Genomic DNA, 219,120 nt, shown 5'->3' with positions numbered 1-219,120 from the left:
TCGCAGATAACCTGTCCAATGAATGCGGGCTTGTGCAGCAGGGCTGAGCGGCAAGCCGATGGTCGGATCGTAGACAGAGCGAAGCCCGTACACCCAGATTTCGTCGTAATACCTTTCGGTCGCGATTAGCGCCTCTTTCCGCTCCCATTCAGCGGCCAAAACTTCGGGTTCGTCCAGAACATCACGAAGCCCTAACACCAGCCGTGTGCTGCACGAGTTTTCCAGATATTCAAGCGTCGGCAGCAATTCACCGCGGAAGCCGGTGGGTTCTTTGTCAACGATCAGCACGTCAGGATCAAAATGCTGGACGGCCGTCTTGATAAGATTCGATCGTAACTCGGTCACTTCATCTATGCCCATACCAATGGTCTGCGACGCATATGATCCGTCGGCTCTTTTGGTGACTCCGGGCAATCGCACGTGATCGACACGTTGCGGAAAGGTGAAGCGACCGGCAACTGGCGAACCGGTCAGAATCAGAGCCGATGCGCTGGGATCTGCCTGTGTCAACGCAGAAGCCAAAGCGCGAGAGCGCCGTAAATGGCCCAGACCGAACGTATCGTGACTGTAAAATAGGATGCGCGGTGCGCGGCCTTTATTTTCGTTTGTTTTGCCTAGGCTCATGCCTTTGCCTGCTTCAGGTTTCGATGCAACTCCGCGCGTTTGCACCCTTTATCGTACATCTTCTGCCGCCACTTGCAAAAGAGGCAAATCGCCACTTGTCAATACGCCAGACACTTCGAGTAGGAAAATGCGATCCTTTTGTTTGTCTGACCTATTTATCCGTCGTAGCGCAACATATGACCCCTGCACTCGGCAAGAGCCGGCCACTAATGCACTTTATTGGCGGTCATATTCAAATTTCATTGGCTTGAAAACCGTTTATGCCAAGCATAGCGTTCGGAACACGGACAAAACACGAATTCGGGAAGCCTTAGCACAAGGTTTGAACCACACCGAAAGCTTATGTACTCTATCCGTCAACTTTGAACTGGATGAAAAAACTATGAAACTGAAACTCTTGGCCGCGTTGGTCTGGGTACTTTGGTCCGTAACAATGGGTCTGCCCACCGAGGCCACAGCGCAGAGTTCTTTGATCCCAGGCTATACTTCTGGAACGAGTGAGGATGCAGCGCCTGAAGGTGATTTGGCCGGAGCGATCCGAGCCGCAACAGAAGCAGGTGCCAGCGTAATAGTTATCGACAGTACGGGACAAGTTGTTTCGGCGACTGGAAATAGTAAACCCGGCGATGAAACATCGTCCGACCCCATGGCGGCCGGTTCGCAGTTGATGAAGGCGCAAGAGCGGTTCTCGAAATTCCGTGCGGCTTTGGAGTCCCGGCTTGAGGCGCTGCCTTACTCGATATTCGAGGTGCAATACATCCTGCGCAACACGAGCCCGGATGGCCGTATCCAGTTCTACGTCGAGCTTTTGGGCTGGAACATTCTGTTCCTGCTGGTGGGGCGCTGGCTGTCCATCGAAATTTACGGCAAGCGAATTGCCCGTCGCTATGTTGTGTCGCGGATTAAGGAAAACCCGATCGGCTATCGCGAGAAAATGCCCTTTCTGGTGATGCGTTTTTTAACAGGGATCGGGGCGACAATTTTTGCCATGCTCTTTGCCCTTGTGGCTGGTTTTCTGGTTTTTGGCAGAACCGAAGATATTTCGGTTCAGTTTACGGTTACAGCCATTTTTACGGCATATTTTCTGTCGCGCACGGTTTCAGATCTGTGGCGAATGGTATTGTCACCTTATCTAAGCCAGTATCGTTTGCCACCATTCTCGGACCGGCACGCAAAGAGGCTTTATTTTTGGGCTTCGGGCTTGGCTACTTTTGACATCATCGTGGTGATGTTTTCCACCTGGGTGGCGGATTTCGGGCTGAACTATAATGTTTATGCAATGGTATATGGCATCCTGACATTGGTGGGTGCCTTTGGGAACATCCTTATGATCCTGTTCAACGCCCGCGCCATTTCTCATGCAATACGAGGTGGGCGAGCTGCAGACCAGGTTTCTTGGTTACTGCGGTTTGTGTCTTTTGCCTGGGCACCTGCTTTGATTGTCTATATTGTGTTCAGCTGGTTCAGACTTGCGGTGGATCTGGCGCTGGAAAATCCGATTCCGCTACCGTTAATCGCCAGCACATATCTGATCTTTATGTCCGTGGTCATAGCTTATGGGGCAATGAACTATCTGCTGGAAAGGTACTTCGATCGTTCCCGTATGATCGAAGAGTTGAACTCCGAAACTCCCGAAGGTGAAAGCGAAGTTCTCGAAACTGAAGAAGCTGAATTGCGAAAGCACTATCTTCTGACCTACGAAGACCTTGCCCGGCGTGTGGCAGGAATCCTTGCCTTTGTAGTAGGCGCGTATGCACTGGTGGTGATCTGGTACCCGGATGCCGATTGGAGCCAAGACCTGCCGATCGAACGGGCTCTGGATGTGATGGTGATCCTGTTTATAGGTTATATCCTTTTTCACTTTTTCCGTATTTGGATCGACACAAAAATCGCAGAAGAGTCCGATGACGGCGGTGTCGAAGCAGAGCTGGGCGACGAAGGCGGTGAAGGCGGACAGAGCCGACTGGCCACGCTGCTTCCACTGTTCCGTGGGGCCATTCTGGCGGTTGTTGTCGTCACAATCGCGCTGATCATCCTGATGGAACTAGGCATCAACGTCAGCCCATTGTTTGCAGGTGCAGGTGTGGTCGGTTTAGCCGTGGGTTTCGGTTCGCAAACGCTGGTGCGTGATATCTTTTCGGGTGCGTTTTTCTTGATGGATGATGCTTTCCGCAAAGGAGAATATATTGATATCGGCGACGTAAAAGGCACGGTCGAGAAGATTTCGGTGCGATCGTTTCAGTTGCGCCACCATTTGGGAGCGCTCAACACCATTCCTTTCGGCGAAATCAAAGTGCTGACGAATTACTCTCGCGACTGGGTTATTATGAAGTTGCCGCTGCGCGTGACCTATGACACTGACGTGGAAAAGGTTCGAAAGCTGATTAAGAAGCTTGGTCAAGAGTTGTTGAGCGACCCCGTAATCGGAGAAAACTTTATCCAGCCATTGAAATCGCAGGGTGTGATTGAAATGCAGGATTCAGCCATGATTATCCGCGTAAAATTCATGACCAAACCCGGCGATCAGTGGTTGGTGAGGAAAAAAGTCTACCAGGAAATTCGCGAACTCTTTGCACGGGAAGGTATCCGGTTCGCCCACCGCGAGGTAACGGTTCGACTGGCTGATGAAAAGGAAGCTCAGGATTTGTCACCCAAGCAGCGCGAGGTAGTGACTGGTGCGGTGCAGGCCGCCATCGATGAAGATTACCTTGATGACATTGGCCCTGGTGGAGATGATCGCTAGGGAGTGTCCAAGACGCCTTGGCATACTTCGTCAATAAAGCTTTTGCTGTTTTGGTGTTTCGGGATTACTTGGCCCAGCGCAAAATTCAATCGCCGAGTGAAGCCCATTCCGGGGCAGAAGTGCCCAGCCGACCAGCGGGCAGATTCCAACGCATGTTTGCGGGTCCAACGGTTAAAGCGGGCTTTAGGCGGTGACCGGGCCCCCATCCTGTATCTTCCGGCGTTTGAGAGTAATCCTCAATTGAAGCGGTGGTAATGTTTCCCTCAGTGCCGGTCTTGGCTAAGCTGGCCAACAGTTCGGCAGTCCTAGCCAAGGAAAGGCGTGCTGTCATGACTGTGTGTCCAGACGCAGCTTCGGCCATTGCGGACAGCGCTGCCGCCGCCATCAAATAGCCCGTCGCATGATCCAATGCCTGCACTGGTAGCGGAGTAGGTTTATCAGCGTTAGCCCATTCCATTCCGGCGTGCGCAATGCCTGAGCTCATTTGCACCAAACTGTCAAAGCCGCGTCTGTTGGCCCAAGGTCCCTGCCAACCGTAAGCATCCAGAGTAACTTCGATTCTGTTCGGAGCCAAACCGTCACGTGCGGTTTTAGTCAGGCCGAGCGAATCCAGGGCGCCGGGGCGATAACCGTGAATAAATACATCTGCTTGGGCAAGAAGCTCTCTCAGGCGATCCAGCCCTGATTGCGATTTCAAATCCAGATAGGCACAACGTTTACCCAAAGAAACACCTGTTATGACCCCCGGTTCGTCCCAGCCAGGTGGATCAATACGCAAAACATCTGCTCCGAAACCGGCAAGTGTTCGGGTCGACACAGGCCCGGCCAAAATGCGTGTCATGTCCAAAACCCTTAACCCAGCCAAGGGTCGGCTTACGGATGCTTGTGGTCGATCACGAAGCTTGACGCCTCTTGGAGACTGCCAGCCTATGAGCGGGTCGCGAGAAATTGCCCGGCCCTGAGGATGGTCCTGCCACTCAGCCCGGCTTCGCATGGCGGCGGCGACGCCACCTTCGGCAACGATCGCGCTTTCAAGATCGGCAACGGTCCATCGGCGAATAGCCCTAGCCACAGATTCCCGATCTACTTCGGCTTTTAGAACCCCCAGCGCGGCCGCCCTGTGGTGAGGAAGGTTGGTGTGCAATCTGATCCAGCCGTCCGCTGCACGGTAATCCCCGGCAACGGCGTCCCACAAGCTTGGCATCTGCCAGCCGTCAGGTTTAAAGGATTCGCCGAACCATAGCGAGGCAAGACGATGGTCAACTGACACCGACTGACTATTCGCGGTCAGGTTTGTTACTGTCATCAGACGGGAAAGTTCTTGCCCCACAGCGGCGTAACTCAATGTCGCCAGCTCTGAAACAGCAAAGGCGCTGGGCAGGTCGCCTGTGCCCGCAGACTCAAAAGTACCGGGGGCCGGGAGAGAGGCAAGAAGGCTCATTGTTGGTACGGATCCAAACTGTCGCGCAGGCCGTCACCAAGGAAGTTGAATGCCAAAACAACAACGATGATTGGCAACATTGGGATTGCAGTCCAAGGGTAAATTTCGATCGACGCTAGGTTCTGCGCGTCGTTCAGCATCACACCCCAACTTACTGCTGGGGCACGCAGACCGAGGCCAAGAAAACTGAGTGCCGTTTCACCTAGGATCATCGCGGGGATAGAAAGCGTGGCCGAGGCGATAAGATGAGACATGAAATTCGGCAGCAAATGTTTTCGGATCACCCGACCCGAACTTGCCCCCATCATCTCGGCGGCACGTACGTATTCTTCTTCTCGCAGCGACAGAAACTTGGCACGAACGGATCGGGCGAGCCCAGGCCAGTCGAGGATGCCCAGAATAATCGATATTATGAAGAACACCGCCACAGGACTCCAGTTCGATGGAACAGCAGCGGATAAAGCGAGCCACAAAGGTAATTCGGGCAATGAGCGGAGGATTTCAATAACACGGTTGATAACCCAGTCGATCTTGCCACCAAAATACCCAGCCATAGATCCGAAAAGAATGCCTAGAAAGAACGACACCGAAATTCCGATTAGGCCAACTGTCAACGATAGCTGAGCGCCGTATAAAATTCGGCTAAATACATCACGACCAAGGCGATCTGATCCCCAAAGGAACAAAGTCGCACCTTCAGGCGCACAGAAAAGATGGGTGTCCGTCTTGATCAGCCCTGCTAGTTTGTATTCCGATCCTTCGCAAAAAAACCGAACTGGGCGTGGATCTTCGGTATCAGGAACAAACTTCCATTGAAAAGTTTCAAGATCAGCCTCGGCTACAATGGGATAAACAAATGGGCCTACAAATTCCCCTTCGTGGAACCAGTTGACGGATTGCGGCGGTGCATAAAGATGTTCCCCGTTTCGGTCATTAGGCCCATAGGGTGCAATGAACCCTGCAAAGGGCAACATCAGATAGCAAAACAACAGGAATATGCCTGAGATCAAGCCAAGTTTGTGGGTTTTAAACTTCCGCCAAACCAGAACCCAGTTCGGGGCATCAAGATCCGCGCGCTCCAATTGCTGTATGGATGCGTTTGGGTCGAACGGGGCATCGTCTACGAAACGGTCGTCTGGTCTGTCGGTCATGCTTCACGCCCCTCATATCGAATGCGTGGGTCCAGCATGACAAGAAGAATATCCGATATCATGGTGCCAATAAGTGTTAGCAGTGCCACGAACATCAGAATAAAGGCTGATAAGAATTGGTCTTGCGTCTTTAGAGCCGTCAATAGGGTCGGACCAATGGTCTGAAGACCAAGGACAACCGAAACCAGAACCGAACCTGAGACCATTGACGGCAAGAGGTTGCCGATGTCCGCGACGAATGGGTTGAAGGCCACACGCAGTGGGTACTTTGTAAGCATCCGCGACGGGGACATGCCCTTTGCAATAGCAGTTTCCACATAAGGCTTACCGAGTTCGTCCAACATGTTTGCCCGCAGGCGTTGCATCATTGCCGACGCGCCAGAAGTGCCAATTACAAATGTCGGGACGATCAAGTGAACCAGAATGGATTTCAGCTTATCCCAACTCATCGGTTGGCCTTCGTATATTGGATCCATCAAGCCACCGATTGGTAGGTTGAAATACCGGTGCCCGTAATAGAACAAGATAAGAGCCAACAAAAAGTTGGGTGTTGCCAGTCCAAGATACCCCACGAAAGCAGAGGTATAATCGATCCACGTTCTGGACCGAGCAGCGGCCAAGACACCAAGAGGAAGCGCAACAGCGTATACAAACAGGATCGCTGCCAGATTAACCACCACGGTTAGCCAAAGCGTGTCGCCTACAATCTCGGACACGGGCCTGTCAAACTCAAACGACCAACCGTAATTTCCCTGCAATAAGCCTTCGAAACCATGCGGTCCCGGCCAGAAACCCATCCAGATCAAATATTGCTCCCACATTGGACGGTCCAGAGCATATTCCTTTCTTAGGAACTCTGCCTTAGCCACACCGGCAGACTGGCCCGAGGCCTGCAATTCCGCGATCTGATTGCTGAGGTAGTCGCCTGGTGGAAGGTTGATAATTACGAAAATCAGGACCGAGACCACCAACAGCGTCAGCAGCATCGTGAAAAAGCGATACACTGCGTAGCGCAGCATGACCATATGGCTGCTCCTGACTCAGTCGGCGAAGAAGAATTCGTCTGGGCGGTGGATGCCAAAATGCGCACCCGGCTCCCACGCCCACATGGCTTGCTCGGGTACGTTGCGCAGTCGGTTCGAAACGACTATGGGCTGCGGAGCCCCATTTAAGATGCCGATCGCGTACAACTGATCTGCGTGAATATCCAGCATTTCACGCCAAGCGGCCGTGCGTTCTTCGTCTGTCGCCGCAATTTCCCAATCGTGTGCAAGTGTCATCAAACGCTCAGCTTCGGGCAAATCTGGCGGTTCACCGGCATCGCCACCTGTTTGGTAGAATTGCCCCCATTTCGGCCAAGCAAGAAAGACTTGATCGGTCGGTGCCAAGTATGCAGGAGACGTGTGCACCTGTGGAATACCATCGTCCCATCCAAACCAGACCGATGCCATCGTATTGCCTGAAAAAACCCGGTTTCGCAGAATGTCCCGATCCAGCGGGCGCATGACAAGTTTGACCCCGACGTCTCGCCAGTTGTCGGTAACAATCTGCAAGGCGTTTTCTACCTCTTGCCGTTCCCCGGCCGTTTCGATCACCAGCTCCATTGGGCGACCATCAGGCAGTTTCCGAATGCCGTTGCCGTCGCGCTGGTCCAATCCAGCCTCATCCAACAGAGCGTTGGCTTGCTCGGGGTCAAACTGGGCCCATGACTGTGCGTTTTCCTCGCTATAGAAAGGCGAGGCTGGCAGAACTGACATCGCCCCGGGTTTGGCCAGTTTGAAATAGAGAGCTTGATTGATTGTCTCCCTGTCAATTGCCAGAGATAGAGCTCGCCTTACGCGGACATCGCGCAGCACATCGCGCCATGCATCGTCTGAGAAATTCAGGTTCGGATATATAGCGATCTGAGAAGCCACCCCGGTTTTCCACAGTAGGGTAGTGTAACCGCCCTCTGCCTCGCCTTTCTTAAGGATCGAGGCATCTCGGAATGCGAGACCGCGCCCCTGCAAGTCCGATTCGCCGGCGTTTGTTTTGGCAGCCACCAGTCCGGGGGCGACAATCTCCATTTCAACCACGTCGATATACGGCAGTTGCACACCATTCGTATCGATCCTGTGATAATAGGGATTTCGTACAAAGTTGTGCCGGATTTTCTTTCCCGAGCTTGCATTCAGCCATGGCTGCAAAGTCGGTAGTTCGTGATTGTCGAATTTGTAGAGGTTATCCAGCTTGTTGTGCAAAGCCGCCCAGCTTTTTACGCGCGCGTCATCAACAGCAAAAGCCAACTCCTCACTATCAGCGAATTTCTCATGGTATTTTTTCAGGAATTCCGAAGGTCGATAAATAAACGGTGGGCGAGCTTGGGCTAAAGACTGCAAGAAACTCGGGTTGGGGTTTTCCCACTCATAGACAATAGTTCTTTCGTCGGGGAAACTCACCGTCGGAGACTGACCTTCGACAAGCAGAAAATCTGGTGGGCCAGAAGGACTGAGCAGTTCGTTGTTCGCAACGTCCTCCCACCAATAGCGGAAATCTTCCGACGTGAATGGTGAGCCGTCAGACCATTTATGCCCTTCGCGCAACTTGAGTGTAAATTTGCGGTTATCTTCGTTTTCGAACGATGCAAGAATATCGGGAACCAGTTCGTAGTTGTTGTCAAAACCTACTAGGCGGGCATAGCCGTAAACGACCATCTGGCGAATGTCTTTGGATCGCGTGACCATAGTACGCAATGTGCCGCCCGGCGTGCCCAGTTCGCGCCCTTTCTTGGTGAGGTCCACTACTAGTGGTTCGGAAGGAATGCGATCCTGAACCGGCGGCAGGTCGCCACTGTCGACTTCGGATTTCCAGAACGCGCTTTCCTGCAATTCCGAATTGGAAAATGCGTTCGTGGGCAGCATACCCAGCAAGGTCAGCGAAGCGACAAAAAACGTATCACGGGTAGTCTTAAACATGGCAACGTACCTTATGGCCAGGCTCCATCTCTATTAGTGAGGGTATCATGGAGTCGGAGAAACGGAAGGCATCTTCCCAACTGTCGGGCGAACCCGCGCCTAAAGCAACCAGTTTAAGGTCGATCGGCCTGTTTATGTCAGGTTCTGGTTGCGCTGCGATCAGCGCTTTGGTGTAGGGATGCCGGGGGTTATAAAACAAAGTTTCTGGTGGGGCCTGTTCCACGACCAGCCCCTGCCGCATAACAGCTACTTCGTCGGCAATGCGTGCCACGACAGCTAGATCGTGCGAGATGAACAAATACGACAGGTTCAAGCTGTCCTGCAGATGTTCCAAGAGCGTGAGGATTTGTTCTTGAACAGAAACGTCGAGCGCCGAAGTCGGCTCGTCGCAGACGATCAAGGCAGGGTCCAACATCATTGCTCGGGCAATCGAAAGACGTTGGCGTTGGCCGCCTGAGAATGCATGGGGATAGCGTTTCAGCATGTCTGCATTCAACCCAACCCGCGTGAGCATTTCTGCAGCTTTGTCTTTTTGTTCTGCCACAGTACCCAATTTATGGATCTCAAGCGGTTCAGTCATGGCATCCTGGATACGCATTCGCGGGCTGAGCGAACTATAGGGATCTTGAAAGACCATTTGTGCCTTGCGCTGGAACGCATTGCGTTCTGCTCGCGACATCTGATTTACCGTTATTGGGTTGGCCTCTTCAGATGAACGGAACAGGACCTGTCCGCCGGGGTCGGGAAGTTCCGCCCCCAAAGCGATTCGCGCAGCAGTCGTCTTGCCCGAGCCGCTTTCGCCTACGATAGCCAGAGTTTTGCCACGCGCCAGTTTCAAATCTACGCCCCGGCAAGCATGGATAAGCTTATCGGCCTTCCATGCTTTGCTGGAACGCATGGTATAAGTCTTTGACACATCGATCATTTCGAGGATCAGATCCTCGCTTGGCATCGGCAGGCCCACGGCGTCTTGTTCCGGGATAGCCGGAGCGGCGTCAAAAAGCTGTTTTGTATAGGGGTGAGCAGGGGCACTGAGTATGGGGCCGGCGGAGCCTGACTCCATAACGCGGCCCTTGTGCATGACCACTACTTGCTCTGCCATATTTGCGACAACTCCCAGATCATGCGTTACAAGGATCAAGGCCATGCCAGTTTCACGCTGCAGTTCTTTTATTAGGCCAAGAACTTGTGCCTGAGTGGTCACGTCCAGCGCTGTAGTCGGCTCGTCCGCAATCAGGAGTTCAGGTTTTGACACCATGGCCATCGCGATCATCGCGCGTTGACGCATTCCGCCAGACAATTCAAATGGGTAAGAATTATAGGCCCGTTCCGGGTCGGGGAAACCGACCCGTTCGAATTGGGTCAGCACTTTTTTGCGGGCTTCCGCTTCTGATGTTCTGTGATGCAGCCACAAAACCTCGCTGACTTGATTGCCTATCTTGTGTAGCGGGGATAGCGACCGCATGGGTTCTTGAAAAATCATAGAAACCCGGTCGCCTCGGATGTCGCGCATTTGACGTTCGCTGGCGGCGATAAGATCAGCAGTTCCTTTTGAATAGTTCAGGGTGATGGAACCGCTGCGTATCTGCGCCGTGCGTGGCAAAATGCGCAGCGCAGCCCGGCACGATATTGTCTTTCCGGATCCGGATTCACCCACAAGAGCAAGCGTTTGACCAGGCTCGACTTCAAAGCTGACGTTTTGGACCACGGACGGACCCGCGCCAAACCCGATGCTAAGATCCTGTACGGACAGCAACGCGGTCATTCGGGTTTTCCACCCGGTTGGCCGTGGATCAACATCGGCTTTGTGAACTCCCTGACTTTTTGAAGCACTTTCGCGCGGTTGGGGCGCGGTAGTCAAACACCTTCTTTGGCAGAATTGTCGCGGAATTGCTAAATAATGGCATGTTTGCCTACACAATAGGTTGAGATTTTGTAATCAACGGCTCGGTCGGCCCTGCTTTGTCGTGGGCGTGGAAAAAAGAAAGAGGTCTCTTGTGTCCGACAATCAAAGCCGTCTGGATCTGTTTATTGATCGAATGGTGTCGCAACGCGCCTGTCTGGATTTTGCCATTTCTGAAACGTCGGATCTTCCCGGCCCGGTTATCGAGTTGGGTTTGGGCAACGGTCGGACGTACCACCACATGAAAAAACATATTCTGGACCGCCCCATTTACGTGTTCGAACGCGCAGTGGCTTCTCACCCCGATTCTACGCCTCCCGAAAATCGGGTGATTCTAGGCGACGTGCGCGAAACTCTGCCGGCTTCGGTTGATCGTTTCGGTGCCACGGCCAGTTTGATTCATGCTGATCTTGGCGGTCACAACCGCGAAAAGAATGATGCCTTTGCCAAGCTGGTTTCGCCACTTGTCCAACCATTGCTGGCTCCGGGTGGCTTGATGGTTTCAAGTGACAGAATGTATTTCGACGGTCTGCAGGAACTGCATCTGCCGCCGGGCGCTGTCGCAGGGCGGTGTTTTATTTACAGACGATGAGCTGCGTTTTAATCACGAATTGAACCTTCTCTTTTCGGCCAAAACCAGCGCTCTAAATTCCTGAAATCTGACTCTACTGGGAAACTGGCGATGCTTTTTTATGATTGTTCGACGGCACCAAATCCTCGACGCGCGAGAATGTTCATCGCGGAAAAAGGGCTCGATATCGAAACCCGCGAAATTTCGATTGCGCGCGCAGAACAGCGCGATGCGGCCTTTCTTGCCGTGAATCCGAGTGCCACTGTTCCAGTATTAGTTACCGATCTCGGAACGACGCTAACCGAAAACCTCGGTATAGCAGCCTATCTGGAGGCCAGTTTCCCCGAACCGCCACTTATGGGGAGAACTCCGGACGAAAAGGGAGCGGTCCTGATGTGGAATGCGATTGTCGAGCAACAGGGTGGCGCGCCAATAGCCGACGCTCTTCGAAATTCGCATCCGGCGTTTGAAGACCGGGCAATCCCAGGGCGCGTTAACTACGCGCAGATACCGGAATTGGCAGAACGCGGGAAGCTTCGCGTGGCGGCATTTTTCGAACTATTGGAGGAAAGATTGCAAAACAGCGCCTATGTAGCCTGTAGCGATTTTTCTCTGGCTGACATTTCAGCATTCGTCTTTGTGGATTTTGCAAGAGTCATAAGGATGCGTATTCCAACTGAAAACAGTGCCACTTTGGCTTGGTTTAAGTCGATTCAAAGCCGACCCAGCGCAAATCTATGATTTTCGCGCGGGTGTAGGTAATCCAACGTTTTATGAACTAGACAGAAATGTCTAGACAGAATTGAACAGTACCACTAGCGTACGCCTCAACATCATCCAGGGGAGGTCGGGATGAAATCCCAATATCGCGTAGTGGTCATTGGTGGTGGCGTGGTGGGCGCCTCGGTTCTGTACCATCTTGCTAAATTTGGCTGGTCGGACGTTGTAATGCTCGAACGGCGGCGGCTTGCATCAGGGTCTTCCTGGCATGCAGCAGGCGGCATTCATGCGCTTAACGCCGACCCCAATATGGCGTCTCTGCAAGCCTACACTATCGACCTATTAAGTGAGATCGAAAGAGAATCCGGTCAGAACATCGGTCTTCACATGACTGGCGGGTTGACGCTGGCCGGAACCCCCGAACGATGGGAGTGGTTGCAGGCCAACTATCGAATTTTCCAATCCATCGGCATTGACGATTGCGAACTTCTTAGCCCGGAAGAAGCGCAAAAGCGTTGTCCGATAATGTCCACTGAGGGTGTCTTGGGTGCCATGTGGGCTGATCGCGAAGGGTATATCGACACGACCGGCACGGTTCAGGCTTATGCCACGGCTGCAAAGAAACGCGGCGCAGAATACTACGAGGAAACCAAGGTCGACGAGTTGATCCAGACAGCAGACGGGTGGCAGGTCGTGACCGACAAAGGCACGATAACCTGCGAACATGTTGTCAACGCCGCAGGTCTTTGGGCCAAGCAAGTCGGACGTATGGCCGGGGTCGAGCTGCCGGTTTCACCCCTGAAGCATCATTACTTGATAACGGATACGGTGCCCGAAGTGGCGGAAGCAGACTTCGAAATGCCAATGACCGTGGACCTCGAAGGGTTCACCTATATGCGGCAGGACCAAAAGGGTGTGCTGGTCGGCATTTATGAGGTCGATCACGAACACTGGGCTATGGATGGTGCGCCCTGGAATTATGGAGAGGAGCTGTTTCAGGAACAGCTTGACCGGATTGAGAATGAACTGACACTTGGTTTTGAACGTTACCCCTCGATTCAGAATGTTGGCATCAAAACATGGGTCAACGGTGCCTTTACCTTCTCACCCGACGGCAACCCTTTGGTAGGCCCGGTACCCGGCAAACGTGGTTACTGGTCGGCGTGTGCGGTCATGGCGGGCTTTCTTCAAGGCGGCGGTGTCGGCAAGACACTTGCCGAGTGGATGATCCACGGTGAACCGGAAGCTGACGCATGGCCGATGGACGTGGCTCGTTATGGGGACTTCGCGCAAAACAAACGTTATATCCGAGAAACCACGGGTCAGTTTTATTCGCGCCGTTTCGTGATGACTTATCCAAACGAACAACTACCCGCTGGTCGTCCGCTCAAAATGGCCCCGGCTCACGATGCGATGACCGAAGCTGGGTGCAAGTGGGGCGTAAGCTGGGATCTTGAAGTTCCTCTGTATTTTGCTCCCAAAGGGTTTGAAGAAACGCCAACTCTAAAACGGTCAAATGCGCATGATATTGTGGCCGAAGAGTGCCGAGTGATCCGCGAAGGCGTGGGTTTAATGGATATCTCGGGCTTTTCTCGTTTTGAAGTCGCGGGGCCGAATGCCCAGGTGTGGCTTGATAAAGTCATGGCTTCGAAGTTGCCTGCGCCGGGAAGGGCAAAGCTGGCACCCATGCTTGGTGAGAACGGGCGGCTCAAGGGCGATTTAACTGTCCTCAACTGGGGCGATGGGACATGGTGGATCATGGGCAGTTACTACCTTCGCGCCTGGCATATGCGTTGGTTTGACGATCACATGATCGAGGGAGTGAATATTCGTGACCTGGGTGAGGAATATTGCGGATTCGCCGTTGTCGGCCCCAAATCACAACAGGTTGTCGAACGATTGGCCGAACAGGATATCTCGGACCTGAAGTTCATGGGCTGCGGAGATTTCGACATCGGCCTTGTACGTGCCCGGGTCGCGCGCATGTCTGTCACAGGCGAAAAAGGGTACGAGATCAATTGCCGCTATGGTGATCATATCAAGTTGCGTCGAATGTTGCTGGAAGCCGGGGCTGGCGAAGGTATTCGCGAATGCGGGTTCAATTCGATGCTGTCTACCCGGCTTGAAAAAAGCTTTGGCATCTGGTCGGCCGAGTTCACGCAGCTTTATACGCCTGGTATGACCGGAATGGATCGTTGGATCGATTGGGATAAAGACTTCGTCGGCAAAGATGCGGCAGTTGCCGAGCGCGAAGGCAACGGCCCATCTCAGGTTCAGGTTACCTTGGAAGTGGATGCGATGGATGCAGACGCCAGCGGGTATGAACCGGTTTGGGCCGGAGGAGAACGTGTCGGGTTTGTGACGTCAGGCGGTTACGGCCACTATACCGGCAAGTCGCTGGCGATGGCGCTGGTGGATCGCGACAAAGCGGAACCGGGAACGGAATTGACCGTGCATGTAGTCGGTGTTGAACGGCCTGCCAAAGTAATCGCACCGTCACCTTATGACCCTCAAGGTAAGGTAATGAGAGCGTGAGCACGACGTCTCAATCCCTTTCGCGTGGCAGGCGGCGACGTGGGCGAGGGCCCGATGCATCACCCGCCGTCATTCGAGATGTAAATTACCGCCAGCTGAGAAACCCATTTCCTCTGATGGAGGTGTTCCCGGCCGATCAAATCGCTGACATGCACGAAACAGCGCTTCGAATGCTGGAGGAATTGGGGATCAAAGTTCTGCTGCCCGAGGCGCGGCGTCTTTATGCAAAGGCGGGGGCAAGGGTGGATGAAGACAGCGAAATGGTCTTTATCGGGCGCGACATAGTTGAAACAGCTGTGGCGTCGGCTCCTAAGTCCATCTTATGCCGCGCTGGTGCGCGACATCGAGACTTCACTTTGGAACTTGGCTCGCTGGTCTTTCAGCCGGGGGCAGGGGCGCCGAATGCAACCGATCTCGTTCGGGGTCGTCGGCCCGCGTCTGGTCAGGACTACTTGGAGTTTCTGAAACTTACCCATCATTTCGATGTGTTCCAGATGATTTCGCCACAGGTCGAACCACAGGACGTTCCGACCCATCTCAGGCATTACTTTACAACCAAGGCGCAGATGGAGCTTACGGACAAGTTCCCGTTCTTCTTTTCGCGTGGCACTCCGCAGGTGTCGGACTGTTTCCAAATGCTGGCAATGGCGCGTGGGTTGTCTGACGAGGAATTTACCAGCAATGCGTATTGCTACACGATAATTAATACCAATAGCCCTCGTACACTGGACATCCCGATGGCTCAGGGGCTGATTGATTTCGCCCGATATGGTCAAATGTCTATAATCACACCTTTCACGTTGATGGGCGCTATGGCGCCGATCACGGTGGCGGGCGCAATTACGTTGTCGCACGCCGAAGCGATGGCGGCTCTCGCGCTTACGCAGATTGCCAATCCGGGCGCACCCGTTTGCTATGGCACGTTTACCAGCAATGTAGACATGAAATCGGGAGCGCCTGCATTTGGAACGCCCTCGCATTTTCAAGCATCTTTGGCAGCAGGGCAGTTGGCCCGGCATTTGGGTTTGCCTTGGCGGTCAGCGGCAGGGTCGGCAGCAAATATCAACGATGTCCAAGCCGCGAATGAGAACCAGTTCGGCCTGTGGGGTTGCCTGATGGCTGGGGCGACGGTCATCATTCACTCCGCTGGCTGGCTGGAAGGCGGCCTGACAGTGTCATTTGAAAAGATGATCTGTGACGCCGAAGTATTGAACATGATCGCGGAGTTGTGTGCCGGTGCGCAGGCAGGAACCTCTGAAATAGGTTTTGATACCGCCCTCAGCGAAGTTGAACCCAGTGGTCACTTCTTTGCCTCCAGCCAGACGATGGAACGTTACAACACAGAATTTTATGAGCCTCATTTGCATGACTACGCCAATTTCGGAACATGGACTGAACGTGGCTCGGTCGATGCCAACCAGCGTGCGACAGGGGTGTGGAAGGGTATTCTGAACGATTTCAAGGCTCCGCCCAGCGACAGCGATCGTATCGGTGCGTTGCATGATTTCATCGCACGCAGAACCGAAGAAGGCGGAGCGCCACCGGAGAGCTAAATGAATACGAAGCCTATTCTGCACCGCGATGATCCCGAAGCCGAACCGCTGGTCGGTAACGTAAAAGTAACACGGGACGATTGGTTGAACGTGGCGATGGACGTTCTGATCTCGGACGGTGTGGACCAGATCAAGGTCTTGAACCTGGCAGAGAGGATGGCTGTTTCGCGGTCGTCTTTTTATTGGTATTTCAAGTCCAGGCAGGAGTTGCTCGACGCCCTTTTGGCTCGTTGGCAGGCTACAAATACCGCAGGTTTGATCAGGCAAGCCGAAGCTCCGGCAGATACAATTACTGCAGCGGTTTGTAATGTACACCGGTGCGTCGTTAATACATCGCTGTTCGACACCGCGCTGGATTTTGCGGTAAGAGACTGGGCCAGAAAATCAGGAAAAGTTCGCCGAATTCTAGACCAATCCGATGCAAAACGGCTGAAGGCTTTGCACGCCATGTTCGCAAGGTATGGCTATCCGGAGATTGAGGCCGAAACACGGGCACGGGTACTTTACTACATGCAGATAGGATACGATCTGGCGCAATTGAACGAGCCGATGGAAACACGGTTATCGATGGTTCCCCATTACCTTTACGTATTTACCGGGGTCGAACCGAAACCCGAAGAAGTGCAAGAGTTTGGAGCCTATTCGCAGCGCCATTGGCAGGGGGACAAGTCATGAGCCAACCAGATGCAATCATAATCGGAACCGGAGTTATTGGCGCCGCAATAGCGTTTGAACTGGCCAAGAAAGGTTGGAAGACCCTTTCGTTGGACCGGAATTCACAGGTTGGGCATGGGTCAACGGCCGGATCTTGCGCAATTATCAGGATGCACTATTCGACTTTTGACGGGACGGCCTTTGCTTGGGAAGGTTACCATTACTGGAGCGATTGGAGCGAGTACCTGGGGTTGCCGGACGACACGCAGTTGGCGCAGTTCCGTGAAACCGGTTGTCTTGTGATGAAGACAGAAGCCAACGGCCTTCTGGACAAGCACAAAGAGTATAGCGCGCAACTTGATTGCCCGTTCGAGGATTGGTCTCCACAACAGATAAAATCGCGGCTGCCAATTTATGCGTTGGACAGTTATGCTCCGGCGCGACGTATGGACGACCCTGAGTTTGGCCATCCAAATGGCAATCAGATGAATGGCGCGGTTTTTTGGCCAAAGGCAGGTTATGTTACTGACCCGGCACTTTCAGCTCAAAACCTGATGGACGCGGGAAAACAACACGGCGCACAAGTTCGGACTGCATCCGAAGTATCGGAAATATTGACCCAAGATGGTCGGGTGTCCGGCGTCCGTTTGACCTCTGGCGAAGAAATCAAGGCTGGGGTCGTGATAAATGTAGCGGGGCCGGGGTCATCTATCATAAACGGAAGGGCGGGTGTTCTGGATGACATGACCATTGAAACGCGTCCTTTGCGACAGGAAGTCGTGCACGTACCTGCGCCCGAAGGATTTGATTTTGAAAACCAAGGTACAATCGTCTCGGATAGTGACATTTCGCTTTATTGCCGGCCTGAACACGGGAACCACATACTGATCGGATCCGAGGATCCCGAATGTGACCCGCATCAATGGTGTGAGGACGACCAGAACTATAATCGAGATTTTACAGATCAATGGACAACTCAGGCGATGCGTTATGCGCAGCGAGTTCCAAGCCTTGGTATTCCGTCCAAAACGCGCGGAGTCGTCGACCTATACGATGCCTCAACCGATTGGATTCCGATCTATGACAAGTCCAGTTTGCCAGGGTTTTATATGGCCTGTGGCACCAGTGGGAACCAATACAAGAACGCGCCCATTGCTGGAAAGATGATGGCAAACCTAATCGAATACTGTGAGGGTGGAGCGGATCACGACTCGCAGCCGATGCAATTCGAATTGCCCTATATCAAGCGGACAATTGACGTTGGCTTTTACTCTCGCAAACGTCCTATCAACGAGGACAGCAGTTTTTCGGTTCTGGGCTAGATTCCTCGTCCGAACGGATTAAGTTTCCCGGAAATGCGGATGAGAAAAAACTCGTTATGGAACAAAAAAAACCTCATGTACTGATCCTTGGCAGCGCACCAACCGCGCTGATGGCAAGAGGTTGGCCAAGCCATAGCTTCACGCACATCGTCGCGATTAACAACGCGTGGCGCATTAGGGCTGATTGGGATTTCCTTATTCACCCCGAGGATTTTCCAACCGATAACCTGCCTCACCACGTCGGCCCGAACCAGCGTGTTGTTACGGCAGAGGATTATGTGCCACTGCAGAACGAATTAGGTGGATTTGTATATGCGGGCGGGACGATGGCCTTTACTGCAGGGTATTGGGCCTTGGCCGCGTTGAAGCCATCGGTGATGGCCTTTTTAGGATGCGACATGGTCTATCCCCGGTCTGGAAATACGCATTTTTATGGCAATGGGGCAGCCGATCCGTTGCGGCCAGATATTACCTTGCGTTCTCTTGAGGCAAAGTCCGCGCGGCTGGCTTTGTTTGGTGCTACCCAAAATTGCAGTGTTGTCCGTCTTTCCGATGGGGAAAGTAGGCTGGTGTTTCCTACTGTTTCTCAGAATAATTTGGATTCGGCGCCGCTGCCCAGCTTCAAAGGGATGACACAGGCTCTCAAACAAGAAGCAGAGATGGGCTATTTCGTGCCCTCCGGTCGGTATTGGGAATGCCAAAGTCGTTTTGACCCAGTCAAAATAGACGAACTGGATAATCTGTGGCTCAAGACTTACCGGAACTCAATTGTGGCTCATGTGGTCTGATGCGGTAGACCGTTCAATAAGTTGTCTACCTTTGCGCGGGCTAAGGTTGCGGCTCGGCTTCTGACCGGGCCATAACCACGAATTCCATCTGCACACCCGAGAGTTTTGATCCAAACTTCGTGCGTGCTTTCATCGTACTCAGCAATCAGTTTCGCTAGCAATTTTTTGTACCAATCCAGAAGATCCCGGTGCAAACGCGCTTCGGAGTGATAAGCGAATGGGTTCAGGGGCGAACCACGCAAACCCTTCATGTGGGCAAGACCAAATAATATCGGCCGTATCCAAACCCCTAGTTCCCATTTCATCGGGCGTCCCTGTTCATCTTTGCGCCAACTCATCAAAGGCGGCGCCATGTGGTAGGACAGCTTCAGATCCCCCTCGAACTGGTCTGACAGCTCATTTGCAAAGTCGTTGCTGGTCATCAGGCGCGCGACCTCAAACTCGTCTTTATAAGACATGAATCGAAAAAGATTTCGCGCGACGGACCGAACCAACTCTTCATCAGCGTTGGGCAAAGCGTTTCGAATGGCGGAGATCCGGTTTGTATAGTCCTCGCCGTATCTAGTATTTTGGTAGTGCTTCAGAAATTCAGCCCGGCGGTCGACCATCTTATCCAAAGGTTCTTGATAAGACGGCTGGCTAAGATCAATTTCCAATCGATCAGGATGTTCAGCAAGCACGCGACCAATGGCAAACGCAAGCCGATTTTTTTCAACCGCAGTGCCGTTAAGCAAAAAGGCCTGAGACAGCGCGGTTCCCGAAACCGGGACCAAACCCTTCTGCCACGCGTATCCCAATAATATTACATTTGCGAATACGGCGTCTCCCAGCAGCTTTTCGGCGGCAGCGTTGGCATCCACGCCCCAAAGATTTTTTGCCCCCAAAACTTGCTGGATCGCTTTTTCACGACTTGCGATATTCAGTTTCGCGTCTCGGTGCAGAACCAGATCACCGGTTGGCATTTCGGCACGGTTCAGAATAACGCGTGTTTTGGTGCTGTAGTGAACGGATGCCTTGGGCCCTGAACTGACTACGGCATCACAGCCGATAACCGCATCGGCGGATCCGCGGTCAATGCGAACCTGGTTCAAAGCTTGCGGCTCGGACCCAAGCCGGATGTAGCTTAGGACAGTTCCGAATTTTTGAGCGAAACCGGTGAAGTCCAAAACCGAAGCGCCTTTGCCCTCAAGATGAGCGGCCATGGAGATCAAAGCTCCTACAGTAACGACACCGGTGCCGCCGACTCCGGTCACGAGCAGGTCAAAGGGTTTGTCCAAGGACGGCAATTTCGGCACTGGCAGCGCTGCCTCTAAGTCACACGGGTTCAGCGCAATTTCTCGTGTACGCCGTTTTGCGCCGGTGACTGTTACAAAACTGGGGCAAAACCCGCTGAGGCAGGAAAAGTCTTTGTTACAAGAGCTCAAATTTATCTTTCGCTTACGGCCAAGCGATGTTTCTCGAGGCTCTACGCTCAAGCAATTTGAAGTGACCGAACAATCCCCACAGCCTTCACACACAAGATGGTTGATCCAGACAAACCTATCGGGGTCTTGCATGCTGCCACGCTTACGTCGGCGGCGTTTTTCCGTAGCGCACGTCTGTTCGTAGATCAAAACAGTCACGCCGGGAACATCGCGTAACTCACGCTGCAGGGCGTCCATTTCGCTGCGGTCGTGAAAGCTGGTTCGATTGGGGAAGTCGGAGTAGTTAAATTTCTTGATGTTATCAGAAACCAACGCGATCCTTTCGACTCCTTCTGCCCTGCATGTCTGGGCGATGCCGGGGACGCTGACAGGGCCGTCTACAGGTTGGCCCCCCGTCATTGCGACCGCGTCATTATATAGAATCTTGTAGGTTATATTCGTGCCAGCCGCGACGGCCTGCCGTATCGCGAGCGAACCAGAGTGATACCATGTTCCTTCGCCCAGATTCTGGAAGATGTGTTTGCCTCCATTGAATTGAGAAGACACCACATGGGGTACACCCTCGCCGCCCATCTGCGCATAACCCACGGTCTGACGGTCCATCCAAGATGCCATTACGTGGCAACCAATCCCGCTGGCTGCGGTCGAACATTCGGGGATTTTTGTCGAACTATTGTGTGGGCAGCCCGAGCAGAAATATGGTGTTCGAGTAGCTCCGGGCACGTTGAGCAATTGAGGCGGTGTGTCGGTCAGCGCACTAGCTTTCGCAGGCAGGTTTTCTTCTGGAAAGAACGTGTTAAGCCGTTGGGAAATTATGGGGACGAGCATCAATGGGCTGAGTTCACCGGTCCATGGAATCAAAGGCTCGCCATGACTGTCGTATTTTCCCACCATCTTATGCGGCTTTTCACCGGGCCAGTCGTAGAAGTATTCCTTGAATTGGCTTTCAATGATCCCACGCTTTTCTTCGACAACCAATACTTCTGACTTACCTTTGACAAAGCGCAGCGCATTGCGCCGGGCGAGTGGCCAGACCATTCCCACTTTGTAGATATCAATCCCCAGACGTCGACAAGCGGCTTCATCAAGGCCAAGCAGTCGCAGTGCCTCCATTAAGTCCAGATGCCCCTTGCCCGTGGTAACAAAGCCAAACTTAGCGTTATCGATATCGTATATCCGCCGATCAATTGGGTTGGCTTCTGCAAAAGCACGCACGGCTCGCAACTTGTGTTGAATACGCGTTTCAATTTCTGGAGAAGGCAAATCAGCTGACCGTACATGCAGGCCATTTTCAGGCAATTCGATTTGTGGCAGCGAGAAGTTTCGATCTGGCCTTAGTTCAATTGATTGGGCGCTTTCTACTGTCTCTGAAATTGCCTTGAATCCAATCCACGCTCCCGAAAAGCGGGAAAGCGCAATCCCGTATTCTCCGAACTCCAGATACTCGTCCACCGATGCCGGGTTCAGCGTCGGCATAAACCAAGACATAAAGGCCACGTCAGATTGATGGGGCATTGATGAGCTAACGCAACCATGATCGTCGCCTGCCACCACCAGTACTCCGCCCATTGGGGCTGAACCGTAGGCGTTACCGTGTTTTAAGGCGTCACCTGACCGGTCCACGCCGGGTCCTTTGCCATACCACATGGAAAAGATCCCTTCGACCTCGCAATTCGGATCAAGCGAAGCTTGTTGCGCCCCCAAAATCGCCGTTGCACCCAAATCTTCGTTAACAGCGGGCATAAACTTAATTTGGTTGTCTTTGAGCCTTTTTTGGGCGCGCCAAAGTTCCAAGTCCAATCCGCCCAGCGGGGATCCGCGATACCCCGAGACAAATCCGGCCGTGTTCAGTCCGGCTTTCTTATCGCGACGGGCCTGATCCAACATGATCCGCGCCAAGGCCTGTGTGCCAGTCAGGAAAACCCTGCCGGCTGTCATGTCGTAACGGTCTTGTAACTTGTATGTCCGGGGTGAGGGTTCGTGGTGGCTCATGCTGTCGTCCGAAGTCTGCCAGATTTCTTGGTTATTTTACTCGGATAATCGTGGAAATACGTACCTTTTTATCAGCCTAAGGCACCATCAGTCGAAAAATTTGGTCGATTATTGTCAAAAATTGACTATTTTATTCGCTATGACTTTCATCGAAGAAAAAGATCATCGGATACTGAAGCTGCTGCAGGAAGACAGTCAAATGTCTAATGCGGAATTGGCCGAGGCGGTGGGAATGTCGCCGTCAGCTCTTTGGCGACGAGTGCGCGCGCTTGAGGATGCCGGGATCATTCGACGCTACGGAGCGGTTGTCGATCCATCTGCTATGGGGCTGCATTTCGAAGCGATTGTTCATGTTCACCTTACCCGGCACGACCCGGAAAGAATCGTCGAATTCATTCGTGCGGTTGAGCTGAATTCGGACGTTCAAGAGTGTTACGCGACCACCGGTCAGGCAGACTATCATCTGCGTGTTTTGTGCAAGGATTTGGCAGGGTACAACGTATTTCTCGAGGAATTTCTCTTCCGCCTTCCGGCCGTTGCGAGCGCGCAAACCAACGTGGTTTTACGCACGATCAAAAGAAATCGGCCAATTGTTCCTTAGAAACTAGGCCGCGAAAAAAACCCATGCCCAGGCCATCGCGATGTAGGTCAGGTTGTGCAAACACTGATCCAACCCTGCCGCGCGCCAAAATGCCGCCTGATTTGGTTGTAGGCGTTTCTTGTCGGAGTAGCTTGCCTTTGCAAAGTCGATATGAAAGTGAACAATCCATTCCAGAGCCGCGACAATTAGAATGAATTCCACTGGCGCGCGGAACAGAGCAAATATAATCACTGACCCCAAAACATGTACAGCGGCATGCTGGGCCCGCCCGAGATGAAAGTATGTGCCACGCCCCGAAAGCATTTTGGGCGTTTGCAAGTAATAGTCGGCAAACATGTGCTTTATCTGCAGTAGACAGAGCAAAAGCAGCACGGTGCCTATCGTCGCAGGCAAATGAATCCTCCCGATATCGTCCTCGTTAGAAGATTAGGGTGGAAATCCGTGAGGTGCAAATGAACTTGTTCACACAACGCAAAATTGTCTCGAATCGGAAATTCATTTGCGTATTCGGATATGAATGCGGTAAATTCTTCGTATTGTATTCACGTTCAAATCAATGATTTGACTGACGGATCAGCAGTGGGGCGGGTTCCATAGAACGAACGATTTTTCAGTTCATCTGGAAATACTCCAAACGCGATCAGTTGACCTTGCTGGCCGTGACAGCGACTTTGTTCCCTTTGCTATACCTCACGCTTGAATTGCCCAAGCGCATTATCAATGACGCGATTGGTGCTTCAAGTTCGATCATAAATGTGTTGGGTTTCGATCTGCCACAGACAACGTTCCTGATCATTCTATGCATCGCATTTTTATTCGCGGTCTTGGCCCACGGTCTAATGAAAATGCGCATCAACACCATGAAGGGCATTCTGAGCGAACGGATGTTGCGTCGTTTTCGCTATCAATTGATCAATCGGGCGCTCAGGTTCCCACAGCCATATTTTGAGCGGGTCAGCCAAGGCGAAATGGTTTCGATGATCACCGCTGAAAGCGAACCAATGGGCGGGTTGATGGGTGACGCGATCAGTCAGCCTGTCTTGCAAGCTGGTCAGATGATAACCATCCTGTCCTTTCTGTTCCTTCAGAGCTTCTGGTTCGGGCTGGCAGCTATTGCATTGATACCGCTGCAAGCTTGGCTCATTCCTAAGCTTCAACGGCAAATCAACCTGTTGAACAAAACTCGTATTCAAGAGGTTCGTGTTCTGGCTGCGCAAATCGGTGAAAATGCTGCAGGTGCCGCCACTCTGAGGGCCAACGGCGGCTGGCGGTACCGTCGCTCCATGATTTCAGATCAGCTGAGCAGGCTTTTTGCAATTCGTTTCGAGATCTATCAAAAAAAGTTTTTCATGAAGTTTATCAATAACTTCATCTCGCAACTGACACCATTCTTGTTTTATCTGGTTGGCGGATTATTGGTTTTACAAGGGTCCGTATCGTTAGGGGCATTGGTAGCTGCGCTTGCGGCTTACAAGGACTTAAGCTCTCCGTGGAAAGAGCTTTTGACATATTACAACCAGACCCAAGATATGTCGCTTCGATGGGACGTGGTAATCGAGCGGTTTGCCCCCACTGGAATGCAGGACGAAGCTTTGTTCGAAGGGGAGCCGAAAGATCGGCCGCATTTGAACGGGGACATTGTTTTGGACAGAGTTTCTGTGCGCGACATGGACGGAAATCAGGTGTTGGACGATCTGAACCTTAAGTTTCCCGCCGGAAAAACAATTGGAATAGCGGCCCCAAGCGAAGAAGACCGGCGGGCAATGGCCGAGCTTTTGACGCGTGAAATCCTGCCCGGTTCGGGGCATGTCAAGATTGGCGATCATGATCTTGCATCGTTGCATCAAGCAGTCGTGGCCGCACGGATCGGTTATGCGACCTCGAGACCTGTAATGTTCCAAGGTTCCCTGGGCGATAATGTGATGATGCCGATGCGGTATAGACCTGTTTCGATACCAGAGGCGGATTCGGAGTTTGCCGAAACTCTGCGTGCAGGCAATAGTGACGATCCCTTCCGCGCCGATTGGCTTGACCCCTCGTTGGCGGGATTAAAAAGTCCCGAAGAACTGCGCGATTGGTGGTTGAAGTTAATCGACGGGATGGGGTCGGGGGCAGCATTATTCCAGCGAGGAGCAGACCAAGTCTTTGATCCCGAAGAACATCCAGCGTTGGCCCGAAAGTTGGTTGAACTGCGGCCCATTGTGCAACAGGCAGTGCGACGGGCCGAACTTGACCAACAAGCGTTGATTTTTGATCGAAAGGTTTACAACCCCGCATTGCCTGTCGCAGAGAACCTTTTGTTTGCAACGCCGCGCGTTCCCGTCACCCAAGAGTTGTTGGCCCAGCAGACTGTTTTTCTGGGTCAATTACGGGAATTGGGGTTGGATGAGACTTTGATTGGATTGACCCGTGACGTCATCGATATGCTGCGTCAGATCTTTGGCTTGGACGGTACGGATCACCCGCTGTTTCGCAAACTCGGCCTTCAGGCACAGACTTACGAAGCCGCCGTCGAACTCGTAGAACGCACCCGGCAAGAAGGGGCTTCTGGGTTGGATGACGGGCAACTGGCCAATTTGCTTGCTGTTCCCTTCGTTATATCTGCAGAACAGATTGGCCCCGCATTTACCGATGAATTGAAGAACCGCATATTGGAATTACGAGCCAGTCATTCTGATAAGTTAATGGAGCGTTTGCAGGATGTGTTCGTGCCGCTGAATCAAGCGGAATTTGCTCCTGGGCTCACGGTCATGGAGAATGCACTATTCGGAAAAGTCAGTCAGATTGGGGGAGGTCGGTCTGACGAGGTTCGCAAACTTATTGCTGACGTTCTTTCGGAAAATGGAGCACGATCACTTGTGGTGGCTCTAATTTACGACATTCCAGTCGCGCTTGGCGGTCAGAACCTGCCCGCCGTCTTTGCCGAGCCGCTCGCATTTACCCGGGCAACAATAAAAAAACCCGACATCCTTATTCTGGAAAATGCGTTGGCTAGCTATGACATGGAAACGCAAGTGGCCGTATATAAAAACTTGCGTGAGTTGCTGCCCGAAACAACGGTCATCTACCTCAATGATCAGTTTCAGAATCCAAATGTGTTCGACATGTACGTTGAAATCCGCCAAGGTCGTGTTGTGACAGACGAAAAACCAGAGGACGTGGAAGAAGACAGTGCCTCTTCTGCTGACCTTGCGCGTAAGCTGCGCGCACTGGAACAGACACCGTTGTTTTCGGGTCTGGACAGGAGGCAGTTACGGCTGCTTGCGTTTGGTGCGCGTTGGTTCAACGCGTCTGCTGGTGAAGTCATTTTTCTTAAGGACGATCAACCAACCGACGGTGCATATGTGGTTCTTGAGGGCGAGGCAGGTTTGTATCTGCCACAACCTGACGGGCCGGATAAACTGATCTTGACTGTTGGCTCGGGGGCTTTAGTAGGTGAACTCGGCTTGATCCGAAAAGAACCCCGCGCGCTCAGCATGATCGCAGAGTCAGATCTTGCTTGTTTGCGCATTGGGGAAGAGGAATTCCTGGCCGTGGTCGAAAATGACGCCGCCACCGCATTCAAGCTAATGCAGGTTATTGCTGGATATGTCTCGAACTAATCGGGTTGTGTCGTCGGAACGCAAAACAAACTGTACAGCAGCTCGATGGTCTGCGCAGTCTTCCCGTCACTTAATGCATAGTAAATCGTTTTCCCATCCCGACGGGTTGTGACCATCCCCTCTTCGCGAAGACGGGCAAGCATTTGGCTGACTGTCGCCTGACGCATGTCCAGAAGCTTCTCTAACTCCCCAACAGAGTACTCACCGGCGCTAAGATGGCAAAGGATCATCAAGCGCCCTTCATGGCCAAGCGCCTTGAGGAACGCAGCCGCATTGGCCGCGCTTTCCTTCATGTTGTGCGGCGTCTCGGGGGGTAGTACGTTGGGTCCAGGGTGATGGGCGTTCACGGGAGGTCCAGTCGACAGATTGGAGTTGGCACAATATGCCTTATTCAAGTCAAGTTTGTCACCCCTCTGTCGCGGGTGCGCCGCCCTGAAACGCGTTTCCGTTGACGTAATCACATGGATCTTCCTGCATCTGCAAATGCAGCCCATCCCCAGAATATGGGTGCGCGCGCGCCAACTCCTCGTCGACTTCGATCCCAAGGCCGGGCGCGGTGGGAGGGACCACAAAACCGTCCTGAACCTTGATCGTCCCCTTAATCAATTGATCGTGGAAAGGTGTTTCGATGGTTTCCAGCAACAACAGGTTCGGTATCGACGCTGCCAGGTGAATGTTAGCGGCCCATTCAACTGGCCCCGCGTACAGATGCGGTGCCATTTGCACGTTAAACACTTCAGCCATGGCGGCCACTTTTTTCATTTCCCATATCCCGCCAGCGCGGCCCAAAGCAGGTTGCAAAATTTCAGCCGCGCCTGCGCGCATAACAGCCCCGAATTCTGCCTTGGTGGTCATCCGCTCGCCTGTCGCCACGGGAATACGTACATTCCGGGCGACACGAGCCATATCCTCAATCATGTCAGGTGGCGTCGGTTCCTCATACCAGAGAGGTGAATAAGGCTCTAACGCCTGGCCAAGACGAATAGCGCCGGCTGTATTGAACTGTCCGTGAGTCCCAAATAACAAATCTGCCTGATCCCCGACCGCTTCGCGAATAGCTTTGCAAAATGCGACCGACATTGAGATGTCGGACATTGCAGGCATATGCCCACCCCGGATTGTATATGGGCCAGCCGGGTCGAACTTGACTGCAGTAAACCCTTTTCGCACCATTTCAGCTGCGCATTCACCGGCCTGTTCCGGAGAAGTCCAAAAGTCGGTGAGGTTATGGTGAGGCAGTGGATAAAGATATGTATAAGCCCTGATTTTTTCATTCATTCGCCCGCCCAACAGCGCATAGACAGGACGGCTACGATCCTTACCCAGGATATCCCAACAAGCGATTTCCAAGCCGGAAAATGCGCCCATTACTGTCAGGTCAGGCCGCTGCGTGAAACCGCTTGAATAGACTCGGCGGAACATCAGCTCAATGTTTTCAGGGTTTTCATCGGCCATGTGTCGGTCGAACACGTCGCGGATCACGTGTTGCATGGCTTCGGGCCCGATTGACGATGCATAACACTCGCCCCAACCGGTAATACCTGTGTCAGTAGTTACTTTTACTAGTATCCAATACCGTCCGCCCCACCCTGGGGCTGGCGGGGCAGTGACAATGATATCGAGATCCTGCAGTTTCATTCGCTGTCCTTTCAGGGACTCAATCTTTGCCGAACATGATCACGTTGCGCTTTGCTGAACCAGTTTTTGTGTCTTCGATCGCCTCGTTGATCTGGCTTAAAGACCAACGGCCCGAAATCAATTCATCCAACTTCAACCGCCCTTGTTCATAAAGATCGACCATCCATGGGATATCACGTTGAATGACTACATCGCCCATTTTTGATCCAACCATACCTTGCGCAACCGCGGCCAAAATTACAGGCTCATAGCTGGCTTGCGCTCCGGAATGGGGCATGCCGATCATCACGGCCTTGCCACCGCGTCCAAGGTATCGCGGAGCCTGATCGTAGGCCGGTATCGCGCCAACGGTGATCAGAACGGCATCCGCGCCTCGCCCACCAAAAGCCTTGTAAGCGGCCTTCCACGGCTCGCTCAGAGTCGCAAGGACGCCATGAGTCGCTCCGAACTCTTTAGCGATATCCAGCTTCTCTTCTGTCATGTCTACGGCGACGATGCGACGTGCGCCGGCAATGCGCGCACCCTGAATTGCGTTCAGACCGACACCGCCAGCACCGATCACCACAACATCTTGACCTGGGCGCAGGGCCGCCGCGTTAACGGCTGCTCCAACCCCGGTAATAACGCCGCAGGACAAAAGACTGGCGACGTCCTTTGGCATCGATTGAGGTATTTTTACGATCTGGCGATGGCTAACCACGACTTTTTCAGCAAAGGCACCGCAAGCCATAGCTTGTTCCAGTGGCTCGCCATCAGCCGTACGCAGCGGCCCTTTGACGGTGTCATAAGGCGTTTCGCAAATGGTCGGCTTTCCGCCAGCGCAAGACGGGCAGGTGCCGCAAGCACGGATGAGTGTCACGACCACAGGGTCGCCGACATTGAATTCTCCGGCACCTTCACCCAATGCCGTGATTACACCAGCGGCTTCGTGGCCGTACACTGCGGGTAAAAACCCACCCCAGGCACCACTGGCATATGAAATATCGGAATGGCAAATTGCTACGGCTTCCAACGTGACTTCGACTTCGCCCATACCGGGCGGCGCGATCAGAATATCCTCGATGACCAATGGGTCGCCAAAAGCATGGCAAACTGCGGCTTTGATGGTTTGCATATTTGTCCCCGTTCACTTTTGACGCCACGGTGGACTGTCACGATGCGAGCTGCAAGGCAGTTTCCGTCAAACGCGTGTCGTTTACGTCGCGTTGGTCGTACTTGTCTAATTAACTATAGTCTTGCGGGCATCAGAAAGACGGTCAATAACAAGGCGCGACGGGTATGAAGGGCAGGGTTTGCCGACTGACTAATTTCTCAACGGCATTCTGCAACCGGCGACGCGACTACCGAACGCGCGTTTCGTGCAACCAATCCTTTTTATGCCCTTTGAAAACAGCGGACTGACTACATCTTCCGAGCGGCAAGGGTGATAAGCTCAGCCAATTTTTTCGGGTGTGAGAAAAAAGGTGAATGGGAACTGTCGATGGTCAGTTGAAGTTCCGGTTCAGCGCACAGACTCATCTCGGCTTGATATTCTGTTGGTACCGTTTGGTCATTGGTCGTGCGGATATATACTTTGGGAACTTTCGCAAAATTAGATCCAGTTTTGAGCGGCGTTTCCTGTGGCCGGATTGCCTGCGGGCACAATCTGGCTTGGGCATAGCTAACAACCTCGGGCGGACAATCGTGATAAAACAGAGATTGCACCCGGCCAGGTAGCATCCTGTACGAAAGCCCGTCCGCAGATTTTTCAATTGCATCTGCGATCAATTGCCGTGGGGCACGTTTGCGCATTTCGGCCATCGACAGCCCGTCTTTTGGAACATATGCGCAAAGGTAAATTAACCCACGCAGCCCTTTTGGGTCGGCCTCCGCCGCGGCGCTGATTGGAAAACCGCCCCACGAATGTCCTACGACAATTGTTTCCGGGCTTGAGGCATCAAGTATTGCGTCGCGACACAAATCCAAGGAAACATCCGCGATAGGCGTCGGATCAGACCCATGGCTGGGCATATCTATTGCGCGCGCGGAATGCCCCATTCCAGTTAGTTCGGGAATAAGGTCGCGCCAGCACCAGGCACCGTGACATGAACCATGGATCAATAAAAAGTCTGTCACAGAAGGCTCCTTTAAATGTGACCGATCCGGGTCATGAAATCGGCAAGAATGGTCGCGTATTCCTTGGGACGTTCGACGCAAGGTAAATGACCGGCTCGTCTGATTAGCTCGAATTGGGAACCGGGTACCAGATCAACCGTTTCGCGGACCAGATCGGGTGGGGTCGAGCCGTCCTCACTGCCGGCGATGCCGAGCGTTGGCAAGCGTAACCCGCTAGTGGGTGTGTAGAAATCTGTTCCCGAAATGGCCGCGCAACATCCCAAATAACCATCAACCGGCTGTCGTGTCATCATGTTACGCCAAAGGTTCATTTCCGGTTTTGCGCGAAAATCACGGGAAAACCAACGTTCCATAGTCGCGTCTGCAATTGCTTCGATTCCACCGGATTGCACAGCATTGATGCGATCCTGCCAGATCGAAGGAGTACCGATCTTGGCAGCGGTGTTTGACAAAACTAGCGCTCGTACCGTATCCATACGTTTGACGGCCAGTCCCTGACCGATCAACCCGCCAACGGAAAGGCCGACAAATACGCAATCTTTGATTTCGAGATAATCTAAGAGCCTTTCTGCATCATGCACTAATGCACCCATGGAATATGGCCCCGGTGGTTCTGACGAAAGTCCGTGTCCGCGCTTGTCGTAGCGAATGACTTTCAATCCATTGGGTAAGAACGGCAACATGAGGTCCCATAGACGCAAATCTGTTCCCAGCGAGTTCACCAGAACCAAAGGGGCGCCATGCGGATCGCCATCAATTCGGCAATGCAACTGTACATCCCCGAGGTCGACAATGTTCATGGTAAATATCCCATCCTGCCTGTTTCCGCCAAACGGACCCGATCTATCAAATATGCACCCCGCACTGCGGGTTGTCAGGTCAGGAAATCCAATGCTTGCGCAAAAACCTGCGGGTCGGCGTTTCCGCCTGAGGCGACGACTATAACCGTTTCGCCCTTGATTTCATCCGCCCGGAACAACGCTGCAGCCAGTGAAACTGCGCCACCTGGTTCCAAAACGATCTTTAACCTCAGAAAAGCCTGCGCCATTGCGCGAAGTGATTCTGTCTCTGAGACGGCAAGTCCTGGACCGCAAAGCCGCTTCAGGATCGGAAATGTGACATCTCCCGGCTGCGGTGTCAGGATCGCATCGCAGATATTGCCTGAGACGGCATTGTTACTTTGGATGTGTCCTGTCAGCAATGAACGTTTCACATCGTCAAAACCCTCAGGTTCGCATGGGCGGGGCCGCAATCCTGGGGAATGGCCCTCTAGCGCCAGCGAAATACCGGCAGTCAGGCCGCCACCTCCACAGCAGATCAACACATCGGCTTCGGTGACACCCGCATCGCCTGCCTGACGCGCTAATTCCAGACCAACCGTGCCTTGGCCCGCGATGACAAGTGGTTCGTCATAAGGTCGGATCAATGACAAGCCTCGCTTTGCGGCAAGGGATTCGCCAATTTCTTCGCGGCTTTCATTGGCGCGATCATACAATACGACCTCGGCACCCAAGGCGCGCGTGTTATCGATTTTAAGTTGCGGTGCATCGGATGGCATAACGATGACTGACGCCACCCCATGTTGCGCAGCAGCGTATGCCACCCCTTGCGCATGGTTACCCGACGAGTAGGCAATCACTCCGCATTGGCGCGAAACCTCGGTCAAGGCAGAGATGGCAGACCAAGCGCCGCGAAACTTGAAACTGCCTGTATGTTGCAGGCACTCCGGTTTCACCAGAACCTTACGACCAGCGATTTCATCCAAAAAGGGCGAGGACAGCAAGGGCGTCTCGCGAACATGTCCATTCAACCGTTGAGCCGCGGCCTCGATCAATTCCAACGTGCTCATGATGCGTCCAATACTTTGCGGATGATGGCCAGTGATTGTGGTTCATTCAGAAATGGCACGTGCCCACGATCTGGCACTTCGACCGAGATCAGACCAGGATGCCTCTCATGCATTTTTTGCACTGTATCAACCCCCAAAACGTCCGAGTTTTCTCCCCGGATCACACCGGTCGGGATGTTTCGCAAGGCTTCGAAAAATAGCCACAGGTCAGGAGTTGCGCCAGCCGCGGCTTGTTCAAGCAGCGCTTTTCGTAACGCGCCATCATACCGCAATTCCAATCCACTTTTCGACTTGGCATACTGGATCTCAGCCTGTTGCCTCCAGACTTCCAAAGGGACGCCCGGAAATTTTGGCTCCATTTCTTGTTGGATAAGGGCGGCGGCTTGGTCATAAGTGGCCGCGACTGGTTCTTTGCCGACATAATCCATGATTTTTGCTATACCCACCGGTTCAATGACCGGTCCGACATCGTTCAGAATAACACCAGCCAGACGATCAGGATTGCTTGCCGCTAACGCCATCGCGATTAAGCCACCACGAGACGTGCCCAGTATCGTCACCTTATCAAGGTTCAAATGATCCAATAATTCGATGACGTCATGTGCTTCCCTAAGTACGTTATAGTTCATGAAATCGGGGTCATAGTCTGATTTTCCCCGCCCCCGATAATCCATCGTGATCATGCGCAAGTCGTTGGCGTGTGGCGCAAAAAACGAGAAATCACGACTGTTTCGGGTCAATCCTGCGAGGCACAACAGAGGCTTGCCCGTGCCACTGTCCTCGTAGTGGATTCGCAGACCATCGGATGTCGTAAAGAACGCCATTAAAGACCTGCCAAAGCTGGGATCGTCGATAGGTTGGGCAGAACATGCGCTGGCGTCCAGGGTAGTCGATCCATAGGTTCATTTGCGCGGTTGACCCACGCAGTAATAAATCCATATCCACTTGCGCCAGCGGCATCCCACCCGTTCGAACTGACGAAAAGCACTTCGTCTCGGTCGCAACCAAACCTTTTTTGCACCAGATCATAGACACGAGAGTGAGGTTTGAAGACTCCTACGGCTTCAACCGACAGCACATCGTCAAGTAATTCTTCGATCCCCGCCGACTGTACCGCTCCATCCAACATCGGTGGCGACCCGTTGGAAAGAATGGCCGTTTGCAGGCCTCCGGCCTTTAGAGCCGCCAACATTTCTGGAACCTCAGGGTATGCTTGTAACTCCCAGTATAGGTCCAAAAGTCTTTGCCTTAGCCTGTCGTCACCTTGCAGCCCAGTGGCCTCCAGTGACCAGTCAAGGCCGTCCTGTGTAACATCCCAGAAATCTGCGTGGGCATTCGCAACTGCACGCAGCCATGTATATTGCAATTGTTTCAGACGCCAGTGAGCTGCCAATTCAGGCCATTTGTCACGAAGCGCTTCGAACTCTGGCTCGGCAGATGCTTGACGGGCGGCTGCTGTCACATCGAATAGTGTGCCATAGGCGTCAAAAATACAGGTTGTAATAGCCATCGGTTCCTCCCGCGATCGCGCGCAAGGTGACACAAGAATATGAGGCTTTAAAGTGCTTAGGGAATTCTATTCCATTATGTCGGGCCATGCTCTAGTTTAGGCCGCTCATGCCCTGAGGCTGGCGGCCGAATTGACCACTATCAGACAAGGCGACACTGTTCGCATTCATTACACGGGAACACTTTTGGACGGCAAAGTTTTCGACAGTTCCGACGGACGTGATCCTTTGGAGTTCGCGGTTGGTTCAGGCCAAATCATTCCTGGCCTCGACGCCGCCCTTCCGGGAATGGCAATCGGTGAAAAAAAACGTGTCGAAGTTCCCTGCACGGAAGCTTATGGTCCGATCAATCCGGGTATGAGGCAGCAAATCCCAAGAGAGGGGATACCAGACGATATCCCGCTTGATCCAGGCAGTCAGTTGCAGATGCAGACGCCTGATGGGCAAGCTGTACCTGTTACCGTTGTAGATAGTGATGAGGCGACGGTCACCTTGGATGCAAATCATCCGCTAGCCGGTCAGGATCTGATTTTCGACATTGAGATTGTTTCGATAAACTGATCCAGACTTTCAAAGATCGGCAAACCCGTGCAGAAGCGATTCAAAGGCAGAAACGACCTGAGGCTGCGTAAAAAACAAAAACGCGGTCAGTAGGCCAACTAAGGTTACCAGCAAGAGACGCGCGCGACTATTACGAATCCCGGGTTTCTTCTGAGACGCGAGGGTACGACCATTGCTTGCAAGTATCTGATCAAGTTTGCTCATGCCGCAATCCCTGCATCGGAAACGTGGTGAAATCTTGACACCAACAGGGAAAGATAAGGTCACATTGCGTCTGGTTGCGGCATGCCAAGAATGTGAAATCCGCCATCCACGCGAATAATTTCTCCCGAAGTATACATCCCGGCATCCGAAGCCAGGTAAACAGCAGTGCCGCCTACTGCCTCGAGCGTTGCGTTTGAACGCATCGGCGCATTCTGGTCGCAAAACTTGTAGGTCTTGCGCGCACCACCAATAGCGGCACCTGCCAGTGTTTTCATAGGGCCAGGGGAAATCGCGTTTACACGGATACCTTCAGGGCCGAGATCATTGGCCAGATACCGAGTCGCGGATTCCAATGCAGCCTTAGCAACACCCATGACGTTATAATTCGGCACCACCTTGTTCGACCCCTGATAAGTCAAAGTCAGTAGAGTTCCACCGTTGTCTTTCATCAGCGGATAAGCCCGACGGGCGATCTCGATAAATGAATACGCTGACACATCGAGCGAGTGTTTGAAATTGGCCCTGGTAGTGTTGAGAAACCGTCCGGTCAGCTCTGATTTGTCAGAATAAGCGATAGCGTGAACCACAAAATCGATCGTTGGCCAACGGGCAGCCAATTCGTGAAAGGCGTGATCTAATGAGGCATCGTCAGTGACGTCTGCATCCACCATGAAATCGCTGCCAAGGCTTTCGGCCAATGGTGCAAGGCGCTTTCCGAATGCGTCGCCCTGATAGGTGAACGCAAGCTCGGCGCCTGCCTCATGCATGGCCTTGGCGATGCCCCAGGCAATAGAGCGATCATTGGCCACGCCCATGATCAGGCCGCGTTTACCCTTGAGAAGATCCGACATCTTATTCACCCGTTATATTTTGACAGAACCATGGATCCATTTGTGCCGCCAAAGCCAAAGCTGTTGGTCATGACACTATCCAAGCCTGCGTTTTCAACGACTTGAGTCGCAATTTCACCGGGCTGGATGCCTTCGGCAAGCGTTTCCACGTTGATCGATGGAGTAATGAAGTCGTGGTGCAACATCAAAAGACAGAAAATCGCCTCAAGCGCACCAGCTGCGCCCTGCGCATGGCCCGTCATCGATTTGGTTGACGAGATCGGTGGAACATTGCCTTCGCCAAAAATACGGCGCACCGCCTCCACCTCACCCACGTCTCCGACCGGGGTCGAGGTGCCGTGAGCGTTGATATATCCAACAGTTCGACCTTCGGGCAGGGTCGACAAAGCCAAACGCATTGCGCGCTCGCCACCTTCGCCAGATGGGGCCACCATATCGTGACCATCCGATGTTGCCGCATAGCCGGTGACCTCGGCGTAGATCTTGGCGCCACGTGCCAACGCGTGCCCGAGTTCTTCGAGAACCACAATGCCGCCTCCACCGGAAATCACGAACCCATCGCGGTTCTGATCAAAAGCCCGCGACGCTTTTTCCGGGGTGTCATTGAACTTCGATGACATTGCACCCATTGCATCAAAAAGACAGGACAGGGTCCAATCCAGTTCTTCACCGCCACCGGCAAACATAACATCTTGCTTACCCATCATGATTTGCTCGGCAGCATTTCCGATGCAATGTAGAGAAGTCGAACAGGCCGAAGTGATCGAGTAATTGATTCCCTTAATTTTGAAGGCCGTGGCTAAGTTGGCTGAAATAGTCGAGCACATGCACTTGGGTACAGCAAAGGGACCAATGCGCTTGGTCGCGCCGTTTTTCAGAACCGTCTGGTGGGCGGTCAACATCGCGCTGGTCGATGGCCCGCCGGATCCAGCGACAAGTCCAGTACGGGGATTCACGACCTGTTCCAGGCTCAGACCCGAGTCCTCGATTGCCTGATTCATGGCAATGTGTGCGTAAGCGGCGCCTGGACCCATAAAACGAAGAGTGCGCTTGTCCACATGCTCGGTTACATCGATCTTTACAGTCCCGGCGATCTGGCTACGAAAGCCATGTTCAACCATCTGCTCATTCGCTTCGATCCCGGATTTGCCCGCTTTGAGCGAGGTCAAAACCTCTTCGGCATTGTTTCCGATTGAGGACACAACCCCCAGACCGGTGACGACGACGCGACGCATAAGCGTACTCCTGTGTTCCGTTTAGTGCAATGTATCCGACAGCTGGGGTCAGCTCTCGGATAATGCAACCTTCATGTCCTTGACCTGATAGATCAATTCGCCATCAGCTTCGACTCGGCCATTTGCTACGCCCATGGTCAGGCGACGTGTCTGCACGGCCTTTGTAAAATCCACGTAATACGTCAACATCTTGCGGTCGGGACGCACCATACCAGTCAGCTTGACCTCGCCGACACCCAGCGCATAACCGCGCCCCTGCCAGCCACGCCAGCCAAGGTTGAAGCCAGTTAATTGCCAAAGCCCGTCCAAGCCCAAGCAGCCAGGCATGATTGGGTTGCCCGGAAAGTGACAGTCAAAAAACCAAAGATCGGGAGTGATGTCGAATTCAGCGACGACATGTCCCTTGTTATACTCTCCGCCGTCCTCTGAAACATCAGTTATCCGATCCATCATCAGCATTGGCGGGGCAGGCAATTGCGCGTTGCCTGGGCCGAATAGTTCGCCGCGGGCGCACTTCAGCAGATCGTCCTTGTCAAAACTGCTCGGGAATTGGGCCATTCTGCCGCCTCTCCTGCCAGGGTCCGTTCGTAATATCTGGCCTCGTCTAGCACCCGTATGCAAGGTCCTGCAAGAGTGGTGCGCCACATCATGCTGTGGTTACGACAATCTTTGCGATTGAAATTCATTTGAAATTGCGGGTCGAGAGCACTTATATATGAGTATAGCGAAAATGGGTATCGGACACATGACACCTCAGAGCCGTGACATAGCGACAGATTGGCTGGTCAATGCCGGGTTGCGACCAACGCGTCAGCGGGTTGCTTTGGCAGAGCTACTGGTTGGCGATGGCCGACACAGACATGTCACTGCCGAAAGTCTGTTCGAGTCTGCAAAAAATAATGGTGACCCGGTGTCGTTGGCTACGGTTTACAACACTTTGCGAGCATTTTGTGACGCGGGCGTTCTGCAAGAGATCACGGTTGACGGTTCGAAAAGTTATTTTGATACCAACACTCATGATCACCCGCACTTTTTCTGGGAAGAACAAGGCCGATTAAGCGATGCGCCGTCTGATGAGTTGGTGATCCAACGGCTCCCGGAAGCGCCCGAGGGCGTTGAGATAGCGTCCGTAGACGTCGTCATTCGTCTTCGAAAGAAATCCTGAAATTGATCTGAATTTCCTTGAGTGCGGAAAATTTTCTGCGGCTCAGATTCATTAAGACGTCGTGTCGCAATTGGAATTGATGGCACGATTCAAATATGAACAGATCAATCGAACGATTTTCCGGAGCCTTTAATGCCTCACAGACTTGTAACCCAGGAAATGATCGACACCTATCAGATGGATGGAGTCGTTTTGGTCAAGGGTTTGTTTGCTGATCATGTGAACGAATTACGTGAGGGTGTTGCCGCGAACATGGCCGCACCCGGGCCTTATGCCTCGGAAAACAAGAAGTCCGGAGAGACAGGGCGATTCTTTGACGATTACTGCAACTGGTCACGAATTCCACAATTCCGGGCTGTGATTGAAACTTCGCCTGCAGCAGAAGTGGCTGCCGATCTGATGCAGTCACAATCAGTTCAGATGTTCCACGATCACGTTCTGGTAAAAGACCCAGGTACTTCGATGGCTACGCCTTGGCATCAGGACGGGCCTTATTATTTTGTCGAAGGCCAGCAAACTATCAGTTTTTGGTCGCCGCTCGATCCGGTTAGCCAGGCTACGCTACGTTGCGTGGCGGGATCTCACCGTTGGGAAAAAGAAGTGCTTCCGACGCGGTGGGTATCGGAAGAAGGTTTTTTTGCGGATGAAGGGCAATATATCCCGGTGCCTGACCCAGATGTCGAAGGCATGAGGATCGTCGAATTCGAAATGGAACCTGGCGACGCAGTAGCGTTCAATTTTCGTACATTACACGGCGCACGCGGCAATCAATCTGATATCAGCCGCCGGGCCTTCTCGCTAAGGCTGGTGGGCGACGATGCCCGCTATGTCCAGCGCCCGGGTCGTACTTCACCGCCATTTCCAGGACACGACATGGTGCCTGGCCAACGCCTGCGGGAGGATTGGTTTCCGATGTTGTTGCAACACTGAGTCTGCTTAGAACCACTGCCCAGGTTCCATCAGTCCCAAATCCATCAGTTGTTCCGATTTCCATTCGAACGGAACCGACTTGCACCATCGAAAACTTGGAATGTCAAATGTCGACCCTGAATTGGACTTGAGCGCCTTCGCCGCGCGGAAAGAGCACACAGCGGCGGATAGATTGTGGTGCCAAGGACAGGAGTACGTGTTGTACTCCGGCTCGTTGAAAGTATGGTCCGGCTGCAGCAATAACCCTTTTCGAGCCCTGAACAGAGCGACCCGATCGATGCGTCGGCGCTCGTAAGGAATTTGATCTTCAAATCGCCACCGCAGTCCACCTGACATGTCCAGTTGCCGCTCCAGCGGCCGTCCTTCAGAGTCGTGTCGTGCATGCGCGTAGTAACCTGTACTGTCCAGCATCGCGTGATTTGGCGCTACCCCGTTAGGAAAGACGTCCAAATCATCTGCGTACAAGTCGACAACATGAGCCATCATTGAGTCGCGTCTTTCCTCGGAGTGAAAGGCGAGCAACTCTTCTACGCTTCGTGTCTCGCAAAAGGGGTAAAACAGATATTCGGCATTGTATCCGTAGTAAAACCAAACACCGGGCGCGGCCTTTATGACGCGATTGACCGTGTCAAAGACTACATCGCGTGGCGCGCAGTTTAATGTTATACGATGAATCTTGGCTTCAAGCTCAGCTTCCAAAGCGAACTGATCAGGCAGAAAGACAATAACTGACTTGAAACCAAGCCTCAGATGATGGCGCAGGGTACTGTCCAACTCAACATCATCTTCAGCAAACAACAACGCCACGGGGCCCTGGGCTAAGGTTGATGGTGCCCATTTCTGAAAATGCTCGAGAGAGTCATACCGCACTGTCTGCACCGGTCCCGCTTTGCTGGAAGTTTTCGTCAAACTCGGGTAAATGCGCGGCCATTGCAAGCGGCGTTCGTTGCGTATAGACGACGTCGACCTAGCGAGCGCAAAGGCCTTTCTCATGTCCGAACCCAAAAAGCTGTATATCAAGACTTATGGCTGCCAGATGAATGTCTATGACAGTGAGCGGATGGCCGAGGCGCTTGGCGGCAAGGGCTATGTTGAGACGAAGTCCCCAGACGATGCTGACATGATCTTGTTGAACACATGTCACATTCGTGAAAAAGCCGCTGAAAAGGTTTATTCCGAACTTGGCCGCTTTAAAGGTTTAAAGGCCGAAAAACCGGATTTAAAGATCGGTGTGGCAGGTTGTGTGGCCCAGGCCGAAGGGCAAGAGATTATGCGCCGCCAGCCGTTGGTCGATTTGGTGGTAGGTCCGCAAAGTTACCACCGTTTGCCCGAAATGGAGGCCAAAACGCGGGAAGGCAAAAAGGCGCTGGATACCGATTTTCCTGAAGAGGATAAATTCGAAAAGCTAAAGAACAGACCAAAAGCCAAACGTGGACCAACAGCTTTTCTGACAGTACAGGAAGGGTGCGACAAGTTCTGCGCGTTTTGCGTGGTCCCATATACACGTGGGGCCGAGGTCAGTCGGCCAGCCGATAGAATCCTGCACGAGGCACGCGATCTGGTTGAACGCGGTGTGCGCGAAATCACATTGTTGGGGCAAAACGTCAACGCCTATCATGGTGCCGGACCGAGTGGCGACATGACGCTGGCTGGTTTGATATGGGAACTGAACAAAGTAGATGGTTTAGAGCGCATCCGCTTTACCACATCTCACCCCAATGACATGACCGATGATCTGATCGAAGCACACGGTACATGTGACAAGCTGATGCCATACCTGCACCTACCGGTACAGTCTGGATCTGACCGAATTCTAAAGCGCATGAACCGTAGCCACACTGCGGATAGTTATCTGCGATTGATAGAGCGTATTCGCGAAGCCCGCCCTGACATCTTGATGTCAGGAGATTTTATTGTCGGTTTCCCGGAAGAGACGGATGAAGACTTTAAGACCACCTTGGATTTGGTGGAGCAGGTTAGATACGGCTATGCCTATTCTTTCAAATATTCAACGCGGCCAGGCACACCTGCGGCAGAACGGCCACAGGTGGACCCGGAAAAGGCGGACAGCCGCTTACAAGAATTACAGGCCGTTATCACTCGGCACCAGCGCGAAATTCAGGACTCAATGGTTGGACGAAAACTACGTGTCCTGTTTGAAAAGCCGGGTCGGCAAAGTAGGCAAATGGTGGGAAAATCCGAGTATCTGCACGCAGTTCACGTCTCTGACGCAAGTTTGAAGGTCGGCGAGCTGCGAGATGTCAGAGTAGTTTCGTCAAGCGCGAATTCGTTGGCCGCAGAACTACTCTAACCTGTGCAACTCGTTCAAATATGACGATTCTAATGAAAAATTAACCCTTGATTTAAGGGTGGAATGTATGGTCCGAGGTATCCCAGTTTTTTCAAGGGTCATGTATTTCCCTTGGCTGTTCGAGTTGCAAGTTGACTAGTTGCTTGAAAAACGCACTGGAGGGTACGAGTAGTGAGCCGAATAGGTCGTCAACGAATGAAACTGAAAGGTTTCCTTTCGGCGACTTTCCCGTTCTTTCTTTCGGCTCTGTTCTCAACATCTGTATATGCCAGTGGCAAAGACGGCGAAGTGGCTGAACCCGATGTTCTTTCGCCTCAGACCGAAGCAAGTGACGTCAGTGCATTTTATCTTGGCGTGAGTGCTGGTTACGGAGCAGGTGGTACCGACCGCTTTGGGCTCGCGGTACCCGGTGACAGAATAAACATTGGAGACCTTGAACCCTCGGGCGGTTATGGAGGCATTCGCGGCGGTTGGCGTGGGATAGTCCCAACCACCGGCGGACGCGACTATGTCTATGGTGTAGAATTAACTTATGATTTTGGCACGTTGGACGACACCGCCTCGTCATTGGTCGGTGGGACGACGGTCGACGCCCGATCTGCTATTTCAGATGTTTTTTCGATCCTATTTCGAAACGGAATCACAAACCGCAGCCGGAGCGTTCTGTACTTTTTTTCCGTAGGTTACGCCCGGGGGGAAGTTACAACTTCGTCCACTCTTACAGGAGAAGATTTGCTTCTAAATTTGGAAGACACCGGCAACCGAAACGGTTTTTCAGCCAGTCTGGGTGCTGAACATCGGCTGAACAAGAATTGGTCAATCACGGGTGAAATCGAATATTTCCAGTTTGAGTCGGAAGAAGTCGACCTAGGGTCGGGTTTTTCCACCAAATCAACTCCGAACTTCGGCGGATTGCGTGTCGGGCTGAACTACACCTTCTAGTTGGTTCGCGCATCGGATTGCGGTCTTTCGTAAATTTCACAATGTTTTTTCAAATGACTGTAGAAGGTTAATCCTTTTCATCGCGAATTTATGAAACTCCAGCTTGCGTCTGGCCCAAGATGTTGTCTACGCTCAGGGTGAAACGCCAAGACAGGAGAACGGATTGGCCATCGGTGCCCTGAACCCACCGCAAAGTGACATGCCCCAGCGCGAGGCTTTTGTTGAATTTCCAGACAACCGGTTGTTGATAGATTTATGCGGGGAATACGACCGCAATCTTGCAAGCATTGAGCAGAAGCTGTCGGTTCAAATCGTACGCCGAGGCAATCAATTGGCGGTAATGGGCGACGAAGACGCCCAAAAGCAAGCCATTGATGTTTTGCAGGCTTTGTATACCCGTCTTGAAGGCGGTCGCGAGGTTGAAGCAGCCGATGTGGACCGAGAGCTGAGAATGGGCAATTCTGAGGCGGAAACTGGAGCACGCGACGGCGACCAATTGGAGATGTTCAAAGGCGGCGCGGTTGAAATCAAAACACGCAAGAAACTGGTCGAGCCTCGTACAGATGCTCAGAAGGCCTATGTCCAGTCGTTATTCAACAATGAATTGGCTTTTGGGATTGGACCGGCCGGTACGGGCAAAACATATCTGGCCGTAGCTGTCGGGGTATCAATGTTCATAGGCGGGCATGTGGACCGCATCATCCTCAGCCGTCCTGCAGTCGAGGCTGGTGAAAAGCTGGGGTACCTTCCGGGCGACATGAAGGACAAGGTCGACCCTTACATGCAACCACTTTACGACGCTCTGAACGATTTTCTACCTGGTAAGCAACTGGCAAAGTTGATTGAGGAAAAAAGGATAGAGATTGCGCCGCTTGCCTTTATGCGCGGGCGAACACTAGCGAACGCATTTGTTGTTTTGGACGAGGCGCAGAACGCTACGACTATGCAGATGAAGATGTTCCTAACACGGCTGGGTGAGGGTAGCCGCATGGTGATTACTGGCGACCGATCACAGGTTGATCTGCCGCGCGGTGTACCATCGGGTCTTGCAGATGCCGAGCGGTTGTTAAAGACTATTCCAAACATCAGCTTCAACTACTTCACCTCGAAGGATGTGGTGCGACATCCGCTTGTCGCCGCCATAATCGAGGCCTATGAAGCTGATGCAGGTCGCGAAACAGGTTAAAAACACACGGCGCGGTCGGGAATGCAGCCTTAGATCATTTTCATGAACCTTGAAATTGCCATCGAAGACCTCCGTTGGCATGAGATAGAGCCGCTCATACTTCGCGCTGTCGAAGCCACGCTGGATTATAGGGGAGTCGAGAAAGATAACTGTGAAATCAGTTTTTTATGCTGTGATGACGCCCGGATCGCGGAATTGAATTCTGAATTCAGAGAAAAGCCGACTCCAACAAATGTTCTGAGTTGGCCCACAGCGGAGTTATCTTCTGAAATTCCTGGCGAAATTCCTTCAATGCCTGAAATGGATTTCACCGGCGAGATAGCTTTGGGTGATGTTGCAATTTCCTATGACACCTGCATGCAAGAGGCAATTGAAGCGGGTAAAAATATGGAAGATCACGTGACACATCTAATCGTTCACGGTGTTTTGCATTTACTGGGGTATGACCACATTCGTGACCCCGACGCCACTCTGATGGAGGGCGTGGAGGTTAAGATACTTGGCAAATTGGGTGTGGATAACCCATATAATACATGAAGTGGGCACTGACCCGATCATTTGGAACAGGAAAATGGGCGATATAGACGGCAGTTCTAGGGCGGCGCAAAGCGCGCGATCCGAGAGCACCAGTAATCTCAACAACGAAAAAAGCGGGTTATTTTCCCGACTTGTCGAAGTGTTCTCTTCAAAAGACGATGAACCTGGTCGGATAAACGGAACTCCTGCAAGCCCTCCCCAATCGCGTGGTATGATGAACCTGCGGCGCATGCGGGTCGAGGATGTGGCGATCCCAACTGCAGAAATCGTGTCGGTTCCATTGACGACGACTAAGGAAGAACTGGCGCAGATTTTCCGAGAAAGCGGTCTGTCTCGAATACCGGTTTATGACGGTACTCTGGATACGCCACTTGGATTTGTGCACCTAAAGGATTTTGCGCTGACCCACGGTTTTAACGGAAATTCGGCGAAGTTTGACTTGAAATCTATGTTGCGGACACTGTTGTTCGTCCCGCCCTCCATGCCAATAGGTGTTTTGTTAACCAAAATGCAGACCGAACGACGGCACATGGCCCTTGTGATCGACGAATATGGCGGGGTCGATGGGCTGCTAACAATCGAAGATCTCATTGAACAGGTCGTCGGGGAGATTGCCGACGAGCATGACGCCGATGAAGATCAGCTGTGGGTTCAAGAAAAACCTGGGTGCTATATCGTAAAAGCGCGCGTTCCATTGGAAGAGTTCGAAGCTGAAATCGGTCGTTCGCTGACCAGTCATGAGGATGTGGACGAGGAAGAAATCGACACGCTTGGTGGCTTAGTCTTTATGTTGTCCGGTCGCGTGCCGACGCGAGGAGAAGTTGTTCAACACCCCGAAGGTCCGGAGTTCGAAGTGATCGAAGCCGATCCGCGACGGATTAAGCGTTTACGGGTAATGTTGCCGGACATCGCTCAATGATGCCCATTCAAGGCTGGCCGTTTTGGTTAAGACTTGCACTAGCCGGAATATTGGGGGCATTCGCAGCATTTGGTTTGGCACCTTGGGGATACTGGTTGGCGACGCTGGTCGGACTGGTTTTTATCACGCCATTGTTTTTGGCCTGCGAAACGCCGCGCCGCGCCGCTTGGCTAGGTTGGGTATTTGCCACAGGGTATTTTGCCAACGCCCTTAGCTGGATAACCGAGCCATTTCTGGTCGATGCAGAACGTCATGCTTGGATGGCGCCATTTGCGCTGGTGTTCTTGGCTGGTGGACTAGCCTTATTCTGGTCCTTTGCATTTTGGACAACACGGCGGATCGGTGGATCACCTTTAAAACAGGGTTTGCTGCTGTCGATTTCTCTGACTTTGGTTGAATTCGCCCGAGGATATGTCTTGAGCGGATTTCCTTGGGCAGGAGTTGCGCAAGTCTGGGTCGACACGCCAATAGCGCAACTTTTGTCACTTGTAGGACCCTATGGCTTGGCGGCACTGACCTTTGTATCAACGATGCCGCTTGGTGCGTATCTCAACGGACCTGGGAAACCGCGTTATTTATTAATCCCCGCGTTTTTGACCCTTGGGTCTATGGTCTTGTCCTTAGGTTATGCAACAATTCGCCCCGAGGTGCAGTTCAAGCAGCAAGTCGTGCGCCTGATACAGCCGAACGCGCTGCAACATCAAAAATGGGATCCGGACTTTGCGCCTGTGTTTTTTGCGCGGCAAATTGAATTCACGGCGGCTGAACCCCGACCTGATTTGATCGTTTGGCCAGAAACCTCTGTACCGGCATGGCTCGACAACGCACAACCTTATTTGGAGTCGATAACAAAGGCGGCGCAAGGCACCCCTGTCGTTCTGGGCATTCAAAGGGGGGAAGGGCCGCGTATTTTCAACTCGATGATCTATCTTGGGCCAGAGGGTCGACAAGACGGACTTTATGACAAGCACCATCTGGCCCCATTTGGCGAATATGTACCTTTCGGCGATCTAATGGCGCGTTTCGGAATATACGGTATGGCGGCGACCACCGGCAGCGGGTTCAGCGCGGGGCCAGGGGCGGCGCTGCTCGATGCTGGGCCTCTGGGCAAGGCGTTGCCGCTAATTTGCTACGAAGCAGTTTTCACGCAAGATGTTCTTTCTGCGCCTGGGCGCGCCGACTTTTTGTTACAGATTACAAACGATGCCTGGTTTGGTACGCGTTCCGGACCGTTTCAGCATTTGGCACAGGCGCGGATGCGTGCGATCGAGCAGGGTTTGCCGATGATGCGGTCGGCGAACACGGGCGTAACAGCGATGATAGATCCGCTGGGTGCAGTTACCCAGTCTTTGGACTTGGGACAATCTGGTTATATCGACGCCGTCCTGCCCATCCCCTTGGCAAAGACGGTTTATGCACGGATTGGGGATATTTGGGTCTTGGCGGCTTTATTGATGCTATTTGTGCTGGTTTGGCGCAACGTTGGGACGCCTCGGGTGCAAATACCAATTGACCCTTCGCCTTAGCACGCGTATTCCCTGGCAAGTTCGTCACAACGGCTTCCTGGCGTGGCGGGGAAATCTTAATGGAGCGCTTTTATGTCCCGACAGAATTACGTTTTTACCTCGGAGTCCGTTTCCGAGGGGCACCCGGATAAGGTTTGTGACCGTATTTCGGATGCTGTGCTTGACGCATTTTTGCGTGAAGAACCCGAAGCACGTGTGGCGTGCGAAACCTTTGCAACAACGAACCGCGTGGTTATCGGAGGTGAAGTTGGGCTGTCTGATCAAGACAAGCTGCATGACTACATGGGGCGTATAGACGAGATCGCGCGCGCCTGTGTAAAGGACATTGGTTATGAGCAGGATAAGTTCCATCACGAAACTATTGAGGTGACGAACCTGCTGCATGAACAATCTGCCCATATCGCGCAAGGTGTAGATGCGTCCCATAACAAGGATGAAGGCGCCGGCGACCAGGGTATTATGTTTGGTTATGCGACAACCGAAACGCCTGAGTTAATGCCGGCACCGATCCAGTACTCGCACGCGATCCTGCGCCGTCTGGCTGAAGTGCGAAAAAACGGTACTGAACCTGCACTGGGACCTGACGCTAAATCACAGCTTTCGGTCGTCTATCGAGACGGCAAGCCAGTAGGGGTGAGTTCGGTTGTTTTATCGACCCAGCATTTGGATGAGTCGCTCACTTCGGACGACATTCGCCTGATCGTTGAGCCTTATATTCGCCAAGTCCTACCTGACGGTTGGTTGTCTTCGGAAACCGCATGGCACGTAAATCCGACAGGTAAGTTTGTTATCGGAGGACCAGACGGTGACGCTGGTTTGACCGGGCGCAAGATTATCGTGGACACATACGGGGGCGCAGCGCCGCACGGCGGTGGGGCATTCTCTGGCAAAGACCCGACAAAGGTGGATCGTTCGGCGGCTTATGCAGCACGCTATCTGGCCAAAAACGTCGTGGCGGCAAGGATGGCCGAGCGCTGTACCATTCAGTTGAGCTACGCGATTGGCGTATCCAAACCTCTATCGATTTATGCTGACACACATAGCACTGGCCAAGTTCCAGATGCTGATATCGAAAAAGCAGTGGGGCAAGTCATGGACCTCACGCCACGCGGCATCCGAGAGCATCTTGCGCTGAACAAACCAATCTATCAACGTACTGCGGCCTACGGCCACTTTGGTCGCCAGCCAGATGAAGATGGTGGTTTCAGTTGGGAGCGCACAGATCTGGTTGACGCACTGAAACAAGCGGTTTGATCCAACGGAAAAAGCGCACCGAAGACGGTGCGTTTTTTACATTGGCCGTTGAGTCTTCGCCCTTGAAACGCTTGAACTGCAGCAGTATGGCCACCGCTATGAGCAATCAGCTTTCGCAACGTCCGCACCGGAATTTTTATGGCCGTCTCAAGGGCAAAGCCCTCAAGCCCAGTCAAAAGGCCTATTTGAGCGAGGATTTGACCGCACTTTCCCCCGGTGCGGTCGATTGGCATACTAATCCTGAACGTGTTCCGTTGGATCTTGCGGGTCTGTTCGACAGTCGCCCTGTTTGGCTAGAGATTGGGTTCGGAGGAGGCGAGCATCTGGTGCATCAGGCGGAAAGCAATCCGGATATCGGTATTATTGGGGCAGAGCCATACATCAACGGTGTTGCAATGTTATTGGGTAAGATCCGGAAAGCCGGGGTCGAAAACTTGGCAGTTCATCCTGGTGACGCGCGTGATCTGTTCGATGTTTTACCAGAAGCCAGCATCTCGCGTGCATTCCTTCTTTATCCCGATCCATGGCCCAAAAAGCGTCATCACCGCCGCAGGTTCGTCACGCCTGAACATTTGGAGCCGCTTGCTAGGGCGTTGAAGCCCGGATCTGTTTTTCGTGTGGCTACAGACATCCCTGATTACGTGCGCCAAACATTGGAAGAAGTGCCGCGTGCCGGGTTCGAATGGTTGGCCGAAGGCCCCAAAGACTGGCGCGAGCCTTGGGGTGATTGGATTTCCACCCGTTACGAACAGAAAGCTCTGCGTGAGTGCCGCACGCCGCACTACCTGACCTTCCGCCGCAAAGATTGATTGCTGCTGGACCAATTGGTGCCAATTCGCTAATCGGCCATGGATTGACAGCGCATAAGGAGCCCCCATGTCCGGACACGGCACGCCCATACCGATGACTTCGCATCCCTGCGGACCGCTGAACGGCACAGCCGAAGTACCCGGGGACAAGTCGATTTCGCACAGATCGCTGATTTTAGGTGCTATGGCAGTGGGCGAAACCCGGATATCTGGATTGTTGGAGGGCGAGGATGTTCTGGATACCGCTAAGGCGATGCGAGCTTTCGGGGCTGAGGTAACGGATCTCGGCGGTGGTAAATGGACGGTTCATGGTGTTGGTGTAGGCGGCTTTGCCGAACCGGATCAGGTGATTGATTGTGGCAACTCTGGAACTGGAGTGCGTCTGATCATGGGTGCTATGGCCACCTCGCCAATTACGGCAACCTTTACTGGTGACGCGAGTTTGAATAAGCGTCCAATGGCGCGTGTTACCGATCCACTAGCGCTGTTCGGGGCGCAATCTGTCGGGCGTTCTGCTGGACGGTTGCCGATGACTATCGTTGGTGCCAATGATCCGATCCCAGTTCGATACGAGGTTCCAGTGCCGTCGGCTCAAGTCAAATCAGCCGTTTTGCTGGCGGGTTTGAATGCGCCTGGTAAAACCGTCGTAATCGAAAAAGAAGCCACTCGTGATCATTCAGAGCGGATGTTAGCCGGGTTTGGGGCAGAAATCACGGTAGAGGACACAGACCAAGGCCATGTGATTACCTTGACTGGCCAGCCAGAACTTAAGCCGCAGATCATCGCGGTACCACGTGATCCGTCCAGTGCAGCCTTCCCGGTTTGTGCTGCGTTGATCACGCCCGGTTCAGATGTTTTGGTTCCAGGTATTGGCTTGAACCCAACGCGAGCCGGCTTGTTTACTACTTTGCGCGAAATGGGCGCTGATTTGACCTATGAAAATGAACGCGAAGAAGGCGGCGAACCCGTCGCCGACCTCAGAGCCCGGTATTCACCTGAAATGAAGGGTATCAAAGTACCGCCTGAACGTGCTGCGTCGATGATAGATGAGTACCCCGTGCTGTCCGTGGTCGCTGCAAACGCCGTCGGAACCACGCTCATGGGCGGGGTGCGAGAGTTGCGGGTCAAAGAAAGTGACCGAATCGACGCTATGGCGCGCGGTTTGCGTGCTAATGGTGTCGCAGTAGAGGAAGGTGAAGATTGGTGGTCGGTCGAAGGGTTGGGTATTGGTGGTGTGCCAGGCGGCGGTGTATGCGAGAGTTTCCTTGATCATCGCATAGCCATGTCCTTTATGGTGCTGGGTATGGGTGCGAAAGTTGAAGTTTCGGTGGATGACGGTGGGCCAATTGCCACCTCATTTCCGATTTTTGAGCCTCTGATGGCAGGTTTGGGTGCCAGGGTCGAACGCACATGAGGTTCACTGTCGCGATCGACGGTCCAGCTGCAGCCGGCAAGGGGACAATATCAAAGGGCATAGCGGAGCGCTTTGGGTTTTCACATCTGGACACCGGGTTGCTGTATCGCGCAGTTGGAAGGCGTACTCTTGATGGCACACCAGCCGCCGAGGCCGCCAAAGCTCTGAAAGCCGAAGAACTTGAACAAGGGGATCTGCGCACAGCTGAAATAGCACAAGCAGCATCGAAGGTGGCAGTCATACCAGAAGTTCGGTCCGCACTGGTTGATTTTCAACGCGCATTTGCCTGCAGGGCAGGTGGGGCTGTGTTGGATGGACGCGACATCGGAACGGTAATTTGTCCCAAAGCCGAGGTTAAATTGTTTGTGACTGCCAGCGCCAAGGTCCGCGCCGAACGGCGTTTTCTTGAACTTAAAGCCAAAGGTGCAGACGTGACGCGCGATCAGGTGCTGACCGACGTCAAGGAACGTGATGCGCGTGACGCCCAACGCAGTACCGCTCCGATGAAGCCAGCCAAGGACGCAAGTATGCTTGATACTTCGAGTTTGAGTATTGAAGAGGCGCTTGCGCAAGCTGTGGCAATCGTAGAACGAAAGCTACCCACAGACTGGTAACCTCGGGCCTTGCTGTTCACCAAGCTTTGTTTGGCCTTTGTTACACCCGTATTTTATGGTCGAGGCAACGTCTTTAGGAGATTGACCATGATCCGGTACGCACTGGCGCTTATTCTTTTGGCTGGCAGTACACTTGCTCAGGAAGCTGAACCTCCGATGGACTATAAACGGCTGGGTGAGATCATATTTGCGTTGGACCCCGACGCCCAACCAGTTGGGCCGGGGTTTGAGTTAACGGTATCGGTCCAGACGGTGCTAGTGATCACTGACGTCACCGCAGACAGGATGCGAGCGATGGTATCGATTGGCAGCGCCGCGGATTTATCAACCGCGGATTTGCAGCGAATGATGCAAGCAAATTTCGACAGCACGCTGGACGCGCGTTACGCGATCGCCAATGGTATCTTGTGGGCTGTTTACATACACCCGTTGTCTGCTCTGAAAAAAGAACAGTTTATCTCGGGGCTGGCCCAGACCGTAAACATCTCCAAAACCTACGGTACACTTTACACCGGCGGCGCTGCGGAATTCGGCGGGGGCGATAGCCTTGATCTGCAGCGCGCCCTGATTGAAGAGCTTCTTAAGAAAGGCGAGGAAATCTAAGCCTCGTCCTAAGTTTATGCCGAAGCTGATGTGAGGCAGACTCAAGAAATCCAATGTAGTCTAGAATATACGCGGCGGGGCTCGCATCAGGCGCCCTAGGGTTATTTGCAGACCCGAGGTTACAGGGTTCGTACCCGAGGGCCAAAGATCCCTATGGTTGGCAGAGCATGTAGGCCGGGCGCCACAGTCCTTGGTTCGATGCAGGATAGCGGCAATTCTTCCCCTCGGACCCAAAAAGAATTCTGCTATACAGTCTAAAAACAAAATATGGGAATGTTTGTACATCTCCCCAATATTCAACAGGGACTGAACCAAATGAATAATCGCTTGAGCAAAATCACCATCGTTGGGGGTGGCACTGCAGGTTGGATGAGTGCGCTGATCCTCGACATGGTGTTTTCTCGCACTTCTGCACCCAAAGACCGTCCGCGCATCTGTCTGATCGAAAGCCCTAATATTGCGACTGTTGGTGTTGGTGAGGCCACGGTGCCGCGCATGCCGGTTACACTCCGCCAAGCGGGTATTTCAGAGCAGGATTTTTTTCGTGAAACCAATGCGTCGTTCAAGCTAGGTGTAAAGTTCTGTAATTGGAACAGAGACCCAAAGGGAAACCGAATTGATTATGTAAACCCTTTTGCACACGGACAGCTGTTAGAGGGGTTGGAGGCCGCCGAGTATTTTTTGCGCTTTGGCAACGGAGATCGGGACTTCACTCAGTCGATCTCTCCGCATGACGATCTGGCCCGCCTATGCAAAGGGGCGCGGCAGTTGGGGCAGCCTGAATTCGAACAGCGGTTCGGCTACGCATATCATTTAGACGCTGTAAAATTTGCCGGCATGCTCACCAAAGTCTGCACTAAGCGCGGTGTTGAGCACATCCAGGACGAAGTACAATCAGTCGAACTTGATGAACAAGGCAACGTCAGCCATCTGATGCTGGAGCGTAAGGGTCGCCATGACATTGAAATGGTCATAGATTGCACTGGATTCCGCGGATTGATAATCAATCAAGCTCTGGGCGAACCGTTTATGGATTACTCGGACTATCTGCCAAACGACCGCGCCATGGCGCTGCAGATCGAGCACCCAGATCCAGAGAAGATCGAAAGCGTCACTCGGTCTACCGCACTAGGGGCAGGTTGGACGTGGCGAGTACCGCTCTACAACCGGGTTGGCACGGGTTATGTGTTCTCATCTGCACATCGCACGGATGATCAGGCGGCAGACGAATACCTCGAATGGTTGGGTGACAGCGGCAAGGGTGCAACCCCGCGTGTGATCCCAATGCGTATCGGGCGCGTACGTAACGCATGGGTCAAGAATTGCGTCGCGATAGGTCTGTCCGGCGGATTTATCGAGCCGCTAGAGAGTACAGCGATCCACATGATTGACCACGCGATACGCTGGTTCGCCGAGCACTTGCCCACACGCGATATCGAGCCGTCCCTGCGAACCAGATATAATAGGCAGATGAATAAGCTTTATGACGAGGTTCTGGATTTCATCTGTCTGCACTATCGATTGGGCAACCGTACGGATGATCAATATTGGATCGACGCGCGCACGGAAATGAAGTTACCGGATCGATTGGCCGAAAACCTAGAGTTATGGCAGCACCGTTTGCCGGTAGAGCATGATATCGAGTTTGCAACGCTATTCAATTTTCGCGTTTATCAGACCGTTCTTTTAGGCAAGCAGGTCTATGATACTGGCTATGGTACCGGCATCCGTGATCGCGTGCGACCATTGAAGAAGCCGATTTGGTTCCATTGGTGGAAAGGCGCGAAAGTGGATCTTGCGCAGATACTCAAAACGATGCCGGATCACAAAACGCTGCTGCGAGATATCCGAGGTGAGCTGGAGCAACCAGCTGTTGGAAAGGCTGCCGCTATGAAACCGGCGGTCGCAATGCCCGGCACCGCACCAGCACCGTTAGCGGTCCTGAATATGCCGAATCTTGCTGAGATCCAAAGCGGCGCGAAGGATTTGCAACTGTTCTAGAAACTCTCTGAGTTGCCGATACCGGGTGTTGCTGAGGTAAGTACGAAGGCTGGAGTGTTGACGCTTAGCCTTCGATACTACGTATGGCGAAACGCTCGATTCCCATTGCACCTCTTGATAAGATATGTAATGTCATCACATTACGAAAATTCTGGAATTAAGCGGTGCTGATTCACGATGTCGCGCAACCTTCGCAGTGAGCTGAAACGTCGTCGTAGGCAGGCGTCACCGATGCAAGCCTATGATGCGCTACCGCAGCCCTTACGGCAGTGGTTGACGCAAGCCTGTCTGCCCTGGAGTCCAGCTTCGGCTTTGAAAATCTGGAGGCAGACTGGCGGCAGCCGCAATCCCGCCGCTGCGATTGGTCGTCTTAATGCGGTCGAGCAGGCGATGTTGCAACAGGACACCAAGGTTTGGGCTCCAAAGAGTTGAGGATGACCCAGTGGCAATATCCGGCCGGGCTTTGGAAATATGGGCTTGGCCCTTGCGCTAGAAGAAAAATCCGCCTATACGCGCGCTGTCGATACAAGGGCGGTTAACGTCCGGGTGACGTTTCTGAGCAGGGCCGGGTTACCTCGGCCCTTTGTGTTTGTTTGTTCAGAGGCGTTCCGGAACACGCTTTAAGGCATCATGAAACAAGACCGGCGGAGACAACCGCTCGGCCAGATAAAACGTATTGTAAAGGAAAACAACGCCACATGGCTAACGCATCCATGGAGGAATTCGAAGCCCTCCTGAATGAAAGCTTCGAAATAGACACGCCCGAAGAGGGTTCTGTTGTCAAAGGCAAGGTTCTGGCAATCGAAGCCGGCCAAGCCATCATCGACGTAGGCTATAAAATGGAAGGCCGCGTTGATCTTAAAGAATTCGCAAATCCCGGCGAAGCCCCTGAAATCGCAGTCGGTGACGAGGTCGAAGTTTACCTGCGCGCTGCTGAAAATGCCAAAGGCGAAGCTGTCATCTCGCGTGAGATGGCCCGCCGCGAAGAGGCATGGGACCGCCTTGAAAAAGCATATGCCGATGACCAGCGCGTCGAAGGTGCAATCTTTGGTCGGGTCAAGGGCGGCTTCACTGTCGATCTGGGCGGTGCCGTTGCATTCCTGCCGGGTTCGCAGGTTGACGTGCGCCCTGTTCGTGACGCGGGACCTTTGATGGGACTGAAACAGCCGTTCCAGATTCTTAAAATGGATCGCCGCCGCGGCAATATCGTTGTATCGCGCCGCGCAATCCTTGAAGAATCCCGTGCCGAACAGCGTGCCGAAGTTATTGGTAACCTGACAGAGGGTCAGACTGTAGAAGGTGTCGTCAAGAACATCACCGAATACGGCGCATTTGTTGACTTGGGCGGCGTTGATGGGTTGTTGCACGTAACCGACATGGCGTGGCGCCGTGTGAACCATCCTTCCGAAATCCTGACGATCGGCGAAACCATCAAGGTTCAGGTCATCAAGATTAACAAAGACACCCATCGCATCAGCCTTGGAATGAAGCAGCTTCAGGAAGATCCATGGGATTTGGTTGCTGCTAAATATCCGCTGGGATCGGTACATCAGGGTCGCGTGACCAACATCACAGACTACGGGGCGTTTGTTGAGCTGGAAGCTGGAGTTGAAGGTCTGGTTCACGTGTCTGAGATGTCTTGGACCAAGAAAAACGTGCACCCCGGCAAGATCGTTTCTACGAGCCAGGAAGTAGATGTCATGGTTCTGGAAATCGACGGTACAAAGCGTCGTGTTTCTCTGGGCCTCAAACAGACCCAGCGCAACCCGTGGGAAGTGTTTGCAGAAACACATCCCGAGGGAACTCAGGTCGAAGGCGAAGTCAAGAACATCACCGAATTCGGGCTGTTCATCGGCCTGGAAGGCGACATCGACGGTATGGTTCACCTTTCGGACTTGTCTTGGGACGAGCGTGGCGAGGATGCAATCCAGAATTACCGCAAAGGCGACGTAGTTCAGGCGGTTGTGTCTGAGGTGGACGTTGAGAAAGAACGCATCTCTCTGTCGATCAAAGCCCTTGGTGGTGACAAGTTTGACGAAGCCGTGGGCGGCGTTAAGCGTGGCTCCATCGTGACCGTAGAAGTGACCGCAATCGAAGATGGCGGTATCGAGGTCGAATACGAAGGCATGAAGTCGTTCATCCGTCGTTCCGACCTGTCGCGTGACCGTGCCGAACAGCGCCCCGAGCGTTTCTCGGTCGGTGACAAGGTCGACGTCCGCGTCACCAATGTTGACAGCAAAACCCGCCGACTGGGTCTTTCGATCAAAGCGCGCGAGATCGCAGAAGAGAAAGAGGCTGTGGAACAGTACGGTTCTTCCGACTCGGGCGCGTCTTTGGGCGACATTCTGGGAGCAGCTCTGAAGTCAGGCGACTGATCTCAGACCTCAGCTTGATAAAAATTTTCGGCCCCGTGCTACCGCGCGGGGTCGTTTTTGTTGCGAATCAATACTTTCTAATTTTCGTGCTTATCTTGCTTCTGGTTCACCCATTAAGTGTGCAAATCGACCTTGTGAGCCAAAAATAGCGTTAGAATAGCGGAATTTTCTAAAACTATGCCAAGAGTCTAAGTTCCCCCGAACAGGGTTTTTTCCTATACTGCCCAGAGCTATAGGCTTGGTAAACCAGTCGCCTGGGAGGGTAACACGCATGATCCGTTCAGAATTGATTCAAAAAATCGCCGACGAAAATCCGCATCTCTACCAACGCGACGTCGAACGGATTGTGAATACTGTGTTCGAAGAAGTGACGGATGCAATGTCACGTGGCGACCGTGTCGAACTGCGCGGTTTTGGCGCCTTTTCTGTCAAAAAGCGTGATGCTCGTGTGGGTCGAAATCCAAGAACTGGCGAGACTGTGCAGGTCGAAGAGAAATGTGTTCCGTTTTTTAAAACTGGCAAGTTGCTACGGGATCGATTGAACGGTAAAGCCTGACTTTATGATGCGCTACATTCGCTATGCTTTTCTCGCGATCCTTGGGATCGTGCTGGTTTCGATCTCGCTGGCCAATCGTCAGAATGTCGAACTGAAACTGCTGCCAGATGCAATGTCAGAGCTTCTGGGCTTTAACTTGTCCACATCCTTGCCGCTGTTTCTTGTGGTCCTTGGTGGTGTTGTTGCCGGATTGATTATTGGGTTTCTTTGGGAATGGCTGCGCGAGCACAAGCACCGCCGCGATGCAACTGTGAAGAAAAGCGAAGTGCGCAAGTTGGAGCGTGAGGTCAAGAAGCTCAAGAAAAAGCAAAATGAAGGTCAGGATGATGTTCTGGCATTGCTTGATGAAGCAAGCTGAGTGCGTCTCATGGCAAGCGATATCCGCGTAAAAATCTGCGGTTTGACTGCACCTGAACACGTGAATGCAGCGGTGTTGGCAGGCGCGCGCTATGTTGGGTTCGTATTTTTCCCCAAATCCCCTCGGCATCTAGAACTTTCTACTGCTGCGGAACTTGCCCATCTGGTGCCAGCGGGCATCGCCAAAGTCGCCCTTACCGTTAATGCGACAGATGAAGAACTAGACCGTATCGCCGCTTCGGTGCCTCTGGACATGTGGCAACTGCACGGAACGGAAACGCCCCAGCGGGTTTCTGAGGTTCGAGACAGTTTTGGCCTGCCCGTAATGAAAGCTATTGGGATAGCCGAAGCTGAAGATCTGGCTGCCATTGACCGGTATTCCGAGGTGGCAGATCAACTGTTAATCGACGCAAAACCACCGCGAAGTTCTGAGCTTCCTGGTGGCAACGGATTGTCATTTGACTGGCGTCTGTTGGCTGGGCGGAAATACTGGCAGCTTCCGTGGATGCTGGCCGGGGGATTGACGCCTGACAATGTTGCCGAAGCAATCCGAATGACCGGGGCGCAGCAAGTCGATGTCTCTTCCGGAGTGGAACGTGCGCCAGGCGTCAAGGATTCCGGGAAAATTAAAGATTTTATTGCAGCAACAAGGTGATCTGACAGACACATGGTTGCGTATCCTAAGGACATTCGTTTGAATTGGAATGCAACATGCTGGCAGCGATTGGCGGGCTTACCTTAAGAAAATGGTATAACGCGCCTGAATTTTTTTGGAGAGCGAGGCAGGCCTTAGATCAAGCGAAAGGCGATCCGCTGTGCCTGCACGCATCTGTCTTTTCACATGGCGGTCTCTATTTTTCGTTTAGTGTCTGGCATGATATTGAGGCGATGTTGACTTTCGCACAATCCGGTCCGCACCGTCGCGTTCTTGCTGTGTCGGAACGGTTGGCAATCTCACACGGGTTTCACAACTTTCCCTGCATCGCAGTGCCCACCCAGCAGCAGGCGTTGCTGATGTGGAAAGAGCATAGCGGGGCGTCAAATTGATGCGTTTTGCGATGGCAAATCTTGCCGCCACCACCTATTAACGACGGGTACGACGAGGGAGACATCCATGGCCAATGATTTATTCAATTCCTTCATGTCCGGACCGGATGAGCGGGGACGCTTTGGCATTTTCGGTGGTCGTTTCGTCAGTGAAACGCTGATGCCGCTTATCCTGTCGCTGGAAGAGGAATACGAAAAGGCGAAGGATGATCCTTCCTTCTGGGCCGAGATGGATGATCTGTGGGCCAACTACGTTGGTCGCCCGTCTCCGCTGTATTTCGCGGAACGTTTGACCGAGCATTTAGGTGGCGCCAAGATTTATCTGAAACGTGACGAGCTGAACCACACTGGTGCGCATAAGATCAACAATGTGCTCGGCCAAATTATTCTAGCCCGTCGCATGGGCAAGACACGGATCATTGCCGAAACGGGGGCAGGGCAGCACGGCGTAGCAACGGCAACTGTATGTGCCAAATTCGGCCTGAAATGCGTGGTTTATATGGGTGCGCATGATGTCCAACGACAGGCTCCAAACGTATTCCGTATGCGCCTGCTTGGTGCCGAGGTGATTCCAGTAACCAGTGGTCGAGGGACGCTTAAGGACGCTATGAACGACGCGCTCCGCGATTGGGTGACCAATGTACGTGACACCTTTTATTGCATTGGAACAGTTGCAGGCCCACATCCTTATCCGGCGATGGTGCGAGATTTCCAGTCAATAATTGGCAAGGAAGCCAAAGAACAGATGCAAAAGGCCGAGGGTCGTCTGCCGGATACAATCATCGCCGCCATCGGCGGTGGGTCGAACGCAATGGGGCTTTTTTATCCGTTCTTGGATGACAAGTCGGTGGAAATCATCGGCGTGGAAGCGGGTGGTAAAGGCGTAAACGAAAAGATGGAGCATTGCGCCTCGCTGACAGGCGGGCGCCCCGGCGTGCTGCACGGTAACCGGACATACCTATTGCAGGACGAGGATGGACAAATTCTTGAGGGTTACTCGATTTCCGCCGGCTTGGATTACCCGGGAATTGGCCCTGAGCACTCCTGGCTACATGACGTTGGGCGCGCGCAATACGTTTCAATTACGGACAAAGAGGCGCTGGACGCATTCCAGCTTTGCTGCTCGACGGAAGGTATCATTCCCGCGCTTGAACCCTGCCATGCACTGGCCCACGTGATGAAAATTGCGCCCGATCTACCCAAAGATCACCTGATTTGTATGAACATGTGCGGGCGGGGCGACAAGGATGTTCAAACCGTTGCGAAATATCTGAACTTTGACATGTCAGATACCGAGGGACGCACGGCGGATTAAATCTGAAAGAAAAGGCAGAGGTAATAATTCGAAGTCTGGCTAACAGGCTTCGACGACTCAGCCTTACTTGTTGGGCCCCGTCAGTTACCACCGCGTACCGATGGAATTTAATTCTCGGCCCGATGCAAGGTCAGGATATCCAACGAGACAACTTCTAGCGCACGTTGATGCGTGGCCTCCAAGTTTACTTTGGGCGCACAGCCTTCGTCATGGGCCTGCAGAAAGCGGCCAGCGCACAGACACCAATTATCACCAGGTTTCAGGCCGGGAAAATCAAACTCTGGCCTCGGTGTGCTCAAGTCATTGCCGACGTATTTTGAAAAGGCCAAAAACTCGGCCGTCATCACTGCGCAGACTGTGTGGCTTCCCTGATCCTCGGGGCAAGTGTTGCAGGCACCGTCGCGAAAGAAACCGGTTAATGGATCGCGTGAACATGGAGCCAGAACATTGCCCAAAACATTAATGCTATCCTGTTTCTGCATAAGGGTATCTTACAGTGTTTGCGCAATCTTGCGGAACATTTCTATGTTCTGGTCGTTGATACCCGGATCGCGGAACTTGCGATCCGCCCCTGTCGTGACGATCAGCACTCCGCGAGGTTGGTCGAAATAGATGTACTGACCGTAGATACCCCGCGCTAAAAATTCACCTTCATGGGCGTTTTTGGGGATCCACCACTGATATCCATATCCTATTTTCCCGGGCTCAGTCGGTGCGCTGGGCCAAGTTGACTCGGCAATCCAATTTTCCGGAACCAGTTGTTTCCCATTCCAAAATCCGTTTTGCAGGATCATCTGGCCAAAGCGGGCAAAATCGCGCGTGGTAAAGTTGAGGCCACCCAGAACAAAGGCAACGCCCGCTCCGTCTGTAATGTAGTACCCGTCATATTCCAGGCCTAGTGGCTCGATTATTCGTTCCGTAAGCAACTCCGTCACGCTGCGTCCGGATGCCCCTCGAACGACCATGCCGATCACGTGTGTATCAATTGACACGTACTGCCAGGTCTCTCCCGGTGCGATAAAACTGTCCTGCAAAGATGCTGCAAAGTCGTCCAACTCTTGGCCCAACGCCACCACGCGTCCCATCCGGTTGATGTCTGAGTTATAGTCCAAATAATCTTCGTCGAATGTGACGCCGCTGGCCATGTTCAGGACATTGCGGATCGTGGCGCCATCGTAGGCCGTTCCCTTAAGTTTGGGCGAATACTTAACGACCAAATCATCCAGAGAGTCGATCGAGCCTTCGGCCAAGAGGATACCGAGCAAAGCGGATAAATAACTTTTGGCGACCGACCAAGATATCCGGCGGTCATCCGGGCCGGTTTCAAGGTAATATTCTTCAAAACGGATCTGCCCGTTCTGCATCACGACTAAAGAGGTAACCGCACGATCCTCGACCCAATAATCAGTTCCTTCTGGTAATTCGAAACTGGGTCCGTAAGGCAGCTCATGCGTCGGGCCGGTCCCTCTTGGTAGGTTCACAGTAAGAAATGCTTCGTTCATGTGCGAAAAATTATGAACAATTTTCTCTTCGGAAAACAGAGAGTTCACGGCCAAAAGTCGTTGGATTTCTTCGCGTTTCCAAAGGCCTACAATCAGTGCGGCCAAGGCCAGCGTCAACACGATACGCAACAACCATCTAAGCGCAATTCTCATGTGTTTCCTTTCTGTCGCTCAAAATAGGAACAAGATTTGATGTGTTTCGTATTCCGGAATCGATCAATTCTGTTCATTTACCGGAATTTATCCAATAATTTTTGCATGGGTGAACGATCGTCGGTCGCAGGTTCAGGGCTTTTGGCAGGGGCCCTTTCGGAAGCGGCGGGCTCCGTTTTTTTGGATGAACGTGGCGGAGCGGAGCGCAGGGCAACTGCATTCATGAATTTGCCACCTTCATCCTTGGCTAAATAAGCAGCCCCATCTGAGACGCCACGCAACACCTCCTCCAACCATTCGCTATCCGCTTTGGCGAAATCGCTAAGGACGTAGGGTGAGACTAGTTCTTTCCGACCAGGATGGCCGATGCCCAAGCGCACCCGATCATAGGCTGGACTTATATGTTCGTGGATCGATCGCAATCCGTTGTGGCCCGCGTGCCCGCCACCTGCCTTCACCCGAACCTTACCCGGTGCGAGGTCCAGTTCGTCGTGAAAAACTGTCACATCGGTCGAGTCAAGTTTGTAAAACCGCATCGTTTCACCCACGGCTTGACCAGAGCGATTCATGAAGGTCTGCGGTTTAATCAGCAGCACTCTCTCATCACTCAAACGTCCTTCGGCAATCTCAGCCTTAAACTTGGATTTCCATGGGCTGAATCCGTGATCCGCAGCGATCCGGTCCACGGCCATAAAGCCGATGTTGTGTCGGTTTCGGGCGTATTTTGATCCGGGGTTTCCCAACCCGACAAACAGTTTCATGGCCTCGTCCTCGTGCTGTGCGACATGCGCAATCGGTTGATGGCACGGATCGGCATCCGTTTTCCAGCCCAAGTGCACCAAAAGAAAACGGGGCCCCGTTGGAGCCCCGTCAAAAAGTCCGAAAAACGTTAGTTCGGTTTATTCTTCAGCTTCTTCCTGGCCAACGACTTCAACTTCGTCCGCGGCCACTTCTTCTTCTTCGCCTTCCTCGTCTTCGCTGGTCGACAAGCCTGTTGGCGCCGACACGTTCGCGATCACAAAATCACGGTCGATTGTGGGTTTTGTACCACCGGGCAGGTCGACTGAGGAAATGGTCGCAACATCGTTGATCTCCATGCCGGTCAGATCAACTGTAATCTTCTCGGGAATTTCACCTGCGGTGCACAACAGTTCAACTTCCGGGCGGACAACGGTCAAAACGCCACCCTTCTTGATGCCGGGAGCCGCGTCCTCATTGATGAATTCAACGGGAATGAACAACGCGATTTTGGTTGTCCGGCGCAGACGCATCAGATCCAAATGGGTAGGAAGGTCTTTGACCACGTCGCGCTGCACGTCGCGGCAGATGACACGTACGTCTTCGTGGCCTTCCACCTTCAGGTTCCACAGTGTCGACTTGAACCGGCCAGCTTTCAGACGCTTGAGCAGTTCATTGAACGGAATTTGGATCGGCAGCGGATCTTTGTCGCCACCAAAAACAATGCCCGGAACCATGCCGTCGCGGCGTGCCTGACGAGCGGCGCCCTTGCCTGTCCCCGTCCGTTCCAGAGCTTCGAGATCAGGAATCTCACCAGCCATGATAAATCTCCAATGTTAGGGCGGGCATCCTCCAAGGCTGTATACCCGCGTGAAGCCGCGTCCATAGACCGAATCTGTCGAATTGAAAAGCACCTTTTTGGGTCTTCAATCGTTTCTGCTATTTGTTGATTGAATTGGGCGCAAACTATTCCCGCTTGGGCAATTCGTCGTCCACGTCTACTACACGGTTAGCATAGTGAAAGTGGCTGATAGAACTGAGTTCCTCTGGAAGAACTCCGCTGTTGCGCTTGGCGATCAGGTGCTGGGACACCACTTTCCAACCTAGACCATTTGTATTGTACAGAACTTCACCGCAATCCCGGCAAAAGATCTTTTTCATAGACAGGGTTGGATGTTGGAATTCCGAGATTGAATCTTCGCCTTTATCGACTGAGATCTGCTCGGGGTTCCATGCTGTGACGGAGTGGTAAGGGGTGTTGAGAAGTATCCGACAGGCGTTGCAATGACAGTGTCCTCGCACCCTTGGTTCACCCGACAAAGTCAATTGTGTCTTACCGCAGTCGCAACCGATGGAATATTTGGATGGCATTCTACTCTCCCGCGCTGAACTGCAGTTCTGGTACCTTGATCAATCCTCTTGTGACATGATCAGCCCTGCCAGCGGCCTCCAAAATCTTCGGGAACCAGCAGATTGTGCGGTCCTAAGTTTTTAACATTCCGCTCACCGCACAGGGCCATTGTTGTGTCCAGCTCTTTATGAATGACCTCTAACGCGGTTGACACGCCCTGCTGACCCATCGCACCTAACCCATAGATAAAGGCCCGACCAATAAAGGTGCCCGTGGCGCCCAGCGCCAATGCTTTCAACACGTCCTGACCCGAGCGGATACCGCTATCCAAATGCACCTCTATTTCTCCGCCGACTGCTTCCATTATTTCGGGCAACACCCGGATCGAGCTAAGTGCGCCATCCAACTGACGCCCTCCGTGGTTGGAAACCACGATAGCATCGGCCCCTAACTTTGCGGCCATTCTGGCATCGTCGGCATCCAGAATTCCTTTGAGTATTACCTTGCCACCCCATTGCTCCATCAACTTTTCAACTTTGTTCCAGTCGAGACTGGGGTCGAATTGCTCGGCTGTCCAAGTTCCCAGCGAAGACGTGTCGGTGATGGTGTCGACGTGACCAACGATATTGCCGAACTCGCGCCTTTTGGCTCCTAACATTTCGATGCCCCAGGCCCATTTCGTCATGAGATTGGCAATTGTCCTGGGCGTTAGCTTTGGCGGCGCGGACAAACCGTTCTTTATGTCTTTGTGACGCTGCCCAAGAATCTGCAAGTCCAACGTTATGACCAGCGCCGAGCATTTGGCATCCTTCGCGCGTTGGATCAGGCGGCTGACATAATCTTCGTCCTTCATCGTATATAGTTGGAACCAAAAAGGTTTGGTGGTCGCTTCGGCTACGTCTTCGATCGAGTTAATCGACATTGTAGACAACGTAAAAGGTATGCCGAACGCCTCGGCAGCTTTGGCCGCCTTGATTTCCCCGTCGGCGTGTTGCATCCCGGTCAATCCTACGGGGGCCAGTGCCACAGGCATTGAAACATCTTCTCCAATCATCTGGGATGCGGTCGAGCGTCCTGACATATCCACTGCAACCCGTTGACGAAGGCGGATTTTCTCGAAATCCGACGTATTTTCGCGAAATGTCTGCTCGGTCCAGCTGCCGCTTTCTGTATAGTCGAAAAACATACGCGGCACGCGGCGTTCATAAATCCGCTTAAGGTCTTCAATATTTGTAATGGTAGGCATGGCGCAGCCCTTCGCATGATTGGTTAGGATTTCTTACCAATTTTCCGAACCTGGGGCAACGATACAAAATGCGGTCCGTTGCCACGTTCGATATGAAAACGCCGCAACGGACGTTTGTCTATTGCGGCGTTCAAGGCTGTTAATTGGTATTTTAAAGGATCAGGTGGAATGAGCCCCGTCCGCAAGTGTTTTCACAAAGTCTAAGACATCGTGCACTGGTTTGCCTGCGCCTATCTGGCTGACTATCGCCGATCCCACAACTGCGCCATCAGCAACCGATGCAATGGCCCGAGATTTTTCAGGGGTATTAATGCCAAAACCAACAATAACCGGTAGGTCGGTGGCGGATTTGATACGAGATACTTCCGGGCCAACGTCAGTGGCCTGAGCCTCTGCAGCGCCTGTAATTCCAGTGATCGAAACATAGTAAACAAAGCCTGACGTGTTCTGAAGAACTCTCGGCAATCTGGCGTCGTCCGTAGTTGGCGTCGCAAGGCGGATAAAATTCAGGCCAGCTGTTTGCGCAGGCAAACACAGTTCCTCGTCTTCTTCTGGTGGAAGGTCGACAACGATCAGCCCGTCGATCCCAGCCGCCTTGGCATCAATTAGAAATTTATCGACGCCCCTGTTGTAGATCGGGTTGTAGTATCCCATCAAAACAATCGGAGTGGTATCGTCGGTTTCACGAAACGCCCCCGCCAGGTCCAACGTACGTTGCAGGGTCATGCCACCATCCAAAGCCCGCTGCCCAGCGGCCTGAATAGTAGGGCCGTCTGCCATTGGATCGGTAAAGGGTAGTCCCAATTCGATTACATCAACACCCGCACCGGGTAGACCTTTTATCACCTCGAGTGAGGTGTCATAGTCCGGGTCTCCGGCCATGACATAGGCGACGAAAGCCTTTTTCCCCTGATCTTTCAGAGCTGCAAATTTAGCGTCGATACGGGTCATTTTCGGTCCTTGTGTAAAGGTTTCGATCTGATGTGCAAAAACTTTGCCTGAAAATCAATCCCGGTTATGTCGCCAACACTAGAACGCGCATAAGCATAAAAGCAGTTACGAGTAAAATCTTTACTAAGATTGTTGGACGCTAACGAGGGATTTGAACCTTCAATCGTCGCGGGCAGGAATTCCGACGGGATTGCCTAGTCCTTCATTTAGTTTACTAGCAACGCAGCAAATAAACACATCGTAGAATTAAAGGATTGCGAGGTCGTTCTCTGATAACTCGTGCGACCATTAACTTGCGCATTCCCCTCGACCTGCATAGAAGCTTCGCTCGAATGGCATCAGGAGACCGTCATGGGTTTTAAAATGGGAATAGTAGGCTTGCCTAATGTCGGCAAATCGACCCTGTTCAATGCGCTGACAAAAACCGCTGCTGCGCAAGCGGCGAATTTCCCGTTCTGTACTATCGAACCCAATGTCGGTGATGTGGCGGTGCCAGATGACAGGCTGGACAAACTGGCGGCGATTGCCAGCTCGAAGCAGATTATTCCCACCCGAATGACATTCGTCGACATTGCGGGGCTGGTTAAAGGTGCATCCAAAGGTGAGGGGTTGGGAAACCAGTTTCTTGCCAACATTCGAGAAACAGACGCCATTGCACACGTTCTACGATGTTTCGAAGACGGGGATGTGACCCACGTGGATGGACGCGTGGACCCCGTGGCCGATGCCGATACGATCGAAACAGAATTGATGCTGGCTGATCTTGAAAGTATTGAGAAACGTCGGGCCAATCTGGTGCGTAAGCTTAAAGGCAACGACAAAGAAGCTAAGCAACAAGATCGCCTTCTTGCTGCTGCGCAAGAGATATTGGAAAGCGGTAAACAGGCTCGATTAGTCGAAGTGTCTGAGGAGGATGCCAAAGCTTGGAAAACACTACAGCTTTTGACGACAAAACCGGTTCTATACGTTTGTAACGTATCCGAGGAAGAAGCTGCCGAAGGCAACGAATACTCGGCTCGCGTGGCCGAAATGGCCGCGGCACAGGGCAACGCCCACGTCATCATCAGCGCCAAGATCGAAGAAGAAATCAGTCTTCTGGAACCTGACGAAGCTCAGATGTTCCTAGAGGAAATGGGGCTTGAGGAGCCAGGCCTCGACCGATTGATCCGCGCTGGATATGATCTGCTGAAACTGGAAACCTATTTCACTGTGGGTCCCAAGGAGGCCCGGGCCTGGACAATCCGAACCGGTACCGCTGCACCGCAGGCGGCAGGAGTTATCCACGGCGACTTTGAAAAGGGTTTTATTCGCGCTGAAACCATTTCTTATAGCGATTACATTGCGGCAAATGGCGAGCAAGGCGCCAAGGAAGCGGGCAAGATGCGGGCCGAAGGCAAAGGATACATCGTCAAAGATGGCGATGTGATGCACTTTCTGTTCAATACGTGACGACTTTGGGTCTTTTCCTGCGGGATGAGCGAGTTATCCTGTCGCATCTGCAGCACCGAGGCTTAAAGTGATCGAAATCCGTGACCTTCAGTTGCTCAGCGCCTTGGCGCGGCATCGCCATTTTGCCAAAGCCGCCGAAGAATGCGGGATTTCTCAACCTGCGTTTTCCATGCGTATTCGTAACCTAGAAGACCGGCTTGGCGTTTCGATTGTAAGGCGCGCAAACCGGTTTCAGGGTCTGACCGAAGAAGGTGAGATGATCGTGCAGCGCGCGCGGCGCATCCTTGACGACACCAAGGCATTGGAACAACAGGTTTTGGCGACAAGGGGGGAAATCACCGGAACCCTGATTTTGGGTGTGATTCCCACTGCGATAGCCTTTACCGGTCGCCTTACAAAGCGTCTCAGGCAGGCGCATCCACGAATTATCACACGTATCGAAACGATGTCGGCCACCGCTATTCAGCATCGCCTGGACGAGGGTAGCCTGGACGCAGGGGTAACTTACGGTGACAGTATCGGTACCGATCTTCGCCGGGTCGAACCCCTGTATGAAGAGACGTATGTACTGTTGGTCCCAGAACATATGACTGACGAAACCGGACCTATATCTTGGGCGCGTGTGTCGGAGTTCCCCATAAGTCTGCTCGAACCTCAAATGCAAAATCGTCGTATTCTGGACCGTATTTTTACTGAGCAGGGGTTGCATCCGGATATTGTCGCCGAGACTAGCGGCTTCACTGCGTCTATGGTCATGGCACGCGAAGGTTTGGCCGCCACAGTTGTTCCTCGGATTTTGGTACGTGCGCTGGGCGAGCTCGAGGGTACCCGTGTGCTGCCACTTGTAGATCCCGTTGTTAGTAAGCCGATTTGTCTGGCGACCCTGACGCGGGATCCAGAGCTTCCGACTGTCGAGGCATTGCGGGCGGTCGTGACGTCTTTTCGGTGATAACCTGTCGTTATCGTGCGATTGCAATTAGCGATTTGACGATATGTTATTCTGATGAGACACGACACCTCAATCGGAGGGTACCATGGCACCATTAGACACCAAGCCATCAGGCGCACCAAAGGGCGTCTGGAAGTCAGGTAAAGGCAAAGGGCGGCATACGCCCAAAGGCCGCCAATTCACAGATGAGGCCCAGGCCGATATTGCTGGCTTGCTGGGCGATCGCCCGCGTCGGCGCGACTTGCTGATCGAGTTTCTGCATCTAATTCAAGATAAACACGGTCACATTAGTGCCGACCACATCGCAGCTTTGGCAGTTGAGATGCGGATTGGTCAGGCCGAGATATATGAGACGGCCACCTTTTACGCCCACTTCGACGTAATCAGAGAGGATGAAACACCTCCACCAGCCCTCACGATTCGAGTTTGTGATTCCTTATCCTGTGAATTGGCTGGAGCACAACAGTTGCAGCAAGCATTGGAAGACGGGCTGGATCCGGCTCAGGTTCGTGTGGTGCGTGCGCCCTGCATGGGTCGTTGTGACACCGCCCCGGTACTGGAAATAGGTCACAATCACATCGATCACGCGACCCCTGAAAAAGTTCTGGCGGCGATCGCAGCCGATGATACTCATGCTCATCTTCCCGAATACGAAACTTACGCCTCATATGCCGATAATGGCGGCTACACCAAGCTAGAAGAGCTGCGCGAGGGTGGTGACTGGGAGAAAGTTCAAGAAGACATCCTTTCCTCGGGGCTGCGCGGATTGGGCGGTGCAGGCTTCCCGTCGGGTAAAAAGTGGGGCTTTGTTCGAATGAACGAAGGCCCGCGCTATCTGGCCGTGAATGGTGATGAGGGCGAACCCGGTACGTTTAAGGACCGCTACTATTTGGAGCGTACACCGCACGTCTTCCTCGAAGGCATGTTGATCGCTGCTTGGGCGGTGGAAGCCGAGACCTGCTTTATTTATATGCGCGACGAATATCCGGCGGTGCTCGAAATCCTACGCCGGGAAATTGCTGCACTGGAAGAGGCCGGGGTCGTAGCCAAGGGTTACATTGACCTTCGCCGAGGCGCAGGTGCCTATATCTGCGGTGAAGAATCCGCAATGATCGAATCAATCGAGGGAAAGCGCGGAATGCCTCGACACCGCCCTCCGTTTGTTGCTCAGGTCGGAGTCTTTAACCGCCCGACCTTGGTGCACAATGTCGAGACACTCTATTGGGTGTCAAAGATCTGCCGCGAGGGGCCGCAGATTCTAAACTCAGTTGAAAAGAATGGTCGTAAGGGCCTGCGCAGCTATTCGGTTTCAGGCCGCGTGGCAAAACCGGGCGTGTACCTGTTGCCCGCAGGATCGACCATTCTTGATGTGATTGATGCCGCCGGCGGCATGGCCGAGGGTCATGTTTTCAAGGCGTATCAACCGGGCGGGCCGTCGTCAGGTCTTCTCCCCTCAAGCATAGACGACGTCCCGCTTGACTTTGACACCCTGCAGCCACTCGGTACCTTTATCGGGTCCGCTGCTGTTGTAGTTCTTTCTAATCAAGATGCCGCCCGCGATGCAGCTTTGAACATGCTTCGCTTTTTCGAGGATGAAAGCTGTGGCCAGTGCACTCCGTGCCGCGCGGGATGTGAAAAGGCTGTGAAACTGATGCAGGCAGAAACTTGGGACACTGATCTGCTTGAGGACCTTTGTCAGGTCATGGGCGATGCGTCAATCTGCGGTCTGGGGCAGGCGGCGCCGAACCCGATCCGTTTGGTCATAAAACATTTCGCTGACGAAATCTGAGGGAGACTGAGATGCTTGACGCAAGCCCAACCAAAACTGTCACCTTCAACCTGAATGGAGACGACGTCACTGTGCCCGAGGGCACGACAATCTGGGAAGCGGCCAACGGTCGCGGCCTTGTCATTCCACATCTGTGCCACAAACCACAACCGGGCTATCGCCCAGACGGAAATTGCCGCGCCTGCATGGTGGAAGTGGAGGGAGAGCGCACACTGGTCGCCTCATGTGTTCGTCCTGCGGCAGAAGGTATGGTGGTCAAAACCGACACTGATCGCGCCGAAAAATCCCGTGCGATGGTGATGGAACTTTTGGTCTCTGACCAGCCAGAGGTCACCCACGACAAATCCAGCCACTTTTGGGACATGGCCGAATTGACGGATGTCAGCGAAAGCCGGTTCCCGGCGAAAGAACCAGAGATAATCCCGCTGTTGGATGACAGTCATGTGGCAATGCGCGTAAATCTTGACGCCTGCATCAACTGTAACCTTTGTGTTCGTGCGTGCCGGGAAGTGCAAGTGAACGATGTGATCGGCATGGCTGGCCGCGGTCATACTTCGCAGGTGGTGTTCGACCAGAATGACCCAATGGGCGACTCGACCTGCGTGGCGTGCGGTGAATGTGTGCAAGCCTGTCCGACTGGCGCGCTGATGCCTGCAACTGTGCTGGATGAGAAACAAGAGGGCGATAGCAAAGACTATGACAGTGAAACAGAAAGCGTCTGCCCGTTTTGCGGCGTGGGATGCAAGGTCTCATTGAAGGTCAAAGACGGCAAGGTAAAATATGTTGAGGGCATTAATGGGCCTGCTAACGAAGGCCGCCTGTGCGTCAAAGGTCGCTTTGGTTTTGATTATATCCATCACCCACATCGTCTGACCAAGCCACTAATCCGGCGCGAAGACGCGCCGGCCAAGGGGCTAAACGTTGATCCGGGTGATCTGTCGACCCATTTCCGCGAAGCGACCTGGGAAGAAGCGATGGATTTGGCTGCTAGCAAGCTGATGGCCCTGCGTGACGAAGATCCGCGCAGCGTTGCGGGCTTTGGCTCCGCCAAATGCACCAACGAAGAAGCCTATTTGTTTCAAAAGTTGATCCGCCAGGGTTTCGGCCACAACAACGTGGACCATTGTACCCGCTTGTGTCACGCCTCTTCGGTCGCGGCATTAATTGAAAACGTGGGTTCGGGCGCAGTAACAGCGACCTTTAACGAAATCGAAAACGCAGATGTGGCGATAATCATCGGGGCCAATCCCATCGAGAACCACCCGGTCGCCGCCACCTATTTCAAACAGTTTGCCAAACGCGGCGGCAAACTGATTGTGATGGACCCACGCGGAGTTGGTATGCGTAAATTCGCGACAGAAATGCTGCAATTCCGTCCGGGTGCAGACGTTTCGATGCTCAACGCTATCATGAACGTGATCGTTGAGGAGGAGTTGTACGACAGCCAATACATCCATCGTTGGACCGAGAACTGGGAGGCAGAAAAAGAACATCTGCGCCAGTTTACGCCAGAGGCCATGTCGCAGATCTGTGGTATCGAACCCGATCAACTGCGCCGTGTTGCCCGCACTTTTGCTCAGGCCAAGGCGGGGCTAATTTTCTGGGGGATGGGAGTCAGCCAGCACATACATGGCACAGACAACTCGCGCTGCCTGATCAGCCTTGCACTTATGACCGGTAATGTGGGCAAGCCTGGCGCTGGGTTGCACCCGCTACGCGGTCAGAACAACGTTCAGGGGGCGTCGGATGCGGGGCTTATCCCGATGTTTCTGCCAGATTACAAAACCGTAACAGACGACAATATCCGGGCTCAGTTTACCAAAGTCTGGGGCTCCGATGACTTCTCGAACGAAAAGGGTTTGACTGTCACGGAAATCATCGACCAGATTTACGCGCGGAATATCAAAGGCATGTATATTCTGGGTGAAAATCCGGCAATGTCCGATCCGGATGTGAATCATGCCCGCGAAGCGTTGGCCAAGCTGGACTTGATGATTGTGCAGGACATCTTCCTGACCGAAACGGCGAACTATGCCGATATCATTCTACCTGCCTCGGCGCTTTATGAGAAAAACGGCACCGTTTCGAACACAAACCGCCAGGTGCAGCGGGTGCGCCCCGCTGTCACTCCTCCGGGTGAGGCGCGCGAGGATTGGAAGATCACAGTCGAACTGGCCCAACGGATTGGGTTGAAGTGGGATTACTCAGACGTGTCTCAGGTCTTTGCCGAGATGAAGCTGACGATGGGGTCACTCGACAACATAACTTGGGAACGTTTGGAGACCGAGACGATTACGTACCCGTCACTGAGTGAAACCGATCCGGGGCAGTCAATTGTTTTCGGCGATGGTTTCCCGCGCGCTGACGGCAGGGCGAAATTCACCCCAGCCAGTGTTATCCCACCCGATGAAGCACCGGATGACGAATATCCGATGATCGCAACCACCGGTCGTCAATTGGAGCATTGGCATACTGGGTCGATGACCCGTCGCGCCAAGGTTTTGGACGCTGTAGAGCCCGAAGCCAACTGCTCAATGAACCCGCGTACGCTCAAGCTGATGGAGATCGAGCCCGGTGAAATGATCCGCCTTACCACACGTCGCGGTTCCATCGAAATCATGGTGCGAGCAGACCGAGCGATTGCCGAAAATATGGTGTTTATCCCGTTTGCATATGTAGAAGCGGCAGCGAACATCCTGACAAATTCGGCAACCGATCCATATGCGAAAATACCCGAGTTCAAGTTCTCTGCGATCCGGGTAGAGAAAGCCGGGGAAGCTATCGCAGCTGAGTGACGCGAATCCACTTTCGAATCAATCTGAAGGCGATTCAATTTGAATCGCCTTTTTTCGATTCTTTCCCAAGAATAATTCAAATTTTTCGAAAAATGAGGAGAGACTGAAGATGACTTAATACCATGAAAATAAACGATAAAAATACAAATTTCGTATGCTGTGGGTACGAAAAAAATTCTTTCAATAGGCAGAGGAAATTAAATTGAATTACGGTCGAAAAGTGTGACTTTTGGACAGCAATTTCGAATTTAAATACACGCAAAAGTAGTTAAAGAATCTACTTAAGAAAATCATCATGAATTCACAATTTGGATTACATTGATTCAAAAAATAGCCTTAATTATAAGTGTCAATGAGAACTTTCAAAAACACATTCAATTAAACTATCGGTCGTAGAATTGAAAAACGAAGCGCTTGAAACACGTTGCCAGCGCCTATTCTTCGTGACGTCCAAATTTTCAATTACAAACGATTGAGGCGGTTGCCTTGTAGGTAAAACAAAATTGGTCGAAGAGAGCGTGAGCCGAATTAGTGGCTCACTCATTCACACACTTACGGACTAAAGACATGAAAAATGTTCTCCTCGCAACAACAGCACTGATTGCGACAGCAAGCGTTGCGGCAGCAGAAGTTAAACTCAGCGGTTATGCCCGCTTTGGTATCGGTTACGCGGAAGACCGCTCGACTACCAATGATAATATTGACGATACCATTCTGGTTTCGCGGTTTCGCCTGAACATTGACGCCAACGCCGAAACCGACGCTGGTGTAAAATTCTCGGCGCGCGTTCGACTGGAGGCTAATGAAAACCAAACAAACGGTGAGGCCGAAAAGGCTAAGCTTAGCGGCGCGCGTTTCTCGGTAATCTACGGTGGTCTGCGTGTTGACGCTGGCAACGTATCAGGCGCAATTGACAACCTGGCAGATTATGCCGGTAACGAACCTGGTCTTGAAGCATTCATTTCGCAGAATGCAGGCGTTGATTATGAGATCCTCGCTTTTGACTCGACTGAAGCAGGCTCAAACGCTGCATTCTTTCAGTACGCAGTAGGAGATTTGGCCTTTGGTGCGTCTTACGACACCGATCCGGACAACGGTGCAGACCGCTGGGATGTCAGCGCGACCTACACCTTCAACAACGTCACCGCTGCTCTGGCCTATGGTGAAACCGAGGCAGGGGACACAGCTGGTGCTGAGGACGAAAGCTTGGCAGTTCTGACTTTGGGAGCCGAATTTGGCGACCTGTCAGGCACTCTGTTCCTGGCTGACGATGATGTTGCAGATGACGACCGGGATGGCACCGCTTACGGTTTCTCGCTGGCTTACAACATCGGCGCTGCAACCACTATCACCGCAGCGTACGGTGACGGCTCGGCTGACGATGACGAACAGCAGTACGGTGTTGGCTTCATCTATGATCTGGGAAGCGGCGCCTCGCTGCGGGGCGGTGTCGCGCATTCAGAGCGTGGTGATGAAGACGGCCGAATCCTTGCTGACTTTGGTGCACGTTTCAACTTCTAAGTTGGTCTGAGCGCTAACGATAGGGCCGGTCACAGAACCGGCCCTTTTCAGTTCTAGCTAGCGCGCAGTTCAATAGTCGCGTTCAAAAAAGACGCCAAGCCCGGTCTCGCCGCGACCATCTACGGTACCGCGCACTGTGAAACTATCAGTGACGTCCAAGTTGAGATTCACCTCGGTATCCCCTTCGGTGTTTACCGTGAAATCGGTGTACAGGTTATCGCTTAGGTAAGCGCCTGCACCCAGTCGCCCTGCGCCTTCTTCTGTTGTCCCAACATCAACCGTATCCACGCCGGTGGCATCGCGCACACCCTTGGTCGCATCACCGCCAGCACCGCTAAGTTGTGCGAGTGAAGCAGCCATCTGGGCAATGACAAACGGTGAAAGCTCGGAAAACCGGTTTCCGAACAGAAGCATTGCCAGCGCCTCTTCCGTCGGGCGCTCTGGGTCGGAAAACACGTCAACCTGTGGAGAATCCAGCGGCCCGGCGATTTCGATTGTGGCTGTTCCGTCAGATGTGCTGGTTGAGGATTCAAACTCGATATATGGAGTCAGGTCGCCTTGCAGCGTGACCAATCCTTTGGTCAAAGCTAAACGACGGCCAAGAATGTCAATATTTCCGCGGATCAACTCGATCTGACCAGATGGTACCACCGAAGCGGTCGTACCGCCGATTTGAATGCGCCCACCCAGTTCCGCGTTCACGCCACGGCCCCGTACGAACACTGCCTTGGGCGCTAGTAACCCGATGTCCAGTGAAATGCGCGACGTGCTTTTGCTGGCTTTTTCGGTGACCACCAACTGCGCTCTTTCTCGGGTAACAAAGCTGGCATTGCTTTCGTTTACGTGTTCAATGTCTGGTATTGGAGCTGCTCCAACGGCTCCTGCTGCGGCTGCAAGGTTAATGTTCGTCTCACCGAAATTGATTTGGCCGGCTATCGAGCTGTTACCCGCCAACGCGCCGTTCATAACAATCTGACCGTTGAGGGTGGTTTCGTAAAGAAGCTTGTCAGTCAAAACCAGTTCGTTGATTGCGGTTGTGATCTGTGCATTGAACGGAGGTGTCAGGTTGACTGGGCCATTGACTGTAAACCCTCCTCCGGCACGAACGCCACCTTGCATCGCGATAGTAGCGCGGCTTTGATCAAGAGTGATTGAACCTCCTATCCCAGTAATTGTTTGTCCGACACCGGGTAATGCCATCGCTGTTCCCGAGGTGGCTACGGTTCCACTCAGCGCATCCAAAGCGGGGGGACCTTTGAGCGTGAGATCAAAGCTGGCGGTCCCTTCGATGGTGTTGGGTTCGATAAAACGGTTTGCGATCCCGATATTAACGCCACCTTGCATGGTCAGGTCCGCTTCGCCGCTGGCTTCATCAAAGGTTCCAGCAACGGTGCTGTTGATCTGGGCGGGGCCGTCGGCCTTGGCGTCAATAGTCCAAACGCCCGAGTCGCGACGCGCATTGCCCGTGGCGGAAATAGTACCCGGAAACTCGGGCGCAAATCGTTCGATTCTGTTCAGTTGCGCCTCAAAATCTAAATCCGCAGCACCGTCTGTTGTTACAGTCCCTTGCAGATCGGCATATGAGCTTTCTGGGCCTTGCAGACGCAGGCTGCCCTCTAATCCTGAACTGGTCGGGGCGACGTTGCCGTCCAGTTTTAGCTGCCCAGAAACAATTGGCGAAACGCGCCCGATGTCATCCAAAGCTGCCGAAAAATCCAATCCCCCTGCGGTTCGATCAAGCTTGCCTGAGGCAGTTGCGGTCAGTGCAGTACCGTTCAATTTAAATGTACGGATATCTAGACCTTGATCGTCGTTCACGGCATCTACATTCAAGGTTGTTCGCCCTTGAATAAGCGCGTCCACATTGTCGATACCTGTCTTGATGTCATCGGCCGTCACCGTGCCTTGAACGTCGAATGTTCTGTCAGATTGGGCTGCTCGCCCCTGAACGTCCGCACGGACCGAACCGCTCAAATCGCGTTTGGCTAGGCCCGAGAACACAGATAGATCAGGGATGTCCACTTGGGCCTTGCCGTCAGCCGAGATATCGTTCGTTGGGTCGTCAATCGTTGCTGCGACCTGCGCCGTCAGCGCGCTTCCATTGACCGTCGCGTTGCGGATAACGACTTGGTCTTTGGTGCGCGCGCCGTCTAGTTCGATTGTAGTCCTGCCGGTCAGCAAAGGATCGATTTCGGCCAAGCCGGTTCGGATGTCATTCGAAACAGCATTCGCAGTGCCGTCAAATTCAAGTGTCTTAACCGTTCCTTTGCCGTCCACCTGAAGCTGCACAGATCCGCCTAAGTCTCGTTTGGCAAGTCCTGAAAACAAAGACAGGTTGGGGATGTCTAACTGGGCCTGGCCATCGGCAGATATATTATTGGTTAAGTCATCGATCGTGGCTGCGACTTGTGCGTTCAACGCATTCCCTTTGACCGTTGCATTACGGATAACGACTTGGTCTTGGGTGCGCGCGCCGTCCAGTTCGATTGTTGTTCTGCCGGTCAGTAAAGGATCGATTTCGGTCATCCCGGTTAGGATGTCATTCGAAACGATATTTGCGGTACCGTCGAACTCAAGCGTCTGTACCGTTCCTTTACCCTCCATCTTAACCTGCATGGATCCGCTTAGATTGCGTTTGGCAAGACCCGAGAATATTGACAAGTCGTCCGCATTGACGTCGGCACTGCCATCAATTGTAAGGTTTCCAGCGGTTGTCGTAACAACGCCGTCAGCCTTCGCATCCAAAGTCTCGGAAGAGATTGTGAAACTGCGAATTGTTATTCCGTCCGAAGCTCTCTTGGCATCCAGAAAAATGTCAGTTTCGCCAGTAATTACCGGATCGATATCGTCCCGACCTGTGGAAAGGTTTCGACCTCCCACAGTGACTTTGCCATCAAAACTGCGCTCCAGAGGCGAACCAGATCCTTCAACACTGATAGAGGCCATTCCGCCGAGGTCCAGTTTGGCTATCTGCGAAAACCGCGAAAGGTCATCAGCAAGTACAGTGGCAGCTCCTTCAACTTTCAAACCCGTCGACAATCCGCTGACAATTGCATCAGTTTCCAAAGAATAATCGCGGCCCAAAAGTTCAAAGCCGGATAATTTGACGGTCTGGTCGCTGCCGTAATCGAATTGCCCGTCAAGCGTAATTCGATTTCCAACCGCCGCGTTAAGTGCGGGATCAGACATATCGATCCCGTCTAGCGCAACCTGAATATCCCCGTCGGCAGTCAGGCCGCCGTCTTGGGTCAGGGTTCCCTGACCAGCAATTTGCGCTCGTTGCAAATCCAATTGGGCCGCCAGCACGTCATCCGCCGTTAGGCTCAAATCCCAGAGATTACCGTTTTTAACATCGTACAACGCCGACAAGTGTGCCGCACCGACTGAAGTTTCGCCGCCACTGATTGGGAGCACTACGCGATCCCCGTCTGGTGGGGTAATTCGCCCTTGTACAGCAACCATCTGCAAGGCACCGCCTGACGCAAGACTGAACTGCCCTTCGAGCTTTAGCGCCTGTGAGGTAATTTCGATGTCGGAAATGTCCAACGCGCCGTCAGAATGGGTTCTCCCATCTACATACAGTTTTGTGTCTGTTCCGAAGAACGTATCCATCTCCTCGGCGAGAAACGGTGTGAGATCTCCTCCCAGATCGGCAGTAAACGCAATGCCGTCAGCATCGTCGTCGCTCTCCGAAGTGGCCGATCGCAACCGCACTTGACCTCCCAGGCGTTCAACACTGTCGCTGCTCAATCCGATGTCTGCGGTGAAATCGGTTAGGGGGCCGGAACCTTTGGCGGTAAGCCCCAACGGTGGGCTCCCCGGAATTCCCAACGCAGTCGAAATCAAACCGCCAGAAGCTTCTGCAACTGTCAGGTCTAGATCGATCTGGCGGGTGGAGTTCTCAAATCCAGCGACCAAGTCCACAGTGTCTCCGGCCCGGTCAAGTCGATCAATATCCAAAGTGGTGTCCAGTGCCCCGTCCGAAAGGGACAGATCGCCGTTGACTGCCAGATCTGCCGCAACTCCAATGAGCGGTTGACCTAACGAAAGCTGGTCGATGCGCAGCTCGCCGATTTCAATGGAGACGGGCAACTCCGGCAGTTGAAACGGTTCAGTCTCAGCGGATGGAGGCGGTTTTTCTTTCGTTGTGGTTCCAGGCGCTCGGGCAATATCGATTTCCTGCGCCGTAAGTGCGTTGACAGAAAAGCGGCCTCGGATCAATGCCAGCCGGTTCCAGTCCAATACCGCATTCTTGATGGTCAGCCAAACACCTTCATCGTCGGCAACGGTGATTTCCTGAATTCTAGCGCGCGAACTCAGCGCGCCTTCAAGCCCGATAACCCGAACGTTCTGATCTTCGCCGGACAAAGTATCCTGCAAAAAGCGTTCGATCATGCTGCCGCCGTCTTCATCCTGTGCCATCGACGGGATCGGTGCCGTAACAGCGACCATGCAAAGCAGCAGGGGATATCCAACGCGGCGCATCAAAACGCTTGTCCGATCCCAATGTAGAATTGCAGGCCGTCGCCGGTGTCGCCCTGAACTGGAACGGCTAGATCCACACGAAGTGGGCCAAAACCACCCAGATCATAACGGACCCCGAGACCCGCTCCAGAGTGAAACTCGGCGTCTGTACCCACGAACGAAGATGTATCAACCGCACCGTAGTCGTAAAAACCGACCAATGAAATCGCGTCGGTGATTTTTCCGCGAACCTCACCGGAAAAGCCAAGGAATGACTTTCCACCAGCCACCTCGTCCCCGATGGGGATGCCCAGGCTTTCATAAGGTTGGCCGCGAACAGTTCCGGCGCCACCTGAAAAGAACAGGAAATCTGGGGTGACACCATCGGCTGAAGGCCCAATCACCGATCCTATTTGCACGCGGCCTGCCAGTACCAAATTGCCACCTGTTCCAAAACTAGTGTAAGCGCGCCCATCAAAAGTCATCTGAAGCCCTGACTCGGTGCCTGACAATCCGGCAAAAGGCATAACCCGCGAATCCAGATAGAACCCGCGTGTCGCGCTGACTTTGCTGTCGCGTTCGTCCCACTCCGACCGGAATGGAATGATGAAATATCTGAATTTGCGCCCGTCACCGTAGGCGTCGTCAGCATCCGACCATTGAAACCCAGCCGAAGCCTCAGCATACAGGCGATCTGAAAATGTGCGTCTCGCACCGTAGGCAAGCGCCGCGATAGTAACATTGTAATTTTCTGTATTACGTCGTTCCAGAAGGGCGTTCCAAAAAGTGTTGTCGTCCGGTCCTAACCGGTCGGGTTGATCCAGGCGTAGCCCGATGCGGCCGTCCAAATCTTCAGCCCCGCCGATATTGCGAATAGCGAATTCAAACCTCAACCGTTCGGCCCTTCGAAAAACATTCCGATGGGTCCATGTGGCCGTCAGATCCAAGCCGTCGCGCGAAGCGAGCTCGGCCCCAAAAGTTATCCGGCGAGGCGGGAGGTCCTCGAACTCGGCGTCAAAATCCAAAGTGCCATCCGGATTTGGCTCCTCGCGCTCTTTGATCGAAACAACACTGAACGTACCAGTGCGCCGCAGCCTTGTGCCCACTTTCTGAATTTCTGCTGGGGAATACACTTCACCGGTCGGAAAGCCGGCAATCTTTTCAATTGATCTGCGCCGGACTTTGGTGTCGCCCTTTATGTACATTTTCCCAAATGTCAGTCTTGGCCCCGGCGAGAGACCAATATCAGAATCCAAACGGGCCTGAGCGTGCCGGGCAATGACTCTTTCGCTTGCAACTTCGGCTTTTGCGTGGCCAACGTCCCGCCATGCCTGCACTCCAGCGGATGCAGCCTGCTGAATTGCGCCAGTGGTTGCTGTCTTGCCGGTTGCGTATTCTGCGGGTAACTCGGTTCCGGGCGTAACCGGCTCAACAATAGCTGTACCAAAGGTATAAAGAGGGCCGGGCGTAACAGTAATCGTGGCCCGATTGAACTGCGCTGGTGCCTCTAACGAGTTTATCTCGGCGGCTTCCTGACCGTCTAACTTGATGCTGACAACAGGGGCGAAATAACCCTCGTCATACATGATTTGAACAATCGTGCGATAATCGGACAAGGCGGCCGAGAGAATCTCGAGCGAGGTGTCCAGCCCGCGTGATTCAGCAGTGAAAACTGAAGACGTTTCTTCCAGCCTTGTTACCAGCGTTTCGGGGGCACCAGTTGCCGTCAGGCTGATTTCCAGCGCTGACACAACATTAGGTGCAACAGCCGCCAATGTGGCAACAAGCCAGTTTTTCAGAACGCGCCGCGGACTGCTCCCTGTAATCATCTGGCCCTGACTGCCCCAACTCGAAATCGTTATCGCCGCAGGAACTCAGGTTTTGCGGCTCGTTAAATTCAACTTAGAGCATCTGAATGCCAATAGGGAAAGGATTTATGTTCTTTAGGCAGCCGTTTTGGTCTACCCTGTGATCAGATTGTTTCGGGATTACAACCCAGCATTGCGAACCCAGCGAACAATGGCTTCGCGGTCTTCTTCTTCCATGTAGGTTACGTTGGCCGGCGGCATCGCGTGAGTAACACCCGCTTGCAGGTAAATTTGCTGTGCATTGCGGGCGATGTCAGCCTTCGTTTCAAGCAAAACACCCTTCGGAGCCCAAAGAATGCCTTCCCAAACCGGTTCTCGCGCGTGACACATCGAACATCGACCCAAAACAACGTCGTGTACCTCATCAAATCCGTCCGCAGCAGCGAAGCGCTGTTCAAAAGGTGTGAGCGGAGTGGCCTCGGCCTCTTCCAATGGTTCATACATCGGGGCGGTCGACAGCCACATAATAGCAATGAACAGCAGTGCGGTTACAAGCCAGGTCCATGTTGGATTGCCGGATCGGGCATGACGCGTATTGAAGTAATGCCGGATTGTAACACCCATCAAGAACACCAATGCGGCAATAATCCAATTGTATTCAGTCGCGAATGCCAACGGATAATGGTTCGAAAGCATCAGGAATACGACCGGCAGGGTCAGGTAGTTGTTGTGAGTTGAGCGCAGTTTTGCGATCTTGCCGTATTTCGGATCGGGTGTGCGACCGTTTTTTAGATCGTCTACTACAATCCGTTGGTTCGGCATGATGATAAAGAATACATTTGCGGTCATGATCGTCGCCGTAAATGCACCCAGATGCAGCATCATCGCCCGACCGGTAAAAATCTGGTTATAACCCCAACCCATAGCCACCAGCAGCGCGAAAAGCAGCAGCATCAGCAGGGTCGGCCGTTCGCCCAAGCCGGATTTGCACAAGTTGTCATAGACCAGCCAACCCACTGTTAGAGAGGCTGCGGAAATAAAAATGCCTTGCCACAGGGCCAGATCAGCTTTTTGCGCGTCTATCAAATAAAGCTCTCCACCTAACCAATAGACGATCATCAAAAGGGCCGCGCCGCTTAGCCATGTTGCGTAGCTTTCCCATTTGAACCAGGTGAGGTGCTCTGGCATCTTGTCAGGAGCGACTAGGTATTTCTGGATATGGTAGAAACCGCCCCCGTGTACTTGCCACTCCTCACCATCCGCCGGGCCGTTGATGTCGCGGTTAAGACCGAGGTCCAGCGCAATAAAGTAGAATGATGATCCGATCCAGGCGATGGCGGTTATGACGTGCAGCCAGCGCACACCGAACGCCATCCAGTCCCAGAAAACGGCGAAGTCGTACATGAATGAGGTCTCCGATTGCTTGCAGCCACACTAGGCAAGCGGGCTTTTCTTCGGTATTCCTGCATATTGTCAAACTGTATCAAAAAAAAACGAAAAGATGTCCTATCTCGATAATATCCGCACATTTGTCAGGGTCTACGATTTGGGCAGCATGTCTGCGGCCGGGCGCGACATGCGAATTTCCCCAGCCGTTACCTCGGCGCGGATTTCTCAACTGGAAGAGCATTTGGGCGTTCGATTGTTTCAGCGCACCACACGAAACCTCACCCCTACGGAACAGGGGCGTGCCTTTTACCCCGGTGCTGTTGCAGTATTGGACGCTGTGGATGAAGCCGAAGCGCAGGTCATCCACCTGACCGAGTCACCACGTGGATCATTGTTTGTCGCAGCACCTTTGGGGGTGGGCCGTCGGCTGATAGCGCCCCATGTGCCTGACTTTCTGTCAGAATATCCGGAAATCGATGTTCGGTTACGATTGACAGATCGATCAGTCGATCTCACAACCGAAGGTCTGGATCTGGCATTTTTCATCGGCCAACCCGAAGATAGCACGCTACGTATTCGCAAAATTGCCGATTGCCAGCGACTTTTGTGCGCGGCACCCGAGTACGTAAAGAAGCACGGAATGCCTAATTCGGGTGATGATTTGATTTTAGACAAACACGAATGTCTGAATCTGAGATTCCCCGGCGCTACAGAATTCCAATGGCTGCTGGAAACGCCAGAGGGCCCAAAAAAATTTGCTGTGACGGGACGTTTCGAGTGTGATGATGGCGACGTTCTAACAGACTGGGCTTTATCCGGGCAAGGCATTGCAATGAAACCGGCATTTGAGGTGGCCGAGCACCTCAAGGCAGGGCGGTTGGTTCCAGTGGCTTCAAAGACGCCGCCAGTGCCGGTGCAAATGGCATGCCTTTACACGCATCGCCGTCATCAGGATCCCAAGGCGCGTCTGTTCATGGACTTCATGATAGAACGGATCGGAAAAGTTGTGCGCCAGTACGAGGATTGATGTATTAGCTACCGCGATAGGTAGAATATCCATGGGCGGACAATAGCAGAGGGACGTGGTAATGCGACTCTGGATCGGACATGCCGAAACGGATGGGTATTTGATCGAGAAACAGCAGATCCTCGCTAACTTGGTGCGTATCGCGTAAATAGTCGCCGGCAAAAAAGATCAGTTCGTACGTTCCTGTTTTAAAGTGATCCATAGGCAGTATTGGACTGTCCGTACGCCCATCCGTGTTGGTTTGCATTTCCACCAGCTTGCTATGTGAGTTTCCGGACACTTTATACAGAGCGATTTTTAACCCTTCTGCCGGACAGCCGCGTGCCGTATCCAGTACATGGGTCGTCAGATAACCTGCCACAGGCCTCTCCCTTTAAATTACCTTTTTGTTGGGTCCAGTTTGGAACAAACTTCAAATCATAGGAAATGCCAAAATGGACGGAAGCTGCGTTCGGTTTGATTTGATAATCGTTGTAGCTTTAATGCGGTATGGCAGTACTAAATAGATGAAAGACGGGATGGAAAACACAATGCAGGTACCGCGCTACCCTCGCGATATGATCGGATATGGAGCTAACCCGCCGGATGCGCAATGGCCAGGGGGCGCAAAATTGGCTGTTCAAATCGTGTTGAACTACGAGGAAGGCGGAGAAAACTGTATTCTACACGGTGATGCCGCGTCTGAGGCTTTTTTGTCCGAGATTGTGGGTTCCGCGCAATGGCCGGGACAGCGTCATTGGAACATGGAGTCGATATACGAATACGGATCGAGGGCAGGTTTTTGGCGGCTGCACCGATTGATGAAGGACCTGCCAATCACAGTCTACGGTGTCGCCACGGCGCTCGCCCGATCACCGGATCAAGTGGCTGCGATGAAATCTGCTGGTTGGGAAATTGCCAGCCATGGGCTGAAATGGGTCGAACACAAGGATATGTCGGAGGAGGAACAGCGTACACAGATCGCAGAGGCGATACAGTTGCATACCGAAGTTGTCGGGGAACGTCCGCGCGGATGGTATACCGGTCGCTGCTCTGAAAATACCGTGCGTTTGGTGGCGGAAGAAGGTGGATTTGACTATGTCGCCGACGCATACGCCGACGACTTGCCTTATTGGCTGCAAATAGAAGAGGGGCAGGATCAGCTGATTGTGCCTTACACGCTTGATTGCAACGACATGCGTTTTGCTACGCCGCAAGGATTCAATTCCGGTGACCAGTTTCTTTCTTACCTTAAAGATAGCTTTGATGCGCTTTACGAAGAAGGTGAAGCAGGGTCTCCCAAAATGCTTTCAATAGGATTGCACTGCCGCCTCATTGGACGTCCCGGTCGGGTGATGGCGCTAAAACGGTTTCTCGATTACGCGCGCGGGTATTCAGACGTTTGGTTTGCAACGCGGCAACAGATTGCGCAGCACTGGGCCAGATTACACTCACCGCACAAAGCATCGAGACCGTCACAAATGGAAAAAGCAGCATTCATGACGGCGTTCGGAGGTATTTTCGAGCACTCGGACTGGATCGCCGAGCGTGCATTCGAACTGGAGCTGGGCCCGGCACATGACACCGCGGGTGGTTTGCACAATGCGCTGTCGCGGATATTCCGCTCTGCGACCCAAGAAGAACGGCTGGGTGTTTTATTGGCGCATCCAGACCTGGCGGGCAAGCTGGCGCAAGCAAAACGGTTGACCTTGGAAAGTACTTCCGAACAGGCCTCTGCCGGATTGGACGCATTGACTGATGAGGAAAGAGCAAACTTTACCGATCTTAACCAAAAATATTCCAAGAAATTTGGGTTTCCATTCATCATTGCAGTGCGGGACCACGATAAAGCCTCGATAATGCAAGCATTCTTGCGCCGAATTGAACATGATCGTGGGACGGAATTTGCCGAAGCATGTCGCCAGGTGGAGCGGATTGCCGAGTTTCGGTTAAGGGATGTCTTGCCATCATGAGTTGTCAGATCGAAATTGAACCAATTTCGGTTCAAGCTTTTGCGCCATTTGGCGACCTGATTGATCACGCAGGTCAACCAGATAAGATTATCAATCAAGGGCTATGCGGCCGTTATCATGACCGCGCGATATTGGATTTCGCTGATGGGCGCCCGGGGATTAGCTTGTTTAACGCCATTCCCCGTGAATTGCCTTACAAGCTCGAAATGGTTGAGCGTCATGCTGATGGCAGCCAAGCGTTTATCCCAATGACCGAAAACCCTTTTCTAGTAATTGTTGCCCCGGACGAAGATGGTAAGCCCGGGCGTCCCCACGCTTTTTTGACGAACCCGGGGCAGGTCGTGAATTATCATCGGGGTACATGGCACGGTGTGCTTACTCCGCTGCATGAACCGGGCTTGTTCGCAGTGGTGGATCGCATCGGCAAGGGTGACAATCTGGAAGAACACTGGTTCGCCTCGCCGTACGAGGTGGTGCAGGCTTGAACTATACCGCTTTTGTCGGGTCCAATCTGTCCACGTGGTCGCGCGATGTTGGTTCAATCCAAAGTCAAGTTGATGCCATCAGTCGGGCGACGTCCAGCATACGCGCGGAAAATCCCCATTCGTTGTCGTACCAACCGAATAACCTTATTTGATGCTCATCAACCATCCGCGTTTCAGGTCCAGCCAAAACAAGCGATTCCGGTCTTGTTCGCAAATCCGACGAAACCAATGGCATATCTGTCCAGCCGAGAACTGAAGAGTCTTGAACTCTTTGTTGTAAGGCGGCGATGAACTCGTTGAAACTCATAGCGCGTTCCAAAGACACGACCAGATCCACTGCGGAAACGCTGGCTGTTGGAACGCGGACTGCCGCTCCTGAAATGCGGCCTTTCAGATGCGGCAGGACGACATTGATAAGATCTGTCGCGCTGGAGGTTGTGGGAACCATGGAAAGCGCTCCGGCACGGGAGCGTGCGAGATCACCCCGCGGCGCGTCGACCATTGGCTGACTATTCGTATAACAGTGAATCGTCGTCATATGCGCCGTTGAAACGCCTCCGATCGTATCCAGCAATTTGACCAGAGGTGCCAGCCCATTGGTGGTGCAGGAAGCGTTGGACACTATGCGCGCTGTCCCCAGCTGATCTTCATTGGCACCCAAAACGATCGTCACTTCTGCAGCGGGAGAGGGGCCAGAAATCAATACCTTACCCGCCCCAGCACTCAACCCGCGTCGAGCCACATCCGAAGTGCGAGCGATACCGGTACAGTCCAGTAGAACGTCGACGCCACTTAGGTCCACATTCGCCAAATCGGCGCTGTGAGTCATGGGGACTGACTGCCCGTCCACGTGCAGATTGCTATCTTTGTGCACTACGTTTCCGGGGTAGGGGCCAAATGTACTGTCGTATTTGAATAGATAGGAGCAGGTTTCAATTGGGGCGATATCGTTTATTAAAACCAGTTCGATATCGGTGTTCTGCGGCTTGGTAAGTACCTGCCGCAAAATCGTGCGGCCGATACGGCCGAATCCATTGATCGCGAGTTTCATTCGCAAGCTATGGCAGGCGGATCAAGGGACCTCAATGCCTGAAGATTGTGATTTTAGCTGCAGCTTACCTGTGAGAAGAATTGACCAGACATATTCTGATACATGCTGGAGTAAATCACCTTGCAGCCGGTTGCTTGTTGGATTGCGGCTATAGCCTGAACAGTACGAAGACGCGGAGGAGGCCCGAACGGGTTAAGGTTATTATTATCGCGGGTAGCGCGATAAATTACCGGCTCTTCCGACACCTGAGTAACCGCCCAAGTGCGGCTCATAACAAACACCGATTTGGTTTCTTCCTTTGCTGCAACCGGAGTTGCGTCGAGGGCAGTAAGGCCAACAAAACCCGCAATGGCCAAAATCGTTCCGCGCAGTAACATGGAAATTCTCCAGTGCTGAAATTCTGGTCGTATTTCAACAGATTCAGCAGCTTCTGTGAAGCCCTAAGCTGGAGCAAGGCAGTGCGCTTTCAGCGATTGGATAACTTCAGTGGCATATGTCGGTTCACATCCTTGTAAAGCAGATAACGAAACCGACCGGGTCCTCCGACATAGCAAGCTTGCGGGCAGAACGCGCGCAACCACATATAATCACCCGCTTCGACCTCGACCCAATCCTGATTAAGGCGGTAAACTGCTTTTCCTTCAAGCACATACAGGCCGTGTTCCATCACATGGGTTTCGGCAAATGGGATAACACCACCGGGTTCGAAATTTACGATATTTACATGCATGTCATGTCGCAAATCCAGTGGGTCAGCGAAACGGGTTGTGGACCAGCGCCCATCAGTATCAGGCATTTCATTGGGAGTTATGTCATTCTCGTTCGTAATGATTGCCTCGGGGGAGGGTAGGCCAGGAACGGCTTCGTACGCCTTGCGCACCCAATGAAAACGAGTAACCGTGTCGCTTGAATTGCGCAGGGTCCATTCGGATTCTGGAGGGATATAAGCGTAGCCTCCGGTTTCCAGTACGTGCATTTGCCCAGATAGCGTCAGTGTTACCGAACCTTCGACCACAAACAATACAGCTTGTGCGCTCGGGTCGGTCTCAGGGTGATTGCTCCCACCACCCGGCTGGACTTCCATGATGTATTGGGAAAAGCTCTCGGCGAACCCGCTGAGAGGGCGGGAGAGAACCCAAAGTCGCGTTTGATCCCAAAAAGGTAGATAGCTGGTGACGATGTCCCGCATGGTCCCTTTTGGGATCACTGCATAAGCCTCTGTAAACATGGCGCGATCAGTCAAAAGTTGATCTTGGCCCGGATGCCCGCCAGTTGGCGCGAAGTAGTTTGATTTTGCCATCAGATGCCTCTGGTTGGTGGTTTGGGCACTATGCGAAGAAAGACCTCATAGTCCTAGCGTTGGCCTTTCGATAGGAATGTTCTGAAAATTTTGAAGATATGGAGGCGGGTATTGGTCCAGTGCGAGACGAGGTATAGTGTTGATCCCAATGATTTTCAGCTTTGCGAGGCTATCATGAAGGCTTTTAGTTCTATTGCTTTGGCTGCTGCCGTCACTTTGGGGCTAGGAGGAGTTGTTTTGGCAAAACCGCTTTCCCGCATAATTTCAGAGACGGGTTTGAGTCCAGAAGACTTCGAAGTGCTAAGCGCAACATCTGATTCGATGTTAGCCAGTGGTACGCCCAGAGCAGGAAAGGAACGTGAATGGATCAACGAAAGCACTGGTTCAAAGGGCACAATTCGCGTCCTCGAAGTGCGCGACAATTGTGCGAGCCTTCAGCACTTCATTCGCCCCGCAGGAGTGAGCCAAACTAGGCAGATCAGAACCCGCAGATGCCGTGATGCAAACGGCAACTGGATTCTCACCCCGTAAAGCTCGTTTTCTTTAATATCCTCTCTCTCGATCGACTTCGTGCAATATTGGTTTGCCGGAACTCAACCGTTGAAAGTTTTCTGCCACATCAGCCAGTGCCTCGCCGAGATGCCAGCCTGATACATGCGGTGTTATTGTAACGTTGGGATGTCGCCAAAGCGGGCTTGAAGCAGGCAGTGGCTCTTCGCTTGTGACATCCAGAACGGCGTGGCTCAAATTTCCGTTGTTTAATGCGGTCACAAGGGCGATCTCATCAATCAGGTCGCCTCGGCCTGCATTCAGCAATTGGCTGCCGGGTTTTATCTTCGACAGCATTTCTTCATCGAACAAACCGCTGGTCAGAGGGGTAGACGGCAGGATCGCGCAGATGTGGTCGCATTGGCCCAATAACGCAGTCAGCGCATTTTCACCGTGAAGACATACGACACCTTCGATGGATTTTGGTGAACGGCTCCAGCCGATGACCTGAAAGCCAACGGCGCGAAGCATTTCCGCCGTACGCGCGCCTATGTGACCTAATCCCAGCACTCCGACCTTTGTTTCGGGTGAAAAAAGCGGCGCTTTGGGGATCCATTCTGACCGACGCTGCGCGGACTCGTGAAAAGCCATGTGTCGTTGTCTGCGTAGGATATAGGCCAGAAACCATTCTGCGATACCTTGGGCAGGAGCGTCAGGCTTTAGTCGTGCAATACGAACATTCGAAGGAAGGATTGGGTTGTTTACAATCGTTTCGACCCCAGCGCCAAGTTTTTGTACCAGCTGCAAGTTCGGTAATCGGCTAGGGTGATCATCCTTTAAAGCGACCAGAGCTATCATAGTGATTTCCGACGCATCGCCAATCGTGTCAGGTGTTCTGACATCTGCGTTAGGCGCCAGCCTTCGAATTTCCTCGGCGATTTCGTCATCGCTCATCCAGTCGGACAGTCCGGTTTCAATCAATAGCGCCACTATTTTGTTCCCACGCAATTAGTTTGCAATTTACGTCCCGTCATGCGGCTGGACATAGTGACGGCAGCTAAGTCATTCTCGAACCCAAGGTAAAGACCGGTTCCCTGAGCTGAGGAGAGAAATTCATGAATATGTCGTTCGGGTTACGCGATGAAAACCGTGATCTGCTGAACCGTGTGGCGGAAATGGTCCGAGACGAAATCATGCCTTTGGAGGAAGAATATCAAGCTGAAATTAACAAAGGTGACCGTTGGCGGTACACGGAACGTCAATCAGAGATTTTGGAAAGTTTGAAAGCCAAGGCCAAAGCTGCCGGTTTGTGGAACTTTTGGCTGACTGACAGCGATAAGGGATTGGGCCTGACGACAGTAGAATACGCCTACTTTGCCGAGGAAATGGGGAAAACCCCATTGGGTGCTGAAGTGTTCAATTGCTCTGCCCCCGATACGGGAAACATGGAGGTGTTTGAGCGTTATGGAACCGAAGCCATGAAGGAAAAGTGGCTGAGACCACTTCTCAATGGTGAGATACGCTCGGCCTATCTCATGACAGAGCCGGATGTTGCTTCATCTGATGCCACCAATATCTCGATGTCCTGTGTGCGGGACGGCGAAGCTTACGTGCTGAATGGTGAGAAATGGTGGTCGTCTGGCGCGGGCGACCCACGCTGCAAAGTCTATATCGTCATGGTGAAAACCGCTGGTGAAGACCAACCCAAACACAAGCGTCAATCGATGATTGTGGTACCTGCCGACGCCCCCGGGATCGAAATTTTGCGTCCAATGGAAGTGTACGGCCACGACGATGCTCCGCACGGCCATATGCATATCAGGTTCACAGATGTAAGGGTGCCCGCTGAAAACATTCTTCTGGGTGAGGGGCGCGGGTTCGAGATAGCCCAAGGTCGCCTTGGGCCCGGACGCATTCATCATTGCATGCGGGCCATTGGGCAAGCTGAGGCGGCACTAGAACTGATGTGCAAACGTTCCCTTCAACGCGAGGCGTTTGGCAAAAAACTGGCACAACTCGGAGCGAATTTTGACATTATCGCTGAATGCCGGATGGAAATCGAAATGGCCCGATTACTTTGCCTTAAAGCCGCATGGTACATGGATCAAGGCGATGCGCGCGCAGCTGCCCCATGGATTAGCCAGATCAAGGTCGTCGCGCCACGCGTTGCGTTAAAAGTAATTGACGAGTCAGTGCAAATGTTCGGGGCGCAAGGCATCAGTCAGGACACTTCTTTGGCTGCTGCCTGGACGCATGTGCGGACACTTAGATTGGCAGACGGCCCAGATGCCGTTCACCGCCGGCAGGTGGCCAGGGCAGAGTTAAAGAAACACACTCAGGAAAAGGTCTGAGAACGCTTCCATGAAAATCGATTCCAAACCGGCTTTTTTTCATGTCGGAGCCGATGGCGCTTTTGTGGGAAACGATCCAGCCCGCGGACCTTGGTCAGCAGAGCATTGTCATGCGGGACCCGTTTCCAGCCTGATTGCGCGGGCAGCCGAGACGGAAGTCGGGCCAGGTAAAATTTTGACCCGGTTAACAGTTGACCTGCTGCGCCCGTTACCACTGACAGGTCTTCGAGTTGTTGCAGAAACAACGCGCCACACAAAGACTTTGGCGACGACACGAGTGACAGTACATGATCTGAACGACACATTGTGCGCGACTGCGTCTACAATGCATCTTCAGAGCAGAGACTTGGGCCCGGTGCCGGACGCTCCTAACGATCCGATTCTGTTCGAAGATCTGGTCGACGGCCCGTTTCCGATTGGTGAGATGCGCCATAGTCTACCTGGTTTTGCGCACTACGCGGATGTGCAGTATCCGAAAGGAGGCAATCAGGGGGCGGGTCCAAAAACAATCTGGATGCATACCCCGGCCATTCTTGATGGCGAAACCCCTTCGCCCGTTCAGGCGCTATGCCCCCTGGCGGATTGCGGGAATGGTATTTCGTGGAACGCGCCGACAAGCGAAATGGGCTTTATGAACACGGATCTGACGGTTCAAATCCACCGTGAGCCTGTTCCGGGCTGGTTTGCATCGCAGTCTGTTTCGCATTGGCAACCGACAGGTATAGGTATGTCACAATCTGTTTTGTACGATATTAAAGGACCTGTCGGCACCGCTTTGCAAACCTTAGTGTTATTTCCGCCCGGCTAGCGTCAGTTTGCTTGTTTCTGTGTTTGCTAACGAAACGGCATTGCCGTTGGTGTGCTGGCAACCTATCTTTGCCAAATGCGTTGGTTGGCTATTACACTAACTTTTTGTTTGCCTGTTCCGGCAATGGCTCACCCTCATGTCTTTATCGACACGGGTTTGGAATTTATCGTCGATGAAACTGGTGCTCTCACTCATGTCAGGGTCACTTGGGCCTACGATGAGTTTTATTCGTTGTTGGTATTGGAAGATCTGAAGTTGGATCAGGACGCTGACGGAGTACTGAGCAAAGACGAAGAGAAGTTTTTGGCTGGCTTTGATGCGCAATGGGTCGAGGGATACAATGGTGATCTGGTGGTTCGCTCAGCCGGACAGCCGGTGCTGCTGTCTGGCCCGCAGCAGGCCACAGCCACTACTGAGGATGGGCGGATTGTAACCACCCACCTGCGAACTGTGGAAAGCGGAAGGATTCCAGCGAATTCCCTGTCTGCTAAGGCATTTGACGAAACCTATTATACCGCTTACGAGGTTACCCGGCCTGTTGTAATATCGGGTCCTGTTTCTTGTGCTATTGAGCGCATCGAACCTGATATCGACGGGCAGCTGGCTCAGATGCAGGCATTTTTGAAAACGCTGGATGCCGATTATGATCTGGAGGAGAACGATATCCCTCTGATCGGTGAAAACTTTGCGACAGAGATTTTCGTTTCATGTCCAGATACCTGATTTTTCCGGTTGCGTTGGCCTGCGGCCTGCTGATTTGGTTCTGGGGAAGCGGTGGTTTTGATCACCTGGCAGCTTGGGCAGCGGGCGAGCAACGAGAGTTTCAGAACCAGATTGCACGATCCTTGCGGGCCGCGCGGGCCGAGCAACCACAAGCAGTCGCGACTCTGCTTACCGTGTGTTTCGCGTACGGATTTTTTCACGCGATCGGTCCTGGTCACGGCAAGGTTTTGATTGGCGGTTATGGTCTTGGCCGCCAAGTTGCTTTTTGGCGGCTGTCGGCGATCAGTGTATTGTCCAGTTTGGGGCAAGCGGTAACGGCCGTTGTGTTGGTTTATGCGGGGGTTCTAGTTTTTCAGATGTCCCGAGAAAGCCTTGTCGGCACCACGGAACAGATTATGGCGCCGATAAGTTACGGTGCCATAGCGATAATTGGCCTCTGGTTGGTAGTCCGCGCGTTGCGCAGTTTTGCCAAACGGCATCGAAGCGTGTCTGCGCACGAGGATCACCACGACCACGACCACCACCATAACCACGACCACCATGATCACGATGCTTGCTCAGAATGCGGCCATCGGCACGGCCCAAGCGTTGAAGAGGTGGCCAATGTCGGCAGCATACGCGAGGCTTTGATCCTGATCGCGGGTATCGCCGCGCGCCCCTGCACCGGTGCATTGTTCGTTCTGATCCTTACATGGCAGATGGGTATTGCGTTGGTCGGAATAGCTGGCGCGTTCGCGATGGCACTGGGGACAGCAACTGTAACGACTTTGGTTGGTTGGACTTCTTTCGGACTGCGCGGAGGGCTTTTAACGTCGGCTTCAGCCACGAGGTTTGCAGCGGTTCTTGCGCCTACTATCGAGTTGGTAGCAGGGCTTTTGATTGCGGTTATAGCTGGCGGCTTATTGCTGCGGACGTTTTGAATTACTCGAAAATTGGATCAGGATATCTGACAGCTGCAAGGTACAACCCTTGGGGCGGACAAACAGGCCCGCAAGCGGCGCGATTTTCTGCCTCAAGCGCGTCCTTTACATCCTGTGGTGTCCAAGCGCCTGCTCCGACCCTTTCCAAAGTACCGACAAAGCTACGAACTTGATTGTGCAGGAAGGATCTAGCGCGAACATGGAAATGAACTTCGGGGCCAGAAAACCCCTGAACCTCTTCCACCCTTAACTCATCCAAAGTTTTTGTAGGACTGGCAGCCTGACAAATGGATGAACGGAAGGTTGTAAAGTCGTGCCGCCCAATCAGCATATCCGCTCCGGCCTGCATTGCAGCGACGTCCAGCTGGTGGTTGATCTGCCAGACCTGACCTTTGTCATGCGTCGCTGGCGCGCGCCGCATCAGGATTCGAAATAGATACTGCCGCTCGACCGCGGTAAATCTTGCGTGCCAGTCGTCAGCGACATGAACGGCTTTCAAGATGGCCACCGGATGAGGCTTTAGATGATGGTTCAATGCTTCGGATAGGCGAAACGGGTCCCAATCTTTGTTTAGATCGCAATGCGCCACCTGCCCCAATGCGTGAACACCTGCGTCGGTACGTCCAGCCGCCGCAATTGTATGTTGGCCCGGTTGAATTCGGGACAAAGCCTGTTCGATCGCGCCTTGAACAGATGGAAGCTCTTTTTGCCGCTGCCATCCGGCAAACGGTTCTCCGTTGTATTCGATTTTCAAAGCGTACCTAGGCATAAGCCGCTCGTATCGCGCGACGCGCGGGCGGGCAAGAGGCTGTAAAATCTCTGGCAAGTGCGCGATCTGCTACCTATCTTGGATGAAACGATAAATGCGGGGCGACAGCTTGGTCATTTCATCACTGGCAGACGGTCTTGTCCGAGGCGTGGAATCCATCGGCGATACCGTGTCCGAGACTTTTTTTGAGCCGGTCATCCGCCTGGGGGTCACAGGTTTGGCGCGCTCGGGCAAAACAGTGTTTATCACATCCCTTGTGGCAAACCTGTTAGACCGGGGCCGAATGACGGCGCTTGCGGCCCAGCAAGAAGGCCGGATCACAGCCTCATATTTGCAGCCCCAACCAGATGACACGGTGCCACGGTTTGATTACGAGTCTCATTTGTCGGCGCTGACAGGGGCAAAACCATACTGGCCGGAAAGCACCCGCTCAGTGTCAGAGCTGCGTCTTTCGCTTAAGGTGCGGCCAGCCGGTCTTTTGTCAGGGTTGCAGGGGCCACGCAAGATTCACTTGGATATTGTCGATTACCCTGGCGAGTGGCTGCTGGACCTTGCGCTGTTGGAAAAATCCTATGCGGATTGGTCAAATGAAACCTGGCTACGTATCGAAAGGCGTCCGGAAGCGTCGGAATATGTTGCTGCCGCGCGCGCGTCGGATTCTGCAGCGGTCCATGACGAACCAACCGCACTAAATCTGGCCCGAAGCTTTACTGACTATCTAAACGCAACGCGGGATTTAGGGTTTTACGACTGCACGCCAGGGCGTTTTCTTTTACCCGGTGACCTGGCCGGGTCGCCGGTTCTAACGTTCGCACCGCTACCGATTTCGGGTGTGCTGCGCCGGGGTTCTTTGGGCCGCGAGATGGAACGTAGATACGAAGCCTATAAATCGCAGGTGGTTAAACCGTTTTTTCGCGATCATTTTGCGCGGATAGATCGTCAGGTGGTATTAGTTGACGCATTGGGTGCCATACATAAGGGGCCACAGGCGGTCGAAGATATGCGTCGCGCGATGGTTGACACACTGTCTGCGTTCCGCCCCGGCCGAAATGCATGGCTCAGCAAATTACTGCTGGGTAAGCGTGTGGAACGTATTCTATTCGCGGCTACGAAAGCTGATCATTTGCATCACCTGCAACATCCTCGTTTGACTGCGATCATTGAGGCTCTCACACGGGACGCGCGCGACAAGGCCAATTTCGCAGGGGCCGAAACGGCGGCCCTGTCCCTGGCCGCATTGCGCGCAACAACTGAGGAGATGCGCAGTCATGACGGGGTTGAGTTGCCCTGCATACGCGGGACCTTACTGGATAGCGGCAAGCAGGCGGCTTTCTATCCCGGCGAATTGCCACAAGACCCATCCCATTTGCTAGGCCCGGCGCGGGATGGTGCGGAAAACTGGTTGGGCGCAGAATATGAATTTATGAACTTTGCGCCGTCCTGTCTGTCCCTGCGTCCCGGAGATGGACCGCCCCATATCCGGCTCGACCGCGCCATGCAGTTTCTGATCGGAGACCGATTGTGACCGTTTTTCTTCGTTCTGCCCGCAGTACAGACGCAGGTGCCACCGGGGAAATATTGTACGATTTTTCCGACGAGCATGATTGGATGCCCAAATTGCATTCAGGCGCTGAAACCATCGCGTTTTGCGGAAGCATGATCGATAGGGATTGGGTGACCGTGGCTGAAAATGATAACAGGGTTGTGGGATTCTTGGCCCGTAGTGGGGCTGAAATCCACTCTCTTTATATTGAGCAAGCATTTCGCGGACAGGGGATTGGTCGCTACCTTCTTGATCACGCGAAATTGGAGCAAACGGAACTGTCGCTATTTGCGTTTCAAGCCAATGCAGGCGCGTGCCGGTTTTACGAGCGCAATGGGTTTTCAGAAGCTGCCCGAAGCGACGGGGCAGAAAATGACGAAAACCTTCCGGATGTAAAGTACGTTTGGCATAGCGGTGAGGCTAAGGATGTCTAAAGGCCCTGTACTGATCAACTTGGAGCAAGACGAACAGATTGCGGATGTCGCACAGGCTCCGCCCGTTCCCGATCTTGTGCAGCCGCAGGGACAGGCGATGCAGAGAGCAGCTCGATTAGCCGCAAGTGGCCCCTCAGTTCTGTCACGCTGGTTCTGGGGCTTGGCGCTTGCAGTAATTGGCGCGGTGGTTTCGGTTTCAGCTTGGGACTTCGCGACTTCTTTGTTGACGCGTGCCCCTGTTCTGGGCGGGATCATTTCCGTTTTGATGGGCGCACTTGTTTTGGTAGCAATTATCATTGCTTTGCGCGAACTGGCTGCGATCGCTCGGTTGTCGAAAGTAGATGAATTGCGCCGTGCCGCAGATGCGGCCATCGCCGAAGATGACTTGGCAAAGGCGCGCGAGGTCACGAACAGGTTGATCTACTTTTATAAGGGGCGTGAAGAAACTCGCTGGGGTCGCGATCGCACACAGGAACGCGTTGGCGATCAGTTCGAAGCATCTACTCTGCTGGGATTAGCCGAAGACGAAATACTTGCCCCCTTAGATGCCGCCGCCAGCAAAGAAGTTGAAGCCGCTGCGCGCCAAGTCGCTACGGTTACCGCGCTTGTACCATTGGCCCTAGCAGATGTTTTTACAGCTCTGGCCGCGTCGCTTCGAATGATCAGACGAATTGCCGAAGTCTATGGTGGAAGAGCAGGTTTTCTTGGTAGCTGGCGCCTGACACGCGCTGTTTTTGTTCATCTGGTAGCCACTGGCGCTGTTGCGGTTGGCGACGATTTGCTCGAACCTATACTTGGCGGCTCGGTTCTAAGCAAATTGTCCCGCCGCTTTGGTGAAGGGCTTGTCAACGGTGCCCTTAGTGCGAGGGTCGGCGTCGCGGCGATGGAGGTCTGCCGCCCTTTGCCATTCTCGGCGCGCCACAGACCTTCGACTAGCGGCATGGTCAAGCAGGCGCTAAGCGGGTTGTTCTCAAAATCTTGATCCAACGCGCAATGATGGTCTAGCGTTTCCTATGTAAACAGGGCGGAGCCAGCCATGACCGATCACGGCCACAGCGAGCAGGAAATCACCGCCCGCATTAACGCACCGCCGGGGCGCGGAGTGTTGCGCGACGTGGTTTACGGTGGAATAGACGGTTCAGTCACCACCTTCGCCATAGTTGCAGGCGTGGCGGGTGCGGGTCTGTCACCATTCGTGATTGTCGCATTGGGTTTGGCCAATGTCCTGGCGGACGGGTTTTCAATGGCGGCAGGTAATTATTCAGGAACGAAGGCCGAATTGGATAACATTCGCCGCCTTCGCGCCGTTGAAGCAAGGCACATCCAGCTTTATCCCGAAGGTGAACGGCGCGAAGTTCGCGAAATTCTTTCGCAAAAGGGCCTGACCGGAAGCGTTCTGGAAGACGCGACAGATGCTATTACAGCCAACCACGAAAACTGGATCGATCTGATGATCGAGGGAGAATACGGGCTTAGTGGCGTCGATCCACATCCGATGAAGGCTGCGATGGCGACGTTCTTTGCCTTTCTTGTCGCAGGAATGATCCCCTTGTTGCCTTTTTTGGCTTCGGTCGAAAACGCATTTACCGTCTCTGTCTGGATGACCATGGGAGTGTTCTTTTTTATAGGCGCCTTAAAAAGCCGCTGGTCATTAGCTCCTTGGTGGCGTTCAGGGCTCGAAACCACCCTGATCGGAGGTGCTGCAGCGTCGATCGCCTATCTGGTGGGGTCACTTTTTCATCCCTGACCCCTTTTCGCTTGATGTCCGTCGCAATAAATGACTTGCACAAAACATTGAAATAATAAGACAATCTGAAACAATTCCGCACATGTGCTGGGGTAACCTAGAGCAACTTAAACTTGGAGGTTTTACTTGGAAACGCTGGTTGCTCTTGTTGTTTTTGCTATTCTGGTCGCCATACCTGTGTCGATTGTCGTCCTGCTGGTCAAGCAAATACGCATGCGTCGCAGGCTGGATGATCTGGAACGCACTGTTGCGCAACTTCGTGGCGCAGATACCGAATTGCCACCGGCATCTTTACAAAAACCCGCGGAACCTCTCAAAGGACCTTGGAAACAGTCTAAAGCCAAGGAAAAACCTGCTAAAATCGAGCCAACCAAGATTCAGCGGCCCGTCAAACCGCCTAAGGAAAAATCCGAACAGAGCAATTGGTTCAGCAGATTTGGTGCTTGGCTTCGTGAAAACTGGTTTTATGCAGTTTCAGCGTTGTCGCTGGCATTGGCGGGCATATTCCTGGTCCAGTATGGGGTAGAAACCGGCTTGTTACCTCCGGCGGCGCGGGTGGTCGCAGCGCTGACCTTTGGCGCTGCGCTAATTTTGTTTGGCGAGGTCGTCCGCCGCCGATTTGGCGACGATGAAAAGTTTGCTTCCGCGTATATCCCGTCGGTGTTTTCCGGGGCTGGCTTGGTTACGCTTTTCGGAGGCGTGTTGGCCGCGCGCCAGCTTTACGATCTCATCGGTGCCGAATCCGCCTTGTTTGCGATGATAGTTGTCGCTCTGATTGGTCTGCTGCTTGGCTGGTTTCATGGTCCATTGCTGGCAGCCGTAAGCCTGATCGGTGCCTATGCAGCGCCCTTTGTTGTGGGTGGAACTTCGGAAGATCCGACATGGCTATTGGGTTACTTTCTCGCTGTTGCTGTTCTGGGTCTCGGGATCGACACGGTAAGGCGATGGGCCTGGATTTCGATCTTATCGCTAGTTGGCGCATATGGATCTGGCGCGATGTTGGTGTTTTCCGCGCCAACGACTGAATCTGGATATCTGACATTTGTCACGGTGATTGCCTTGGTTTCTATTGCGATACCTGTGCGGCGCATTTGGCCTGATCACTCTGGTCCGATGACGTTTGAAATCTTCGAACGAAAGGATGGAGATGCTTGGCCAGCGTTTCCAACGCTTCTGGGTTTCGGCACGGTGGCAGTAACATCTGGGATTTTGTCCTTTAACGGGGCGGATTCAATCGCCGAGTTTTGGCTCAGCGTGTTTCTATTATCTGGCCTCACCCTGTCTCTGACCCTTTGGGCACGAAACGCAAGGGCGCTGCAGGATGCAACCTTGCTGCCTGCTTTAGGGCTGGTTTGGTTTGTCTTAGCGCACGGCCTAGATGGTGGCTTGGCTGCGCGAGACTTTGCGATAACGTATGCTCAGACAGCTGAGGCGGATTTTCCATGGGTTGCGACTGTTCTTGTCGCTTTAGGAGCCATTATTTCGGTTTGCGCTGCGCTACGATCGTTCGCTTCCAGGCGCTATTCCGTGGTCTGGGCCGGTGCAGCGGCGGTATTTGCTCCGCTCTTAGGAATAGCGCTTGAAATCGGCTGGCTTCCAGCTCTGGTAATCGGAGCCTATACGTGGGCACTGCATGCAGTCGCACTTGCAGTTTTGATGGTTGTCCTTGCCGAAAGATTCGCCCGTGTTGACGGAGAAGAGCGGATTAGAACCGCCCTGTTCACGCTGTCTGCCTTATCTTGCATGACCTTTGCCTGTGTCATTGTTCTTAGCTCAGCCGCGCTTACTATCGCAATTGTGGTTGCTACCATAGTCGCAGCCGCGCTGGACAGAGCGTTCAAGCTGCCACCGATGAGTTGGTTCATTTGGGCCGGTGTATTTTCTGTCACTGTACGCCTTGTGCTGGACCCTGGTCTTGACTGGGCGAATTCTGCTCCGTTGCTCGAAATGACGCTGGTTTACGGAGGCGCGGCGGTCGGGTTTGTAGTTGCCTGGATTGTGCTTAAACCGCTTGATCGCCCGGTTGCAAAGTTGCTTTTGGAAAGCGCGGCGTGGGCGACTGCAGGTATCCTGCTATCGTTGTTGCTGCTGCGCTGGTTGGAAGGCTTTGGGGAAGGCGGGGCGCAGGACAGTCATTGGGGGCTTGGTCTTCTTTCGGTGATTTGGCTGTTGCTGGCGTATGCGCAGGTGCAAAGGTTCGAAATTGGTGGAAATCTGACCGAATTTCGCTATTTGCTCGCTGTATTCTTTGCAGGTCACGCGGCTTATCGGCTTGGGCAGGCGCTGACCGACGCCAATCCACTTTTGGTCCCGGATGCTGACCCGGTTTTGGGTCTGCCTGTTTTCAATACGTTGGCCGTTGCATATCTGCTGCCGGGACTTGCTATGCTATTTTCTGCATGGCGCATCAAGCCGATGCCCAAACTGTTACGTCAAGTTAGTTATGGTCTTGCGGTCCTATTGGGCTCTGTATGGCTCGGGTTGATGATTCGACATTTTTGGCAGGGTGCGGCTGGAATGTATGCGGACAACGGAGTGTCTCAGCCGGAACTTTATACATATACGGTGGTGCTTTTGATTATTGGGGCAGTGTTGTTTTATCAGTCACTTGCCCGTCAATCTGGCCTGATGCGAAAGGCAGGTTTGGCAGTGATCGGTTTGGCTGTCGGCAAAGTTTTCCTAATCGATATCGCGGGATTGGGAGGCTTAATCAGGGTGTTTTCGCTTTTGGTATTGGGCTTGTCTTTAGCAGGTCTTGCGTGGCTAAACCGCTGGGCCAAACTTCGTCAGTCGCCCCAATCACCGGAACCACTGGACCATTAGCCGCTGGCGTCTTATAAGCCCCGCATGTTTGACCGGATGGCCATCATTATTCGAATTATATCCCCGGCGCTCTGATATCGCGAGACGCCGGGCAAAGGTGCTTGAGAATTCGCACTGACCGCTTCGACCCATATACGACAAGATCATCCAAGGGACGCCTCCAATGTGCGCCGACATGACCCAGACACCTGACTACAAAGATACGCTGAACCTGCCCAAAACCGATTTTCCGATGCGAGCTGGATTACCCAAGCGCGAGCCTAACTGGTTGAAGCATTGGGAGAAAATCGGGGTATATGATCGATTACGTGAAAAAGAAGGGCGCAAACCTTTTACCCTACATGACGGTCCCCCCTATGCGAACGGTCACTTGCACATTGGTCATGCGCTGAACAAGACAATCAAGGATATGATAGTGCGCAGCCATCAAATGATGGGTTTTGACGCGCGGTATGTTCCAGGCTGGGATTGTCACGGCTTGCCGATCGAATGGAAGATCGAAGAGCAGTACCGAAAGAAGGGCAAGAATAAGGATGAGGTGAACGTTGTGGATTTCCGTCAGGAATGCCGCAAATTCGCTGACGGCTGGATTGATATCCAGCGTGAAGAGTTCAAGCGCTTGGGCATCACCGGCAACTGGGCCGATCCCTACATCACTATGGATTATCACGCCGAGGCCGTGATTGCCGATGAGTTCATGAAGTTTCTGATGAACGGCACGCTTTATCAGGGTTCAAAGCCTGTGATGTGGTCGCCCATCGAAAAAACCGCGCTGGCCGAGGCTGAAGTCGAGTATCACGACAAGGAGAGCTTTACCATCTGGGTGAAGTTCAAAGTCGTTAATACGGGCGACGTGACGCTGGATAACAGCTATGTGGTCATTTGGACCACCACTCCGTGGACCATGCCGTCGAACAAGGCTGTGGTCTATGGCGAAGACATTTCTTATGGCCTTTACGAAGTCATCGGTCGCCCAGAGGAATGCTGGGCGAGGATTGGCGAGCGTTATCTGCTGGCTGATGATCGTGCTGCGGATGTTTTTGCGCGCGCGCGTCTGGATGACTCAATGTACCGCCGCGTTTGCGATGTTTCGCAGGAGGATTTAGCCAAGATCCAATTGACCCACCCGCTGGCCGGGGCCGAGGGCGGAAACGGCGAATGGGATGACATCCGTGATTTCCGCGCCGCGGACTTTGTGACCGATACTGAAGGTACCGGCTTTGTCCACTGCGCCCCTTCGCATGGTATGGAAGAATTCGAACTCTACCGCGACTTGGGGATGCTTGAGCAGGTCATCACTTATAATGTGATGGACGACGGCTCGTTCCGCGCCGACCTGCCGTTCTTTGGAGGCAAGTACATCCTGTCTCGCAAGGGTGGCGAAGGCGACGCAAACAAGGCGGTCATCGACAAACTTGCAGAAGTTGGCGGACTGCTGGCAAGAGGCAAGATCAAGCACAGCTATCCGCATTCGTGGCGCTCGAAAGCGCCGATCATATACCGTAATACGCCGCAGTGGTTTGCGTCGGTCGACCGTAAGTTGAATGATGGCATGGGTGAGATGGGTGACACCATCCGCGAACGTGCTTTGCGGTCAATCGACGAGCTGGTGAAGTGGACGCCGCAGACTGGCCGCAACCGCTTGTATTCGATGATCGAAGCGCGACCGGATTGGGTTCTGTCGCGCCAGCGAGCTTGGGGCGTGCCGCTGACTTGCTTCACTAAGAAAGGCGCGCTGCCGACAGACACGGATTTCCTTCTGCGTAGCGAAGAACTGAACGCACGCATCAAGGCTGAGTTCGAGAAAAGCGGTGCAGACATCTGGTACACAGACGGTTTCAAAGAGCTAATGTTGGATGGCATCGCCAACCCGGATGAGTACGAACAAGTCTTTGATGTGTTGGACGTTTGGTTTGACTCGGGCTCCACCCACGCTTTCGTCTTGCGCGATCGCGAGGACGGAACAGAGGACGGTATCGCAGACGTCTATATGGAGGGCACCGACCAGCACCGCGGTTGGTTTCACTCCTCGATGCTGCAGGCCTGTGGCACCAAAGGCCGTGCGCCTTACCGCAACGTAGTTACCCATGGTTTCACGCTGGACGCCAAGGGTAACAAGATGTCCAAGTCGCTGGGCAATACGATCGTTCCGGAGGAAGTTGTCAAGCAATACGGCGCGGATATCCTGCGCCTGTGGGTCGCGCAGACTGATTACACTGCTGATCAGCGTATCGGCCCGGAAATTCTGAAAGGCACCGCCGACAGTTACCGCCGATTGCGTAACACTATGCGTTTCATGCTCGGTTCTCTGGCTGACTTTACCGAAGCGGACCGGGTTGACCCAAGTGAAATGCCGCGCATGGAACGCTGGGTGCTCAGCCGTCTAGCCGATCTTGATGAACAGGTGCGCAAAGGCTACGCCGCATTTGATTTCCAAGGCGTGTTCAGTGCAGTGTTCACTTTTGCAACGGTAGACCTGTCATCGTTCTATTTCGACGTTCGCAAAGATGCGCTGTATTGCGACGGTGACAGTGCTCGTCGTCGCGCATCCCGCACCGTTTTGGACATCTTGTTCCATCGTCTTACGACGTGGCTTGCCCCGATCCTTGTTTTCACGATGGAAGAGGTTTGGTTGGAACGTTTCTCTGGCGACGAAAGCTCTGTCCATTTGGTCGATTTTCCGGATACGCCTGCGGAGTGGCGTGATAAAGAGCTTGAGGCTAACATGGCCAAGGTTCGCCGCGTTCGCCGTGCGGTCACTGCAGCCCTTGAAGTTCAGCGACAAGACAAAGTAATTGGCTCAAGCCTTGAAGCTGCGCCCATTGTTCATGTCGAAGATGCTGAAACACGCGCGCTTCTGTCCACGTTTGACGTTGACGACATGTGCATCACATCAGGCCTGATCGTGTCGGGTGATCCTTCACCTGCCGAGGCGTTCCGCGTACCCGAAATCGAAGGGATCGGAGTGGTGTTTGAAAAGGCAGATGGTGAAAAATGTCAAAGGTGCTGGAAGATTCTGCCAGATGTCGGACGCCATTCCCACTCGGGAGTTTGTGGCCGCTGTAACGATGCGCTTGGATAAAATTTTGGGTCTCCGCCGAACACTAGGGCGGAGACAATGCTTGCGCGGCTTGCGAGGGTCACGTCGATCTGCGAGCCTGAATATATGGCGATGATAGCAGTCAATACGCAGTTCGGGCGGTTAGGGGTTGAGGAAAAAGACGGTGTTGTAACCCGCCTGATGTGGGGGGGTGTCGAAGAAGGCGAAGCAACGCCGCTTCTGCAAGAAGCAGCTGCTCAATTGCGCGCATACGACATGGGTCGACTTCATCGGTTTGACCTTCCGATGAAAGTTAGCGGTTCAAAATTTCAACAGCGTGTCTGCGAAGTCATGTCGAACATTCCGTTCGGGGAAACTTTGACTTATGGCGATATAGCACGAGAATTGGACCAGCCGGCGCAACCAGTTGGCCAAGCTTGCGGGGCTAACCCAATTCCTGTGATTATCCCGTGTCACCGCGTTTTGGCCGCGAATGGTCTTGGTGGATTTTCAGGGCAGGGCGGTATTGAAACCAAAGTTGCCTTGTTACGCCACGAGGGGGCTGCCGGTCTGTTGATATGAAATGCGGAATACGGTTGCATTCTAACAGTTTGCGGCCCAACTTATACAGAATGTTGAATTTGAAGGACCGCATTCCATGAACGCCCAGACCGATCCGGCTACGCGAAAGAAGGCTATCATAGATCACCTCATGTCGCTTGAAGCGCAGGAGCTGGCGACCGCGCAGGCCCATTACGATGCTTTTCTAAAAGACTCGCAATTGGATGATCGCGAGGTGCACGACAAAGATGACATTGCGGCTTCGCGTGAAAATGCGGATTTGGCCGCAGCCTTTGACGCGCCGGTACACGCACATCATGCCAAAATCGACGTGATCGAGAACACCGATTTCAGCCTGACTGATACCGTGCAACCCGGCGCAGTCATCAAGTTCAATAACCGCCGTTTCGTTGTCTGCGTTTCGACCACTCGGTTTGAAGTAGACGGCCATACTTATATGGGTATTTCAACCCAAAGCCCGATTTATTTGGCGATGGCAGGGCTGCGTCAGGGTGATGTTTTCACCCATAACGGCACCGAGTTTGAAGTGCAGGAAATCCTGTAGGCAAACTTTATGCTTCAACTTTTTTACGCATTGGGACAATCTGCTGGGCGATCCCGGCGGAAACCAGATAAATACTGGTGACGACCAACCCCCAATGCGCCCAGCTTTCGGGGTGAAAGTCGACCCAAGCAGACCAACCAGCGAAGAATGTCCAGGCAAAGGCCATGGGCAGGGACAAATTTCGCCAACGTTCAGTACGTATGGGGTGAATGAATTTTAGTGGCAGAAACATAGCAATCGAAAACAGCGTGACCAACATCAGGATGACCCAAAAATTCGGCTCCAAGGCAAAGACAACAATAACGAACATGTTCCAACAGCCCGGAAATCCTGAAAAAGAGTTATCTTTCGTTTTCATGCGTGTGTCCGCGAAATACATCGCGCTGGCAAACGTAATAACAATGATCGCGAACCAACCGGTCCACCCGTCCATCAAACCGGATTTGAACAAGGCAAAAGCCGGAATAAAGACATAGGTCAAATAATCGATAATAAGATCCAGCAGGACCCCGTCAAATTCCGGCGCATTTTTCTTTACATGATAGTGACGCGCCAGTGGCCCATCGATTCCGTCCACGATGAATGAAACCACTAGCCACAAATACATAAGGCTCCATTTTTCTTCGACGGCGGCAAGCATTGCCAGCATCGCAAAAACGGCACCTGTTGCGGTAAACAAATGAACGGAAAGAGCTTTGAATCTGATTGTCATGCTGGTGTCATGTACGAACTCATCCAAAGATGCAAAGCAAAAAACCAAAGGCGGACGACCCAGAAATTCAATAATTTATTTGCTGTCAGGCCTTTGGATGCGCTCGATTATAAACCTCCATTAATCGGGCGGTATCGACCGCCGTATAGGTTTGTGTTGTCGACAATGAGGCGTGCCCAAGCAATTCTTGAATTGAACGCAAGTCACCCCCCGCAGACAGCAAATGCGTGGCAAAGCTATGGCGCATTGCGTGCGGGGTGGCTGTCGCTGGCAAGCCAAGTTGCATACGTGCCTTCGCCATGACGCCTTGAATAGCGCGCGGGTTCAAAGCACCGCCTCGAACTCCTCGAAACAACGGGGCGTCGGGCGATTGCGGGTGGGGGCAAAGCCTGAGATATCGATCGACGGCAGCGCGTGCCGCTGGAAGGACCGGTACGATCCGTTCTTTGTCGCCTTTGCCAAGGATACGTATCGTGTCTGGCAAAGGTGCGTCTGCGCCCGTCAGAGAAAGTGCCTCGGATATTCGTAGACCACACCCATAAAGCAAGGTGACAACCGCAACATCACGTGCGGCAACCCAATCTGACGTCGATTGTATCTCGACGGTTTCGATCATCGCGCGCGCTGCGTCCTCGGCCAGCGGGCGGGGTAGTTTCTTTGTGAATTTTGGTGCACGGGTGGACAAAACGGCGGTGGGCTCAAAGCCTTCTCGTTCAGCCAGCCAACGATAGAAGCTTTTTACAGCTGACAGCTTTCGCGCCAGTGATCTGGAGCCGACGCCGGCACTACGCTGTTCGGCCATCCACGCCCGCATATCGGATAATGTAACCCGCTCCAACGCAGACAATCCCTGGCGTTCACTGTGATGCAGTGTAACAAAGGAAAGGAACTCGGTCACATCGCCACGATATGCTGCAAGAGTGTTTTCGGAACGTCCGGCGAGAGCCCCAAGACCATCCAGCCAATGCTGCAAAGCGTCGCGACAGGCTGGAGAGATCAGGCTCACGACAGCCAGTGGCGCATCGAACGCTCGAACACACCGGCAAAGAACGCAAGTAAGTCAGTCCCAAGCTGTGGTGAGAAATGACGAGGGTCAACGGCGCCCATTACAATCATTCCGGGCAGTCGACCTTCGCCTAGTTCCAGTTTTAAGCAAGCTTCCGACCGCAGATGCGAGGCTTTTTCACCGTAAATATTTGGGCAAGGATGCTGAATTTCACGTAAAACAACCTCACGCAGCGGGCCATTTCTGTCTCCGGCCATATACCTGTCGACCGAGCCGGGTTCAGCAACTGTAAGGATGCCGCCGAGTTTGTTAACAGCAGGATCTTCTTTGATCACAGTCGTTTCCAGAAGCAAGGTGATGTGATCGACACGTAATATTTCGGCCACATCGTTACCTAAGGCGTAAAGAAAATCTTCAAATTCAACAGGTTCTAACAGACACAGAATGGCACGATGAATCTGATTGGTACCCGCCAAATTCTCGTAAGCCGCGGCGATAACGGATCGGTGCGTATCTTCTAGCCGATCAAGCCTCGCCTCGAGCCGTTGCATCGCTATGCCACGCAGGTCAATGACGTTGTCGCCGCGTGCTTGTTCGTTGGCTGCCACTAGCGCCTGCATTAGATCCTTGTCATCTAATACAACGTCGGGTTCGGCTAATATCGCCGCACGCAAATTGTCTTTGAGTTTAGGGTTGCTGCTCATGTCCTGTCCGGTCTTTTTTTGTTGAGCGGACTTATAACATGCCTCGTTTGATTTGCCTTGAGAAAAATTCCGGTGAAAAAGGATTTACGGTCTGCCTGTGGCCTAAACTTTGCCAACCGTCAGAACCTGATTGCTGTTCAGGCCCTGACAGCTTCATCTGGCGCCGATTCTTTCTTTCTACAAGCGTTACTAATTTCAGAGAATTTTTTGCCCTGTCTTCGCCCAGTCGGCTAGGAAAGCTTCCAGACCCTTGTCCGTTAGTGGGTGGTCGGCAAGCTTCTTGATCACAGCAGGTGGGGCGGTGATAACGTCTGCACCGATGCGCGCACTGTCTGTCACGTGGTTTACCGTGCGGATTGACGCCGCCAGAATTTCGGTCTCAAAGCTGTAATTATCATAGACCTGCCGAATATCCGCAATCAGATCCATACCATCAAGATTGATGTCATCCAAACGCCCTATGAATGGTGAAATGAATGTCGCACCAGCCTTTGCTGCAAGGATTGCCTGATTGGTCGAAAAGCACAGCGTTACGTTGACCATCTGGCCTTCGTCGCTAAGCGTTTTGCAGGTTTTTAAACCGGCCCATGTCAGTGGGACTTTGACCGCGATATTAGATGCAATTTTGGCAAGCTTGCGACCTTCGGCGATCATCTCATCCGCCTCGGTAGCGACAACTTCGGCCGAAACTGGTCCGTCAACCAAGTCGCAAATCTCCTTGGTTACTTCCAAAATGTCGCGTCCTGATTTCAGGATCAAAGAAGGGTTGGTAGTCACGCCGTCCACCATTCCCAAATCGTTCAGTTCGGCGATGGCATCAATCTCGGCTGAGTCTACGAAGAATTTCATTGGGCAGTCCTTTGAAGGGTTGGCGTTGGTCGCGGATGGCTTTACCTCAAAGAGACCCGTGCTGAAACCCCTGCCGAGGATGCATTAGCCTTGAGCGCCCAAGAATTTTTCGAAGAAGGTGAGTTGGTGGCCGTTTTGACCACTCAGCCTCTTGATCGGACTTTGGATTACAAAGCACCCGAAGGAGGGTGTTTTCTTGGTGCTTTCGTCGAAGTGCCACTAGGGCCACGTAAGGTGTTGGGAGTGGTTTGGGGGCCAGGGAAAGGTGATTTCGATCGCAGCAAGGTTCGTTCAGTGATCCGAAAACTCGAAGTGCCGCCAATGCGCGAAGAAATGCTGGTCTTTCTTGGACGCGTCGCGGATTACACGCTGACACCAATGCCTTCGATGCTGCGTTTGGCCACACGGGCGCCGGGTCTGGGCGACCCGCCATCGATGCGCAAGATATACCGCTTGGGTGACAGGCTGCCAGATCGAATAACCGATGCACGCACTCGGGTGCTGGAAGTATTGCGCGAATACGGTGGTCTGGCTTTTACACTAAAGGAACTGGCCGAACAGGCTGGTGTTACTTCGTCGGTAGTAAAAGGACTAGTGAAACAGCGTGCGGTGCGAGAAGAGGACAGTCCGCGTGATTTGCCATACCCGCATCTCGATCCGGATTTACCGGGCAAGGAATTGACTGAGGATCAGCAAGATGCAGTCAATAAGTTGCAAGAGGGAATACGTACAGAAGATTATGGCACAACGTTACTGAAAGGTGTCACCGGTTCGGGCAAAACTGAGGTTTATCTTGAAGCAGTAGCAGAGGTTTTGCGAAAAGGTCGTCAGGCGCTGGTTATGCTGCCTGAAATTGCCCTTACAGCAGAATTCCTAACCCGAGTCGAGGCGCGGTTTGGAGCCAGACCAGCAGAGTGGCACTCAGGTGCGACGATGACCGAGCGCCGCAGGGTTTGGCGCATGGTCGGGCAGGGTAATGCGCAGCTTGTTGTCGGAGCAAGATCAGCTCTGTATTTGCCCTTTCGCAATCTGGGCTTAGTGGTCGTCGATGAAGAACATGACACGTCTTACAAGCAGGAAGACGGTGTACACTACAGCGCCCGTGACATGGCGGTTTTGCGTGCAGCCATCTGCGGAGCGCGAGTAATTCTGGCAAGCGCGACGCCATCGCTTGAAAGCTGGGCAAACGCTCAGGCGGGCAAGTACGATCGATTGGACCTGACTTCGCGTTTCGGAGACGCAGTTTTGCCAGAAATGAAGCCAATCGACATGCGTGCCGAACAGATGCAGCCAGGGACGTGGATTTCCCCTTCGTTGCGGCAGGCCGTTCACCAGCGGATCGAAAGGGGCGAGCAGTCGCTTTTGTTCATAAACCGACGCGGATATGCGCCTGTGACCTTGTGCCGGGCGTGCGGCGAACAAATTGCATGTGATCACTGCGATGCGCGGATGGTCGAGCACCGTTTCCTTAAGCGCTTAATGTGCCATCAATGCGGTGAGACCAAACCGATGCCAGAGGCCTGCCCATCCTGTGGCGTCGAAGGTAAACTGGCCCCGGTCGGACCAGGAATTGAGCGATTAGCCGAAGAAGCTGAGGCGACATTCCCTGATGCCGAAATAGAGATGCTCAGTTCTGACTTGTTCGGTTCGGCCCGTTCGCTGAAAGCCAAAATCGAGGAAATTGCGGAAGGAAACGCAGATATCGTCATCGGTACCCAACTTGTGGCCAAGGGGCATAATTTTCCAAAGTTGACTTTGGTCGGTGTAATCGATGCGGACCTCAGCTTGCATGGTGCGGACCTTCGGGCAGCTGAGCGGACATTTCAATTGATGCGGCAGGTGGCTGGACGGGCAGGGCGGGCCGACAGGCCGGGTCAGGCTCTTTTGCAGACGTTTCAGCCAGAGCACCCTGTCATTCGCGCAATACTTTCGGGGGATGAAGAGGGATTCTGGCGAACGGAGGCGGCGGAAAGGCAGGCGGCCGGTGTGCCCCCGTATGGTCGAATGGCTGGAATTGTATTATCTGGTCCGGAAGCCGCGCTTGTCTTTGACATTGGCAACGCGATGGCACGCAACGACGCGCCACTACGCGAAATCGGCGCCCAAGTCTTTGGCCCGGCCCCGGCTCCCATCGCCCGCATTCGCGGACGGCACCGGGTAAGGTTACTTGTCAAAGCACCTAAAGCTGCACCGATTCAGGATGCCATCGCCCGTTGGATTGCGCCCCTTCAGTTGAAAGGCGACATTCGTCTGACTGTCGATATCGATCCGCAAAGCTTTTACTAAGGTCTGCATCTATGCAGATCCACTGTGCCCTTGCGCTTTCTCTCTCGCCAAGCCGCTTAAATGGGCGTACAGGGCATTCATGCTGAAACTCATGCCGCTTTCCGAAGCGCGGAGCCTTCCGTTCTGGCGCCGACCCGTCACGTTGCTGTTCGCGATGGCAATTATTATGCCGATCGCCTTCAACGCGTGGAGCGCCCTGCTGAACAACTTTGTGATTGAGGTAGCGAATTTCGACGGTGCAGATATCGGGCTTCTGCACACGGTGCGCGAAATTCCAGGGTTTCTTGCTGTCGGCGTGATCGCGGTAATCTTGTTCATACGAGAGCAGGTTCTGGCGATGATTTCGCTGATGTTGCTGGGCGTGGCGACTGCAGTAACGGCGTGGTTTCCCAGCCTAGGTGGCCTATTGTTTGTTACATTATTCAGCTCCATTGGGTTCCATTACTACGAAACAGTCAACCAGTCTCTGCAATTGCAATGGCTACCTATAGACCGCGCCCCTCAGGTGTTGGGATGGCTTGTGGCGATGGGTTCCGCCGCGACCATGGTCGTCTACGGCGTGATCGTACTGACTTGGGATCGTTTTGATCTGTCCTATAACGCGGTATTTATGGCTGCGGGTGGGCTTGCCGCAGTATTGGCGCTGTTTTGTTTAGTCGCTTACCCGCAATTCGATTCACCTACAGCGCAGACCAAAAAGCTGGTTCTTCGCCGCAGATATTGGTTGTATTATGCATTGCAGTTCATGGCCGGTGCGCGAAGGCAGATTTTCGTGGTTTTTGCAGGCTTCATGATGGTCGAGAAATTCGGTTTTGAGGTTCATGAATTAACCAGCCTCTACCTGATAAACTTGGCGATCAACATGATGGCAGCCCCGTTGCTGGGTAAAGCGGTGTCCAGGTTCGGAGAACGCCGCACATTGATTTTTGAGTATACGGGTCTTGCCATTGTGTTTGCGGCCTACGGCGGAATCTATTGGTTTGGATGGGGTGTGCTGTTGGCCGCGATCCTTTATGTAGCTGACCATGTGCTGTTCGCATTGGCGCTGGCGCTGAAGACATACTTTCAAAAGATAGCCGACCCGGCGGATATTGCACCAACGGCTGCTGTGGCCTTTACCATCAATCATATCGCGGCTGTCTTCCTGCCAGCGCTTTTGGGGTTGTTGTGGGTCGTCTCACCCGGTGCAGTCTTCGCTATGGCGGCAATGATGGCGCTTGTTTCATTGGGCCTGTCTCTGCTGATCCCGCGCCACCCGGAACCGGGAAACGAAACCGTACTTTCCAAATATGCTCCGGCACCGGCTGAATAAGCGGAAGCTTGACCTTGACTGTCTGTGGCCCTAGGCGCTGGGTTATTTTAGACAGGAGGTCGTTATGCCTACATTCACAGCCTTGACGACTCTTTCCGGCAAAGCCCTTGCCGAAAGTCTTGGCGACGCAATGGAACGCTTATTTCCTGAACCAACGGGGGTTGGAGTATTCGAAGTAGAAGACGGTTCAGGTCTGTGGGAAGTTGGGGGTTACTTTACCGAAACTCCCGACGAAACCGCATTGGCTGTTTTGGCGGCAGCTTTTCAAGCCAGACCTTTTGTCGTTTCCGAACTTCCGGAAACGGATTGGGTCGCACATGTCCGCCGTGAATTGGCCCCGGTCGAGGCAGGCAGGTTTTTTGTTTATGGCAGCCATGATGCCGATAAGTTGCCAGACGGATGCATCCCACTTTTGATCGAGGCTGCGATGGCCTTTGGCACTGGGCACCACGGGACGACCTTGGGTTGCCTTAAAGCGCTGGATCGATTGATCGAAAAGGGTTTCAAAGCCTCCAAGGTGGCCGACATCGGTTGCGGTACCGCCGTGCTTGCAATGGCGGCAGCAAGAGTTTGGGATGGAGAGATCATTGCCAGCGACATAGATCCTGTAGCCGTGGAAGTGGCGGAGGCTAACTTGAAAGCAAATGAAATGCTCAGCGCAGTGAAATGTGTTGAAGCTGCCGGGTTTGACCATCCCGACCTGAAGGCAAACGCGCCATACGACTTGATTTTCGCGAATATTCTAAAGGGGCCATTGATTGCATTGGCGCCTGATATTTTGAGCAATTTGAGGATTGGAGGGTATGCGATTCTATCGGGAATTCTAAATGAGCAGGCAGAAGATGTTCTAAAAGTTTATTCCCAAATCGGCTTCAATCAGTCTCAAAAACAAGAAATTGGTGACTGGACAACTCTAATCTTAACAAATCAGGGCTAAAATTAGACCATTTACAGGAGTTTTTTAGAGTTTCGCCACGGATTCGGCGCATTCTGTTTTTACCGTAAAATGGTGGAAACGGGGGGCGGTTTTCGGAGGCTGCCATGACTGGAAAACAACTTGACTTTGGTCAGCGCGTAACGCGTCTGAACAAAAAACATGAAAAACTAAGTCGGGGGTATCGAGCAACGATGCGGCCTGACGGCTTGGTTGTAATGAAGCCGCAACGCGTCAAGTCGGCGATCCCGGCCAGGGTTTTGCTGCTGTGTCTGCTTGCTTTTTTCGGGTTCAAGGCGTTGTTGCTGTTCCATCTGGGTGAACCCGCTTACAGCGAACGCGTCGAAATTCTGAGCCAGGGTACGAATGTAGAAGTTGCGGGCGCTTGGATCATGCAGATCGAACCCGTTTCGCAATTCTTTTCGGACCAGATCGCCAAGGTCCTTAACTAAAAGTTTTGATTGAGGCGGCCCTAAAAGAAACACCGCTTGCGTTTTTGCAAGCGGTGTCTGGTTGCCCTTTCATTCAGAAAAGGCTTTTGGGTTGCGAAAATTCACACCTCAGAGGCGGCCCTCGGCGACCACGTCGATATCTCCCCGGCACAACCCGATATCATCCAGTTCGCGGTCAGTTAATTCGTTAAGCGCGTTGCGTGTAACGCGAGCGTCATTCCATTCAACAACGGCGTTAGCGGCCAATGCGAAAAATGCGCCGATACGGCCAACGAGGCCGAATGAGCCAGAGGCGATGCGGGTGTTATCCAGTGCAGCCATATCCTGTTTCCTTCTTGATTGCGTTTTTGCTCGGTCGTGTATTTCAAGCGGCATCTAGTGCTGCAAATTGGATGGTACAAGAACATTTTTTGCATGGGTCGTATGCATTTATTGCAATGCTCAAAATTCCTAAAACGCCTTTAAATCATTGGTTAAATTCAGTTTAGAAACTGGTCGGTTTCAGGATATCTGCTGTCGTAAACTGGTCGCCGTGTCGTGCGCGGAACAGGCTTGTCGTTTTTAGATGTCTGTTCAATTCTCTTGGAAAATGTTCACGCTTCGTGCTAATCAGTAAGAAAGATCACAAAATCCCAAGCAGGCTGGGGCAAATCATGCGAATTCTGGGCATTGATCCAGGGCTTAGAACCCTAGGATGGGGCGTCATCGAATCGCATGGCAGCCGCCTGAGTCACGTTGCCAATGGATTGTGCAAATCAGATGGGGACGATCTTGGAGAACGGCTATTATCGCTGCACAACCAGATTGTCGAAGTGATCGCCGAACATCGGCCGGATCAGGCTGCCATTGAGCAAACGTTTGTAAACAAAGATGGGGCTGGAACGCTCAAACTGGGTCAGGCGCGTGGCGTTGCTTTGCTGACATTGGCGCAAGCTGGTCTACAGATTGGAGAATACGCGCCGAACCGGGTGAAAAAGACCGTCGTCGGTGTTGGGCATGCGGAAAAGGAACAAGTGTTGCACATGGTAAAGTTGCAGCTGCCCGGTTGCAGTCCAAAGGGAGCGGACGCGGCGGACGCGCTGGCGATTGCAATCTGTCACGCCTATTACGGAAAGTCGCAACAGGTGCAAGTCAAAGAGGTGCGGGCATGATCGGCAAGTTGGCGGGTCGGCTGGATTATCGCGCAACGGATCATATCCTGATCGACGTGCGCGGTGTAGGCTATATCGTTTATTGCTCGGATAGAACGATGGCCGCGTTACCTGTGGTGGGCGAGGCGGTCGCACTGTACACTGACATGGTCGTGCGTGAAGACCTGATGCAGCTTTATGGTTTTCCGTCGCTGATGGAGAAAGAATGGCACCGGTTGCTGTGTTCCGTGCAGGGCGTTGGAGCAAAGGTTTCACTAGCCATTTTAGGCGCTTTGGGTCCGGACGGAGTGAGCCGGGCAATTGCGTTGGGTGACTGGGGTGCGGTCAAGGCAGCCAAAGGCGTCGGGCCTAAAACGGCACAGCGAATTGTGCTGGATCTTAAGGACAAAGCGCCGGGTGTCATGGCAATGGGGGCAACGGTAACTGATGCGATGGATGGACCGAAAATTGACGTCGTGGATGTTGTCGAACCTTCGCCGGTATCAACCAGGCCATCAGTGAAGCCATCTTCGGATGCCGCTGCAGCTTCGGCCGGAGCGTTATCTGCGCTTTCCAATCTGGGTTATAGCCCGTCGGATGCGGCGTCGGCTGTAGCTGAAGCGGCGGCCAACGTGCCGGACGCGAGCGAGGCTGAACTGATCAAGGCTGCGTTGAAACTGATGGCTCCGAAAGGCTGAACACATGGTAGATGCCGATCCCGCCCTGCGTCCGGAACCTTTGCCCGAAGACAATGATCGCGCCTTGCGCCCACAGGGTCTGGGCGAATTTATCGGACAGGTGGAAGCGCGGGCTAATTTGGGGATTTTCATTCAATCGGCACGACAACGGGGTGAAGCAATGGACCATACATTGTTTCATGGTCCGCCCGGCTTGGGCAAAACAACGTTGGCGCAGATCATGGCGCGGGAATTGGGTGTGAATTTCCGTATGACTTCGGGACCCGTACTAGCAAAGGCAGGGGACCTTGCTGCGATCCTTACCAATCTTGAGTCGCGGGATGTTCTGTTCATCGACGAAATTCACCGTCTGAATCCGGCGGTGGAAGAGGTTCTTTATCCTGCAATGGAAGACTTCGAGCTGGATCTCGTGATCGGAGAAGGTCCGGCTGCGCGTACAGTTCGTATCGAACTGCAGCCTTTTACTCTGGTCGGAGCAACGACACGCATGGGGTTGTTAACCACGCCACTGCGCGACCGCTTCGGTATCCCAACGCGCCTTCAATTCTACACCGTGGACGAGTTGCACGAGATCGTTACGCGAAACGCACGTAAATTAGGCGCACCCGCAGACGAAGACGGTGCGAGAGAGATTGCCCGCCGCTCGCGTGGAACGCCACGGATTGCGGGGCGTTTGCTACGTCGAGTGGTTGACTTTGCCATTGTTGAAGGTGACGGACGCATTACGCGCGAACTGGCAGATAGTTCACTGACCAGACTTGGCGTCGATAATTTGGGCCTTGATGGTGCCGATAGGCGGTACCTGAACTTGATCGCGGAAAACTATGCAGGTGGCCCTGTGGGGATCGAAACACTGTCAGCAGCGCTTTCAGAAAGTCGGGACTCGTTGGAAGAAGTGATTGAGCCGTATTTGTTACAACAGGGTTTGATTCAACGAACGCCTAGAGGGCGCATGCTGGCTCAGAAGGCATGGACACATCTGGGTTTGTCGGCCCCCAAAAGTCAAAACGATCTGTTCGGATGACCGAAGCAATTTAGAATTTGGTTGGCGCAAGAGTAATTTTGGAAAGATGAAGGGCAACGCGTGACCCCGGACGAAATCGAAGAACTGTTTACACGTGAAAGTGGGGAGTATTTGTTCGCTCGTTGGGGGCGACCAATCGTTCCTATTGTTTTTGGTGTCGAAGAGGAAACTCTGCGGACAATAAAAGGCGCTTTCGAAGCTGTTGTGACGCTGGCAGGGCACAAGATGGCCGAGACCGATCCTGAACTGGGTGCCAACTGCATGGTGTTCTTTTTTCGGGAGTGGCAAGAATTACTGGAGGTTCCCGACCTTGACCGTCTGATCCCAGATCTTTCACCTCTGGTTGAACGGCTTTTGGCCGCAGATGCCAATCAGTACCGCATTTTCCGGTTTGATGAGGACGGAGCCATTCGTGCATCGTTTATTTTCCTGAAAATGGATAAGGAATTGTCAAAAGTTCCAGCCGAGACGTTGGCATTGAGCCAGGTTGTACAAACAATTGTTCTTTGGTCGGATAGTGCTTTTCGCAGCCAATCTCCGCTGGCATTAGCGGGCGAAAAAACAATCCTGCGACCTGAGATTGCGGCGATAATCCGTGCTGCATATGATCCTGTCTTGCCAGGGGCTGCGCAGGATCCATCTCATGCGTTGCGCCTTTTTGCCCGTTTGGAGCTGCCGCAATGACCCATACTTTTCCCGTGCGAGTGTATTACGAAGACACAGACATGGGCGGTGTCGTCTATCATGCGAATTATCTGAAGTTCATTGAGCGTGCGCGTTCAGACTATGTTCGCGCGCTTGGAAATGACCAGAACGCTATGCGAGACGCTGGGGTGGTCTGGGTCGTGCGGCGGATTGAGGCGGACTATTTGGCCCCCGCGAAATTTGATGATGTCTTGGAGGTTGAGACGAAAGTCATATCAATGTCCGGAGTTCGTTTGACCATGGCGCAGGTTGTTAAGCGTGATGAAACCGACCTGTTTCGCGCTACGGTTACAGCGGTTTGTATCAACAAAGACGGCAAACCGATCCGGCTGCCGGCAGAGATTCGCGCATTAATGTAATAAAACACACCTTTGTGGTGGTTGTGTTGGCATTTCGAACCCAACTGCGTTAGCGTCTGACAAAACAAGGCCAAGAAAATGGCTATCAGGCAAAACAAAGAGCAGGTTCATGGAAGCTGAAACGCTGGCGCTGGCGCAGGAGATCGACTTCTCCATGTGGGGGCTATTTGCCCGTGCAACATTTATTGTGAAACTTGTGATGCTGATCCTTGTGGTCGCGTCATTCTGGTCGTGGGCAATTATCATACAGAAGCTGATAAACTATCGGTCCGCCCGGAAAGAAGCGCAGGTGTTCGATGAATCCTTTTGGTCGGGGAACCCACTGGACGAACTTTTCGAACAAGTTGGAACCCAGCCCAACGGCAGCTCTGAAAAGATATTCGCTGCGGGAATGATTGAATGGCGAAGGTCGCACCGCACCGATGGGGGCTTGATTGCCGGGGCCACAGCGAGAATCGACCGATCAATGGATGTGGCCATCGCCAAAGAGGCCGAAACACTGCAGAAAGGCCTGTCGATTTTGGCGACGGTCGGTTCCACCGCGCCGTTCATCGGGCTTTTTGGCACTGTCTGGGGAATCATGAACGCCTTTATCGAAATTGCAGAGCAGCAAAACACCAATCTTGCTGTCGTGGCGCCTGGTATTGCTGAGGCATTGCTTGCGACTGGTCTTGGCTTGTTAGCTGCGATTCCGGCGGTGATTTTTTACAACAAGCTGAGCGCAGACAGTGACAGAATCGTTGGCGGCTATGAAGCCTTTGCTGACGAATTCGCGACAATATTATCAAGACAGTTGGACAGCTGACATGGGTGCGGCGGTTCAGCAACCCTCGGGCGGTAACGGTCGCAGGCGCAGGCGGCGCCGCGGACGTGCGCAACCAATGGCTGAAATCAACGTCACACCATTCGTTGACGTAATGTTGGTTTTGCTGATCATCTTCATGGTGGCCGCTCCTTTGTTGACTGTTGGTGTGCCCGTGGATCTTCCCAAGACGGCTGCAAGCGCTTTGCCGGGCGATAACGAAGAACCCTTGACGGTGACTCTGACTGCTGATGGCCGGGTGCAGATTCAAACTACCGATGTATTGCGCGACGAGTTGATTGGCAAATTGCGCGCGATAGCGGCAGAACGGAGCAGTGACCGTGTATTCCTGCGCGCTGATGGTTCCATTCCCTACGCTCAGGTGATGGAAGTAATGGGAGCGTTGAACGCGGGCGGTTTTTCCAATGTGGGTTTGGTAACAGATACCGGTGGGCCAACCCTGGACGACGGTTAAGAGTGAGGTCGCGCGGTGGATACCGGCACCAAGATTTCAGCGATTGCTCATGTCAGCCTTATTAGCTGGGCATTGTTCGGTGGCACGTTTAGGTCCGAACCGTTGCCAATGGCTGTTCAGGAAGTGTCACTTATATCAGCTGAACAATTCGCGGCGATGACTGTGCAAAAGGACGCGCCCGAGGTGCCGACAACGCCCGTTGATCTAGAACAGCCAGATGCGTCCTCACAAGATACAAACACTCCGGAGCCCACGACAGAGGAACAACCGAATCCAGAACCGATCATTCCTTCGGAACCCGAAGCGGAATCGGAACCGGAAACAGTTGAAGTTCCTTCCGAACCTGAAGTGACCGAACAACCGCCGGTGCTGGAAGAGCCGAATACCGAAACCGTCGCGTTGCCGGTGCCGCCTGGACCCGAAGCTCAGCCAAGCCCTGCTGAAAAGATTGCGCCGGAACCGATTGCGCCTCCTCCGCCAGAAGCCAAGCCGGATGACGTCGAAACTCCGCCTGTATCATTAGATGACGGTGCAGAAATTCAACAGGAACAGCAGGATCAGACCGCGCCTGAAGAAGCTGCGCCCGAAATAGTAACCGAGGCGGAAGAGGCTGACGATCCTGCGCCCAAGACGTCTCCGCGTCCGCGGGTCCGACCAAACCGCCCGGCTCCTCCGACAGAGCCCGAAGTGGCGGAAACGCCCGACCCCGAACCGACCGAGCCGTCTGCCAGCGATCAAACAGCCATAAATGATGCACTGGCCGAAGCATTAGACAGCGACGCTGAGCCGTCCGGCCCGCCCCTTACAAGCGGAGAAAAGGATGCAATGCGACTGGCTGTTTCACGGTGCTGGAATGTCGGTTCGTTGTCTACAGATGCGCTGAACGTCGTTGTCGTTGTTGGTTTTTCCTTGACACCCGACGGAAAAGTCGTTGGTGGCAGCTTGCAACTGCTCGATAGCACCGGCGGTTCTTCCGGAGCTGCGAAACAGGCATATGAGGCCGCGCGGCGGGCAATTCTGCGCTGTGGGGCCAAAGGATACGATTTGCCTGCAGACAAATACGCTCAATGGCAGGATATTGAGATCACATTCAATCCCGAGAGGATGCGGATCAAATGATGAAACTTCTGATCAGTCTCTTTGTTGGCCTGACCCTAATGTCGGCGCCGGTTCATGCGCAAAGCGGGCCTCTGCGTCTGGAACTCGACCAAGGTATCATCGAACCTTTACCATTTGCTGTGCCAAGTTTCGTCCCCGACGGACCTGCAGCATTTCAATACGCTGCGGATATCTCGCGCGTCGTCGCCGCGGACCTTACAGGGACGGGATTATTCCGGGAAATCTCTTCTGATGCTTTCATCAGCCGCGTCAGCAGCTTTGATGCCCCAGTTCAATTTGCCGACTGGAAGGCAATTAATGCAGAAGCGCTGGTAACCGGTGCAGTAAATGTTTCGGGCAATCGGTTGACGGTGCGGTTCCGGGTTTGGGACGTGTTCTCGGGACAGGAGCTGGGGAACGGCTTGCAATTTGCGGGAACTACCGAAGGTTGGCGCAGAATGGCCCACAAAGTGTCTGACCAAGTGTATAGCCGGATCACCGGCGAGGGGGCATATTTCGACAGTCGCGTTGCATTTGTATCGGAAAGCGGCCCTAAGGATCAGCGCCGAAAGCGACTGGCGATAATGGATTACGATGGTGCGAACGTACAGTACCTGACGGACAGTGCGGCAATCGTTCTGGCGCCTCGGTTTTCGCCAAATGGTGAACAATTGCTGTACACAAGCTACGAGACCGGCCAACCGAGAATTTACGTTCTGGACGTAGGCCGGGTAAAGCGGCAGGAACTAAACACACAGGAAGGCACCATGAGTTTCTCGCCGCGGTTCTCGCCGGACGGAAGATCCATCGTCTACTCCTTGACCCAAGGTGGAAATACGGATTTGTGGAAAATGGATTTGGCCTCGGGTCAGAGTGTGAGGTTGACAAACACGCCAGCGATCGAAACTGCCCCCAGCTATTCGCCGGACGGATCGAGGATCGTTTTCGAAAGTGATCGTTCAGGCACGCCGCAGCTTTACATAATGCCTGCCAATGGTGGCGAGGCCACTCGGATCAGTTTTGGACAAGGGCGATATGGTACGCCGGTCTGGTCTCCTCGCGGCGATCTGATTGCGTTTACCAAGCAGAACAAGGGACGTTTTCACATTGGCGTAATGCGTACAGACGGCAGTGAAGAGAGACTGCTGACCGCATCATTTTTGGACGAGGGGCCCACGTGGTCTCCTAACGGACGGGTCATCATGTTTACCCGTGAAACACAGGGGGCGAGCGGAAGATCGACGCTGTATTCCGTCGATATCTCTGGGCGGAACCTTCGGCCTGTGCGGACACCGGACGGGGGTAGTGATCCATCTTGGGGACCACTGCAGAATTGATCGCGGGCCTGTCCGAGTGACGTTCACAACAAGCCTGGGCTGTGCTAAACATATGATAATAAACATACGGAACACGAGGCACTTAAAATGAACCTTTTGAGCAAAGCTGCGGCGCTGGGCATGATTGCCCTTATGGCCGCATGTACAAACAATGATCCCTCTGCGTTTGGCGCCGGGCAGGGCGGCAACGGTGCGTTGGTGCCGGGTTCGCCAAGCGATCCGCGTTCACCTGCCTACTTCCAGCAAACGGTTGGTGACCGGGTATTATTCGAAGTGGATCAGTCTACTTTGACACCGGCTGCTCAGACAGTTCTTCAAGGCCAGGCGGATTGGTTATTGGCCAATACCGACTTTGTAGCGACGATCGAAGGCCATGCGGATGAACAGGGAACGCGCGAATACAACTTAGCCCTTGGCGCTCGTCGGGCCAATGCAGCCAGAGAGTTTTTGATCTCGCGTGGTGTCGCAGGCAATCGCTTGGAAACGGTCAGTTATGGCAAAGAGCGTCCGATCGAGATTTGCAGTATTGAGGAATGCTATTCCAAGAACCGCCGCGCAGTTACGGTGCTGACGGGTTCAACCACGGGGTAAAATGATGCGACTTGCGGGTTTGGTTGTGGCGGCGGTTGTGGCCGTCGCAGGTGTGGCACAGGCACAAGATCAGCAAACACTGGCGGATATTCGTCAGGAGCTGACCGTGCTGCATGTCGAGCTTCAACGCCTCAAGCGCGAGTTCTCGACAACAGGCTCGCCATCCCCAAACCTGTCCGGAGACTCGGTGCTTGAGCGGGTGGATGCGATTGAAGCGGAGTTGCAGCGCCTGACCCGGCAAACTGAACAGCTGAACCAACGTGTCCAAAGCATTGTTACCGATGGCACCAACAGGATAGGCGACCTTGAGTTTCGGCTTGTAGAACTGGAAGGCGGAGACCTGAGCACATTAGGTGAAACAACCACTTTAGGTGGTGACAATCACGGCACGGTCGTCGCGGCACAGCCTGTCACAACGAAACCAGAAACAGAGCAAGGCGAGCTGGCTGTAGGCGAGCAGGCAGATTTCGACGCAGCGGCGCAGGCGTTAGCTAACGGAGATTACAATACAGCTGTGGATTTGTTTTCTCAGTTCGATTTGGCATATCCCGGCAGCCCCTTTGCGTCGGAAGCCAACCTGAGACGCGGTCAGGCGCTGGAAAATTTGGGCGATACCCGTGAGGCTGCGCGAGCGTTTCTGGCAAGTTTTACCGGCGATTCCGAAGGACCACTGGCGCCAGAGGCCTTGTTTGAACTAGGAGCAGCACTTGGCCGGCTCGGACAGATTGATCAGGCTTGCATTACATTGGGCGAGGTCGGAGTGCGTTTTCCGGCATCAGCTCCGGCCGCATCGGCAACACGGGAAATGGCATCGCTGGGGTGTTCTTGACCGCGAACGCCCAAAACCTTCTTGAAAAGATTGAGGCTTTGTTGCCTGATCCGCTGCCTCACCGAATAGGGGTGGCGGTGTCGGGCGGAAGTGACTCAACCGCGCTTTTGCGTCTTTTGTCTAAAATTGCGCCAACTAAGGGGATCGAACTCTTTGCTGCCACCGTAGACCACGGTCTCCGAAAGGAATCTGCCGACGAAGCTGCATTGGTGGGGGAATTTGCACAGCGATGGGGCGTTCCACATACTATCTTAAAGTGGCAGCGCTGGGACGGTAGCGGAAATCTGCAAGATCAAGCTCGGCGTGCACGATACGGATTGCTGTTGCAATGGGCGCAAGAAAGAGGGCTTGGGGCGATCGCATTGGGCCATACTGCGGATGATCAGGCCGAAACAGTTCTGATGAGATTGGCTCGTGCTGCTGGCGTGTCGGGATTGTCGGCGATGGCCGCCGTTCGCCGCGAAGGCGATATCGATATATTACGTCCTTTATTGTCGGTTACCCGGACGCAACTGCGAGATTATTTGAACACCGAAGGTATCGATTGGATCGATGACCCCTCGAATCAAGATCCACGTTTTGATCGTATTAAGGTTCGAGAAGCACTTACCCAACTTGATCAGATTGGATTGACTGCGGAAACGTTGACACGTGTGGCAGAGAATTTAGCGCGCGCCCGAGAAGCGCTGCAACAATACACACAAGATTCGGCACGAAAAGTGGTGCACGAGATAGATGGGGTTCTGTGCCTGGACCAAGATGACTTTCAGTCGCTGCCCGGCGAAATTCGCCGGCGGATTATTGTTGCCGCTGTTGGTTGGATTGCAGGTCAGGGGTACCCTCCGCGCCAAACCGCCATCGATCAGACGATGAAAGCAATCTCAGCTGGAAAATCAGCAACTTTGGGCGGATGCTTGCTGACCCCGGAAGGCAAAAAAATGTGGATTAGCAGAGAGCTAAGGGCTGTCAGGGACCAAGTCGCAGACCCCGGTGACCTCTGGGACAACCGCTGGATTGTAACCGGCCCCCAAGATGCCGGAGCGGAAATTCGCGCTTTGGGCGAAGAAGGCGTTGCACAGTTGGAAAATTGGCGGGACCTAGGAAGGCCAAAAGCTACTTTGCTGTCGTCTCCGGCGGTATGGTCCGGCGACACTATCTTGTCTGCACCGCTGGCTGGCCATGCAAGCGGATGGCACATTCAAATGGCAGCTAACAGGCCAGAGTTTTATTCATCAATTTTATCTCATTGAACCTGCCTGAATCATCTCTATTTTATAGAGCAACCTCGGCAGGTCCCCATCCGCCGAAATCTTTTGGGAGAATTTCCTTGGGCAACGCTCGTAACATCGCCTTCTGGGTCGTCCTGTTCTTGTTGATCCTTGCACTGTTCAATTTGTTCAGTGGGTCAGGTGGCACGCTTCAGAATAATGAAAGAACCTATTCCGAATTCGTCAGTGCTGTAGATTCAGGAGATGTCACCAATGTGACACTGGATGGTGAACAGATCCGTTATCGCACAAGCGATAACCGTGACTATGTAACCATCAAACCCACTGACGCCGAGGTGACGAAACTGCTGATCGACAAGAACATCCCTGTTCGGGCCGAAAAACAGCAGCAATCCGGGTTTCAGTCGTTTCTTATAACTCTGCTGCCGTTCCTGTTGCTGATTGGCGTCTGGGTATATTTCATGAACCGGATGCAAGGCGGTGGCAAAGGCGGCGCGATGGGTTTTGGCAAGTCCAAGGCTAAAATGCTGACGGAAAAGCACGGTCGCGTGACTTTCGATGACGTTGCTGGCATCGACGAAGCCAAGGAAGAACTGGAAGAGATTGTCGAGTTCCTGCGAAATCCGCAGAAGTTCTCGCGCCTTGGTGGCAAGATTCCCAAGGGCGCGCTGCTTGTTGGGCCTCCGGGCACAGGCAAGACTTTGCTGGCCCGCGCTATTGCTGGTGAAGCTGGAGTCCCGTTTTTCACCATCTCGGGGTCGGACTTTGTTGAAATGTTCGTAGGTGTCGGTGCATCCCGCGTACGCGACATGTTCGAACAAGCTAAGAAGAACGCGCCATGCATTGTCTTCATCGACGAGATTGACGCTGTTGGTCGGCATCGTGGTGCTGGATATGGCGGGGGCAACGACGAACGCGAACAAACGCTTAACCAATTGTTGGTTGAGATGGACGGCTTCGAAGCCAACGAGGGCGTGATCATCCTTGCGGCTACCAACCGCAAAGATGTTCTGGACCCTGCCTTGCTGCGTCCAGGTCGATTTGACCGTAACGTGACCGTTGGTAATCCCGACATTAAAGGCCGTGAGAAGATCTTGGGCGTACATGCTCGTAAGACACCTTTGGGACCGGACGTAGATTTACGCATTATCGCAAGAGGCACGCCGGGCTTTTCAGGCGCTGATTTGGCAAACCTTGTTAACGAGGCTGCTCTGATGGCCGCGCGAGTTGGCCGTCGCTTTGTGACGATGGAAGACTTTGAGAACGCCAAAGACAAGGTGATGATGGGGGCCGAGCGCCGATCGATGGTGCTTACCCAGGATCAGAAAGAGAAAACGGCATATCATGAGGCTGGCCACGCGGTCGTGGGTATGACCCTGCCGTTATGCGATCCGGTTTACAAAGCGACGATCATCCCGCGAGGAGGAGCGCTGGGTATGGTCGTCAGCTTGCCAGAGATGGATCAACTAAATTACCACCGCGATGAGTGTGAGCAAAAGCTGGCAATGACGATGGCGGGTAAAGCTGCCGAAGTCATACGCTACGGCGAAGATCACGTTTCCAACGGGCCAGCGGGCGATATTATGCAGGCCAGCCAATTAGCTCGCGCCATGGTTATGCGCTGGGGTATGAGCGACAAGGTCGGCAATATCGATTATGCAGAGGCTCACGAAGGTTACTCAGGCAATACAGCGGGTTTCTCGGTATCAGCCCATACCAAAGAGTTGATCGAGGAAGAGGTTAAGCGTCTTATCCAGCAGGGTTATGAGCGCGCGCACGGTATCCTTACCGAAAGAAACGAGGAATGGGAGCGTTTGGCGCAGGGCTTGTTGGAGTACGAAACTCTGACTGGAGATGAGATCAAGCGTGTGATGAATGGTGAGTCACCCAGTGACAGCGATGACGAGGGTGACAGCCCGGATGAGGGCAACGCACCAAGCGTCACCGCCATTCCAAAGACCAAGTCAAAGAAGACTCCGCCCGAGGGTGGGATGGAGCCTGAACCTTCAACGTGACGCTTTAGACCCGGGAATTTCCCGGGTCTTTTTCTGTCGCCGCTAGTGACCTAAATTCAATCGACTTCCTGAACAAAATGGTGCGTCTATGCCAGTATTGCGTGAAACGGAATTCTTGGCCGAAATCGTTTGGCTTGGGCATGTTCCGGCCGGAGAGTCTTTGCGAGCCGAAGCCGTAGACAGCTTGGATCTGGATTTTTCAGGTGATCGCGGGGCACGACACGAAGGAAATAACCGTCCTTCCTGCGTAAGGGTCAAAAACCTGTATCCGCGAGGAACGGAAATCCGAAATGTTCGACAGCTTTCGGTGTTGTCGGCCGAGGAAATAGATGCGATTGCCACGGAAATCGGCTTGGACAGGCTGGACCCGACCTTCTTAGGCGCAAGTATCGTATTGCGCGGAATACCTGATTTTACGCACGTTCCGCCATCGTCCCGCCTACAGATCGAGGGAGGATTGACGATAACGATAGATATGGAAAATCGGCCTTGCGTCCTTCCCGGCCGGGAAATCGAAGCTGACTTGCCCGGTTACGGTGCTGCTTTCAAACCGGCGGCCAAGGGGCGACGAGGTGTTACAGCTTGGGTCGAAAGGCCTGGAATTGCGAAGATGGGCGATAAGATGCGGCTGTTTGTGCCAGACCAACGAAATTGGGCGCCTTAGAGGGCGAGAGTTTCCGATTGTAGCCAGGCTAAGCCGTGCCACGCCGCTTCGTGGCCTGATTATGTCGGAATCCATATCTATTGCCAGTGTACACAATTGTATGGATTGAGCAGCGCCGACGCTTTGCGTTGGTATTGCACGGAATTCAATCAGGGACTCTGGCCGATGAGCTATAAATCCGACATCGAAATCGCTCGCGAGGCGAACAAGAAGCCGATTCAGGAAATCGGTGCCAAGCTGGGCATTTCCAGCGACGATCTGCTGCCCTATGGCCATGACAAAGCAAAAGTCAGCCAGGACTTCATCAACTCGGTGCAGGACCGACAGGACGGCAAGTTGATCCTTGTGACGGCGATCAACCCGACCCCAGCTGGTGAAGGCAAAACCACCACAACCGTGGGGCTTGGCGACGGTCTGAACCGTATCGGCAAGAATGCGATGATCTGCATCCGCGAGGCGTCGCTTGGCCCGAACTTCGGTATGAAGGGCGGCGCTGCTGGCGGCGGTTATGCGCAGGTTGTTCCAATGGAGGAAATGAACCTGCACTTTACCGGGGATTTTCACGCAATCACTTCGGCCCACTCTCTGTTGTCGGCGATGATCGACAATCACATCTACTGGGGCAATGAATGCGAAATCGACACTCGTCGGGTTGCTTGGCGTCGAGTTGTAGACATGAACGATCGTGCGCTGCGTCAAATTACTGCTTCATTGGGCGGCGTCTCGAACGGTTTCCCGCGCGAAGCCGGTTTCGACATCACTGTGGCGTCCGAGGTCATGGCAATTCTATGCCTGGCGACTGACTTGAAAGATCTGGAAAAGCGACTGGGTGACATCATTGTTGCCTATCGTCGCGACAGAACGCCAGTCTACTGCCGCGACATCAAAGCCGAAGGCGCGATGACTGTTCTTTTGAAAGACGCGATGCAGCCCAACCTTGTCCAGACACTGGAAAACAACCCTGCGTTTGTCCACGGCGGCCCGTTCGCCAACATAGCGCACGGTTGTAACTCGGTCATCGCTACTAAGACCGCACTGAAAGTGGCGGACTATGTGGTAACCGAAGCGGGCTTCGGCGCCGATCTAGGTGCCGAGAAATTCATGAACATCAAGTGTCGCAAGGCTGGCATTGCACCATCCGCTGTGGTGCTTGTCGCGACCGTGCGCGCGATGAAGATGAATGGAGGCGTGGCCAAGGCCGATCTGGGTGCCGAGAACGTCGATGCGGTAAAATCGGGTTGTGCCAACCTTGGCCGCCACATCGAGAACGTAAAATCCTTTGGCGTGCCTGTTGTGGTTGCCATCAACCACTTCGTAACCGACACCGATGCCGAGGTGCAGGCTGTCAGCGAGTATTGTGGTGAACATGGGGTCGAGGCGGTTCTGTCGCGCCACTGGGAGCTGGGCTCTGAAGGCTCCGCGCCGCTGGCTGAAAAGGTTGTCGAGATTGTCGAAGGCGGTAGCGCCAACTTTTCGCCGATCTATCCCGATGACATGCCGCTGTTCGAAAAAGTCGAAACCATCGCCAAGCGCATATACCGAGCCGACGAGGTGCTGGCCGATAACAAGATCCGCAACCAACTGCGTGAATGGGAAGAGGCCGGATATGGCAACTTGCCGGTGTGCATGGCTAAGACCCAGTACAGCTTCTCGACTGATCCCACGTTACGTGGCGCGCCAACCGGCCATTCGGTTCCGGTGCGCGAGGTTCGCCTGAGCGCGGGTGCCGGATTTATCGTTGTAGTCTGCGGCGAGATCATGACTATGCCCGGGTTGCCACGCAAACCGGCAGCCGAAACCATCTGCCTCAATGAAGCAGGTGAGATCGAAGGCCTGTTCTAGGCCGCCGAAAAGTAAATCTCGTGGTCCAAAAAACTTGGGCCACGAGGAGATTTTGACGCACTCTCGGAAACCGCTGCGCGATTATTATTTCCTGCGTGATCTGCAGAGGCAGTTCCGCAAACTTGACCGCCAATTGATCGAGATGTTGACGAAGCGCATAAGTTACATCGACAGCACGTTCGAGTAAAAACCGGCATTAGGTTTACCGGAACGAGTTCCGGACCGGGTAGAGGAAGTGGAGCAGTGTGTGCGTGCGGGTTCCGAAGATTTGGGGAAGGATCCAGATTTGGCCGAGAAGCTTTGGCGCATTTTGATTGACCGGTCGATCGCACGTGAGGAACTTGCGTTAGGCAATAACAGAGCAGGCGGGAGCGACTGCGCCCTATCGTTTTTGAAGAAAGGAAACTTAGGATGGTAGCACAGGTTATCGATGGCAAGGCCTTTGCGGCTAGAGTGCGCGCACAGGTTGCCGACCAGGTTGCCAGGCTGAAAGAGGAAAACGGTATTATCCCAGGATTAGCCGTCGTTCTGGTAGGCGAAGACCCGGCAAGCCAAGTTTATGTACGGTCAAAGGGCAAGCAAACCGTCGAAGTGGGGATGCACTCGTACGAGCATAAGTTGGATGCCGATACCTCCGAAGAGGATTTGCTGACACTGATCGACAAATTGAACAAGGATCCCGCGGTACACGGAATTCTGGTTCAGCTTCCCCTTCCAAAGCATTTAAACGAAGATCTTGTGATCAACTCAATTGATCCGGCCAAGGATGTTGACGGGTTCCATATTTCCAATGTGGGGCTTTTGGGCACCGGACAGAAATCGATGGTACCTTGTACGCCATTGGGATGTTTGATGATGCTGCGTGATTATCATGGGTCACTGTCCGGCATGGATGCGGTTGTAATCGGTCGATCGAATATTGTCGGTAAACCGATGGCTCAATTGCTTCTTGGGGATAGTTGCACCGTCACAATCGCGCATAGCCGCACTAAGGACCTGCCTGACGTGGTGCGTCGCGCCGATATTGTCGTCGCCGCTGTGGGCCGCCCCGAGATGGTTCCTGGCGATTGGATCAAAGAGGGAGCAACGGTAATTGACGTTGGGATCAACCGGATTGAACGCGATGGTAAGAACAAGTTGGTTGGTGATGTAGATTACGCAAGCGCAGTTGAACGGGCAGGGGCGATCACTCCTGTGCCGGGCGGTGTTGGACCAATGACGATTGCATGCCTTCTGGCCAACAATCTGACCGCTTGTTGCCGCGCTAATGGCTTGCCCGAACCCGAAGGGCTTACGGCATAATTCGTTCGGAATATTCGGCGCTAAGCGTCACACTACAGTTCAAAAAGGGTCTAAGAGCGCGTTCGTTTTTCGACCCTTTTGCCGTGTATTGACTTCTTCTTTGTGGAGCCATTTTAGCTGTAAGGGGCTTCTCGGTTGGCCGCTGCGAAGACTGTTTGAATTTTAAGGCAAAGAATCTGTCAGGATTTGCTCCCCAGCTGAAAAGGCTGGATTAATCTGAGACCTGATTATCTCGGCATTGGCAAAATATATGGTTGCGCGCCGGTCAGAATAGCGCGCGCATCCGCCGCCATGACATCTGCCAAAGCTGTATCTGAACAGTGCAAACCGCCTGTGTAAGTACCGTAGGCTGGCAGGATCAATCGGGCGTAATCGACCAGAAACGCCGGACGAGTGACTGTGCGCCCTTTAGCCCTCAAACGAGCCTTTGGATGGTAATGTCCGGACACTTCACCCACCTCCCCCGGCTGAGCAATATGACGGAATTTCAGTGGCCCACATGACCATTCCACCAAGTGGGTACCGCCCAGTTCGACAGGACCGGGGTCGTGATTTCCTTCGATCCAAATCCAGTGACGCCCGGCTTGTAATGAAATAAGTTGAAGGCGATCAGTTGAGACAAATGCATCGGATGCTTCCAAGTCATCGAAACTGTCGCCCAGGCAGACTACTGTAGTCGCCCTGCTAAGTTCCAAATCTGTTGCCAGTCGGGACAGGGTATCGCGGCCCTCGTAGGGCGGCAGAATTTGACCGCTGCGCCGCGCAACTCTTTCAGATTTACCTAGGTGCATGTCAGACACGCACAGCAATTTCTGATCGGGCCACCACAAGGCGCCACTGCCCAAGGCTGCCAACCTTTGTCCTGAAAATTCAAATTCCAGCGCGTTCATGATACGTTCTTTTCGCGGCTTTTCGATGTTGTTGCAAGAGGAGATCACAAGGTATTCAAACCTGCCTCCTGAAGCAGGCGTGCGCTTTCCTCCGCCAACAGGCGTTCTTCGGCCTCTCCCTTAACTGGAATTTTCCCAACCTCCAGGAAAAGCGGCGCGGCAAGCGGTGAAACACGGTCCAGCCGCAACATATCGATCCGTCCGTCTATACGGGAAAGCATTTCCTCAATACGTCCAAAATCGACCAACCCGCGCATTGCTTCTTCACGTGTGATTTGCATTAATAAATGGTCAGGGTCGTGTCGCATGAGCGTGTCGTAAAGTATGTCAGAGGAAAATGTTGCTTGACGACCGCTTTTTCGCTGGCCGCCTGTGTTCCGTTCTATGAGGCCAGCAATCGTGGCAGACGCGCCAAAGGTGCGCTTCATCACGGCGTTGCCAGCCAGCCAATTCTCCAAGCCATCTCTCAAAGCACTCGGATCGAAAAGAGGGCGGGGGTCGGTCACTGCATCTAAACCCCAAATCAACGTTGCGTAGTCCGTCGCCACAAAACCCAAAGGCGCTAGGCCTGTCTCCTCCATCCGTTTGGTCATTAACAAGCCAAGCGTCTGCTGCGCATTCCGACCCGCAAATCCGTAGACACAAAGATGTTCCCGCCCGTCGCATGGAAAGCTTTCAATCAGTAGTCGGTCTCTCTGCGGTAAACGTGAAATATCGCGCTGCAGCGCTAACCATTCGGCGGTGTGTTGTGGCAATTGAGGCCATTCCTGTTGCGCAAACATTCGCAAGATCCGGTCGCTCAATTGGGTCGAGGTGGCAAATTTCGTGCCAGAAAATGTTGCGATCTTGGGTTTTCGATCAGCTCGACGGCTGACTTCGACGACCATTTCCCGCAGCCCCTCGTAACGGACAATCTGTCCGCCGATCAAAAATGTATCCCCGGGAGTTAACGAAGCGGCGAACGCTTCTTCCACCTCACCTAATGGCTTTCCGCCCCGATTTCGCTTCAATCGAACTTTGAGCGTGTCAGTATCTTGAATTGTACCCAGGTTCATTCGGATCCGTTGCGCCGCGCGCGGGTCGCGCAATTGCCAAAAACCATCGGGCCGTTGCTGCAGCCGTTGCCAGCGGTCATAAGCACGTAGGGCATACCCCCCTGTTGCGCAGAAATTCAGACAAGCGTCAAATGCGTTGCGGGTTAATTCAGCGAAAGGTCCGGCTGTCGTCATTTCGTCATACAGCGCGTCGGGATCAAAAGGCCCAGCAGCTGCGGCTATTAGAATATGCTGGCACAAGACATCTCGTGGGCCGGAACCGCGCGGTTCCCCATCCAAGTCATGTGCCTTCACTGCTTCGAGTGCGGCAACGCATTCGACCACTTCGAACCGGTTGGCTGGTACAAGCAGGGCTTTAGAAGGTGCATTGTAGCGGTGATTGGCGCGACCAATTCGTTGCACCAGCCGTTTGACATTTTTCGGAGCTCCTATCTGGATCACCAGATCAACATCGCCCCAGTCAATGCCGAGATCTAAACTACCTGTACAGACGATTGCTCGAAGGTCGCCCCGTACCATTGCTGCTTCGACCCGTTCGCGCTGTTGTCGGTCCAGACTTCCGTGATGGACTCCGATCGGCAAGGCATCATCATTGGCAAGCCACAGATTATGGAAAAAAATTTCAGCTTGGGCGCGTGTGTTGTGGAATATCAAAGTCGTCTTGTGTCTTTTGATCTGATCCAGAACAGCCGGAATCGCATAGGCAGCACCACCGCCAGACCACGGTGGCTTCTCGTGAGTTTGCAGCATTGAAATGTCGGGATCTGGGCCGGGGTCGGCCTGAATGATGCGACACGGATCTGGGTGTCGTGCCAAAAAACGAGCGATGGCGTCGGGGTCCTCGACCGTTGCCGATAGTCCGACACGACGCAAACCTGGGCAGAGGCTTTGAAGGCGTGCCAATGCCAACATTAACTGGTCGCCGCGTTTGCTTTCTTCCAACGCGTGGATTTCGTCCACGATCACCCTTTGCACACCGTCAAACATGCGGGGCGCATCCTCGTAAGATGTCAGAAGTGCCAGGCTTTCAGGAGTCGTCAGAAGGATATGCGGCGGGTCAGCGCGTTGCCTTTTCTTTTGTGTGGCCGAGGTGTCGCCTGTCCTGTCTTCGATCCTGATGGGTAATCCGATTTCACCAACGGGGACACGTAGATTGCGACGGATGTCTGATGCCAAGGCCTTGAGAGGCGAGACATAGATCGTGTGCAAGCCGCCATGGAAACCATCGGCTAATTCCGCCAGCGAAGGCAAAAAACCGGCCATGGTCTTTCCACCGCCCGTCGGTGCTATCAGCAGAGTTGCAGGGTCGCGTGCCCGGTCGAACATCTCTTGCTGATGCGGATGGATGGACCAGTTTTTCGATGTAAACCAATTTGTTATCAGGGCGGGAATCTGCGTCATGTTCGCAGATTACCCACCCTGATACAAATTGGTATGGGAAAGACGTCTTTAGTGAACGATTTGTTCTTCTTTAACAAACATATTCGCCCAAGCTCGATCGATCAGATCGGGGCTCATCTGATAAGGTATGCCTTCGAATTCGCAGATTGAAATCATCTGATCGATTAAAAAGATCGGTTGGTAGTTGGCGTAGATGTTGTTGATCGTCGGATATTTTACTTTTAACAGATGCACCAGCGCCGCCTCGTCCAATGGCATGCCGCGTTTTCGGGCGACCATTGCAAAGATTTTCAGGAAGTTTTCCTGATTTGGGCCGTCGATTTTGATTTTGAAGAAGATCCGGCGCAGAGCAGCTTGGTCGAAAATCTCGTTCGGGTGAAAGTTGGTCGAAAAGATCACCAACGTGTCAAAGGGAACTTCAAACTTTTCACCAGATTGTAGACCAAGGATGTCTTTGCTTTCTTCCAATGGAACAATCCATCGGTTGATAAGTGCCTGAGGTGGTTCCGCCTGACGACCAAGGTCGTCAACAATAAATATACCGCCTGTAGATTTGAGCTGAAGCGGAGCCTGATAGGTTCGCGCCGTAGGATTATAGACCAAGTCCAGCATATTGAGTGACAATTCACCACCAGTCACAACAGTCGGGCGCTCACATTGCACGTAGCGGGTATCAAATCGCTTTCGGCGGCGCAGGCTGTTTGGATCATCAGCCTCTTGTTCGATCGCCGTGTGCACAATCGGGTCATAGACAGTAATCACCTGACCAGCATATTCGATAGCGCGCGGGACGTAGACGTTATCCCCCAGCGCATCTCTGATGCCGTTAGAAATCGAGGACTTACCGTTACCCGGGGGACCATACATCAGTATCGAACGGCCGGCACTGACTGCTGGACCCAGATGGTCCAAAAGGCTGTCAGGCAACACCAGATGGCCCATCGCCCCAGTCAATTGGTCGCGAGTAACCTGAATGTTGCGAATGGACTGGCGTTTAACCTGCTCGCTGTAGACCTCCAGCGGCACAGGCATGGCACCAAAATATTCCGACTGACTTAGAGCATCCAGAGCGCGCGCTTTCCCGGCATCCGTTAGTTGGTACCCCATTTCATTGCCGCTGTTGGCATTAAGAGTTCCTGTCGCCTCAAGCAGTTTTTGTTCGCGCGCAATATCAATTAACTCCTGCGTAACAGAACTTGGTAAACAGATCGCCTGGGCGACTTCCGTTACCGTGTCAACGTTCTTGCGGAAAATTGTTTTAAGAAGAATATCTCGCATCATCACCAGCGGAAGGCGCATTTCACCCAAGCCCTTAGGGGCAGGCGGGGCAATAACGGAATTGGTCTGCATATTCATCAGCGTTGCTCGTTTATCTACTTGTCACGACAAATGCCCGATACCGGGCCGCTTGCAAAAATTTGACCAAGATTTGTGGCAGTACCAAGGCACAGGCGTGGCGTACAGAAGATTGTTTACGAGCCGTAAATAATGCCCAATATCAAATACATGATAAGAGAACCAGCAAGCGCTAACCCCATCGGGAATTGTTTCCCTCGATCCCAGCTTTCCCAATGGGGCGCAATCTGGCGCAACGGGGTATATTTTGCCAACCGATGTGATGCAACCGCACCAAGCGTGGTTGACATAAGAATGACCATTACAATCATAAAATCCGCAGTCCATATAAAGGCGGAAGCGGCCGCGCAGAACTTGGCATCACCTGCACCCATGGCACCTGCAGCGTTGAGCACGATGCCCACAAGCAGAACAAAAGGTATGTGAAGAAGCTGCCAGGCATAAACGGGCAAGGACAAGGACAGTGGCCCGACGCTGCCGGTGGACCACCCTGCTGACCATGGCCGCAACGCAAGTAAACCAATAATGACAAAAACGATTGCTAAGGCTGCAACCGCATGGTTCTTGATGCGCATCTCACGCATGTCGGTGAACGCAACGTAAACGCATATCGGCAGCACAAAAGGTAAAAACCAAGCGGCCGCCGACGCAGGAATCGTCATGTACTAGGCGTCCTCTAACGCGCGCAATGATCTGACGGCTTCGTCGAAATGCTGTGGATGCGTTGCGATCGCTTCACGGAACAGATTTTTGGCCGTATTGATATCACCCTGTTTCACCGCCGAAATACCCATCGTGTTCAGCAGCCGGGCCCGCTCGATCTGGGTCATCGGCACGACCGGCATCCCATAGTTTCCTTGCGCGCTACGCGCTAGAACCAGGTTGTTTTTCGCCGTGAACAGAGTTTTGTCCTGTTGAATGGCTTCGGCAAACAATCGCTCTGCTTCGGCATATTGTCCGCGGGTCATTTTGGAGTAGCCCCAATTGTTCATAACACTCGCGGGGCGGGTGGTCAGGCCAACGGCAGTTTCATAATAATGGTCCGCGCTTTTCCAGTCATTTCTGGAATCTGCGACCAAGGCCTCAAGACGGTAACGCTGAAACGTCTCGTAAGTCGGGGGAATTTTATCCAGTGTGGCTTTGGCTTTGTCCCAATTTCCGCTGCGGACCAAGGCGTCAGCGTATTCAACCCGGTCAGCGTTATTGGCACCGCTCATTTCAGTGACACGTTTCCACGCTGCTGCAGCCTCTGTGCTGCGCTTGGCCCTCGTCAGGCTGATTGCGAGTCCGCGTTGCAAGTCAATCCGGTCGGGATTTTTTAGTGCTGCACCTTGGAAATAGGTGACCGCTTCGTTGGGATCGGCAGCGGTAAGCAATACGTCGTTCAGGTTTGTTTCGTCGATGACGTTGACTTCCTGAAAGGTGCGTTCTACTTTTTCTTCTTCGGATTCTTTGGCGCAGGCGGATAGAACCAGTCCAAACATTATGACAGTCGGAATCAAAAAGGGTTGGCGCATTTTTGCGTCCTTTACTGCTCTTAACCTCGTTTACTGGATTTTGCGCAAAACGAATTCTCCGTCGCCGCGCCTTTCCAGTTCAAATTCTTGTTCTTGAGTGTCATTATTAGCAGGATTTTCCATTTTTGCGAGTGCTAACCGCAGATTGTCGCGGATTGCGTCACTTTCGCCATCGTCCAATGCGTAAGCGCGCCGGAATACCTGAGCTGCCTCTGCATATTCTCCAGATTCCATGAGATAAACACCCAGGTTGTTCCATGCTACAGGCCATTCCGGGTCTTCTTTGACAGCTCGACGCAGCAAAGGCCCTGCCTGACCAACGCGCCGCAGTCCGAGATTCGCCGTTCCCAACGATGTTAGAATCTCTGAAGTCATGCCTTCTTGCAAAGCTGCGCGCGTAAAAGCCTCAAGAGCCAATTCGTATTCGCCTGCAGTCATCAGTCGATTTCCAACCGTGACTTCATTAACCGACGCTCCGTCAGGATCCACGCCCGGTGCAAACGGATCGTCAGACAGACCCGTTTCTGTGCAAGAAGCCACCATGGCTAGAACCGCGGTGGCTTTAAAAATTTTGCAAAGCCCTTTGCGGGCTCTGCGAAACACTGAATCCATCAGGTTATCCGCCGACACCCGGCCCGTTACCTCTTCCGAATTCCATAATGCCTTTGGCCGATGGGCCGACTAGGATGAGCAGAAGCGGAGGAACCGTCAGCATCATAGTGGCAAGTGTCATTTTAGTTGGCAACTTGTTAGCGGCCTCTTCAGCACGCATCACCCGTTTATCGCGCATTTCATCAGCGTAAACCCGCAAAGCTTCGGCTATAGATGTACCGAATGTTGCCGATTGGATCATCACAGTCACAAACGCACTAACGTCTTGGACACCGCAGCGAGTTGCGAAATCGCGAAGCACAACGTCCTTTTCTTTACCGGCCTTCATTTCGTACGCCACAACTTCGAATTCTGTGGCGATTTCGGGGTAAGATGCCTTCATTTCCGCCGCCACTCGGACAATAGCCTGATCCAGCGATTGGCCAGCTTCAACGCAGACCAGCATCAGGTCTAATGTATCTGGGAAACCTGCAGTAATCGCTTCCTGACGCTCGGCAACACGGCGAGTGATCCAGTACTTTGGGATAAAGTACCCGATTGCTCCGGGCACCAACAAGCGAATGCCAATTTGGGTGGAATCAAATTCCTGATCACCAGCAAAAACAGTAACCAACAACACACCAACCATGATGCCAACCATCCCAAGTGCAAACTGCGCAAAATGGAAAAACCGAACTGCATCCTTGGATTGGTAACCAGCCTGGCGCAACTTCAGCTGGACAGCAGAGTATTCCTCTTGGTTTTTAGGTTCCAGAAAAGTCGCAAACTTTTCAAGCTGTTCGTTCTGGCCCGAATTTCTGAGCCGATCTTTTTTATCTTTTTTGTTCTTTTTCGGCGGAGCCGTCGAACGTTGCAATTTCTTCAGCGGATCTTCCGGTTGATTCAGCATCAGTGGTATCGTTATCAGGACCATGAACAGTCCCAATACACCGACCAGAATCAATGGGCCGAATTCACCCAGGTTTTCTTTCAAAAATTCGTTGACGAAGGTCAGGAATTCCATGGCAGTGTCCTCAGACCTTAATGTTGGTTAGAATTTTCATAACGATGATGTTCAGCGTCAGCATTATGCCAACAAAGAAACAGGCCGGAATGAAGTACGGTTCGTCTAAAACGGTGTCGTAATAGTTGGGGTCTTTAACTAAAATGAACACCAAACAAGCCACAGGAAAACCGGATAGGAATTTTCCTGACCACTGAGCTTCGGCCGTGATTGCCTTTACGCGCCGGAATAGGCGGAAGCGTGCTCGGATCACCTTGGCCAAACCCGCCAGAATCTCGGCGAGGTTACCGCCGGACTGCTGTTGGATCGAAACCGCAACTGCAAGGAATCGCAAGTCCTGCATGCCTAGGCGTTCGGCCATGTCTTTCAATGCTTCGCCAACGTCTCTACCGTAAGCTACTTCATCTGAAATCACACCGAATTCGGTGGCTAATGGGTCCTCGACCTCTGTCGCAACGATTTGGATCGAAGACACAAAAGGGTTGCCGACACGCAGTGAACGCACCATCAGCTCGACTGCATCGGGCAATTGTTCTTCGATCAAACTCGTGCGTTTCTTAGCTTTGTGGTTGACCCAGGCATAAACCGCGCCGATCCCGATCGCTCCGGATAGTGCAGCGCGCAAAACCGTTTCAGAGGCCGTAGCTATGCTAAGAGCCATAAAGGCAAGGCCGGACACCAATGCCATGACCATGATCAGTTGTTTTGGGCTGAACGCGATTGCGGCCTTTTGCGCTTTGTCTGCCAGTAGGGAATAGAGCGGAATACTCTGTGTTTTCATATGCTGCTGCATTTCCTTGCGCAGCTGTTCCAACACTTCTTCGCGGCCTGCGCCCTTGTCTATCATGTCCAAACGCCGATTCACGCGGCTGTTCAGACTGATCGATTTTCCAAAGGCGACCAGATAAATACCCTCGACCAGGAGGAGGACTCCCACGAAAATCACGACATATATAAGGGCCTCGAAAGGCAAGGTCATAACTTATGTCTCCTACATTGTCGTTGGATCGTAAATCGACGATGGCAAGTCAAAGCCCCACAGACGGAAGCGTTCCGAGAAGTGGCTGCGCACGCCCGTTGCAGTGAAGTGACCAATGATTTTGTTGTCAGGCGTCAGTCCAACACGTTGAAACCTAAAGATTTCCTGCATTGATATCACGTCGCCTTCCATGCCGGTGATCTCAGTGATTGATGTCATCCGACGCGAACCATCCTGTAGACGGCTGGCCTGAACAATTAGGTTCACAGCAGATGCAATCTGACTGCGGACGGCCTTGATCGGCATCTCAATTCCCGCCATTGCAATCATGTTTTCCAGACGACTGATTCCGTCACGGGCCGAGTTGGCGTGGATTGTAGTCATCGATCCGTCGTGGCCTGTGTTCATTGCCTGTAGCATGTCGATGACTTCTGCGCCGCGTGTCTCGCCAACGATAATGCGGTCGGGACGCATACGCAGGGCGTTTTTCAGGCAATCGCGTGGGCTGACTTCACCCTTGCCTTCGACGTTCGGTGGGCGGCTTTCCATTCTGCCCACATGGGTCTGCTGCAGTTGAAGTTCTGCAGTATCCTCGATGGTCAGAATGCGTTCGGCATCATCAATAAAACTGGACAGAGCGTTCAAGGTCGTCGTCTTACCGGAACCAGTACCACCCGATACAATGATATTCAGGCGAGTGGACACCGCAGCTTGCAGATATGCGGCCATTTCTTCGGTAAACGCTCCGAAGTTAACCAAATCGTCAATACCAAGCTTGTCCTTTTTAAACTTACGAATGGATACTAACGATCCATCAACGGCAATAGGCGGCACCATTGCATTGAAACGCGATCCGTCCGCCAATCGGGCGTCAACGTAAGGGTTGGATTCATCCACGCGACGACCCACGGCGGATACGATCTTATCGATGATCCGCATCAAGTGCTTTTCGTCTTTGAATGTGATGTCGCTGAGTTCCAGCTTGCCAGCGCGTTCTACAAAGATTTGTTGGGGGCCATTAACCAGAATATCGTTTACTGTGTCGTCTTGCAGAAGAGTTTCCAGCGGACCGAGGCCTGTTACCTCGTCGTACAACTCTTTGTTTAGTTGCGATCGATCTTCGCGGTTCAGAACTATGTTGCGAGATTCCAGAATTTCGCTGGCAATTGCGCTGATTTCGCTGCGAAGTTCTGCTTCGGCCGCCTTTTCCAAAGCTGCCAGGTTCAAGTTTTCGAGCAGCTCCCGGTGTAGTTCTTGCTTGATCTCGCCCAGGCGTTCCTTGCGTTTGCGATCACGATCGTTGCCGACAACTTCTGCCGCTTTTTTCTGCACTGGTTTGCGCGCTACCGCTGTGGATGCCGAAGGTTCAGCCGCAGATGCGACCGGAGCGGCCTTTGGCGCCTGTTTCTCAACCGGTTGCGCGTCAGACTGCTTTTTGTATCTTGAAAACACGGCGGTTCTCCCTCGGATTACGCGGCTTCGGCGTTGCTGGAGCCAAGGCTATGAAGCGACTGCGCAAGTTTGGCGATTTCTTTGCGTAGCGGGTTCTTGGCGGCAGAGCTTGCCAACGGCAAACCGTGATCCCCGCTTTGCATGACGGGCTTGCCGCCATCCGGCAGGTGCAAGTCAATGGATATACCCAGGCTTTCGCCCATGCGTTTTACCCTGCTCTTGCCGCTAAGATCCGTGAATTTCGGGGCACGGTTCATTGCAAAGCGTAGCTTGTTGAATGGAAGTTCTTCGGCCTGCAACGCACGCTTAAGCCGCAATGCGTTCTGGGCCGACCGCATGTCCAGTTCGATCAATGCAAAATAGACGTGTGCGGCTTGGAGTACAGTTTCGGACCAATGAACTAGCGTCGAGGGCATGTCTACAACCACATAGTCAAATTGATTGCGGGCCGTGTCTATTACCCTTTGGATATCCTCAGGCGTGATGATGTCTAATGGCACCATGTCAGATGGCGCGGTCAAAACCTGCAGCTTGTCTTCAAATGTCTGCAGCGCCTGACCGAAGGATTCTTCATCCATCGATGCCGTATCTGAAAGCATTTCGAAAACAGCTTCGTGACGAGGAAGATCCAGATAGGTCGAAACCGTGCCGAACTGCATGTCCAGATCGATAAGGCAAACTTTGGGTCCATCTTTGTTGGACACTGTTGCAAGTTCCCAGGCAAGATTTACAGCCAACGTTGTGGAACCGACACCGCCCGCAAGACCGTGAACGACAAATAGAGCGCCCTCTTTTGCCTCTCCATGCGTTATCGCCACGCCAGGCTGCGGGGCAACAACCGGATCAGGCTTGTTCATGCGATTGATGGCTTCCTGAAGTTCGTTTTCCGGAAGCGGGTAGGGGACAAATTCGTCCGCGCCTTTACGCAACAGCTGATGCAAGGAAGCGGGCGTGACATCTTCGGCGATCAGAACAACTTTAATGCCTTTTTCCTTGGCATGAGTGATGATTTCGCCCATCAGTGTCAGGTTGTCTTCGTCTTCGCCGTCCAGTGCAAGCGCGACAAACTGCAACGACTCAGCTTCTGGTTGGCTAAAGAAGGCCAGCGCCTCAGCAAAGCCTAAATCACCCCAACGCTCGCCCAGGACGGCTTCCATATCTTCTATCAAAAGATCAAAGTTTTGGACATCCCGACTAATGGTGCAGGCCTGTATCGCTGTATTTTCGTTTTGCGGCGTTGCGCTCGTCATAAACTCAATCCTCGTCGAGAGGGCTGAGCAAACCGTACGAACTTTAGGGGTCTGTTCTGATTTGCTGTCGCCCTGTGCGGTCAGTTGTGGCCGCAAGTCACCCTATTTTTTGCAAGGTCGCTTGGAAGTTGGGCAAGAATTGGGCGCAAAAGAACCAATTGTAGGGAATTGGGCGACGATGCCGCCCAATTTGTCGCTATTGTTCGAAACCCTAACGAACAAAGCTCATTCAGTGGGGTTCGTTGAACCGACGGCCGTTTCGCTACGCAAAGTCGACTCTACGCGCGCACTTTGAACGTATTCGCGGTAAATGACCTCGGCGTATTTGCCGTCCAAAATATTTGGATGTCTGTCAACAAATCCAGACACTTCCGTCACGGTGCGACGGTTACGGCGGTCTCTGTTCTGCGTCGCGATCAGAGGCCGCGTTTTGCCAAACGAAACCACTGCCTCGAGCCGCGAACGGGAAATGCCCTGACGTGTAAGGAACGAAACTGCTGCGTTTGCCCGGCGAAGACCCAGCTGCTGGTTGTAAGCGGCTGAGCCTACAGCATCAGTGTGTCCGTAGACCCGGAACCGGGCCTCGGGAAATTGCTTGATCCAAGCAGCCTGCTGCAACAAAATCCGTTGGGCCGAAGCGTCAAGCTGTGCGCTGTCGAACGCAAAGTTGATTTGGCTTGGAACCTCGGCTGCAAAACGCTGCGCGAGTATCTGACCGTAAGTCAGTTCGCCGTTCATGATCTGAACATTGTTCAGAGTAGCGTTACCGAATGTGCCCTGGTCCAGTTCAAAGCCAGCTTCACGAGTACAGCCTGCAACAGCAACCGAAAGGCCTAGTGTTATAAACCACTTATGCATTGGTTCTATCCTTTCCATCAATCCAGGACGTAGCCGTAGGAATTGCCAAAGTCTTGTCTGGCCACTTCCGAAGCTGCACCATTTCCAGCACGTTCAGTGTGAGCAATCTTGCCGTTAATGAACAGGTCGAATTCGCTGGGTGGTTTGACCCGATCTGTTGGCAGGGCCAAGGCCTCGCCGCGTGTCGGAGACACCAGATGGGCGGTGATGATAATGACAAGCTCGCTTTGATCGCGCTGGTATTCTGCGCTGCGGAACAAGGCACCAAGAACCGGGACGTCTCCAAGCCAAGGTATCTGGTTGTTCAGGTCGGTGAAGTCGTCCTGAATCAGGCCCGCAATCGCAAAGCTTTCGCCGTCGCGCAGCTCAACAGTTGTGCTGGTCTGACGCACGACAAAACTGGGAACGGTGTCACCATTGATTGTGAAGTTCGTATTTGGATCGATGCTAGAAACAGAAGTTGCCATTTCCAGATTGATCAGGTCGCCGTCGACTACGCGTGGGACAAAGTCGATCTCGACACCGAAAGACTTGTATTCGATGGCAACCACACCGTCATCCTGTGGGACAGGGATAGGAACCTCACCGCCAGCGAGGAAAGTCGCTTCCTGACCAGACAGTGCAGACAAGTTCGGCTCGGCCAATGTACGAGCTAACCCTTTACTTTCGAGGGCTTCAAGCAACAAACGGACCTGGGTAGATCCGGCGCCAAACCCGAATAGGATCGCGCCTGTATTGGTCTGTGCAAACGGGATGTTGTTCGCCAAGGCGTTGTTCAATCGACCTTGGCTGTTCAACGAATTGAAACCGCCTGTCACGTCGCTGCCGCCAAAACCTAACGACGTCGAGAGGCTCTTGGCCACCTGCCGTCTCATCTCGGCAAAGCGCACTTTAAGCATAACTTGCTGTACGCCACCAACGTTCATCAGGTTCGACACCCGTTCAGGCGCGTAGCGTTCTGCCAGCTCAAGTGCTCGCGCCAAGCGGGCGCTGCTTGAGACAGTGCCCGACAGAACGATGCCATCGTTGGCGGTACGTACTTCGATCGGCTCGTTCGGCAGGATCTGCCGCAGCCTCTCTTTAAATTCGGACACGTCCGGCGAAACACGAACGCGGACATTTGTGATAAGATTACCTGCGCCGTCAAACATCGTCAGGGTCGTGGTCCCTGGCGCGCGGCCCAATATATATATTGTACGGTCCGAGAGCGTTGAGATATCCGCGATGCCAGCATTGGCAATGCTGATATCCGCGAAAGGTTGTTCGCTTTCGACCACAATAGCGCGGTTAATCGGGACATTTAGCGTTTCAGCCGTACCCTTCTTAACCACGCGAAGATTTTCAGCCCAAGCGGCACCGCCGATTGGACCCATAACGAGCGTCAACCCCATAAGGGTTGCGCCTATCCAGGAACGTATTGTCATGTGACCTGCCTCTCCGATCACCACTCTATTTTTATGGGTCTAATGCCCTATGCCTTTGAACCCTGCTCTAAATCCGGATTTATTGCAATAATCAATGGTTTCCGGAATTTTCCTTATGTGGATAATACGCAACAATAGATTCGAATTGAATGGACAAGAACCACCAAGGCCGCGCCATCGGCGCGACCTTGTTTTGATTAACAGGCTGAAATTCGGTCAGTTTGTGCAGGGAATCTGCGTGACTACCATTTCGCCGCCTCGGCGCGTTTTTATGGTGCAAACCTCTTCTTCTTCAATCATTTGCACCGGCGCGGCTTCTTGGATGCCCAGCAGCTTGCGTTGGTCAACTTCTATTGCACTAGCTACAGTTTCGTCCTGAACGCCGACAAGAGCCAATGACAGTCGACCAGTGTTTTGCGCCTGTGCCAAAGCGGCAATCTGTTCGGGTGTCGCCGCTACTGTGACGGTTCGCGCAATCGTCGCGCCAGTTATGTCGGAACCGGCGGTTTGGTCGACGGCAATAAGTTCAATATTGGTTTGGATCAGCCGCGTTATTTCACCGGCTGCGCCATCAACGGCGCCTCTTAGGGATCCAGTCCAGTAAACGTCGACACTGTCGCCGGGGCGCAAGAATCCAGAGACCCCCGAAGCGACATCAACGCTGATTGCGAATGCGCGCATACCCTTTTTCAACTGTGACGTAAGACCGGCAGACTGGCCTGGCGCTGTAACCTTAACAGCCATCAAAGCTTCGTCTTTTTCCATAGCGCGCAAAACGAATCGTTCATTGTCCCCGGTTTCCGGGAAAAGAACGGTCATATCGAGGAACGAGCCTTCTGGTATGGCATTTTCGGGCCATTGTACCGTGCGCACGTCTTCAGGAATTAGCTTTTCCCCATATCTCAGAGCGCGATTCGAAACGATTACGTCTACAGTGGGAACAACTTCGACTTTCGCATTGGCCAGAGCTTCCTCACGTAGTTGTCGCTCGAGCGCTAATTTAGCCTGATTCTCGGTGATGTATTCACGCGCCATGTAGACGGCTCCGCCTGCCAGTGCGACCCCGATGATCAGGACAAGTCCAAAAACAGCCCGCATTTGTCCCTCGTTTAATTTTGGTTCCAAAGATTATGAGACGCGTCGCGTCACATTGGTTCAGTGTCAACGTTAATTTGGAATTGTGTCGAAAAGTGGGACAATCGCGGATGATATTCTGAAATTCAAATTTTTTTCAGAGGACGTTGAGCAGCGAGCGGAGATTTATCTTTTTTATTCAAACGAAATAGGTTCGACCACGACGCTCGCAAGGACTTGTCCGCTTTGCTCATCCACATGTCGTAGTGGCTCGTGCATGTAATAATACATCAGAGCACCCAGACCAACGACCCCTGCCGTTATCACAACCCAGTCAGCGGTAATTGCACCGCCCTCGTCATTCGCGAAATTCATGAATTTTTTCAACATTACACTAAACAGGTTTCTTGGAGCTAAAAGAAAAGGGCCATGCCTTTAAGCAAAGGCAAGGCCCCCATCATGTTTTGAAACTCACGACCGAATTAGTTGCCAAAGGTCGGAGTTGTGACGGTCGCGCTGGTCAGAGCGGACTGAACGTCGCCTGCCAGATCGCTGGCGCCGGTGCGAACTTGGTTATAAGCAATTGCGGCCAGAGCAACTACGGCTGCGGTCAGAACGACCCAGTCAACTGTTACGGCGCCGTCTTCGTCTTTACGGAAGTTCTTGATGAACTTGATCATGTTACGTCCCTCCTAAAGGATCAAACTGTTAATTAACCTCGGCGTCTTACAGAGCTTTCTCTCTCAGTCCGCTCCCGATCGTCTCGGCATGGGGATAGTTTTGCCTGTTGTGCGTGGCAGGAATTGGGCCAAACACATTTTTTTTTGTGAAAAGCTTAATTTTTTGATGGCAAAATTTTTAACACTTTGAAATTAAACAAAAAATGCTGCAATCTTTTTTAACCATACCAGTTTAGGCGATGCAATTTTACGGCAAATGAGGCGAAATCGCCCTATTTCGCTTTGTTTTTCTGGCTTTGAGGGCCGTTTCAATGTTCAAAATGATCCAAAAGAATAGATGAGGCAGGCAAAATGAATTTTCGGGACGCATTTTCATGTGTCAGCGTTGCGGTGTTTCTTCTGGTTAGTGTGACACCATTGTCCGCAACCGAGCAAGAACCGCGCGGTGTTTACAAACGTATCAAGGCGCCAGCGCCCGGTACGCGCGCGCGGGTTATGATTCAAATTACACCCGAGCAGCACGCGAATTCTCCATCGGCCCCTAGCACGGGAAACGACCTGGACGTTCCCGCAATCATCGCCCGAGCTGAGCCGCCCGCTTCGGCGGCTCCGCCAGTGGGTGACGTAGCCAAGCCTGTTGGATCTTACAAAGCGTTTTGGAACCGCGTGTCGCCTGAGATGGCTCATGCAAGCTCTGGACGGCTCCGGGATGCTTTCAAGGCCTTGTCGTCGATAGGAGTCGCGGCGCCGAGATTGCAGACATTGCAAAACATAGCCGAACAGAGGGGTGTCGACATTTTGCGCTCGACAGTTGGTACAGACGTGTCTCCGGCACTTGTTCTTGCAGTTATTTCAGTGGAATCTGCTGGGCGTGTGGATGCCGTCAGCTCGGCCGGTGCGCAGGGACTGATGCAGTTGATGCCTGCGACTGCTGCCCGGTTCGGTGTTAAGGATAGCCTAAAACCCGAACAAAACATCTCGGGTGGTGTAAAGTACCTTGATTGGTTGATGGACGAGTTCGGTGACGACCCAATCTTGGTTTTGGCAGGATATAACGCAGGTGAGGGCGCTGTTCGCAAGCACGGTGGCGTTCCGCCTTACGCAGAAACTCGTGACTATGTTCCAAAAGTGTTAGCGGCGTTTCAAGTGGCCCGTGCCCTGTGCACGTCGCCGCCCGAGTTCTTTTCGGACGGCTGCGTGTTTCAAACCATGAATTAAAAGAGGCCAGTTAATCAGCCGGCCTCTTCAGTTGCCGTTGGATCAGTTGACGATTTTTGCCTCGGTAGCGCCGCGGATTTCGTCTTCTGTGACACCATCGGCAATTTCGACGATCTTGAGACCACCGTCCACCACATCGAGAACCCCAAGGTTGGTAATAATGCGATCCACCACCTTTTTGCCGGTCAACGGCAGGGTACATTTCTGCAGCAGCTTGGATTTGCCGTGCTTGTTTGTGTGATCCATCACAACGATCACCCGACCGACACCCGCGACCAGATCCATGGCTCCGCCCATGCCCTTGACCAAAACGCCCGGAATCATCCAGTTCGCCAGATCACCTTCCTCGTCTACTTCCATTGCACCCAGAACCGCAGCAGCGATCTTGCCGCCCCGAATCATTGCAAATGACGTGGCACTGTCGAAATAAGCCGTGCGGGAAAGTTCTGTGATCGTCTGTTTACCTGCGTTGATCAGGTCAGGGTCCTCGTCACCTTCGAAGGGGAAGGGGCCCATCCCCAGCATGCCGTTTTCAGACTGCAGAGTAATATCTTTGTCGCCCACATAGTTAGCCACCAGCGTCGGGATTCCGATGCCCAGGTTTACGTACATTCCGTCTTCTAGTTCTTGCGCCGCCCGCGCGGCCATCTGATTGCGGTCCCAGGGCATTATGCCTCCTCCTTCTTGCGGGTGGTGCGTTGTTCGATGCGCTTTTCATGCTCGCCCTGAATCAAACGATGAACATAGATTCCGGGAAGATGAATCGAGTCGGGGTCTAATGAACCGCGCGGAACAATTTCTTCCACTTCGGCGATACAAATCTTACCGCAAGTTGCTGCGGGCACGTTGAAATTTCGCGCCGTCTTGCGAAACACCAGGTTCCCCGTGTCATCAGCTTTCCAAGCCTTTACGATAGCGAGATCGGCAAATATGCCTTCTTCGAGAATATAAGTCTCACCATTGAAGTCTTTATGCTCTTTGCCTTCGGCAATAACTGTTCCGACACCAGTTTTTGTGTAGAATCCGGGAATTCCTGCACCTCCTGCCCGCATTCTTTCGGCCAGCGTGCCCTGTGGGTTGAATTCCAATTCCAGCTCGCCACTCAGGTACTGACGCATGAATTCTGCGTTTTCACCGACGTAAGAGCTGATCATCTTTTTGACCTGCTTAGTTTGCAACAGGATGCCGATCCCGAAATCGTCGACGCCGGCGTTGTTCGACGCGAAAGTCAGGTTCTGCGCTCCTGAGTTTTTGATCGCCTCAAGCAGCAGCTCAGGAATCCCGCACAGGCCAAATCCGCCTGCAGCGATCATCATGCCGTCAGAGATCACTCCTTCGAGCGCCTCATTGGCATTGGCATAGACTTTGTTCATGGAAAACTCCCCCAATGACATGGTGACGAAGCAGGTTGTGCCGTCGCGTCATTGGGAAGTCAATGAAACCAAAGGAACAGTGGTATTTCTACCTAACTCACCGCTTTCTTTGTAGAAGCCTTTTTCTTTGGTGCGGCCTTCTTTCTGCCACCCTTTTTTGCCGCTTTTTCGTTGGCCAGCTCCACCGCCATCTCTAGCGTGACATCTTCGGGATTGATATTCTTGGGTAGCGTGGCGTTGATCTTCTGCCACTTGACATAAGGACCATAGCGACCGTCCAGCACCTGAATGGCACCGCCGTCGGGGTGTTCGCCTAACTCTCTCAAAGGCTTAGCTGCTGCCTGTCCACGGCGCCCAGGATTGGCCCGTTTTTCCGCCAGCAACTCAACAGCTCGGTTCATGCCGATCTCGAACACGTCATTGGGGTCCTTGAGGTTGGCATAGACCGGTTTGGCCTCTTCCGGCAGCTGATGCATCAAATACGGCCCAAACCGCCCGAAATTTGAAGTAATCATGCCGCCTTCCGGATGCTCCCCGATTTGGCGGGGAAGGCTAAGCAAGGTAAGGGCCTTGCTCAGGTCCATATCATCCTTATTCCATCCACGGGGCAGTGAAGCGCGCGGTGGCTTTTTGTTTTCAGGTGTCGGTTCACCGCGCTGGACATACGGGCCAAATCGACCGGATTTCAACCAGATTTCATCGCCGCCGTCCTCGCCCAACAGTCGTTCGTCGCCCTCTGCGCCATCGCCGGCTATCGGGCGGGTATAGGTGCATTCCGGATAGTTGCCGCAACCCACGAAACCACCAGTTCGCGAAGTTTTGAGGTGCAGCTGTCCAACCCCGCATTTCGGGCAGATACGTGGGTCAGACCCGTCTTCACGCGGAGGATAGAGTTGGGGTGCCAGAACCTCGTCCAGCTTGTCCAGAACTTCGGAAATCCGCAGTTCTGAAGTCTCACCAATAGCGGCCGAGAAATCGCGCCAGAATTTGCCAAGCAGGTCCTTGTAATCGCGATCACCTGCGCTGACGTCGTCCAGTTGCTCTTCCAGATTGGCCGTAAATTCATAACCAACATATTGACGAAAGAAATTCAGCAGGAAAATTGTGACGATCCGGCCTTTTTCCTCGGGAATCAAGCGGTTCTTGTCCTTGCGTACGTATTCCCGGTCTTGAATTGTTGTGACAATCGAAGCATAGGTGGACGGTCGACCTATCCCCAGCTCCTCCATTCGTTTGACCAGCGTGGCTTCGGTGTAGCGGGGTGGGGGCTGCGTATGGTGTTGCAACGCCAGCACCGCTTCGTTTTCGGACAAAATTGCCTCTTTCCCCGGCCTTTCGGCACTGTCCGTTGTCGCCTTGGCGAATTGATCCCGCAAGGAGGATTTAGCAAAATGCGCCGGATCGCCTTGCATTATTTGAGGCAGGCGTTTTTCGTCGTCGTCCGCCACATCGTCCCGACCCTCTTCGTAGACACGCATGAACCCGTCGAAAAGTACGACCTGACCCGTGGCGCGAAGGCCAACTTGCCCATCATCGCTGCCGATCTCGACTGTTGTGCGCTCCAGCCTTGCAGCAGCCATTTGGCAGGCAATTGTGCGTTTCCAGATGAGGCCATACAGCTTGCGCTGATCATCATCCGTGACCTTCAAGGCCTTTGCGTCGCGCGACATGTCCGTCGGGCGAATGCACTCGTGGGCTTCCTGAGCGTTCTTAGCTTTATTTTTGTAAATGCGCGGGCTGGTTGGCACGTATTTAGCACCGTAGCGGTCAGAAATTGCGTTCCTTGCGTCAGCGACAGCCTCGGGTGCCATGTCGATGCCATCGGTCCGCATGTAAGTAATGTAGCCGGCTTCATACAGGCGTTGGGCAACCTGCATGGCGTGTCGCGCTCCCATACCGAATTTTCGACTGGCCTCTTGCTGCAAAGTCGATGTCATAAATGGCGCGCTTGGATTGCGGGCCGCTGGCTTGGCCTCAACCGAAGTTACGCTCAACGCGCGGCTTGTGATCGCCTGAACCGCCAATTCGGCCTGCGTGGCGTTGGCAAGATCGTGTTTTTCCAGCTTTTTGCCGGCCAAAGTGACAAGGCGAGCTTCAAAAGTTTGACTGCGTGGCGTTTCGAACAACGCTTTTACCGACCAGTATTCGACCGGTTTGAATGCCTCGATCTCCATTTCACGCTCGACGATCAGGCGCAAACAAACAGATTGCACTCGGCCTGCGGATTTCGCGCCCGGGAGCTTTCGCCAAAGCACAGGCGACAAGTTGAACCCCACGAGATAGTCCAGCGCTCGTCGGGCCAAATAAGCCTCGACAAGTGGCATATCGACCTCGCGCGGGTGCTGCATCGCTTCGGTCACTGCATCTTTGGTAATCGCATTAAAGGTTACGCGGCTGACTGCAGTGTCCTTTTTGATCGAGCGACGTTTGGTCAAAGCTTCCTGCAGGTGCCAACTGATCGCTTCGCCTTCGCGATCGGGGTCAGTGGCCAGAATCAGGGCGTTGTCGTCTTTCAATGCATCTGCGATGGCTTTTACGTGTTTGCGGCTGTCATTCCCGACTTCCCATTTCATGGCAAATTCATGCTCGGGGTCGACGGAACCATCCTTGGGCGGCAAGTCGCGTACATGACCGTAAGAAGCCAAAACCGTGTAGTCAGGGCCAAGATATTTGTTAATCGTTTTAGCTTTGGCCGGGGATTCTACAACAACTACAGGCATTTAAGGGAAAACCTCGCTCGACGAATTTGACGCCTTATATGGTCGTGCAAAATGTGTGGGGCAAGACGGAATTGTCAATGCGTTCCTTGAATTGCCTTAAAAACACTGCCTTTTCAAACGACTAGGAAAACAGTTAGGGGTTTGGGTTCGGCACTTTGGTGCTTAAACCCAGTAGTCAGGCGCCCAAAGATACCAATCCACCTGGTTGCCTTTGGATTCGCCCCTCAAGCTCCAAATCCACCAGGGCGGGGCCGATTTCCTTTGCCGGAGCGCAAATGTCGCGAATTAGTTGATCTTCTGCGATTGGAGAGGGGCCAAGGCATGCCAGGATCGCTTGGTGCAGGTTTTGAACAGGCGCAGTGCTGTTTTCGTTCAGCGCAGGTTCGTTGTTTGACAAAACCGCGGATGTTTGCCTTGGGGGTAAAGCTTCGATCACATCTTGGGCAGATCGTACGAGCGCGGCACCTTCACGGATCAAAGTATTGCATCCGGCAGCGCGTGCGTCGAATGGGTGTCCGGGTACAGCTAGAACTTCGCGTCCTTGGTCCAATGCGTCGCGTGCGGTAATTAGGCTGCCAGACTTAGCGGCCGCTTCGACCACGACGACTGCTTGTGCAAGGCCCGAGATAATGCGGTTGCGGCGTGGAAAATGCCTGGCTTGCGGCGAAATGCCCATAGGTTGTTCCGACAATCGCAGTCCGTGTTCGGCGATCTTTTCCGCAAGTTCAGTGTTTTCGGCAGGGTAAATCACATCCACCCCACCAGCCATTACTGCGATAGTCCCAGTTTTAACCGCTGCCTGATGAGCCGAAGTATCGATTCCACGGGCCAGGCCAGATGCTATGACAAACCCCAACTCGCCCAATTCCTTAGCCAAACCCCGGGCCATCCGAGATCCTAGGGAAGAGCAATTTCTCGCGCCAACAAGCGCCACTGTCGGCTTGTCCAATAGTGAGACATCGCCGATTGCCCAGAGCATCGGAGGGGCATCGGAAAGATTGATCAGAGCAGTTGGAAAGGTGGCGGCCCCAAGGCACAGAAGCCGCGCTTCGCGGGCCTTTGCAGCCTTGAGTTCCGCCTCAATTACGCCGGGAGGGCAAATTTCATACCCGTCTATTCCGGCGGCGCGTGCCACTTCGGGCAGCGCGGCAAGCGCGTTCTGCGCTGAGCCATGTTCCCGCAACAGCCGCCGGAACGTAGCCGGACCAACCTTGCGGGATCGCATCAGACGGAGCCAGGAAAACTGATCCTCTTCCGTGGTGGGTGGGAGTGGGTGGTGATTGGAAGAAAACTGCTCTTCAGTCATCCGATGCTCCGCCTGATTGCAGAACTGGTTTACGAGAGTTTAGGTTAACAGCTTGTAAATCTTGGAAAATTTTTTACTACCTTACAAAAAGCTGTATTTGGCTTGGGTTAAGTACATGTAAAGTAACAAAAAATCTTTTTGACTTGGTTTTTAAAAGTTGCGGTCCACACAAATTTTCTAAAATGGATGGCGCTTTTTTAACCTTGTGGTGCAAAATCTGGCTTGGGTCGACTCAGGTTGCTGACCCACCCACCGTCAATCCATCCATCAATACAGTTGGTTGGCCAACGCCCACAGGTACCCACTGGCCATCTTTACCGCAAGTGCCCATACCCGGGTCCAACTCCATATCGTTGCCCAAACCACGGATACGTTTCAGAGCTGATGGTCCGTCACCGATCAGTGTGGCACCTTTCACCGGAGCGCCAATTTCACCGTTCTCGACACGGTAAGCCTCGGTACATGAGAAAACGAATTTGCCGTTAGTTATGTCAACCTGACCACCGCCAAATCCTACCGCCCAAATACCGTCCTTGATGTCAGCGACCAGCGAAGCCGGGTCGGCGTCGCCACCCAACATAATCGTATTCGTCATGCGTGGCATTGGTTTGTGCGCATAGCTTTGTCGCCGGCCATTACCGGTAGGGGCAACATCCATAAGGCGCGCATTTTGGCGATCTTGCATATACCCCGTTAAAACTCCGTCTTCTATCAGAACGGTACGAGAACTGGGTGTGCCCTCGTCATCGACGGTTATTGAGCCGCGCCGGTCTGCAATGGTACCATCATCGACCACAGTAACACCTTTTGAGGCGATTTGTTGTCCCATCAATCCAGCAAATGCAGAGCTGCCCTTTCGGTTGAAATCGCCTTCCAGCCCATGACCTATGGCCTCATGCAGCAGGATACCGGGCCAACCAGGACCCAAAGCTACTTCCATGACCCCAGCAGGGGCCGGTATCGCGTCCAAGTTGACCAATGCGATACGCAACGCCTCACGCGCCTTGTCTTGCCAGTCGGCAGGATCGATTAACCCATTAAGTCCTACGCGGCCGCCGCCTCCTGCCGAACCGCTTTCCCTTCGTCCGTTTTGCTCGACGATCACTGAAACGTTCACACGGGTCATTGGGCGTACGTCACGGATTAGCACGCCATCCGGGCGCAAAATCTCAACCTCTTGTACGGCGGCGGCGATCGTCGCACTTACTTGAACAACACGAGGATCCAGATCGCGAGAAAAGGCATCAATTTCACGCAAGGTTTCTATCTTCACTGGAAAACTGGCCGTTTCGATCGGGTCTTCGTCGGTGTAAAGGCGGGCATTGGTGGCCCGTGGGGCCTCGGCCAAAGTGCCGCCGCCGTCGCCGACCGCAAGACGTGCCGTTTCGGCTGCCCGCTTCAACGCTGGGATTGAAACATCTGTTGAATGGGCATAGCCCGCCACCTCGCCCTGAACAGCCCGCAGCCCAAATCCTTCGGAAGCGTCGTAAGATGCAGTTCGCAGGCGACCGTCATCAAACACCAGGGATTCGGATTTTCGCCTTTCAACGAACAGTTCCCCATCCTCGGCGCCTGCGGTTGCAGACTGCAGAACTGCAAGGGCTTCGTCCTGCGGAAGGGGGCCTTCAAACGGGCGAAATGGGTCGTTGGACATCAGGTGGAACCTTTCCAGATTGATCCAGATCAAGAATAGCGTCTGTTTGACGCAAGCATTTTGCTTTATCTACCCGACGGAATATGGTTTTTAACGCGGCCAAAGACAACGGGTGAGGTGCGACCGATTCACACCTTTTCGCCTGGGACGCAAAGATCAAACGATCAGGACAGAACATGAAGAATGCTTTGATGCTTTCGGGGTTTGTAACAGCCCTCTCCAGCCTTCCCGCCATGGCTCAGGAGCTTGAGATTATTGGTAAGCCGGTTGATGGCGGTGTCGGGTTCCAGCCCTCAGCCACTAGCCTGGCCGATGGAATCCAGCGTCTGGACAATATGATTCTGGTGATCATCACTGTAATATGCTTGCTCGTTGCAGGCCTTCTGTTGTACTGCATTGTGCGTTACAACCAGCGCGCCAATCCAACGCCCGCGCGGTTTTCGCATTATACCCCCGTTGAGGTCGCTTGGACGTTGGGTCCGATCCTGATTCTGGTTTTCATTGGGGCTTTCTCACTGCCGGTGCTTTTCAAACAGCAGGAAATTCCCGAGGGTGACGTGGTTATCAAGGTTGTCGGCAACCAATGGTACTGGACTTACGAGTACGTGGATCATGATTTTGCCTTCGACAGCTACTTGCTGGGGCACCCTGCAACGCTGGACGAAGGGGCGCGTCCGGCCGATGCGGACGTGACGCCGTTCGTGCTTGACGATGCAATGCGGGCCAAGCTGTCTGATGCGGGATACAGCGAAGATGAATGGCTGTTGGCCACCGACACCGCCGTTGTCGTACCGGTGAACAAAGTTATTGTGATGCAAGTCACTGCGTCCGATGTTATCCATTCGTGGACTATTCCATCTTTCGGCGTAAAGCAGGACGGCGTGCCCGGACGATTGGCCGAACTGTGGTTCGAGGCAACCAAGGAAGGTGTCTATTTTGGGCAGTGTTCCGAGCTTTGCGGCAAGGACCATGCGTATATGCCGATTACGGTGAAAGTGGTTAGTCAAGAGGCCTACGATCAGTGGCTGACCAAGGCGCTTGAGGAATATGCAGGGAAACCCGCGACCTATCAGGTGGCCGCAAACTAAGCTCGTCTGGGGCTGAGGCCCTTGGCATCGAACGTGGCGTGAGCGGCGCGGTAAACGTACCGCTTTGGCCTTAAGGGAACGGATATGAGCGACGCAAGCTTTAACGCCAGCACCGTGAACGCGCAGGGGCGCGTGGACGAGGCCAGCTTTGGCGACTATTTCGCCTTGCTGAAGCCGCGCGTGATGTCCCTGGTCGTGTTTACTGCATTGGTCGGTATGCTTGCCGCGCCTGTACCTGTGCATCCGTTTGTTGGATTCTGCGCTATCCTTTTCATAGCCATTGGCGGTGGGGCATCAGGTGCCCTGAACATGTGGTGGGACGCTGATATCGACAAGGTTATGAAGCGGACAAAAGGCCGTCCGATCCCTTCTGGCAAAGTTGAAGAAGGTGAGGCGCTGGCTATTGGTCTGGCGCTATCCGGTCTGTCTGTGATCATGCTGGGGCTGGCGACCAATTGGTTTGCAGGAGCGTTTCTGGCCTTCACGATATTTTTCTACGTTGTGATCTACACGATGTGGCTGAAACGATCGACACCGCAGAACATTGTGATCGGCGGAGCCGCCGGAGCGTTCCCACCTGTCATAGGTTGGGTTGCGGCGACGGGTTCCATGACACTAGAGCCATGGTTGATGTTCGCTTTGACTTTCATGTGGACACCGCCGCATTTCTGGGCTTTGGCCCTGTTCATGAGATCCGACTATGACGACGCAGGCGTGCCGATGCTGACCGTTACGCACGGACGCCGCGCGACCCGAGTGCACATTCTGATTTACACCGGGTTGTTGGCTGTACTGGCCGTTGGAACCGCATTTTCGGGTATAGGGGGGCCAATCTACCTAACGGTCGCTTTGGTTTTGAACGCGCTCTTCCTGCATGGAGCGTGGTGCATCTCGCGTAGGACCGAAGACGACTCTGAGGCCGATAATTTCAAAGTTGAACGCCGCTTCTTCAAACTTTCGCTGCTCTACCTGTTTTTGCATTTTGGTGCGATATTGATCGAGGCGTTGGTCAAACCGTTTGGATGGGGTGGCTGGTCATGAGTCTGCGCAAGCCCCACGAATTGCATCAGCGCCGCTTTGGCCGCAACCTAGGGGTGGGGCTGACATTAGCGGCGTTTATCATGATCATTTTCGGCTTAACGATCGTGAAGGTGTCCGGGACGGATTTCGGCATGGCAACGCAAGAGGTGCAGGACTGATGGCGTTGAAAGGTCCGCAGAAAACAGTGGTGCAAACCGTCGGTTTGGTTGTCCTGATGGGTAGCTTGGCTTGGGCGGCCGTTCCATTTTATGATTGGTTCTGCCGGGTCACTGGTTTTGGCGGAACCACGGGTGTATCCGAGCAGGCGCCAGAAGATATCCTTGATAGGGTTGTCACGGTACGATTCGATGCCTCTAAGGCTAAAGGCATGGCTTGGGAGTTCAAACCGGTTGAGCGTGAGATGGATGTGCGCATTGGTGAAACTGGGTTAGCATTTTATGAGGCTTATAACCCGACCGACCGACCCATTGCCGGGCAGGCCTCGTACAACGTCGCGCCATATTCTGCCGGGGGCTATTTCCAGAAAATCGCCTGCTTCTGCTTTGAGGAACAGGTCTTGCAACCCGGCGAACGGGTGCAGATGCCGGTTACGTTCTTTGTTGATCCCGAAATGGTTGAGGATCTCGAAGCGAAATATGTTCATACGATCACGTTGTCGTATACATTCTATGAAATTGACCTGCCCGAAGGCTATGCAGCCTTCGACCAGCAGGCAGAAACTAACACGAACTAACGCCTGTAGGTGAGGGACGCTGATGGCACACGCTAAAAACCATGACTACCACATTTTGGCCCCATCGATCTGGCCGCTGATCGGCGCGGTCAGTGGTTTTGTTATGCTTTTCGGAGCAGTTCTTTGGATGCACGGTATAACACCGTGGATCTTTTGGATGGGACTAGTAGGCGTCCTGTACACAATGTTTGCCTGGTGGACAGACGTCGTCGTGGAAAGCCGGCAGGGTGATCACACTCCGGTGGTTCGTATTGGTTTGCGCTACGGGTTCATCTTGTTTGTGATGTCCGAGGTGATGTTCTTTTTTGCTTGGTTCTGGTCGTTCTTCAAACATCGGATGTACCCGATGTACGACTATGCCGGGACCGAGTACATCCAACCTGATATTCACGCGGTTGACCCTTTCCACCTGCCACTGATCAACACCTTGGTTCTTCTGTTGTCTGGCTGCGCGATTACGTGGGCGCACCATGCTCTTGCTCATGACAACGATCGCAAGGCGCTGATCAATGGTTTGGCAATCGGTATTGCGCTGGGGATCGCTTTTACTGCGTTGCAGGGATTTGAGTATTACGAACTACTTGCGCACGAAGGTTGGCAATTTGGTGGCGATCAGTTCTACTCGAACTTCTTCATGGCCACGGGTTTTCATGGCGCGCATGTGATAATCGGCACTATATTCCTTTCGGTTTGCTTGATCCGGGCTCTTAAGGGTGACTTCACACCAGAGAAGCATGTCGGCTTTGAAGCGGCGGCCTGGTATTGGCACTTTGTCGACGTTGTTTGGCTGTTTCTGTTTTTCGCAGTTTACATTTGGGGACAGGCACCGCTGATGTAAAAACAGCCAGATTTGCAGACGAAAAAGCCGCCCTCAATGGGCGGCTTTTTACCATCCGAGATGCTATATTGCGCCCCATACAATTGAGTGGTTGCAATCGTACGGGCGCAACCCTTAACAAGGCGCGGGTTCCTAAAAGGAGCCATTGAGCAACGAAACATGGTTCTGAAATGCGTCGCATCCTTTTCCCACTGATATTTGGTGTTGCCGGTTTGGCGATCCTAGTATCGCTGGGTATTTGGCAGTTGCAGCGTCTGGCCTGGAAAGAGAGCATTCTGGCCGATATCGAAAGCCGAATTGCGGCCCAGCCAGTTGCTTTACCGGAAGCGGTTTCCCAAGACGAAGACAAGTATTTGCCCGTTACTATTTCGGGCGAAATGGAAACCGGTGAAATCCACGTATTGGTCTCGGTCAAACAAGTTGGCGCAGGCTACCGGATCATTCAGCCCTTCAGCGTCGACGACAGACGGATATTGGTAGATCGCGGTTTTGTTCCCACGACGGCCAAGTCGGACGCAAGGCAAACAGGCGCTATGCAGGTGACAGGTAATCTGCATTGGCCGGATGAAATCGACGGTTTCACGCCCGAACCAGACGTTGATGGCAACATTTGGTTTGCTCGGGACGTTCCCAATTTATCGGCAGTTCTCAAAACTGAGCCGGTTCTGCTGGTTGCGCGTTCAAATACTGATCCCGATGTTACTCCACTGCCAGTGGATACGGCGGGCATACCCAACGATCACTTGCAGTACGCAATAACTTGGTTTGGTCTGGCTTTGGTTTGGGCTGCGATGACCGGATACTTCCTATGGCGCAGCCGCGCCTCCTCTGAGAGTGACCAGCAATGAAATACATCTCGACCCGTGGGCAGGCGCCCGAACTGACATTTGAAGAAGCGATGCTGACCGGATTAGCTCGCGACGGTGGTTTGTATCTGCCTGCCGAGATTCCGGTCATGCCGCAAGACCAGATTGCCGGGTTGGCTGGACTTACCTATGAAGAGATCGCGTTCAAGGTGATGTGGCCCTTTGTCGAAGGCTCATTTGCCGAAGACGAATTCAGAGAGATCATTGAGCACGCTTATGCGGGCTTTGGTCATGCTGCGCGGGCTCCGTTAAAGCAATTGAACGAGAACCACTTTTTGCTTGAGCTGTTCCACGGACCAACGCTGGCATTCAAGGATTTTGCCATGCAACTGATTGGTCAGCTGTTTCAGGTAGCCCTGAAAAGACGAGGAGATCGCGTGACCATCGTGGGTGCAACCAGCGGTGACACCGGTTCGGCTGCAATCGAGGCTTTCCGCGGCCTTGACGCAGTTGACGTATTCATACTTTTCCCTGATGGCCGCGTTTCTGAGGTGCAGCGCCGCCAGATGACGACGCCTGCGGATAGCAACGTGCACGCATTGGCGGTGGCTGGCGATTTCGATGATTGCCAGTCAGCACTTAAGGACATGTTCAACGATTTTGACTTCCGTGACAGTGTCAAACTTGCCGGGGTGAATTCAATCAATTTTGGCCGCGTGCTGGCTCAGATTGTTTATTACTTCTCAGCCGCAGTTAGCCTTGGCGCCCCGCATCGCAAAGTTAGTTTCACCGTGCCGACCGGAAATTTCGGAGATATTTTCGCAGGCTACCTTGCGAAACGCATGGGTTTACCCATTGATCGTTTAGTGGTGGCAACCAATCAAAACGATATCCTGCACCGTTGCCTGACAGGTGAGGGGTACTTCAAAGGTGACACCATCCCATCGATCAGCCCGTCTATGGACATCCAGGTCAGCTCAAACTTTGAACGCGCGCTTTTCTATGCGTATGGCGAGGACGCTGGTGCAGTGTCTCAGCTGATGGAAGAACTAAAAAATGGTGGCTTCAAAGTCAGCCAAGGAGCAATGGAGTCCCTCCGCGAGAATTTTGACTCGGGCCGCGTTTCCGAAGACGAAACGCTGCAGACGATCCAGTCCACACTTGCGCACAGTGCTGAACTTGTCTGCCCGCATACAGCCGTAGGTATCAAAGTGGCCGAAGATCACCGCGCGGAGAACGTACCAATGATTACTCTGGCCACAGCACACCCAGCGAAGTTTCCGGCCGCGGTTGAGAAGGCGAGTGATGTGCATCCGCCTCTTCCCTCTCGCATGTCTGATCTGTATGAACGTCCGGAACGGGTGACCCGTATTGCCAATAATTTGGGCGCTATCGAGAAATTTATCAAAGGGCAAATTGCCGAGTGACTGTCAGACAAGATCAACTGAAGAACGGCTTTCGTATCGTCAGTGAACATATGCCGGGGCTGCAATCGGCGGCCATCGGCATTTGGGTGACCGCCGGAGGGCGGCATGAACGAATTGAGCAGAACGGTATCGCGCATTTTCTTGAGCATATGGCATTCAAGGGAACCGAGCGTCGAACAGCACTGCAGATTGCAGAAGCGATCGAGGATGTGGGCGGTTACATCAACGCCTACACATCACGCGAGGTAACTGCATATTACGCGCGCGTTTTAAAGGACGACGTTGCGCTGGCGATGGATGTGATCGGAGATATTGTCCTTAACCCGGTTTTCGATCCGCGCGAGATTGAAGTCGAGAGGGGCGTAATTCTTCAAGAAATCGGTCAAGCATTCGATACGCCAGATGATGTCATTTTTGATTGGCTGCAAGAGCAGAGTTATCACAATCAACCGTTGGGGCGCACTATTCTGGGCCCTTCGGAAAGGGTAAGCACGTTTTCACGCGACGATTTGTCTGGCTTTGTGGCTGAGCATTATGGACCTGACCAAATGATCCTTTCCGCAGCCGGGGCAGTTGATCATGATGCGTTAATGGAAATGGCCGAACAGATGTTTGGTCACCTGAAACCCCGTAAAGGCTTGGTCGCCGACCCGGCCCGTTTCACCGGAGGTGAAGCGCGGCAGGAGAAAGAACTGGAACAGGCCCATTTTGCCCTTGCGCTGGAAAGCCCGGGCTATCGCGATGATGAGATTTATACCGCTCAAATCTATTCGACGGCCTTGGGCGGCGGCATGTCTTCACGCTTGTTTCAAGAAGTGCGGGAAACGCGGGGGTTGTGCTACACAATTTTCGCGCAAACGGGTGCATATGCCGACACAGGTACAACCACGATCTACGCTGGAACTTCTTCTGATCAGGTCAGCGAACTGGCAAGCATAACAATCGACGAAATGAAGCGCGCGGCAGAGGAGATGACGCCTGAAGAAGTGGCCCGCGCCCGCGCTCAAATGAAGGCCGGAATGTTGATGGGGTTGGAAAGCCCTTCTAATCGGGCGGAACGTTTGGCCCGGTTGGTGCAGATTTGGGGCAGGGTGCCTTCGCTTGCGGACACTGTCGCAAAGATCGACGCTGTCAGCACCAAGGACGTGCGCAAATTTGCTGAGCAGATGGCCGTCCATGCGCCTGCAGCATTGGCACTGTATGGGCCTGTTTCTAGTGCACCGACATTGGCTGAATTGCAGGAGAGGCGTGCGGCGTGATGCTGTTGGGCAGACGCAAGCTGAAACTCGAAACCGAGCGGTTGAGCTTGCGCCCTCCCGTTCATTCGGATTTTAACGATTGGGCAGCATTAAGGCGAGCATCCAAAGACTATCTTACACCTTGGGAACCGATTTGGGCTGACGATCACCTTAGCCGCAAGTCGTTTACAAACAGGGTTTATTGGGCGCAACGATCCGTCGCCAGCGGAACTGCGATTCCATTATTTCTGTTCCGGCGCGAGGACGACTTTTTGCTGGGGGCAATAACGCTGGACAACATACGACGCGGACCCGCCCAAGCCGGAACACTTGGATATTGGACTGGTCAGGTTTTCGCGCGTCAAGGATACATGCGCGAGGCAATCGGTGCGGTTGTGCATTACGCTTTCACCCGCCTTGATCTGAGCCGAATCGAAGCGGCCTGTTTGCCCGAGAACAAAGCTTCTCGCGGATTGTTGGAAAGTTCAGGCTTCAAATACGAAGGCGTCGCCCAATCCTATCTGCAGATCAGTGGACGCTGGAGAACCCACGTTTTGTACGCAAGTTTACGCTCGGACCGGCGCGGCAAGACAGATGCAGGTTAAACACGCCTGATAAAACACCCATCGCGACGTGATCCAACGATCAAATGGGTGACTTGTCGCCCAGTTGCGCTACACTTGATGGATGTGGCGCTTTTTACTGGCATTGCTGGTTGTTTCGGGCGGAGCTGCGGCGCAAGAGCGGCGGCCAAGCCATTGTATCGCGATTGCCGACGCAGCCCCTGGGATCGAATATCTACACAAGGCCGCATGGCAAGATCCTTTGCCAGAGTTTTCAGTCCGAATAAGCTATGTCGCGCACGCTTCGTTTCTGATCCAGACCAAAGGTGGCTTAAACGCAGTGACTGACTTCACCGGCTTCATCGGTGGTGCTGATCTGATACCGGATGTTGTAACGATGAACCACGCCCACAGCACCCACTGGACGGCACATCCCGACCCGGCAATTCCGCATGTTCTGCCGGGATGGGGCGAGTTTGGTCAAGGCATCGACCACTACCTTGATCTTGGTGAGATGCTTGTGCGGAACGTGTCTACGGATATCCGGTCGGTCTATGGCGGTGTTGAAGAGCGCGGGAATTCGATCTTTGTGTTCGAAGTCGAAGGCCTGTGCATTGGTCACCTGGGTCACTTGCACCATGTTCCATCCGACGAACAGTTTGCCGCCCTGGGACGGTTGGACGTGGTCATGGCCGCTGTCGACGGTGGGACAACGATGCCTCTGCCCGAGATGATCACTGTGCTTAAACGGCTCAAGAGTTCGATTATTATACCTATGCATTGGTTTTCAGGTTTTTCGCTGGAGCGTTTCTTAGTTGATATCCGGGACGAGTTCCCAGTGGAACGCGATGGTGTGTCCGAAATTGTGGTATCATTACGAACGCTTCCCGACCGACCCACCGTTGTTGTGCTTGAACCGCAATACCTCATTGATTTGGAATAGCACTTGCCGCTGTGAGCCACCTGGGGCAAGGAATGGGCATGACACTTGTCCCCGCCGATAACAGTTTTGCCGAGTTAATATGCGCACAGTTGGGCGGCGATGTTTTGCGCCCGGTGACCCCACAATATCTGGAAGAGCCGCGTCGCCGATTTACCGGGCAAGTTGGCCTGCTAGCCCTGCCGCGATCGGTTCAAGAGGTCGCGATATTGGTGCGATTAGCTTTCGATTTAGGCGTCGCAGTTATCCCCTACGGTGGTGGCACAGGACTAGTGTGTGGGCAGGTTTCGCCCGACGGTCCAGCGCCGTTGCTGGTTTCTCTCGAACGGATGAACGAAATCCGAGAGATCTATCCATCTGAAAATGTCATGGTAGCCGAGGCGGGTGCGGTCTTGTCCGACGTCCAGGCCGCCGCCGACTCGGTGGATCGTATGTTTCCTTTATCTCTTGCCGCGCAGGGATCTTGTCGGATTGGAGGAAATTTGGCGACGAATGCCGGAGGGGTAAACGTTCTGCGCTACGGCAATGCGCGAGATTTGTGCCTGGGGCTAGAGGCTGTCTTACCAAACGGCGATGTCTGGAATGGTCTCAGCCGGTTACGTAAGGACAATACCGGGTATGATCTGCGCAATCTGCTGATCGGGTCAGAAGGAACATTGGGGATTATCACAGCTGCTACACTGAAGTTGTTTCCCAAGCCGGCACGGGTTGGAACAGCCATTTTTCAGGTCCCGTCTCCCCAAGCGGCGATAAGTATGCTTTCACTAGCCAGAGATTTGGTCGGCGACGGTGTCAGCACCTTTGAACTGATCCATCGGCAAGGTTTGCAATTCCTGTCCGAGGTTCTTCCGAACGTCCGGCAACCATTCGAAGCCACCCCTGAATGGAGTGTACTTATCGAATTAGGTCTTTCCGATGGTCAAAGTCCATCTGAGATGTTGGAAACTCTATACTCCAAAGCTGACGAACACGAGTTGGTGACAGATGGTGTAATTGCCCAAAACGGAACACAGCGGGAGCAATTGTGGTCTGTGCGTGAAAATATCCCCGAGGCAAACCGTCTGATCGGCTCGGTTTCAAGCCATGATATTTCCGTGCCGATTTCAGATATTCCCGAGTTTATCCGACAGGGAAACAAAACGATAATGGACTTGGGGGACTTTCGGATCAATTGTTTCGGCCACCTGGGTGATGGCAACCTGCACTACAACGTTTTTCCGGCTAAGGGTCGCGACCGAAGTGAATATGATGGCGTCCGCGAAGCAGTAAAGTTTGCAGTTCACGAGCTTGTTAACACGTTTTCCGGATCAGTCAGCGCGGAACACGGAGTAGGTCGTCTGAAAGTGCATGACCTTGAACGCTATGGCGATCCAATAAAGCTTGGGGTTATGAGAAAAATAAAAGAAGCTTTGGATCCAAAGGGAATATTGAACCCTGGGGCGGTTATCCGGGCCTGAACACGGCCCGGCAGCGCCGGGCCGTATTGCTTCAGGCTGATTTACGAAGCTGGCAGGATAACTTTGTCAATCACGTGGATTACGCCGTTTTCCGTTTCAATGTCGGCCTGAACGACTTTGGCATCGTTGACCATTACGCCGTTGTCTAGATCAATCGTGACATCGCCGCCTTGTACAGTCGCGGCGGTCATGTCGTCTGACAAGTCGCCTGACATTACTTTGCCGGGTACGACGTGGTAGGTAAGAATTGCAACAAGTTGATCCTTGTTTTCAGGCTTCAACAGGTTTTCCACTGTACCTTCGGGAAGGGCTGCGAAAGCTTCATCCGTTGGAGCGAAAACAGTAAATGGGCCTTCGCCTTTGAGAGTGTCGACAAGCTCAGCGGCTTGAACTGCGGCTACCAGTGTACCAAAGCTGCCGGCCTCAACCGCAGTGTCTACAATGTCTTTTCCATGACCGTCGGCCATGGCGGAAGTAGAAAGAACGATGGTTGCAACACTGGCTACAGCGATTTTACGAAACATGGTTTAATTTCCCTTGTTGAAAATGCCTCAGGTGGCATCGACAAAAAGTACGTGGACGCGTCCAAAAGGGATCACCGACGACAATCTCAAACTGCTGTTGAAATGACGAATTCGCGCCCTAAGCTGCTGAAGGCACAATTGTCCATTCACACTAATGTGATCAGTTTCGCGCTATAGACCCTCGAATTCGCATAGCACGTGAACATCCATTCCCATGTCTTCAAGCGCTTTGCGGCCTCCGAGCTCTGGCAAATCGATAATAAATGCGCATGAAACGATTTCACCGCCCAATCGTTCGATCAGCTTGATGCCTGCGGCTGCTGTGCCACCGGTAGCCAGCAAGTCGTCCACGACAAGGATTTTCTCACCCGGCAGGATAGCGTCATCATGTATTTCGACAATCGCTTCACCGTATTCCAGCTTGTAATCTTGGCTGATCGTGGTTCCCGGCAGTTTGCCCTTTTTTCTGATAGGAACAAAACCCACGCTTAATTGATGCGCGATGGCGCCACCAAGAATGAAACCTCGTGCCTCAAGCCCGACAACTTTGTCGATGCGCTCGCCTGCATATGGGTGAAGCATTTGGTCGATGGCAATGCGGAACCCACGGGGATCGGCAAAAAGGGTAGTTACATCGCGGAACATTATTCCTTCGTGTGGGAAATCAACGATGGTCCGGATGTAATCCTTAACGGTTTTATTTCTGGACATAGGGCAACCCTTTCGCGTCAAAACACGCGGGGGTGTTTGGCCCATTCAAGTCAGTCTTGCAAGGAGAGTTTCCTGAAAATTGCCTATTTATGACGTGGCTTGATTGTGTCAGGCAGCCCATAGTACCGATACAGCGCAGCCGGTAGCCAGGATAGGTGAGGTTTGCGCCAATTGCGTTGATCTCGCAATAGAAATGCTTGTGCAGTATGAAGGTTCATTGCCAATTTCCGTTTTTTATTGTTAGGTGCCCGATAAAGACAAGTTCTATGCTATGTATATACAATGCATCGCGATATGAATCAAGATTTACGTAGGAACGAGACGCGTGGCGAAGAAAGACAGTAAACGGACGAATAAGAAGAATAGTCAGTTGGTTCTTCGTCTGGACAAAGATGAACGCGATGCGTTTGTTGAGCTATGCAAAGAATTGGATACCTCGGCCGCCCGAGAAATTCGGCGTTTTATTCGGGGTTTCATGAAAGAAAATGCCGAAGACTGATCGTTTCAGGTGGGCCGCCGTAGGATTGCTGTGGCTACACCCATACCGATCAACGTCAGTCCACCGAACCTTGTCATCCCGGTAAGTATCGCGGGACGGCGGATCACTTTTCGCAGCCGATCAGCCAATAAAGCGTAGGCCAGCGCATTCAACCCCGCCAAGCCGACAAAAGTCGCAATAAGAATTATAAACTGGGGACTAAGCGGTTCAGTGGGACGCAGGAATTGCGGAACAAAGGCTATGAAGAATGCAATTGATTTTGGGTTGAGCGCCGTGACCGCCGCCGCGTGACCGAATACGCTGCGGGCGGTTATGTCTTGACGTGTTTCGATAGGGTGTAAACCTCCGGACGGCGCGCTGCGCAGCAGCTTTAGACCCAACCACACCAGATAGACCGCCCCGACCCACTTCAGAACCGAGAATAGGGTTGCCGATGCCAAAACCAATGCGCCTAGGCCCAGTAATGACGCTGTCATTGCAATCAAATCCCCTAGGGCCACCCCTGTCGCAGACGCAACTGCGACGCTGCGACCCTTGGACAATGCATAACTTAGCACCAAAAGCACTGTAGGACCGGGGATGAGTAAAAGGGCCGTTGAAGCGGCAACAAAGGCCAGCCAAAGATCTAATGACATGGGTCACCTGCAAATTTTGCTGTACAGAACGCCTTTTAAGTGTTCCTCGTCAAGTTCTTTGATGGCTCGTTCAAAAGACGCATCAAAGCTTCTAATGGTCCATGTTTGAATTTTCGGCTCCACAGAAGGGCAAAAACCGAGGAAACAGTGCAGAAAGTTACGGCGTAAAAAAATACCTGCGGTGCGCTTAGGCTTCCATTCAAACGGCCAGTGGCCTCAAGAAGTCCCATTCCGAGTAAAATATGTGACATGTATAGCGTAAGGCTCTGCCGTCCTGGCGCACTTAGCACTGCTCCTATACGAAGCCTATCTATTGTGGGCCAAAGCTTCAGAAGAATTCCGATCACGATGCAAGCTGTCCCCGTTCCAGCCAGAACATAAAAGGGACCGGGCGGAAGCGACTGCGCGCCTAAAACGGCAACCAAGTCCGGATCAGTGACAAGCCTTGCGGGAAAAGTGGCGAAAATTGCAGCGCCAAAGCCCCAAATGATCAACCTGTTTTGAACACCTGGCCGATGCAACTCAGTGCGGGCGATTGCCATTCCAATAAGCAGAAACGCCGCCCAAGGAAAAACAGGATGCCAGCCGTTAAAGAGCAGGTTGCGAATAAAGCCGGGAAAGCTCCACAAATCATAATAATTCAGCGTGTCCCAGTTCCAACCGCGATCATAGTCAACAACCAAATGTGCAGCGGTTGAAATGAAGATGACTCCAATCGCACCAATACACAGCGCGCGACGCTCTGCAGTCAGAAACATTGTTCCGACCATAAAATACAAAGCATAGAAATGTAATATGTCCGCTTCGAACTCGATCATGTTCAACAGACCGACTGCGAACAAAAATGCGGCCCGTCGCATTAAAACGTGAGCAGAAATTTTTGAAAGTCCGATACCAATTCCGGCCAAAACTACGAACAATGCGGCAGCGCGCCCTTCCAGCGCGTTTATCAAAACCGAAGCCCAGTCTGTGCCCTCAGCAACTTGCGCAGCAATTCGGAAGTTCACCAGAACCATACCGCAATATGCAAGGAACCGGGCGGCGTCCAACGCTTCAAGGCGTTTCATTGATTGCCTGCCAGTGACTTTTGAACGCATTCAAAGTTAAATAACTATCTGTTTGAAATAACTATTTGAAACTTAGATGGTTAGTACTCCACACATTTCAACCAAGGTTTGACCGGATTTTCGCATCTTAGCCTGAGAACGACGTTCTAAAGATTGGATTAAGTTTTGTTCTGCGGCCTTGAATATGTGCTTGGTTGCCAAGACTTAATCCAACAAACGTATGCTCGGAGCGATCCATGTCACAGGCACAAAGCGAAAATAAGGATGTGACCCTCAGGACTTTGCGATCAATCGCGGAAAAACTGAAAGGCCCGTTAGTCCTTTTGGCTTTGTTTGTTGCGGCAATTTACGCGGCCATCGTTGGATACATGTATTTCAACCAAAGGTCTCTGCTTTTCAAACCTGACGGATTATTACCGGAACCCAGGGCTGTGGGCTTGGCTGATGTTGAAGTGATTACTTTGCCCATGTCTGACAAAACGGTTTTGACGGCTTGGGCTGCACCTCCTGCAATCGAAGGCGCGCCCACGGTTTTGTTCTTCCATGGTCAAACCGGCAATTTGGGCGATAGGGCAGACCGCATGCGCGAGATACTAAACAGCGGCTTTGGGTTGCTGGCCCCCAGTTATCGTGGCTATCCGGGTAGCGAAGGACAGCCGTCTGAATTGGCTTTGATTTCTGACGGCTTGCAGTTGTTCGATGGGGTTGCCAGTGAAGGTTCAGCCGTTCTGTTGCATGGTCAAAGCCTTGGTACAGCGATCGCGGCGGCAGTTGCTGAACAACGTCCGCAGGCTCAATTGCTGGTGCTTGAGGCTCCGTTCACTGCAACTGTCGACGTTGCATCGGAAAGATACCCTTGGATCCCAGTCTCTGCACTGATGAAAGATCAATTCGCGACCCGTGACTTGATCGCAAACATCACGGTCCCGACCCTGATCTTTCACGGCACTCATGACGAAACAGTTCCTATGCACCATAGCCAGACCTTGGCGGATTTGGCCGGAGAGAATGCGCAGTTTCACGTAATAACCGACGGCGCGCACAATGACCTTTGGTCCCATGGGTTGTGGGACGATGTGCAAAATGCCCTTCAAAAAAACTAGATATTTTTGGGTCAAAGAACGCGACCAGCCACCGCATCCAACTTTGCCATCAAACACGGATCACGTTTTTCAGGTGCGGTCAAAATGGCGTACTCAAGGGCGCGATCACAACCGTTGGGGCAGGGCTCCCGTTCCGGACCCAACAAAGCAGGCAGGGCTTTCACCAATGAGCGACCCTTATCAGCGTTGCTTGTTAACGTCGCGATGATGGCGCTTACATCCACTTCACCGTGATCTGGGTGCCAGCTATCGTAATCTGTCACCATAGCGATCGAAGCATAACAAAGCTCGGCTTCGCGGGCGAGTTTCGCTTCGGGCATGTTGGTCATTCCGATTACGTCACAGCCCCATTGCTCACGATACATTTTCGATTCCGCCAATGTGGAAAACTGGGGTCCTTCCATCGCAAGATAAGTGCCGCCACGGTGAATTGTGATGCCGACTGATCGCCCCGCGGTCTCGCACGCATCTGAAAGGCGCGGGCAAGTTGGATTTGCGACGCTTACATGAGCAACGCAACCCTTTCCGAAAAAGCTTTTGTCGCGGGCAAACGTGCGGTCAACAAATTGATCAACGATCACAAAATCCCCAGGCGCCAGTTCCTCACGAAACGAGCCGCATGCAGAAACCGAGATCACATCTGTTATGCCAAGTCTTTTAAGCGCATCAATATTGGCACGGTAAGGCACGCTTGTCGGCGAATGCACATGGCCACGGCCGTGACGAGGCAAGAACGCCATTTCAACGCCGTCAAGGTTACCTGTCAAAATCTGATCCGAAGGTGTTCCCCATGGCGATTCAACTGTGACCCACTTTGCATTCTCCAAGCCGCCAACGTCGTAAATTCCGGATCCACCGATGACGGCAATTTTCGTTTGGGTCACTTTAACTCTCCGAATGGAACTCCTGTGGCAAGCTTTCTGCGGGCCCATAGGGGTTTTGGCAAGGGGCTTCGGCTTTGCCTTTGCAGTCATGCGCCAAACGCATAGCCGAGTCCCGCGGGGCGCGGTACCTCATTCCCAGATTGACAGCTACAAGGCCACCTTCGCGCGAACAATTGAACCCACAGGATCGCCCAATGCCACGAGCCTTGCTGCCGAGCTTTGCCAATCGCCTAGCCATTCCCGACTTGCGTTGGATGCCTGACGAAAGGCTTTCCGTCTCTCGTTTGAGGATCGAACTTCTCTCCGGCCTGACCGTGGCATTGGCTTTGGTGCCCGAAGCAGTCGCTTTTGCATTGGTCGCAGATGTTCATCCGCTTATTGCGTTGTATGCTGCGTTTATTGTTGGTTTGGTCACAGCTCTGATCGGTGGCCGCCCGGGAATGATATCAGGAGCCACAGGTGCGCTGGCCGTAGTGATGATATCGCTGGTAGCGGAATATGGCGTTCAATATCTGTTCGCGACAGTCGTCCTGATGGGAATCCTTCAGTTAATTGCGGGTGTGATGCGATTAGGTCGATTCATTCGGCTTGTACCGCACCCGGTAATGCTGGGATTTGTTAATGGCCTGGCCGTTGTCATTTTCCTCGCGCAACTGAAGCAGTTCAAAGTTCCCGGATCTATGGAAAATAATGGCCACGGTTTGAGTGGGGGGGAATGGCTGCCAGGAATTCAGATGTACACGATGCTTGGTTTGGTGGCGCTTACAATGGCGGTAATCTGGGTCATGCCTCGAATTACTCGCGTTGTACCAGCGCCTTTGGCTGGTATTGTTGTGGTCGCCGCGTTGGTCATCGGGTTTGGTTTGGATGTGCCGCGTGTTGGCGATTTGGCCTCGATCGAGGGTAGCTTGCCATCATTTGACTATCCGAAAGTGCCCCTGACGTTGGAGACTTTGGGGATCATTCTGCCTTACGCAGTGATTCTGGCAACTATCGGTTTGATCGAGTCCTTGCTGACTTTGAACCTTGTTGGCGAAATCACTGGTAAACGCGGGGGCGCATCTCAGGAATGTGTCGCGCAGGGTTCAGCAAATGTGTTGACTGGTTTCTTAGGCGGTATGGGTGGCTGTGCGATGATCGGTCAGTCCATGATAAATGTAAAATCAGGCGGCCGGACTAGAGTGGCAGGTATCGCTGCAGCGTTGTTCTTGCTGGCTTTCATCCTTTATGCTGCGCCCTTGATAGAACAGATCCCATTGGCCGCTTTGATAGGCGTGATGTTTATGGTGGTGATCGGAACTTTCGCGTGGAATTCGTTCAAAATCATGCGACGAGTGCCGCGTATGGATGCTTTTGTCATTGTTCTGGTGACCATAGTGACCGTTATGGAGGACCTTGCAGTCGCTGTCGTTGTCGGTGTGATTGTTTCCGCCCTGGCCTACGCATGGAACAACGCAAAACGAATCCACGCACAAACGCGGGAGTCTGTTACTGAAGAAGGTGCCAAGGTTTACGAAATCAAAGGCCCGCTGTTTTTTGGTTCTTCCGAAGGATTTATCGAATTGTTCGATGTTTCCAATGACCCAAGCACCGTTATCGTCGACTTCGCCGAAAGCCGGGTTGTGGATCAGTCGGCCTTGCAAGCCATTGAAAACGTTGCGGCGAAATACGAAACCGCGGGTAAACGCGTGATGCTTAGACATCTAAGCCGTGACTGCCACAAGCTTTTGAACAAGGCGGGGCATCTTATGATCGACAGCGACGACGATCCGGATTACGGCCTTGCCGTAGATTACTCGGTCCGAACCGGTATTCTAGGAGGTCATTAAAGCATTGTCGCAGTGTGCTTTGCTTTCTTAGAAAATTGATATCAGACCATAATCGAGGTGGTTTAACTCTCTGGACAAGAACAACTCCGAAGGGGGGCGGACCCTGGAAACGAAAGTTTTGCTTCGCTCAATCGTCCGGACGGCTGAGCGAAAACAAGTCTTTAACGACGGAATAGTCCCGATATCCCAACCGCGCGAGGGGTCGAAACGAGGTCACATCGAATTTCCCGTCGACGATGTGGTCGTCGTGAAGGTGAACTCCTGTGACTTCTCCAAACACCACGCGATTTGCCTCTCCTGGAAGTGTCACGATTTGCGTGAGTTTGCACTCCAGAGCGGCTGGCGCGCCGTCGATGCGCGCGCACGGTATCGTTTCGCATTCGACCGGGTTTAAACCAGCATGTTCAAATTCATCTATGTGTTTTGGAAGGCTTGCAGAACTGGCATTCATTGCGTCACGATGCATGTGGCCAACGATGTTTACACAGAACACCCCTGTCGCTTCGATATTGGCCAAACTGTCCTTAGTACCGCTTTGATCGCTTTTGGTTCCCGTCGAAGCAAACATCACCTGCGGAGGTGTATAGGCCACGCCATTGAAGAATGAATATGGCGCCAAATTGTTGATGCCATTTGCGTCGCGGGTCGATATCCAGCCAATCGGACGCGGCGTGATAATCGCGTTGAATGGATTGTGCGGCAATCCGTGGCCATCTTCGGGTCGGTAGAACATCTGAACTCCAAGCGTTTGCTCAAGCCGTAACGAAGTGTTAGGGCGAATTCCAGAAGGGAAAAGAGGGCCGGGTTGCAGCAGTTCGAAATCAGGTCGGAAAAACCGGACGATTGGTGGGAGGTTGAGGCCCTGTACGACCTGTGCTTTGCACCGGGGCGCGAAGCACTGTCGTCATATCGTTTGCGCGATGATGTGTCACCAGTTGCCGGGTTGTCGTTGATCGCGCGTGACAATTCGGGCGTTATGGCTGGCGCGATCCGATTTTGGCCCGTTCATGTTGGCAACTATGACGCGCTTTTGCTTGGGCCAGTTGCTGTTCACCCAACACATCAGGGCGAAGGATTAGGCGGTTTTCTAATTCATGAAGGCGTCAGCGCCGGCCACAATAAAGGTTGGGAACGCGTCATGTTGGTTGGCGACGAACCCTATTACAAGCGTTTTGGTTTCCGCCGTTTGACGGGAGTGGAAATGCCGCCGCCGACCAACCCAGAACGGGTTTTGGGGTTGGGTCTTTTACCGGAAGCCTGGCGGGGTGTCGCGGGGCAAGTATCCCGTTGGACACGCTGATTCATTGAAAATCGTCGTTAAAATGCCAATCTTTGAGACATAGGAGGGCATGAATGAGCGATGTGGTTCTAATTGAAAAGGTTGATACCGAGGCTGAGCTTGACCGGTTGGCACGACACTACAAGTCTGCCGGAGGTGCAGGGGTAAAGTTGCTGAATCGACTTGGAGGTACGGCCGAATCGTTGTTGGATCAGTTGCCTGAGCCTATAAGGGAAGGCCTGACAGAGGCGACAGAGCAGGCACTTTGGATAGCCATGCGTGCTGCCCAGGGCTCACGGAGGGCTGTCGCAGACCAAAGCCCATGGGTGAATACAGCTGTGGCAACCGCCATGGGAGCTGCCGGTGGTATTGGAGGAGTGACCTCGGCGTTGGTGGAACTTCCGGCAACTACGGCGATGTTGTTGCGATCAATTCAAGGTGCCGCAGTCCGCGAAGGCTTTGATCCAGAGGAAGAAAATGTAAAGTTCGACTCAATTCGCGTTCTGTCTGCTGCGGGTCCGTTGAGTGAGGATGATGGGGCGGATTTGGGTTTCCTTTCTGCTCGCCTGACACTGGCGGGCCCCACAATGCAACGCATGATCGCTGCAATCGCACCGCGTTTGTCCGTTGTCTTGGGTCAGAAGCTGGCGGCCCAATCGGTGCCAGTTCTGGGGGCGTTGGCAGGAGGCAGTACCAATTTTATTTACACACGTTATTACCAACAGATCGCGCAGGTCCATTTCGGTCTACGCAGACTGGCTATAGACGCCGACATACCCCACGACGAACTCGTGCGTAAATTGTCGCACCGCATGGTGAATTGAAGCTGCCTCAATCGCTCTCATTTGGCACTATTCCCTTTATGTGGTAGAATGGGTTTCGAACAGTACAAGATAGGCCGTTTAACAAGGTTTTTGTTTTGAGACAGGCCGCATCCGTTGATGGATATTGAACGAACGATACAAGCAAGTGCAAAGGTCGCTAACCTTCCGGTTTTCGAGCAATCCGCAGCATTGTGTTATCGGTTTGCAAAAGGGAAGCCGGAAATCCTGTTGATCACGACACGCAGGTCGGGGAAATGGATTATACCAAAAGGATGGCCAACCAAAGGTTTGACAAGCGGCCAATCTGCTGCGCTTGAGGCTTGGGAGGAGGCTGGCGTTTCTGGAATGTGCGCCAATGCACCGCTCGGCCAGTTTAGTTACGTCAAGACACGCTCTGGGGTGGGGCCAGCGCAGTTTGTTGTTGATGTTTTTCCTCTGCATGTGCGTAGGCTCTCGGCAAAATATCCAGAAAATAACGTACGTAGACGCAAGTGGTATTCGCCCAAAAAAGCATCGCACCGTGTAATTTTACCCGGACTGGCGGTGTTGCTTCAGGGATTTGCGCCTAAACTTAACTGAACGACTACCGGAAAGACTTGATCTTGCTCATCGGCTCAGTATCTATTCGCCAACCAAGGGTTTGGACCGAATTATGATTCAATACGCGCTTAAATGTAACTCTGGACACAGCTTTGACAGTTGGTTTCAGTCCGCAGAGGCCTTTGACAAGCTTGCCTCTGCAGGAATGGTGAGTTGTGTCGTTTGCGGTAGCACGCGGGTTGAAAAGGCGATTATGACTCCTCGGGTAAGACCGGCACGGCAGGCTGTTCAGGTTGCTGAAAAAACTGATGTGAATTCGGTCGATGAGGCAACGGCTAAACCTGACGTCGAAAGTGCCTTGACCGAGTTGCGTCGGAAGGTCGAGGAAAACTCGGATTACGTCGGCAAAGCGTTTGCCAGTGAAGCGCGCAAAATGCACCTGGGCGATGCGCCCGAGCGTGCAATATACGGTGAAGCAAAACCGGAAGAGGCAAAGGCGTTGATCGAAGATGGCGTCCCTATAGCGCCTTTACCTTTCGTTCCGACTAGAAAAACCAACTAGGTCATGCATGTCGTCATAACTGGGGCTAACCGCGGGATCGGTAAAGCTTTGGCAGACGTCCTAAGAAAGCAGGATCATCAAATTACAGGTACGGCTAGGGACGGCAGCGCGGAAGTCACGTTGGATGTAACCGACGCAGCGCAACATGTTGCAATGGCCGAGAAACTTGAAAGCCGACCGGTTGATCTGCTGATTTGTAACGCTGGGGTATATTTGGACAAGGGGCAAAAGGCTGATGGCTACCCTTCTGAGATGTGGGCCCAAAGTTTCGCGACAAATGTAACCGGTGTTTTTTTGACTATTCAGGCATTGCTGCCCAACTTGAAAAAAGCTCGTGGAAAAGTGGCGATACTGTCGTCTCAAATGGCGTCGCACACGCGAGCTCAAGGCGGCAGTTATATTTATCGCGCCTCAAAGGCCGCAGTCTTGAACTTAGGCCGGAATTTGGCTACGGATTTGCGACCGGATGGTGTTGCGGTTGGGATTTATCACCCAGGTTGGGTTCAAACTGACATGGGGGGTCGCGCTGCTGATGTTTCAGTCAAGCAGGCTGCAAACGGCTTGATGGAACGATTTAACGAGTTATCCCTCGAAAATTCGGGGTGTTTTGAGACCTGGGAAGGTCACAAGCATCCTTATTGAGAATTCAGCGCAGCCTTTGGAATTTCGTATACTTCACCTGGTTCGATGAAAATAACCATAATATCACCAGGTGTCTCATAAGACAGTTTTGACGTCGAACTGCTTGAATCCGGTATGCCGTTAGTAAAATAGATATTGCGAACTTCGCCGGTTGGCAAAAGCACTGCCAGTGTGGCCGTCCCGTCATCACGGCGACGCAACTCAGCATTGCAGCTCTGCAAGGATGCTCCTGCTGTCGCAGCACATGGGACAGTGCCCAAAGCGTTCTTTCCATCTGTTCCGGACTGAGTCGCAACCTGCGCGATGACAGGAGATGAGAGCAGTGAAAAAGCCAAGGCAAAACGCAGCATGGAAATCCTCATGATCTAAGCGGTCGTTTCTACGCTGACACCGCCCGTCCGTCTTGTAAAGGTGCGCTATCATTACAACAAAGCCCACTTGCCCTTGCTGCCCCCCTCGCATAATAGGCACGGGAACTGAATTCAAAGGCGCGGAGACACCAGCCCCCATGCCCGTACTCGTTATGAAATTCGGCGGCACTTCGGTTGCCAATCTTGACCGGATCCGCCGCGCGGCAAAGCGCGTTGGCGTAGAGGTGTCCAAGGGATACGACGTTATCGTCATCGTCTCAGCAATGTCGGGAAAGACTAATGAGCTGGTGGGATGGGTCGACGAAACATCACCGCTGTACGATGCCCGGGAATATGACGCGGTTGTATCATCTGGGGAGAATGTCACCGCCGGTCTGATGGCCCTTACATTACAAGAAATGGATGTACCCGCACGCAGCTGGCAAGGCTGGCAGGTTCCGCTGCTGACGAATAGTGCGCACAGCCAGGCTCGGATCGAGGAAATACTGACTGACAACATAACGCAAAAGTTTGGTGAAGGTATGAAAGTCGCGGTGGTGGCTGGCTTTCAAGGTCTCAGTCCCGAAGGTCGGATAACCACGCTGGGTCGCGGAGGTTCTGACACCACAGCTGTTGCCTTTGCCGCAGCGTTCGACGCGGAACGATGTGACATCTATACCGATGTAGACGGCGTCTACACGACCGATCCGCGCATTTGCGAAAAGGCTCGTAAGCTTGACAAGATAGCATTTGAGGAAATGCTTGAACTGGCATCCTTGGGTGCCAAAGTTCTGCAGACCCGTTCGGTAGAATTGGCAATGCGTAACAAAGTAAAACTGCGCGTTCTTTCGAGCTTTGAAGAACAATCCGACGAGGCCGGTACTTTGGTCTGCGACGAGGAGGATATCATGGAATCCAATGTTGTGGCCGGTGTGGCCTATTCCCGCGACGAAGCCAAAATGACGGTCGTTTCAGTTGCCGACCGTCCCGGCATCGCGTCGATCATATTCTCTGCGCTTAGTGATGAGGGCATCAATGTCGACATGATCGTCCAGAACATCTCGGATGAAGGGCGTACGGACATGACTTTCTCCTGTCCTACCGATCAAGTGGCGCGAGCGGAAAAAGCGCTTCTTGCGATCAAGGAAAAAGGTGAACTGAACTACGCCGAACTGGTCGCAGATACCGATGTTTGCAAGGTCTCGGTGGTAGGTATCGGTATGCGGTCGCAATCTGGTGTGGCGGCGAAAATGTTCAAGGTGCTCTCGGATGAAGGGATCAATATCAAGGTCATCACAACCTCTGAGATCAAAATTTCCGTTCTAATCGACAGGAAATACATGGAACTTGCGGTTCAGGCACTGCATGATGCCTTTGAACTGGACAAGGCGGCCTGAGTATTTCGACCTGCGGGTGCGCCTGATACCATAGAGCAAAGAGCGATGGCGGACGGCACCGAAACTGAGTCCCGCAAGCTGCTGAGACGGCTGCGTGAAGAGATGGCAAGCGAAGCCGCCGGTCAGGAACGTCTTGACCGGATTACGCACCTAATTGCAGATAGCATTCGCAGCGAAGTTTGCTCGATTTATTTGTTTCGAGATCAAGACACGCTTGAGCTTTGCGCTACCGAAGGCTTGTCTCCTGAGGCGGTCCACAAAACACGCATGCGGATGGGCGAAGGCTTGGTTGGTCGCGTTGCCAAAAGCGGGAAGGTTGTAAACACAGCCAATGCGCCTTCGGCCAAGGGGTTCCGCTATATGCCGGAAACGGGCGAAGAGCGGTTCTCGTCGTTTCTTGGTGTTCCGGTGCAGCGTTTGGGGGAAACTCTGGGTGTGCTGGTCGTTCAGTCGCGTGAAGCACGGGAATTTACAGCTGACGAAGTGTATGCTCTGGAAGTGGTCGCAATGGTTCTGGCCGAGATGGCTGAGCTGGGCGCATTTGTCGGAGAAGGCGCGGCGCTTTCTCCTTTGCACCAACAATCGGTGCAACTCAGTGGCGGACCTGCTCAGGAGGGCTCGGCTGAGGGTCATGTGTGGCTCCACGAACCGCGCGTTGTAGTTACGAATCCAATCGCCGAAGATCCGCATAGAGAACGTGAGCGACTGAGCGATGCCGTTGAGGAATTGCGTGTGGGCGTCGATAAGATGCTGGAAATCTCGCAGGGCGGTGACAAAGAGCAGCTTCAGGTGCTCGAAGCCTATCGCATGTTCGCTAATTCCAAAGGCTGGATGCGCCGGATGGAAGAGGATATTGCGCTTGGCCTAAGCGCCGAGGCAGCGGTCGAGAAGGAACAATCTCAGGCTCGTGCCCGCATGGGGCAGGTCACAGATCCGTACTTAAGGGAACGGTTGGCAGATCTGGATGATCTCTCGAACCGATTGCTGAGAATTCTGACAGGGCAGGGCGGGACCAATGGCAAGGATCTTCCTCCCGATCCGATCCTGATTGCCCGCAATATCGGGCCCGGCGACCTTCTGGAGTATGGTCGGTCCTTGAAGGGGATTGTGCTGGAAGAAGGATCGGTTGGTAGCCATGCAACGATTGTTGCCCGGGCGCTGGCGATACCGTTGGTTGTTCATGTGGGGCGGATAACAACTGAAGCTTTGAACGGAGACCATATTCTGGTCGACGGCGATAACGGGGTTGTTCATCTGCGGCCGGAAGACACTGTTGTCACAGCCTTCCGGGACAAGGTCGCAATGCACGCCAAGGCGCAGGAACGCTATGCGTCGATCCGTGAAACGCCCACAGTAACTCAGGATGGTGCGCGCATTAGCCTTGTTATGAACGCGGGTTTGATGGCCGACTTGCCGTCGCTTGGGACGTCGGGCGCTGAAGGTGTTGGGCTTTTCCGGACCGAGTTGCAATTCCTGGTACGGAATCAAATGCCGAAACGATCCGAACTTGTAATGCAATATCAGAGAGTTCTGGATGCAGCTGGCGATAAACGAGTCGTTTTCCGTACTTTGGATATCGGGTCAGACAAGGTTCTGCCGTACATGAAGCATGTGGACGAACCGAATCCCGCGCTGGGCTGGCGTGCGATCCGTGTCGGATTGGACAAGCGCGGCGTGATGCGGATGCAATTGCAGGCCCTGTTGCGGGCAGCAAATGGTCGTCCATTGACAATCATGTTCCCGTTTGTTGCACAGGCCGATGAATTTCGCGAAGCGCGTTGGGAGGTCAATAAAACTATCGAGCGTGAGAAAAAATTGGGCCACGTGCTACCCGAAAAGCTGGAAGTCGGGGCAATGCTCGAGACACCTTCTCTTGGCTTTGCGCCACAGAAGTTTTTTGAAGAGGTGGACTTTATTTCAATCGGTGGAAACGACCTGAAACAGTTCTTCTTTGCAGCAGACCGCGAGAATGAGTTGGTGCGCCGTCGGTATGATACTCTGAATGTCAGTTTCCTCAGTTTCATCGAGCGTATTGTTGAACGGTGTGAAATTTCGAAAACACCTCTCAGTTTCTGTGGTGAAGATGCAGGCCGCCCGGTAGAGGCGTTGTGCCTTGCGGCTATGGGAATGCGCACTCTGTCCATGCGCCCGGCGTCGATTGGCCCGGTCAAAAGTCTGTTGCTGCGCTCAAATCTGCAGGATGTGCGCAAGATCATCGCTGATTCCCGCCACAGAGGTGAACAGTCCGTCCGCCCGGCTGTAATGGACTGGCTGCGCCATCAGGTCTAGGCTTGAAAATCGTGCATTTTCCCGATTTCCAGCTTGCTTTTTGCGTGCCACCTTTCTATTCATTCGGTGAATGTTAGCGATAACAATTGGCGGTGTAGATGCTAAAATGCACTCCATCCGGTTCATGCTTACGTAATATGTCGCGTTAAGCTGAATACACGAACTCGAAGAGGAGCCTGAAATGGTTTCACGCGTAATTCCAGTGGATCCGTTTGACCTGGTATTATTCGGCGCGACAGGTGATTTGGCGCAACGCAAAATCTTGCCGGGGCTTTACCATCGTTTCGAAGTCGGCCAGATGCCTGAGGACGCTCGAATAATCGGATCTGCGCGTTCCGATATGGACAGCGATGGTTTCCGGGAATTGGTGCGGAGGTCTATGCAAGATTTCGCCCCTGAATTCAAAAAAGAAACTTTGGATCAGTTTTTGAACCGCGTGGAATATGTTCCGGTAGACGCATTAGGTGAAGCTGGCTGGGCGGAGCTGACCAAAACCTTGCGTCCGAAAGTCGTGCGTGCATTTTACCTTTCAGTCGGGCCCAGCTTATTTTCGGGCATCGCCCAAAGTCTGAACGACCATGGCCTGGCCACTAAGGACAGCCGCATTGTGGTTGAAAAACCCTTTGGCCACGATCTGGCATCAGCTCAAGCGTTGAATCAGGGGCTGCGCGCTTGTTTCGAAGAACATCAGATTTATCGCATTGACCACTATCTGGGTAAGGAAACCGTCCAGAACCTAATGGCTTTGCGATTTGCAAACTCTCTGTTCGAGCCGCTTTGGAACGCGACCCACATAGACCATGTTCAAATCACAGTGGCAGAAACGGTCGGTGTCGAGGGGCGTGGGGCTTACTATGATCAGTCCGGTGCCATGCGTGACATGATTCAGAACCATTTAGTTCAGCTGCTCTGCCTTACCGCGATGGAACCTCCCTCTAAGTTTGCACCTAACTCCGTGCGCGATGAAAAGGTCAAAGTTATTGAGGCGCTGGAACCCGTCGCGCAAACCGATATCGCACGCGGTCAGTACCGCGCGGAAAAAGGTGAAGGCGGCTATGTCGATCACGTCGGCAATCCGTCCAGCCGTACCGAGAGCTTCATTGCGCTCAAAGTGCATGTTGGTAACTGGCGCTGGGCCGGGGTTCCTTTCTATTTAAGAACTGGCAAGCGATTGCGTGCTCGTGAGTCTGAGATTGCCGTGTTCTTTCGCGACCCGCCACATACGATTTTCCCGAATGTTGGTCCCTTGCAGGGCAACGTGCTTGTGATCCGCTTGCAACCAGACGAGGGCATCACCTTGCGCACTACAATCAAAGACCCCGGACCGGGAGGTTTCCGCCTTTCCGACGTAGCTCTGGACATGAGTTTCGCTGACGCCCTGGGTGACGAGGCCCGGGCGCCTGACGCCTATGAGAGGTTGGTGATGGACGTGATCCGCGGTGACCAGACATTGTTCATGCGTGGGGACGAGGCTGAGGCTGCATGGGCCTGGGTGGACCCGATCATTCGTGGGTGGGAAGAACGCGGCGATCGGCCTTCGCGTTATGATCAGGGAAGTTCCGGGCCAGAAGAGGCGTTGATGCTGATGCATCGGGACGGACGCCGCTGGCGTCAAATCGGAGGTTAGGAATGGTTCATTCAGTCATTGCCGATGTAACCCAACGGATCATCGATCGCAGCGCGCCATTGCGTGGTCCGCACCTGGAACGGATGGAGCAAGCGAAGTCCAAGGGCCCCGCCCGAGGACATTTGTCCTGCAGCGGTCAAGCTCACGCTTATGCCGGGGCCGGCGAAGATCAAAAAGCCATGGCAACGGGCACCGCGGGCAATCTGGGCATTGTAACCGCCTACAATGACATGCTTTCTGCGCATCAACCGTTCGAACGTTATCCTGAACTTATTCGCCAGGCTATCCGTGTTGCTGGTGGTACAGCGCAGGTGGCCGGTGGTGTCCCGGCGATGTGTGATGGCGTCACACAGGGCGAGGCAGGAATGGAATTATCCCTTTTTTCCCGCGATGTGATTGCTTTGGCGACAGGAGTTGCGCTCAGCCACAACACCTATGACGCTGCCGTTTTTCTGGGGGTGTGTGACAAGATTGTACCGGGACTGGTGATCGGTGCGCAGGCATTTGGCCATCTTCCTGCTGTATTTTTGCCTGCGGGTCCAATGACCAGCGGCTTACCGAATGATGAAAAAGCCAAGGTTCGCCAGAAATTCGCTGCAGGCGAAGTTGGCCGCGAAGAACTCATGAAGGCCGAAATGGCCGCCTATCACGGACCGGGTACTTGTACCTTCTACGGAACCGCCAACACCAACCAAATGCTGATGGAGTTCATGGGTCTGCACCTGCCAGGCTCGAGCTTTGTTAATCCTAACACACCCTTGCGTGACGCGTTGACCGAGGAAGGCGCCAGGCGTGCATTGTCTCTCAGCGCGCTGGGCAATCATTACACGCCTGTCTGTCAGATTCTCGATGAACGCGCTTTCGTGAATGGGATTGTTGGCTTAATGGCCACCGGAGGGTCAACGAACCTACTTATCCACTTGATTGCGATGGCGCGGGCAGGGGGTATCGTTCTGGATTGGCATGATTTTTCTGAAATTTCTGCCGTTGTACCATTGGTCGCGCGTGTTTATCCAAACGGGTTGGCCGATGTGAATCATTTCCACGCGGCAGGAGGTTTGGGTTTCACGATCGGCACCTTATTGGATGATGGCCTGTTGCACCCTGACACACTTACCGTGGCAGGGCAGGGTCTGCATCGTTATACGCAAGAACCCAAGCTGATCGACGGAGAGCTTGCTTGGCAAGACGGCGCGGGCCACAGTTTGAACGAAAAGATCGTCCGCCCGGCATCGGACCCGTTTCAACCCACCGGTGGTCTGTCACGATTGACCGGCAATCTCGGCACCGGCGTTATGAAAGTTTCGGCTGTTGCCCCTGAACATCAAGTTGTTGAGGCGCCCGTGCGTGTGTTTCATGATCAGGACGATGTCAAAGCCGCATTCAAAGCCGGAGAATTCACCGATGACGTCATTGTCGTTGTTCGCTTTCAGGGGCCAAAGGCAAATGGAATGCCCGAGCTGCACTCGTTAACGCCAATCCTTTCGATACTGCAGGGGCGTGGACAAAAGGTGGCTCTGGTCACCGATGGCCGCATGTCGGGGGCGTCCGGAAAGGTTCCAGCAGCGATCCATGTCTGCCCCGAAGCGCTGGATGGCGGAGCTATAGCTCGCCTATGCGACGGTGATGTTCTGCGCGTGGATGCCGTTAAGGGAGAGCTGGAGATTTTGACGCCCGGTGTTCTCGACCGCGCCTCGGCGACGGCTGACTTGTCGGCCAACCAACACGGGGTGGGTCGAGACCTTTTTGGAGCATTCCGTAACGCCGTCGGTTCTGCCGACGCCGGTGCCAGTATTTTTGGAGCCTGACAAATGACATCAAAGACAGATCGCACCCGCGAAATTTGCTCGCTTGCCCCGATCGTCCCGGTTTTGGTTGTCGAGGATGCTGCACAGGCCAGTCCGCTGGCCGAGGCATTGGTCGCTGGCGGGTTGCCGGCCCTTGAGGTTACTTTGCGCACCCCCGCAGCACTGGATGTAATCCGTGCGATGGCCCAAGTGCCAGGCGGTGTGGTAGGCGCCGGGACCCTGATTACCCCCGAAGATGTACGCAACGCTAAAGAGGCAGGGGCTCAGTTCGGTGTTTCGCCCGGCGCTACGGACGCGTTAATCGCTGCGTGTGAGGCAGAAGGCCTACCGCTGTTGCCCGGCGCAGCCACGTGCAGCGAGGCGATGCATCTTTTGGAGCAGGGATACGACATGCTTAAGTTTTTCCCGGCTGAAGCCTCCGGAGGGGTGCCCGCGCTGAAAGCCATCGGCGCGCCGTTACCACAAATTAGCTTTTGTCCCACCGGCGGCGTTTCCACTGCGAACGCAAAGGATTATTTATCCCTCCCCAATGTGGTTTGTGCCGGCGGTAGCTGGGTGGCGCCCAAACAGATGGTTATTGACGGCGATTGGTCTGGAATTGAGGCGCTTGCCCAAGAGGCATCAAAGCTGATGGATTGACGCCGCTTGAACCTTCGTTAGGGTTAGCGTCAATTCAAACAGGTTGATCCCATGAAAAATCCCATCTCTCTCGCGCAGGGACGCGAGTATTTGGCCATTCCCGGCCCCTCAGTCATGCCTGACGTTGTTTTGCAGGCCATGCACCGCGCGTCGCCTAACATTTATGAAGGCGAACTGATCGACATGATGCCTGATCTGACCCGTGATCTTTGCGGGGTTGCGCGCACTGACCACCAAGTCGCGATCTATATTGCCAACGGTCACGGTACATGGGAGGCAGCGCTTTCCAATGTTATAGCTCCGGGCGACATTGTACTGGCCCCGGCATCGGGATTATTTGCTCACGGATGGGCCGAAATGGCGGCGGGAATTGGGGCGCAAGTCAAACTCATCGACTTTGGCACGTCGTCACCTTGGGATTTTGACCAGATTGCAGAAACACTGCGTGAAGATTCTGCGCATGATATCAAGGCTGTATTGGCGGTGCATGTGGACACTTCCAGCTCGATCCGAAACGACATTCCCGCGTTGCGCGATTTATTGGACGAGTTGGATCACCCCGCCTTGTTGATGGCAGATTGCATAGCGTCATTATGCTGCGATCGGTTTGAAATGGATGCCTGGGGCGTCGACGTGATGGTGACTGCCTGTCAGAAGGGGCTGATGACACCTGCCGGGGTTGGTTTTGTTTTTTTCAACGACAAAGCGCAGGCTAGACGCGCACAGATGCCCCGTGTTTCGAAATACTGGGACTGGCAACCGCGCGCAAACCCTGATCAGTTTTATCAGTTTTTTAATGGAACGGCGCCGACGCAACACCTGTACGGTTTGCGTGCCGCTTTGGACTTGATACACGGCGAAGGGATAGAACACATTTGGGCTCGTCACCGGCAATTGGCAAAGGCTGTTTGGGCTGCGTGTGAACGTTGGTCCGAGGGTGGCGCACTTCAAATTAATGTTGATGAGCCGACGCATCGCAGCCACGCAGTAACTGCATTGCGCCTGACCGAAGGGCGAGGCACGGCATTGCGAAACTATTGCAAGGATCAATTAGGCCTGACCCTTGGCATTGGCCTTGGCATGGAGGACAAGGAGTCTTGCTTTCGTCTTGGACACATGGGTCATGTTAACGGTCAAATGATCCTGGCAATGCTTGCAAGTATCGAGACGGGCATGGCCGCGCTGGACATACCAAGAGGTTCGGGAGCTGTCGAAGCTGCTGCCTTGGTATTAGCGAAACAGAGTTAACGAGCGTTCGGGAAGTTGGCCGTGATCTAGTTTGGTCTGTTTCAAGTGTTCAGACCCGACGCTGCGGCAAGCGCCAGAGGCAAGGCTTTTGCAAATGCATCCATGTCCGACTGTTCACCGCAACTAACACGGATACAGCGGTTTTGTGGCGAGGCGAAAGGCATTCGGACGAAGGTTCCCTGTTTCACAAGCTCATCCAGAACTGTCTTGGCAAAGGCGCCATCACGCCCGCAATCGATGGCCACAAAATTTGTGGCCGAAGGCAATGGCTTCAGACCGTTGGAACGGGCTATTTTGTCTATCTGATCTCGCGCTCTTGCGATGTGACCTTGCACTTCAGTCAGCCAAGTTTGGTCCCGCAATGCCGCCAAAGCACCCACCTGAGCGACTCGGTTCATTCCAAAATGATTTCGAACTTTGTTGAAGGCTTCGATCAACTCCGGTGCGCCGATAGCATATCCAACCCGCGCGCCAGCCATGCCGTAGACCTTTGAAAAAGTACGCAACCGTATAACACGCGTATCGTCTTTTGCGATCTTTGCGGCAGTGCCCGGCGGCGCGCATTCTACATAGGCCTCATCCAATACCAACAGACAGCCGTCGGGTAACGCGTCCAATGCGGCCATGACGTCCGAACCGGAATGCCAGCTTCCCATAGGGTTGTCGGGGTTTGCTAGGTAAACCAGCTTGGCATCCACCTCTGACGCTTTGGCAAACAACTTGTTCGGGTCTTCGCGGTCATCTAAATAAGGCACTTTGTGGATGTCGCCACCGTACCCGGCAACGTGGTAGTTGAATGTCGGATAAGCACCGTCAGATGTAACAACCGTATCACCGGGAGCAATCATCAACCGCACCAGATAGCCCAGTAATCCATCGATGCCTTCACCCACAACGATGTTTTCGGGTTCCACTTCGTGAAATTCGGCCAGCGCATGGCGCAAATCATGATTTTCTGGATCGCCGTACATCCAAATATCGGCAGTTGCCTGCTGCATCGCTTGAACCGCCCGAGGCGAAGGGCCAAAAACGCTTTCGTTTGCGCCCAACCGCGCCACAAACGGGGCGCCTCGTCGACGTTCTTGTGCCTCTGGGCCAACGAATGGCACGGTTGCTGGAAGGGATTCGGCAAGAGATGTATAACGCGGATTGTTCATGCAGGCAGATAAACGCAAGGTAGCGTTCCCGGCAACCTTGCATGCTGCATTGACGAGCTACAATCTGTAAGCAACTTAGAAGGAGGGCCGTATGTGCGGATTGTATTCGGCTTATTGATAATCGGAGTAATGTATTTGTTCCTCTGGCCGGTTCCGGTGGCTCCCATCGCCTATGAATTTCCAGATCCACCCGGCTTTTCAGGTGATTATGCAGAAAACGCAGCATTGGATAAATTGGAACTGGTCAACTTGCCGCCAGGCGAAGTCGGCCCCGAAGATATAGCGGTTCTACCGGACGGCGCTGTCTATACCACCAGCCTTTCAGGGAACTTGTATCGGATTGACGGTAACTCTTTGGTAGAAATTGACAATCTGGGTGGGCGTCCCCTTGGTCTTCATGCTGGACCAGATGGAGCACTTTACATAGCTGACAGTTTTCGCGGTGTGATGCGATGGGACGGACCGGGCACATTGCGAAATGTCGTCTCCGAAATTGATGGGAACCCAGTAATATACGCAAACCAGTTGGCGGCGGCCAAGGATGGCACCATCTACTTTTCGAACTCATCTGACCGGTTCGACCCGGAAACCATGGGCGGCACGAAACAAACGTCAGTCCTGACGATATGGGAGCAATCCGAAAGCGGCTACGTAGCACGCCATGATCCCGGCGGGACCACTGTAAAAATTGCAGAAGGTTTCGTTTACACCAACGGCGTCGCCCTTTCCCCGGAAGAGGATTTCCTGTTGATTGCCGAAACGGGGAGAGCCCGGCTCCATAAACACTGGCTGAAAGGGCCCAAAGAGGGGACAACCGAGGTTTTGCTGGATAACCTTCCCGGCTATCCTGACAACATCGAGGCGCAGGGCGATGGTACCTATTGGATGGCCTTTGCCAGCCCCCGAGTACCGTCCGAGGTTCTGATGCCATATCCATTTTTGCGCAAAGTGGTTTGGAGATTGGGTCCAATGGTTCGACCCGCACCAATTCATCGCGGTATGTTGGTGCACTTTGACGGCGATGGTAAAATATTGCGAACCCTGCAGGACCCTGATGGACGGTTGGGTATCACCACAGGTGGCAAAATCGTCGGCGATCAGTTCTATGTCATGACACTGGACTCTCCGTGGTTCGGCCGGATGCCAGTATCGCAGATGCCCTGACGTCGCAGTGGAATCGCGCCGAACTTTCAGGGCAAGGTGCAAGAAATACGGTTTAGGAGTTTCTGATGGCGCGCGTTTCTGTTGAATACAAAGATCACATCGCGGTTGTAACGCTGACCCGCGGCGACAAGATGAATGCGCTGGATGATGCGATGATAAAAGCGATCTTGTCTGCAGGGCAGGAGGTTGCGGCCTCAGAGGCCCGAGCCGTTGTTTTGTCAGGTGAGGGCAAAAGCTTCTGCGCGGGGCTGGATATGGCCAGTTTCGCAAGCATGGCGCATACCGATCCCACCGAATGGCTGATGACGCGCAGTCATGGTGACACCAATGAGATGCAGGAACTTGCTATGGTTTGGCGCCGCGTACCTGTGCCGGTAATTTGTGCCATAAAGGGCGTGGCCTATGGCGGTGGGTTGCAGATCGCGCTTGGTGCAGATGTACGAATTGCCCACCCCGACGCCAAGTTGGCCTTGATGGAAATGAAATGGGGCATCATCCCTGATATGGGCGGCATGGTGTTGTTGCCCCAGCTTGTTCGATCTGACGTTTTACGACTGCTCACCTATACTGCGCGCCCAATAGGAGCGTCGCAGGCGGCAGAATGGGGGCTGATCACCAAGCTGTCAGATGATCCCATGACCGAAGCGCTTGCGTTGGCCGAAGACATTGCAGGTAAGAGCCCTTCTGCTATTCGGGCGGCTAAACGTTTAGTCGAGATTGCAGAAAGCAAATCCCGAGCTGAAGTTTTACTGGAGGAATCTGCGGAACAAGTTGAATTAATCGGAAAACCTGATCAAATCGAGGTCGTTTCAGCGCACATGCAAGGCCGCAAACCAGAGTTCAAATGACTATCGCAGAAATGCGCGTCTAGCGTCCCTGGCCATGTGATACCGCATCTCAAGATCAGCAATTTTCGCCATCGCGGTCTTTCGAGCATCTGGATCGGTTATTTTTGGGTAAACTTTTCGGGCAGCGTCCAATTCTTTTTTGATCTCGAATTCCTCGGGCAAAACACCGGCTTGCGCCATGATCCGATGGCCTGCGGCAATCGCGGGATCTGACAGCGCTTCGGGTGAGCGATCTGGTAAAGGCTTACCTTCGCCTTCCAGTCCCTTTAGCTGACCTTCGGCCTGTGCTTTCTTGATCTGGCGTTCCACCAGCTTTCCTAATGATCCAAGCATAATCAAATAATACCTGACAGTCGGTCAGGGTAAAAGCACTCAACGAACTCGGTTGGTCACAAGGTATGCGGCGCCACCTGCTAAAAGACCCACGACAGCAGCGCCAAGCCCGAAGACAGTGATACCCGACGCGGTAATCGCAAAAGTCAGAATAGCTGCTTCGCGCTCGGCGGGGACTTCAAGTGCCGCAAAGATCGAATTGGCCATTACGCCAATTAGCGCGACGCCTGTCAGGGTGCCCATCAGTAAGGGATCTGCGTGCGCCGCGAATCCAGTAATGGCAACCGCGAAGACACCAAATAGGCAATAAAAAACACCGGCCATAAACGCTGACCAATAGCGCTGGGTTGGATTTGGATGGCTATCCTCATTGGAACACATCGCAGCGGTTATAGCGGCCAGACAGGTGGCAGGGGCACCGAAAGGACCAGACAGAATGCTCGCGCCACCGACAGCCGAAAACAGTTTGCCCGGGTTGGGAGCATAGCCGAAGCTTCGCATTACCGCGATGCCAGGGATGTTTTGTGTGGCCATTGTGACGATAAACAGGGGAAGGCCTATCCCAATGGCGGAAGCTACCGAAAAGGTCGGCATCGTCCAAACGGGAACAGCCGCCAGCTGTTCGGGGCTGACTGAATTGTTCCCGGCGCTGAGGACCACGACGATTGCGGCCGCTATCACAGCTGACGGAACTGCAATTAACCTGTTGATCCGCCCGGCGACGAACCATGTTACGATGACGGGTAACGCCTGCCAGGGCATTTCGACTGCCGCTTTAAAGGGCACTATGCATAATGGCAGCAACACACCGCCCAACATTGCTTGCGCCAAAGTTGTCGGTATCGCTGCTGCCAAACGACCAAGTGGGCGCCATAATCCAGCGAGAAATGTCAGCGCACCTGCGCACAAAAATGCGCCGACCGCCCCCGAAAAGCCCGCGGCAGGCGTGGCGGAAACAGCCAGAAGAGCGGCCCCCGGCGTGGACCAAGCGACGCTAATCGGTTCTTTGCACCAAAGGCTGAGAATGATCGCCGTCAACCCCATCGCCACTGCTGCCATTGATAGGCCAGAGGCAGCTTGGGAAGGTGATGCGCCCATAGCGTCAAGACCTTGCAGAACAATCGGAAACGAGCTGAAGAAACCGACAACGGCCACCACCAGTCCGGTCGAAATGGTTTGTATCGGGGGAAGAGATAGCGCCATCTTGACCTCGGGAGTTGTCACTGGCTTGTGCTATCAATCGCAAGCAGGGGTGAACAGGGGTAAAAGATTGGTTGAAATGAAAGCCCCGCCGACGCTTGTCCGGCGGGGTTGTATAGATTTATGAACTACGAATACAAATTATCAGGCGATTTCGGCCAGACGCGCAAGCGCCTCGTTCAACTTCGCCTCTTCTTCTTCACGGGCCGCGAGGTTGGCTTTGGCTTCCTCAACCACTTCCTCCGGTGCCGAAGCCACGAATTTGGGATTATTCAGGCGCCCACGCAATCCGCCCAGTTCTTTGGCAAGCTTGCCTTTTGCTTTCTCTAACCGTTCTTTTTCAGCGCCGATGTCGATGATATCAGCCAACGGTAAGCCGAAAGAAGCACCGGGGGCGGCGATGGAGATCGTGCCTTTGGGCAGATCATCCGCCTTGGTCAGGCTGTCGATCCGCGCCAGACGCTTGATCAGCGCTTCGTTGCGGTCCCATGCAGCCTGTCCATGGGCGTCGATCTCGGTCACCAACATCGGCACGTAAAGGCCAGCGGGAACGCGCATCTGCGCGCGCGCCGAGCGGGTGTTTTCGATCACCGAGATCACCCAGTTCATCTCACGATCCGCGTCCGCGTCGATCAGATCTGTGGCGGCATAAGTCGGCCAATCAGCGTGCACGACCATCTTGGTGCGGTTGCCGGTCAGGCCCCACAGCTCTTCGGTTATGAAGGGCATGATCGGGTGCAGCAGGACCATGCACTGATCCAGAACCCAACGCATGGTGGCGCGAGTTTCGGCCTGCGCCGCGGTGTCGTCTCCTTGCAGCAGCGGTTTGGACAGCTCCACATACCAGTCACAGACCTTACCCCAGACGAAGGCGTAAAGTCCATTTGCCGCATCGTTGAAACGGTAGCTGTCCAGCGCTGCGTCAACTTCTTCACGTACACGGGCGGTTTCACCGATAATCCAGCGGTTTACGGCTGCCTTAGGTTTCAGGTCGGTTACATCCAGCTGCGGAACGGCGTCGGTAAAAACTTCGTTCATCTCGGCAAAACGGACGGCATTCCAAAGCTTGGTACCGAAATTGCGATAGCCGGTGATGCGTTCGCGGGACAGTTTCAGCACGCCGCCAATCGCCGCCATCGATGCATTGGTAAAGCGCAGAGCGTCGGCGCCGAATTCGTCTACGATCTCTAGCGGGTCGATGACGTTGCCGGTGGTTTTGGACATCTTCTTGCCCTTCTCGTCGCGGACTAGCTGGTGCAAGTAAACGGTGTGGAATGGGACTTCGTGTACCACGGCCAACTGCATCATCATCATCCGGGCAACCCAGAAGAACAGTATGTCGAACCCAGTGACCAAAACATCAGTCGGGAAGTAACGCTGCAGTTCCTCCGTCTGCTCTGGCCAGCCAAGTGTGCCGATAGGCCAGAGACCGGAGGAGAACCATGTGTCAAGGACGTCAGGGTCGCGCCAAACCGGGAAAATCAGTTTGGTTGGGTCTTGCCCAACTGCGTATTGAGCCAGGCTTTCAGCGAATTGATGAATCGCCTCGTGCTTGTCCGCGACTTCAATAACGGTGGCGTGGCTTAGCGGACTGGGAATGTCAGCGTTGTCGTCAGTGAACTTTTCAATCACTGCATCGAAACTGGGCGCGCATTCCATAACATTGCCACGGTGCAGCATGCCGCCTTCGCTTAACAAACGACCCAGTTCGACTAGATCCAGGTTGCCGTCGTTCTCGTCATCGATGAAATCTTCCGCCGACAGGTCCAGGCCATACCAAACAGGAATTTGGTGCCCCCACCAAAGTTGGCGCGAGATGCACCAGGGTTCGATATTTTCCAGCCAGTGGTAATAGGTTTTTTCGCCGGACTCGGGTATGATTTTGACAGTGCCGTCCTTGACCGCGTCGAGCGCGGGGCCAACGACCTTGGCGGCGTCGACAAACCACTGGTCGGTGAACATTGGTTCTATGACTACTTTCGAACGGTCGCCGAAGGGCTGCATGATCGGTTTGCTTTCGACCAACGGAACCAGCTTGTCCGCGCCTTCGTGATCAGGTTTCAAAGCGGTTGATCCCAAGCGCGGATCATCCGCGCGGGTCATCACGGCCAGACCGTCAGCAGTGATCTCTTCGACCACCTTCGCACGCGCCTCGAACCGGTCGAGGCCGCGCAGGTGATCGGGGATCAGGTTGATCGCGTCGATTTCGTTCTCGGTGAAGTCCCGCCCACGCGCATATTCCTGCGCCTTATCGGCCTCCTCGGCGTAAGGCGCACCATCGGCCCGCATCGCGCCTTTGGTGTCCATCAGGCGGTACATCGGAATACCGCCGCGCTTGGCGACCATGTTATCGTTGAAGTCATGCGCGCCCGTGATCTTCACCGCGCCGGAGCCAAAATCTGGATCCGGATATTCATCGGTAATGATGGGAATCTGGCGGCGGTGTTCCTTTGGGCCAACCGGAATTTCGCATAATTTTCCAATAATTGGAGCGTAACGCTCATCTTTGGGATGAACCGCTACAGCGCCGTCGCCCAGCATTGTTTCAGGGCGCGTCGTGGCGATCGAGATGTAATCGCGCTCTTCCTCGAGGATGATATTCCCGTCCTCGTCCTTTTCGACATAGGTATAGGTCTCGCCCCCGGCCAGCGGGTATTTGAAGTGCCACATGTGGCCCGCGACTTCGATATTTTCAACCTCAAGATCCGAAATTGCGGTTTCAAAATGAGGGTCCCAATTGACGAGGCGCTTGCCGCGATAGATCAGGCCTTTTTCGTACATGTCGACGAATACCTTTATAACGGCATCGTGGAAATTGGCCGAATTCTCATGCCCCGTGCGCGGGTCACCCGCCGCCCCCGCCATAGTAAACGCATTGCGCGACCAGTCGCACGAGGAACCGAGGCGTTTTAGTTGTTCTATGATCGTGCCGCCGTACTCGCCCTTCCATTCCCAGACTTTCTCAAGGAATTTCTCACGTCCCAACTCGCGTCGCCCGGGCTGTTGAGTAGCGGCAAGCATTTTTTCGACCTGCATCTGTGTTGCGATACCGGCATGGTCCTGTCCAGGCTGCCACAAAGTATCGAACCCACGCATGCGGTGCCATCGGATCAGTATGTCTTGCAATGTGTTGTTGAATGCATGACCCACATGCAGCGCGCCTGTCACGTTCGGCGGCGGGATCATGATGGTAAAGCTTTCGTCGCGTGATTTGTTTGCGCCAGCCTTGAAGGCTCCAGCCTGTTCCCAAGCCTTGTATATCCGGGCCTCGGCCTCGGCCGCATTGAATGTCTTTTCCATCGCCATCGGGTGCGTCCTGCGTCAACGAATTTGGGTCAGCGCCTGCAATAACGAATGGACGCAAAAAGGGGAAGGGGCCGCGCGCAACCTCCCGCTTTGAACTACGGGTTTGAAAAACTCAGGCTTTGGCTGATGCTTCAGATCCGTAAAGCTGTAGGTTTTTTGACGCGCCTTGCGCCATGGCTTTGGCTTGATCCAAGCGGATTTGTGCATGCAGGTTCAGAGCATCGGCAGAAAACAATTCAGTGGGTGCCGGAATTTGGATGAAATTCCCTACTTTATCGCTGCCTCTTGCCAGCATTGCATAATCGCGGTCGGCAATTTTCTGTTGCGCGTTTGGGTTTAAATACCGGATTGCCAAACCGATCCTGCGGTCGTTTGAAACGTTGGGACCTGATCCGTGAATCGTCAGCCCATGGTGCAAAGACATTTGCCCCGGTCGCAATTCGATATGAGTTTTATCTTCTTCTGCAACGTCCACGGCCACTTCCTGACCGCGCGACAGCAGGTTGTTGTCCGAGAAAGTGTCGTTGTGGGGAAGGATAGGGTTTTTGTGGCTGCCTTTGACGAAATCCATACAACCACTTTCAACAGTCGCTGGCGACAGCGCGATCCACGCGGTTAGTTGGTCTGGCGTTTCTCCCATACCCCAATAGGTCAGGTCCTGATGCATTCCGACGACCTGGGTGGTTCGAGGTTCTTTGATGAATAACTCCGCCGACCAAAGCAGAATATCTGGCCCCAAGACACCTTGAACAACATCCAAAACGCGGGGATCAAGTGCTATACGAGCTACTGACGGCATGACCACATGGGCGTTGACACGTTTGTATATATTCAATGGCAGCGGAAGGTCAGCTTCGCGCCAACTGTCCTCAATTTCTTCCAGCTCGTCACGAAGTCGCGCGGTTTCCGCCTCCGAAAACACAGTTATTGGAAAAACAAAGCCGTTTTCCCAGTAATCTGAGACCGCTTGATGGGTTAATTGACCATTTGAAAGTGGAACAGAAGCAGGCATGGGCCCTCCGACATACCGGTTTAGGCTCATGCTATGAGAAGGATTGTACAGCGCCACGTCAAATTCAGACAAGCGTGTCGCAATCAGGCTATCTGGCGATAATTTTTGTAGGCCGCTGGACAAGAGAAAACCACGCGCTAGGGTCGCAGCCAAAAGTCAGGCATAGGATTGCTCCATGGAAAAGTTTGGAAAAAGCCAACCCGTCAAACGTACCGAAGATCAGCGTTTCTTGACTGGGCAGGGCACCTATATGGATGACTCTGTTCCTGAAAATGCTCTGTTTGCGGCATTCTTTCGCAGCCCGGTCGCACATGCAAAAATCACATCGCTAGATCTTGAAGCTGCACGCGCGTCAGAAGGTGTGCATTTAGTGATGGCATGGGAAGATTTGGTTTCCACCGGTATCGATACTGTAATGAGTGCAACGACGGTGGCCAATCGGGACGGGTCGCAAGCTGCGGCACCCGAACGGCATATGCTGGCCAAAGGGCGTGTTCGGTTTGTTGGCGAGCCAGTTGCCGTTGTCGTTGCCGATACGCCGATACAGGCACGAGACGCGGTCGAACTAATCTGGATGGAGACGGACGATCTTCCGGCGAAGATGGACGTTGCGGCCGGAGGCGAGGTCTTGCATCCTGAGGCGCCAGACAATCGTGCGTTTGATTGGGGGCTTGGAGACGAAGCCGCGACAGAGGCCGCATTTCAAAGTGCCGCATATACCGTTTCGTTGGACGTCCACGACAACCGCGTCATCGTAAATTCAATCGAGCCGCGTGGCTGTCAGGCCACTTGGTTCGAAGAGCGCCTGCATTTTACCTATAGTGGACAAGGTGTCTGGGGCATGAAGGCGCAACTTGCCAATAAGCTAAAACTGGAACCAGACTCGATCCGTGTGACAACTCCAGATGTCGGTGGCGGATTTGGCATGAAGGCGATGCCCTATCCCGAGTATTTCTTGATCGCGGTTGCCACCATGCAGCTAAAGCAGACTGTTCACTGGATGTCTGACCGATCCGAAGCGATGCTGTCGGACCACCATGGTCGTGATCTGACTTCACTGGCAGAATTGGCATTTGACCAAAACTACAAGATCACTGCTTATCGGGTACAATCCAGATGCAACTTGGGCGCATATAACAGTCATTTCGCGCAAGCCATCCAAACCAACCTTTTCAGCCGTGTTTTAATGGGCGTTTATGATGTGCAAACAACCTATTTGCGGGTTGAGGGGTTTTACACCAATACGACTCAAGTTGATGCCTATCGTGGCGCTGGTCGGCCCGAAGCGATCTACGTACTTGAACGGGTTATTGATAGGGCCGCGCGTGAACTGAGTATTGACCCGTGGGAGTTGAGGCGGAGGAATTTCATCCGCCCAGATGCATTTCCTTACGAATCCGCCACTGGTGAGACTTATGACGTGGGCGAATTTGACATGGTCCTGTCGCGCGCGAACTCTCAGTCCGAAGGTTTTGCCCAACGCAAGGCGGCAGACGCCCAGCAAGGCCTGATCCGCGGACAAGGTTTATGTTATTACATCGAAAGCATTCTGGGCGACCCCAACGAAGGCGCCAAAGTCGAGTTTTGCGAAAATGGAACTGTAAACCTTTATGTCGGCACCCAATCGAACGGGCAGGGGCATGAAACGGTCTACGCTCAGTTCCTTTCAGACCAGACCGGAATTCCGGCTGAGCGGATCAATGTCGTGCAGGGCGATAGCGATAGGTTGGCGCAGGGTGGTGGCACCGGCGGTTCCCGTTCGGTGACAACGCAAAGCAATGCTACTTTGGTCACGATTGACACGATGATTGCCGCATTCACGCCTTATCTTGCGGATAAAATGGGCGTTGAGGAAAGCATTTTGACATTCGATCATGAAACATTTCGCGCGCCTGGTTCTAACCTGACGCCCACGCTGATCGAGGCCGCAGAAATGGCTCGGGCTGACGGGCGAAGTGACCTGTTACAGCATGAGGCCCGCGCCAGATTGGAGGCGCGTAGCTATCCAAACGGAGCGCATGTTGCCGAAGTTGTGATCGATCCCAAAACCGGGGAGTCTCGGGTAGAGCGGTACATAGTAGTCGATGATTTTGGAAATCTTATCAACCCTTTGCTGGCCGAGGGGCAAGTCCACGGTGGCGTTGTGCAGGGAATCGGACAGGCCTTGAATGAGCATGTTGTGCATGATGCTCAAGGGCAACTGCTCACGGCTTCGTTCATGGACTACGCCTTGCCCCGCGCCGCTGACGTACCCATGATTAAGTTCACCTCGGCGCCCGTTCCATCAACTGCAAACCCTATGGGTATGAAAGGCTGCGGCGAAGCGGGGACCGTAGGCGCATTAGCGGCCGTGGCGAACGCGGTTCAAGATGCGCTCTGGGATTTTGGGGTGCGGCAAGCGGATATGCCATTCACTCCTCATAAGGTATGGGAATTGCTGAACGATGGTTCTGTCGCGGCTAAGTAGAAAGGTTCTGGGGTGGCTCGGGAGGCCTTTGCGGTCCGAGCATTCTGCAGAAACACGCCACCGAGAACCTGTAAGCCACGTCATCATCCTAGACGGTACGATGTCGACCCTGGACCCGGGTTTTGAAACCCACGCCGGTCAAACCCTGCGTTTGTGTCGCGAAATGGGCAGTAAAGTTTCAGTTTTCTACGAGGCAGGCGTGCAATGGGAAAGCTGGAAATCCTCGCTGGATGTGATGATGGGACGCGGTATCAATCGACAGATTCGGCGTGCTTACGGTTATCTTGCCTCTCGCTACAAGCCGGGCGACAAGATTTTCTTCATCGGGTACTCGCGCGGTGCTTACGGTGTGCGCAGTCTGGCGGGTGTAATTGATATGATTGGCTTGCTGAAGGCGGAGCACGCGACGGAACGAAATATCCTGCAGGCCTATCGTCACTATGAATGCAACTCCAATGGCGAAGCTGCGGCAACTTTTAGCAAAGCTTTCTGCCATGAGAATATCTCTATCGAAATGGTTGGCGTCTGGGATACGGTCAAGGCGCTTGATTTGCGCCTGCCATTGCTTTGGCGCTGGGCCGAAGAACGCCACTCGTTCCACAACCACCAGCTTGGCCCTGCAACGCGTCACGGATATCACGCCATCGCTTTGGACGAGACTCGAGAAGTTTTTGAACCGGTGTTGTGGCAATGTACCCCAGACTTTAAGGGCCACGTTGAACAGGTTTGGTTTCGGGGAACTCATGGAGATGTAGGCGGTCAGTTGAACGGTTTTGAGGAGGCCCGTCCGCTGAGCAACATCTCACTTATATGGATGCTGGATAAGACCGAACTGCATGGACTGCCACTGCCCGACGGTTGGCGAGACCGTTTCCCAACAGACCCTGCCGCGCCATCCGTGGGAACCTGGAGGGGCTGGGGAAAGATATTCCTACTTCGCAAGCACCGGAAAGTGGGAAGGGATCAGTCTGAACGCTTGCACGTCTCGGTTTCACCCGACGAACTGCCCAAATGGGTACCTATCCCGGATTTACCATCACATCCCGCGCAGTAGATTGATCGAAAAATACCTTGGCTCAACTTGATTTTGCCTAAAAAGCTTTCCCTAAAAGAGTAGCGTTTCCCCAAATTAGAGAATACATGAACTGGGCATTCGCCCTGACGCCAATTCGCCTCTTGCCGAATAAGCAGCCATAGTGTTCCGCCCGGTTAGTTCCTTGGTTGTTGATGGCTTCTCAGGCGCCAGCCCCTATCTCCGGCGGTCGCGGCGTGAACTCATTGGTTGGAACGCAACGCCTACATGTGCTTCGCAATATGGCTTGCCGGCCTCGACTGGCAGGCCACAAAACCAGAAGTCTTCGGTCGCAGGGTCGCCGACTGGCCACTTGCAGGTCTTTTCTGTCAGTTCCATCAGCGAGAGTTTCTTCGCCTTCTTTTCCACTTCGTTGACCTTGGCCAATGCTTCTGGGCTGATCTCGTTAGCCGAAGGCTGTGGCGGTAACGGTTGACCGGCCGGGATAATCTGACGACGGGCTGGAACGGCGGGTTTAGCTTCAGCCGCAGGGGAAGGAGAGGGACGTGCCGGTTCGGTCTTGGGTGCGGGCTTTGGCTTAGCCTCTGCTTTAGGCGCTGGGGCTGGCTTTTCCTTGGTTTCGGATTTAGCCGGCGATGCGCCTGTTGCACGGTTCGACAGGCCCAGACGGTGCACCTTACCGATCACGGCGTTGCGGGTGACACCGCCCAGTTCCTTGGCGATCTGGCTAGCCGACTGGCCTTCGCCCCACATTTTTTTGAGCTGTTCTACGCGCTCGTCAGTCCAGGACATGGGTTGCCTTTCAAAAAGCGGGAAAGCGGCCCCGGATTCGGGCCGCCTTCGGAATTCGTATCAGCCACCTATTGTAAACACTGCGTCCCGAGTTACAAGCAGTCTTCGAATCACTTTGGGGCCGGATAATGCAGATTCCTGCAAAACAAACTCCGCGCAGTTTTGGTAGAGTTAACTGGATGGGGCTTTCCACGCTAGCTAAACGGGAAACCCTGCGATTTCTCGTGGTTTGGACCCAGACGCTTCTGGCGCCATTGGTCACTGCTGGTTTGTTTCTACTCGTCTTCACAATAGCTATAGGTCCCGGTAGGCCCGATGTGATGGGAGTGCCCTTTCTTATTTTTCTGGCACCGGGAATAATGATGATGACGGTGATCCAGAACGCTTTCGCAAACACTTCGTCGTCGATGGTCATTGCCAAGGTGCAGGGCAATATCGTCGACACGTTGATGCCACCCCTATCGCCACTCGAGATTCTTTTGGGATATCTGGCCGGAGCCATTGCACGTGGTGTTATGATCGCCCTTATCGTTGCGGTCGCCTTGGCTGTCGTTTTGGGCCTTGTCCCTCAGAACCCGCTTTTTTCCTTTGTATTTGTTATCCTTGGCGGCGCTTTCATGGGAGCGCTTGGGCTTTTTGCCGGAATATTCGCGAACAAGTTCGACCAGATGGCGGCCATAACCAATTTCATTGTAACTCCATTGGCTTTCCTGTCTGGGACGTTCTATTCGGTACAGGCTCTACCACCCGTTTTGAACAGAATTAGCCACGTGAATCCTGTGTTTTATCTGATCGACGGGCTTCGATATGGAATGATCGGCGTGTCTGACAGTTCACCATACCTGGGAACCGCTATCTGCATTTTTGCAACGTTTTTGGTGTGTGGAATCACCTGGCAGATGCTTCGCACTGGTTACCGGCTCAAGGCCTGACGCAATCTTGCCTCGCGCCAGACGAGTATGAAAGCTCCTGTCATGATGATGGCGGACCCAACCAGAGTAACCGGGTCGGGAATCACACCGAAGACTGTGAAATCATAAAAAGCTGCAAAAATCAGAGTCGCATAGCTGATAGGTGCTACAAAAGATGCATCCGCCCGCGCCATCCCGTTGACGAAACAAGCCTGAGCGCAAGCCATCAAGAATCCAATTCCCGCCAACGCAATCCATTGTGCAGTTGTCGGCATCTGAAATACGAAACTCACCGCGACCGTGGCGATTGTCAGCCCCATCGCGTTGTTAATTAACAATATCTGGATCGGAATTTCGCGCCCCGAAAGCTTTTTGATGAAAATTAATTCCATTCCGATAACAGCAGCTGCTGCCAGAGCCAGCAGAGCGGCTGGCTGAAAACTGTCAGGTGTTGGTCGCAGCAGAATTAGTGCGCCGGAAAGCGCGACGGCGGCTGCCAGCCATCGCCAAGGGCCGACACCTTCTTTGAGCAACGGAATGGCGAGAACCATAGCGAAAATCGGGTTCAGAAATGAAATTGCGGTGGCGTCCGCGATTGGGATGAATGCGACCGATGCGAACATCAAGGTAATCCCTACCCAACCAAAACTCGTTCGTCCGATATGCAGACCCCAATGCGGGCGGCGCAATTCTGGCCGCAATAAAGCAACTGCAGTTACAATTACGAAAAACGCAAACAAAAAACGCCCGTGGCTAATTTGAAATGGATGCAAAGCCGGACCCAGAGCGTCAGTGCCGAGCGCCTTTGCTAAAAGCGTCGTTCCCGCAATAAATGCACTTGCAGCGAGAATCAGCAAAGCTGCTAAGGGTGGGTTTTGCGGCTTAGTTACAAACATGAGGTATCCGGTGCGTTAGCCTGTGGAAAATGGCAAGAGGGAATGTCACCTTGCTGATCGAATTTCGATCAACGTAATTTTCGGGGTTTTCACAGTGATCTGTTCTCGCTATACGGCGCGTCATGATCAAACACGCAAATATCCTGCTCCTTCGACGCCGACGCTTTGTTGCTTAATCGGCCCGTTTGATCTTTGTGTGCCATCAGAATATGGCACATTCCCAACCAAATCTGTTGACGAACCCGGCCTTTGTGTTTCACTCAAAAGGCTTATCTTACCCGAAAGGATGATCCGATGATCCCGTCCGTTCTGCCTACTTACAATCGTGCGCCTCTAACATTCGTGAAGGGCGAGGGCGCTTGGCTGACCGAGGCAGATGGCCGACGTTTTCTGGATCTCGGCGCCGGCATTGCCGTCAACGCGCTGGGCCATGCCCATCCTGCCTTGGTGAATGCTTTGACAGAACAGGCGCATGCTCTTTGGCATGTATCGAATCTGTATCATATCCCCCAGCAAAAGATGCTGGCAGACAAGTTGGTAGAACACACATTCGCCGATACAGTGTTTTTCACCAATTCGGGTACGGAATCTTGCGAGCTGGCCGTCAAGATGGCTCGAAAGTTTTTCTATGACAAAGGCCAAACTGAACGTGTCGAGATTATCACGTTCGATGGTTCGTTCCACGGTCGGTCCTCGGCCGGGATAGCTGCAGCCGGTTCAGAGAAAATGACCAAGGGCTTCGGCCCGCTGCTGCCTGGTTTTGTTCATATCGCTTTCGGCGACTTGGACGGTGTCACAAACGCAATTACGGAAAAAACTGCGGCTATTATGATCGAGCCGATTCAAGGTGAAGGCGGAGTCCGTCCTGTTCCCGATAGAGAACTCAAAGCTCTGCGCCAGATTTGTGACGACAACGGTTTGCTGTTGATCCTTGATGAGGTCCAATGCGGCGTCGGTCGTACAGGCAAACTTTTTGCCCATGAATGGGCAGGTGTCACGCCGGACATCATGATGATCGCAAAGGGAATTGGTGGCGGGTTTCCCTTGGGCGCGGTATTGGCCACCGAAGACGCGGCCAGCGGTATGACTGCCGGAACGCATGGATCGACCTATGGTGGCAATCCGTTAGGTTGTGCTGTGGGCTGTGCGGTAATCGATCAGGTTGCCACTCCGGCGTTTTTGGATGGCGTCAACCGCAAATCAGGGCTGCTGCGGCAAAAACTGGAAGGCCTTATTGCCGATCATCCAGATGTGTTCGAAGAAGTGCGCGGCTCTGGCCTGATGCTGGGTTTGAAATGCAAGCCTAACAATCTTGATGTGGTCAACGCAGGATACGACAATGAGGTAATTACGGTGCCTGCAGCTGATAACGTGATCCGCCTCTTGCCGCCACTGACCTTGACCGAAGACGACATTGTGCAAGCGATGATACGCCTTGAAAAAGCAGCCAAGCAGATCGAATCCAGCCTGGCCACGGCCTGATCTTTTTCCTTTCTAAACTAAAATGTGAGATCGGATTATTGCCGTCCGCCAACAGTAAAAAGCGAAACGAAATGAATCACTTCCTAGATATTCACAAGACCGATGCAGCGGATTTGCGGTCAATGATCAATCAGGCAAGCACAATGAAACAGGCTCGTCTGGGACGGCCGAAGGCGGCACTTGATGACGATCAGCCGCTAAAGGACCGCATGGTGGCGTTAATATTCGAAAAGCCTTCGACACGGACCCGCGTTTCCTTCGACGTCGGTGTTCGTCAGATGGGCGGTCAGACAATGATGTTGTCGGGCAAGGACATGCAGTTGGGTCATGGAGAAAACATTGCCGACACTGCCCGGGTCTTGTCGCGCTATGTTGACATGATCATGATCCGAACATTTGACGAATCCATTCTTACGGAAATGGCGGAATACGCGGATGTGCCAGTTATCAACGGGCTGACGGACCGAACCCATCCTTGCCAGATAATGGCAGATGTTTTGACCTTTGAAGAGCATCGAGGTCCGATCGCGGGAAAGAAAGTTGTTTGGACCGGGGACGGTAACAATGTATGTGCCTCTTTCCTACACGCTGCTGGCCAATTCGGTTTTGACCTTACCTTCACCGGACCGGCTCAGTTTGACCCCGAAGAGGACTTCATGGGATTTGCACGGCAAAAGGGATCAAAAATCGTGATTGAGCGCGATCCCTATAAAGCCGTTGAAGGCGCAGATCTTGTCGTCGCGGACACTTGGGTTTCGATGCATGATTCTCAGTCTGCAAAGGAACGGCGGCACAATCTGCTAAGGCCATATCAGGTTAACGCGGATCTCATGTCCCATGCCAAATCTGATGCCCTGTTCATGCATTGCCTGCCTGCGCACCGCGAAGAAGAAGTGACGTCCGAGGTGATGGACGGGCCCAACTCGGTCATATTTGACGAGGCTGAAAACCGACTGCATGCGCAAAAGGCGGTAATGCGGTGGTGTCTTGGCGTTTGAAGAGGATCACTTCCCTCAACGCGACCAGATCATCCAAACACGCAGATCAGCGAGTGTTTTTACGCTGGCCACTAGGACCAATATGCAAAGCACAGTTTTGGTCATAATCTCCATCGTTCCCTCGATCAACATGGCGTGAACAATGCCTCCAACCACGGTTACAGATGCCAGAAATGTATGAGCCAAACGCCACGTTTTGAAACGTATGCGCAAACGCCGACGCGCCAATGCAAGCGTGCCAGCCGCGAATATCGCCCACATCGCAATAACGCCCCAAGCTGAGAACGGAGTTGGGGATACGAACAGCAGCGCGTCGATTACATCTGGTGGGCTTGTGATCCACAGCCCTGTAACATGGATAACGACTGCCAGTACCAGAGCCACTCCAACCCATTTGTGCGTGGTTCGGCTGCGCTTCGGCGAAAGACCTGGCAATTTACTGCTGGCCAGTAAGGGCTGAAAAAGCAGCAGGACCATCCCAACGACCCCGGCAAATCCGGCCGTGATATAGATTGGTTGTCTCCAAGCTAGCAGCGGACTATTCGCAGCGGCAGCAATTGGCAGAATTGCTACTATTACCAACGCCGACCATGTTATGATCACGCGCATGCGTCGCATCTCTGATTATCCGTTGAAGTCAGAAGGGTTGCAGGACGAAATGGGCAATCAGGGATTTGTCCTTGGCGCTGGGCATGATCGGCCGCAGGAAAACAGTCTCAAACTCACCACTGTCATAGGCAAGGTGTCCATGAGGTTGGCCAAACGCGGGGACAATTTGCGGCATCTCTAGACGAAACTCACCCTTGGCGTCAGTTAGCGTCGCGCCATGACTATGTGGATCTCGCTCATGACCTTCCGTCGTGTGGGCCCAAATTTGAATGCGTTGCCCTGGTAGCGGGGCCCCATCTCCTGCGCGGCGTACGGTACCAGTCATCCAAAATCCTCCGCCTCCTATGCGATCCACAATGGGGGCACCGGGCCGGTAATTATTGGATCCGCCGCGCATTGATGGCGTCGGGGCAAGACTGTTTGCCCTAGCAGGAACAAAAAACGAAGATGCTCCGGCTGTCAGCACGGCACCACCGGTGACCATGAAAGAACGACGTGTGAAAGGCGTATCAGTCATCAATAGGTCTCCTGCAATTCGCAAAATTTGAGCTCGGGTTGGCACGAGCCGCCGTCATCATGTTCTAAACATAGCACGCCCGAAACCAATTCCGAGCATCACCGGCAGAGAATTGCGCAATCGTTTGGCCGCGTGGAAGTCTGGCTTCGGCTTACATTTTCGAAAGTCTTTGACCCCCCGCAAGAGGGGATGCAAACCTCGGCTTTGTAAAACGTGATTGGAAAGGTCTTGAATTGAATACAGCTAATCTTGTCTCACCCGAGGAAGTTGCAGCCTTTCAAAGAGACGGGGCCGTCGTTTTACGGTCGAAATTTTCTGCAGACTGGCTTTCTTTGCTACGCGAAGGCATAGACGCTGACCTGAAAACACCAACCGAAAATTTTACACGTCACACAAAGGACCCTTCTGCTCCCGCATATTTTGAGGACTACTGGGCTTGGAACAAGTTTTCGCAGTTTGAAAAATTTGTCCGGAATTCTCCTTGTGCGGCAATTGCGGCTGAATTGCTTAAGGCTGAATCTGTAAACCTTGTTATGGACAATTGGTTTCTGCGAGAGGCCGGATCAACGTCGCGCCCACCATTTCATCAGGATTTGTCTTATTTTGACTTCGAGGGCACGATGTGTGTCCTTTGGTTACCGTTGGAACCTGTAACGAAGGAAAACGGGATTGCATTCGTGCAGGGATCACATTTGTGGGACAAGCTTTTTATGCGGGTCCGGTTCGCGGATGGGCATCCAAGTTACGAACAAACCGAAGTCGCTGGTAAAACCTATTACGCGCCACCGGATATTAACGGTAATCCAGACGCATATAATTTGCTGCAATGGGATATGGAGCTGGGGGATTGCATATTTTTCGATATGCGAACGCTTCACGGTGGTCTTTCTTCCACCACGCCTACCGAAACGGTACGTCGCTACACCTTAAGAATGACTGCGCCGGATGGTGTCATTCGATACCGCGGGGACTGGGCCAAGGATGAGCGTAAACAGTTTGAAGCCGCTGGTTACCGCGAAGGAGACAGGATTTCAGGTCCATTTTTCCCTCAGCTTTGGCCCAAATAGAAGACCTAAGCCGGGATAAAGGAAACAAGGAACTTCGATCAAGCCTCTTTGACTTCACTAACGCCGTCATGTGTTGCACCCAATCTGTGCATTGACGCACTTTTCAAGTGTTAAGAGTGACATATATCCTCGAACAGCGAACATTGAGCCAAATACTGCGCGGCTCAGACCAAGGGAGAAAAGGTATGAGTTGGAACCCGACCCACAACCCGGAATGTGTAAACGACAGTTCGGCGCTTGAAACACTGATTATCCCGCGCGCACGTGATTTGGGCGGGTTCGAGGTGCGGCGAGCGTTACCATCGGTTGATCGTCAATTAGTTGGTCCATTCATCTTTTTTGATCAGATGGGTCCCGCCGAATTCATAACCGAAGGTGGCATTGACGTGCGCCCGCACCCGCATATTGGGCTGGGTACGGTAACCTATCTTTACAACGGAGAGTTCGAGCATCGCGACAGCCTTGGCACTCATCAGATGATCTACCCAGGTGAAGTCAATTGGATGGTCGCGGGTCGCGGGGTCACACATTCAGAACGCACCAGTGATGAAACGCGCGGTCAGCGTCACAGTCTTTTTGGCATTCAGACTTGGATTGCGTTGCCCGACGCGCACGAAGACATGGCCCCTGATTTTGAACACCACAAACAAGGCGCTTTGCCCAACATTCAGGATGCAGGTGTCAGCGCGCGGTTGATCCTTGGATCGGCTTATGGCGAAACCAGCCCAGTGACCATGATGTCAGAGACATTTTATCTTGATGTTCAGATGGAGCCGGGCGCATCTTTTCCTTTGCCGGATGATCATGAAGATCGCGGAGTTTACGTCACCGAAGGGTCGGTGGAGATCGCCGGAGATATTTTTGAGTCCGGTCGCATGATGGTATTCCGCCCCGGGGATCGCCTGTCGGTCAAAGCCGGACCGGCCGGGGCGCGGTTAATGCTGTTAGGCGGGGCAACTATGAATGAGGACCGATATATCTGGTGGAACTTCGTTTCTTCTTCAAAGGAAAAAATCGAAACGGCAACGCGGGAATGGAAAAAGGCCGATTGGGCAGCAGGAGCCTTTCAGCTTCCGCCGGGTGATGATCAGGAATTTATTCCGATCACAGAGGAACTCGAGCGCACCAAACCGCGACGAGCACGCTAAAGGTGATTTCGAAAACCGGCTTGCCCGACTGACCAATTTTGGCGACCCTCCAAACCAACGGGAGTGTCGCCATGAAGATTGTCATCGCCGGCGCGGGCAGCATCGGGTGTTATTGCGGTGGATTGCTGGCTGAAGTTGGGCACGAAGTCGCTCTATTGGGTCGTGCCAGAGTTCTTGACCCTATTCGGCAACACGGCCTGACAGTCACTGATTATTCAGGTCAGTATCGTCACATTTCACCTAAGGATTTGACACTAACTGAAGACGCCGTTTGTTTGCAGAGCGCAGAAATCGTTATTGTGACGGTAAAAACTGGCGCGACTGCGGAAATGGCTTCGCTGATCGCACAAAACGTGGCTGATCATGCACCAATACTTTCGTGGCAGAATGGTATGGAAAGCAGCCGCATTTTAAGACGTGAGCTGCCTGATCATGATGTTCGGGCTGGTATGGTGCCTTTTAACGTTGTACCAGTCGACCCAGCCACATACCATCGCGCCTCCTCTGGCGAGGTCATGATCCAAAGCGGTCCGGGCGAGTTAAGCAAGTGGCTTGGCAGTGAATTGCAGCAAATTATTGAAAGCAACGACATAGAAGCTGTTCAATGGGGTAAGCTTCTGATCAATCTCAACAACGCACTGAACGCTTTATCCGGCCTAACGCTTCGGGAGCAGCTATTGAGCCGTCAGTGGCGACGCTTGTTGGCGGATCAAATGGTCGAAGCACTTACAGTACTTAAAGCCTCAGGAATCAAGGCGGCTTCGACAACACCATTGCCAGTTTGGGTCACGCCTTACATTCTTCGTCTTCCGACCCCGGTTTTTTCCCGCATAGCTGCGCGCATGTTGACAATCGATCCAACCGCGCGAACTTCGATGGCGTATGATTTCACGGCTTCACGTTCAACAGAAATCGACAGCTTGCAAGGAGAGGTAATTCGCCTTGGGGAAAAGGTCGGAGTCTCAACGCCGATTTGCCAGCGTGTCGCTGATCTAATTAAGAAAGGAAACTGCGAACCGATGAACCCGGATCAAGTTGTGCGAGATGATCCGGTTGTTTGAATTCACACTCGAAAGCGACTTCGCACCCGGTGCTCACATCGCATCCAATAGCTTGTCAAAAAATCCCCATCGGCCGATGGCAACACCATTGCGTTTCGCACCTTGAGCTGACGGACAGAATATAAGCTCAGACACTCAGCAAAAGGTCGCGCAGTTCCGGTTCCCGCACACGTTCGGCGGCAATCTTTGGTGATACCCAGGCGCGTTTCCTTTGAGCCATCTCGGGGAATTTGTCCGACAGCTTATCCACACTGATGTGGTAGACGCTGGTCAGAATTGGCTGAGAAGTGCCGTCGTTGAGGACTTTGTCATAAGTGAATTGACCAATTGGATCGGGATCAACTGTCTTAGCGCACACTCCAGCCTCTTCCCAAGCTTCCTGTTGCGCGGTACCAGCCCCATCCAACCCATCAATCGGCCAACCTTTGGGTATTACCCAACGACCGGTGTCTCTGCTTGTAATAAGCAAAACCTCGGGCTGATTATTTGTGGTTCGCGTGCACAGGGCTGCGAACTGCACCTTTCGGGGGCGCAGGGAAAACGGTCTAGCAACCTTTTTCCATAGATTTCGCAGCCATTTAGACATTTTGATCCCTTCTTCGACGAAAGCGTCGTGGCCAGTCGTCGATAAATAGGCGTTTAAGGCCGGGTTCTCAACGATTATTTCGCATTGATTGTAAATTCTTATTATTATTTGGAAATTCGAAAAAATTTATTAACGGGTTGGCGAACATGTTCATTTAGTTCTTACGTGCTTTAGCACGCAGTGTCGGATCCGCTTGCGTCGGATCTTCGGGCCAGGGGTGTTTTGGATACTGGGCACGCATGTCTTTCCGGACTTCCGCATAAGATCCTGTCCAAAACCCCGGCAAGTCACGGGTGATCTGGATCGGCCTTTGCGCAGGCGATAACAAAGTGATCTTTAAAGGTGTCCCGCCTACGATCGGATGCTTAGTAACTCCAAAGACTTCTTGCAGGCGAACCGCGATCTCAGGTGTCTCGCTGCCGTAATCTATCGGCACCTTCCGTCCCAATGGCGTTTCAAAGGAACCCGGAGCGCGTCGGTCAAGCTCCTGAGTTTGACTCCAGTCCAGGCGCGACCTGAGCGCTGGCAAAAGGTCGAACCGCTTCCAGTCGTCAGCGTTCCTCACTCCGGACAGCATGGGTAAAAGCCAATCTTCAAGTGAGGCCATTAGCCCTTCGAGGGAAAAGTCAGGTAAGTCCACACCATCGGCGCGTACCAGTTCGACGCGTGCAGCCAACCGTGCCGCTGCGTCGTTAAACCTCAACCCAAGGTCACGGACACCATCGAGCATCGCTTTTGCGACGATTTCTGGTGGTACATCTTTCCAAATAAGGTCTTCCAAAGTTGTTGCGCCAAACCGTTCTTTTTGACGGGCAATGACGCGACGCTCTCGTTTTGACCATTCACAACTGTTCGTCCACTCAATTTGATCCGCAAACAAGTCCCTGATCTCACCTTCAGAAATTCCGACGGCCATGCGAATTTTGGCTTCCCGTGGGTTTCCGTCTGTATCGACTGCCAGAATAAACGGAGCAGACGCCAACGGGTCGCTTGCGTCCAACACGGCTCCCTTGCCACCGGACAGGATATATCTTGGCATGTCGCCTTTGCGCCTTTGCCCGATACGATCAGGGTAGGCCATAGCTGCCATAGCTGCCGGGGACAATTTTTTGGTGCCCTTTCCAGAATGGGCTTCAAGGCGTCTGGTTTCTGCCTTTATTCGATCCAAAACGACTTTGTTCGAAGGCCAGGGCCGGTTTTGTTGATAAGTTTGCCGATTGCGCAAGGCCTCGAGACGCAACAAAAGGTCTGCTGGAGCACCTTTGAGCGGGTCCCTTTCGGCCAACAGGGCCGCTAACTGTGCAGCTTGGGTACCTGCTTGCACCAGCATATGACCCAAACGCGGATGAAGCGGAAATGCCGCCAAAGCACGGCCATGATCCGTTATCCGTCCCTTACCATCCAAAGCACCCAACATCGTGAGCAGTGAACGAGACTCGGCCATTGCTCCTTCTGGTGGTCGCGTCAGAAATGAAAGCTCACTTGGTTCGGCTCCCCAGAGTGACAATTCAAGAACCAGTCCAGTTAGATCGGTTGCTTCGATTTCGGCGGGGGGAAAGGCAGCCAAAGCGCCTTCTTCTCCTTTCGACCATAGTCTATAGCAAATGCCCGAGGCTACCCGTCCCGCACGTCCCGCGCGTTGCGTTGCTTCGGCCCTTGTGACCCTTTCTGTGACCAGCCGCGACATGCCAGAGCCGGGATTGAACCGGGATCGACGCGCCTGGCCCATGTCGACCACGACACGAACATCAGGAATGGTTAACGAGGTTTCAGCAATCGAGGTCGCCAAAACTACTTTTCTTCCATTTATCGAAGGGGAAATCGCCTTGCGTTGGTCCGCGAACGGCATCGCACCAAAAAGCGGGAAGACATCGCACTGAGCTGGCAATTGACTGCTCAACGCTGCTTCAGCTTGCCGTATTTCCCTTTCGCCCGGTAAGAAGGCCAAAATACTACCACCGGTCGCGCGCGTATTACGCTCCGCTTGAACGATCAGATCTGTAAACGCTTCCAACCGCCGTGCGCCTACGCCCAGAGGGTGGTTTAACCAACGAATATCTACTGGAAAGCTGCGGCCTTCGGATTTCACCAGCGGTGCGTTCATCAATTGCCCAACTGGTTCAGTGTCCAATGTTGCCGACATTACCAGCAGCATCAAATCTTCGCGCAAAGCGCCTGCAACTTCGAGGCAAAGAGCCAGCCCCAAATCAGCATTCAGGGATCGCTCGTGAAATTCGTCGAAGATTACAGCGCCTACTCCGGGTAAATCAGGGTTAGATTGCAGCATTCGGGTCAGAATGCCCTCGGTAACAACTTCGATACGTGTTCCCTTGGAAACTTTTGACTCACCGCGTACCCTGTAGCCGACGGTTTTACCCATGGGTTCCCCAAGTGTTTCTGCCATACGCTCGGCAGCGGCTCGGGCGGCCAGGCGGCGCGGTTCAAGCATGACAATCCTGCCCTGGCAAAGGTCAGCCTGAAGCATAGCAAGCGGCACACGCGTAGTTTTACCAGCACCGGGCGGGGCCTGCAAAACGGCGCGACCGCGGGATTTCAGTGCCGATATCAATTCGGGCAGGACTTCATCGATCGGTAGGGTCGTCATGTCGGCTTTATCCGCCAACTGCAGCCATAGGTCCAGTTCCTGCTATTGGCTCAAATTCAAGACCGTTTCACAGAGCATACTCGTCTCAAACAATGACCGAACGTGCTTGCCAACCCTTTCGCCAGCAAATGAACGGAAACTGCGGATCCGGATCGTAAAGGAAGCCACTGCCATTTCCCCCAGTTTGCCCCTAATCCTGTGCAGAACAATTTCAGGCCTCTATGGTCTGGACAAACGCCCCAGTGCAACGGCAATTAGTGATGTCGCAGGACATCGGGATTGACATGGACACAAAAAGCCTGAGTGACAGGATATTGAAGCACGACCGTCGAGCGTTGGCTCGCGGCATAACGTTGGTCGAAAGTGCACGCGCTGATCACAGGTCGCAAGCCTCGGAATTGCTGGCCCGCTTGGCCGGGGCTGGTCGCCAGTCGTTGCGCATAGGTTTGTCAGGTACTCCGGGGGTGGGCAAATCCACCTTTATTGAAAGCTTTGGCATGATGTTGATTGGTCAGGGTCTTAAGGTCGCTGTGTTGGCGGTTGATCCGAGCTCTGCCAGATCGGGCGGCTCAATATTGGGCGACAAAACGCGCATGGAGCGGTTAAGCCGCGAGAAAAATGCGTTTATCCGACCCTCGCCAAGCCAAAGCCATTTGGGCGGCGTCGCCCGCCGCACCCGGGAAGCCATCGCTCTTTGCGAGGCTGCGGGTTACGACGTGGTTTTGATCGAAACTGTCGGTGTTGGTCAGTCTGAAACTGTCGTGTCGGAGATGTCCGACTTGTTCCTTTTGCTTCTTGCACCCGCAGGTGGGGACGAATTGCAAGGCGTCAAGCGCGGCATCATGGAAATGGCCGACATGATTCTTGTGAATAAGGCAGACGGAGACCTTAAAGCGGCCGCCACACGTACCTGTGCAGATTATGCAGGAGCTTTACGGCTACTGCGCAAGCGCACGCAAGACCCCGAGGACTTTCCTAAAGCAATGACCGTTTCGGCCGTGGAACAACACGGGTTGGACGCGGCATGGAAAGAGATGCAATCCCTTGTTCAGTGGCGCCGCGATAACGGCCATTGGCAGGCAAACCGAGCCGCGCAAGCCAAATATTGGTTCGATCAGGAAGTCCGCCATACCCTGTTGGCCCGCCTGGACACGGCAAAGGCCAAGGCTGACATGGATCGGTTGAAGGACGAAGTGGCGAGCGGTCGGCTTAGTCCGACAACCGCTGCAGAAAAGATGTTGGCGATGCTGAATTGATCAAACAAAAGTTCTATTTCCAAATGAATACAGGCGAACCATTCGCGTGAAGTGCCGACACCAAACATTGCCGGAAAGCAAACTTAAAGAATTCGCACTGTCTGTCTTGACCCTTTCGGCGATTCCCACTACACGCATCCAACCAGTTTTCGGGCGCGACTTCGGGTTGCGCCCCTTGTGATTTGGCCGAGGGTCTTGACCCCGGCCTTCAGATACAAAGGAAGAAACAATGTCGCGCCGCTGCGAACTGACCGGAAAAGGCCCGATGACTGGCAACAATGTCAGCCACGCCAAAAACAGAACTCGTCGTCGTTTTTTGCCAAATTTAAACGATGTTACACTGCAGTCTGAAACCCTCGGACGCGGTGTCAAACTGCGTATATCGGCGGCTGCCCTACGCTCTGTTGACCACCGTGGCGGGTTGGACGCTTTCCTAGCCAAGGCCAAAGACGAAGAATTGTCGGATAACGCGCTTAAAGTGAAGAAGGAAATCGCTAAGGCGCAAGCGTCGGCCTGATCACCGATCTTACCGGATTTAGTGAGCCCTGTACCGTTCGGTGCAGGGTTTCTTTTTTATTTAGAAAGCTGATGGTTTCGGACAGACAAAAATTCCCAAAAACGTGATGCTCTTCACATAAAGATCCCACTAATTGAGTTATGTTTGTGGTTATTCCAATGGCGGAGACACATCGATGCCCAGAAAGTCTTTTCAATTTCTTCTGCTTGTACCGGCGTTTTTCGGCAAAGCTATCAGCACCTGCAGCCGAATTCAGCGGCGAGTTAACCGCCAGCATATCAGCCTGACCGTCGAATTAGATAAACGTCCCGGAACAGACGGTTGACGCAATGCCGCGGAGGGGTCATTCACGCTTGAAGGCCGGGGTTTCCCCGGCCTATATCCAACGCCAATATGATGGCTCTGCGACGCATATTTCTACCTATTGCCCTGTCTGTTCTAATTGGACTAGCAGGCGTTGCCATGGCGATGTCACGTGGGCTGGATCGGACGGCGGCGCAGATTGTTCTGTGTACCGGAACAGGGCCTGTGGTTGTTTATGTAGACGATCAAGGCCAACCAACGCGACCTCCGCACTACTGTCCTGATTACTTCCTTTCCCTTATAGCGGCTATTTTCGCTGAGTTTCCTTTGTTGCCGGGACCACCAGCCCGATCCGGTGGCGAGCCGGAGCGGGGTGTGTCCAGTTTGATTGCATCGGCCATACCGCTTCGACCGGCGAGGGCGCCTCCTAATTTCTTGTGACGAACGATCTCTGGAACAAACTATGGAATTTTGGGAGAGCTTTTATGTCGCTCAAATCTAACTTGCTGACTGCGATGATCTTTTCTGCACTTGGATCAATCGCCGTTGCCGACAGTTCAATCAAAGTAGATGATGCCTATGCCCGATCATCAAACAAACACGCCAAAGCCGGGGCAGCTTTTATGATGATAATAAATACCGGCGAGGAAGATGATCGTTTGATTGGTGCGATCTCTGACGCGGCCGACCGAGTCGAATTGCATACTCACAAAGTTGACGAAAACGGCGTAGCCAAGATGTTTCATGTCAAGGAAGGCTTCGTCATTCCTGCTGGTGAGACGTATGTTTTGCGGCGGGGAGGTGATCACGTGATGTTCATGGGGTTGACCAAGCCTTTTGAGCAGGATGCGACTGTTCCTGTCACACTTGTTTTCGAGCAGGCAGGAGAAGTCGAAATCGAAGTGCCTGTCGACCTGAACTGAAAGGGTAATGGTGCCAATTCGCATTGAACTGCACCTGAACTAAGCCCGTTTCGCGGCTATAATCTTTGCTTAAGACCGGAGTTGCCCGGTCTTAAGCACCTGAGTTGTTGTTTACCGATTTATTGTACGCATCGACAGGCGGTCCCCTGCGCGTTTGAAGTGTGCTGTCAACCAGAACATAACCGCCGCTACTGCGAGCGCAGAAAAGGCGATGACCCAACCCAAAGCGAACAAGCCGATTCCTGGAGAGAAAATCAGCACAAGACCAATAGCGAGCGCGACAAACCCTGAATTTCGCATCGCATTCCGTTGGGGATCGCGCTCATGCATCTGCCGCCACGCGGCCAAAGACCCGATGCCTACAATCAGAGCCCACGCACCAAGCAGGAAAAAGGCGAGTTTCGCTGTCCCTTCCGGCCAGACCACTAGGATCACACCAATCAGCATCGCACCTATTCCGACCCCGCCGACCAACCCACGACGGCCAAATCCAAGCAGCGTCAGCCCGCCATCGAAGATTAAAAGTATTCCGACCAGACGCAAAAGCAACGAGATGCTCCCGCTTGGCCAAAATAGCGCGGCAATGCCAACACAAGCGGCCAACACGCCGCGGATCAGGAAAGTCCACCAAAGGTCGGCGAGCTGTTTACTAAGTTTATCACGTCGGTCGAGCTCAATATCATCGAGAACTTCGCCGGTTTTTGGATCCTGATCTGTCATCCCTCATCCTTATGTAGATGCTGATACAGCATAACCGAGATTTTTGGGTCTTGTCGCGCGGCAATACGATCAGCGTCGTTTCAGCAAATCATCCACCCATTTGGGAACTGTTTGAGTGGCTGGACCTGTCAATATATTATCAAAGTGTAAAACCCCCGTAGAAGGCTCGAGGTTAAGCTCAAAGGTTTGTGCGCCCGCAGCAATGGCTTCATGCACAAAAGCTGCTGCCGGATAGACCTGACCAGATGTTCCTATGGCTGCAAAGATTCGCGCGCCGGATAAATGATCATAAATCTCATCCATGAAATATGGCATCTCTCCAAACCAAACGACATCTGGCCGCACAGTTGGGCGACCACATCTGGAGCAAGGATCGGCTGGTGTCATTTGTTCGGCAGACTTCCAGCGATGACCACAACTGGAACAAAGTGCTCCAGCCAAAGTTCCATGCATATGAATTACATCTTGTGATCCACCTGCCTCGTGCAGGCCGTCGACATTCTGTGTGACGACTATCACCTCGTCAGGCCAATCGCGTTGCAGCCGGGCCAATGCTTGATGTGCCGCATTGGGCTGTGCCTTAGCGGCCTGCACCCGGCGCGCGTTGTAAAAACTGTGAACCAGCGCCGGATTACGTGCAAAGCCTTCGGGAGTAGCGACGTCTTCGATCCTGTGCTGTGCCCACAGGCCGCCTTCGTCCCGGAAAGTCCCAAGCCCGCTTTCAGCGGAAATTCCAGCCCCGGTCAGGATGACGATCTTTTCCATGTCCTCTCCATATATTAGAACCGGTGCTATGACACGTCGTATTCTATTTGTCTGTTTGGGCAACATTTGCCGTTCTCCCGCGGCCCAAGGTGTATTTCGTACTATTGTGCCGACACATACCGTCGATAGCGCCGGAACTTCTGGATGGCATATCGGTCGTCCGCCATACGCTCCTATGCAAGAGGCTGCATTGGCCCGGGGAATTGATCTGAGCGACTTACGGGCCAGGCAATTCTTGGCCAGCGACTTTGAGCTTTTTGATCTGATCATTGGCATGGATCGGGATAACATTTCCGATATCGAAGCGTTACGGCCGCCGGGTATGGGCACTCCGGTCAGGTTGCTTACGGATTTCTCACCGCATATCGGGAAAGATCATATCCCCGACCCTTACTACACAGGTGATTTCGAAGGAGCGTTTTACTTGATCGAAACGGCAACAAAAGGGTTGCACGATCATTTGACATCTTAATTGTCGATAACAACCAGTTTATCAGCTAACCAAGGGACCTGCGTTACCGCTGGGTCGATAATTTGACGTTTCATCAACCTTCGGATCATATCAGCCACATCGTTTGGAACCTGATCCGACCAATCCGATCTCGTAAAAAGGGAAATAGTACGAGAAACTTCCCCAAACGGGGCAGGGTGGACCTCTAGTCCGTCGTGGAATCTTGCCGCGCGCATATATCCCAGTGGGGTTGTTACAGCCCAACCCAGCCCACGGGCGACCATTGCCATCAAAGCCATGTGCGAACCTATCTCGAACCGTTCTTCGAACTCCATGGCGTGCCGGGCCAACTGGCCCTCTATTTGACGGCTGATCAGTTGTTCGCGCGCGTATCGCAAAAATGGCAGGTCTTTTAACACTGCTTCGGCACCGCCCGATCCTTTAGGCGCAACAAGGATAAAGGGGTCGCGGACCAAAGGGTATTCGATCACGCCTTCAATCACTTCGCCACTGTGGGCGGAAACGGCAAGGTGCAGGCGTTGGGATTCAAGTTCCTCGAATATCTCCAGACTGGGCAGAGTTATTAGTTTGAATTTGGAGCGGGTTAAACTGTCAGCCAGCAAGGTAGCCAGACGCGGGGTCAGGTCGTTGTCAAAGTCGTCGATAAGCCCGATGGACAATGTGGTAAGATGTCCCAAGTCCATAACTGTCAGCTCGCTTTGAGCCATTTGAAGTTCCGCGAGTATGGCTTCTGCGCGCGCAAGAAAGCTGCGCCCTGCCTGCGTAAGGCGCATAGGGCGGCGCCCATGATCCACCAGATCGGTGCCCAACGCCTTTTCCAGGTTGCGAAGTTGCTGGGAAACCGAAGGCTGGCTAAGCCCTGTGATCTCGGCAGCTTGCGCCACAGATCCTGTTCTTGCCAGTGCCTCGAATACCTCGAGCCCACGCAGGGTCAGCCCTTTCATCACCATGCATAATCCTTTTCGCTGCGCCTTTTCTGAGGGGCAGCGAGGATCAGGTCAAGCTTTCCCGCCAGGGATCAGCCGCACACAGCCTGCGCCATCTGGCCGAAGTTTTGATACCGATCCCACAACGCATCGTCTTGCGCAGATTGCGACATCTTGAGTTCCTGTGCCTGATGGGGGTCGGTGAACCACTTGGCTACGGTCTTCTGGTCACTACTAGTCAGCGCCTGATTGGCCACTCGCTGGATGCAATTGCACCTGTCCCGCGTTGCAGCGGCCCGGTCCGATGCCAAACACGCTCGCTTGATTTGCGCAGCTTCCGTCAGTGTCGGGGATACCGCCGTCAGCGAAGTCGCACAGAATGCGATTAAGAGAAACTGTTTCATGCCCTTGCCTCGTCTTTGCCTGACCGGAGAGTTCTGACGACCCTCTCGGCTTGCGCGCAATTATGAATCAAACTGGATTCCGGATCAATAAATAACCCTCTGTAAAGTGAAAACGTTCTCAAAACACTGAGTGGGTACTTATAATCCCTGCCGTTTTTCGCTCGATTTGAGTTTTAAACATTTACAAAAACGCTGTGAATGTTGCCGCTTGCCTATTTCTTTAGCACAAAATCGAGCATTAAATTCTTCTGGAATTGTTAGTTGTCAGCGGGTTCAGTTCGAGCAAAAAGATGGAATGGCAGAGAAAACTGCGCCTACGTTTAGGAGACTTAATTTGACGGTTGCTGATACGTACCTTTTAATTCCCTCATTTCGGGTGAATTTCTGTCGGTCCAAACAGGTCGATTTGACTTTTTAGTCAACGTTTCACTGCTTGACGAGGCCCCAAACTACGGACATATCCCACTCCATGACAGACCTCGCTCATATCCGCAATTTCTCCATCGTCGCGCATATCGACCATGGCAAATCCACTCTTGCCGACCGGCTCATACAAGAGACGGGAACGGTCAAGGATCGCGATATGAAGGAACAGCTACTTGATAGCATGGATATCGAGCGTGAGCGGGGCATCACCATCAAGGCCAACACGGTCCGCATCGACTATACCGCTGATAATGGCGAGGCATACGTGCTGAACCTGATCGACACCCCCGGCCACGTGGACTTTGCCTACGAGGTTTCTCGGTCCATGCGCGCTGTCGAGGGATCTCTGCTGGTCGTGGATTCGACCCAAGGGGTCGAGGCGCAAACGCTGGCAAATGTGTATCAAGCCATCGACGCTGATCATGAGATCGTGCCGGTCCTGAACAAGATCGACTTGCCGGCGTCCGATTGCGACCGCGTTGCTGAACAGATAGAGGATGTGATTGGTATTGACGCCACCGACGCCATTCAGGTTTCGGCAAAGACGGGGCAGGGTATCCATGAAACGCTTGAGGCTATTGTTCACCAGCTGCCCGCGCCGCAGGGAACCGTAGACGCGCCGCTCAAGGCGATGCTGGTGGATTCATGGTACGACGCCTACCTCGGCGTTATCGTTCTGGTGCGTATCATGGACGGCACGCTGAAAAAGGGAATGCGGGTTAAGTTCATGTCGAACGGCACCCTGCACCACGTTGACCGCATCGGTGTTTTTCGGCCTGAGATGGAGATGGTAGACTCCTTGGGCCCCGGTGAGATCGGCTTCCTGACCGCCTCGATCAAACAGGTCCGCGACACCCGCGTCGGAGATACTATCACCAACGACCGCAATGGTGCTGAAGACGCTCTGCCCGGCTTCAAACCTGCGCAGCCTGTGGTTTTCTGCGGCCTCTTCCCGGTGGATTCTGCCGAATTCGAAGACCTGCGCGACGCGATTGAAAAACTGGCTCTGAACGACGCCTCGTTCTCATACGAAATGGAAACTTCGGCCGCGCTGGGCTTTGGCTTCCGCTGCGGCTTTCTCGGCCTGCTGCACCTTGAGGTTATCCGCGACCGCATCGAACGCGAATATGATATCGAGCTCATCACCACTGCACCAAGCGTGATCTACCACGTCTTTATGAAAGACGGCGAGATGATCGAGCTTCACAACCCCGCCGACATGCCTGACCTGTCCAAGGTCGACCACCTTGAAGAACCGCGCATCAAGGCGACCATTCTGGTGCCTGACGAATACCTCGGCGACGTGCTGAAACTCTGCCAGGACCGCCGCGGTATCCAGCTGGACCTGACTTATGCGGGCAGCCGCGCCATGGTCGTATATGACCTGCCGCTGAACGAGGTCGTCTTCGACTTCTATGATCGTCTGAAATCCGTGACCAAGGGCTATGCATCCTTCGACTACCAAATGACCGGCTACACCGAGGATAATCTGGTCAAAATGTCGATCCTTGTGAATGATGAGCCAGTGGACGCGCTGTCGACCATGGTTCACCGCGACCGGGCCGAGATGCGGGGCCGGGCGATGTGCGAAAAGCTCAAGGACCTGATCCCGCGCCACATGTTCAAAATCCCGATCCAGGCCGCCATCGGAGGCAAGGTCATCGCGCGCGAGACCCTCTCGGCCCTGCGCAAGGACGTGACCGCGAAGTGTTACGGAGGCGACGCCACGCGGAAACGCAAACTGCTGGACAAGCAGAAAGCGGGGAAAAAGAAGATGCGTCAGTTCGGGAAGGTGGATATCCCGCAGGAAGCGTTTATTAGCGCCTTAAAAATGGACAGCTAAGGCTGTCCATTTTTACGGCGGGTGGGCGAAAGCGGTTGGCGCAGCCAACTGTGTGCCCACGCGGTGGGGATCGAGGAGTGCCGATAGGTTATTCAACTTTTTTCTCTTTGCTTGGCTCCTTCGCCACACATCGAGAAGGATAAGATTTAAACATTACTGCCTCAAGTGTTGGATGCACTCTCAGGGTTTGAAAGCAAACCGCATGCAGTTAAGCTGCCGAGAAACTTATGTTTCTGGTAATTGGAATGATCTACGGCGAGTTAGAAGTATATGAGCCTAGTGCTCCACCTGATTTGGACCTTAGTTGGAGTGGTGAAAAGAAAGCTAAAGAAATAGTCGAATGGCTAGAACTTGAGTTCCAAGACTTCGGTGATTTAGATTTTCACAATCTAATTAGCGGGCACGTTTTTGCGAATTTCGACGAACTAACATCGAGCGTCTGGAACCAAGAAAGCTCAAGCCGTGAAGTAGTACTAAAGTACTTCGGAAACTCCATCTTGGCCAATCAATTGGATGAAGTAGTTCGAGCCGTCGAGGATCATTTTGAAGGCGATCTATTCCCCGCTGATCATCGCATTTATCTAGATGTATCTGAAGATGGCGAAGATGAGCGGATCGAGTTTCCGAATACCGAACTCGTTCAATCCATTATTGAAGACATACCGAGCATTTTGGAGCTTTTGTCTGTTGTACGCAGCGACATTCCTGACAGTCTCGGGCACAATCAAGGTCCTGATTTCCTTCTGAAGGAAGACGAACTTCAAAGGTTAGAAGAACGTCTCATAGAACTCAAAATTTCACTGAAATCGCCAAATGAGCAGACTGATGAGTTGATAGGTGAAGCCGGCGACGGGTTTCAAAAAGTCGGATCAAAGTTGGCTGCACATATCGGCGAAATGACAAAAGTTTCGACATTGAAGTTTGCTGAAAAATTTGGTGAAAGCACGGGAACTTGGGCAGGTAGAGCGGCGATCCTCGTTATCTTTGGTGAGAGGTTGCTTCAATTGTTGTTGTGACTTTAGCGAAATACACCAACCCACCCGCCCGGCGGCACCGCCGGGCCGCGCCGATCCGCCCCCATGGGGTGGCGCGTTTGCGCCTCCCCTCGGACCGGCGCTGCCCTCGGTTTTTTTGATCAGTTGTTGCAAACGCGTTTGCTCGTCAGGGTTCCACACGTTCAGTCCTAAAACGCTCCGAACTAACTAAAATTTCATCGATATGGAACTTGTGGTGTCGGGTAAGACTGTTAGCGTTTTTTAACGCGCAGTTTTTTATGGAAAATCGGATTTTCAAATGCGACATTTGTTTCTGGCGACGGTCATTGCATCGCTGACCGCAACCACGGCTTTTGCCCACGGTGGAGGCTGTAGAAGTGATTCACCTCCGGGCCAGTGCTGCCACGCGGGCTCAAAGCCCTATCACTGTCACTAACCGAGTTGGGGTGGGCTGGTTCCCGCCCAAGTAAAAGCCATTTATGAAACACTGTAGCGCGATCTAAAGCCCACATTACGGGTCAAAATGGCCGTGAAACATGCCGCCAGTTAACGCTAATCTAAACCAATTATGAAGTTTCCCTTAGGTAAGTTGTAACCCGCCAGCTCTCTCCCAATCTGTTCAAAAGGCCAGCAACGGCCCCATGAGATGGAGAGAGCCAATGACCAGATACATGACTGCCGGAGCAGCCGCTCTGGCCACAACCCTCGCCCTTGGCACGGTGGTTGCCGCCGATACCACGCCCGACCTTCGCGGCACTTGGACGGCCAGCCAAACGACGGTGTCGCCTTCGAATTCAGCCACCGGGGATGCACCGCGTTTTAACCAATCGGAATGGGTGCTCGACATCCAGACGCAACAGGACAACGTGTTCTGGGGGCCCAGCATGTGGCGGCGCAATGCCATGGATGACTGGACACTCTACGAGGCCACCGGCTCGATCAGTCAGGATGGTTCAGGCAAGATCGGCATCGTCGAAAGCTCGTCCGAACCCGCGATTGGGGTGAACGCTTTGATTGATGCGCGGTACGAGGGCGGCAGGATCTATGCAGATTTCCGTAGCCTGCGGACCGGAACGACCTACAGCACCGTTCTGGAACGCCAGGTGAACTGAAGCGTTTTCGGCCCGTCCCGGATTATGGGTAATTTTCGCAGTTGGAACCAGATTGCGGCATTGCGTGTCAAATAACGCGGACGGGTCGAGGCGCTTTGGGAAACAGCCAGGTCTCCACAGGGAGGGAGGCGGGCCGGATGACCGAGGCATTCGTTTCGGTAATGGGTCGGACCAGAAAGTGGTATTCCCCGCCGCGGCTTGGTTTGATCCTCGCGAAACTTTGGCGCGGTGCCTGCGGTGCCAAAACGGTCGTCCGGCCTAAGCGGTTCTTTGTTGACGTGTCTGGCGCATAACACACCTGCCACCCGTGCCGAACGTCAAATGTGTGGAACTGGCCACTTCAAAGCAATCGAATCTGTTGCTGTCCAGATCGGATGTTCAGTGATTCTGCTGCGCAGGTATTGGGGACTCGCTGCCGAGTCGCTTCAAAACGCCTTTGCAGTTGCAGAAACCGCCTGGAAACCGGGCTATCGAACAAGTTTTTACTTTTCCACTTTCAACCCCTCGCAAAAACGTCAGTATCAGAGTTATCCACATCGTTCTCCCGGCGGATATCAACAGTTTATCCCCGTCTAATTTTCATGCTGCAGTGCTATTTTCTTGTCCGATCAGGACGGTGATGTAACAGTCTCATTACCGCAGCGGATCTTCGGAAAAGCGGCGGGACGCAAAGGCCAAGGGGGCTGCGGCGTCAGAAACAGTCTTAGGATTTGTTTCTTGATGCAATAGCTTACCGGTGGTGGATCAGTTGATCTGGATTTCGCATTCGGATTGGGTGATTGGCCTCTTACAAGGTCGATGTGTAGCTGCGAAACGACATAGCGCGTTACGTAGCAGCCAGAGCCCCTTAGGGGGTGAGGCAACTGGATCGAGAAGCTTTAGGGTGGATCGAACCGGCAAGGCGTCAGGGGTGTCCGAAAGGATGCATGCAAAGACCGCGTCTGAGCACCTGACGCCTTTTCCTATTTCAGAACCAAAGGTTCGTACAGGCTACCGCATACCGCCAATATGGATACGGGGTTCTTTGGCATAGGCCGAAGAACCCCGTAGAAGTGTCAGAAATGCAGTGCCGCGTCTATGCACCTGTGTTCGCTACCTTAGACAACTTACGTATGGCAAGCAACTACATATCGCAGAAATGCGTTGCAACAGCGCAACATGATGAGCAATTATAGACTTTGCTGAACATCCGTCGCTGCGTTCTGAATGGCGTCGCCTGCTTTCTCAATGTCTTTGCCCGCCCCTTTCGCTGTCTCACAACCGGTCAGGGAAAAAAGGGCCAGCCCAATCAGAATTGCGCGGATCATCAGCATCTCCATAATTACATGCAACAGTGGGGTTAGCAGCTTTCACAGAGTGGAGCCACAAGTTTGTAATGTATGTAAACCGAGGTCCACCGGTTTCAGAT

Annotated in this window: 203 protein-coding genes, 1 pseudogene and 1 riboswitch; of the genes and pseudogenes, 119 read left to right on the top strand and 85 right to left on the bottom strand. The window is 53.3% G+C overall.

The genetic code is table 11. The features are described from left to right. The coding region (locus AC2FNE_RS03125; RefSeq protein ID WP_496804755.1) for a glycosyltransferase family protein at positions 1-624 on the bottom strand (624 nt) is incomplete at its 3' end. 382 nt (positions 625-1,006) lie between these two features. Between AC2FNE_RS03125 and AC2FNE_RS03120 the strand changes: the two genes are divergently transcribed. Further along, complete coding sequence (locus AC2FNE_RS03120; RefSeq protein ID WP_170604537.1) at positions 1,007-3,367, top strand: mechanosensitive ion channel domain-containing protein; 2,361 nt, start codon at positions 1,007-1,009, stop codon at positions 3,365-3,367. Between the two features lie 85 nt (positions 3,368-3,452). Here AC2FNE_RS03120 and AC2FNE_RS03115 read toward each other — a convergent pair whose 3' ends face one another. From AC2FNE_RS03115 to AC2FNE_RS03095, 5 genes are read right to left on the bottom strand one after another with little or no spacing between them, the layout of a single operon-like run. Then, positions 3,453-4,808 (bottom strand): CoA transferase, encoded by a 1,356-nt coding sequence (locus tag AC2FNE_RS03115; RefSeq protein WP_170604539.1) that lies wholly within the window; start codon positions 4,806-4,808, stop codon positions 3,453-3,455. Further along, on the bottom strand, positions 4,805-5,959 hold the full coding sequence (locus AC2FNE_RS03110; RefSeq protein ID WP_170604541.1) for an ABC transporter permease: 1,155 nt from the start codon (positions 5,957-5,959) through the stop codon (positions 4,805-4,807). Before AC2FNE_RS03110 ends, AC2FNE_RS03115 begins: the two co-directional genes overlap by 4 nt. Next, a complete protein-coding gene (locus AC2FNE_RS03105) occupies positions 5,956-6,984 on the bottom strand; it encodes an ABC transporter permease (protein WP_170604543.1) in 1,029 nt (342 codons plus the stop codon). The genes AC2FNE_RS03110 and AC2FNE_RS03105 overlap by 4 nt, the downstream gene beginning before the upstream one ends. Positions 6,985-6,999: 15 nt before the next feature. After that, positions 7,000-8,913 (bottom strand): ABC transporter substrate-binding protein, encoded by a 1,914-nt coding sequence (locus AC2FNE_RS03100; RefSeq protein ID WP_496804754.1) that lies wholly within the window; start codon positions 8,911-8,913, stop codon positions 7,000-7,002. Further along, entirely contained in the window at positions 8,906-10,678 is a 1,773-nt protein-coding gene (locus tag AC2FNE_RS03095) for an ABC transporter ATP-binding protein (protein ID WP_496804753.1), read from the bottom strand. The genes AC2FNE_RS03100 and AC2FNE_RS03095 overlap by 8 nt, the downstream gene beginning before the upstream one ends. A gap of 232 nt (positions 10,679-10,910) precedes the next feature. Here AC2FNE_RS03095 and AC2FNE_RS03090 point away from each other — a divergent pair, with 232 nt between their 5' ends. From AC2FNE_RS03090 to AC2FNE_RS03060, 7 genes are all read left to right on the top strand, one after another. Continuing rightward, positions 10,911-11,408, top strand: a complete 498-nt coding sequence (locus AC2FNE_RS03090) for a class I SAM-dependent methyltransferase (RefSeq protein WP_170604547.1) — start codon at positions 10,911-10,913, stop codon at positions 11,406-11,408. Between the two features lie 90 nt (positions 11,409-11,498). Next, on the top strand, positions 11,499-12,128 hold the full coding sequence (locus AC2FNE_RS03085; protein WP_496804752.1) for a glutathione S-transferase: 630 nt from the start codon (positions 11,499-11,501) through the stop codon (positions 12,126-12,128). A gap of 111 nt (positions 12,129-12,239) precedes the next feature. Next, positions 12,240-14,642, top strand: a complete 2,403-nt coding sequence (locus AC2FNE_RS03080; RefSeq protein WP_496804751.1) for a GcvT family protein — start codon at positions 12,240-12,242, stop codon at positions 14,640-14,642. Then, positions 14,639-16,195, top strand: a complete 1,557-nt coding sequence (locus AC2FNE_RS03075; RefSeq protein WP_170604552.1) for a trimethylamine methyltransferase family protein — start codon at positions 14,639-14,641, stop codon at positions 16,193-16,195. The genes AC2FNE_RS03080 and AC2FNE_RS03075 overlap by 4 nt, the downstream gene beginning before the upstream one ends. Continuing rightward, on the top strand, positions 16,196-16,870 hold the full coding sequence (locus AC2FNE_RS03070; RefSeq protein ID WP_170473916.1) for a TetR/AcrR family transcriptional regulator: 675 nt from the start codon (positions 16,196-16,198) through the stop codon (positions 16,868-16,870). Next, positions 16,867-18,171, top strand: coding sequence for an NAD(P)/FAD-dependent oxidoreductase (locus AC2FNE_RS03065; RefSeq protein WP_496804750.1), 1,305 nt, complete (start codon positions 16,867-16,869; stop codon positions 18,169-18,171). Before AC2FNE_RS03070 ends, AC2FNE_RS03065 begins: the two co-directional genes overlap by 4 nt. A 56-nt stretch (positions 18,172-18,227) precedes the next feature. Further along, on the top strand, positions 18,228-18,959 hold the full coding sequence (locus AC2FNE_RS03060; RefSeq protein WP_496804749.1) for a hypothetical protein: 732 nt from the start codon (positions 18,228-18,230) through the stop codon (positions 18,957-18,959). Here the strand turns inward: AC2FNE_RS03060 and AC2FNE_RS03055 are convergent. Beyond that, entirely contained in the window at positions 18,947-22,375 is a 3,429-nt protein-coding gene (locus AC2FNE_RS03055; protein ID WP_496804748.1) for an indolepyruvate ferredoxin oxidoreductase family protein, read from the bottom strand. The genes AC2FNE_RS03060 and AC2FNE_RS03055 overlap by 13 nt on opposite strands. 139 nt (positions 22,376-22,514) lie before the next feature. Here AC2FNE_RS03055 and AC2FNE_RS03050 point away from each other — a divergent pair, with 139 nt between their 5' ends. Further along, positions 22,515-22,976 carry an Lrp/AsnC family transcriptional regulator gene (locus tag AC2FNE_RS03050; RefSeq protein WP_170473905.1) on the top strand — a complete coding sequence of 154 codons (462 nt, stop codon included), beginning with the start codon at positions 22,515-22,517 and terminating at the stop codon, positions 22,974-22,976. A 3-nt stretch (positions 22,977-22,979) separates the two neighbouring features. Here AC2FNE_RS03050 and AC2FNE_RS03045 read toward each other — a convergent pair whose 3' ends face one another. Beyond that, positions 22,980-23,369 carry a DUF3307 domain-containing protein gene (locus AC2FNE_RS03045; RefSeq protein WP_496804747.1) on the bottom strand — a complete coding sequence of 130 codons (390 nt, stop codon included), beginning with the start codon at positions 23,367-23,369 and terminating at the stop codon, positions 22,980-22,982. Positions 23,370-23,581: 212 nt separating this feature from the next. Here AC2FNE_RS03045 and AC2FNE_RS03040 point away from each other — a divergent pair, with 212 nt between their 5' ends. Beyond that, complete coding sequence (locus AC2FNE_RS03040; RefSeq protein WP_496804762.1) at positions 23,582-26,578, top strand: ABC transporter transmembrane domain-containing protein; 2,997 nt, start codon at positions 23,582-23,584, stop codon at positions 26,576-26,578. Here the strand turns inward: AC2FNE_RS03040 and AC2FNE_RS03035 are convergent. The 8 genes from AC2FNE_RS03035 to AC2FNE_RS03000 form a co-directional block, all read right to left on the bottom strand. Next, positions 26,575-26,871, bottom strand: a complete 297-nt coding sequence (locus AC2FNE_RS03035; protein ID WP_170473899.1) for an ArsR/SmtB family transcription factor — start codon at positions 26,869-26,871, stop codon at positions 26,575-26,577. The two genes, AC2FNE_RS03040 and AC2FNE_RS03035, sit on opposite strands and share 4 nt — an antisense overlap. Positions 26,872-26,983: 112 nt before the next feature. Continuing rightward, positions 26,984-28,216, bottom strand: a complete 1,233-nt coding sequence (locus AC2FNE_RS03030; protein ID WP_170604560.1) for a mandelate racemase/muconate lactonizing enzyme family protein — start codon at positions 28,214-28,216, stop codon at positions 26,984-26,986. Between the two features lie 19 nt (positions 28,217-28,235). Beyond that, positions 28,236-29,330 carry a zinc-binding dehydrogenase gene (locus AC2FNE_RS03025; protein WP_170473893.1) on the bottom strand — a complete coding sequence of 365 codons (1,095 nt, stop codon included), beginning with the start codon at positions 29,328-29,330 and terminating at the stop codon, positions 28,236-28,238. Between the two features lie 287 nt (positions 29,331-29,617). Beyond that, a complete protein-coding gene (locus AC2FNE_RS03020) occupies positions 29,618-30,331 on the bottom strand; it encodes an alpha/beta fold hydrolase (protein WP_170604562.1) in 714 nt (237 codons plus the stop codon). Between the two features lie 11 nt (positions 30,332-30,342). Further along, positions 30,343-31,131 (bottom strand): 3-oxoadipate enol-lactonase, encoded by a 789-nt coding sequence (gene pcaD / locus AC2FNE_RS03015; RefSeq protein WP_170604564.1) that lies wholly within the window; start codon positions 31,129-31,131, stop codon positions 30,343-30,345. A gap of 74 nt (positions 31,132-31,205) precedes the next feature. Further along, positions 31,206-32,180 carry a threonine ammonia-lyase gene (locus AC2FNE_RS03010; protein WP_496804746.1) on the bottom strand — a complete coding sequence of 325 codons (975 nt, stop codon included), beginning with the start codon at positions 32,178-32,180 and terminating at the stop codon, positions 31,206-31,208. After that, positions 32,177-33,004 carry an alpha/beta fold hydrolase gene (locus AC2FNE_RS03005; RefSeq protein WP_170604568.1) on the bottom strand — a complete coding sequence of 276 codons (828 nt, stop codon included), beginning with the start codon at positions 33,002-33,004 and terminating at the stop codon, positions 32,177-32,179. The genes AC2FNE_RS03010 and AC2FNE_RS03005 overlap by 4 nt, the downstream gene beginning before the upstream one ends. Further along, positions 33,004-33,690 carry a haloacid dehalogenase type II gene (locus AC2FNE_RS03000; protein WP_170473880.1) on the bottom strand — a complete coding sequence of 229 codons (687 nt, stop codon included), beginning with the start codon at positions 33,688-33,690 and terminating at the stop codon, positions 33,004-33,006. Before AC2FNE_RS03000 ends, AC2FNE_RS03005 begins: the two co-directional genes overlap by 1 nt. A 130-nt stretch (positions 33,691-33,820) precedes the next feature. On the opposite strand from AC2FNE_RS03000, the gene AC2FNE_RS02995 reads away from it, so the two are divergent. Then, positions 33,821-34,249 (top strand): FKBP-type peptidyl-prolyl cis-trans isomerase, encoded by a 429-nt coding sequence (locus tag AC2FNE_RS02995; protein ID WP_170604572.1) that lies wholly within the window; start codon positions 33,821-33,823, stop codon positions 34,247-34,249. 9 nt (positions 34,250-34,258) lie between these two features. On the opposite strand, the gene AC2FNE_RS02990 is transcribed toward AC2FNE_RS02995, so the two are convergent. The 4 genes from AC2FNE_RS02990 to fabA are packed head-to-tail and all read right to left on the bottom strand — an operon-like array spanning position 34,259 to position 37,097. Further along, positions 34,259-34,453 carry a hypothetical protein gene (locus AC2FNE_RS02990; protein ID WP_170604573.1) on the bottom strand — a complete coding sequence of 65 codons (195 nt, stop codon included), beginning with the start codon at positions 34,451-34,453 and terminating at the stop codon, positions 34,259-34,261. Positions 34,454-34,512: 59 nt separating this feature from the next. After that, positions 34,513-35,304, bottom strand: a complete 792-nt coding sequence (locus AC2FNE_RS02985; protein WP_170604575.1) for an enoyl-ACP reductase FabI — start codon at positions 35,302-35,304, stop codon at positions 34,513-34,515. A gap of 5 nt (positions 35,305-35,309) precedes the next feature. Further along, the gene (gene fabB / locus AC2FNE_RS02980; RefSeq protein ID WP_170604577.1) at positions 35,310-36,539 is read right to left on the bottom strand and encodes a beta-ketoacyl-ACP synthase I; all 1,230 of its coding nucleotides are present in this window, start codon (positions 36,537-36,539) and stop codon (positions 35,310-35,312) included. A 48-nt stretch (positions 36,540-36,587) separates the two neighbouring features. Then, positions 36,588-37,097, bottom strand: a complete 510-nt coding sequence (gene fabA, locus AC2FNE_RS02975; RefSeq protein WP_170473870.1) for a bifunctional 3-hydroxydecanoyl-ACP dehydratase/trans-2-decenoyl-ACP isomerase — start codon at positions 37,095-37,097, stop codon at positions 36,588-36,590. 187 nt (positions 37,098-37,284) lie between these two features. On the opposite strand from fabA, the gene irrA reads away from it, so the two are divergent. Further along, entirely contained in the window at positions 37,285-37,704 is a 420-nt protein-coding gene (irrA, locus tag AC2FNE_RS02970) for an iron response transcriptional regulator IrrA (RefSeq protein ID WP_170475354.1), read from the top strand. A gap of 132 nt (positions 37,705-37,836) precedes the next feature. After that, a complete protein-coding gene (locus AC2FNE_RS02965) occupies positions 37,837-38,634 on the top strand; it encodes a phytanoyl-CoA dioxygenase family protein (protein WP_170473867.1) in 798 nt (265 codons plus the stop codon). Positions 38,635-38,640: 6 nt separating this feature from the next. Here AC2FNE_RS02965 and AC2FNE_RS02960 read toward each other — a convergent pair whose 3' ends face one another. Then, positions 38,641-39,504, bottom strand: a complete 864-nt coding sequence (locus tag AC2FNE_RS02960; RefSeq protein ID WP_170604871.1) for a glycosyltransferase family protein — start codon at positions 39,502-39,504, stop codon at positions 38,641-38,643. Between the two features lie 121 nt (positions 39,505-39,625). Between AC2FNE_RS02960 and miaB the strand changes: the two genes are divergently transcribed. The 19 genes from miaB to trpB all read left to right on the top strand — a co-directional run bounded on the left by miaB (position 39,626) and on the right by trpB (position 58,400). Further along, the gene (gene miaB / locus AC2FNE_RS02955) at positions 39,626-40,945 is read left to right on the top strand and encodes a tRNA (N6-isopentenyl adenosine(37)-C2)-methylthiotransferase MiaB (RefSeq protein WP_496804745.1); all 1,320 of its coding nucleotides are present in this window, start codon (positions 39,626-39,628) and stop codon (positions 40,943-40,945) included. A 195-nt stretch (positions 40,946-41,140) separates the two neighbouring features. Next, complete coding sequence (locus tag AC2FNE_RS02950; protein ID WP_496804744.1) at positions 41,141-41,887, top strand: outer membrane protein; 747 nt, start codon at positions 41,141-41,143, stop codon at positions 41,885-41,887. A gap of 163 nt (positions 41,888-42,050) precedes the next feature. Beyond that, positions 42,051-43,073 carry a PhoH family protein gene (locus AC2FNE_RS02945; protein WP_437436508.1) on the top strand — a complete coding sequence of 341 codons (1,023 nt, stop codon included), beginning with the start codon at positions 42,051-42,053 and terminating at the stop codon, positions 43,071-43,073. A gap of 42 nt (positions 43,074-43,115) precedes the next feature. Further along, on the top strand, positions 43,116-43,610 hold the full coding sequence (ybeY, locus tag AC2FNE_RS02940; protein WP_496804743.1) for an rRNA maturation RNase YbeY: 495 nt from the start codon (positions 43,116-43,118) through the stop codon (positions 43,608-43,610). A gap of 34 nt (positions 43,611-43,644) precedes the next feature. Further along, entirely contained in the window at positions 43,645-44,529 is an 885-nt protein-coding gene (locus tag AC2FNE_RS02935) for a hemolysin family protein (protein ID WP_170473855.1), read from the top strand. Beyond that, the gene (gene lnt / locus AC2FNE_RS02930; protein WP_496804742.1) at positions 44,526-46,055 is read left to right on the top strand and encodes an apolipoprotein N-acyltransferase; all 1,530 of its coding nucleotides are present in this window, start codon (positions 44,526-44,528) and stop codon (positions 46,053-46,055) included. Before AC2FNE_RS02935 ends, lnt begins: the two co-directional genes overlap by 4 nt. Before the next feature lie 18 nt (positions 46,056-46,073). Further along, positions 46,074-46,122: riboswitch (SAM-SAH riboswitch) on the top strand. A gap of 5 nt (positions 46,123-46,127) precedes the next feature. Next, positions 46,128-47,309, top strand: coding sequence for a methionine adenosyltransferase (gene metK / locus AC2FNE_RS02925; protein ID WP_496804741.1), 1,182 nt, complete (start codon positions 46,128-46,130; stop codon positions 47,307-47,309). Between the two features lie 98 nt (positions 47,310-47,407). Next, the gene (gene trmB / locus AC2FNE_RS02920) at positions 47,408-48,118 is read left to right on the top strand and encodes a tRNA (guanosine(46)-N7)-methyltransferase TrmB (protein ID WP_170604591.1); all 711 of its coding nucleotides are present in this window, start codon (positions 47,408-47,410) and stop codon (positions 48,116-48,118) included. Between the two features lie 67 nt (positions 48,119-48,185). Next, positions 48,186-49,532 (top strand): 3-phosphoshikimate 1-carboxyvinyltransferase, encoded by a 1,347-nt coding sequence (gene aroA / locus AC2FNE_RS02915; RefSeq protein ID WP_170604593.1) that lies wholly within the window; start codon positions 48,186-48,188, stop codon positions 49,530-49,532. Continuing rightward, the gene (locus AC2FNE_RS02910) at positions 49,529-50,146 is read left to right on the top strand and encodes a (d)CMP kinase (RefSeq protein ID WP_496804740.1); all 618 of its coding nucleotides are present in this window, start codon (positions 49,529-49,531) and stop codon (positions 50,144-50,146) included. The genes aroA and AC2FNE_RS02910 overlap by 4 nt, the downstream gene beginning before the upstream one ends. An 87-nt stretch (positions 50,147-50,233) precedes the next feature. Further along, on the top strand, positions 50,234-50,749 hold the full coding sequence (locus AC2FNE_RS02905) for a hypothetical protein (protein ID WP_496804739.1): 516 nt from the start codon (positions 50,234-50,236) through the stop codon (positions 50,747-50,749). 315 nt (positions 50,750-51,064) lie between these two features. Next, positions 51,065-52,750, top strand: coding sequence for a tryptophan halogenase family protein (locus tag AC2FNE_RS02900; protein ID WP_170610403.1), 1,686 nt, complete (start codon positions 51,065-51,067; stop codon positions 52,748-52,750). Between the two features lie 177 nt (positions 52,751-52,927). Further along, positions 52,928-53,182 (top strand): DUF6525 family protein, encoded by a 255-nt coding sequence (locus tag AC2FNE_RS02895; RefSeq protein ID WP_254442476.1) that lies wholly within the window; start codon positions 52,928-52,930, stop codon positions 53,180-53,182. A 266-nt stretch (positions 53,183-53,448) separates the two neighbouring features. Further along, the gene (gene rpsA / locus AC2FNE_RS02890; RefSeq protein WP_496804738.1) at positions 53,449-55,125 is read left to right on the top strand and encodes a 30S ribosomal protein S1; all 1,677 of its coding nucleotides are present in this window, start codon (positions 53,449-53,451) and stop codon (positions 55,123-55,125) included. Between the two features lie 271 nt (positions 55,126-55,396). Further along, positions 55,397-55,681, top strand: a complete 285-nt coding sequence (gene ihfB / locus AC2FNE_RS02885) for an integration host factor subunit beta (protein ID WP_008758048.1) — start codon at positions 55,397-55,399, stop codon at positions 55,679-55,681. 7 nt (positions 55,682-55,688) lie between these two features. Beyond that, a complete protein-coding gene (locus AC2FNE_RS02880; protein WP_170604872.1) occupies positions 55,689-56,039 on the top strand; it encodes a lipopolysaccharide assembly protein LapA domain-containing protein in 351 nt (116 codons plus the stop codon). A gap of 9 nt (positions 56,040-56,048) precedes the next feature. Beyond that, positions 56,049-56,693 (top strand): phosphoribosylanthranilate isomerase, encoded by a 645-nt coding sequence (locus AC2FNE_RS02875; RefSeq protein WP_496804737.1) that lies wholly within the window; start codon positions 56,049-56,051, stop codon positions 56,691-56,693. A 56-nt stretch (positions 56,694-56,749) separates the two neighbouring features. Continuing rightward, positions 56,750-57,085 carry a hypothetical protein gene (locus AC2FNE_RS02870; protein ID WP_170604605.1) on the top strand — a complete coding sequence of 112 codons (336 nt, stop codon included), beginning with the start codon at positions 56,750-56,752 and terminating at the stop codon, positions 57,083-57,085. Between the two features lie 67 nt (positions 57,086-57,152). Beyond that, positions 57,153-58,400, top strand: a complete 1,248-nt coding sequence (gene trpB, locus AC2FNE_RS02865; RefSeq protein ID WP_170473832.1) for a tryptophan synthase subunit beta — start codon at positions 57,153-57,155, stop codon at positions 58,398-58,400. Positions 58,401-58,507: 107 nt separating this feature from the next. Here the strand turns inward: trpB and AC2FNE_RS02860 are convergent, their stop codons facing one another. From AC2FNE_RS02860 to trpA, 7 genes are all read right to left on the bottom strand, one after another. Continuing rightward, positions 58,508-58,882 (bottom strand): DUF2237 family protein, encoded by a 375-nt coding sequence (locus AC2FNE_RS02860; protein WP_170604606.1) that lies wholly within the window; start codon positions 58,880-58,882, stop codon positions 58,508-58,510. Between the two features lie 9 nt (positions 58,883-58,891). After that, positions 58,892-60,055: a serine hydrolase domain-containing protein gene (locus tag AC2FNE_RS02855; protein WP_496804736.1), complete on the bottom strand. Its 1,164-nt coding sequence runs from the start codon at positions 60,053-60,055 to the stop codon at positions 58,892-58,894. A 77-nt stretch (positions 60,056-60,132) separates the two neighbouring features. Beyond that, entirely contained in the window at positions 60,133-60,816 is a 684-nt protein-coding gene (gene pth / locus AC2FNE_RS02850; RefSeq protein ID WP_496804735.1) for an aminoacyl-tRNA hydrolase, read from the bottom strand. A gap of 138 nt (positions 60,817-60,954) precedes the next feature. Next, positions 60,955-61,614, bottom strand: coding sequence for a 50S ribosomal protein L25/general stress protein Ctc (locus AC2FNE_RS02845; protein ID WP_170473820.1), 660 nt, complete (start codon positions 61,612-61,614; stop codon positions 60,955-60,957). Positions 61,615-61,759: 145 nt separating this feature from the next. Then, positions 61,760-62,164 (bottom strand): GFA family protein, encoded by a 405-nt coding sequence (locus AC2FNE_RS02840; protein ID WP_496804734.1) that lies wholly within the window; start codon positions 62,162-62,164, stop codon positions 61,760-61,762. Between the two features lie 59 nt (positions 62,165-62,223). After that, positions 62,224-63,390: an alpha-hydroxy acid oxidase gene (locus AC2FNE_RS02835; RefSeq protein ID WP_170473814.1), complete on the bottom strand. Its 1,167-nt coding sequence runs from the start codon at positions 63,388-63,390 to the stop codon at positions 62,224-62,226. Positions 63,391-63,549: 159 nt separating this feature from the next. Continuing rightward, entirely contained in the window at positions 63,550-64,341 is a 792-nt protein-coding gene (trpA, locus tag AC2FNE_RS02830) for a tryptophan synthase subunit alpha (RefSeq protein ID WP_170604615.1), read from the bottom strand. A gap of 351 nt (positions 64,342-64,692) precedes the next feature. Between trpA and ychF the strand changes: the two genes are divergently transcribed. From ychF to AC2FNE_RS02805, 5 genes are all read left to right on the top strand, one after another. Next, the gene (gene ychF / locus AC2FNE_RS02825; RefSeq protein ID WP_496804733.1) at positions 64,693-65,790 is read left to right on the top strand and encodes a redox-regulated ATPase YchF; all 1,098 of its coding nucleotides are present in this window, start codon (positions 64,693-64,695) and stop codon (positions 65,788-65,790) included. 67 nt (positions 65,791-65,857) lie between these two features. Further along, positions 65,858-66,739 (top strand): LysR family transcriptional regulator, encoded by an 882-nt coding sequence (locus tag AC2FNE_RS02820; protein WP_170610405.1) that lies wholly within the window; start codon positions 65,858-65,860, stop codon positions 66,737-66,739. Positions 66,740-66,824: 85 nt separating this feature from the next. After that, entirely contained in the window at positions 66,825-68,528 is a 1,704-nt protein-coding gene (locus AC2FNE_RS02815) for an NAD(P)H-dependent oxidoreductase subunit E (protein WP_496804732.1), read from the top strand. Positions 68,529-68,539: 11 nt separating this feature from the next. Continuing rightward, positions 68,540-71,323, top strand: a complete 2,784-nt coding sequence (fdhF, locus tag AC2FNE_RS02810) for a formate dehydrogenase subunit alpha (RefSeq protein ID WP_496804731.1) — start codon at positions 68,540-68,542, stop codon at positions 71,321-71,323. Positions 71,324-71,890: 567 nt separating this feature from the next. Then, positions 71,891-72,844, top strand: coding sequence for a porin (locus AC2FNE_RS02805; RefSeq protein ID WP_170604625.1), 954 nt, complete (start codon positions 71,891-71,893; stop codon positions 72,842-72,844). Between the two features lie 69 nt (positions 72,845-72,913). Here the strand turns inward: AC2FNE_RS02805 and AC2FNE_RS02800 are convergent, their stop codons facing one another. The 3 genes from AC2FNE_RS02800 to AC2FNE_RS02790 form a co-directional block, all read right to left on the bottom strand. Further along, complete coding sequence (locus AC2FNE_RS02800) at positions 72,914-77,329, bottom strand: translocation/assembly module TamB domain-containing protein (protein ID WP_496804761.1); 4,416 nt, start codon at positions 77,327-77,329, stop codon at positions 72,914-72,916. After that, positions 77,329-79,137, bottom strand: a complete 1,809-nt coding sequence (locus tag AC2FNE_RS02795) for an autotransporter assembly complex protein TamA (RefSeq protein WP_496804730.1) — start codon at positions 79,135-79,137, stop codon at positions 77,329-77,331. The genes AC2FNE_RS02800 and AC2FNE_RS02795 overlap by 1 nt, the downstream gene beginning before the upstream one ends. 159 nt (positions 79,138-79,296) lie before the next feature. After that, the gene (locus tag AC2FNE_RS02790; RefSeq protein ID WP_170604627.1) at positions 79,297-80,520 is read right to left on the bottom strand and encodes a urate hydroxylase PuuD; all 1,224 of its coding nucleotides are present in this window, start codon (positions 80,518-80,520) and stop codon (positions 79,297-79,299) included. A gap of 97 nt (positions 80,521-80,617) precedes the next feature. Between AC2FNE_RS02790 and AC2FNE_RS02785 the strand changes: the two genes are divergently transcribed. After that, complete coding sequence (locus AC2FNE_RS02785; protein ID WP_170604629.1) at positions 80,618-81,532, top strand: LysR family transcriptional regulator; 915 nt, start codon at positions 80,618-80,620, stop codon at positions 81,530-81,532. 4 nt (positions 81,533-81,536) lie between these two features. Here the strand turns inward: AC2FNE_RS02785 and uraH are convergent, their stop codons facing one another. After that, entirely contained in the window at positions 81,537-81,893 is a 357-nt protein-coding gene (gene uraH, locus AC2FNE_RS02780) for a hydroxyisourate hydrolase (protein WP_170473788.1), read from the bottom strand. A 169-nt stretch (positions 81,894-82,062) separates the two neighbouring features. Here uraH and puuE point away from each other — a divergent pair, with 169 nt between their 5' ends. Together puuE and AC2FNE_RS02770 are read left to right on the top strand one after the other, a co-directional pair. Next, complete coding sequence (puuE, locus tag AC2FNE_RS02775) at positions 82,063-83,484, top strand: allantoinase PuuE (RefSeq protein ID WP_496804729.1); 1,422 nt, start codon at positions 82,063-82,065, stop codon at positions 83,482-83,484. Continuing rightward, complete coding sequence (locus AC2FNE_RS02770) at positions 83,481-83,969, top strand: ureidoglycolate lyase (protein WP_496804728.1); 489 nt, start codon at positions 83,481-83,483, stop codon at positions 83,967-83,969. Before puuE ends, AC2FNE_RS02770 begins: the two co-directional genes overlap by 4 nt. 64 nt (positions 83,970-84,033) lie before the next feature. On the opposite strand, the gene AC2FNE_RS02765 is transcribed toward AC2FNE_RS02770, so the two are convergent. The 3 genes from AC2FNE_RS02765 to AC2FNE_RS02755 all read right to left on the bottom strand — a co-directional run bounded on the left by AC2FNE_RS02765 (position 84,034) and on the right by AC2FNE_RS02755 (position 86,320). Continuing rightward, positions 84,034-85,020 (bottom strand): type I glyceraldehyde-3-phosphate dehydrogenase, encoded by a 987-nt coding sequence (locus tag AC2FNE_RS02765; RefSeq protein ID WP_170604633.1) that lies wholly within the window; start codon positions 85,018-85,020, stop codon positions 84,034-84,036. Between the two features lie 53 nt (positions 85,021-85,073). After that, a complete protein-coding gene (locus tag AC2FNE_RS02760; protein WP_170604635.1) occupies positions 85,074-85,397 on the bottom strand; it encodes a hypothetical protein in 324 nt (107 codons plus the stop codon). Positions 85,398-85,486: 89 nt separating this feature from the next. Continuing rightward, positions 85,487-86,320 carry a bifunctional allantoicase/(S)-ureidoglycine aminohydrolase gene (locus AC2FNE_RS02755; RefSeq protein ID WP_170604637.1) on the bottom strand — a complete coding sequence of 278 codons (834 nt, stop codon included), beginning with the start codon at positions 86,318-86,320 and terminating at the stop codon, positions 85,487-85,489. 174 nt (positions 86,321-86,494) lie between these two features. Between AC2FNE_RS02755 and AC2FNE_RS02750 the strand changes: the two genes are divergently transcribed. Further along, a complete protein-coding gene (locus tag AC2FNE_RS02750; RefSeq protein ID WP_170604639.1) occupies positions 86,495-86,851 on the top strand; it encodes a hypothetical protein in 357 nt (118 codons plus the stop codon). 12 nt (positions 86,852-86,863) lie between these two features. Here AC2FNE_RS02750 and AC2FNE_RS02745 read toward each other — a convergent pair whose 3' ends face one another. After that, the gene (locus tag AC2FNE_RS02745) at positions 86,864-87,799 is read right to left on the bottom strand and encodes a 2-hydroxyacid dehydrogenase (protein ID WP_496804727.1); all 936 of its coding nucleotides are present in this window, start codon (positions 87,797-87,799) and stop codon (positions 86,864-86,866) included. 125 nt (positions 87,800-87,924) lie between these two features. Here AC2FNE_RS02745 and AC2FNE_RS02740 point away from each other — a divergent pair, with 125 nt between their 5' ends. The 4 genes from AC2FNE_RS02740 to AC2FNE_RS02725 all read left to right on the top strand — a co-directional run bounded on the left by AC2FNE_RS02740 (position 87,925) and on the right by AC2FNE_RS02725 (position 91,611). Continuing rightward, on the top strand, positions 87,925-89,160 hold the full coding sequence (locus tag AC2FNE_RS02740) for an acyl-CoA dehydrogenase family protein (protein ID WP_496804726.1): 1,236 nt from the start codon (positions 87,925-87,927) through the stop codon (positions 89,158-89,160). A gap of 10 nt (positions 89,161-89,170) precedes the next feature. Next, positions 89,171-89,968, top strand: coding sequence for a thioesterase family protein (locus AC2FNE_RS02735; protein WP_170604645.1), 798 nt, complete (start codon positions 89,171-89,173; stop codon positions 89,966-89,968). A gap of 123 nt (positions 89,969-90,091) precedes the next feature. Beyond that, positions 90,092-90,691, top strand: a complete 600-nt coding sequence (locus tag AC2FNE_RS02730) for a DUF1007 family protein (protein WP_496804725.1) — start codon at positions 90,092-90,094, stop codon at positions 90,689-90,691. Further along, the gene (locus AC2FNE_RS02725) at positions 90,676-91,611 is read left to right on the top strand and encodes a nickel/cobalt transporter (protein WP_170473758.1); all 936 of its coding nucleotides are present in this window, start codon (positions 90,676-90,678) and stop codon (positions 91,609-91,611) included. Before AC2FNE_RS02730 ends, AC2FNE_RS02725 begins: the two co-directional genes overlap by 16 nt. Position 91,612: 1 nt before the next feature. Here the strand turns inward: AC2FNE_RS02725 and truA are convergent, their stop codons facing one another. Continuing rightward, a complete protein-coding gene (gene truA, locus AC2FNE_RS02720) occupies positions 91,613-92,380 on the bottom strand; it encodes a tRNA pseudouridine(38-40) synthase TruA (RefSeq protein ID WP_496804760.1) in 768 nt (255 codons plus the stop codon). Positions 92,381-92,489: 109 nt separating this feature from the next. On the opposite strand from truA, the gene AC2FNE_RS02715 reads away from it, so the two are divergent. The 8 genes from AC2FNE_RS02715 to AC2FNE_RS02680 all read left to right on the top strand — a co-directional run bounded on the left by AC2FNE_RS02715 (position 92,490) and on the right by AC2FNE_RS02680 (position 103,093). After that, positions 92,490-93,905, top strand: a complete 1,416-nt coding sequence (locus AC2FNE_RS02715) for a YcjX family GTP-binding protein (RefSeq protein ID WP_496804759.1) — start codon at positions 92,490-92,492, stop codon at positions 93,903-93,905. Further along, positions 93,902-94,357 carry a GNAT family N-acetyltransferase gene (locus AC2FNE_RS02710; protein ID WP_170604651.1) on the top strand — a complete coding sequence of 152 codons (456 nt, stop codon included), beginning with the start codon at positions 93,902-93,904 and terminating at the stop codon, positions 94,355-94,357. The genes AC2FNE_RS02715 and AC2FNE_RS02710 overlap by 4 nt, the downstream gene beginning before the upstream one ends. Continuing rightward, entirely contained in the window at positions 94,350-95,339 is a 990-nt protein-coding gene (locus AC2FNE_RS02705; RefSeq protein ID WP_170604653.1) for a YcjF family protein, read from the top strand. The genes AC2FNE_RS02710 and AC2FNE_RS02705 overlap by 8 nt, the downstream gene beginning before the upstream one ends. A gap of 54 nt (positions 95,340-95,393) precedes the next feature. Beyond that, the gene (locus AC2FNE_RS02700; protein ID WP_170473747.1) at positions 95,394-96,104 is read left to right on the top strand and encodes a VIT1/CCC1 transporter family protein; all 711 of its coding nucleotides are present in this window, start codon (positions 95,394-95,396) and stop codon (positions 96,102-96,104) included. A gap of 126 nt (positions 96,105-96,230) precedes the next feature. After that, positions 96,231-98,927, top strand: coding sequence for a DUF2339 domain-containing protein (locus AC2FNE_RS02695; RefSeq protein WP_496804724.1), 2,697 nt, complete (start codon positions 96,231-96,233; stop codon positions 98,925-98,927). A 163-nt stretch (positions 98,928-99,090) separates the two neighbouring features. Further along, positions 99,091-102,009, top strand: a complete 2,919-nt coding sequence (ileS, locus tag AC2FNE_RS02690; RefSeq protein ID WP_496804723.1) for an isoleucine--tRNA ligase — start codon at positions 99,091-99,093, stop codon at positions 102,007-102,009. An 84-nt stretch (positions 102,010-102,093) separates the two neighbouring features. Then, positions 102,094-102,549, top strand: a complete 456-nt coding sequence (locus AC2FNE_RS02685) for a methylated-DNA--[protein]-cysteine S-methyltransferase (RefSeq protein ID WP_496804758.1) — start codon at positions 102,094-102,096, stop codon at positions 102,547-102,549. Between the two features lie 76 nt (positions 102,550-102,625). Beyond that, positions 102,626-103,093, top strand: coding sequence for a hypothetical protein (locus AC2FNE_RS02680; RefSeq protein ID WP_170473736.1), 468 nt, complete (start codon positions 102,626-102,628; stop codon positions 103,091-103,093). Positions 103,094-103,100: 7 nt separating this feature from the next. On the opposite strand, the gene AC2FNE_RS02675 is transcribed toward AC2FNE_RS02680, so the two are convergent. From AC2FNE_RS02675 to fsa, 4 genes are all read right to left on the bottom strand, one after another. Next, positions 103,101-103,805 carry a CDP-alcohol phosphatidyltransferase family protein gene (locus tag AC2FNE_RS02675; RefSeq protein ID WP_170604661.1) on the bottom strand — a complete coding sequence of 235 codons (705 nt, stop codon included), beginning with the start codon at positions 103,803-103,805 and terminating at the stop codon, positions 103,101-103,103. Between the two features lie 85 nt (positions 103,806-103,890). Then, on the bottom strand, positions 103,891-104,811 hold the full coding sequence (locus AC2FNE_RS02670) for a tyrosine recombinase XerC (protein ID WP_170604663.1): 921 nt from the start codon (positions 104,809-104,811) through the stop codon (positions 103,891-103,893). Next, the gene (locus AC2FNE_RS02665; RefSeq protein WP_170610407.1) at positions 104,808-105,515 is read right to left on the bottom strand and encodes a DUF484 family protein; all 708 of its coding nucleotides are present in this window, start codon (positions 105,513-105,515) and stop codon (positions 104,808-104,810) included. The genes AC2FNE_RS02670 and AC2FNE_RS02665 overlap by 4 nt, the downstream gene beginning before the upstream one ends. 195 nt (positions 105,516-105,710) lie before the next feature. After that, positions 105,711-106,364 (bottom strand): fructose-6-phosphate aldolase, encoded by a 654-nt coding sequence (fsa, locus tag AC2FNE_RS02660; RefSeq protein ID WP_496804722.1) that lies wholly within the window; start codon positions 106,362-106,364, stop codon positions 105,711-105,713. A 90-nt stretch (positions 106,365-106,454) separates the two neighbouring features. Here fsa and AC2FNE_RS02655 point away from each other — a divergent pair, with 90 nt between their 5' ends. From AC2FNE_RS02655 to AC2FNE_RS02640, 4 genes are all read left to right on the top strand, one after another. Then, the gene (locus AC2FNE_RS02655) at positions 106,455-108,650 is read left to right on the top strand and encodes a primosomal protein N' (RefSeq protein ID WP_170604666.1); all 2,196 of its coding nucleotides are present in this window, start codon (positions 106,455-106,457) and stop codon (positions 108,648-108,650) included. 79 nt (positions 108,651-108,729) lie between these two features. Then, on the top strand, positions 108,730-109,962 hold the full coding sequence (locus AC2FNE_RS02650) for an MFS transporter (RefSeq protein ID WP_170473720.1): 1,233 nt from the start codon (positions 108,730-108,732) through the stop codon (positions 109,960-109,962). A gap of 64 nt (positions 109,963-110,026) precedes the next feature. Then, a complete protein-coding gene (locus AC2FNE_RS02645) occupies positions 110,027-110,899 on the top strand; it encodes a 50S ribosomal protein L11 methyltransferase (protein ID WP_170473717.1) in 873 nt (290 codons plus the stop codon). 104 nt (positions 110,900-111,003) lie between these two features. Beyond that, complete coding sequence (locus AC2FNE_RS02640) at positions 111,004-111,348, top strand: hypothetical protein (protein WP_170473715.1); 345 nt, start codon at positions 111,004-111,006, stop codon at positions 111,346-111,348. A gap of 108 nt (positions 111,349-111,456) precedes the next feature. Here the strand turns inward: AC2FNE_RS02640 and AC2FNE_RS02635 are convergent, their stop codons facing one another. Next, a complete protein-coding gene (locus AC2FNE_RS02635) occupies positions 111,457-111,669 on the bottom strand; it encodes a DUF1127 domain-containing protein (protein ID WP_170473714.1) in 213 nt (70 codons plus the stop codon). Between the two features lie 332 nt (positions 111,670-112,001). Here AC2FNE_RS02635 and ruvC point away from each other — a divergent pair, with 332 nt between their 5' ends. The 17 genes and pseudogenes from ruvC (at position 112,002) to folD (ending at position 127,448) form a co-directional block, all read left to right on the top strand. After that, positions 112,002-112,499: a crossover junction endodeoxyribonuclease RuvC gene (gene ruvC, locus AC2FNE_RS02630; protein WP_170473713.1), complete on the top strand. Its 498-nt coding sequence runs from the start codon at positions 112,002-112,004 to the stop codon at positions 112,497-112,499. After that, positions 112,496-113,176, top strand: a complete 681-nt coding sequence (ruvA, locus tag AC2FNE_RS02625; protein ID WP_170604668.1) for a Holliday junction branch migration protein RuvA — start codon at positions 112,496-112,498, stop codon at positions 113,174-113,176. The genes ruvC and ruvA overlap by 4 nt, the downstream gene beginning before the upstream one ends. 4 nt (positions 113,177-113,180) lie before the next feature. Next, on the top strand, positions 113,181-114,200 hold the full coding sequence (ruvB, locus tag AC2FNE_RS02620; RefSeq protein WP_170604670.1) for a Holliday junction branch migration DNA helicase RuvB: 1,020 nt from the start codon (positions 113,181-113,183) through the stop codon (positions 114,198-114,200). A gap of 60 nt (positions 114,201-114,260) precedes the next feature. Continuing rightward, positions 114,261-114,884, top strand: coding sequence for a hypothetical protein (locus AC2FNE_RS02615; protein ID WP_170473708.1), 624 nt, complete (start codon positions 114,261-114,263; stop codon positions 114,882-114,884). Beyond that, the gene (gene ybgC / locus AC2FNE_RS02610; protein WP_170473706.1) at positions 114,881-115,264 is read left to right on the top strand and encodes a tol-pal system-associated acyl-CoA thioesterase; all 384 of its coding nucleotides are present in this window, start codon (positions 114,881-114,883) and stop codon (positions 115,262-115,264) included. Before AC2FNE_RS02615 ends, ybgC begins: the two co-directional genes overlap by 4 nt. 109 nt (positions 115,265-115,373) lie before the next feature. Continuing rightward, complete coding sequence (gene tolQ / locus AC2FNE_RS02605) at positions 115,374-116,069, top strand: protein TolQ (RefSeq protein WP_170604673.1); 696 nt, start codon at positions 115,374-115,376, stop codon at positions 116,067-116,069. A gap of 1 nt (position 116,070) precedes the next feature. Continuing rightward, on the top strand, positions 116,071-116,541 hold the full coding sequence (gene tolR / locus AC2FNE_RS02600; RefSeq protein ID WP_496804721.1) for a protein TolR: 471 nt from the start codon (positions 116,071-116,073) through the stop codon (positions 116,539-116,541). Positions 116,542-116,556: 15 nt separating this feature from the next. Further along, a complete protein-coding gene (tolA, locus tag AC2FNE_RS02595; RefSeq protein ID WP_170604675.1) occupies positions 116,557-117,660 on the top strand; it encodes a cell envelope integrity protein TolA in 1,104 nt (367 codons plus the stop codon). After that, on the top strand, positions 117,657-118,976 hold the full coding sequence (gene tolB / locus AC2FNE_RS02590) for a Tol-Pal system beta propeller repeat protein TolB (RefSeq protein WP_496804720.1): 1,320 nt from the start codon (positions 117,657-117,659) through the stop codon (positions 118,974-118,976). The genes tolA and tolB overlap by 4 nt, the downstream gene beginning before the upstream one ends. A gap of 87 nt (positions 118,977-119,063) precedes the next feature. After that, positions 119,064-119,567 (top strand): peptidoglycan-associated lipoprotein Pal, encoded by a 504-nt coding sequence (gene pal, locus AC2FNE_RS02585; protein WP_170604677.1) that lies wholly within the window; start codon positions 119,064-119,066, stop codon positions 119,565-119,567. A gap of 4 nt (positions 119,568-119,571) precedes the next feature. After that, positions 119,572-120,396, top strand: a complete 825-nt coding sequence (gene ybgF / locus AC2FNE_RS02580) for a tol-pal system protein YbgF (RefSeq protein WP_170604882.1) — start codon at positions 119,572-119,574, stop codon at positions 120,394-120,396. Continuing rightward, positions 120,393-121,646 carry a tRNA lysidine(34) synthetase TilS gene (gene tilS / locus AC2FNE_RS02575; RefSeq protein WP_496804719.1) on the top strand — a complete coding sequence of 418 codons (1,254 nt, stop codon included), beginning with the start codon at positions 120,393-120,395 and terminating at the stop codon, positions 121,644-121,646. Before ybgF ends, tilS begins: the two co-directional genes overlap by 4 nt. 77 nt (positions 121,647-121,723) lie before the next feature. After that, positions 121,724-123,640, top strand: coding sequence for an ATP-dependent zinc metalloprotease FtsH (gene ftsH, locus AC2FNE_RS02570; protein WP_170473690.1), 1,917 nt, complete (start codon positions 121,724-121,726; stop codon positions 123,638-123,640). Positions 123,641-123,728: 88 nt separating this feature from the next. Beyond that, complete coding sequence (locus tag AC2FNE_RS02565) at positions 123,729-124,304, top strand: MOSC domain-containing protein (protein WP_170473687.1); 576 nt, start codon at positions 123,729-123,731, stop codon at positions 124,302-124,304. A gap of 165 nt (positions 124,305-124,469) precedes the next feature. Beyond that, positions 124,470-126,146: a formate--tetrahydrofolate ligase gene (locus tag AC2FNE_RS02560; protein ID WP_170604682.1), complete on the top strand. Its 1,677-nt coding sequence runs from the start codon at positions 124,470-124,472 to the stop codon at positions 126,144-126,146. Between the two features lie 199 nt (positions 126,147-126,345). Continuing rightward, positions 126,346-126,564, top strand: a pseudogene (locus AC2FNE_RS02555) (hypothetical protein); the annotation flags it as partial. Further along, positions 126,558-127,448 (top strand): bifunctional methylenetetrahydrofolate dehydrogenase/methenyltetrahydrofolate cyclohydrolase FolD, encoded by an 891-nt coding sequence (gene folD, locus AC2FNE_RS02550; RefSeq protein WP_170604684.1) that lies wholly within the window; start codon positions 126,558-126,560, stop codon positions 127,446-127,448. The pseudogene AC2FNE_RS02555 and the gene folD, both read left to right, overlap by 7 nt. A 227-nt stretch (positions 127,449-127,675) precedes the next feature. On the opposite strand, the gene pdeM is transcribed toward folD, so the two are convergent. The 15 genes from pdeM to AC2FNE_RS02475 form a co-directional block, all read right to left on the bottom strand. Next, on the bottom strand, positions 127,676-128,338 hold the full coding sequence (gene pdeM, locus AC2FNE_RS02545) for a ligase-associated DNA damage response endonuclease PdeM (RefSeq protein ID WP_170473678.1): 663 nt from the start codon (positions 128,336-128,338) through the stop codon (positions 127,676-127,678). A 44-nt stretch (positions 128,339-128,382) separates the two neighbouring features. After that, a complete protein-coding gene (locus tag AC2FNE_RS02540; protein WP_496804718.1) occupies positions 128,383-130,794 on the bottom strand; it encodes a ligase-associated DNA damage response DEXH box helicase in 2,412 nt (803 codons plus the stop codon). Positions 130,795-130,842: 48 nt separating this feature from the next. Beyond that, complete coding sequence (locus AC2FNE_RS02535; RefSeq protein ID WP_170473673.1) at positions 130,843-132,150, bottom strand: DUF8689 domain-containing protein; 1,308 nt, start codon at positions 132,148-132,150, stop codon at positions 130,843-130,845. Between the two features lie 116 nt (positions 132,151-132,266). Next, positions 132,267-132,812, bottom strand: coding sequence for a prepilin peptidase (locus tag AC2FNE_RS02530; protein ID WP_170604688.1), 546 nt, complete (start codon positions 132,810-132,812; stop codon positions 132,267-132,269). A gap of 3 nt (positions 132,813-132,815) precedes the next feature. Continuing rightward, the gene (locus AC2FNE_RS02525) at positions 132,816-133,667 is read right to left on the bottom strand and encodes a tetratricopeptide repeat protein (protein WP_170473667.1); all 852 of its coding nucleotides are present in this window, start codon (positions 133,665-133,667) and stop codon (positions 132,816-132,818) included. A 30-nt stretch (positions 133,668-133,697) separates the two neighbouring features. Next, complete coding sequence (locus AC2FNE_RS02520; RefSeq protein ID WP_496804717.1) at positions 133,698-134,279, bottom strand: tetratricopeptide repeat protein; 582 nt, start codon at positions 134,277-134,279, stop codon at positions 133,698-133,700. Between the two features lie 4 nt (positions 134,280-134,283). After that, on the bottom strand, positions 134,284-135,282 hold the full coding sequence (locus AC2FNE_RS02515; protein ID WP_170473661.1) for a type II secretion system F family protein: 999 nt from the start codon (positions 135,280-135,282) through the stop codon (positions 134,284-134,286). Positions 135,283-135,292: 10 nt separating this feature from the next. Next, on the bottom strand, positions 135,293-136,261 hold the full coding sequence (locus AC2FNE_RS02510; RefSeq protein ID WP_170473658.1) for a type II secretion system F family protein: 969 nt from the start codon (positions 136,259-136,261) through the stop codon (positions 135,293-135,295). Between the two features lie 12 nt (positions 136,262-136,273). After that, positions 136,274-137,713, bottom strand: a complete 1,440-nt coding sequence (locus tag AC2FNE_RS02505) for a TadA family conjugal transfer-associated ATPase (RefSeq protein WP_170604692.1) — start codon at positions 137,711-137,713, stop codon at positions 136,274-136,276. 17 nt (positions 137,714-137,730) lie between these two features. Beyond that, positions 137,731-138,963 (bottom strand): CpaE/TadZ family protein, encoded by a 1,233-nt coding sequence (locus AC2FNE_RS02500; protein ID WP_496804716.1) that lies wholly within the window; start codon positions 138,961-138,963, stop codon positions 137,731-137,733. Between the two features lie 225 nt (positions 138,964-139,188). Beyond that, positions 139,189-139,821, bottom strand: a complete 633-nt coding sequence (locus AC2FNE_RS02495) for an OmpA family protein (RefSeq protein ID WP_170473649.1) — start codon at positions 139,819-139,821, stop codon at positions 139,189-139,191. Between the two features lie 17 nt (positions 139,822-139,838). Beyond that, positions 139,839-141,245, bottom strand: coding sequence for a type II and III secretion system protein family protein (locus AC2FNE_RS02490; protein WP_170473646.1), 1,407 nt, complete (start codon positions 141,243-141,245; stop codon positions 139,839-139,841). Between the two features lie 216 nt (positions 141,246-141,461). Further along, a complete protein-coding gene (gene cpaB / locus AC2FNE_RS02485) occupies positions 141,462-142,343 on the bottom strand; it encodes a Flp pilus assembly protein CpaB (RefSeq protein ID WP_170473644.1) in 882 nt (293 codons plus the stop codon). A 171-nt stretch (positions 142,344-142,514) separates the two neighbouring features. Beyond that, a complete protein-coding gene (locus tag AC2FNE_RS02480; protein WP_437436504.1) occupies positions 142,515-142,694 on the bottom strand; it encodes a hypothetical protein in 180 nt (59 codons plus the stop codon). A gap of 107 nt (positions 142,695-142,801) precedes the next feature. Next, positions 142,802-142,999 (bottom strand): hypothetical protein, encoded by a 198-nt coding sequence (locus AC2FNE_RS02475; protein WP_170473639.1) that lies wholly within the window; start codon positions 142,997-142,999, stop codon positions 142,802-142,804. A 351-nt stretch (positions 143,000-143,350) separates the two neighbouring features. Between AC2FNE_RS02475 and AC2FNE_RS02470 the strand changes: the two genes are divergently transcribed. After that, a complete protein-coding gene (locus AC2FNE_RS02470) occupies positions 143,351-144,217 on the top strand; it encodes a lytic transglycosylase domain-containing protein (RefSeq protein WP_170473636.1) in 867 nt (288 codons plus the stop codon). A gap of 42 nt (positions 144,218-144,259) precedes the next feature. On the opposite strand, the gene AC2FNE_RS02465 is transcribed toward AC2FNE_RS02470, so the two are convergent. The 5 genes from AC2FNE_RS02465 to tldD form a co-directional block, all read right to left on the bottom strand. Continuing rightward, entirely contained in the window at positions 144,260-144,886 is a 627-nt protein-coding gene (locus AC2FNE_RS02465) for a 3-oxoacid CoA-transferase subunit B (RefSeq protein WP_170473633.1), read from the bottom strand. Beyond that, positions 144,886-145,590, bottom strand: coding sequence for a CoA transferase subunit A (locus AC2FNE_RS02460; protein WP_170604697.1), 705 nt, complete (start codon positions 145,588-145,590; stop codon positions 144,886-144,888). Before AC2FNE_RS02460 ends, AC2FNE_RS02465 begins: the two co-directional genes overlap by 1 nt. A 92-nt stretch (positions 145,591-145,682) precedes the next feature. Beyond that, a complete protein-coding gene (gene topA / locus AC2FNE_RS02455) occupies positions 145,683-148,310 on the bottom strand; it encodes a type I DNA topoisomerase (protein ID WP_496804715.1) in 2,628 nt (875 codons plus the stop codon). 175 nt (positions 148,311-148,485) lie between these two features. Then, a complete protein-coding gene (gene dprA / locus AC2FNE_RS02450) occupies positions 148,486-149,616 on the bottom strand; it encodes a DNA-processing protein DprA (RefSeq protein ID WP_496804714.1) in 1,131 nt (376 codons plus the stop codon). A gap of 232 nt (positions 149,617-149,848) precedes the next feature. Next, entirely contained in the window at positions 149,849-151,270 is a 1,422-nt protein-coding gene (gene tldD / locus AC2FNE_RS02445) for a metalloprotease TldD (RefSeq protein WP_170604884.1), read from the bottom strand. Between the two features lie 176 nt (positions 151,271-151,446). Between tldD and coxB the strand changes: the two genes are divergently transcribed. The 11 genes from coxB to AC2FNE_RS02390 all read left to right on the top strand — a co-directional run bounded on the left by coxB (position 151,447) and on the right by AC2FNE_RS02390 (position 161,401). Further along, positions 151,447-152,358 carry a cytochrome c oxidase subunit II gene (gene coxB / locus AC2FNE_RS02440; RefSeq protein WP_170604704.1) on the top strand — a complete coding sequence of 304 codons (912 nt, stop codon included), beginning with the start codon at positions 151,447-151,449 and terminating at the stop codon, positions 152,356-152,358. A gap of 84 nt (positions 152,359-152,442) precedes the next feature. After that, entirely contained in the window at positions 152,443-153,399 is a 957-nt protein-coding gene (gene cyoE / locus AC2FNE_RS02435; RefSeq protein ID WP_496804713.1) for a heme o synthase, read from the top strand. Further along, a complete protein-coding gene (locus AC2FNE_RS02430) occupies positions 153,396-153,557 on the top strand; it encodes a cytochrome c oxidase system small membrane protein (protein ID WP_170604707.1) in 162 nt (53 codons plus the stop codon). The genes cyoE and AC2FNE_RS02430 overlap by 4 nt, the downstream gene beginning before the upstream one ends. Next, complete coding sequence (locus AC2FNE_RS02425; RefSeq protein WP_170610409.1) at positions 153,557-154,132, top strand: cytochrome c oxidase assembly protein; 576 nt, start codon at positions 153,557-153,559, stop codon at positions 154,130-154,132. Before AC2FNE_RS02430 ends, AC2FNE_RS02425 begins: the two co-directional genes overlap by 1 nt. Positions 154,133-154,154: 22 nt before the next feature. Further along, positions 154,155-154,970, top strand: coding sequence for a cytochrome c oxidase subunit 3 (locus AC2FNE_RS02420; RefSeq protein WP_170473611.1), 816 nt, complete (start codon positions 154,155-154,157; stop codon positions 154,968-154,970). Positions 154,971-155,140: 170 nt separating this feature from the next. Beyond that, positions 155,141-155,818 carry an SURF1 family protein gene (locus AC2FNE_RS02415; protein WP_170604711.1) on the top strand — a complete coding sequence of 226 codons (678 nt, stop codon included), beginning with the start codon at positions 155,141-155,143 and terminating at the stop codon, positions 155,816-155,818. Further along, the gene (thrC, locus tag AC2FNE_RS02410; RefSeq protein WP_170604713.1) at positions 155,815-157,203 is read left to right on the top strand and encodes a threonine synthase; all 1,389 of its coding nucleotides are present in this window, start codon (positions 155,815-155,817) and stop codon (positions 157,201-157,203) included. Before AC2FNE_RS02415 ends, thrC begins: the two co-directional genes overlap by 4 nt. Beyond that, complete coding sequence (locus tag AC2FNE_RS02405; RefSeq protein WP_170604715.1) at positions 157,200-158,462, top strand: M16 family metallopeptidase; 1,263 nt, start codon at positions 157,200-157,202, stop codon at positions 158,460-158,462. The genes thrC and AC2FNE_RS02405 overlap by 4 nt, the downstream gene beginning before the upstream one ends. Continuing rightward, on the top strand, positions 158,462-159,046 hold the full coding sequence (locus AC2FNE_RS02400) for a GNAT family N-acetyltransferase (RefSeq protein ID WP_170473600.1): 585 nt from the start codon (positions 158,462-158,464) through the stop codon (positions 159,044-159,046). Before AC2FNE_RS02405 ends, AC2FNE_RS02400 begins: the two co-directional genes overlap by 1 nt. Before the next feature lie 82 nt (positions 159,047-159,128). Beyond that, the gene (locus tag AC2FNE_RS02395) at positions 159,129-159,947 is read left to right on the top strand and encodes an MBL fold metallo-hydrolase (protein ID WP_496804712.1); all 819 of its coding nucleotides are present in this window, start codon (positions 159,129-159,131) and stop codon (positions 159,945-159,947) included. 38 nt (positions 159,948-159,985) lie between these two features. After that, positions 159,986-161,401, top strand: coding sequence for an FAD-binding oxidoreductase (locus AC2FNE_RS02390; RefSeq protein WP_496804711.1), 1,416 nt, complete (start codon positions 159,986-159,988; stop codon positions 161,399-161,401). Between the two features lie 41 nt (positions 161,402-161,442). On the opposite strand, the gene AC2FNE_RS02385 is transcribed toward AC2FNE_RS02390, so the two are convergent. Both AC2FNE_RS02385 and AC2FNE_RS02380 read right to left on the bottom strand, forming a co-directional pair. Beyond that, the gene (locus AC2FNE_RS02385; RefSeq protein ID WP_170604721.1) at positions 161,443-161,925 is read right to left on the bottom strand and encodes a fasciclin domain-containing protein; all 483 of its coding nucleotides are present in this window, start codon (positions 161,923-161,925) and stop codon (positions 161,443-161,445) included. Between the two features lie 171 nt (positions 161,926-162,096). Beyond that, entirely contained in the window at positions 162,097-162,636 is a 540-nt protein-coding gene (locus AC2FNE_RS02380) for an adenine phosphoribosyltransferase (RefSeq protein ID WP_170473591.1), read from the bottom strand. 325 nt (positions 162,637-162,961) lie between these two features. Here AC2FNE_RS02380 and AC2FNE_RS02375 point away from each other — a divergent pair, with 325 nt between their 5' ends. Next, positions 162,962-163,135 (top strand): hypothetical protein, encoded by a 174-nt coding sequence (locus tag AC2FNE_RS02375; RefSeq protein WP_170604722.1) that lies wholly within the window; start codon positions 162,962-162,964, stop codon positions 163,133-163,135. 5 nt (positions 163,136-163,140) lie between these two features. On the opposite strand, the gene AC2FNE_RS02370 is transcribed toward AC2FNE_RS02375, so the two are convergent. Further along, positions 163,141-163,770, bottom strand: a complete 630-nt coding sequence (locus AC2FNE_RS02370) for a LysE family translocator (protein ID WP_496804710.1) — start codon at positions 163,768-163,770, stop codon at positions 163,141-163,143. 35 nt (positions 163,771-163,805) lie between these two features. Further along, entirely contained in the window at positions 163,806-164,837 is a 1,032-nt protein-coding gene (locus AC2FNE_RS02365) for a DUF418 domain-containing protein (protein WP_496804709.1), read from the bottom strand. A 236-nt stretch (positions 164,838-165,073) separates the two neighbouring features. Between AC2FNE_RS02365 and AC2FNE_RS02360 the strand changes: the two genes are divergently transcribed. Then, positions 165,074-165,940, top strand: coding sequence for an alpha/beta hydrolase (locus AC2FNE_RS02360; RefSeq protein ID WP_496804708.1), 867 nt, complete (start codon positions 165,074-165,076; stop codon positions 165,938-165,940). An 11-nt stretch (positions 165,941-165,951) separates the two neighbouring features. Here AC2FNE_RS02360 and AC2FNE_RS02355 read toward each other — a convergent pair whose 3' ends face one another. Next, entirely contained in the window at positions 165,952-166,824 is an 873-nt protein-coding gene (locus tag AC2FNE_RS02355; protein WP_170604728.1) for an S-methyl-5'-thioadenosine phosphorylase, read from the bottom strand. A gap of 194 nt (positions 166,825-167,018) precedes the next feature. On the opposite strand from AC2FNE_RS02355, the gene AC2FNE_RS02350 reads away from it, so the two are divergent. Then, the gene (locus AC2FNE_RS02350) at positions 167,019-168,653 is read left to right on the top strand and encodes a SulP family inorganic anion transporter (protein ID WP_496804707.1); all 1,635 of its coding nucleotides are present in this window, start codon (positions 167,019-167,021) and stop codon (positions 168,651-168,653) included. A 127-nt stretch (positions 168,654-168,780) separates the two neighbouring features. On the opposite strand, the gene AC2FNE_RS02345 is transcribed toward AC2FNE_RS02350, so the two are convergent. Further along, entirely contained in the window at positions 168,781-169,386 is a 606-nt protein-coding gene (locus tag AC2FNE_RS02345; protein ID WP_496804706.1) for a flavin reductase family protein, read from the bottom strand. Positions 169,387-169,458: 72 nt separating this feature from the next. On the opposite strand from AC2FNE_RS02345, the gene AC2FNE_RS02340 reads away from it, so the two are divergent. The 5 genes from AC2FNE_RS02340 (at position 169,459) to AC2FNE_RS02320 (ending at position 172,500) form a co-directional block, all read left to right on the top strand. Continuing rightward, the gene (locus AC2FNE_RS02340) at positions 169,459-169,953 is read left to right on the top strand and encodes a GNAT family N-acetyltransferase (RefSeq protein ID WP_496804705.1); all 495 of its coding nucleotides are present in this window, start codon (positions 169,459-169,461) and stop codon (positions 169,951-169,953) included. A 53-nt stretch (positions 169,954-170,006) separates the two neighbouring features. Beyond that, a complete protein-coding gene (locus AC2FNE_RS02335) occupies positions 170,007-170,756 on the top strand; it encodes an EcsC family protein (RefSeq protein WP_496804704.1) in 750 nt (249 codons plus the stop codon). A 117-nt stretch (positions 170,757-170,873) separates the two neighbouring features. Next, on the top strand, positions 170,874-171,335 hold the full coding sequence (locus AC2FNE_RS02330) for an NUDIX hydrolase (RefSeq protein ID WP_496804703.1): 462 nt from the start codon (positions 170,874-170,876) through the stop codon (positions 171,333-171,335). Positions 171,336-171,408: 73 nt separating this feature from the next. After that, positions 171,409-171,858 (top strand): DUF1178 family protein, encoded by a 450-nt coding sequence (locus AC2FNE_RS02325; RefSeq protein ID WP_496804702.1) that lies wholly within the window; start codon positions 171,409-171,411, stop codon positions 171,856-171,858. A 3-nt stretch (positions 171,859-171,861) separates the two neighbouring features. Continuing rightward, a complete protein-coding gene (locus AC2FNE_RS02320; protein WP_496804701.1) occupies positions 171,862-172,500 on the top strand; it encodes an SDR family NAD(P)-dependent oxidoreductase in 639 nt (212 codons plus the stop codon). Here the strand turns inward: AC2FNE_RS02320 and AC2FNE_RS02315 are convergent. After that, entirely contained in the window at positions 172,494-172,850 is a 357-nt protein-coding gene (locus AC2FNE_RS02315; protein ID WP_170473563.1) for a hypothetical protein, read from the bottom strand. The genes AC2FNE_RS02320 and AC2FNE_RS02315 overlap by 7 nt on opposite strands. Before the next feature lie 158 nt (positions 172,851-173,008). Here AC2FNE_RS02315 and AC2FNE_RS02310 point away from each other — a divergent pair, with 158 nt between their 5' ends. The 6 genes from AC2FNE_RS02310 (at position 173,009) to AC2FNE_RS02285 (ending at position 181,858) form a co-directional block, all read left to right on the top strand. After that, complete coding sequence (locus tag AC2FNE_RS02310; RefSeq protein ID WP_496804700.1) at positions 173,009-174,247, top strand: aspartate kinase; 1,239 nt, start codon at positions 173,009-173,011, stop codon at positions 174,245-174,247. A 45-nt stretch (positions 174,248-174,292) separates the two neighbouring features. Further along, positions 174,293-176,536 (top strand): phosphoenolpyruvate--protein phosphotransferase, encoded by a 2,244-nt coding sequence (ptsP, locus tag AC2FNE_RS02305; protein ID WP_170604743.1) that lies wholly within the window; start codon positions 174,293-174,295, stop codon positions 176,534-176,536. Positions 176,537-176,717: 181 nt separating this feature from the next. Further along, positions 176,718-178,163 carry a glucose-6-phosphate dehydrogenase gene (gene zwf, locus AC2FNE_RS02300; protein WP_170473554.1) on the top strand — a complete coding sequence of 482 codons (1,446 nt, stop codon included), beginning with the start codon at positions 176,718-176,720 and terminating at the stop codon, positions 178,161-178,163. Between the two features lie 2 nt (positions 178,164-178,165). After that, positions 178,166-179,971, top strand: coding sequence for a phosphogluconate dehydratase (gene edd / locus AC2FNE_RS02295; protein WP_496804699.1), 1,806 nt, complete (start codon positions 178,166-178,168; stop codon positions 179,969-179,971). Positions 179,972-179,974: 3 nt separating this feature from the next. After that, positions 179,975-180,610, top strand: coding sequence for a bifunctional 4-hydroxy-2-oxoglutarate aldolase/2-dehydro-3-deoxy-phosphogluconate aldolase (locus AC2FNE_RS02290; protein ID WP_496804698.1), 636 nt, complete (start codon positions 179,975-179,977; stop codon positions 180,608-180,610). A 51-nt stretch (positions 180,611-180,661) separates the two neighbouring features. After that, a complete protein-coding gene (locus AC2FNE_RS02285; protein WP_496804697.1) occupies positions 180,662-181,858 on the top strand; it encodes a pyridoxal-phosphate-dependent aminotransferase family protein in 1,197 nt (398 codons plus the stop codon). Between the two features lie 41 nt (positions 181,859-181,899). Here AC2FNE_RS02285 and AC2FNE_RS02280 read toward each other — a convergent pair whose 3' ends face one another. Further along, positions 181,900-183,015 (bottom strand): pyridoxal phosphate-dependent aminotransferase, encoded by a 1,116-nt coding sequence (locus AC2FNE_RS02280; protein WP_496804757.1) that lies wholly within the window; start codon positions 183,013-183,015, stop codon positions 181,900-181,902. 93 nt (positions 183,016-183,108) lie between these two features. On the opposite strand from AC2FNE_RS02280, the gene AC2FNE_RS02275 reads away from it, so the two are divergent. Beyond that, positions 183,109-184,179: an SMP-30/gluconolactonase/LRE family protein gene (locus AC2FNE_RS02275; protein WP_496804696.1), complete on the top strand. Its 1,071-nt coding sequence runs from the start codon at positions 183,109-183,111 to the stop codon at positions 184,177-184,179. Between the two features lie 65 nt (positions 184,180-184,244). Further along, the gene (locus AC2FNE_RS02270; protein ID WP_496804695.1) at positions 184,245-185,027 is read left to right on the top strand and encodes a crotonase/enoyl-CoA hydratase family protein; all 783 of its coding nucleotides are present in this window, start codon (positions 184,245-184,247) and stop codon (positions 185,025-185,027) included. On the opposite strand, the gene AC2FNE_RS02265 is transcribed toward AC2FNE_RS02270, so the two are convergent. The 4 genes from AC2FNE_RS02265 to AC2FNE_RS02250 all read right to left on the bottom strand — a co-directional run bounded on the left by AC2FNE_RS02265 (position 185,028) and on the right by AC2FNE_RS02250 (position 190,878). Beyond that, positions 185,028-185,360: a DnaJ family domain-containing protein gene (locus tag AC2FNE_RS02265; protein WP_496804694.1), complete on the bottom strand. Its 333-nt coding sequence runs from the start codon at positions 185,358-185,360 to the stop codon at positions 185,028-185,030. Between the two features lie 39 nt (positions 185,361-185,399). Further along, positions 185,400-186,563, bottom strand: coding sequence for a benzoate/H(+) symporter BenE family transporter (locus tag AC2FNE_RS02260; RefSeq protein ID WP_496804693.1), 1,164 nt, complete (start codon positions 186,561-186,563; stop codon positions 185,400-185,402). A 141-nt stretch (positions 186,564-186,704) separates the two neighbouring features. Continuing rightward, positions 186,705-189,866 carry a valine--tRNA ligase gene (locus AC2FNE_RS02255; protein ID WP_496804692.1) on the bottom strand — a complete coding sequence of 1,054 codons (3,162 nt, stop codon included), beginning with the start codon at positions 189,864-189,866 and terminating at the stop codon, positions 186,705-186,707. Positions 189,867-189,978: 112 nt separating this feature from the next. Further along, positions 189,979-190,878: a phytanoyl-CoA dioxygenase family protein gene (locus tag AC2FNE_RS02250; RefSeq protein WP_496804691.1), complete on the bottom strand. Its 900-nt coding sequence runs from the start codon at positions 190,876-190,878 to the stop codon at positions 189,979-189,981. 175 nt (positions 190,879-191,053) lie between these two features. Between AC2FNE_RS02250 and AC2FNE_RS02245 the strand changes: the two genes are divergently transcribed. Next, entirely contained in the window at positions 191,054-193,345 is a 2,292-nt protein-coding gene (locus tag AC2FNE_RS02245; RefSeq protein ID WP_496804690.1) for a xanthine dehydrogenase family protein molybdopterin-binding subunit, read from the top strand. Continuing rightward, positions 193,323-194,399, top strand: coding sequence for a T6SS phospholipase effector Tle1-like catalytic domain-containing protein (locus AC2FNE_RS02240; protein WP_496804689.1), 1,077 nt, complete (start codon positions 193,323-193,325; stop codon positions 194,397-194,399). Before AC2FNE_RS02245 ends, AC2FNE_RS02240 begins: the two co-directional genes overlap by 23 nt. Positions 194,400-194,594: 195 nt before the next feature. Here the strand turns inward: AC2FNE_RS02240 and AC2FNE_RS02235 are convergent, their stop codons facing one another. Further along, entirely contained in the window at positions 194,595-195,170 is a 576-nt protein-coding gene (locus tag AC2FNE_RS02235) for a GcrA family cell cycle regulator (protein ID WP_170473520.1), read from the bottom strand. 128 nt (positions 195,171-195,298) lie between these two features. On the opposite strand from AC2FNE_RS02235, the gene AC2FNE_RS02230 reads away from it, so the two are divergent. Continuing rightward, entirely contained in the window at positions 195,299-196,102 is an 804-nt protein-coding gene (locus tag AC2FNE_RS02230; protein ID WP_496804688.1) for an ABC transporter permease, read from the top strand. Here AC2FNE_RS02230 and AC2FNE_RS02225 read toward each other — a convergent pair. Continuing rightward, a complete protein-coding gene (locus tag AC2FNE_RS02225) occupies positions 196,084-196,977 on the bottom strand; it encodes a DMT family transporter (RefSeq protein ID WP_170604774.1) in 894 nt (297 codons plus the stop codon). The genes AC2FNE_RS02230 and AC2FNE_RS02225 overlap by 19 nt on opposite strands. Before the next feature lie 294 nt (positions 196,978-197,271). Between AC2FNE_RS02225 and AC2FNE_RS02220 the strand changes: the two genes are divergently transcribed. Together AC2FNE_RS02220 and argF are read left to right on the top strand one after the other, a co-directional pair. Next, the gene (locus AC2FNE_RS02220; protein ID WP_496804687.1) at positions 197,272-198,459 is read left to right on the top strand and encodes an aspartate aminotransferase family protein; all 1,188 of its coding nucleotides are present in this window, start codon (positions 197,272-197,274) and stop codon (positions 198,457-198,459) included. 71 nt (positions 198,460-198,530) lie between these two features. Continuing rightward, positions 198,531-199,457, top strand: a complete 927-nt coding sequence (argF, locus tag AC2FNE_RS02215) for an ornithine carbamoyltransferase (RefSeq protein WP_170473511.1) — start codon at positions 198,531-198,533, stop codon at positions 199,455-199,457. Positions 199,458-199,472: 15 nt separating this feature from the next. Here argF and AC2FNE_RS02210 read toward each other — a convergent pair whose 3' ends face one another. After that, positions 199,473-200,075 carry a ferric reductase-like transmembrane domain-containing protein gene (locus AC2FNE_RS02210; RefSeq protein ID WP_170604779.1) on the bottom strand — a complete coding sequence of 201 codons (603 nt, stop codon included), beginning with the start codon at positions 200,073-200,075 and terminating at the stop codon, positions 199,473-199,475. Between the two features lie 19 nt (positions 200,076-200,094). Further along, complete coding sequence (locus AC2FNE_RS02205) at positions 200,095-200,583, bottom strand: peptidase associated/transthyretin-like domain-containing protein (protein ID WP_170604781.1); 489 nt, start codon at positions 200,581-200,583, stop codon at positions 200,095-200,097. A 233-nt stretch (positions 200,584-200,816) separates the two neighbouring features. On the opposite strand from AC2FNE_RS02205, the gene AC2FNE_RS02200 reads away from it, so the two are divergent. The 3 genes from AC2FNE_RS02200 (at position 200,817) to AC2FNE_RS02190 (ending at position 203,859) form a co-directional block, all read left to right on the top strand. Beyond that, on the top strand, positions 200,817-201,650 hold the full coding sequence (locus AC2FNE_RS02200; RefSeq protein ID WP_170604783.1) for a phytanoyl-CoA dioxygenase family protein: 834 nt from the start codon (positions 200,817-200,819) through the stop codon (positions 201,648-201,650). A gap of 185 nt (positions 201,651-201,835) precedes the next feature. Then, a complete protein-coding gene (locus AC2FNE_RS02195; RefSeq protein WP_496804686.1) occupies positions 201,836-202,798 on the top strand; it encodes a pirin family protein in 963 nt (320 codons plus the stop codon). A gap of 71 nt (positions 202,799-202,869) precedes the next feature. Then, entirely contained in the window at positions 202,870-203,859 is a 990-nt protein-coding gene (locus AC2FNE_RS02190) for a 2-dehydropantoate 2-reductase (RefSeq protein WP_170604786.1), read from the top strand. A gap of 127 nt (positions 203,860-203,986) precedes the next feature. Here AC2FNE_RS02190 and AC2FNE_RS02185 read toward each other — a convergent pair whose 3' ends face one another. Together AC2FNE_RS02185 and hrpB are read right to left on the bottom strand one after the other, a co-directional pair. Further along, positions 203,987-204,445, bottom strand: coding sequence for an NUDIX hydrolase (locus AC2FNE_RS02185; RefSeq protein WP_170604788.1), 459 nt, complete (start codon positions 204,443-204,445; stop codon positions 203,987-203,989). A 154-nt stretch (positions 204,446-204,599) separates the two neighbouring features. Next, positions 204,600-207,050 (bottom strand): ATP-dependent helicase HrpB, encoded by a 2,451-nt coding sequence (hrpB, locus tag AC2FNE_RS02180; RefSeq protein WP_496804685.1) that lies wholly within the window; start codon positions 207,048-207,050, stop codon positions 204,600-204,602. 284 nt (positions 207,051-207,334) lie between these two features. Between hrpB and meaB the strand changes: the two genes are divergently transcribed. From meaB to AC2FNE_RS02160, 4 genes are all read left to right on the top strand, one after another. Beyond that, complete coding sequence (gene meaB, locus AC2FNE_RS02175; RefSeq protein WP_170604886.1) at positions 207,335-208,306, top strand: methylmalonyl Co-A mutase-associated GTPase MeaB; 972 nt, start codon at positions 207,335-207,337, stop codon at positions 208,304-208,306. Between the two features lie 229 nt (positions 208,307-208,535). Continuing rightward, positions 208,536-208,823 (top strand): 50S ribosomal protein L28, encoded by a 288-nt coding sequence (rpmB, locus tag AC2FNE_RS02170; RefSeq protein ID WP_170473488.1) that lies wholly within the window; start codon positions 208,536-208,538, stop codon positions 208,821-208,823. Positions 208,824-209,285: 462 nt separating this feature from the next. After that, positions 209,286-209,567, top strand: a complete 282-nt coding sequence (locus AC2FNE_RS02165; RefSeq protein ID WP_254442479.1) for a hypothetical protein — start codon at positions 209,286-209,288, stop codon at positions 209,565-209,567. Between the two features lie 44 nt (positions 209,568-209,611). Then, complete coding sequence (locus AC2FNE_RS02160) at positions 209,612-210,049, top strand: copper chaperone PCu(A)C (RefSeq protein WP_496804684.1); 438 nt, start codon at positions 209,612-209,614, stop codon at positions 210,047-210,049. Positions 210,050-210,160: 111 nt separating this feature from the next. Here AC2FNE_RS02160 and AC2FNE_RS02155 read toward each other — a convergent pair whose 3' ends face one another. Together AC2FNE_RS02155 and AC2FNE_RS02150 are read right to left on the bottom strand one after the other, a co-directional pair. Further along, the gene (locus AC2FNE_RS02155; RefSeq protein ID WP_170604794.1) at positions 210,161-210,769 is read right to left on the bottom strand and encodes an HdeD family acid-resistance protein; all 609 of its coding nucleotides are present in this window, start codon (positions 210,767-210,769) and stop codon (positions 210,161-210,163) included. A gap of 69 nt (positions 210,770-210,838) precedes the next feature. Continuing rightward, on the bottom strand, positions 210,839-211,534 hold the full coding sequence (locus AC2FNE_RS02150) for an NAD-dependent deacylase (protein ID WP_170604796.1): 696 nt from the start codon (positions 211,532-211,534) through the stop codon (positions 210,839-210,841). A gap of 28 nt (positions 211,535-211,562) precedes the next feature. On the opposite strand from AC2FNE_RS02150, the gene AC2FNE_RS02145 reads away from it, so the two are divergent. Then, entirely contained in the window at positions 211,563-212,006 is a 444-nt protein-coding gene (locus AC2FNE_RS02145) for a low molecular weight protein-tyrosine-phosphatase (RefSeq protein WP_496804683.1), read from the top strand. Here the strand turns inward: AC2FNE_RS02145 and AC2FNE_RS02140 are convergent. After that, complete coding sequence (locus AC2FNE_RS02140) at positions 212,003-212,956, bottom strand: LysR family transcriptional regulator (RefSeq protein WP_496804682.1); 954 nt, start codon at positions 212,954-212,956, stop codon at positions 212,003-212,005. The two genes, AC2FNE_RS02145 and AC2FNE_RS02140, sit on opposite strands and share 4 nt — an antisense overlap. A 68-nt stretch (positions 212,957-213,024) precedes the next feature. Beyond that, positions 213,025-213,336, bottom strand: a complete 312-nt coding sequence (locus AC2FNE_RS02135; protein ID WP_170473470.1) for a hypothetical protein — start codon at positions 213,334-213,336, stop codon at positions 213,025-213,027. A 469-nt stretch (positions 213,337-213,805) separates the two neighbouring features. Between AC2FNE_RS02135 and lepA the strand changes: the two genes are divergently transcribed. From lepA to AC2FNE_RS02115, 4 genes are all read left to right on the top strand, one after another. Further along, positions 213,806-215,605 (top strand): translation elongation factor 4, encoded by a 1,800-nt coding sequence (lepA, locus tag AC2FNE_RS02130; protein ID WP_170473467.1) that lies wholly within the window; start codon positions 213,806-213,808, stop codon positions 215,603-215,605. Positions 215,606-215,832: 227 nt separating this feature from the next. Next, positions 215,833-216,621, top strand: a complete 789-nt coding sequence (locus AC2FNE_RS02125; RefSeq protein ID WP_496804681.1) for a hypothetical protein — start codon at positions 215,833-215,835, stop codon at positions 216,619-216,621. Between the two features lie 638 nt (positions 216,622-217,259). Further along, on the top strand, positions 217,260-217,712 hold the full coding sequence (locus AC2FNE_RS02120; RefSeq protein ID WP_496804680.1) for a hypothetical protein: 453 nt from the start codon (positions 217,260-217,262) through the stop codon (positions 217,710-217,712). A gap of 137 nt (positions 217,713-217,849) precedes the next feature. Further along, positions 217,850-218,005 (top strand): hypothetical protein, encoded by a 156-nt coding sequence (locus AC2FNE_RS02115; protein ID WP_170473458.1) that lies wholly within the window; start codon positions 217,850-217,852, stop codon positions 218,003-218,005. A gap of 876 nt (positions 218,006-218,881) precedes the next feature. Here AC2FNE_RS02115 and AC2FNE_RS02110 read toward each other — a convergent pair. After that, complete coding sequence (locus tag AC2FNE_RS02110) at positions 218,882-219,019, bottom strand: entericidin A/B family lipoprotein (protein ID WP_170473456.1); 138 nt, start codon at positions 219,017-219,019, stop codon at positions 218,882-218,884. Positions 219,020-219,120 lie beyond the last annotated feature (101 nt).

It is taken from the genome of Ruegeria sp. YKSD179, from assembly GCF_059612885.1.
This window is presented reverse-complemented; position numbering and strand designations above follow the sequence as displayed.

What these genes read in the sequence shown, in the direction of transcription:
- AC2FNE_RS03105 (WP_170604543.1), bottom strand. Translation starts at nt 6,984, where the DNA reads ATGGTCATGCTGCGCTACGCAGTGTATCGCTTTTTCACGATGCTGCTG.
- AC2FNE_RS02330 (WP_496804703.1), top strand. Translation starts at nt 170,874, where the DNA reads ATGGATATTGAACGAACGATACAAGCAAGTGCAAAGGTCGCTAACCTT.
- AC2FNE_RS02205 (WP_170604781.1), bottom strand. Translation starts at nt 200,583, where the DNA reads ATGACTGATACGCCTTTCACACGTCGTTCTTTCATGGTCACCGGTGGT.
- pdeM (WP_170473678.1), bottom strand. Translation starts at nt 128,338, where the DNA reads ATGAACGCGCTGGAATTTGAATTTTCAGGACAAAGGTTGGCAGCCTTG.
- AC2FNE_RS02735 (WP_170604645.1), top strand. Translation starts at nt 89,171, where the DNA reads ATGAAAATCGATTCCAAACCGGCTTTTTTTCATGTCGGAGCCGATGGC.
- AC2FNE_RS02785 (WP_170604629.1), top strand. Translation starts at nt 80,618, where the DNA reads ATGTCCTATCTCGATAATATCCGCACATTTGTCAGGGTCTACGATTTG.
- AC2FNE_RS02700 (WP_170473747.1), top strand. Translation starts at nt 95,394, where the DNA reads ATGACCGATCACGGCCACAGCGAGCAGGAAATCACCGCCCGCATTAAC.
- AC2FNE_RS02325 (WP_496804702.1), top strand. Translation starts at nt 171,409, where the DNA reads ATGATTCAATACGCGCTTAAATGTAACTCTGGACACAGCTTTGACAGT.
- AC2FNE_RS02740 (WP_496804726.1), top strand. Translation starts at nt 87,925, where the DNA reads ATGAATATGTCGTTCGGGTTACGCGATGAAAACCGTGATCTGCTGAAC.
- AC2FNE_RS02165 (WP_254442479.1), top strand. Translation starts at nt 209,286, where the DNA reads ATGGCGATGTCACGTGGGCTGGATCGGACGGCGGCGCAGATTGTTCTG.
- AC2FNE_RS02525 (WP_170473667.1), bottom strand. Translation starts at nt 133,667, where the DNA reads ATGCGCCAACCCTTTTTGATTCCGACTGTCATAATGTTTGGACTGGTT.
- AC2FNE_RS03070 (WP_170473916.1), top strand. Translation starts at nt 16,196, where the DNA reads ATGAATACGAAGCCTATTCTGCACCGCGATGATCCCGAAGCCGAACCG.
- tolB (WP_496804720.1), top strand. Translation starts at nt 117,657, where the DNA reads ATGATGAAACTTCTGATCAGTCTCTTTGTTGGCCTGACCCTAATGTCG.
- puuE (WP_496804729.1), top strand. Translation starts at nt 82,063, where the DNA reads ATGCAGGTACCGCGCTACCCTCGCGATATGATCGGATATGGAGCTAAC.
- AC2FNE_RS02235 (WP_170473520.1), bottom strand. Translation starts at nt 195,170, where the DNA reads ATGTCCTGGACTGACGAGCGCGTAGAACAGCTCAAAAAAATGTGGGGC.
- AC2FNE_RS02840 (WP_496804734.1), bottom strand. Translation starts at nt 62,164, where the DNA reads ATGCCATCCAAATATTCCATCGGTTGCGACTGCGGTAAGACACAATTG.
- AC2FNE_RS02495 (WP_170473649.1), bottom strand. Translation starts at nt 139,821, where the DNA reads ATGCATAAGTGGTTTATAACACTAGGCCTTTCGGTTGCTGTTGCAGGC.
- AC2FNE_RS02240 (WP_496804689.1), top strand. Translation starts at nt 193,323, where the DNA reads ATGGTTCTGTCGCGGCTAAGTAGAAAGGTTCTGGGGTGGCTCGGGAGG.
- AC2FNE_RS02415 (WP_170604711.1), top strand. Translation starts at nt 155,141, where the DNA reads ATGCGTCGCATCCTTTTCCCACTGATATTTGGTGTTGCCGGTTTGGCG.
- AC2FNE_RS03065 (WP_496804750.1), top strand. Translation starts at nt 16,867, where the DNA reads ATGAGCCAACCAGATGCAATCATAATCGGAACCGGAGTTATTGGCGCC.
- tolQ (WP_170604673.1), top strand. Translation starts at nt 115,374, where the DNA reads ATGGAAGCTGAAACGCTGGCGCTGGCGCAGGAGATCGACTTCTCCATG.
- AC2FNE_RS02250 (WP_496804691.1), bottom strand. Translation starts at nt 190,878, where the DNA reads ATGCCTGCTTCTGTTCCACTTTCAAATGGTCAATTAACCCATCAAGCG.
- AC2FNE_RS02155 (WP_170604794.1), bottom strand. Translation starts at nt 210,769, where the DNA reads ATGACAGATCAGGATCCAAAAACCGGCGAAGTTCTCGATGATATTGAG.
- AC2FNE_RS03080 (WP_496804751.1), top strand. Translation starts at nt 12,240, where the DNA reads ATGAAATCCCAATATCGCGTAGTGGTCATTGGTGGTGGCGTGGTGGGC.
- AC2FNE_RS02190 (WP_170604786.1), top strand. Translation starts at nt 202,870, where the DNA reads ATGAAGATTGTCATCGCCGGCGCGGGCAGCATCGGGTGTTATTGCGGT.
- AC2FNE_RS02725 (WP_170473758.1), top strand. Translation starts at nt 90,676, where the DNA reads ATGTCCAGATACCTGATTTTTCCGGTTGCGTTGGCCTGCGGCCTGCTG.
- AC2FNE_RS02140 (WP_496804682.1), bottom strand. Translation starts at nt 212,956, where the DNA reads ATGGTGATGAAAGGGCTGACCCTGCGTGGGCTCGAGGTATTCGAGGCA.
- topA (WP_496804715.1), bottom strand. Translation starts at nt 148,310, where the DNA reads ATGCCTGTAGTTGTTGTAGAATCCCCGGCCAAAGCTAAAACGATTAAC.
- AC2FNE_RS02265 (WP_496804694.1), bottom strand. Translation starts at nt 185,360, where the DNA reads ATGCTTGGATCATTAGGAAAGCTGGTGGAACGCCAGATCAAGAAAGCA.
- AC2FNE_RS02900 (WP_170610403.1), top strand. Translation starts at nt 51,065, where the DNA reads ATGAATAATCGCTTGAGCAAAATCACCATCGTTGGGGGTGGCACTGCA.
- AC2FNE_RS02845 (WP_170473820.1), bottom strand. Translation starts at nt 61,614, where the DNA reads ATGGCTGGTGAGATTCCTGATCTCGAAGCTCTGGAACGGACGGGGACA.
- AC2FNE_RS03035 (WP_170473899.1), bottom strand. Translation starts at nt 26,871, where the DNA reads ATGAAGGAAAGCGCGGCCAATGCGGCTGCGTTCCTCAAGGCGCTTGGC.
- ychF (WP_496804733.1), top strand. Translation starts at nt 64,693, where the DNA reads ATGGGTTTTAAAATGGGAATAGTAGGCTTGCCTAATGTCGGCAAATCG.
- AC2FNE_RS02225 (WP_170604774.1), bottom strand. Translation starts at nt 196,977, where the DNA reads ATGTTTGTAACTAAGCCGCAAAACCCACCCTTAGCAGCTTTGCTGATT.
- AC2FNE_RS02460 (WP_170604697.1), bottom strand. Translation starts at nt 145,590, where the DNA reads ATGAACAAAGTCTATGCCAATGCCAATGAGGCGCTCGAAGGAGTGATC.
- AC2FNE_RS02230 (WP_496804688.1), top strand. Translation starts at nt 195,299, where the DNA reads ATGCAGATTCCTGCAAAACAAACTCCGCGCAGTTTTGGTAGAGTTAAC.
- AC2FNE_RS03025 (WP_170473893.1), bottom strand. Translation starts at nt 29,330, where the DNA reads ATGCAAACCATCAAAGCCGCAGTTTGCCATGCTTTTGGCGACCCATTG.
- AC2FNE_RS02360 (WP_496804708.1), top strand. Translation starts at nt 165,074, where the DNA reads ATGTCACAGGCACAAAGCGAAAATAAGGATGTGACCCTCAGGACTTTG.
- AC2FNE_RS02855 (WP_496804736.1), bottom strand. Translation starts at nt 60,055, where the DNA reads ATGAGAATTGCGCTTAGATGGTTGTTGCGTATCGTGTTGACGCTGGCC.
- miaB (WP_496804745.1), top strand. Translation starts at nt 39,626, where the DNA reads ATGTCCGAACCCAAAAAGCTGTATATCAAGACTTATGGCTGCCAGATG.
- AC2FNE_RS02145 (WP_496804683.1), top strand. Translation starts at nt 211,563, where the DNA reads ATGACACGTCGTATTCTATTTGTCTGTTTGGGCAACATTTGCCGTTCT.
- AC2FNE_RS02530 (WP_170604688.1), bottom strand. Translation starts at nt 132,812, where the DNA reads ATGACGATTCCTGCGTCGGCGGCCGCTTGGTTTTTACCTTTTGTGCTG.
- AC2FNE_RS02115 (WP_170473458.1), top strand. Translation starts at nt 217,850, where the DNA reads ATGACCGAGGCATTCGTTTCGGTAATGGGTCGGACCAGAAAGTGGTAT.
- ptsP (WP_170604743.1), top strand. Translation starts at nt 174,293, where the DNA reads ATGGCGGACGGCACCGAAACTGAGTCCCGCAAGCTGCTGAGACGGCTG.
- AC2FNE_RS03000 (WP_170473880.1), bottom strand. Translation starts at nt 33,690, where the DNA reads ATGGCTATTACAACCTGTATTTTTGACGCCTATGGCACACTATTCGAT.
- AC2FNE_RS03120 (WP_170604537.1), top strand. Translation starts at nt 1,007, where the DNA reads ATGAAACTGAAACTCTTGGCCGCGTTGGTCTGGGTACTTTGGTCCGTA.
- argF (WP_170473511.1), top strand. Translation starts at nt 198,531, where the DNA reads ATGAATCACTTCCTAGATATTCACAAGACCGATGCAGCGGATTTGCGG.
- AC2FNE_RS02335 (WP_496804704.1), top strand. Translation starts at nt 170,007, where the DNA reads ATGAGCGATGTGGTTCTAATTGAAAAGGTTGATACCGAGGCTGAGCTT.
- AC2FNE_RS02395 (WP_496804712.1), top strand. Translation starts at nt 159,129, where the DNA reads ATGTGGCGCTTTTTACTGGCATTGCTGGTTGTTTCGGGCGGAGCTGCG.
- AC2FNE_RS02120 (WP_496804680.1), top strand. Translation starts at nt 217,260, where the DNA reads ATGACCAGATACATGACTGCCGGAGCAGCCGCTCTGGCCACAACCCTC.
- AC2FNE_RS02730 (WP_496804725.1), top strand. Translation starts at nt 90,092, where the DNA reads ATGGCTCACCCTCATGTCTTTATCGACACGGGTTTGGAATTTATCGTC.
- fdhF (WP_496804731.1), top strand. Translation starts at nt 68,540, where the DNA reads ATGCTTGACGCAAGCCCAACCAAAACTGTCACCTTCAACCTGAATGGA.
- AC2FNE_RS02160 (WP_496804684.1), top strand. Translation starts at nt 209,612, where the DNA reads ATGTCGCTCAAATCTAACTTGCTGACTGCGATGATCTTTTCTGCACTT.
- AC2FNE_RS03110 (WP_170604541.1), bottom strand. Translation starts at nt 5,959, where the DNA reads ATGACCGACAGACCAGACGACCGTTTCGTAGACGATGCCCCGTTCGAC.
- AC2FNE_RS02255 (WP_496804692.1), bottom strand. Translation starts at nt 189,866, where the DNA reads ATGGCGATGGAAAAGACATTCAATGCGGCCGAGGCCGAGGCCCGGATA.
- AC2FNE_RS02125 (WP_496804681.1), top strand. Translation starts at nt 215,833, where the DNA reads ATGTTTCTGGTAATTGGAATGATCTACGGCGAGTTAGAAGTATATGAG.
- ihfB (WP_008758048.1), top strand. Translation starts at nt 55,397, where the DNA reads ATGATCCGTTCAGAATTGATTCAAAAAATCGCCGACGAAAATCCGCAT.
- AC2FNE_RS02675 (WP_170604661.1), bottom strand. Translation starts at nt 103,805, where the DNA reads ATGACAATCAGATTCAAAGCTCTTTCCGTTCATTTGTTTACCGCAACA.
- pal (WP_170604677.1), top strand. Translation starts at nt 119,064, where the DNA reads ATGAACCTTTTGAGCAAAGCTGCGGCGCTGGGCATGATTGCCCTTATG.
- AC2FNE_RS02800 (WP_496804761.1), bottom strand. Translation starts at nt 77,329, where the DNA reads ATGCGCCGCGTTGGATATCCCCTGCTGCTTTGCATGGTCGCTGTTACG.
- ybgF (WP_170604882.1), top strand. Translation starts at nt 119,572, where the DNA reads ATGCGACTTGCGGGTTTGGTTGTGGCGGCGGTTGTGGCCGTCGCAGGT.
- AC2FNE_RS02645 (WP_170473717.1), top strand. Translation starts at nt 110,027, where the DNA reads ATGCCTACATTCACAGCCTTGACGACTCTTTCCGGCAAAGCCCTTGCC.
- meaB (WP_170604886.1), top strand. Translation starts at nt 207,335, where the DNA reads ATGGACACAAAAAGCCTGAGTGACAGGATATTGAAGCACGACCGTCGA.
- AC2FNE_RS02290 (WP_496804698.1), top strand. Translation starts at nt 179,975, where the DNA reads ATGACATCAAAGACAGATCGCACCCGCGAAATTTGCTCGCTTGCCCCG.
- cyoE (WP_496804713.1), top strand. Translation starts at nt 152,443, where the DNA reads ATGAGCGACGCAAGCTTTAACGCCAGCACCGTGAACGCGCAGGGGCGC.
- AC2FNE_RS02880 (WP_170604872.1), top strand. Translation starts at nt 55,689, where the DNA reads ATGCGCTACATTCGCTATGCTTTTCTCGCGATCCTTGGGATCGTGCTG.
- AC2FNE_RS02750 (WP_170604639.1), top strand. Translation starts at nt 86,495, where the DNA reads ATGAAGGCTTTTAGTTCTATTGCTTTGGCTGCTGCCGTCACTTTGGGG.
- irrA (WP_170475354.1), top strand. Translation starts at nt 37,285, where the DNA reads ATGACACCTCAGAGCCGTGACATAGCGACAGATTGGCTGGTCAATGCC.
- AC2FNE_RS02680 (WP_170473736.1), top strand. Translation starts at nt 102,626, where the DNA reads ATGAACGCCCAGACCGATCCGGCTACGCGAAAGAAGGCTATCATAGAT.
- AC2FNE_RS02220 (WP_496804687.1), top strand. Translation starts at nt 197,272, where the DNA reads ATGATCCCGTCCGTTCTGCCTACTTACAATCGTGCGCCTCTAACATTC.
- AC2FNE_RS02965 (WP_170473867.1), top strand. Translation starts at nt 37,837, where the DNA reads ATGCCTCACAGACTTGTAACCCAGGAAATGATCGACACCTATCAGATG.
- ruvC (WP_170473713.1), top strand. Translation starts at nt 112,002, where the DNA reads ATGCGAATTCTGGGCATTGATCCAGGGCTTAGAACCCTAGGATGGGGC.
- tldD (WP_170604884.1), bottom strand. Translation starts at nt 151,270, where the DNA reads ATGTCCAACGACCCATTTCGCCCGTTTGAAGGCCCCCTTCCGCAGGAC.
- ruvA (WP_170604668.1), top strand. Translation starts at nt 112,496, where the DNA reads ATGATCGGCAAGTTGGCGGGTCGGCTGGATTATCGCGCAACGGATCAT.
- AC2FNE_RS03115 (WP_170604539.1), bottom strand. Translation starts at nt 4,808, where the DNA reads ATGAGCCTTCTTGCCTCTCTCCCGGCCCCCGGTACTTTTGAGTCTGCG.
- rpsA (WP_496804738.1), top strand. Translation starts at nt 53,449, where the DNA reads ATGGCTAACGCATCCATGGAGGAATTCGAAGCCCTCCTGAATGAAAGC.
- fabB (WP_170604577.1), bottom strand. Translation starts at nt 36,539, where the DNA reads ATGCGTCGCGTCGTCGTCACCGGTCTGGGGGTTGTGTCCTCAATCGGA.
- AC2FNE_RS02560 (WP_170604682.1), top strand. Translation starts at nt 124,470, where the DNA reads ATGAGCTATAAATCCGACATCGAAATCGCTCGCGAGGCGAACAAGAAG.
- AC2FNE_RS02470 (WP_170473636.1), top strand. Translation starts at nt 143,351, where the DNA reads ATGAATTTTCGGGACGCATTTTCATGTGTCAGCGTTGCGGTGTTTCTT.
- AC2FNE_RS02815 (WP_496804732.1), top strand. Translation starts at nt 66,825, where the DNA reads ATGGCACCATTAGACACCAAGCCATCAGGCGCACCAAAGGGCGTCTGG.
- AC2FNE_RS02475 (WP_170473639.1), bottom strand. Translation starts at nt 142,999, where the DNA reads ATGATCAAGTTCATCAAGAACTTCCGTAAAGACGAAGACGGCGCCGTA.
- AC2FNE_RS02310 (WP_496804700.1), top strand. Translation starts at nt 173,009, where the DNA reads ATGCCCGTACTCGTTATGAAATTCGGCGGCACTTCGGTTGCCAATCTT.
- AC2FNE_RS02390 (WP_496804711.1), top strand. Translation starts at nt 159,986, where the DNA reads ATGACACTTGTCCCCGCCGATAACAGTTTTGCCGAGTTAATATGCGCA.
- AC2FNE_RS02280 (WP_496804757.1), bottom strand. Translation starts at nt 183,015, where the DNA reads ATGAACAATCCGCGTTATACATCTCTTGCCGAATCCCTTCCAGCAACC.
- lnt (WP_496804742.1), top strand. Translation starts at nt 44,526, where the DNA reads ATGATGCCCATTCAAGGCTGGCCGTTTTGGTTAAGACTTGCACTAGCC.
- AC2FNE_RS03055 (WP_496804748.1), bottom strand. Translation starts at nt 22,375, where the DNA reads ATGAGCCACCACGAACCCTCACCCCGGACATACAAGTTACAAGACCGT.
- AC2FNE_RS02875 (WP_496804737.1), top strand. Translation starts at nt 56,049, where the DNA reads ATGGCAAGCGATATCCGCGTAAAAATCTGCGGTTTGACTGCACCTGAA.
- AC2FNE_RS02685 (WP_496804758.1), top strand. Translation starts at nt 102,094, where the DNA reads ATGGCGATGATAGCAGTCAATACGCAGTTCGGGCGGTTAGGGGTTGAG.
- AC2FNE_RS02650 (WP_170473720.1), top strand. Translation starts at nt 108,730, where the DNA reads ATGCTGAAACTCATGCCGCTTTCCGAAGCGCGGAGCCTTCCGTTCTGG.
- coxB (WP_170604704.1), top strand. Translation starts at nt 151,447, where the DNA reads ATGAAGAATGCTTTGATGCTTTCGGGGTTTGTAACAGCCCTCTCCAGC.
- AC2FNE_RS02260 (WP_496804693.1), bottom strand. Translation starts at nt 186,563, where the DNA reads ATGGCGCTATCTCTTCCCCCGATACAAACCATTTCGACCGGACTGGTG.
- AC2FNE_RS03100 (WP_496804754.1), bottom strand. Translation starts at nt 8,913, where the DNA reads ATGTTTAAGACTACCCGTGATACGTTTTTTGTCGCTTCGCTGACCTTG.
- AC2FNE_RS02420 (WP_170473611.1), top strand. Translation starts at nt 154,155, where the DNA reads ATGGCACACGCTAAAAACCATGACTACCACATTTTGGCCCCATCGATC.
- AC2FNE_RS02270 (WP_496804695.1), top strand. Translation starts at nt 184,245, where the DNA reads ATGGCGCGCGTTTCTGTTGAATACAAAGATCACATCGCGGTTGTAACG.
- AC2FNE_RS02905 (WP_496804739.1), top strand. Translation starts at nt 50,234, where the DNA reads ATGATCCGGTACGCACTGGCGCTTATTCTTTTGGCTGGCAGTACACTT.
- AC2FNE_RS03010 (WP_496804746.1), bottom strand. Translation starts at nt 32,180, where the DNA reads ATGAGCACGTTGGAATTGATCGAGGCCGCGGCTCAACGGTTGAATGGA.
- fabA (WP_170473870.1), bottom strand. Translation starts at nt 37,097, where the DNA reads ATGGCCCAATTCCCGAGCAGTTTTGACAAGGACGATCTGCTGAAGTGC.
- AC2FNE_RS02110 (WP_170473456.1), bottom strand. Translation starts at nt 219,019, where the DNA reads ATGATCCGCGCAATTCTGATTGGGCTGGCCCTTTTTTCCCTGACCGGT.
- AC2FNE_RS02425 (WP_170610409.1), top strand. Translation starts at nt 153,557, where the DNA reads ATGGCGTTGAAAGGTCCGCAGAAAACAGTGGTGCAAACCGTCGGTTTG.
- pth (WP_496804735.1), bottom strand. Translation starts at nt 60,816, where the DNA reads ATGAAACTGTTTGTCGGGTTGGGAAACCCCGGATCAAAATACGCCCGA.
- AC2FNE_RS03060 (WP_496804749.1), top strand. Translation starts at nt 18,228, where the DNA reads ATGGAACAAAAAAAACCTCATGTACTGATCCTTGGCAGCGCACCAACC.
- AC2FNE_RS02860 (WP_170604606.1), bottom strand. Translation starts at nt 58,882, where the DNA reads ATGCAGAAACAGGATAGCATTAATGTTTTGGGCAATGTTCTGGCTCCA.
- AC2FNE_RS02665 (WP_170610407.1), bottom strand. Translation starts at nt 105,515, where the DNA reads ATGAGCAGCAACCCTAAACTCAAAGACAATTTGCGTGCGGCGATATTA.
- AC2FNE_RS03030 (WP_170604560.1), bottom strand. Translation starts at nt 28,216, where the DNA reads ATGAAACTGCAGGATCTCGATATCATTGTCACTGCCCCGCCAGCCCCA.
- AC2FNE_RS03085 (WP_496804752.1), top strand. Translation starts at nt 11,499, where the DNA reads ATGCTTTTTTATGATTGTTCGACGGCACCAAATCCTCGACGCGCGAGA.
- ybgC (WP_170473706.1), top strand. Translation starts at nt 114,881, where the DNA reads ATGACCCATACTTTTCCCGTGCGAGTGTATTACGAAGACACAGACATG.
- AC2FNE_RS02705 (WP_170604653.1), top strand. Translation starts at nt 94,350, where the DNA reads ATGTCTAAAGGCCCTGTACTGATCAACTTGGAGCAAGACGAACAGATT.
- AC2FNE_RS02770 (WP_496804728.1), top strand. Translation starts at nt 83,481, where the DNA reads ATGAGTTGTCAGATCGAAATTGAACCAATTTCGGTTCAAGCTTTTGCG.
- AC2FNE_RS02805 (WP_170604625.1), top strand. Translation starts at nt 71,891, where the DNA reads ATGAAAAATGTTCTCCTCGCAACAACAGCACTGATTGCGACAGCAAGC.
- AC2FNE_RS02910 (WP_496804740.1), top strand. Translation starts at nt 49,529, where the DNA reads ATGAGGTTCACTGTCGCGATCGACGGTCCAGCTGCAGCCGGCAAGGGG.
- trmB (WP_170604591.1), top strand. Translation starts at nt 47,408, where the DNA reads ATGAGCAATCAGCTTTCGCAACGTCCGCACCGGAATTTTTATGGCCGT.
- thrC (WP_170604713.1), top strand. Translation starts at nt 155,815, where the DNA reads ATGAAATACATCTCGACCCGTGGGCAGGCGCCCGAACTGACATTTGAA.
- fsa (WP_496804722.1), bottom strand. Translation starts at nt 106,364, where the DNA reads ATGAAATTCTTCGTAGACTCAGCCGAGATTGATGCCATCGCCGAACTG.
- ruvB (WP_170604670.1), top strand. Translation starts at nt 113,181, where the DNA reads ATGGTAGATGCCGATCCCGCCCTGCGTCCGGAACCTTTGCCCGAAGAC.
- AC2FNE_RS02490 (WP_170473646.1), bottom strand. Translation starts at nt 141,245, where the DNA reads ATGACAATACGTTCCTGGATAGGCGCAACCCTTATGGGGTTGACGCTC.
- AC2FNE_RS02185 (WP_170604788.1), bottom strand. Translation starts at nt 204,445, where the DNA reads ATGTCTAAATGGCTGCGAAATCTATGGAAAAAGGTTGCTAGACCGTTT.
- AC2FNE_RS02135 (WP_170473470.1), bottom strand. Translation starts at nt 213,336, where the DNA reads ATGAAACAGTTTCTCTTAATCGCATTCTGTGCGACTTCGCTGACGGCG.
- AC2FNE_RS02500 (WP_496804716.1), bottom strand. Translation starts at nt 138,963, where the DNA reads ATGACGAGCGCAACGCCGCAAAACGAAAATACAGCGATACAGGCCTGC.
- AC2FNE_RS02400 (WP_170473600.1), top strand. Translation starts at nt 158,462, where the DNA reads ATGCTGTTGGGCAGACGCAAGCTGAAACTCGAAACCGAGCGGTTGAGC.
- AC2FNE_RS02210 (WP_170604779.1), bottom strand. Translation starts at nt 200,075, where the DNA reads ATGCGACGCATGCGCGTGATCATAACATGGTCGGCGTTGGTAATAGTA.
- AC2FNE_RS02465 (WP_170473633.1), bottom strand. Translation starts at nt 144,886, where the DNA reads ATGCCCTGGGACCGCAATCAGATGGCCGCGCGGGCGGCGCAAGAACTA.
- AC2FNE_RS02245 (WP_496804690.1), top strand. Translation starts at nt 191,054, where the DNA reads ATGGAAAAGTTTGGAAAAAGCCAACCCGTCAAACGTACCGAAGATCAG.
- AC2FNE_RS02870 (WP_170604605.1), top strand. Translation starts at nt 56,750, where the DNA reads ATGCTGGCAGCGATTGGCGGGCTTACCTTAAGAAAATGGTATAACGCG.
- AC2FNE_RS02755 (WP_170604637.1), bottom strand. Translation starts at nt 86,320, where the DNA reads ATGGCAAAATCAAACTACTTCGCGCCAACTGGCGGGCATCCGGGCCAA.
- AC2FNE_RS02760 (WP_170604635.1), bottom strand. Translation starts at nt 85,397, where the DNA reads ATGTTACTGCGCGGAACGATTTTGGCCATTGCGGGTTTTGTTGGCCTT.
- AC2FNE_RS02370 (WP_496804710.1), bottom strand. Translation starts at nt 163,770, where the DNA reads ATGTCATTAGATCTTTGGCTGGCCTTTGTTGCCGCTTCAACGGCCCTT.
- AC2FNE_RS02795 (WP_496804730.1), bottom strand. Translation starts at nt 79,137, where the DNA reads ATGATTACAGGGAGCAGTCCGCGGCGCGTTCTGAAAAACTGGCTTGTT.
- tolR (WP_496804721.1), top strand. Translation starts at nt 116,071, where the DNA reads ATGGGTGCGGCGGTTCAGCAACCCTCGGGCGGTAACGGTCGCAGGCGC.
- rpmB (WP_170473488.1), top strand. Translation starts at nt 208,536, where the DNA reads ATGTCGCGCCGCTGCGAACTGACCGGAAAAGGCCCGATGACTGGCAAC.
- AC2FNE_RS02430 (WP_170604707.1), top strand. Translation starts at nt 153,396, where the DNA reads ATGAGTCTGCGCAAGCCCCACGAATTGCATCAGCGCCGCTTTGGCCGC.
- AC2FNE_RS03095 (WP_496804753.1), bottom strand. Translation starts at nt 10,678, where the DNA reads ATGACCGCGTTGCTGTCCGTACAGGATCTTAGCATCGGGTTTGGCGCG.
- AC2FNE_RS02765 (WP_170604633.1), bottom strand. Translation starts at nt 85,020, where the DNA reads ATGAAACTCGCGATCAATGGATTCGGCCGTATCGGCCGCACGATTTTG.
- AC2FNE_RS02315 (WP_170473563.1), bottom strand. Translation starts at nt 172,850, where the DNA reads ATGCTGCGTTTTGCCTTGGCTTTTTCACTGCTCTCATCTCCTGTCATC.
- AC2FNE_RS02565 (WP_170473687.1), top strand. Translation starts at nt 123,729, where the DNA reads ATGCCAGTATTGCGTGAAACGGAATTCTTGGCCGAAATCGTTTGGCTT.
- AC2FNE_RS02480 (WP_437436504.1), bottom strand. Translation starts at nt 142,694, where the DNA reads ATGAATTTCGCGAATGACGAGGGCGGTGCAATTACCGCTGACTGGGTT.
- AC2FNE_RS02285 (WP_496804697.1), top strand. Translation starts at nt 180,662, where the DNA reads ATGAAAAATCCCATCTCTCTCGCGCAGGGACGCGAGTATTTGGCCATT.
- AC2FNE_RS02990 (WP_170604573.1), bottom strand. Translation starts at nt 34,453, where the DNA reads ATGAGCAAACTTGATCAGATACTTGCAAGCAATGGTCGTACCCTCGCG.
- ileS (WP_496804723.1), top strand. Translation starts at nt 99,091, where the DNA reads ATGTGCGCCGACATGACCCAGACACCTGACTACAAAGATACGCTGAAC.
- trpA (WP_170604615.1), bottom strand. Translation starts at nt 64,341, where the DNA reads ATGACCCGTATCGACGCTAAATTTGCAGCTCTGAAAGATCAGGGGAAA.
- ybeY (WP_496804743.1), top strand. Translation starts at nt 43,116, where the DNA reads ATGAACCTTGAAATTGCCATCGAAGACCTCCGTTGGCATGAGATAGAG.
- pcaD (WP_170604564.1), bottom strand. Translation starts at nt 31,131, where the DNA reads ATGAACATTGTCGACCTCGGGGATGTACAGTTGCATTGCCGAATTGAT.
- AC2FNE_RS02895 (WP_254442476.1), top strand. Translation starts at nt 52,928, where the DNA reads ATGTCGCGCAACCTTCGCAGTGAGCTGAAACGTCGTCGTAGGCAGGCG.
- dprA (WP_496804714.1), bottom strand. Translation starts at nt 149,616, where the DNA reads ATGACTGAAGAGCAGTTTTCTTCCAATCACCACCCACTCCCACCCACC.
- AC2FNE_RS02520 (WP_496804717.1), bottom strand. Translation starts at nt 134,279, where the DNA reads ATGGATTCAGTGTTTCGCAGAGCCCGCAAAGGGCTTTGCAAAATTTTT.
- AC2FNE_RS02320 (WP_496804701.1), top strand. Translation starts at nt 171,862, where the DNA reads ATGCATGTCGTCATAACTGGGGCTAACCGCGGGATCGGTAAAGCTTTG.
- AC2FNE_RS02540 (WP_496804718.1), bottom strand. Translation starts at nt 130,794, where the DNA reads ATGACGCAGATTCCCGCCCTGATAACAAATTGGTTTACATCGAAAAAC.
- AC2FNE_RS02345 (WP_496804706.1), bottom strand. Translation starts at nt 169,386, where the DNA reads ATGTTCTACCGACCCGAAGATGGCCACGGATTGCCGCACAATCCATTC.
- AC2FNE_RS03005 (WP_170604568.1), bottom strand. Translation starts at nt 33,004, where the DNA reads ATGGCGTTCTTTACGACATCCGATGGTCTGCGAATCCACTACGAGGAC.
- folD (WP_170604684.1), top strand. Translation starts at nt 126,558, where the DNA reads ATGGTAGCACAGGTTATCGATGGCAAGGCCTTTGCGGCTAGAGTGCGC.
- AC2FNE_RS02365 (WP_496804709.1), bottom strand. Translation starts at nt 164,837, where the DNA reads ATGAAACGCCTTGAAGCGTTGGACGCCGCCCGGTTCCTTGCATATTGC.
- truA (WP_496804760.1), bottom strand. Translation starts at nt 92,380, where the DNA reads ATGCCTAGGTACGCTTTGAAAATCGAATACAACGGAGAACCGTTTGCC.
- AC2FNE_RS02985 (WP_170604575.1), bottom strand. Translation starts at nt 35,304, where the DNA reads ATGTCGGATCTTCTCAAGGGTAAACGCGGCCTGATCATGGGCGTGGCC.
- AC2FNE_RS02510 (WP_170473658.1), bottom strand. Translation starts at nt 136,261, where the DNA reads ATGACCTTGCCTTTCGAGGCCCTTATATATGTCGTGATTTTCGTGGGA.
- lepA (WP_170473467.1), top strand. Translation starts at nt 213,806, where the DNA reads ATGACAGACCTCGCTCATATCCGCAATTTCTCCATCGTCGCGCATATC.
- cpaB (WP_170473644.1), bottom strand. Translation starts at nt 142,343, where the DNA reads ATGCGGGCTGTTTTTGGACTTGTCCTGATCATCGGGGTCGCACTGGCA.
- AC2FNE_RS02385 (WP_170604721.1), bottom strand. Translation starts at nt 161,925, where the DNA reads ATGTTTCGTAAAATCGCTGTAGCCAGTGTTGCAACCATCGTTCTTTCT.
- AC2FNE_RS02935 (WP_170473855.1), top strand. Translation starts at nt 43,645, where the DNA reads ATGGGCGATATAGACGGCAGTTCTAGGGCGGCGCAAAGCGCGCGATCC.
- aroA (WP_170604593.1), top strand. Translation starts at nt 48,186, where the DNA reads ATGTCCGGACACGGCACGCCCATACCGATGACTTCGCATCCCTGCGGA.
- trpB (WP_170473832.1), top strand. Translation starts at nt 57,153, where the DNA reads ATGGCCAATGATTTATTCAATTCCTTCATGTCCGGACCGGATGAGCGG.
- AC2FNE_RS02635 (WP_170473714.1), bottom strand. Translation starts at nt 111,669, where the DNA reads ATGGCTGCACTGGATAACACCCGCATCGCCTCTGGCTCATTCGGCCTC.
- AC2FNE_RS02350 (WP_496804707.1), top strand. Translation starts at nt 167,019, where the DNA reads ATGCCACGAGCCTTGCTGCCGAGCTTTGCCAATCGCCTAGCCATTCCC.
- AC2FNE_RS02950 (WP_496804744.1), top strand. Translation starts at nt 41,141, where the DNA reads ATGAAACTGAAAGGTTTCCTTTCGGCGACTTTCCCGTTCTTTCTTTCG.
- hrpB (WP_496804685.1), bottom strand. Translation starts at nt 207,050, where the DNA reads ATGACGACCCTACCGATCGATGAAGTCCTGCCCGAATTGATATCGGCA.
- AC2FNE_RS02515 (WP_170473661.1), bottom strand. Translation starts at nt 135,282, where the DNA reads ATGGAATTCCTGACCTTCGTCAACGAATTTTTGAAAGAAAACCTGGGT.
- metK (WP_496804741.1), top strand. Translation starts at nt 46,128, where the DNA reads ATGTCCCGACAGAATTACGTTTTTACCTCGGAGTCCGTTTCCGAGGGG.
- AC2FNE_RS02150 (WP_170604796.1), bottom strand. Translation starts at nt 211,534, where the DNA reads ATGGAAAAGATCGTCATCCTGACCGGGGCTGGAATTTCCGCTGAAAGC.
- AC2FNE_RS02790 (WP_170604627.1), bottom strand. Translation starts at nt 80,520, where the DNA reads ATGTACGACTTCGCCGTTTTCTGGGACTGGATGGCGTTCGGTGTGCGC.
- zwf (WP_170473554.1), top strand. Translation starts at nt 176,718, where the DNA reads ATGGTTTCACGCGTAATTCCAGTGGATCCGTTTGACCTGGTATTATTC.
- AC2FNE_RS03050 (WP_170473905.1), top strand. Translation starts at nt 22,515, where the DNA reads ATGACTTTCATCGAAGAAAAAGATCATCGGATACTGAAGCTGCTGCAG.
- AC2FNE_RS02835 (WP_170473814.1), bottom strand. Translation starts at nt 63,390, where the DNA reads ATGCCTACCATTACAAATATTGAAGACCTTAAGCGGATTTATGAACGC.
- AC2FNE_RS02535 (WP_170473673.1), bottom strand. Translation starts at nt 132,150, where the DNA reads ATGAATATGCAGACCAATTCCGTTATTGCCCCGCCTGCCCCTAAGGGC.
- AC2FNE_RS02195 (WP_496804686.1), top strand. Translation starts at nt 201,836, where the DNA reads ATGAGTTGGAACCCGACCCACAACCCGGAATGTGTAAACGACAGTTCG.
- AC2FNE_RS02640 (WP_170473715.1), top strand. Translation starts at nt 111,004, where the DNA reads ATGACTGGAAAACAACTTGACTTTGGTCAGCGCGTAACGCGTCTGAAC.
- AC2FNE_RS02380 (WP_170473591.1), bottom strand. Translation starts at nt 162,636, where the DNA reads ATGTCCAGAAATAAAACCGTTAAGGATTACATCCGGACCATCGTTGAT.
- edd (WP_496804699.1), top strand. Translation starts at nt 178,166, where the DNA reads ATGGTTCATTCAGTCATTGCCGATGTAACCCAACGGATCATCGATCGC.